Origin of the sequence: Deinococcus radiotolerans, assembly GCF_014647435.1 — a bacterium.
Lineage (GTDB): Bacteria > Deinococcota > Deinococci > Deinococcales > Deinococcaceae > Deinococcus > Deinococcus radiotolerans.
In genome coordinates, this window is sequence record NZ_BMPE01000001.1 from 674900 (window position 1) to 896419 (window position 221520).

Below are 221520 nucleotides of genomic sequence, written 5' to 3' on the forward strand. Positions count from 1 at the left end.
TGCTCGTGCTGTCGCAGGTGATCCTGTCCTTCGGGGTGCCGTTCGCACTGGTGCCGCTGCTGCTCTTCACCGCGCGCCGGGACGTGATGGGCGTCCTGACCAGCACACGCCTAGTCACCACGCTGGGCTGGCTGTTTGCCAGCATCATCATCGGCCTGAACGTGTACCTGCTGTGGGGCGCCTTCACGAGCTGACCAGCACCGGGGCCACCTGGGCCCGTTCCTGAAGACCGGTACCAAAGCATCCCTGACAGAAAACAGTATGGAACGTCGGCGGCGCGTCACGGGAAGACCAGCCGGTTCCGCGCCGCGCCGCCGACGCCCACCGGACCGGCCAAACCCGCCCCTGACGCATGAACACGGTATACGCGCATCCCTCTGAAACAGCCGGGCGCCGCGCCCGTAAAGGCTACGCGCTGCAAGAGTCGCGGAAGAAACCGCCCGGTACAGTAGGCCATGTTTCCCGAAAGAGTCTCCCGCAGGGGCCGGTCATGGCCCGCCTGAGCCAGCAGACGGCGCCCACCGGGCACACCGTGCTCGTGGTGGACGACGACGCCGATTTGAGAACCACCGTGTGCCGCCTCCTCCAGAACTGCGGGCACACCACCCTGGCCGCCGAGGGCGGCGAGCAGGCCCTGCACCTGATGCAGCAGCACGACGTGCACCTGGTCCTGCTGGACTACTTCATGCCCGGCATGAACGGCGAGGACGTCGTGCGCGAACTGCGCGCCCGCGGGCACACCACCCAGGTGGTCCTCCAGACCGGGTACGCCTCCGAACGGCCTCCCAGAACTCTGCTGCGCGACCTGGACATCCAGGGCTACCACGACAAGTCCGAGGGTCCCGACAAGCTGCTCGTGTGGGTGGACGCCGCCCTGAAAGCCCACCGGCACGTGCGGGCCATCAGCGCCTCCCGCGACGGCCTGAAATACATCCTTCAGGCGGCGCCGCAGCTGCACCGCCTTCAATCGCTGGACAGCCTGCTGCGCGGCATCCTGCTGCAACTTCAGGGCATCCTGGGCTTCTCCGGCGCCTGCGTGGCCGTCAGCGAGGACGCCCTGGCACAGGACACCAACGGCTTCGTGGCCGTCCCGCACCCGCAGGCTCAGCCGTTCGACCTGCGGGTCTCGACCGGCCGGTTCGAGGGCCAGGCGTGGCATCAGCTGGGCGGCCACGAACAGGGCGCGGTCCTGCACGCCGCCAGCAGTGGTCAGGCATGCCGCACGCCGTACATCGCGCTGCCCCTGACCATCGGGGACCGGAACGTTGGCGTGGTCCTCGTGGACAGCGCCCCGAAAGACCAGGAACTTGACCTGACCCTGCTGGAGGTGTTTGCGGCGCAGGCGGCGGTCGCCATTCAGAACGTGCAGCTGTTCGAGCTGGCCACCACGGACGAACTGACGGGCCTCATGAACCGCCGCGCGTGGCTGGCGAGGCTGGATGAGGTGCTGCACCTGGGCACCCGGCACGGGCACCCCACCAGCGTCGTCCTGATCGACGTGGACCACTTCAAGCGCGTGAATGACACCCACGGCCACCTGGCCGGGGACGCCGTGCTGCGGGAACTGGGGGCCCTGCTGAAAGACCAGATTCGCCTGACGGACGTCGCCGCGCGGTACGGCGGCGAGGAGCTGGCCATCCTGCTGCCGCACACCGACGCGGCCGGTGCCTACCGCCTCGCCGACCGCCTGCGGCAGGCCCTGATGGACCTCCGCGTGCCCTGGGGCACCGACCCGATCACCGTGACGGCCAGCATGGGCGTCACCACCGCGCCCGGGCAGGACGCGACACCCAGCCCGTACGACATGCTCGCCTCGGCCGACAAGGCGCTGTACCGCGCCAAATCACAGGGCCGCAACCGGGTGGTGGACCTGCCGGTCGGGCTGACCTCGTGACCGCGGCGGAGGACCCGGCCCTCGCCCGGCTCGCCACGCTGCTGCCGGGCGCCGTGTGGCACGCCGATCCTGCCACGCACCGCACGACGTTCATCTCGGACCGCCTGACCGACATGCTGGGCTTCACCCCGGCGCAGTGGACGGGCGAGCCGGGCTTCTGGGAATCCAGGCTGCACGCGGGCGATCAGGAGTGGGTGCAGGGCGCCCTGCGCGCCGGCATCCACAGTGGCGAGCCGTTCACGCTGGAGTACCGCCTGCTGAACGCCCGGCAGCAGGTGGTGTGGGTCCGCGACCTGATCACACCCCTGTACGAGGACGGGCGGCTGAGTGCCCTGGGCGGCATGATCCTCGACATCACCTCCGAACGGGAGAATGAGACGGCGCTGCGCACCGCGCTCGATCAGTTCGCCCGGCTGTTCAACAGCAGCCCGGTGGGCCTGGCCGTGCTGACCGCCGCGACCGGCAAGGTCCAGCGGGCCAATGCCGCGTTCCGCGCCGTGGCTGGACTGCGCACCTCGCTTCGCCCGGGCAGCCCCGGCACCGATACCCTGTGGGCCGATCCGGGCGCCGCGCACGACTTCTGGACGGCGCTCCAGGCGGGAGCCGTGCAGGAGTGGTCCGCGCAGTGGCTGGACCGCGGCCGACAGGTGCGGGAGGTCATCCTCTCCGCCGACCGGCTGAACGACGAGGGCGACACGGCGTTCATCATGATGCGGGACGTGACCACGCAGGTGCAGGCGCGCCGGGACGCCGAGGCCAAGGAGCGCCGCTTCCGGGCGATGGTCCAGCACAGCTCGGACCTGATCACCGTCCTGAGCCCCGGCGGGACCATCCTGTACGCCAGTCCGGCCGTGCAGGCCGCGCTGGGCTACAGCAGCGACGAAGCCCTGGGCCTCAACGCCCTGGATCACATGCATCCCGACGAACATGACGCCATCCGCGCCGAGTTCGCCCGCGCGGTTCTGGGCGGCCCGGGCGCCTGCGCGCGCCTGACCAGCCGCTTCATTCGCAGCACCGGCGAGTACCGCCACATGGAATGGGTCGCCACGAATCAGCTGAACGACCCGTCCATCCAGGGCATCGTCATGAACTCCCGGGACGTCACCGAGCGCGTGCGGGCCGATCAGGAGCGGCGGGAAACGCAGCAGACCTTCGAGACGCTCTTCTCCGCGTCCCCGGAGGCGACCCTGCTGGTGGACTTCGCGGACACCATGACCATCGTGGACTGCAACGAGGTGGCCGCCGCCATGCGCGGGTACCGCCGCGACGAACTGATTGGGCAGAGCACGTACCAGTCCATGCCCAACGGCGCGGAACTCCTGAACGACGTCACGGCCAACGACGCCTTCCGCGACCGCGTGCGGCAGGCCCGGCGCCTTCAGTTCGAGTCCGAACACCTACATCGCGACGGGCACGTGTACCCCGTGGAGGTCAACCTGGCGCTGGTGACCATCCGCGGGCGGGAGATGATGCTCTGCATCGAACGCGACATCAGTGAGCGGCGCGCCGCGGCCGCCGCTCTGGAAGCCAGTCAGGCGCGGCTGGTCGCCAGCGAGAAACTGGCCGGGCTGGGCCGCCTGACCGCCGGGCTCGCGCATGAGATCAACACGCCGCTGGCCGCCACCCTGACAGAACTGCACGAGGCGACGCGGCTGGTGCAGGAGTACCGCGACTCGATCGGGCACGCGCAGGTCACGGACGCCGATCACCACGAGATTGCCGGCGAGCTGAGCCGCGCCGTGGACGCCGCCCAGCGCAACCTCACCCGGATCGGGGATTTCATCCGGAAGATCCGCGGGCACACGCGGGACACCATCACGGACCGCGTGGCGTTCGACGCCGTGAAGCACGCCGAGAACACCCTGTCCATGCTGGCCCACGAGGCCCGCGCCGCCAAGGTGGACCTGCTGCTGGAACAGCCGCGCGGGCCGGTCCGCCTGCACGGCGAACCCGGCCGCCTGACGCAGATCGTCACGAACCTGGTCATCAACGCCATTCACGCCTGCCCCCCGGGCGCCACCGTCACCGTCAGGTTCGACACGCAGGACGACGGCAGCGCCGTCATGCAGGTGCAGGACACCGGCACGGGTATTCCCGATGACGTGCTGCCGCGCATCTTTGAACCGATGTTCACCACCAAACCCGTCGGGCAGGGCACCGGGCTGGGCCTGTCGATCATTCACGACATCATCAGCGGGCATTTCGGCGGGGACATTCAGGTGCGCACGTCCAGTACGGGCACCTGCTTCACCGTGACCTTCCCAGGCCGGACCGCCGACCGGCCGCCCCACTGACCGCACTTCACCCGGCGCTGCGGACCCACCGACCACAGAGCAGCCCCCAGCCGAAACTGGGGGCTGCTCTGTGGGCCGGAATCAGTACTTGATGTAGTACTCGGCGAAGCCGTCGTCGCGGGTCTTGACCAGCGTGGCGTTCGTGGGCATGTACTTCTGCGCGGTGGGGCTGCTGGTGTACAGCAGGGTCGCGCCGGGGATGGGCGTCAGTTTCCAGTTGCCGTCCGCCGTGGGGTTCACGGTCTTCTGATCGTTGAAGTACGCGATCAGGGCCTGACGGGTCTCGTCGGGGGCCTGGAGGATGATGTTCTTGCCGTTCAGGCCGGGGAACGCCCCACCGCCGGACGCGCGGTAGTTGTTCGTGGCGACCACGAACTGCTGGTTGGGGTCGATGGGTTTGCCCATGTACATCAGGTTCTTGATGCGGTGCGCGCTGGCGTCTGCCACTTCGCCCTTGCTGTTGTAGCGGTTGGGCTGGGTCACGTCAATCTCGTAGGTGACGCCGTCGATCACGTCGAAGTTGTACGTGGGGAAGCTCTCGTCCACCAGCGCCTGGGGTTCGGCCTTGCTGGGGTCGATCTGTTTGAACTGCCCGGCGCTGCGCTCCAGCCACTCCTGCACCTGCGCGCCGGTCACGAGCACGGCCTGCACGGTGTTCGGGTACACGTACAGGTCGGCGACGTTCTTGATGGCCAGCGTCCCGGCGGGAATGTCGGTGTAGTAGCTCGCGCCCGCGCGGCCCCCGGCCTTGAAGGGCGCGGCGGCGGACAGGACGGGCAGGTCCTTGTACTGCGTGCTGCTCAGGGCGGCCTTCACGTACGCGATCTGCGCGTTGCTGACCAGCTGCACGCTGGGGTCGTCCTGCGTCAGCGCCCAGTAGGAGTTGATGGGGGTGGTCAGGTCGGCGACCTTGCCGCGCACGTACGCCAGAGTGCCCTCATGCGCCTGCTTGACGGCCGCGGCGATGCGGGGGTCGGGCGTGACGAGGTTCTTCTTGGCCGTCTTGTCCCAGATGGGGCGCACGGCGGACATGGTGTCCTGGATGGTCCACTTCTGGGTCTTGCGGTCGAAGTTCAGTTTCAGGTCGATGATGCCCAGGTCGTTGCCCCAGAAGCCGGCCATGACGACGGCCTTGCCGTTGATGGTGCCCTTGGTGATGTCCGCGCCGGGGATGCTCTTGTACACCGGCCCGGGGAACTCCTGGTGACTGTGGCCGGACAGCACGACGTCCAGGCCGGGAATCTTGGTCAGTTCGGTCACGGCGTTCTCGGCGCCGGGCACGTAGTCGGCGTTGATGCCGCTGTGCGCGATGGCCACGACGATGTCCGCGCCCTTGGCTTTCATCTCGGGGATGAACTTGCGGGCGGTGTCGACCATGTCACGCGTGGTGACCTTGCCTTCCAGGTTCGTCTTGTCCCACTGCATGATCTGCGGGGGCAGCAGGCCGATCACGCCCACGTTGATGTAGTAGGGGCGGCCGTCGGTGTCGAACACCAGCTTGCGCTCGATCATGTAGGGCGTGAAGGCGTTCTTGTCGTTGTCGGGGTTGCCGTCGCCGTCATCGACGTACACGTTCGCGCTGATGTAGGGCATCGGGGCGGCGGACAGCACCTTGTTCAGGAAGGGCAGGCCGTAGTTGAACTCGTGGTTGCCGAGGTTCCCAGCGTCGTAGCCCAGCACGGCCATGGCGGCGTGCATGGGGTGACGCTGCCCCTCGGCCAGGGGGTTCACGCGGGCCACGAAGTCACCCAGGGGGTTGCCCTGGATCAGGTCGCCGTTGTCGAACAGCAGGCTGTTGCGGGCTTCCTTGCGGGCGTTCTGGATCAGCGTGGCGGTGTACTCCAGGCCGAACTCGCCGGTGGGCTTGTCCTGGTAGTAGTCGTAGCCGAGCGCGCTGGTGTGCAGGTCGGTCGTCTCGAGGATGCGCAGGTTCACGGTCTGCGCGCCAGCTGCGCCGAGCAGCAGCGCGGTCATCAGGGGAATGTGTTTCAGCACGCCCCATAGCATAGCGAAAAGCGTCATGGGGATATCGGCCCGCCCCCTCATTTCTGGGGTGGCCAGGCTACGTGTGGTCCTGACCAGTGCTAGAGGCTGGCGGCCAGCGTCCGGAACAGCCCGGGGGGTTCCGGCGTGGGCGCGCCGTCCTGCCAGCCCAGGCGCAGGTCCCGCAGCGCGCCCGCCTCGCCCACACCCATCCCGGCCGGGAACAGCGGGGCGTAATCCGGCGGGACGGTCACGGTCTGCGCGCCAGGCAGGTCCAGCGCCGCGCGGACCTCGCGCTCATGGCCAAAGTGCATGACGTGCGTGCCGTCCGGCGCGGCCCAGGTGAAGCGCGCCGTGGTGGGCACCAGCGGACCGGGGTGTACCACATGCCCGACGCTCAGGCCGGGGCGTAGGCGCAGCGTGACCTCCAGCAGCTCACCCAGCAGGCCGAAACTGCCCACGAACGGGCGGGTCAGGTCGTAGCCCTGCACGTTCTTCACCGTGCGGCCCCCCGCGCGCACCACCCGGCCACTCGCGGCGCGGAAGGTGACGCCCAGCACGTCCGACGCGAACGGGAAGGTCTGCCCGAAACCCCCGCGCCCGATCAGGCCGCCCACGCCGCCCGGCAGGTTCACGTGCGGGAACGGCGGGAACAACCCGGCGGGCAGCGCCGCGTACACCTCGGGCAGCGTGACCTCACCGGTCAGGGTGATCGTCTGGTCGTCGGGAGACAGGTCAAGGATGGGCATGGGGCGCCTCCGGCGCAGAACATGGGAGAGAGTCGATGGTTGATAGAAAGGCGAAGGTTCTCCATCCACGGTCACCCATCAACCATCACCTCCTCCGCAGGAAGAATCTTGCCGGGGTTCAGCGCGCCACTCGAGTCAAGGGCGCGTTTCACGCCTCGCAGGGCGGCGAGCGTCTCGGGGTCCACGGCGTCACGCATGAAGTCGCGTTTCATGCTGCCGATCCCGTGCTCGCCGCTGAGGACCCCGCCGTGGCGGATGGCGACCAGCGCGATGCGGTGCGCGAGGTCATGCACGGCGTGCGCGTCCTCCCGGCGGGGGTCGAACAGGATGTTCGGGTGCAGGTTCCCGTCCCCGATGTGCCCGAACTGCACGACCGGAAAGGGACTGGCGTCGCCCAGCGCGCGGATCTCGCGCACCACGTCCGGCAGCGCCGATCTGGGCACGACGATGTCCTCGTTCATGCGCTGCGGGCGGATGCGGCCCAGCGCCGGGGATACGGAGCGCCGCGCACGCCACAGCAGCGCGCCCTCCTCGTCCGTCGCGGCGCGGCGCACCGTGCCGCCCGAGGCGACGCAGGCCTCCTCGACCAGCCGCAGTTCGTCCTGCACGGTGTCCAGGTCCTCCCCGTCGGTGTCCACCAGCAGCACCGCCTCCGCGTCCCTCGGCAACCCCAGGTGCAGGTAGTCCTCGACGGCGTTCGTGCAGGCGCGGTCCATGAATTCCAGTTTGCTGGGCACCGCGCCCGCCGCGATGGCGCGACTGACCGCCTCGGCACACGCGCCGACCTCCGGGAAATGCGCCATCAGCGTCCGCGTAAATTTCGGCGGGGGAATCAGGCGCAGCGTCGCCTCGGTGATCAGCCCCAGCGTGCCCTCCGACCCGATCAGCAGGCCCGCCAGATCGAACACGTCGCGCGTCAGGCGGTGCAACTCGCCGTCCACGTCCACGAACTCCAGGGCGCGCACGTAATCGCCGCTCACGCCGTACTTGAAGCACATCGGGCCGCCCGCGTTCTCCGCGAGGTTCCCACCGATAGTGCTCGTGCGGAAACTCGCCGGGTCCGGCGGGTAGATCAGGCCGTGGGGCTTCGCGGCCTCGGTCACGGCCAGCGTGACCACCCCCGCCTGCGCCGTCGCCTCGCGCCGCTCAGGGTGAATGCTCAGGCGGGTCATGCGCGTGAATGAGATCACCAGACCCGGCTCCAGCGGGGCCGCGCCGCCCGACAGGCCACTCGCCGCGCCGCGCCCCACGATGGGCACGCCCGCCGCGCGCGCCGCCCGCACGGCTGCCACGACGTCCTCCGTGCTTTCGGGCAGCACGACCGCCAGCGGCGTCGCCCCGAACTGAATGGCGTCGTAGCGGTAGTTCAGCCGCTCGGAGAGGTTCGACAGCACCTTGCGCGGCCCCAGCGCGCGGGTCAGGTCAGCCGCCAGCGCAGTGGAGGCTCCGCCTGCCGACGCCGGTTTCCGTGCCCCCGAATTCGTGGTCAACGCCAATTTCTCGGTGCTCACGACTCCCCCCTTCCATCACCCATCACCCATCTCCCATCGACCTTCACAGCTCCCCCCGGTACGCCCGGTCGAGGATTTCGATGGTGTGCAGGACGGGCGTGGGGCTGCCCTGGCGGCGCACGTGACTCTGGATCTGGGTGTGGCAGCCGATGTTCCCGCTGGCGATCAGGTCGGGCGTGGTGGAGAGGATGTTCTTCGCCTTGCGCGCGCCGAGCTGCCCGGCCAGTTCGGGCTGTTCGAGGTTGTACGTGCCCGCCGAGCCGCAGCAGAGGTCGCCTTCCGGGACCTCCAGCACGGTGACGCCGGGGATGGCGCGCAGCAGGGCGCGGGGCGCGGCGCGGACGCCCTGCGCGTGGGCGAGGTGGCAGGCGTCGTGGTACGCGACCGTCAGCGGGCGACTGGCGGGCACCGGGGGTTCCAGTTCGCCGTGCTGGAGGAGCGTATTCAGGTACTCGCTGATGTCCATGACCTTCGCCGCGAAGGCCTTTGCGCGCGCCTCGTCGGGCTCGCCGTGCAGGACCATCGGGTACTCCTTGAGGCCCGCGCCGCACCCGGCGGCGTTCGAGAGGATCGCGTCGAAATCGTCGGGGTGGAAGGCGTCCAAGTTGGCGCGCACCAGTTTCAGCGCCTCGTCCCGCGCGCCGGTGTGCAGCGCGGCGGCGCCGCAGCAGCCCTGCCCGTCGGGAATGACGACCTCGATGCCGTTGCGGGCGAGCACCCGCAGGGTCGCCGCGTTGAAGTTCGGCGCGAGCGCCTGCTGCGCGCAGCCCACCAGGAACGCCACCCGGCCCCGCTGCACGCCGCGCGCGGGCGTGACCTTCGGGCTGGGCTGCATGGCGGGCACGGTTTCCGGCAGCAGGTCCAGCGGACCGCGTAGCGCGGCGGGCAGCACCGGCGCGAGCGGCTTGGCGAACTGCCCCACGCGCGCCGCCACACTGAACAGCTTCGGGGCGGGGAGGGCCTTGAGGATCGCCCAGCGTTTCGAGCGGTCGAACGCACTGCGCTGACGCTGCGGTTCACTCCAGCCCCGGAACGCCGTGATCAGTTCGCCGTACGGGACGCCACTGGGGCAGGCGGTCACGCACGCCTGACAGCCCAGGCAGCGGTCAAGGTGCGGCGCGGCGTCCGCCAGCGGCAGGCCACCTTCGAGCACCTCCTTCATCAGCACGATCCGGCCGCGCGGGCTGTCCATCTCGTCACCCAGCAGCGCGTACGTGGGGCAGGCGGGCAGGCAGAAGCCGCAGTGCACGCAGGCGTCCACGGCGTGCGCCATCACCTCGCCCTGACCGCCCAGGGTCTGCACGGGAATCTCGTTGTTCATTGACCTGCCCTCATGGGGCCCAGGATAGAGGCGGGTGGGCAGGATCAACCGGACGCGGGGGTGCAGAGGGCTAGGGGTGTGCCCCGCACCCCCGCGTCACCCAGTCAGCCAGCGCCGGATCAACGCCGCACTGCGCGCCGGGCTCAGCCCTGACACGTCCAGTGTGGGTGCAGGCCATCCGCTGCGGTGTCCAGTCAGCCAGCGGTCCCACTTCATGTCCGGCCATCCTCCCTGCGTGATCACGTCCGGGCGCCACAGCGGGTCGTGGTGGTGCAGGCGCAGCCACGCCGACCAGTTCAGGACATCCTGCGTGTCCTGCCCGTCGCCGCGCGTCCGCAGGCGAGTGATGCGCTCGACATCGCCGACGTCCAGCAGGGCGTGACGCACCAGCGCCGCGGCGGGCATCGAGGGGGCGGCCAGTACCTCACCCAGCGGACACGGTCCGAGCAGCCCGAGAGTCCGCCCCGTGCCCAGAGAGGCCCGGATCCACTCATCGGTCAGCTGCTGCCGCTCGGCTGTCCCACCACCCCGCCACCGCTCGTCGAAGTCGTGCCAGTCGATCTCCGGGCAGGCGCCTTTCAGGTGCAGCAGCAGCTTGGTCTTTCCAACGCCGGACGCTCCGGCCAGCACGATCAGCATGCGCTGACTCTGACAGGCCCAGGCCCGGCAGGCATCCGTCACCTGACCTACCGTGACCACGCACAGCTTCTCCCCGCGCGGGGGGGCGCACACTGCCGGGCATGAGCGTTCCCTCTCCCCTGCCCCTGTCCGTGCTTGATCTCGTGCCCGTACCGCTGGGGTCCAGCGCCGCCGAGTCAGTGGAGGCCGCCCTGGCGTACGCGAAAGCCGCCGAGGACGCCGGATACGAGCGGTACTGGGTGGCCGAGCATCACAACATGGGCGCGCTGGCGTCCAGCGTGCCGCTGGCGGTGCTCTCGGCCGCGTCGCAGCGTACCAGTCGCATCCGCCTGGGCTCGGGCGGCGTGATGCTCCCCAACCACGCGCCCCTCAGTGTGGCGGAAGGCTACCGGCTGCTGTCGGCCCTCGCGCCGGACCGCGTGGACCTGGGCCTGGGCCGCGCCCCGGGCACGGACGGCCGCACGGCCCGCGCGCTAAGGGGCGCGCAGGGGTTGATGGAGGAGTCCTTCGAGCGGCAACTCTCGGACCTGATGGCCTTCGGCACCGGGCGGTACCCCGCCGGGCACCCCTTCGCGGGGACCGTGGCGGCCCCGGCCGGCGAGGGGCTGTTCCCGCCGCTGTGGATTCTGAGCAGCAGCGGCTACGGCGCGCACGTCGCCGCCAAGGCCGGGGCGGGTCTGGCGTTCGCGTGGCACATCAACCCGGACACCGCGCAGGCCCGCGCCGCCGCCGACGCGTACCGCCGCGCCTTCGAGCCGTCCGACGCGTTCCCGCAGGCGCGCGTCCTCGTGGCCGCGAGCGTCGTCACCGCCCCCACCGCCGAGGAAGCCGAGGAACTCAGCCTGCCACTCGGCCTGATGTTCCTGCGCCTCACAAGGGGCGAGAGCGCCCCCTACCCCACCGTCGCCGAGGCGAAAGCGTACCCGTACACCCCGCAGGAGCGCGCCCTGGCTGACAGCATGCGCCGCCGCGCCATCATCGGTGATCCCGGCGCGGTCGCCGCGCGCCTGCACGCCCTGGCCCACGACACGGCCGCCGACGAACTGATCGTCAGCCTGAACATCCCCGACCCCGCCCAGCGCCGCGAGGCCCTGAAGCTCGTCATGGACGCCGTCCGCGCGCAGGAAGCGCAGACCCTCAGTCTCGCGTGACTGAAGGCTCATCGACCCGAGGCTGTAGGGAACGGAAAGCCGCCCGGCCGATGAGACCCGCCACAGTGAGCAACCCGCCGATCCAGCACCAGAACCACAGACTCAGCTGCAGATCGCCCCAGCAGAGCCCAGGGAAGTTCGGCGCCGTGAGTGCAGCGCAACTCCCGTAGTGGACATCCCACCAGGTTTCAACCCACATGATCAGCATCGGCAGCAGGAGCAGGCAGGCGGCGTAATGAACCGGGACGACGACGTGCCCCCACCACCGGGGCCGCCCGCGAAGCCAGAGGCGTCGTCGCCGAACGGTCAGCGGGCAGGTCAGGAGCGGAACGCCAAGGTACAGCAGAAGGGGATGAAGGAGCAGTTGAAGGTCGGACACGCCGTCATGGTGCTCATCGGTCCGACCTCCTGCCGTCCATCTTTCAGCTGAACTGCACCTTCTGCGGTTCGGGCAGGCGCGCGGCGATGATCGCGCTGGGAATCAGGAGGCTCAGGGCGGCCAGCGCGGCGGTGGTGGGGCTGGTCGCGTCCGCCAGCGCGCCCACGAGGAACACGAGGAGGCCCGCGAAACCCCACGAGAAGCCCATCATGATCGAACTGGCGACCGCGACGTGGCCAGGGGCGTACTCCTGCGCGGTGACGACGCCCACGGGGATGCTGGCGTTCACGGCGGCGCCCACAATGAAGGTCAGGGGGTAGAACCACCAGTGGGCGGGGCTGGAGAGGATCAGCAGCGCGAAGAAGGGGATGGTGGTGAGGATCGCGCCGCGCAGGACGGTCACGCGGCCCACGCGGTCGCTGAGGCGGCCACCGACAATGCCGCCGATGGCGCTGGCGACGGAGTACACGGCGAGCGTGATGGCGACCTCGCGCGCGCCGAAACCCCGGGCGAGGAGCATGAAGGGCAGCATGGCGTTGTACCCCATGCTGGCCAGCGAGCGCAGAACGGCCATGGCCCACAGCCACACCAGGGGCCCACGGAAGATGCCCGCGTAGTCGCGCAGGGGAATCCGTTTGGCCTTCTGCACGCCGCTGGGCGTGACGGCGAAGGTGATCGCGGCGATCACGACCCCAATCAGCGCGAACCATGGCAGGTGCGTCAGGCCCACGCCCGCGAAGACGGGGCCGAGGGCCATGCCGGCGGTGCCGCCCGCGCTGAACAGACTGGCCCACAGGCCGCGTTTGTCGGGCGGGCTGTGCTGCGCGACGTACGCGGCCCCGGCGGGGTGGAAGAAGCCGCTGCCGAAGCCCGCCACCGCGACGAGCAGCACGAGCGCCCCGAACCACGGCACGAAGCCCATCAGGGTCAGGCCGATGCCAGTCATCAGTGGGCCGAGCGCGGCGGCGTAGCGGCGGTCGAGGCGTTCGCCGATGATGCCCAGCACGGGCTGGAGGACGCTGCTGGTCAGGGAGTACACGCTGCCCAGGAAGGTCACGGCAGCGATGCTGACGCCGTACTTGGCCTGCAGGGCGGGCGTGAGGGGCGTGAGCATGGCGCTGTACGCGTCGTTGATGAAGTGCCCGGCGGTCACGGCCACCGCGATCGCGGCGGCGTGGCGGGTGGTGGTGCTCAGAGTGGCCTGCATACCCCGTCACCCTACGCCCCGCGCGGCGCCAGGATCGCGGGTGTCCCCGGCGGGGTTCCCGGGCCTTCTCCGCCCATGCGCCGTGGGGGCACCCACTGCCTGAACCTGGGGTGAAGACCGCTTTCACCGCTGGCAGTGGAAGATGAGGGGTGGTTGTCCGCACTGTTCGTTCCGTCGTTGTCTGATTCCGCTGGAGGGCCCGTTCATGCTCGACTCGTTCCGCACGGCCATCGCCGAGGTGCTGCCCAGCGCCGAGGCGGTTCATTCCCGCCTGAGCATCCTGCCGTACCGGGACCGGGTGAACGTGGCGGGGTACTTCAGTTCCGCGCTGCCCGAGGTGGACGTGCTGATCACCACGCCGGGCGCGGAGAGCCTGACGCACGAACTGAGCCGCCTGCGGGGCGTGCCCAGCGTGTCCCTGGCCCGGGTAGGCGGGCGGTGGCTGCTGGTCGGCGGACCGCTGGAGAAACCCGGGCAGATCCGGCCCCTGCGGCAGCAGGTGCAGGCGGCCGTGATCAGCCTGGAACTCGAGGACGGCCTGCCTGAACTGGCCGCGCTGATCCTCGCGGATCACCAGTCGTGGCAGGTGGCGGCCATTGCCGCTGCCGTGCAGCGCACCGATGAGTCGGGGCACGTGCGGCTGTCCCTGCTGAACGTGCCGGTCATCAGTCCGGTCGTGCTGGCGGGCACGCCGCAGGGCCTGGTGTTCGAGCGGCGCCTGCCCGGCCTCGCCTGACGTGAGTCCCGGCTGGACCGGGGGCGCCCGGGCGAACTGCCTCAGATGAAGCAGGTACCGCCTGTCCTGACGCGGCGTTCTGGACACCCCGGATTTACGCGGTTCAAGGGGAGAACCTGGAAGGCGGCCGGGGGACCTGACTCACCCGGCTCCCCGTTCGGGGCGTGGGTCAGGTGGTCCGCTGCGCCCGATGGTACGGGGCGGCCAGGGCCGGTTCGGCACCCAGGTCGCGGGCGGCAGCCTGAACCCAGTGGGGGTCGCCCAGCATGGGGCGGGCCAGGGCGATCAGGTCAGCGTCCCCGTTGCGCAGGATGCCCTCGGCGCGTTCTGGCGTGTCGATCATGCCGACGGTCATGACCGTCAGGTCGGGCACAGCGACCTTCACCTGCGCGGCGAACGGCGTCTGGTAGGCGGGACCGGGCGTGATCTGCTGGTCCGGCGTCAGGCCCCCGCTGCTGAGGTCCAGCGCGTCCACGCCCTCGCGTTCCAGCAGGCCCGCCAGGACCACGGTCTGTGATTCGTCCCAGCCGCCAGGCGCCCAGTCAGTGGCGCTCAGACGCACGAACAGCGGCTTGTGGTGCGGCCAGACCTCGCGCACGGCGCGCGTGACCTCCAGCAGGAGGCGAATGCGGTTCTCGAAACTGCCGCCGTACTCGTCCGTGCGGCTGTTCGCCAGCGGGGAGAGGAACTGGTGCAGCAGATAGCCGTGCGCGGCGTGAATTTCGACCACGTCGAAGCCCGCGATCTCGGCGCGGCGGGTGGCCTGCCGGAAGTCCGCGACCAGCCGCGCGAGGTCCTCCGCGGTCATGGCGTGCGGCTGGGGGAACACGTCGTTGTACGCGGTACTGTCGGGGCCGATCACGTCCCAGCCGCCACGTTCGGGCGGCACGGCGCCGCGTCCGCGCCATGGGGCGTAGGTGCTGGCCTTGCGGCCGGCGTGCGCCAGCTGCACGCCGATCAGTCCGCCCTGGGCATGCACGAAGTCCGTCACGCGGCCCAGCGGGGTGATCTGCCGGTCCTCCCACAGGCCCAGGTCCTCGGGGCTGATGCGGCCTTCCGGGCTGACGGCGGTGGCTTCCGTGAAGATCAGGCCCGTCCCGGCCAGCGCGTACTGCCCCAGGTGCACGAGGTGGAAGTCGTTGGCCAGCCCGCCCTGCGCGGAGTACATGCACATGGGAGACACGACCACGCGGTTGGGCAGCGTGACGCCGCGGAGTTTCAGCGGCTGGAACAGGAGGGGGCCGTCAGTCATGCGTCGAATCTAGGCCCGCGTGCGCGGTCCGCGCCAGTCCCGCCCCGTTCACGCGTCCCTGAGAGTGGGCGCGCGTCAGCGTCCAGAATGTCAGCGGCGCGCCTGCCAGCGGGCGCGCGCCTGCTGCGCCTGCGCCCCCGCGAGCGTCCAGAAGGCCAGTTCCAGATGGCGTAACCGTGCGGCGTCCGCACCAGGGCGGGTAGGCTGGCGGTAGGGCGTCGCCTCCAGCCGCACGAGCAGATTCTGGTCCGCGCCCAGCGCGTGCCCCTGCTCGGCCGCGAGGAGCACCTCGGACTCCGGCGCGGTGCGAGCGGCGGTCACGAGCGCCGCGTACGCTCCGGACAGCTCCTGTAGGGCCCGGACGTCCGGCACGTATACCCAGGGGCCGTGGTCGCCCAGCAGGGCCAGGAAGCCCGTCCACTCGGCGCGCAGCACCGCCGGCACGACCTCCCGCGCGGGGGTGTCGGGCGCCAGCCAGGGGCGCACGCCCAGCAGGTCAGAGCGCAGCCAGCGTTCGCCCGAGAATTCCGCCCCGGCCCGCACGGCCTCGCTGGGGCCACTAACGTCGCGCAGTTCCGCCAGATGCGCCTGCCGCGCCCGCGCCCCCTCCGTCAGGGGCTGCGAGCGCGGGCGCGGCAGGCCCAGCGCCGCCCAGCGGGCCGACAGGTCCGCCATCAGCTGCTCGCGCTGGTGTAACTAGCCACCGCGTACCGCCAGAACCACCGCGTTGCCAGGAGCAGCGCCGCCGCGATCAGCGGGGACGCCAGCCCTCCACCCAGCGCGCCCGTCAGCGCCTGCGCGGGCACCGTCGTGATGAACGCCACAGGCAGCACGAACGTCAGCACGAACCGCACCGGCACCGGGAACGCCGCCACCGGGAAGCGCGCCGCGCCGAACACCCCGCTGAACAGTTCCGTGACGTTCTGCGTCTTCACGAACCAGAACGCCGTCGTGCTCAGGCCCAGGTAGATGCAGTACACGATCACCACCGCCGACCCGTACAGCACCGCCGCCGCCAGCGCCCCGCCCACGCTGACCTCCAGCCCGGACGCCGCGTACCCGATCAGGCCCAGGCCGATCAGCAGGTCCGGGAAACGCAGCACGTTCAGGTTCCGGGTACTCACGTTGAACTGCGCATCAATGGGCTTGAGTAATGTGAAATCCATGTTCCCCGTCCGCACGGCCTCCGCGATCTTCGACATGTTCGGCTGGATGAACACGCTGATCACGCCCTCGGTCAGCATGAAGAAGCCCGTCACGAGCAGCGCCTCCCGGAACGACCAGCCGCCCACCTGCGTCACGCCCGGCTGACCGAACAGAATGCTGATCCCCAGCAGCGCCACGCCCACCTCACCCAGGCTGGCCAGCACCGCGCCCAGGAAATTCGCGCGGTACTCCAGCTGCGCCGACAGCGTCGCCCCCAAGAAGATGCGCACGAGGCGCAGGTACCGCTTCACTCGGCCCTCCGGGCGGGCTGACGGATGATGGTTGATAGTTGATGGACAAACTTCAGACCTTCTCTATCAACCATCAACTGTTGACCATCAACGGCCCCCCTCATGCGCCCACCGCGCCGTATTTGCGCAGGCCAACGCGCCAGACGATCAGGCGGACCACCCAGAACACCGCCACCCACACGAGGAGCACCAGCGCGCCGCGCCCCGCCTGCGCCAGCGTGGCCTTGCCCGCCAGGAGCTGCGCGGGGAGGCCCAACATGTACGGGAAGGGCGTCCAGACGGCCACGCGCTGCACCCACTCGGGGTAGAAGGCCAGCGGCGCGAACATGCCGCCCAGCGCGGCGTACACCAGCCACACGACCTCCTGGAAGGACGCGCTGCTCTCGGTCCAGAAGGCCAGCAGGCCAATGGCGTACTCGTACAGGAAGCGCACGCTGAAGCCCAGCGCCGCCAGCCCCAGCGCCGCCGGGTACGCCCACCACTCGCGCGTGAACGACGCCCCCGACAGCCACGTGAACACGCCCACCATGACCAGCAGCGGCACGATGCGCACCAGCCGCTCGGCGACGTGAGACGCCACGTGCAGCCACATGGGATCTACCGGGCGCAGCAGCTGCGGCGACAGAGTCCCCTGCCGGATCTGGAAGTCCAGTTCGTGCGACACCCACACGACCAGCAGCTGCGACACCAACCACGTGGACAGGAAGTACGTGGCGAACTCCGGCGCGCTGTACCCGCGGATCTGCCCGCCGGGCGCGGCGGCGGCCTGCGCCATCCACACGAGCATCATGACCAGGGACAGCGTGCCCGACAGCATCCAGATGACGACCTCGGCGCGGTACTCGGCCATCTCCGCGAAGCGCGTGGCGAACAGTACCCGCGCCTTGAACGCCAGCGCCCTCACGCGGGCTCCGGGGTGCGTTCCGGCTGACCGGCCCGCGCGCCGAACAGGGACGCCATCACGCTCTCGATACTCGGATCCTCCACCGTCAGGTCCGCCACGTCCAGCCCCGCCAGCAGCGCCGCCGCCCGCTCACTGACCAGCGCGCGCGGCACGGTCAGTTCGGCGCTCAGGCCATCCACGCGCACCTCCGATCCGAAGCGGCCCAGCTCCTCTGCCGTCGCGGGGCGGCGCAGTTGCAGGCGCACAGTCTTCCCACCGCCACCCTGCTCGGCCAGCCGCGCCAGGTCCCCGTCGAACACCACCTCACCCCGGTCGATCACCAGGATGCGCCGCGCCAGGGCGGTCACGTCCGCCATGTAATGACTCGTGAGCATCACCGTCGCCCCATACCGCACGTTGTAGTCCTGCACGAAGGCCCGCACCGACTCCTGCATGTTCACGTCCAGCCCGATCGTCGGCTCGTCCAGGAACAGCACCTTCGGGCGGTGCAGCAGCGCCGCCGCCAGCTCGCACTTCATGCGCTCGCCCAGCGACAGCTTGCGCACCTGCTTCTTAAGAATGCCGTCTAGGCCCAGCACCTCCGTGAACTCGGCCATCGTCGCCCGGAACTCAGCGTCTGGAATCTCGTAGATCGCCTGGTTCACCAGGAACGAATCCAGCGCCGGCAGGTCCCAGATGAGCTGCTGCTTCTGCCCCATCACCAGCGTGATCTGCCGCAGGAACGCGTTCTCGCGCCGCCCTGGCTCAAAACCCGCCACGCGCACCTCCCCGCCCGACGGGTGCAGCAGCCCCGACAGCATCTTCAGGGTTGTGGTCTTCCCTGCCCCGTTCGGCCCCAGGAACCCCACCACCTCGCCCGGCGCGAGATCGAACGACACGCCCCGCACCGCCTCCACCACCCGCGACTTGCGGCTCACGAACGACCGCAGGCTGCCCAGGAACCCCGGCTCCTTCTCGTGCACCACGTACCCCTTGCGGAGGTCACGCACCCGCACCGCCGCGTCCCCCACCCCACCCGCCTGAGTGCCCGTCATGATGCCCCAGGGTACGCCAGCACCCAAAACGCCGCCACCCGCTACGCCAGAACGCGTAACGGGTGGTCAAGGAGTCGGCCCCTTCCAGCCTCCCCCATCAAGGGGAGGAGCGTAGGAAGGCGGAGTGCCGCTCAGGCCGCTCAGCGGGGCGTCAGTTCGGTCACGCCGTCCGGGGCGGCCACGAACGCCCGCTCGGCCATGCCCAGGAACAGGCCCGTGTCCACGACGCCCAGCGTGCCCTTCAGCTGGCGTTCCAGCGAGGCGATGTCCGTCCCGGCGGGAATCTGCGCGTCGAAGATGTAGTTGCCGTTGTCCGTCACGTACGGCTGCGCGCCGGGCTGCCGCAGCCGCCCCGACGGGAGGATGGCGCGTAGGCGCTCGATGGTGCTCAGGAACCCGAAGCGGGCGATCTCGATGGGCAGCGCGGACTTCTCGCCAATCTGCCCCACGACCTTCGTGTGGTCGGCGATCACGACGAACCGCCGCGCCTGCACCTCGGTCAGCTTCTCGCGCAGCAGCGCCCCGCCCAGACCCTTGATCAGGTCGAGGTTCGGCGCGATCTCATCCGCACCGTCAATCGCGATGTCTAGCGGGCGCGGATCGAGCGGCTCCACGGGAATGCCCACCTGCCGGGCCAGCACGTCACTGGCCTCGCTGGTCGCCACGCCCACCACGCCCGTCAGTTCACCCGCCGCGAGTTTCCGGCCAATCTCCTCAATGGCGTACTTCGCAGTGCTGCCCGTCCCCAGGCCCACCCGGTCCCCACTCTTCACGAGGGCCACGGCACGCAGGGCCGCCTCGCGCTTCAAGACCTCCAGATCCATCAGTTCCCGCCCTTCGCGGCGCGGTCCTTCTCGATGGCCGCCGCCACGTGATCCGCGTGCCCGTCCACCTTCACCGCCAGCCACGACTTCACCAGCCGCCCATCCGGGCCGATCAGGAACGTCTGCCGCTTGATCCCCTCCGTGACCTTCCCGTACATGTTCTTCGTCCCATACGACCCGATGGACCGCAGGAACGATGCGCCCGGATCACTCAGCAGCGGGAACGGCAGGCTGAACTTCTCCGCGAACCTCGCGTGACTGTCCGCGTCATCCGCGCTCACGCCCAGAATCGCCGCGCCATGCTCCCGCAACAGCGCGTTATCCCGGAAATCACACGCCTCACGCGTGCAGCCGGGCGTGTCGTCCTTCGGGTACACGTACAGCACCACGTACCGCCCCGCATACTCCGCCATCGAATGCGCCTGCCCCGACGCGTCCTTCAGGGTGAACGCCGGGAAGTCTGACCCGACCTCTGGAACCTGCACCAAATCACTCATGCACCCAGCCTAGCGCGCCCCATCAGGAGCGTGTCCAGCCTGCATGAGTGTCACGACACTGGCGACACAAAGGCCTGGATGGCCTGAAGCAGAGGGAACGTGTTGTGGACCAGCTCATGTTCCACTTCACGTGCCGTGGCCCAAGCCAGTGCGTGCTGATCTGGGGTGATCTCGCCACTGTGTAGGGCGGCGTCAAGTTCGTCTGTGTCGATGATTTCCGGCACGCCGGGCCTCCATTCAGGGTCAAGTGTGGCGCGCACGTCGAGGTACAGGTCGTCCAGCCCGGGCAGGCCGTCCTCGTCCAGCCCGGTGGCAGCGCACACGTCCGCGTAGGCGAACACGGGCGCCTCGCCGTACAGGATGACGAGCAACGCCGCGTACCTCTGTGTGGGCACCAGCGTCAGCCAGCGCGCCCCGACGACCAGGGTAGGCACCGTGACCCCATGAACGGTCACCGCGTGCGGCTCTGGAACGTGCGTGAACGTCACGTCCACCAGCCAGCCCTCGGGCAGCGTCAAGACGCGCTGCGTACCCTGCACACCGGGAAAGAACTGGAGGTACCGGCCATCCTTACGCTTCACGGCCGCAGCGTAGGGCAGCAGCGAACCGACGCGCCCGCAAAATTGGGGACTGCGTCGGTTCAGGTGAGTGCGGTCAGGTGTACGGGTCTTCCAGGTAGCGCTTGAGGACGTCCACAGGTGAGTAGGTGCCTGTCAGGAGTTGCGCTTCCACCTGCCGGGCGTGCGTCCACGTAGCGTCGGCCTGGGCGGGCGTGACGAGGCCCTGGGTGACGGCGTCATCGAGTTCGTCGCTGTCAATGATGGCCGTTGCGTCCACTATCCACGCGTCGTGTTCGGCAGGGTGACCGATCACGTCAAGGTACAGGTCGTCATGCCAGGGGTACCCACTGTCGTGCCAGCCTTCGCCGCCGTGCAGGTCAATGTAGTACTGCACGGGTCGCCCGGCGGCGTCGAGCTGCATGGTCAGTGCGCTGCCGGGTATGCCGTCCCCGGTGGTGGGGTGGGCGCGCACCCAGCGGTAACCGCTGTCGAGCACGCGCCGCAGTCCGTCCCGTCCGGGGATGGGGACGTCGAGGGGCCGTATGACGTCGTGCGCCACAAAATCCACGATGACGTGCCCGGGGACGTGCAGGACAGTCTGGGTGTGCCGGGTGACGCGCGGCCACTCGCGCAGGTCGAAGACTTTCCGTTTCATGCCCCTCCCCTGTCCTACGCGAGGCTGCGGACGGCGCGCAGCATGAGGTCGCCTTCGGTGGCCTGCACGCGGGCCTTGAGGCTGGCGAGGTCGTCGCCGGGCAGGACGGGCACGCGGGCCTGCGCGAGGATAGGGCCTTCGTCGATGCCGGCAGTGACGAGGTGGACGGTGGCACCACTCTCCGCGTCGCCGCTGGCGAGGACGCTCTCGTGGACGCGGTCGCCGTACATGCCGCGTCCGCCGTGGCGGGGCAGGAGGCTGGGGTGGATGTTCACGAGGCGGCCCGCGAAGTGCGTCAGGACGCGCGGCCCGAGTTCACGCATGTAGCCGCTGAGGACCAGCGTGTCCGCGCCTGCCCCGACCAGAACGTCCAGGAGGGCGGCGTCGAGGTCGTCCGGGTCGGGGTGTTTGGCGCTGCTGAGGTGCGCGACGGTCAGACCCGCCTCGCGCGCCCAGGCGAGGGCCGGGGAGCGGCTGTTGTTGCTGACCAGCGCGACCGGTGTGGCGTTCAGGTCGCCCGCGCGGCAGGCCTCGACGAGGTGCCGCGCGGCGCTGCCGCCGTGCGAGGCGAGAAAGCCGAGGTTCATTCGGTGCTGGTCTGCGCGCCGAGTTCCTGGAGGAGGTAGGCGCTGGTGAGGATGCCGTTGTGGTAATCGCTGACGGCGAAGCTCTCGTTGGGGCTGTGGGGGGCGTCCTCGTTCAGGCCGAGGTCCACGAACAGGACCGGGGCGTGCAGGAGGTCGTTGAACGCGGCGACGATCGGGATGCTCCCGCCGGTGCGGGCGAACACGGCTTCGCGGCCGAAGACGCGCTTCAGGGCGCGGTTCGCGGCGAGGTTGTAGGGGCTGTTCAGGTCGAACTTGAAGGGGCGGCCGCCGTGGTGCGGGTGGACGGCGGCGGTGGTGCCTGCGGGCGCGAGGGTGGGCACGTACTCGGTGATGAGCTGCGTGATGCGTTCGGGGTCCTGTCCGGGGACGAGGCGCATGCTGACCTTCGCGCCGGCCTTGGCGGCGATGACGGTCTTGCTGCCTTCGCCCTGGTAGCCGCCCCAGATGCCGTTCACGTCGAGAGTGGGGCGGCCCCACAGGCGTTCCAGGGTGGTGTAGCCGGCTTCGCCGGGCAGGGCGGGCACGCCGATGCTGGCGGCGAACGCGGCGTCGTCGTGGGGCAGGTCGGCCCACATCTGACGTTCGGTGTCGGTCAGGTCGTCAATGCCGTCGTAGAAGCCGGGGATGGTCACGCGGCCCTGGTCGTCCTTGAGGCGCGTGATGATCTCCGCCAACGCATTGATGGGGTTGGGGGCGGCGCCGCCGTAGCTGCCGCTGTGCAGGTCGCGGTTGGCGCCCTGGACGTGAATCTCGACGTAGCTGAGGCCGCGCACGCCGTAGGTGATGGTGGGCACGTCGGGCGCGAAGCGGCTCCCGTCACTGATGACGATCACGTCGGCTTTCAGTGCCCCGGCGTGGTCGCGCAGGTACGGTTCAAGGTTGGGGCTGCCGATCTCCTCCTCGCCTTCGAGCAGGAATTTCACGTTCACGGGCAGTTCGCCCTGCGTGAGCAGCAGTTCCACGCCCTTGACGTGTGCGTACGCCTGGCCCTTGTCGTCGGTGCTGCCGCGCGCGTAGATGCGCCCGTCCCGGATGGTGGGCTCGAAGGGCGGCGTGACCCATTCCTCCAGGGGCGCCTCGGGCTGCACGTCGTAGTGGCCGTAGATCAGCACCGTGGGCTGACCGGGGGCGTTCAGGCGCTCGGCGTACACGACGGGATGCCCGGCGGTCGGGTCGATGCGGGCCGTGAAGCCCAGGCCCGTCAGTTTGGCGCGCAGGAACTCGGCGGTGGCGGCCATGTCGGCCGTGCGGGTGGGGTCGGCGCTGACGGAGGGGATGCGCAGCAGGTCGAACAGCTCCGCGTTGGCGCGGTCACGGTCGAGCAGGGCACTCAGATCAGGCGTGGTCATGGGGGGATGATACGGGCTGCCGGGCGCGGGGCGTCCAGAATGGAAGGGTGAGGTAGGAGGGTGCCGGGCCTGCCTGCTGCCGCCCAGAACCTCTACGCGGCACGGTCTCAGAAACACTGCGGCGGGTATACTCAAGGGAAGGTATGCCCAGTGACGCGAAAAACCGGCCTGTGTACGTGATCTCCGTGGCGGCGGAACTGGTGGACATGCACCCCCAGACGCTGCGCCTGTATGAACGCAAGGGCCTGATCCGCCCGGGGCGCAGCAGCGGCAAGACCCGGCTGTACAGCGAACGCGACATTGAGCACCTGCGCGAGATTCGCCGCCTGACGCAGGAGCTCGGCGTGAACCTCGCGGGCGTCGAGGAGGTCATGCGGCTCCAGCACGAGCTGGATGACATGCAGGGTGAGTTCGAGGCGGAGATCGAACGCATTGAGGGCGAGCTGCGCGAGCAGGCGCAGCGGCCCGAGGCACTGCCCGCCCCGGATGGGCGGCTGGACCCGCGGGACCGGCCGGTGTACGTGATCAGTATCGCGGCGGAACTGGTGGACATGCACCCGCAGACGCTGCGCCTGTACGAGCGCAAGCAGCTGATCCGCCCGGGGCGCAGCAGCGGCAAGACCCGGCTGTACAGCGAGCGGGACATCGAGCACCTGCGTGAGATTCGCCGCCTGACGCAGGAACTCGGCGTGAACCTGGCGGGCGTTGAGGAGATCATGCGGCTGCGCCACCAGCTGGACGCGACGCGCTCTGGCCTGGAGAGCAACGTGCGGCGCATTCAGGAGGACATCACGGAGCGCATGACGAAGTGGCGCACCCTGCCGGAAGGTGAGGCGCAGGAGGCCGGTGACGATCAGGGCTGAGGTCGGCCATCAGCCTGTGCAGGGCCGCGTCCGGGACCGTATGCTGCTGGGCGTGCTTGTTGGCTCTGCTCTCGGTCCGGTGTGCTCATGAGGCCCCTGTGGGTGGTGGGCGACATTCACGGCGCGTACGACAAACTGCGCGCCCTGCTGCTGCGCGCGGGCCTGATTGACTTTGACGGCGCCTGGACGGGCGGGGACGCGCACCTGGCGTTCCTGGGGGATTACGTGGACCGGGGGCCGCAGGGCCTGGAGGTGATCCGGCTGGTCCGCAACCTGGAGGTGCAGGCGCAGGCGGCCGGGGGACGCGTGACGGCGCTGCTGGGCAACCATGAGGTGATGTTTCTGGCGGCGCTGGTGTTCCGGCAGAAGGACCCGGGGGACCGGATGGGGTTCCGGGCGTACTGGCTGGAGAACGGCGGGCAGACGCGGGACGCGGACCTGCTGGAGCCCGGTGACCTGGGCTGGCTGTCGAGCCGTCCGGCGATGGCGGAGGCCGACGGGTGGCTGCTGGTGCACGCGGACAGCCTGATGTACCTGCGGATGGGCACCACCATCGACGAGGTGAATGCGGAGGTGGCGCGCATTCTGGCGAACCCGGACGCGGACGAGTGGGGGCTGTTCCTGAACTGGTTCACGGAGCGCATGGCGTTCGCGCTGGGCGAGGGTGAGGTCAAGGCCCGGCGGACCCTGTCGGTGTTTGGCGGGGACCGGATTGTGCATGGGCACACGCCGGTGTACGTGCTGATGGATGAGGCGCTGCACGGCCGGACGCTGGGGGCGGGCGCGCCGGTCCCCTACGCGGGCCGGTTGTGCCTCGCGGTGGACAGCGGCATGGCGTACCGGGAGGACGCGGGATTCATGGCGCGGCTGAATCCGGGCGGTATTGCCGAGGTCGTGGCGTTCCCGCACGGCGGCCCGGTGTACTGACGCGGCAGTGCCTCACCCCACCCGGCGGCCGTTGCCTCCTGTCCGGTGTCGGGGCGGACTGGCCTGAACGTGGGCCTGTTTGGGGGGGTGGGCTGCTGGGGGGCCGGTTGTTGGGTAGGCTGGCGGCACACTGGTTTAAGGTTCCGTGAAGGGACCGGCTGGGCGGGTGCCCGCCCCGGTGGAAGGATGGACTGTGGACCGAACCGAAGCTTCTGCCGGGCCGCCCGCGTTGCGGCTGAGTGGCATCACGAAACGATTTCCGGGTGTGGTCGCGAATGACGCGGTGGACCTGACGGTTCACGCGGGTGAGGTGCTGGCCCTGCTGGGCGAGAACGGCGCGGGGAAAAGCACACTGATCTCGATCCTGTACGGCCTGTACCAGCCGGACGATGGCGCGGTGGAACTGGCGGGCCAGGCGGTGCGGATCGGGAGTCCGGCGCAGGCGCAGCGGCTGGGGATCGGGCTGGTGCCGCAGCATCCGCTGCTGGTGTCGCGGCACACCGTGGCGGAGAATCTGGCGCTGGGCCGCGTGGGCGGGCTGTTCCCGGCGCGGCGCGTGGCGGGGCAGGTCCGTGAACTGTCCGCCCGGTACGGGCTGGAGGTGAACCCGGACGCGCGCGTGTCGGACCTGTCGCCCGGCGAGAAGCAGCGCGTGGAGATCGTGCGGGCCCTGCTGGGCGGCGCGCGGGTGCTGATCCTCGACGAGCCCACCAGCGTGCTGACCCCGCAGGAGGCCGAGGGCCTGTTCCGCGTGATGCGCGAACTGAAGGCGGACGGACGCAGCCTGATCTTCATCTCGCACAAGCTGGACGAGGTGCTCTCGGTGGCGGACCGCGTGACGGTGCTGCGCCGCGGCAGGGTCGTGGGCGGCGTATCCACGCAGGGCGCGACCCGTGAGAGCCTCGCGGAACTGATGGTGGGCCGCAGCGTGGACTTCACCCGCAAGCGCGCGGGTGGCCCGGCCGCCGACGCGGGCGCGCTGCTGAGCGTGCGGGACCTGAGTGCGCAGGGCGCGCGGGGCCTGCCCGCGCTGCGCGGCGTGAGCTTCGAGCTGCGCCGCGGCGAGGTACTCGGCGTGGCCGGGATCGCCGGGAACGGCCAGAGCGAACTGGTGGAGGTCCTGGCGGGCCTGCACGCGGCGACCGGGTCGGTCACGCTGGACGGGCAGGCGCTGACCGGGGACGCGGCGGCGCGCTTCCGCTCCGGCGTGGCGCACATTCCCGAGGACCGCATTCACAGCGGCACGGTGCCGAGCATGACGGTCGCGGAGAACCTCGCCCTGCGGGATTTTGAGCGGCCGCCGCTGGCGCGCGGACTGGCGCGTGACCTGACCGCCACGGACGAGCGGGCGCGGCGCGAGGTGGAAGCCTACGCGGTCGCCACGCCGGGCATTCACACGCCCACGCGGCTGCTGTCGGGCGGGAACATCCAGAAGCTGATCCTGGCGCGGGAACTGGCCGGGCAGCCGAAGCTGATCCTGGCGGTGCATCCCACGTACGGGCTGGATATCGGCGCGACCGATCAGGTGCACCGGGTGCTGCTGGACCGCACGGGCGACGGCGCGGGCGTGCTGCTGGTCAGCGAGGATCTGGACGAGCTGCTGAGCCTGTCGGACCGCGTGGCGGTCATGGTGGGCGGCGCGCTGCTGGGGCCGTTCCCGGTGGCCGAGGTGACGCGCGAGTCGCTGGGCCTGCTGATGGGCGGCGCGCACCCGCACTCCATTCCGGGTGCGGACCAGGGGGTGGTCGCGTGAGGTTCGTCGCAATGACGGCTCCCTCGGCGGCCCGCACGGCGCTGGTCACGGTGGCGTCGGTGGTGGTGGCCCTGCTGATCTGCGCGCTGGTGTTTGTGCTGGCGGGGCAGTCCCCGGCGGAGGTGTACGGCACGATGCTGCGCGGTACGCTGGGCGACCCGACCGGTCTGGCCGAGGTGGGGCGGCGCACCATTCCGCTGCTTCTGATCGGGGCGGGGCTGGCGCTGGCGTTCCGCGCGCAGTTCTTCAACATTGGCGCGGAGGGGCAGTTGCTGCTCGGCGCGGTGTTCGCGGCGGGCACGGCGCTGTTCCTGCCCATTCCGGGCGCGTTGCTCGTCCCGGCGGTGTTCGCGGCGGGCTTCGTCGGCGGGGGCCTGTGGGCGCTCGTGGCGGCGGCGCTGCGGCGCGTGAACGTGAACGAGATCCTCTCCACCCTGATGCTGAACTACATCGCGGTGGCGCTCGTCACGTACCTGATTGCCGGGCCGTGGAAGGGCAAGGACGTGCGCGGGTACATCTACACCGACACCTTCCCGCAGGGCGCGTGGCTGCCGACGTTCAGCGGCACGCAGGTGCACTGGCCCACGCTGCTGCTGGGTGTTGCGCTGGCGCTGGGCCTCCAGTGGCTCCTGACCCGCTCGACGTTCGGGTACGCGCTGCGTGTCGTGGGCGAGAACCCCGGCGCGGCGCACTACGCGGGCCTCAGCAGCACGCGGGTCGCCACGCTGGTCGCCCTCCTCACCGGGGGTCTGGCGGGCCTCGCGGGCGCGGGCGAGGTGGCGGGCATCCACCACCGCCTCCTGGAAGCCAGTCAGATCAGCCTCGGGTACGGCTTCACCGCCGTGATCGTCGCGTGGCTGGCGCGCGGGAACCCGGCGCTGTGCCTGATCACCGCGCCGCTGATGGGTGTGATCCTGGCGGGCGGGGACCTGCTGAAGATCGACCTGAACCTCCCGTTCCGCGTGGTGGACATCTTCAGCGGCGTGATCCTGCTGTGCCTGATCGCCTCCGAGGTATTCATCCGCCACCGCGTCAAGTGGGGCCGCGCGTGAGCCGACCCCTCTCCTCCACCGAGGTCCTGCATGGATAGCATTGTCATCGAGGCGCTCGTGCGCGCCCTGGCGGTCGGGACGCCGCTGCTGCTCGCGTGCCTGGGCGCCATCCTGAACGAACGCGCCGGGGTCGTGAACCTGGGCGTGGAGGGCATGATGGCCGTCGGCGCGCTCGCCGCGTTCGCGGTGGCCTCGAAAAGCCCGGACGCGAGCCTGTGGGCGGCGGTCGGCGCGGCCATGCTGGCAGGCGCGGCGCTGTCGGGGCTGCACGCCGTGGCCACCGTCACGCTGCGCGCCAACCAGTTCGTCAGCGGCCTCGCCCTGGCCCTGATCGGAACGGGCGCGGCGGGCCTGCTCGGCAAGAAGTTCGAGGGTCTGCCGCTGTTCAACAAGGTGCAGGACTGGACGCTGGGGAACTTCACGATCAGTCCATTCACGGTCGCCGCGCTGATCCTGGCGGCGCTGCTGGCCTTCTGGCTGACCGCCACCCGCAGCGGCCTGACCCTGCGCTCGGTCGGGGAGAACCCAGCGGCGGCGGACGTGCTGGGCGTGAACGTCGGCCTGACCCGCGTGCTGGCCGTGCTGGGCGGCGGCGCCCTGGCCGGACTGGCGGGCGCGTTCCTGTCCCTGTCCTACCGGTCCTCATGGGCGGACAACATGACCAACGGCCTGGGCTGGATCGCCGTGGCGCTGGTGATCTTCGTCGGGTGGCGTCCCCTGCGCGCCATTGCCGGGGCGCTGTTCTTCGGGTTCCTGTACTACCTGCAGTTCCGCCTGCAGGGCAACAGCAACGTCCCCACCGAGGTGTTCAGCGCCATGCCGTTCATCCTCGTGCTCGTCGTGCTGGCGCTGGCCGGCGTGCGCGGGCAGGCCGGGGACGCCCCCGCCGCGCTGGGCCGCGCGTACGTGCGCGGCGAACGCTAGACGCCCAGGCGCACAGAGAGAGGCCCGGTCACGCATCGACCGGGCCCCTCTCCGTGCCACGTACAGTGAGGGCATGACCGCCCTCGTGCGTCCCGTCCTGCCGTCCGATCAGCGGGCCGTGGGTGACATCGCCTACGCGACTGGGCTCTTCGGGGACAGTGCCCGGATCTTCTTTCCGGCTCCGGCGCTGTTCCGGGCGCTGTGGGTGGCGGCGTACTTCCGCGGCGCGGGTTTCGCCGGGTTCGTGGCCGAGGTGGACGCGCAGGTGGTCGGGTACATCCTGGGCGCCCCGGACGGGGGGCTGTACCGCGCTGGGCTGCGCCGCGCCGTGCCGGACGTGCTGGCCGCACTTCCGGCGCGCGGGGTGCTGGCGTGCCTGCCGTACCTGGGGCGCGCGGCGGTGTGGCACGCACCGCACGCGGACCCGGCGCGCTTCCCGGCGCACCTGCACCTGAATCTCCTGCCAGATGCCCGGGGGTACCGCCTGGGAGAGCGGCTCCTGCGGGCGCACCTGGACACCCTGGCGGGCGCGGGCGTGCCCGGCGTGCAGCTCTCCACCACCTCGGAGAACGAGGCCGCGCTGGGCCTGTACCGCAAGCTGGGTTTTCAGGTCATCCACGCCCGCGCCACGCGAATGTGGCGGCCCTGGCTGGGGCGGGAGACCACGCAGCTCGTGCTGGGCCTTGACCTGCGCGGCTGGCTGGAGGACCCGTCCGGTCCCGCCTGACCGGTCCCCGCGGCCTGGGGGCGTGGTCTAGGGCTGCCGGGGGCTGCCCGTGGGGGGCAGGGGGTCCGGGCTGAGGAGTTCGTTGCGCCGCACGAAGGCCCGCATGAAGCGGCCCATCACCTCGGTCTGCGTGCGGTACGTGTTCACGGCCTGCAACTTGACGCGCTCCTGTTCGGGCGTCAGGTCCGCGCGCAGCCAGGGCAACTGGCGCGCCAGGGGCGGCAGCGTCAGGGGGAGACTCTCGTGCAGGGCCTTGGGCAGCGGCCATTCCAGGCCGCCGTGCACCACCCAGTACCGCAGGCGGCCCTGCTGGGCGCGCTGGCTCATCAGGCGCAGCGCGATGTACGAGAGGGTGTGGTGGTCCGGGTGGAAGTCCTGCGGTGCTGGGGCCAGCACCAGGTCCGGCCGGACGTCGTCCAGCACCCGGCTGATGTCCGCTTCCAGGTTGCGGCCCGTGAAGGGCCGGCCGGGCGAGAGGGCCCCCTGCGCGTACACGCGGTTCGCGCGGGTGTGCGGCGCCGTGTACGGCTGGTCGTAGTTGGTGGTGAACAGGCGGAACAGGCCGCCGTCCGGGTAGCCCAGCATGAACGTGTGCGCGGCCGGGACGCCTAGGACGGTGGCGGCGGCGCGCGCTTCGGCGGCGCGGGTGTTGCCCAGGCGGCGCATGTTCTGCGCGCGCGGCAGCAGAACCTTCTGGGTGAGTGCAGCGTCGAATTCGAAGCCGTCCCCGGCGGTCATCCACGCGATGTACACGGCCGTGCCGGCCTGCGTGGCCTGCTGGATCAGGCCGGCGCAGCACAGCGTCTCGTCATCCGGGTGGGGCGAGAGCAGCAGCACCCGCTGCCCGGCCGTGAAGGCGGGCAGGGCGGGCAGGGCGGCCACGCGGGTGCTGCCGCGCAGGACCTCGCTGACCGGCAGGTTGATCCATGCCCACAGGGCCAGGAGGGCCAGCGCGGTCAGTCCGGCCAGCCAGGTTCGTTTGGGTCCTTGGAGCAGCCTCATGACGGGATCGGTTCGGAGCGGCGCTCCGGCTCCGACAGCATAGCGGCGCGCGGGGCTCGTGTCATGGCGGCCTGCCCTGGCCCTCCTGGGCGGTGGAGGACCTGCTCAGTCGGGTGCGGCCGTCCGGGGGCGCGTTCGCCCTGGGCGCCGGTTGGGCGCGCGGCGCGCCAGCCGGATCAGGAACAGCCCGGCAATCACGGCGGCGTAGATCAGCGGTTGCGTGTGGTCTTTTTTCACGCCCCAGTAGTAGTGCAGCGCGCCGAGACTGACGGCGACGTACGCCAGCTGGTGCAGGCGCGTCCAGCGCTGAAAGCCCAAGCGTTTCACGGCGCGGGGCGTGCTGGTCAGCGCGAGCGGCACGAGCAGCAGCAGCGCCGTGAAACCGGCCGTGATGAACGGGCGCTCGAGGACGTCCTCGGTCATCAGGGACAGGTCGAAGCCGTGGTCGAACAGGTAGATCAGAAAGTGCAGCGCGGCGTACCCGAAGGCCAGCAGGCCCAGCGTCTTGCGGATGCGGGCGGGCCACGTCCAGCCGGTCAGGAGGCGCAGGGGCGTGCAGGCCAGGGACAGCACCAGCAGCGCCAGCGTCAGCAGGCCGGTCTGTAAGGTGGCCCGCTGGATGGGGTTCGCGCCCAGCTGCCCGGTCGCGGCGTCCAGCAGCAGCACCGCGACCGGCAGCAATCCGCCCACGGTCACGGCGGGCGGCAGCCAGCTCAGGGACGCGCGGCGGGGCGCAGACGGGCGGGGCGGGGCTGGGCTGGTCAGAAGTACCGCCGCAGGTCCATGCCGTTGTAGAGCCCCGCGACCTGCTCGGCGTACCCGTTGAACGGCAGGGTCTTGCGCCGTCCCAGTTCCCCGATGCGGCGCTCGGTCGCCTGACTCCAGCGGGGGTGAGGCACGGCCGGGTTCACGTTCGCGTAGAACCCGTACTCCTGCGGGGCCGCCAGTGCCCAGGTGGTCTGGGGTTGCTTCTCGGTCAGGGTGATCCGCACGACGCTCTTGATGCTCTTGAAGCCGTACTTCCACGGGACGGCCAGCCGCAGGGGCGCTCCGTTCTGCCCCGGCAGGACCCGGCCGTCCAGGCCGACCGCCATGAAGGCCAGGGGGTGCAGCGCCTCGTCCAGGCGCAGGCCCTCCACGTACGGCCATTTCAGCACGGCCTGACGCTGCCCGGGAAACTGCTTGGGGTCCAGCAGGGCCGTGAACTGCACGTATTTCGCCTTACTCGTGGGTTCCAGGCGGCGGATCAGGGCGGCCAGCGGGAAACCCAGCCAGGGCATGACCATGCTCCAGCCTTCCACGCAGCGCATGCGGTACACGCGGTCCTCCAGTGGGAACCAGCCCTGCAGGGTGTCGATGTCCACCGTCATGGGCTTGCGGACCTCGCCGTCAATGCGGACGGTCCAGGGGCGCGTCTTGAGACTCCCGGCCAGGCGGGCGGGGTCGCCCTTGTCGAGGCCGAACTCGTAGAAGTTGTTGTATGACGTGGCCTGCGCGTACGGCGTGACGGCCTCGCTGGTGTCGTACGGACCCAGCGGGCGGGCTGGGCGGGTGAAGGCCGCGCCCTGCGCCTCGGCCGCGCCGGGACCGCCCGGGCGGCGCGTGAGCAGTTCCAGCCCCCCGCCCAGGGCGCCGGCCGTGGCGGTGAACAGGGCGGCGCTGCGCAGGAACTCCCGGCGTGGATTGGGACTGCCGGGTGTCAGGATGCGTCGTTCGCCCGGATCGGGGTCGGTACGGTCGGGCGAGGTGGGGTGTTCGCTCATGGGTGGACCTCCTGAACAGGTGTATGCAGGGTGCGCCGATTCGGTTTACGCCACTGTCACGCCGCGCACGGTACGCCGATGCTTCACAAGCTGCACGGCAGGCGGAGTGCGGCTGGGCGTGCAGGGGTGAATTCGGTCATGTTGTCTCTATCCTTCGCGACAGAATGAAGGCACAATAAAGGCACGCGTTACCCCTTCCCCGGAGGTTCACCATGAAGAAAGCACTTCTCGCTGCCCTGCCCCTGTCCCTGGCACTCCTGAGCACCGCCGCCAGCCCCGCCGCGCAGGCCCAGCAGACCGGCAAACTCAAGGCCTGCTTCATCTACGTCGGCCCGGTCGGCGACATCGGCTGGAGCTACGCCCACGACGAAGCCCGCAAGAAGACCGAGAAGGCCCTCCCCTGGCTCGAAACCAAATACGTGGAAAGCGTGCCCGAGGGACAGGCCATGCCCGTCATCGACCGGCTGGTCAAGGACAACTGCAAGGTCATCTTCACGACGTCCTTCGGCTTCATGGACCAGACTTACGACGCCGCCAAGAAGTACCCGAACGTGATCTTCGCGCACGCCAGCGGCTTCAAACGCCTGCCGAACATGGCCACCTACATGGCGGACTTCTACCAGCTGTATTACCTGAACGGCATGATGGCCGCCGCCGTCAGCAAGACGGACAAGCTCGGCTACGTGGGCGCGTTCCCCGTCCCGGAACTCAAGCGGCACATCAGCGCCTTCGCGATGGGCGCCCGCGCCGTGAATCCCAAGGCGACCGTCAGCGTCAAGTGGATCAACGCGTGGTTCGACCCCAACAAGGCCCGCGAGGCCGCCGAGGCCCTGATCAGCGAAGGCGCCGGCGCCCTGGCCTTCACCGAGGACACCGCGACCGTCGTGCAGACCGCCGCCGCCCGCAAGATCCCGTCCTTCGCGCACTACTCCCCCATGTACAAGTTCGCGCCCGACTACGTCGTCAGCGGCCAGCTGGTCCACTGGGAGAAGATCTACATCGACTTCCTGACCAAGGTCCGCACCGGCACCTACACCAACAAGAACCTCCAGAACGTCGACTACTGGAACCTGCTGCGCGGCGGCAGCGTCGAACTCGGCGCGCAGGACGGCATGGCCATCAACCCCAAATGGGTCCCCGCCCTGAAAGCCAAGACCATCACCGTCGCCGGCAAGAAAACCACCGTGTACGACCGCGTCATGGCCCTCAAGGCCGACATGGAAAAAGGCGGCAAGTTCGACCCGTACACCGGCCCCCTCAAAGACCGCAACGGCATCCTGCGCGTCCCCGCCGGGAAAGTCGCCAGCATCGCCGACCTGAACAACATGGCCTGGGTCGCCCCTGGCGTCACCGGCCAGGTCGCCGACGAACCCAAGAAGTAAAACTGTAGAAGGTTGACCGTTGATGGTTGATGGAGGGTCGCAATCCCCTCCGTCAACCATCGACTCGTTCGGCACGCATACGGATCTGCCCCGGCGTGAGTCGACCGCCGTGCCCGGGCCAGATCTCGCGCAGATCGAGGTCCACCATTGCCTTCAGGGTACTGAGGGCCTGCGCGTGATCGTGGTTGTACGCCGCGCGGGGCAGATGTGCGCCACCCGCCCCCCCGACCACCGCGTCCCCGGCAATCAGCACGCCGTCCCTCAGCAGCCCGATCTGACCCAGCGTGTGCCCCGGCAGGTGCACCACCTGCCACCCCAGCACCGTCTCACCCGGCCCCGCCGCCTGCACGGAGCGGAGTTTCGGATGCGCGCGCGAGATCACGCGCCCCAGCGCCGGGAACCCCGCCGGGTAGGGCAGGTCGTGCGACTGACCCAGCAGAGCCGGATGCTCCAGCGGGTGCGCCAGCACCGACACGCCCGCCCGCGCCGCCAGGAACGCGTTCCCCGCGTGATCCACGTGCGCGTGCGTCAGCACCACCACGTCCGGCTGAAACTGACCCAGCAGGCGCGCGAAAACAGGAGCGTGAGACAGCGCGCCGCTATCGACCAGCACGCGACCCTGCGGGGTGCTGAGCAAATACACGTTCGCGTACAGGGGACGGACCACCAGATTCACGCGCCCGATCATGCCACGCGGCGTACCCTGGAAGTCCCATGAACCGGATCTCCTGGCTGGCCGTCCCCGACGAAGCGACCGCACCCGAAGGCGTGCAGAAACTCTGGGCGAAAGCCCAGGCGAACCTGGGATTCATACCCAACGTGTTCCGCGCGCAGGCGCTGAACCCTGACACGTTCCTCGCGTGGTGGAACGACTTCAACACCCTCGTCAACCGCGAAGGCCACCTGAGCAACGCCGACCGCGAACTCTTGGCCGTGGTCGTCAGCGGCCTGAACCGCTGCGTGTACTGCGCCGTCTCCCACGGCGCCGCCCTGCGCGAATACACCGGCGACCCCACCCTGGCCGACACGGTCGCCGTGAACTGGCGCCACGCCACCCTCACGGCCCAGCAGACCGCGCTGTGCGCCTACGCCGAAAAACTCACCCTCACGCCCGCCCACATGACCGAAACAGACCTGCACGACCTCCGCGCAGCAGGCCTCAGCGACCCCACCATCCTGGAAGCCACGCAGGTCATCGGCATGTTCAACATGACCAACCGCGTCAGCAGCGCCCTGAGCTTCACCCCCAACGCCGAATACCACGGGAAAGGGCGGCCTCAACCCTGATCAGCCGCCCCTCCCCGCCAACTATCAATCGCGTGAGTACCCTGTGGCGCGCCAGCCACACCCTGAGCGGACCAGCGTCACCGTTCCAGGGTACGTCTCGGAAGTTGCAGTGCTCGACCCGCGGGGCACGAGGGTAATCGTGACACTGCCATTCACAGTCGCGGTGTTGCCACTGATACTGACGCCACCGACATTCACCTGATAAGAGAAGCTACTGAACCCAGCCGAATAGGAACTTGCCGCTGCCGTCAGCACCTGATTTGCAGCCGAAATCGTGGCGGACCGCACGGCTGCCCGATCCTGCTCAGAGGTCAGGTTGCAGGATTCAGGTGCACTGCTTGCGCCAGGCGCTGAGTCCACAGCCGCCCCTATGCCGGTTCCAGCGAAACGACTCAGGTCACCAACATTCACGCGGTACGTGACCCCCAGCGCCAGACGTGGACCGTAGATGGGCGCCAGTACTGTGCTGACGCGCTGCACGCCAGCCTCCAAGAACCCCTCGACGGGTACGAGGTCCAGGCCCACGCGCGCCCCCACACCGGCGAACAGCACGCCGGAACCGGCCTGCACGCCACCGCCGCCCAGCACGTACCCGTGCACCAGACCGGCGTCGAACACATCAAAGGTTACACCCGCATCAAATGCGGTGGCGCCTCCCTGGCCCTGCACCCCCGTACGGCAGTACGCGCCCTGGACGAAACCGCCCACGCGTCCCTCCTGCAAGCCGGCGCGCGCACCGGCAACTTGGCAGGACAGGCCCAGGCTGCTGGTGGCACTCAGGCGCAGGTCCGCCGCATGAGCGTTCCCGGACAGGGTGACAGCAGAGAGCAGAGCGAACGATGCGAGCCAATGGCGTTTGAGCATGCCGAGTTCTAACACAGGAACATGACGTTCCGCTGCCATTCCTACCGGTCGGGTTCAGTACGTGTAGAAACCCTGCCCGCTCTTGCGGCCCAGCAGGCCCGCCTGCACCATCTTGCGCAGCAGCGGGCTGGGGCGGTACTTGTCGTCGCCCAGGCCTTTGTGCAGAACTTCCATGATGGCGAGGCAGGTGTCCAGCCCGATGAAGTCCGCCAGGGTCAGCGGGCCCATGGGGTGGTTCATGCCGAGCTTCATGATCCCGTCGATCGCTTCGGGCTCCGCGACGCCTTCCATGACGCACTGAATGGCCTCGTTCAGCATGGGCATCAGGATGCGGTTGCTGACGAAGCCGGGGAAGTCGTTGCAGGCCAGGGGGGTCTTACCCATCCGCTCGGCGGTCTGCGTGACGAACTGCGCGGTCTCGTCGCTAGTGCTGTAGCCCCGGATGACCTCGACCAGTTGCATCAGCGGTACGGGGTTCATGAAGTGCATCCCGATGAACTTCTCCGGGCGGCCCGACGCGCTGGCGAGCGCCGTGATCGGAATGCTGCTCGTGTTGCTCGCCAGGATGCCGTCCGGCTTCACGATCTGCCCCAGCTGCCGGAACAGGTCGGCCTTCACCCCCTCGTTCTCCACGATGGCCTCCACGACCAGATCGCAGTCCGCGAACGCGTTCAGGTCCGTCGTGAACTCCATGCGGCCCAGGATCACGTCCGGCGTGTCCGTCAGGCGGCCCTTCTCGTGCAGTTTCGCCAGTGATTTCTCGATCACGGCGCGGCCCCGGTCGAGGAACTCCTGCTTCACGTCCTGCACGACCACCTCGAATCCACTCTGCGCGGCGACCTGCGCGATGCCGCCGCCCATCTGTCCAGCTCCGATCACTCCGAATTTCATAGGAACTCCTGTTCAGTCCGGTCTGCCCCGGACGGGAAAACGTTCGAGAATGGTTTCCAACTGCCGGATGATTCCGGGCAGGTAGGTCTGGTCGAGTTGCAGCTCGAATGTGTGAGTCTGCGTCAGGGGGTCCGGAGTCAATTCAATCCTTGTGAGGATCTCCCCCGTGGAGCCGCATTCGAGGTGCATTCCCAGGTTCGGCTCCAGGGGATGAAGGTCTGCTGTTCCAGTCAGTGTCTCGTTCATGCGCCGCAGTTCCGTCAGGAACCCGCCGAGCTCACTTGTCATCAGGAATGGTCCCGTGACGTGCACCCAGGCCTGTCCGGGCAGGTCAACCTCCGCGGCGACATCCAGCCAGTTGGCGTCCCAGAAGTCCTCCCCTTCAATCAAAGGGCCCTGATGGACGGTCACCTTGAGGGCTCCGACCTGAAAAGTCAGTCCCTCCAGACTCATTCGACCAGTGGGACGCCCTCAATCTGCACGGCTTTGCCGCGTTTGACGGGGTTGAAGGCGGTGTACTTGTAGCGGGAGCAGCCCGACTGGACGAAGGGGTCGTGGTCGAACAGGTCCATGAGGTCCTGCAACGTGTCGGCCTGCGCGACGATCACGCCGCCGGTGTGGTCGACCTTGCGGCCGCTGATGAGGAACACGCCGCTTTTGTAGTGCTGGTCGAGCCATTCGCGGTGGGCGGGCGTGACCTGGGCGATCTCGTCGGCGGGTTTGAGGTAGGTGCTCTCGATGATCCACAGAGTCGTCATGGTGCTCAGCCTACCCGCTTGACCGCGAGGGCGAGGCCGTTGCCGCCGCCCATGCAGAGGGTGGCGATGCCGGTTTCCTTGTTCTGCTGCTTCAGGGCGTGCAGGAGGGTGACGAGGATGCGCGCGCCGCTGGCGCCGATGGGGTGGCCGAGGGCGACGGCGCCGCCGTTCACGTTCACGCGGGCGGGGTCGAGGCCGAGTTCGCGGGCGACGGCGAGACTCTGGACGCTGAATGCCTCGTTCAGTTCCCACAGGTCCACGTCACCCGCCCGCCAGCCGAGCTTGCTCAGGAGTTTCTGCGTGGCGGGGACGGGCGTCATCATGACCCACTCGGGGGCGAGGCCGCCCGTGGCGTAGTCGATGATCTGGGCCAGGGGGGTGAGGCCGTGCGCCTGGGCGAAGTCGGCGCTGACGACCATCAGGCTGGCCGCGCCGTCGTTGAGGCCGGGGGCGTTCCCGGCGGTGACTGAGCCGTCCTTCTTGAAGGCGGGTTTCAGGCGGCCCAGGGTCTCCTCGCTGGTGTCGGCGCGGGGGCCCTCGTCGGTGTCCACAACGGTGTCGCCCTTGCGGCCCTTGACGGTCACGGGGACGATCTCGTCGGTGAAGCGGCCGTCCTGCTGCGCGGCGATGGCGCGGCGGTGGCTCTGGGTGGCGTAGGCGTCCTGTTCCTCGCGGCCAATGGCGTACTTCTCGGCGACGCGCTCGCCGGTCAGGCCCATGCCCTCGTCGTTGATGGAGCACCAAAGGCCGTCGTGGGTGTTCGCGTCAAGGACCTGCGCGCGGCCCAGGCGGTAGCCCTTGCGCGCGCCGGGCAGGAGGTGCGGGGCGTTGCTCATGCTTTCCATGCCCCCGGCGAGGACGGCGTGCTGGTCCCTGGCGCGGATGCTCTGCGCGGCGAGGATCACGGCTTTCAGGCCGCTGCCGCACACCTTGTTGATGGTCAGCGCGCCGACCTCGTGGGTCAGTCCGGCTTTTAGGGCGGCCTGCCGGGCGGGGTTCTGCCCGCTGCCCGCCTGCACGACCTGCCCCATGACGACTTCCTCGATCAGGGCGGCGTCCAGGCCGCTGCGGCGCAGGGTTTCACGCAGGGTGGTGGCGCCCAGGTCGACGGCGCTGACGCTCTCGAGGCTGCCGAGGAACTTCCCGGTGGGCGTGCGGCTGGCCGCGACGATCACTGCTCTTTGCATGCGCGCAGCATAGCGCGCGTTGCCTAACGGGCGTTAGGTTGGCGTCCACCACACCCGGCCCGCGAAGCCGCCCCGCGCGTCCGCCTTAGCGCGGCGCAGCGCCTCCAGCTCCTCCGGGCTCAGGCCATGCAGGGCCGCCAGGGCCCGCAGGACTTCCAGCACGTCTGCCAGTTCCTCGGCCTCGCCGGCGTTGAGGTACTCCGCGACCTCCTCCTCCAGCTTGGCACGCAGCGCGGCGCGGTACTCCCCCTCCGTCAGCGTGCGGATCTGCCCGCCAAACAGTTCCGGGATGCGGTCACGGACGAGTTTGCCAGTCATCTACAGATCCTAGACTCCCGACTGCGGTGAAAACCGCTGCCGCTCGAAGGTTGCTTTGATGACCAGCCGGCGAGCTTCACGGCCTTCCATCACACCCTGGACAGCATGTGACAGCTCCAGGAGGCCGTGGCCTGCTGTAGTCCACAGGTGTCCGATGGCCTCACGTGGCGTGGATCCCGAATGGAGCAGGGCGGTCAGAGCCGCTTCAAGTTCCGGGTTCTTCCAGGAGGACCGACATCACCAACATTCTGACCTGCCCTGTGCCGGTGCGTGCGGCACAGACGCGCCTGAGGCTGCGTGGTAGCGTGACAGCATGTTTGAGTCCCTGGGCAACAAGTTGCAGGACATCCTGGACCGAGTGGGTAAGGAACGCCAGCTGACCGAGGCGCAGGTCAAGGCCGCGATGCGCGAGATCCGCATGGCGCTGCTGGAAGCCGACGTGAACTTCGGCGTCGCGAAGGACTTCGTGGCGAAGGTCAGCGAGAAAGCTGTCGGGCAGTCGGTCGAGGGCAGCCTGACCGCCGGGCAGACCGTCGTGAAACTCGTGCATGACGAGCTGATCGAGACGCTGGGCGGCAAGACCATCCAGCCGGAACTGAAGACCGAGGGCAACGTCTGGTTCATGGTGGGCCTCCAGGGGGCCGGGAAGACGACCAGCACCGGCAAGCTCGCCGCGCATTACAAGAGCAAGGGCCGCCGCGTGCTGCTCGTCGCGGCTGACACGCAGCGCCCCGCCGCGCGCGACCAGCTGGAAGTCCTCGCGAAGCAGGTGGGTGTGCCGGTCCTGAAGGTCGCGGATGGCGAGAGTCCCGCCGAGACGAAACGCCGCGTGGACGAGCATCTGAAGACCGACTTCCGTGACCTCGTGATCGTGGACACCGCCGGCCGCCTCCAGATCGACGAGGCGCTGATGGACCAGCTGGCCGACCTCCAGCGCGTCATGCAGCCCACCGAGAGCCTGCTCGTCGTGGACGCCATGACCGGGCAGGAGGCGCTGAACGTCGCGCAGACCTTCGACCAGCGCGTGAACGTCACGGGCCTGATCATCACGAAGATGGACGGCGACGCGCGCGGCGGCGCGGCCCTCAGCGCGCGCAGCGTGACCGGCAAACCCATCTACTTCGCGGGCACCAGCGAGAAGATCGCCGGACTGGACGCCTTCCACCCAGACCGGGTCGCGGGACGCATCCTCGGCATGGGCGACGTGCTCGGCCTGATCGAACGTGCGCAGCAGGCCGACCTGAAAGCCATGGAGGTCAAGAAGCCCGGCGATTTCGACTTGGAAGACCTGCTGCTTCAACTGCGGCAGATCCGCAAGATGGGCCCGCTGGGCGACCTGCTGAAGCTCATTCCCGGCATGAGCCGCGCGCTGCCCGAGGGCTTCAACATCGACGAGGCCCAGCTTCAGCGGATCGACGCGATGATCAGCTCCATGACCGTCAAGGAACGCCGCAACCCGAAGATCATCGACGGGCGCCGCCGCAAACGCATTGCGGCGGGTAGCGGCCACAGCGTGCAGGACATCAACAAGCTCCTGAAGATGCACGAGCAGATGAAGGACATGATGAAGATGCTCCAGCGCATGAGCGGCCCCGGTGCCAAGGGCATGAAGCCACCCCGCATGCCCAACGTCCCCCCCAGCCTCAAGCGCTGAACCCCAACCATCAACGCCCGCTCCTGCGCTTCAGCCAGGGCGGGTGTTGACACTCCAGCACCCGGCCCATATACTCACTCCCGCTGAGAACGCGCCCACACGGCCCGCAGCGAGACAAGACCACCTGGGTCGTTAGCTCAATCGGTAGAGCAGCTGACTTTTAATCAGCGGGTTGTAGGTTCAAGTCCTACACGACCCACCAGGAAAACCCCCGTACAGACGGGGGTTTTTGCTTTCGTCGTGCATTGTGGCACTGCTACATCTACCGGACTGCCACAACCGTGCCACATCCAGAAAGATTTGCGCTTCCATTCCATCACCTGAGGACTACGATTTCCCTATGGATCAGCTAGGTCGCCTCACAGCACGGGAATACCATGGACGGCTCAAGGAAGCCCTTGAGCGGTACAGACTTGAAAGGGCGAGAACACTTGCTCTAGTAGAGGAAGCTCACGATGCCTTGTCGAAACTTCAGGAAATCGAAGAGTACAAGGCTATGAACATGGGAGATTCTGGCGGCGGGCTAGCTGCGACTCCGAAAGGCGAAGCTATTCAGTACGCTGCCGATGTTCTGGGAGAGATTGTGGGTGACCTGTGGAACTTGTTCAATGAGCTTGACGTTGAGGAAGATCCAGCACAGATCGACCTGGACGGGCTCTACTCAATCTCTAAGCCCTAGTTAGTAGACGCGTTGAATCGAGGAAAGAAGTCGGACAAGTCGAAGGCCGCCTCTTCGCGCTGCTCGTCGTACAGGTGGGTGTAGGTGCGCAGGGTGAAGCCCACGTCCGCATGCCCCAGCCGTTCACTGACGGTCTTGGGTGGGATGCCGCGCCGGATCATCAGGGACGCGGCGGTGTGCCTCATGTCGTGGAAGCGGATGGTGGGCACCCCCGACGCGGCGATAAGTTCCCGGTGGTACCGGTTCAGGTTGCGCGGGTCAATGTGCGTTCCGATCTCCGACGCGAACACGAAGCCCCCGCGTTCACTGCCCGCCCATGCGTCCTGCGCCCGCTCCTGCTCTGCCTGCTGACGTTCCCGGTGCGCCTGCAGGACGGCCAGGGTGCCCGCAGACAGGATGATGGTGCGGCGTGATCCGGCCGTCTTGGGCGTGTCCAGCTGAGCCGTGACCCGGCTGATCGTGCGGCGTTCCTGCACCTGCTCGCCGGTCTTGCGGCTCTTGTGGGCCGGGATGACGCGCCCCTGCGCTTCGGTGCGGATCTCGACGAGGTTGTGGCGGACGGTGAGGCGCGAGCGTTCCCAGTCGACGTCATCCCACTGCAGGCCCAACAGTTCGCCGCGCCGCATGCCCGTCATCAGCCCCAGGTAGAACGCGGCGTGCATGCGGTGCCCCTGGGCGGCATCGAGGAACTTGGCGACCTGTTCCGGGGTCCACACCTGCATTTCCTGCCGTGTGGCCTTCGGCGGGGTGATCGCGTCCGCGACGTTGCGCGGGAGCATCTGCCAGCGCACCGCCTGCCGTAGGGCCATCTTGAGCACGCGCAGGGTGTACGCAAGCACCTGCGCCGACTTCCCTTCTTTGCGCAGGGCGTTCAGTACCCGCTCGACGTCCAGGGGGCGCAACTTGTCCAGCTTCATGCGCCCGATATGGGGGCGGATGTACAGGCGGTCGGTGTCCCGATAGGACCGCAGGGTGTTCGGCTTCACCCCGTCACGTTCCTTCGCGTCCAGCCATCGGTCGATGAACTGGGCCACCGTTGCCCCTTCCGAGTCGGCCAGCATGCCGGTGTGGAGTTCGGTACGCAGTTGCGCCATCTTCTGCTGCACGTCCGCTTTCGTCTTGCCGCTGACCCAGCGGCGCTCCATGCGGTCGCCGTCGTATCCGATCACGACACTGCCCTTCCAGCCCACCACCTTGCCGTCCTTGCGCCGGGCACTGATGGTGCCTTCCCCGTTGGCTCGCTTACCCATTGCGCCGCCCCGCCTTCTTCGCCACGAGTTCCAGCCCGAGCGCCTGCAGGAGCGCCACCCACCCGTCAGGAATCCGCCCCGACTTCCCGGTGAGCATCCGGCTCACCTGTGAACGGGGCATGTCCAGCTGGTCGGCAAGCTGCTGGTGAGTCAATCCCCGGCGCTCCACCTCGATCCTGACGGCATTCAACACGCTTTCGTTCATGAACTATTGTAACATATTTTGTTACTCATCTAATACTGACATTCCCGACAGCTCTGCCAGCATTTTTGTTCGCGAGTTATCCCACCTCTCGATCTTGCCCTTTATGGAAGCTTCGATTTTTGCCTTCTGCCTATCAGATATCTTCTGTTCATCGGTTAATTGGCTTCTTTCCCTAACAAATTCATACAAACTGGTCCCCATGATCTCCCCATTGGAGGCCCTCAAAGATCCTCCCTGCGGGTCTATACGGTGACCCAGCTTTCCATTTATCTTTCTTGGTCGAATGACAGATGTGAACATGAATCCCGGCATCATTGCGAATGTTATTAAAACATTATTCAAATAAAACGCCTGAGAGTCCACCGATCGCATCATGTGAAATCCCATTCTTTCGGGATGACCACGTCTTATTGAAAATGAATGGTCGGACTCCTCTACACTCATCACATTCTCTCCAGAGTCCGTAAATATCACATAGCTTTCGATACCATTACCGTTATTAGTTTTTCCCATTAGATATCTCCGCAAATATTCTTTTGCGGTAGCGAAGTGTCTATAATTGAGATCTTTTCTGCGTTCAGGACGCAGCTCTTCAAGAAGAAGAATTCTTAAAGCTAACGAGTAAGCGAACTTCAGAAGGCGGTCGTCGTATTCAAAATCAAACGAGTCCGCTTCTAAACGGGGTTTAAAAAAGTTTTCAATGAAGTACTTTTCATACCCACTAATCAAACTGCCGTCACAGTCCTCGCAAAGCATTTTCGCAGTAATGCCATCCTGAACTCTCCTATTAGGATCGCCAGCGCTCCTCAAGAATCCAGTAGCCGACGTTCTCTTAATCCAGTTAATAACACTGTCGGCAATGATGTGGCTGTCAACCAACTTGACTTCATCGCCACATAAACCGCATGTCACTCGCGTTTGGAATGCTGTAGCCATTTGATGCACATCATATTCCCAACCTCACGATTGACACGCAAATTTGAAGCGCATGCGTGCGCGAAGTGGGTTCCTGCACCACACAGCGATCGGCTACATTTCTCGGAAACTCCGACCATAATATACTTTACATATGAAAGGTGGTCGCAAATATAAAGCGCAGGGCGATGCGTTCAGCCACGCGGTTCACGCAGGCCAGGGGCCGCGCACAGCCGTCGCCTGCACGCACGCCCGTACCGGCCGCCACTACGCCCGCCGGGTCAACGTGGACGAGTGCCGGGCACTTTCAGCCGGGACAATCCCGACCACTTGGGCCAGGACGTTGCCCGGACTGGCCTGGGTGCCGGGCAGCGGCGCGATCAGCCTGGACGTCCTGCCGGAGTCAGTGTGGGTGGCCTTTGCACCGCTGACGGCCCGCAGGACTGCACCGCGCCGGTTGATCTGCCCCCACTGCACCCGCCCCTGCCGCAGCGTCTACGCGTCACCCTACGGGCCGCAGGGCCAGCCGGACGAACAGGTGGGGTGTCGCGCCTGCCTGGGCCTCACGCACCCGGCCCGCCAGCGCCACAAGTGCCCCGACTGGGCCGCACAGGTGCTCGAACACCCTCAGAACCACTCCCCTACCACCCGGCGCCGCGCCCTGCAGGTCATAAACGGCAGCGCCTCCCGCATCCTGCACGCGGTCAGACTGGCAGGCCACATTGAGCCGTTGGAAAAATAACGCGACGACGATTCACACTCGCCGCCGCCCACCTTCCCCCCCTACCCCCGGTGTAAGGGGCAGGGGCCGAAGGATCTTTCGGTCAGACCACCGCGCCGGACGTCGGCAGGGCGTCCAACAGGGCGACCGTCACCACCTCGTCGACGAGTGACGGGGGCAGGTGGGCGGACAGTTCGGCTCGCACGATTTGAACCGCGTGGGCGACAGCCGCAGATGCACCGTCCTGCAGGGCATCCGGCAAGGGGGGCAGGAAGAGGCCTTCAGCGACATTCAGGCGGGCAGGGCAAGATGACTCGTTCAAGAGGGGCCTCCGGGGACGCCACGACCGACACAACGCGCCGCCGGGTCGGGCAGTGGGGGGGGGAAAGATCAGAGGCCAACAGACAACAGTACGCAAGCGGACTGGGGCATTTGAAACACGTAGGGAACTACGCGGCACCCGACACTCCCCTGGGCAGGCGGGGCAGGTAGGCCGTCCAGGTCAGGCGGGGCAGTCGACCCTGCAGGCGGGCAGCGGCGTGATCGGTGGCCGCCGCGTGGAGCGTCGCGGCGTTGGGCCGGTGCCAGCGTCCCCCTTGATCACGCCAGGAGCACGCGCGGGCGTCGGCAGGTTTGGCAAGGTACGCCAGCAGGCCCACCGGGTCGGTCACGGCTGTGCAGCGGGCATGCTGGGGCAGGTCAGCGCGGGCAGCGGCGCTGGTCAGAACGTGGACGTGCAGCAGCCCGTGCCGCCCCACTTCCAACTTCGCCCAGACAGGATGCCCGCCCAGCACCGCCTGCACCCGCCCCCGCGCCATCTCCCCCACCTCGACGCGGTACACGTCCGCGTGCGGCCCGTGATACAGGGGCAGCGTCACGAGCGCCAGCGCACCAGGGGACACCGCGAGCAGCCGCGCCAGCACGCCCGCCTCACGCTGCACAGCGACCCGCCGCCTCTTTCGGGTGGTGTCCACCAGACCATCTGGAAGGTAAGGACCGTGCCACACGCATCAGGCCCGCTCACCAGGACCGGTGAAGCCTTGATCCTGCAATTCCAGCAGAACATGCTCACCGGCAGAACGTCGCACCGGGTCGGGGGACCGCACCCAATCAGCGGCAAGGGCATACAGCAGGCGCAGACGGTCCTTGACGTGGGGGCGAACACGCCTCCCGCCTTCAGCCGCCCGCCCCGCGACATGCGGGGCGGCGCTCATCCGTTCTGCCCGCTCGCGCGGCTCAGAAATGCCCGGATGGACGCCGCTGGGATGACGTGCCGACGCCCGACGCGAACGCTGGGAATCTGCCCACTGCGCACTAGGGCATAGGCGGACGTGTGGCCGATGCCCAGCAGGTCGGGCAGCTCCGCGATGGAGTAAGCCGGTTTCGAGAGGTTACTATCCATATCAAGTCTCCTTGCGAGACGGACACTCCGCACGAAGCCGACTTTCGACGGGCAGCTTCGTGCGGACTCTTATTGAGCGCCGCTCACATTCACCACGGTATATGGCTACTCATCCGTCGTCAACTATTTATGCACGATTCGGATACGAAGATTTATCGTCCAGCAAAAGGTATGTCAGTATGCCTGTATGTTATGCCATACAAATATACACTCTAGATGACGCCACAACCGCGCCACAATCAGGGCAACAACAGGCAACAATCGGCAGTTGCCAATCTTCCCATTTCGCCTTCTAAAACGCACAATACTGGTCAGCACTATTCTGTAATAAGTCAAAAAGGTAACTTTTAATCAGCGGGTTGTAGGTTCAAGTCCTACACGACCCACCAGGAAAACCCCCGTTTTAGACGGGGGTTCTTGCTTTGTCTCATATATGCTGACGTTTGCCATGGGAGGCCATTTGCAAACGTCTTGCAAACCGGCCCCGCTGCTCACGCTTTCCCACGTTGCTTCACCGCCCGCACTTCCTGGACCGCGCTGGGGGGGTCCGGGGTCGGCTCGACTTGACCGGCCCGCGCCTTGAGCCGTCGAGCCTTCACCGTCACCCGTTGCGGCTCTCGGGGGGCTGGGGTGACCGGGTCAAACGTGAGGCCCTCGCGCTCGACGTTATACACATGCCGGTACACGTCCCGCGTAACGCTCGCGCTGTTGTGCCCCAGTTGCGAGCTGAGCACCTCGACGGGAACACCCCGCGCGGCCATGAGCAAGGCCAAGGCGTAGGAGTGCCGGAGCTTATGCGGCGAGAGGGCCGGGACCCCTGCAGCCGCGCACAGCTTGCCCATAGGGTGCCTGAGGTTGTCCAGGTGCCAGGGCATGCCCGCCCTTGACGTGAACACATACGGCGTGACGGTGTAGGGCCGCCCCCTGTCCCTGATCCGCGCGCCCCACTCGCGTTCCTGCTGAGCCTAAGAGTCCCTAAGCACCTGCACAGCGCTGCCCGTCACCGTGCGCGCCCCCGCTGCCGTCTTGGGGGTTTCATACACCTGCCCTGCCATGGCGCCGCGCGTGTGTTCCGCACTCACCACCGCTGAACCGTCCGGCCTGAACGTCACGTCATCCCAGGGGAGTGCGAGGGCCTCACCGGGTCGCATGCCGGTTGCCGGCATGAACGCCAGGGGCCACCCCCACCGGTCAACGCGGGCCGCTTCATAGAACTTCACCGCCTCATCCGGTGTGAACGCCTTAGGGCGAGCTGGGCCGCGCGTGGTCATACGCTCAGGGCGGCCCCTCACCGTGGGGTCAGCCTCTACAAGTCCCTCACAGATGCCCCAGCGGTACGCGGCCCGTAGAAGAGCGTGCACCTTGCCGCGCGTACGCTCACCAGTGGGTCCCTCGCCCAGCCCCGCGTAGAAGTCCCTGAGCCGCTGGGCGTTCACTTTTTGGGCCTTGAGTTTGCCCAGGGTGGGCGCCAGGTAATGCCGCAGTGAGTACCGGTAGTCAAACGCGGTGCGCTGCTTGATTCCCCCGGCACGCTCGCGGGCGTCCACATACTCGGAAATGAGCTGCTCGCCGGTCAGCAGCTCGCGCGGGGGTAGGTCACCGTATTCCTTGAACTTCCGGGCCTCGCGTACCTCTGCGCGGGCCGCCGTGAGGTTCCGGGCAGTGCTACTGAAGTGCCGCCGATCACCCTCGTTTGTGGTGACCATCACGCGCCACCTCACGCGCCCGTCCGGCAACGTGGTAAAGCTGCCCTCACCCTGCCCCCGCTTTGCCCGTTTGTCCCCGTTCTCTGCCATGCCTCACCGTATCCCAGCCGCGCCGCACGCCCTGCAGCACACCGCCCAGGCGGGGCAGCGCTGGGGGGAGGAGTAGGCGAGTAGGCTTCAGGGGGTAGGCACTTATAAATAATAATAGTTGTCTAGATTCTATATATTCAACGTCCTATACGGCATTCCCCAGGACGCCCCACAGCGCGGCCCGATTGAGTGGACTCATAAGGGCCGCAGAAACTCCTGAAACCTCACCGCTACTCCATCACCGCGCCAGCACGGCAAAAAACAGTAGAGGTTAGGTAAAGCCGGAAACCTTCACGCCTACTCCGGAAACCTACCCCGCTACTCACGCCTCGGCCATGAGTGCGCCGGACGGCACGCGGCCCAGCGCGAGGAAACGGCCCAGCCTCACACAGAAACCACCCCCCGCCACTGGGGCGAGGGGCATGGACTCAGCCCGGCTTAGACCGTGGCGGGGTCATCTTCCCGGCGGCAGGAACAAGACCGGCGAAGGGGAAGCCCAGGCCACGCACCCACGCTTCCCCTTCACGGGTCTTCCAGGTCCTAAGCCCGTACTCCTACTCTGTGTCTCACTCATTCAAACGTTCTGAAAAATAAAACGCAGCCGTGATGGCTGGAATGCTGGCAATCCAGAAGATGACTGGCATGGGACTGTGCCGCCTGTCTTTCTTGGCCCGTGACGATGGGGCATCACCTGGCAGCAAGAAAAAACCCACCATTGAAGCCACGAAGAGCACTTGGCCTAAACGGTAAAGGGCGCGACTGAGTTGACTCCGCTTCATCTCTACTCTCCGATCCTTCCGCCACACATCATTTCCCTTCGCTCCGCCCCAGCCCCTCACATGCCGTCCGGCGGTCGAAAGAACGGGGAGATCAGATAGAGAGGCGGCAGGGCCGTCAGGATCAGCAGCGGCACGTGAAGGGGCCAGAGCCGCGACCGCAGCCGCACGACCCACACCATCAAGGCGATCTGAACGACGGTAAGCAGTGCGAAACCCAAGCCGCCGCGCGGCACGAGCGGCACGAACAGCAGAGGCAAAGAAGCAAGCCACAGTAGCGTCGCGCAGCCCAGCAAGCGGCCCGGCTTGGCCAGCCAGAGAAGCCGCGCCCCGTCTTTCCCTTTGCCGGTCACGACAGGACCGCCCACAGTACGCCCGCCACGATCATGGCCAGCGCGCATGCCAGGGCGAAGGCCTCTCATGGTGCGCCCCGGTCAGCATTTACGATCACCACCGGCACCGGTCGGCTTCTGGGGAGGCCGCTCACCGCATGCCCTGCAGGACGGCTTGGACACGCAGCGCGGCCCGCACGATCACGCGCATGAACCACAGCAGAGGCGGACTGGTGAACGTATGCCCCAAGGTCGCGTGGGCCTCGGTGCCTTGGAGCCTGCCAGGCCACACAGTCATTGATCAGCGGGACGCTGCGCAGGAAGGGCCAGCGCAGCGCCCACAGTGCCGCCAGCATGGGTACGAGCCTGCCCACCGCAAGCTGTGCGGACAGGGCAGAGCTGTACGACATGATCTCGTCTTTACTCGTCGCGGTGACAGGTGGCGTGGTCATGGCGTCTCCCCTACGGCGTGGCGTCGGTGCTCAAGGCCGTCTGGAGTCGTCGGGCGTACTCGTCGGCGCTGATCTCGTACACGCCGAGGGTGGCGAGGTGCGGGTTCTGGAGCTGCGCGTCCAGAAGCGTGAAGCCGCGCGCGTGCAGGTGCGTGGCGAGGCCGATCAGGGCGGCCTTGCTGCCGTTCGTGATGCGGTGGAATTTGCTCTCGGCGATGAAGGCGCCGCCCAGCGCGAGGCCGAGGACGCCCCCTGCGAGTTTCCCGCCTTTGTACGCTTCGAAGGAGTGCGCGAGGCCGGTGGCGTGGAGGTGGCTGTAGATGGCGGTAAGTTCGTCGCTGATCCATTCGCCGTCGCGGGGGGGGCTGCCGGGCAGCAGGCCGCGGCACCCGGCGAGGACGGCATCGAAGTTGGTATCGACTTGGTATGTGAAGTGCCGCAGGTCGCGTTTCAGGCGGCGGGCGACGTGCAGTCCGTCGGCTTCGGTCAGGGGGACGATGGCGCGGTCCTCGACGCTGTAGAACTGCACGCCGTCGCCGTTGTCCATCAGGAACGCGCCCTGGGCGTAGGCGCGGGCGACCTGCCGGGTCAGGGGGTCGGGGTGGGTCAGCCAGGGCTGGGCGCCACGCACGTTCAGCGGGGGTACAGCACGGCCTGCGTGCAGCGGAACAGGGCCATGAGTTTGCCGTCGGGCGCGCGGACCTCGGCGTCCCAGACCTGGGTGGTGCGCCCGGCGTGGACGTTCTGGGCCTCGCAGGTGATGGTGCCGTCGCGGGCGGTGCCGAGGTGGTTGCTCTTGAGTTCGATGGTGGTGAAGGACTGTGCGCCGTCGGGCAGGAGCAGGCGGGTGCCGTAGCCGCAGGTGGTGTCGGCCAGCGCGATGACGCTCGCGGCGTGCAGGAAGCCGTTCGGGGCGAGCAGGTCGGGCCGGATGCTCAGTTCGCTGCGCAGCAGCCCGCGCTCGGCGTGCGTGAAGCGGATGCCGATGAGTCCGGGCAGGTGGCCCGCGCCGAACGCGGTCAGGTCGTCCGGGCTGGGCACGGGTCGGGGGGTGGTCATGCGGCCCAGCGTACCCTGCCCGCTGCTCTCTCCGGCCGGGGCTGATGAATTGGGGGGAGGCTTCCGCGCGGGTTATCCCGGGTCGCCTAGAATGGGAGGGTGCGTCTGGATTCGCTGTCCACCCTGAATTACCGGAATCTCGCCCCGTGTACCTTGCTGTTCCCGGCGGGCGTGACCGGTGTGTTCGGGGAGAACGGCGCGGGCAAGACGAACCTGCTGGAGGCGGCGTTCCTGGCGCTGACCGGCCTGACGGACGTGACGCGCCTGGAGCAACTGGTGCAGCAGGGCGAGACGGAAGCGTACGTGCGGGCGGATCTGGAGAGCAGCGGGAGCCTGAGTGTGCAGGAGGTCGGGCTGGGGCGCGGGCGGCGGCAACTGAAGGTGGACGGCGTGCGGGTGCGCACCGGGGACCTGCCGCGTGGGAGTGCCGTGTGGATCCGCCCTGAGGACAGCGAGCTGGTGTTCGGGTCGCCGTCGGGGCGGCGGGCGTTTCTGGATTCGCTGCTGTCGCGCCTGAGTGCGCGTTACGCGGAGGTGCTGTCGCGGTACGAGCGGACGGTGTCGCAGCGCAACGCGGCTCTGCGGGGCGGTGAGGAGTGGGCGATGCACGTCTGGGACGAGTCCCTGGTGCGCCTGGGCACGGAGATCATGACGGTGCGCCGCCGGGCGCTGGTGCGCCTGAACGAACTGGCGGCCGAGGCGAACGCGGCGCTGGGCAGCCGCAAGAGCCTGACGTTGAGCCTCGCGGAGTCCACCACGCCTGAAGCCTACGCGCAGGATCTCGCGTCGCGCCGAGCGGAGGAACTCGCGCGGGGCAGCACCGCGACTGGCCCGCACCGGGACGATCTGGTGCTGACGCTGGGGGACTTCCCGGCCAGCGAGTACGCCAGCCGCGGCGAGGGCCGCACGGTGGCGCTGGCGCTGCGCCGCGCGGAGCTGGAACTGCTCGCGGAACGCTTCGGCGAGCGGCCTGTGCTGCTCATCGATGATTTCTCCGCGGAACTTGATCCGGGGCGGCGGGCGTTCCTGCTGGATCTGGCGTCCAGCGTGCCGCAGGCGATCGTGACGGGCACCGAGCGCGCGCCCGGCGCGGCCCTGACGCTGCGCGCCCACGGGGGCCGCTTCACGCCCGAGGTGACACCTGAACCGGTGGCCGCCGCTGACGGTGAGGTGCGCGCGTGACCCGGCGGGGGCGGCGCATGAGCGGCCCGCTGCGGCTGGGCGACCTGATGGGCGCCACGCTGGGCAGCGCGAAACTCACGCGGGGTATTCAGCGGGCGCGGGCGATCCTGCTGTGGCCGCAGGCGGTCGGCCCGGAAATCGCGCGGATCACGCGGCCCCGCACGCAGCAGGGCAGCACGCTGTTCATCGAGGTGCGCGACAGCGCGGCGGCGCATCACCTCAGCATGCAGCGGCATCACTTCCTGAAGGCCCTGAACGCCCTGCTGCCGGACGCGCCGCTGACGGACCTGCGCTTCAGTGTGGGCACCGTGCGTGAACCGACCGCGCCGGTCGCCGTGGCGCCGCTGCCCGCCCCGGACCGCGCGCGGGCACGCCAGCTGGTGCAGGACGTACCGGACGACCTGAAAAGCGCCGCGCTGCGGGCCGCTGAGGCGATCACGCGCGCACGCAAGTGGCGGGAGGAGCAGGGGTGGCGGCCCTGCCCGGTGTGCGGCGAGGCGAGCCGCGAGCAGCCCTGCCGCGCCTGCACGCTGACCCTGGACGACCCGAACGTCCGCCGCGCGGCCCGCACGCTGATGCGCCGCCCGCACCAGCTGGAGGCGCTGCGCGAGGTCCTCGGGAACAGTGGCGTGCAGGCCGCGCGGTTCCTGGCGCTGCGGCAGCTGGAAGAACAACTGGACCTGCTGGCCCTGGAATGCGTGCGCAGCGGCGAGGACGGCGGGTACCAGGGGTTCCTGACCGAGCAGGCGGCGCTGTACCTGACGCTGCTGCTGGGCCGCCCACGCCAGGCCCTGAAACGCAGTGACCGCGCGCACCTCCCAGAGCGGGTGCGTCACGTCCTGAACGCCACCGGCTGACCCGGCCCGGCGGGGGAATGTTGCCTCATGTGCCTGTGCAGCCTGCGCGGGGCGATCTATCCTGATGGGCATGACGGACGCCCCGGACGGCACCTTGACCACCTCTTCCCTTCAGGCCGCGCCGGGCGGGTCCGCCGGATCGCACCGGGACGCCGCCCCACGGCTGGTGCGCGTGGCGCTCCTGACCATCAGTGACACGCGCACGCCCGACACGGACACCAGCGGCCAGTACCTGCGGGCGCAGCTGGAGGCGCAGGGGCACGAGGTGGTCGCCTACCGCGTCGTGAAGGACGACGCCGTGCAGATCCGCAGCGCCCTCGTGGCCTTCACGCGTGAGGCGACCATCGTCCTTACCAGCGGCGGAACCGGCATCACAGGGCGGGACGTGACCGTGCCCGTCCTGGAGAGCCTGATCACCAAACCCATTCCCGGCTTCGGTGAGCTGTTCCGGATGCTCAGCTACCAGCAGGTGGGGGGTGCGGCCATGCTGTCGCGCGCCGTGGCGGGCCTGGTGCGCGGCGCGGTGGTGTTCGCCATGCCGGGCAGCCTGAACGCCGTGCAGACGGCCTGGGAGGGCATCCTGAAGGGCGAGATCGGGCACCTGGCCTTCGAGGTGGAACGGCACGGGCAGCCCGGCGTCTTCACGGCCCCTGCAGCCGTGGACCCGGCCCGCATGCCGCCGCAACCGGGTGCAGGCGGCGGGGTGGCCGCCGGGCTGGGCCGCCACCAGAAGGGCAGCGAATGAGCGTGCGGCCATGAGCGACCTCAGCCTGCCGATGGCGCTGTCCCTGGCGCTGCTGGCCCTGTACTGGCTGGGCCGGGTCGTGCGGGCCGCCCGCGACCGCCACGCGCCGCACGTGACGTACTGGGCCGCGCCGGGCCTGGGCGCGCTGCTCCTCGCGCCGCTGCTGGACGTGCCCGCCCTGTTCGGCGTGGGTGCCGCCCTGCTGCTCCTCGCCGAGTACTGGCCCGCCGCGTTCCAGCCCACCCGCACCCGCCCCAGTCCCGCCTGGCCGTTCGTGATCGCCCTGCTCGGCGCGGGCCTGAGCGTCAACGCGCTGCGCAGCGGCGCGCCCTGGATCACCGGGGCCAGCGTGACCCTGCTGCTGACTGGTGCCGCGGGCCTCCTCGCGGCGGCCGCGTACCGCCCCTGGCCAGCCACGCAGCCCCTGACCTTCGCGGCCCGCTGGAAGACCACCACCACGCCCGACTGGCCGGAACTGACCGTCACGCTCAGCGAGCGGGGCGCACACCTGCGCAACGTGTCCGGACGCGCCCTGCGCCTCGCCGGGTGGTCCCCCGCCGGCCTGAACGCCTGGTACCCCGTCCGCACCCCCGCCGGTGAGGCTGTGCGCGAACTCGCCGCCGGGCAGGAAGCGCTGCTGCCCGTCCACGGGCACGACCACGGCGTGCGCGTCTGGTACGCCCCCGCACGCGGTGACACCACCCACCTGTTCCGCGCCGACTGGACCCCCACCGCGCACGCAGAAACCCGCGTCCTGAACTGAAACGCCCCGGCCACGCGCGCCCGAATCGTCACGCAGGCATTTGCGTCACGTCCCCTGCCCGTGGCAGGATGACGGGTCACGCGCTCAGCGCGACCGGGCCAGGTCGGCCCACCCGGCACGCCCCGCCTCAGCCTCACCTCAAGACACGGCCCCCGCCCCCACCTATGCGGCGTGCAGGCCGACAGGATCACCCATGACCCAGCACACCCGCGCGCCCCGCCGCGCCAGCACCGCCCCCTCCGCCGCCAGCACTGCCCCCGCCCCCACCGTGCGCGACTGGCAGACCCTCCTGGGCGACCGCACGCCCACCCCCGTGCAGGCCCAGGCGATCCCCGCCCTGCTGGACGGCCGGGACGTCATCACCACGGCCCGCACCGGCAGCGGCAAGACCCTGGCCTTCCTGATCCCCGCCGCTGCGCGCGGCATCGGCATGCGCCAGACGCGCGGCATGCAGCCTGAAGCGCTGGTCATCACGCCCACCCGCGAACTGGCCGTGCAGATCCGCGACGTCGCCACCGAACTCGGCATGACCGCCGGACGCATCACGGGCGGCATCACCCCCGGCCAGACCACCCGCGAGGCCAGCGGCAAGGGCCTGATCACCGGCACGCCCGGCCGCCTGAAGGACCTGATCGGACGCGGCGAACTGCGCCTGAACAACCTGCGCTACGTCGTGCTGGACGAAGCGGACGAACTGCTCTCGCTGGGCTTCCTGCGGGATGTGGGTGACATCCTGCGTCACGCCCGCGACCAACAGCCGCAGGGCCGCACCCTCCAGATCGCCATGGCCTCCGCGACGTTCCCCGCCGAGATCCGCGACGTCGCGCAGCGCTTCATGCACAACCTCGCGCGCATCGACGTGGCCCCCACCCCCGGCGCGGACGCCACCGGCGACATCCTGGGCGGCGTCAGCACCGCCACGCACCTCCTCCAGCACACCACCAAGGACGCCCTCCTGACCGACGCGGCCCGCCACACCCGCGCCGCCCTGAAAGAACCCGGCGGCTGCGTCGTGCTGTTCAGCCGCACCAAGCACCTCGTCAAGCGCCGCGCCCAGCACCTCGGCGACCTCCTGCCCGGCGAGCAGGTCAGCCCCCTCGAGGGCAACATGGACCAGAAGAAACGCGAACGCACCATGCAGGCGCTCCGCGACGGACAGTCCCGCATCCTGGTCGCCACCGACATCGCCGGACGCGGCATCGACCTGCCCGAGGTGCGCCTCGTGATTCACTTGGACGTCGCCGCCACCGCCGAGGACCACGTCCACCGCTCAGGCCGCACCGCCCGCGCAGGACGCGACGGCACCAACCTGATCCTCCTAGCGCCCGAACAGCGCGCCCTGTGGCAGGGCATCCGCCGTAAACTCCCCGCCGCACTGCAACCCCCCGCCACGCCCGAAGAACGCCAGATCGACCCTGAAGTACAGGAAAAACGCGGCCAGGGACGCGGCCAGAGCCAGAACCAGGGCCGCGGCGGCCAGCAACCCCGCAGCAGCCAGGGCGGGAGTCAGGGTCAGCGCCAGAGTGCCCCCCGCCAGGGCCAGCAGGGCAGCCGCAGTGAGGGACGCCCCCAGCGCAACGATGCGCGTGCTCAGCAGCGCCAGGACACCCCTGGCACCGGCGCCGGCCGCGTCGGCCCCCAACGCCCCAAACGCCGCCGCTGAGCAGGCATCAATAGAAGCGACCAGTGACCGAGTCCCGGGTCACTGGCCGCACTCAGATGGTCGAGTCTCATGCCGTCTAGCGGCGACCGCTCTGCGGCGTAGTGCCTCGGCAGGTGGCAGACGCCATCTATAGCAGGTCCATGTACCTCAGCGCTGGCTGCCACAGCATGAACAGCTGGCGGCGCAACGCGAGCAGTTGTCGCGTCTCGTGCAGGAATTCAACCTCCAGCCGGCGCCGGTGCAGACGTTGCAGGGCGTCTTTCCACACCGTCAGGCCCACTGCAACAGGCGGTGTCTCAGGCTGGGTCATCAGGTCCGCCAGTTCTGTGATGACCGGTGCAACCGGGCAAGCTGGATCAGAATGGTCAGGGTGGTTAAGCATGGACCGGAGTTCCGTGATGAACGCTGCTGAAGCGGCGCCAGCCTCATGCGGGCCTGTGGTGTACCGACCTGCCATCACTGTGTCAATGACCCCGGCTAGGACGAGGCCCTGGGCGAGCGACCGGCAGCGGCGATCTCGGGACGTAATCCGTTCGGTGAGGTGCTGCACCTGATGCACGACCAGCATGGCAGCGAAGGAAGGAGGGGGAAGATGATCTCTTACGGTCATGTTAACGACTCCTGTTCAGCGGGCATTCAGCGCCCGTTGCAGATGTGCAGGACACTGACATCACCGAAATCAGGATAAGGACTGGGAGGGGAAAAACAGGGGAAATCCTTCTAGGATGACGCCATGACGTCCTCCCCCGCGCAAGGCGACGACCCCTTCGCCACGCTGACCAATTCGCTCTTGCAGGCCCTTCTGCCCCTAGCCCTGAGTCCGGACTGGCACCCTGTACGGTCGCTCGGAACAGCGCCCGACCTCCCAGAGAACTGGTGGACAATCATCACCGACCTGCTGAACCTCCCGGTGCAGGCCGACGGCGGCATCCACGTGCCGCGCCATATACTCGAAGTGCTGGAACGCCGCTATCAACAGGCCCAGCCTGCCCGCTACCGCGATCACATCAGTCAAGTCAGTGCGGCCCTCGCGCAGGAGGGAAACATCGTGCACTCGGCAGCCCTGCTGGCCAGGGCCGGGGCCCAGGATCTCCTGGACCGTCGCCTGGAGGAGTGGATCAGCGACCGGCATCATCTGGGCGAACATGACGCCATCCAGGACGTAGTTCGGTCCATCCCGGCAGACTGGCTGGGACCGCGGGCGGAGGCAGCTTACTGGCTCAATCAGGTGGTTGCCAGTCGGGAGGATTCAGGGGCCGCCCGGCAGAACCTGCAGCGCGCCTATGACCGCGGAGATCGGAACCCGCGCCTTCTGCAGGCACTGAGCTACTCGCTGCATGCCGATGGTCAATACCTCCTCGCGCTCCGCGTGGCCCGCCAGGGTACGGCGCTACAGCCGCAGGGCCTTGACCGGCTCCGGCTCATGCATCAGATCAACATGTGCCTGGACTGCCTTAACCTTGACGAGGAGCATCTGACCGCCGCGGAGGCGATGCTGAGTGAGGCGACCACTCAGGTCAATTTGTCTTACATGGGACTGGCCCACGCCACCCTGGCCTACGCCCACGAGAACCTCCAGCACTGGCCACGGGCCGAGTATCACTTCCAGCAGGCTGCCGACCTATACCGACGAACCTCACAGTGGCGTTTCCTGGCCGTGTTGCTCAACAACTACGCCGGAGCGTTGGGCGACCAGGGTCACCTCGTCGAGGCCCGGCAGTACCTGAACGACGCCGAACAGCTCCCTCACCTGTCCGACCGGCACCGCGCCTGGATCGCCATGTCAAAGGCCACGCTCCACCACCGCTACAGCCAGCCGGCCGAAACCCGGAGCGCGGTTCGGCAAGCCACCCTTCTCCTGCAGGACCTCCAGATGTCTGCCGATGAGGCGACGGTACACCTGATGACAGCCGAGCGGCTCGCCTTCGACGCTCAGTTTGAGGAAGCAGACGAGACGCTGCGCCGGGCTCGCAACATGCTCGGGCATGACCCAGACGGCGAAGCGCACGTGGCATTCAGCACCGGGGTCATCGCTTACGCACGGCAGAACTGGTCGGATGCCGCCACCCAGTTTCACGCAGCCCTGGACGGAAGTCTGGATAACTGGAATCAGGTCAGGGCCCATCTGTATCTGATTGCCATTGCCTTCAACACCTCCGGTCAGCCGGAACTCACCCATCTTGAACGCGCGCTCGCCAGCTTGGGTCACGACGCTCCCCTCCAGACAGACACTGCGCTCCTCACCCCCACGCTGACCTGGCTGGCCCAGCAGCCCGGCTGGACGGCTCGGATACAGCAGGTGTTTACACTGGGCAGCGCCGGCTCAATTGTCCTCCGCCTAGAGCTGTACGGGGACGTCGAGGCTTACCGACAGACGCAGCTCCTAAGTTTTCCGCTGCGCCGCTCGACCGAACTCCTCGCCTATCTGGCCCTGACTGGACCGAGCACCCGCAAACAGATCATGGCCGCCCTGTGGGAGGAAGCCATGGGTCCCAAAGTCATCGACCGGTTCAAGAAGACGCTGCGCAGCCTCCGCACCGCCCTCAGCGCTCACCTGCCAGAAGGTAGCGATCCGGTCATCGTGCAGAACGGCCGGTACCGCCTCAATCCACTGTTCACCGTCACCGTGTCATGGCTGCCCGATCAGCTGTTCGCCGCGCCTGATCTGCTACAGACCGGGCAACTGGATATTCGTGGAGTATTCCTGGCCGACGCCACAGGACCATGGGCCGAGGACCTGCGACCTGAGGTCCATGAGCACCTGTACCGACATCTCACTGCACGCCTCGCCGCCGGTGATCCAACCGTCCATAAGGCCCTGATCCTCTTGCGGCCGCAGATCTGACGGAGGGGCGACTGTGGACTGACGGGTCACCCAGACACGTGCGGTGCGAACAGAAACACCCATGACGCACTGCGGTCTACCCCTAGTCAGGCGATGAGGAACCCAGAATGACTCCGGTCGCTCGCCTGAAGCGAGCCTACGGTTGTCCTTCGTAACTGACGGCCTTGGGCGCTCGCCCTCCTCCTGGTGGAGAGGTCTATCAGGCTGTTGACCTGGGGCAGCGTGAACGCGAGGGCGGAAGGGCACCCCCACTGTTCGGGTGAGTCCGCTTGTAAGACCACTGGCAGAACTGACGTGGATTCACGGGTTGATTCAGCAGATTGTGCAGGCAAGGTCCGTGGAGGTGGATTACCAAGATCCAGGCCCAGTCGAGTACGAGTCGCGTCGCGTACGACTGGATCACTGATCCGGCTGAGGTAGGCTTCCGCCGCGTGCCGGTTCGGGAAGGGATTCACGCTGTGCTCCCATCAATGGGAATGTAAGACGCGTTACCTAGGATGAAAACATGGCGCTTTCCACTGGTGACATCCTTCCAGAGTTCGTGGCAGTTCAGGACAATGGCCGCCCGTATGAGCCGACGCCCGGCCGCTGGCGCGTGCTGTTCTTCTTTCCTAAGACGGTCACCACGCACTGTCAATTGCAGGCCCGGCAGTATCAGGCGCGCCTTGCGGGCTTTGAGGACTTGAATGTTGATGTGGTGGGCATCAACGGGGATCCTCGGCAGGATCAGCTGCACTTCCGCTCGACGTGCAAGCTGGGCTACCCGCTCGTGAACGATGGGGATCAAGAGATCAGCCGCGCGTTTGACCTGCTGGATAACCCGTGGCCGGGCGAGGCGGTGGGCCGACCGAAGCGCGAGACGTTCCTGGTGGATCCTCGGGGCGTCATCCGCCGGCACTGGACGGGTGTAGACCCAGCGCAGGATGCACAGGTGGTCCTGGAAGCTGTGCAGGACATTCAGCAGGGCGAGACGGAGCTCCTGCTGGCTTGAAGCCCTCACGGCTGCTCCACGGGGAGCCACTCCAGGGTCTTGTCATGCTGCCCGGCGAGTCCTTTGGGATTCAGTTCAGCGAACGCCTTCTGGGTGCGCGCGGTGGCACTCGGTTAGGTCCGGGTGCGCCTGGTGCGGTGACTGAGCTGCGTCATCGGCTCACCTGCCAGGGCGTCTCAGGCAGCGTGGAGCCCGTCTTGGGGTTGACCAGCTTGTAGCCGGGCTTGTGCCACTTGATCACTCCGGGATGGCGACCCAGCGAGCGCCACACAGGCGGCAGTACGTGAAGTAGGGCGCCTTCACTCCGCGATCACCTCGCCTTTCAGCACCTTGGCAATCTTCTCCGTGACCAGTACGTCTTCAGGAAGGTGCCCGTGGGCTGCGCGGTGGTAGCTGCGGAAGCGGGCGGTGGTCAGCAGAACCAGTTCCGCCATCTCCTTTGCGCTGTAACGAGGCTCCCTTCAGCGTCCCGGTTGCGCTCGACGATGTGGCCGTACTGGCGCATCAGCTGCACGTACTGGACCTCGTCACCGTTCGATTCCTGCCAGAGCTTCATCGGGCTGGGGCGCTTATGCATCAGGCCTTCACCTCCTCGACAAGGTTCAGGACGGCCTTCTTCAGCCACTCGGCGGGTTCACCGAAGGCGATGGTCGCGTGGATGGCGGTGTCGATGATCAGGGCCTCCTCCTTGGGGTTCCCACTGAGATCGCGCTTAATGACGATGCGGAGCTCCTGGGTGGCGGTCAGGCCCTGCTGCGCGGGGCTCAGGCACCACCGTTGCTCTTGGCCTGAATGGTGCTTCCCTGCACGTGAGTCTTCTGGCGCTGCAGGCGCTCGTGGGTGCCGATGCTGACGTTCTCGTGGATCATGGCCATGCGGGCGGGTTCGGGCAGGTCTGTGAACGGTAGGGGCTCGCCATTCACGGGGGGCGCCACGGTGCCGTGATCATCGATGGCCTGCACGACTTCCGCCACGGCCCTGATCTGGCTGGTGGTAGGCTTCGCGCTGCCCGTCGTGGTCTGGATGAACTTCGCAACAGTGGCGACCTGCTCAGGCGCCAGTTCCTGAACGACTTTCGCCGCCGCTTTTCCCTCGGGCCAGCGGGCCTGGTGCTCGTTCTCGCGTGTGTAGCCAATTGGTTCCAGCACCTAGGCCACTTCGGCAGCGGCGATCAGGCGCCCGGCGTGCTGCCGGCTGAAATTCCAGCGTTCCTGTAAGTAGACGTCAAAGGTGGTGTGGGCGGCACGGTACAGGCGACCATCCCGGATCTCCGCGAGGGCACTGCCGGTCCGTTGGAACTCGTGCAGGCCGTTTTGGGTCACACGTTCGAGCTGAGCGAAGTGCTGCTGCTCGTCCAGATGAGGTGCCTTGTTCAATCGCCGCAAGGGATGCTTCACGCGGTTCGAGGGATGGTCGGAACGTGTCGGGTCACAGTGAAGACTCCACAAGGAGGCACCATGACGACCTTGAAGAACCTGCAGGACCTGTACGTTGAACAACTCAAGGACTTGTACTCTGCTGAGACGCAGCTTGTTCAGGCGCTGCCGAAGATGGCAGCGGCCGCCAGTGACGCCCAGCTCAAGCAAGGCTTCGAGCGGCACCTGGATCAGACGAAGGTGCATGTGCAGCGCCTTGAGGGGCTGTTCAAATCCCTGAACAAGGACCCGGGTGGGCACACCTGCAAGGCGATGCAGGGCCTGATCGCGGAGGGCGAGGAGATGATCAAGGAGAACGCTGCGCCTGACGTGAAAGACGCCGGGTTGATCGCGGCGGCGCAGCGGGTGGAGCACTACGAAATCGCGGGGTACGGCACGGTGGTGCGGTACGCGGAGGTGCTGGGCTTGCCAGATCACATGATGCAGTTGCGCATGACAGAGCAGGAGGAGAAGGACACGGACCTGACGTTGACGTCCGCGGCGAACACGATCAACTTGAAAGCCGCGCGCGCCTGACCGGCGTGTTCCTGCCCACCCGAAGATCCGGGTGGGCATTTTTCATGGTCCTAGGCGTGTTCAGGTCTGGACTGGGGGCTGCCGCGCTGAGCACCTGGCGCTGCGTGACGGTCAGGGCGGGCAGGGTCACAGCGCGTCCCCTTCATACTGTTTCAGTGCCGCCAATTCTGCCACCCGCGAAACGCGGTGGCTGTTGTATGTTAAAAGAGCCGAAAAGAGGTAGGCCCAGCTGGCGGATGGACGGGAGTAGCGTCTTCGGACAACACGGCGCCAGACCTTTGCGTCTGGTGAATAAGGGACGAGATGGGACCTTACTTGGCACGGGGGGAGTGGTGAAGAGCCACTTCCTTTCGTTTGCTCTTGATGCTGTTTGGCTCGTCCCCGGGACCGGCGCGGAACGCCCCCGTTCCCTGGTCAGTCAGCGGCGCCGTCGGTGTCGGGCAGGTTGGAGGGCAGGTCCTCGCCCGGCTGTTCGGGGTCCAGCGTCATGCAAGGCGGGACGGGCCCGGCGTCAACGTATAGGGGATCATCCGTTCCAGGCACGTCCTGCACTTCGGTCACAGGGTCCTGATCGCCGATTTCGGGTAGCGCCTCGCTTTCCCCCGTGCCGGTCAGCAGAGGCTGCGCGCCCATGTCGGCCATCAGCTGCGCGTGATCCTGTTCCAGCTGGCGATTTGCGGCCAGTTCCTGCTGGATGGTGCCTTCCAAACGAGCGAGAGGGGTCAGCTCCTGGGTGGCGAGGGGTTGAACGGTGGTCATCCGGCTTTCCTCACGGAGCAGCGGCTGGAACAGCAGCGTAAGCGTTGGTTCATGCTTGGGTCCTCGGGAACGGGAGTGAACTACCCTCGGGAGCATGACCCCCGTTATTTATCCGCTGTCCAGTTCGACGGTTCCACGTGCGGGTGTCGTTGACGTGCCCTGCTATCAGGTGCAATCGTTCAATGGGAGAACCGCCTTGCTTTCCTCTGAAGGGACATGGGTGGACTTCGACTTCACCACCTTGACCGAACATGACTTTGAGCTGGCCACGGGTGAACGTGGCGAGGCGTGGACCACCCAGGGACTGATCGCGGTGGACATGGACTGGCTGATTGACGTGATGGAGGCCACGACCCGACATCAGAAGACACTGGGCGCTGAGATTGACGCCGTGTGGTATTACCTGTCGCCGATGAACATGCAGCCCACCGTCGTGGCTGGGCGGTACGTGGTCGTAGGCCTTTACCGCTAATGGGGAAACGAGTACATCAGGGGTGGCTGACATCAGCCCGCGATGCCCGGACGGTTGATTGGAAACGGTAGGTCCTCGTTCGGCTGTTTGGTGTCCAGGGTCATGCGGGGCGACACGGGTCCCACATCCACGTACACCGGCTCGTCGAAGGCGGGTGTGATGTCGACGTCCTAGGGTTCATACACCGGCACGGTGGGGTCCAGATCCATGTCGGGCAGGTGGGGGATGTCATCCAGGAACAGGGATTCCTGCCCGTTCAGCGCCCGGTTGTTGGCCAGCTCTTCCTAGATCTGAGCTTCGGTCTACTCTTCCAAGTTGGGCATGTTGCTGACCGTGCATTCTAGGCTGCAGCTCGCTTCAAACAGGCCAGCGGAGGTCAGCCCCGCCTGGCCTAGTGCCTCCTGCGACATGCGGGTGGTGAACTGCGTCTTGGGGTGCAGCCCAGAGCGGCGCGGCACGCCTACCTGCCCCGTGAGCGGGAAGGGCAGCAACAGCTTCTACACCGTGAGCACCGTGGACGGCGCCGCGCGCCTTGCCCTGGCGGATCGCCCTGCGCGACGCCGAGACGCTGGCCTGCCTGGTCAGCCGACGACAGGCAGACCCCCACGAAGCCCAGTGGGCCCTCCTCGAGGTACGCCGAGCGGCCCTGATCGACCTGCACCTGGAAGGCCTGATTGACCGGGCGGAGTTCGTGCGGCGCCGCGATGACCTGCAAGGTCAGATCCAAGCTCTCGTCCCAATCAGCACGCCCATCCTGCCCGCACCGAAACTCACCGACCTTGCCGATGGGCTGCCCAGTCTCGAAGACGCTGAGTACATGGCCCTCCTCGATGACCTCGACGTGCACTTCACCGCGCAGAAAGGCGCGCACTTCCACGTGCGCGCCCCGAACTTCCCCATCGCTCAAACACGTGTGGGACGCTTCAGAATCAGCCAGCCTGTCCGAACTGCATTCGGACATGCGAGTTTTTAAGGCAGTAGAAAACGCCGCCATCTTGGCCGGCGCTGAGATGCGGGCGTTCCTCTGACCACAGTCCCACCGTTCGCCCCAGCTTACGCTCAGGGGTATGACGCCTGACCTGCTGCGCCCGGTGCTGCTGGTGATCGTCCCCGCAGACTGGGACGCCGTGCCAGAGGGCGTGGCGGAGTTGCGGCGGTGCCTCGCGGACGAGTACGGCGCGTCCCTGATGCTGCGGCAGGCCACGGCGCCCCTCTCGTCTCCCCTGCCCCTGTACGCGGGCTACTGGGAGCCGAAGGCACAGTGGTACGCGCGGCGGGACGTGACGCCCCGGTTAGCTGAGGCATTTGTAGACCTGAGGTGGTTTGACGCAGAGCTGGAAGCAGGATGAAGAAGCCCCAACTGCGTGAAGCAGTTGGGGGTGCAATCGTCTGGTTCAGGGCGCGCTCTGACAGACTTATTTCTTGATGGTGCTGTTCGTGACGTGGTACGCCACACCGGTACCGCCATGCGTGGTGGCGACGGACACGTCAAAGGTGTACGAGCTTTCACCGCTGACCGGTGCAGTTCCGGCGTTCACCACGAGCCCCACGGCATTGCATGGCCCGAGCACCCTTGAATCCCAGTCGGTGCCGCCGGTCGGGACGGTCGTGGTGATCGTGGTGGCGGTGGCTGCCTTGGTGGCCGCCGCGATGACGGGGAGTCCGTCGGTATCCAGCATGGCCTGCGCGGTCTGGATGGACTTGCCGCACGCGATCGCGGCTTGGTCCTTGGCCCGCGCGCGGGCACTGAGCAGGTTCGGCACCAGCACGGCCGCGAGAATGCCAATAATGGCAATGACGATCAGCAACTCAATCAGGGTGAAGCCTTGGGTGCTGTTGTTCATAACGCTCCAGGTATGGCAAAAGCCGCCCCGAAGGGCGGCTTTCGGCCCTTACGGTTTACTTCTTGAGGCTGCTGTTGGTGACGTGGTAGGCGGTGCCCGTACCACCGTTGGCGGTATCTACGCTCACGTCAAAGCCATAAGCGCCCGCCCCGGTAGGAGCGCCGGTCATAGCACCAATCACGACGCCCGTTGCGTTACAGGGCGTGATGGTAGCGGAATCCCAATCAGTCCCGCCAGTAGGAACGGTGGTCGTAACTGAGGTGTCAGCAGCGGCCTTGGTAGCGGTGGTGATAAGGGGTTTGCCATCCGTTTCAAGCAGCGCTTGAGCGGTCTGAATGGCCTTACCGCAAGACAGAGCGCCCTGATCTTTCGCACGGGCGCGGGCGCCCAGCAGGTTGGGGATCAGGACAGCGGCCAGAATCCCAATGATGGCGATCACAATCAGCAACTCGATCAGCGTGAAACCTTGAGTGTTGTTTTTCATACAATCCTCGTTATAGCCGAAAAAGGGTCATCCTAAGATGACCCCCCTATTTGGACTTACTTCTTGAGGCTGCTGTTGGTGACGTGGTAGGCAGTGCCGGTGCCGCCGCTGGCGGTGGGGACGGACACGTCGAAGCCGTAGGCGCCGTCGCCGGTGGGGGCGCCGGTCATCGCAGCAATCACGACGCCAGTACCGCAGGCGGAGATGGTGGTGGCGTCCCAGGTCTCGCCGTTGGGTGCGGTGACGGTGGGGGAAGTAGCATCCACAGCCTTGGTGGCAGCGGTGATGACGGCTTTGCCGTCGGTTTCACGCAGTGCCTGGGCGGTCTGGATGGCCTTACCGCAGGACAGGGCCGCCTGGTCCTTGGCGCGGGCGCGGGCGCCGAGCAGGTTGGGGATCAGAACGGCCGCGAGGATCCCGATAATGGCGATGACGATGAGCAACTCAATCAGGGTGAAGCCTTGGGTGCTGTTCTTCATGTCGACTCCTGGTGCGACCACGCCGGGTAAGGGATGGATGGGTCCGGCGGGTCTGCGTATGGCTTGTGCAGTCACGTGTCCCGTGGCTACGAATATCAGCGTAGCTGTTTTCTCTCACATTGTCCTTACATGGGAAGGGGTAAAAGGTCACGATTCCCGGAACTCCGGAGCCAACTCGTATTGACCGTACGCGACCTTCACCAACCAGCCCCGCTCCAGACGCACGCTGACCCAGTTGTTCGCCTTGTGTTTCACCCCACCGAACAATATGTCCGCGATCTGCTCGCGCGTCGCGGGCCAGGGCACCTTCTCCGCCTCCTGGAGGAAGCGCAGCTGGAGTTCCGTGCGGGCGCCCTCCAGCTTGAAGTACTGCCCGGCACCGAAGTCGCTCAACTCGAACTCACGCATGATTTCTTCGCGCGTGGCGCCCTGCTGAATTCGGGCGCGGATGGCTTCCTTCTGTGCCTCTGTCTTGCGATGAACTTTCTGGATCCCGTGCACGCGGCGCAGGTGCGTGCTGACCGCTACGACCTGCCACCCGCCCGCGTTGAGGGCAATCTGTGCGTAACTGTTCCCCTGCGCGAGTTGATCCTCAACCCACGCTTTACTCCAGAAGAGGGGTAGGTTCCGCTCACGCAGCTCCTCTTCCGTCCAGACTTTGCCTTCCGCTCGACCCTTCCGGTGAATCCAGGTGAGTTGCTGAGGGGTGTATTCCGGCTTCAGTTTCACACCTTCAATAGCCGTGATGACCGCGTTCCGGGCCAGGACTTCCAGTGGGATGGCGAGGCGTTTGGCAGCTTTTTCGGCGCGGCGATGGTCTTCGCGAGTGAGTGTGATGGTGATGGTTGGACCTACGGGCATGAGTCATAGTGGCACGCAAGGAAACTGCCCCCACCCCAGCGCTCAGGCCAGGGTGGGGGCAGTTTTAGGGCACTATCGAAGAATTCTTAGAGGGTGGGTCAGCCGCCCGGGAATAGCCTCTTGAAGGCCATCTCGATCAGCATGGCCGCGAAGGGGCTGTTCAGGAGCATCAGCAGCCACTGCGCACTGGGCGGGGCGAACTCCCGCACCAGGGACTGCACGACCGCCAGTACGAACGCGGCGCGGGCCGTGCCCGCCAGAACGGGCTTGAGCTCCTGGGCGGCCTGCACCGCGGCTTCGATCAGGGCGCCCACCTCGGTCCAGGTGGCACCGTCGCGCAGGGCCTGGGCCTTGGTCACGAGATTGGGCAGGTGCTTGTCGAGCCACGGCTGGACGATGGTCGTGTTCAGGGGTGCGCCCGCGCGGGTGGCGGTGCCGAGGGCAACGATGGCGGACAGGATCGTGAACTGGTTCATGGGGGACCTCAATGGGCGCGGCCCCCAGTGAGGGGGCCGGGAGAGGGTGGATTGTCAGCGTCCCAGCGGACGCGGCCTACCGATTTACTCGGTCCGTTCCAGTTGCAGCGCACCGTCCGGGTACAGGCTCAGGCGCGTGCCGTTGTAGATGGTGGGCTTCCCGTCCCACTGCACGTTCTCGCCCCGCATGTCCCGCAGGAAGATGCGCGGGATGGGCGGTGCCTGCACCTGCTCGGCCAGCCATTCCCGCTGCGCCGTGACGCGCCGCAGCCAGCCCTTCAGGAAGACGTCCTGGGACGGGGTGCGCTGCACGATGCCGCGGTAGAACTGCTCGCGCGCATCGATCAGGCGGGACGCGCGGGCCACGGGCACCCCGTCCGGCACCTGCGCCAGCATCAGGCGCAGGTTGCCCGGCCCGTGATTCACGGCGATGTCGTACGCCACGGCGTTCAGCGGCCAGGGCAGGCCGGACGCGGCGGGCCAGTACCGCGCCTGATACAGCGGCAGCACGTCCTGCATGGTCAGCGCCTTCATGGGCTTCACGGGCAGGCCGCGCTCTTTCGCCCACGCCTCCCAGACTTTGCGGGTCACGCCCAGGTTCGTCTCACCGCCCGGGTCGCTGGGGTGGTTCACGTACCCGCCTTCCCACTTCGCGGTGAACTGGTGTGCCCGTTCAAATTCAGTCGTCATGGTCTCCCCTTTCCAGCTCTGCCAGACGAGCCCTGAGGGCCGCGTTCTGCCGCACGGATCGCGTCAGCCGCACCGAGAGTTCGATCACCGCCAGTACCAGGGCGAGGCCCGCCAGCGTCAGGCGCAACCCCGGCCCCACCGGATACGTGGCACCCACGCGGGCGGCCATGATGGCCTCGTGCGGCCAGATCCACATGGCCGCGTAGTACGCCGCGCTCAGCAACCCCGGTGCCCAGCGGCTGAGTGGGCTGAGCATGAAGCGCCAGCAGGCCACGCTCGCCACGCCCAGCGCCAGCCCGATCAGCAGCAGGCCGATCACCCCAGCGTTCACCGGCGCCACCGGGGCTGTGGGCCCAGCGTGCCGCGGGCCAGCATCAGCAGGATGGTGTTCAGGACCCACAGCCAGAACGCGAACACAGCTGTGCGGATCACGCTGTCCGGCGTGGCGTGACTGGTGTCGTTCCGCAGGCTCGCCAGCACACTCGGCACGTCCAGCGCCAGCAGCGCGAGGTACCCCAGCGCCAGGATGACCAGCAGGGCCCCCCGCTCGCGCCAGTGGGGCTTGGGCGCGATGAGCTGCACGAGGAGCATGACGGCGCGGTACGTGACGCCCCCCATGCCGGAGACGAACGCGAGGAGGGCCACGGCGGCCATCAGATCAAGGGGTGTTACGGCCATTGCTGTCACCGTCCTTTTTGCGAGTGGCGAGCGCTGTGATCAGGCCGCCGAGAATGGTGCCCATGCCAGCGAGGATCTTGTCGTCGAGCTGCCCGGTCACGGCGTACCGACCGAGGACCAGCAGCAGGCCAAGACCGACGATCCAGGTGAGGATGACGAGGGGGTCTTTCATGTCGCTCCTGTCGGGGTGAGAAGTTGAGGCATGCGGCTCCTGATCCGGCCAGGGAATGGGAACCGCCCCAGGGCCGGGAGGCTGGGGCGGAGTGGGTTAGAGCGTGAACGTCCTGGCCTGCCCGAACGTCCAGCCGGTCTGGTCGGTAACCGTGTGCAGCACCGTCCAGCTGCTGCCGTCGTTGCTGCCCTCAAACGTCCAGTCCTTGAAGCTGCGGATGTCCGCACCGGCGTTAAACCCGTAGCTATACACCACGTACTCCGCGACGATCTGCGCCGTGCCGAGGTCCACGCGGAGCGTGTTCGGCAACGAGGTGGAGAATGTCCCGTTGAAGCTGCTGCCACCGTTCGTGATGCCGTCCGTGAGGTACGCGTCGTAACTGGTGTCCCCGTTCGTCAGCACGGGTTTGTTCAGTGCGATGTTCGCTCCGCCCGATGTGGTCCGCAGGATCAGCTCGGCTGTACCCTGCCGGTCTGCACCGTTGTTCGCCGTGACGTTCAGGCGGTAGTACCGGTAGGACGTGGTGGGGGCGGGCGTGCGGTCCACGCCGGTCGCGTCCTCCCATTTCGTGGGGCTGACGCTCACGCAGGTACACAGGTAGCTCCCAGGGATTTTCCAGAGGTCCCCCACAGAGGGATTCGCTGGGGGCGAGGCATTCACGGTGGCACGGAGCGTGCTGCCCCCGCTGCCCACCTGATCCGGCCACGCCGTCCAGTTCGCTGCACTGAACGAACTCCCGCTCGTGAACGCGGCCTTCGCGTAGTACATCGCGCCGTTATAGGACACGATGTCATTCGCCGCGTAGTTGGTGCTGGCCGTCCACGCCCCACGGTTCACGCCGCTCACGGTGCTGACCGTGGGGGTGTAGCGTGCCACCCCGCCACCCTGATCGGTCACCGTGCCGTTGGGCAGTTCGAGGGTGGTGAACACGGCGCTGGGGCTGCCGTCCTGCTCACGAATCGTCAGGCCGCTTGTCCCCGTCAGGTCAGGCCACGCGTTCCAGTTGGCCGCGCTAAACGAATTGCCCGACGTGAAGGTGGTCTTCGCGTAGTACACCACTCCACCCTGCAGGACCACGTCATTGGCGTTGTAGGCCGTGTTGGCCGCCCAGTTGCCCCGGATCACGCCACCCGAGCTGTTGCCCGTCGTGCTGCCCACAGCGCCCGCGTCGATGGTGCTGTTGTCGCTCAGGGTCAGGATGAGGTGGTTGCTGCCGTTGATGGTCGCGCCGGTGACACTCACGCCGTTGGTGCCATTGGTCCCTGGGGTGCCCGGAGCCCCTGCCGGACCCGCCACCGTGTTCACCGTGGGGACGGGCGCCAGTACCGTATCCAGCGTGACGCTGCTACTGGTCCGCGTGACCTGCGCCACGGGCACCGCGTTCGCCGGGCAGACGGGGTACCCGCTCCCGTCCAGGGTCACGCCCGCCTCACTCGCGCCCAGCACGGCGAGGCGGCCCAGGCTGACGTTCATGGTGTCGGTCAGGGTCTCACCCGTCACGACGTCGGTGTAGCTGCGGTTGATGGTGGTCGGGGTGGGCACGATGATCACAAGCCCCTTCCCGGCGGCCAGGGTCGCCAGGGCCAGGGTCTCGTCCGCGATCCGGACCACGGCGGTGGCGTCCAGCGTGATGCCCACGCGGCCCTGCACGCGCAGGTTCGTGCCAGTCAGGGTCACGCTCCCGGGCACGGCCACGCCACCGGCACTAAACAGGGCCCGCGTGATCGTGGCGATGGCGTCATCCTGGGCCGCGAAGTTGTCGTCGAGGTGGTGTGCCTCCAGTTGGCGTTCATTGAGGCTGTTCACGGCGAGCTCGGTAATGGGTTTCGTGTAACGCATGGTCACTCCTTCAAGCGAACCGCGCCCCAGCGGGCGCGGTGATAGCGGCGTTCGGTGGCACGATTCAACGTGTCGCCACCGGGCAGGGGGACGGGATTCAGAACGAGCCGCTGCTCGACACTGAGCGTGAATTGACTGCTGCTCTGGGACTGCTGCGGGGTGTGCGCCTCGCTGTACGACCAGCCGGTCACGAGGCCGCGCGCGCCGGGGACGTCGATCAGGCGGCCCACGTGCTCGGGCCGCACCGGGTACGGGGGCGCCTGGGAGAGGGTCAGAACTTCGCGGGGGTTCATGCGATCGGTGACCACGGCGCGGGCCATGCTGAGGGCGGTGGCCGCGTCGATCTGGTACACGCCGGTGTCGAGGGTGAGTTCCCGCCGTCCGTACTCCGCGAGGCTGGCGGCGAGGTCCACGCCCGTCTCCGTCTCGCCGTATGTAGCGACGATCTTGGTGGCGCTGCGTCCGAACGTCTGCCCGGTGGCCGTGAACTCGAACAGGTAGTCGTAGCGGGTGGGGTTGGTGCTGCGGATCAGGCGGGGCGTGACCCGCACGGCCAGGTCGTTCGTGACCGTGAACGTCACGCTGGCCTGCGAGGAGCTGAACGCGCTGTAGCTGACGTTGAACGTGGCCGTCACCGTCGCGCCGGGCGTCATGGGAAGGCTGACGGTCTGCGTGCCCCCGTCCAACTCCCGGTCCGGCCCGATGAACCCGGTGTCGGCCCAGACCGTGGCGTGCACCTGGATGCTCAGGGGACCACCACCGGGGTGCACGCCGTCCGCGGGCTGCCACAGGGCGCTGCCCACATCCACACCGGTAGCGTCGTAATGCGTCCCAATCCGGACACTGGCCGGCGGGAGCACCTCGCCCTCCTGGAACACATACCCCTGGCTGGTCACGGTGCAGACGTTGACCACCTGCGAGTCATCCAGGGTGCTCGTCCCGCCCTCGGTGAGGTCCAGATTCGTCAGGGTCAGCGCAGGCTCTGGCACGCCTCCAGATGCCCAGGGTGGGGCGATGACCTCCAGACGGCCCCAGCGGGACACCCTGAACCCATACCCGCCGAATGGCTCGAAGAACATCTTGAGGACGTCCTGCGCGCTCGGGCCGGGCCCGTCCTGGGGCGCCTCGATGACCAGCGCCTGCAACCAGACGGGGAACAGCTCCCCATCCCCGCGCAGGTAGAACTCGGGCAGGTCCTCCCAGCCGAGCCAGTCGTATGTCGCGCGCATCTCCCCCAGGAGCACCTCCAGCGCGCCCCTCGCTGTGAAGGGGCCGGTCCGGAAGAAGCCCTCCGGGAAGGGGTAGATGCGGCTCAGGCGGCCCAGGATGGTCTCCCCCGTCCACTCCACGAGTCCGGAATCGGTGTCGAGGCGGCGGCTGGACAGCTCAAAGCTCATCACGCCCTGTGTGGGTTCGACTTCCAGGCCGATCCGGTAGGGCGTGCTGAGGCTGACGGGCGCGCGGTCCGGGTAGGTCAGGCTCACCCGGTTGTCCCGGAAGAGACCGGACTGATCCTCACCCAGCTGCACCCGCACTGGATCCTCGAGCAGGCCGGGGCCGGGTTGCGGCAGGTACGTGACTGGCACGCCAGCGTCCCCGCAGCCGGTCGGGACGCGGTAGTACCGCTGGGCCGGGGTGTACGTGACGCCGTCCAGCACGACCGGTAAGGGTTCCAGTTCGAGGTTCGGGCCGGTGATGCCGACCCCCGACCACAGCACCTGGCCGTCGGCAGCGGGCACCCACTGCTGCTGCATGAATCGGGTGGGCGGCTGCGTGAAGTCCAGCAGGCCGCCTGCACCCTCCGCGTAGATCAAGCTCCAGAGTTTGGCCGGTGCCTCCATGCCATTGCTGCCGGGGATCAGATGCCCGTCGCTCGCACGCTGTGGAGCGCGCGTGGCCGTTGTGATCGGCAGCCCGCTGAGCATCAGGTACGTCTGCCCGGTGCAGTCCCCGTACGGCCTGGGTGGCGGCGGTGGGGGCGCCGGGCTGCCATCCACCCCCGCCGCGCCCAGCCCCCCGGCCCAGGGGCCACCCACGCCCGGCCCCGGTTGGTTCGGGTCGGGGATCGGCTCCCCGGTCATGGGGTCGTAGGGGTAGTTGGGCAGTGGCGCCGGGAGCTGAACGTACCAGGCGTGATCATTCGGGCCGCTGCTGGCGCCCGTCTGAGCGGATGAGATGCCCACGTCCTGGCACCACGCGTTCAGCGCCTCGTTCAGGGCGATGGGTCCCTCGAGATCATCGTTGAGGTAAGCGGTGAGGCCACTGGAGCCGGTGACCGTGGTCCAGCTGATGCCCGTGTCTTCGGGGTAGCTGGGGCTGGGCGTGGGCACGCGCGCCCAGGTGGCGAACAGGTACGTGACGGTCACGGGGTCACCACGGTGCCGTCCCGCACGTGCAGGCGGTCACAGCGCATCAGGGTCAGCGTCTGCCGGTACCGGCCGGGGTCGTACCCGGTCTCGCTGAGGTACAGGACGCCGGTGGCCGTGCCGACGCTGCTGACGTCGCTGTAGATGCCCACGCGGTACGTGACGGTCACGAGGCCCACGCCGGGGTCCGCGATGACGACGTGCGTGCCGCCCCGCGTGCGGTGCTGCTGCGGGTTGCGGGCCAGGAGCCCTGTGAGGGGGGTGAGCAGGTCGGTGTACTCGAACGCCCAGGTGAGGTTGCCCGTGCTGGCGTCACGGTCGATCTTCTGCGCCTCGGGGAGCAGGATGGGCCCCCGGGTGAGATCCCCATCCCCGTCCCGCTCGAGGGGCTGAACCAAGAGGTGAAAGTTGCTCGCCAGCAACTTACTGACGGTCTCGGTGTACGACATGGCTCACCTCCTATCGGGCGGGCAGCGTGGCGGGAAGTTTGACCAGACCGACCTCTTGCAGGACGGCCAGGGTGGTGTCGCGGCTGATGCCGATCAGCTGCTGGCGCGTGCCGGGCGAGTTCAGGCCCTCGGTGATGTGGAAATTGTTGGTCACTTCCAGGCGGAGCGTCACGGTGGGCGTGCTGCTGACGCTGGTGTGCGCGCTGCCGACACTCGGCACACTGCCGGAGGCGCCCGCGACGGCCTTGCTGCTGGCCTTATAGCTGTCGCGCGTGACGTCCACGAGCCCGAATGTCACCGTCTTCAGTAGCGCCGCGAGGGCGTCGTAGACCGCGACGAGCACGTTCACGACGGGGGTCAGGACGGCGGCCAGCAGCTTCAGGTTCGGAGCGATCAGGGCACCGAACAGCTCCCCGATCAGCCGCAGCGGCTCTTGCAGCGCGGCCAGTGGGGCAGCGATGACACTCAGCAGCCCCTCGAAGATCGTACCGACGATGTTGAGCTTCTCCAGCACGAACGCCAGGAAGGTAGCCGGATTGGTCAGGGAGCCGATGGCCTCGACCGTGTTCATGATCGTGCCCGCCGCCTTCTCGGTCGCATCAGTCCGGCCCTTCTGGAAGCGGTCCGAGATGTTCGACCCGTTCAGTTCAAGGTCAGCGGACTTCGCGGCAGCATCAGAGCGTTCCTTCAGCCGGCGGGTCTGCTCGGCCAGCAGGGCGTTGAACTCGGCCGTGTTCTCGTTCAGGCGGGCCGTGTCCAGCGCAAGCTGAAGCTGGGCGTCGCTCATGTCCCGCAGACCGTCCACCCACGCGGTGAACCCGATCTTGTTGAGGTTATCAACCCACTCAGCGTGCGCGTCGGCTGCCGCCTTCTCAGAAGCAGCCTGCTCAGTCTGGAGGCGGGTGATCTCTGCCGTGAGGACCGCGTATCGTTCCGCCTGCCCGTTCTGAAGGGCCAGGGACTGCGCGGCTTTGAGCTGCTCGATGGTGAGACCCTTCAGCGTGACACGGTACTCGTCCTGCCGTCTCGTGGCCTCGATCTGCGCCTCGATCTTCGTCCGCCATGCCATCGCTTCCTTCTCCAGTTCTGCGATGGGTTTCAAGTCGGTCGTGTTCGGCGGGGGCGCGGTGGGCCGGCTGCGGCTGCTGGGCCCGACGTCCGGGAGAGCGCGGCGCAGATCGCTCACCGTTTCAGAGACGTCCACGGTGCCCGCCCGGAACCGCGCACGCGTCCAGAACGCATCGAAATTGTCGAGGAGCGCCTGGGCAGCGGCCGCCGCCTTCCCCGTCCCCTTGGAGAGGTCAGTCAGGTAGTCGATGAACCCGTTGGACTTCGCGTTCAGCCCCTGGGCCGCCAGTTCATCCAGCTGCCCAGCGAGATACCCAGTGGTGATCCGCGCGTCATCTGCCGCGGCCTGCTCGTCCTGGTAGTTCTGGACAATCTGGGCGCGGGCATCGTTGGCGAGTTCAATGGCCTGCGCGGTCAGGCGGGCATCCTCGGCCGCCGCCTCGCGTCGATGGGTGAGGGCGTCGGCGTACACCCGTTCGATGATCCCCGCGGCCTCGGGCGCGAATCGCTTGGCGTCCTCCAGTGCCGCGAACACATCCGCGCGGATGTCGGCCACGCTCTTGCCCGTGACGGCCGCGAGGCTGCGCACCAACCCCAGGTCACCCGCCCCGAAGCTCTGGCGGTACGCGGCGTCCGTGAAGCCTTGCGGGTCACGCTGGGCCGCACTGTTCGCCGCGGCAATCTGCGCGTCGTTCAGGTCGGACAGGGCCTGAGCTGTCGCATCAGCTGCGACTTTCGCGGCCTCAAGGCGGGCACGCTGCTCGGCCATCACGGCATTGAAACGCTGACCATCCCCGGCGGCCAGGGCGTTCGCTTTCGCGGCGACCAACTGGGCGTCGCTGTACTTGCTCAAGCCCGCCACGTACGCGTCGAACTTCAGGCCGTCCGTGATTGCCTTGCGATTCGCGGCCAGCTGGTCCGCGTGGGCTTTCGCTTCGTCTGTCGCGCGTTTCGTGGCGGCCGTCGCGGCGTTCTCGCGGCGTTCCAGTTCGGCCTTGATCGCGTTGTATCGATCCGCTTCACCAGCGGCGCGGGCTGTGGCCTGGGCCGCCTTGAGCTGGGCCACCGTGAGGCGTTCCAGTCCGTCCTGCCACGCGTCGAACGCGATGGACTTCTCCAGCTCCTTCTTGGCGGCGGCGGTTGTGTCTTTGGCGAGTTTCGCTGCGGCCTTCTGCGCCTTCGGGCTACTCTTGTCGATTCCGTTGGCGAGACCCTCACTGACGTACCCGCCCATCTCCGCCATGACGCGGGAGGGGGACTTAATCAACAGGGCATCCTTCACACCAGTGATCACGTTCCCGGCGAGCTTCCGGGCTGCCTCGACGGCCTTAGCCGCGCCGCCCTCAATGCCGCTGATCAGGCCCCGGATAACGTTTGCCGCGGCGTCAGCCATGCCGGGCGCGAGGTTCTTGATCAGGCCCAGGATGGTGCTGCCCATGTTCCGGACCTGCCGGACCACGAAGGTCACGCCGTCCTCGAAGATCCCGCGCAGGGCGTTTACGGCGCCACCCACGTCCCCGCGTAGCAGGGCACTGACGGCGTTCGCCACGCCCGTCACGATGCGGACCAGCAGGGTCAGGGTGTTCCCGACGCTCGCCACGACACCCGTGATCAGGGGCGCGATGGCCGTGAACACGGGGCGCAGCACCGTCTCCCACAGCGTCCGGATCAGGCCGAACACGCTGGCGAACAGCGGGCCGATGGCCTGCACGACCGGCTGGAACGTCGCCACGGCACGCTGAATCTGCGGGCCGAACTCACTCGCGAACTGGCCCGCCACCTGTTTGCCCTGGCGGAAGCCGTCCACCAGGAACTTCACCACGGCCGTCACGACCGGCCCCACCTGCGCCACAGCCGCCTTCACGGCCGGCATGGCGTCGTTCGCCAGATCCAGCAGCAGGTTCCCCACGGGTTCCAGTTGCAGCAGCACCTGGCGCCACGCGCCTTGGAAGAACTGCCCGAGGGTGTTGTACCGCTCGCTGACTTGCGCGGTGGCGCCGTTCAGGTCGCCCATCTTCACGGCGGCCGTGTTGATCGCCAGCACGCCGCTCTTGCCGAGGTCCTCGAACTGCGTGCCCAGTAGCGCTACCCCGGCCTGCATCTGGGTCGTGCTGTCCTTGGTCTCGCGCAGGCGGCCCAGCACCAGACCGAACGCATCAGCAGCCGTGACCTGCCCACTGGCGAGGTCCTTGCCGAGCTTGTCAGCGTTGATGCCGAGGTCCTTGAGGCCCTGGGCGGTGGTCTTGGACCCGTCCTGAATCCGCACGACGAACTCTTTGAACGCGTCGGCGGCCTTGTCAGTGCCGAGTACGCCGCCCTGCTGGCCGGTCTGGAGGATGCTGAAGAACTCCTCAGCGGAGGCCCCACCGTTCTTGAACTGGGTCGAATACTCCCCGATGGTGTCGAGGAAGTCCCCACTGCGGTCCAGGCCGTTCTGGTAGCCCTTCGCCAGGAAGTCGAACGCCTGCTGGCTGGTCAGGCCGAAGTTCTTCATCAGGGTGTCGGCGGCCTGGGCCTGCTCGCCCACCTCGCCACCGAACGTGTCAGCCAGGGCGGCAGCGGCGCTGGTGGCCGCACCAAGGTCCTCGTCCGCGAGGCCGCGCATCTGCTTGCGCACCTCAATGACCATGGCGTTCGCGTCAGCGAGGGAGTCCCCGAAATTGTTCGCGAACACCTGCTTGGCCTGGGCGCCCAGCACGGCAGCCTCTTCGGCTGTGACGCCCAGCTGCGCCTGCATCTCGCGCAGGCCGTCACGCGCCTGGGACGCGATGTCCAGACTCGCCTTCACGCCGCCGATCAGGGCGGCGCCCACGGCAGCGGCAGCGGTGGCCGCCAGCCCGGGCAGGCCAGCGAGCACCCCACCGAACGCGCCGGACAGCGCCCCGCCGCCCTTCTTACCGGCGGACTGGCCCGCCTGTTCCACCTCAGACTCAATCTGCCGGAACGACTTCTGGTCCAGTCGCGCCACGACGTCCGTGTACAGCAGATCGCCGCCGTCCCCTCCGAATCCTCCACCTGTCGTCATTACTTCTTCACCTCCTCGATGTGCTTGAGTTCTTCGGGTTCCAGCAGGCTGAGCACCCAGCGCGGCGCGCGGCCCACCAGGTCAGCCGCGGCGAGATCCCGCGCTGCCGCGCTGTGCAGCTGGGGCGCGCGGAACTCCGGCAGGTCGTACGGCCGCAGGAAGATCGCCCACGCCTCGTCGTGATACGGATCGGGCGGCGCGCTGCCCTGCACCATGGCGGCCCAGCCCTGCGGGCCGATCTTCGCGAACTGCGCCTTCAGCGCCGGTAAGTCGCGCAGGTACCGCACGAACCCCACCTGCTCCGTCAGGTCCCGCAGTTGCGTGGGCGTGAGCAGCGGCACCTCCCAGGGCTTCAGTCCATAGAGGTGGCAGAGAAGTGCGGTTGTGCGGCCCCGAGCGAGGCCAGCAGCTGATCCGAGATCCCATTCATGGTCGACTTCACCGCCTCCCTGAACTTTCCCTCGGTGTCCCGCCGCCCTTCCTTGAACGCCCACAGCAGCTCAGCGGCATCGGTGGTGAGCAGGTCCTGCGCCACCTCGCGCGCCACGGCCTCCGGCACGGGCTGTGCGGCGCGTTTCTGGATCGCCAGGACGTACGGCGCGAGCGGGTCGGTCTTGCTGCGCTTCAGGGCCGCGTCGAGGGCGTTCAGTTCGCGCAGCGTCGCCTCCCGCAGGTGCAGGGTGACGCTGCTGGGCAGGTCGGTCAGGCCCTGCGCAGTCAGCGCTTCGTGCGCCTCGGGGGTGACGGGGAGGTCCCAGGTGGTGACGGGCTGAGTCATACGATCTCCAGTTCTTCTCGGTCAAAACGCAGGTGCCCGCTGTGGCCTGTGGCTTCGGCGGGCAACCTGACGCGAAATTCTTGTGTTGTGGTGGGGCTTGTGAGGGTGACGACGGGGTCGGTGTGCCCGTGCCGCACGAACAGCACCGGGCAGCGCAGGCGCCCACCGTGAAGGTAGGCGCCGTACGCGATCACCGCCGGGTCGCTGCCAGCGGCGCGGAGTTCCATCAGGTGGCGCTGGTGGCTGCGCTGGTGTCCTGCCAGAACTTGCCCTTGCCGGTCACCGTGGCGCTCCAGGTGACGTTCCCGTCGGCGGGCACGGGGAACGCGCCGGTGCTGATGAAGCCCGCGCCGCCCTCCCACTTGTCGTCCCCGATGATCTGGCGTTCCGCCCAGATGGGCTTGCGGCCGATCTGGGCGGCGCGCAGGGCCTCGCTGTTCGCGCGGTCCGCCTCGACGGGCTGCCACACGCCGCTGATGGGCAGGGTCCAGCTGCCCGCGCCGGGCTCGGCGTCCGTCCACTCCTCACCCGCACCGGGGGCGGGGCTGCCGTACATGACGACGGTGTCGTCGGTCTGGGCGGCGTGGCTGATGTTCACGTCGCTGGTGTTCACCTCGGGCAGGGTGAGCGCGGTGGCGTCCATGCCAGCCGGGCGCTTGTAGTGCCCCTCGGCGTCCAGGGTGAGGTCGGTCATGATCTTCCAGCGGACGACGCTGCCGCGTCCCTTCTTCTTGCTCAGTGCCATGTGGCACCTCCTAGTCGGTGAATTCGCTGAGGTACCCGATGCTGTCGGGGTCAGGCGCCCGGCGCGTCTGCCGGTGCGTGAGATCAAGGCCGTCCAGCGCAGCGCGCCCCAACCGGTCGAGCTGGAGCGCGCGGAGGTCCGTGGCGGCGTAGCACGTGACCTGAATGAGCGTGTCGGTGGGCGTGCCGCCGTACGCGGGGCGGGCGGTGTCGCTGACCAGGGCCAGCACGATCACCTCGTCCCCGCCCGGGTCGGGGTCGCCGTCCATGCGGACGGGCGGGCCGATGGCGCCGAGCGCGGCATACGCGGCGGGCAACAGAATGGTCAGGTCAGCCACGGCGTTTCCTCATGGCCTCGATGGCCGGGCGGAAGTAGGGCTGCGCCTTCTGCTTGCGGGTCCCGAACTCAACGAAGGGCGCGTAGGGCACGTTGGTCCCCACGCGGTAGTGACCCTCGCCAATCTTGGTCAGGCCGATGCTCTGCTTCAGTCGTCCACCGGTGTAGCCCGGCCGGGACTTCCCCACGGGCGTACGTCGCACGATCTCGTTCCGCAGTTCGAGGGCAGCGGTACCCGCGCGACGCTGCCCAGCCGCCAGAGCCTTCTCCCGGCCCTTCTTCAGCTGGAACGCCACAGCTTACTTCTTGCCCGTTGTGGCTTTCGGGGCAGACTCAGCTTCAGCGGTACGGTTCAGCAGGCCGGAGCTTTGCAGCTCACGCACCCGCTCAGGACTGCCACTGAAGGTGTCGCCCTTCTTGTACGTCTTGCCGGTCTCCGCGTCCGCGAAGTACCGCTTGACCTTGTACTTGTCCATGAGTCCTCCCTACCGGCTGACCACACCGGCCACCGTGAACCCATCCCACTCGTTCACGAGGGTCAGGGCGTACATGGTCCCGTCGATGACCAGACGGTTCGTCTGGGGGTTGAGGTTGATGCGGGGCAGGTACACCTCGCGCGCCACGCTGACCCCGGCCAGCTGCGCCTGTCGCGTGACACGCTCCCCGGCAGGGAAGTGTGCGCACGGCAGGGTCTGCCCTGCGGTCCAGGCTTTGGTGGTCTGCCCGAGGGCGTCCGGGGGGCTCTCGACGTGCGTGAGCACCTGCGCGCTGGTTGTCAGGAATGACGCGGGCAGCTGCATCAGAACCTCGTGGGCAGCCAGGGCCGCAGCAGTGCGCGGGCGTCGGCGGGCAGGGTGCCAGTGCTGGCCGCGTCCGTGTAGGAGCGGCTGACCGGGCCCATGCTCTCGCTCTTGATGCCCACCCGTGAGGCTGCGGCCGCGCCTGCCTGAGCCGTGAGCAGCACCGCTTGCCGGATGCCCTCAGGGAGCGTCCCAGCCGACCAGCCCGCGGTGTAGCTCACGAGGTACGGCAGCGGCACGTAGTTCGTCCCCAGCAGGCCGCCCGTCAGGGAAGGCCGGATGGTTGCACTCACGTCGATGACGCGCGGGCTGGTCAGCACACCGATGACCGGCGCCCCAGCCACCACGAGGGACTGGATGCTCACCGCCGGGCGGCCCAGTGCGATCAGGCCGCTGCTGCCGATCTCCCCACTCTCCCCCACCCCGGTCTGCTCGGTAAGGTCCGGCAGGCCCAGCTCGGCGGCCACGAGGGCCTCAGCCAGGGCGAGCTGCGCGGGGGTGAGGTTACTCCCCTCCGGCGGGTTGACCAGCGGCATCGGTGCTGCCCTCCTTGGGGATCTTCGCCAGCGCGGCGTCCCGCTCAGCCTGGGCCGCCTTCACGTCCGCCTTGAGGCCCTTCACCTCGTCAGCGTGCTTCTTGGCGTCGGCCTTCAGCTGGGTCAGCTGCCCCGTGACACGCTCCAGGTCGGTCTTCAGCTTGGTGTTGGCCTCGACGAGCTTGCCGTTCTCGGTGGTCAGCGCCTGCACCTGACCGTCGTCCTGGGTCTGCTCGTCAGGCTCGGCTTCAGCTTCGGCCTCGGCCTTGGCTGCCTGCCGCGCCCGGTAATCCTCTTCGGACTCGATGACGCCCAGGCCCAGAAGGTGCCCAGCGTCCGCGTCGTCCAGCTTCACGGTGTCGCCGGGTTCCTTGTCGCTCAGGAGGCCCAGCGCGCGGTACTTCACTCGGTAGTTCTTCATGCTCACCTCGCCCAATGGGCCAGGGCGCACCCGAAGATGCGCCCATCAGTTCAGAAGGCTCAGGCCGGGGCGTTCTTGATGAAGCTCAGGCGGTCGTAGATCACCAGTGCCAGGCGCTCCTCAGCGAGGATCGTCACCATGTTCTTCACGAAGTCGTCCTCGTTCTGGTTCGCCACGGTGATGTTCGCCTGCCGGCGGTCGAACAGCTGCGCGCCGCGGCGGAAGTCACCGGCGAGCCACTCACCTTTGGCCAGCTTGGTGCTGTCACGCACGGGCTTGGCCATGATTCGGGGGTTGCCGTTACCGTCCAGCACGTTCAGCCAGATGTAGTTGTTGTCCGTGCCCTTGAGCAGCATGATCGTTTCCCAGTCCTCGGGGTTCAGGACGTACCCGGTCAGGGTGCGGTTCACGAGGCGCAGCTGCGTCTGCGCGCGGATCAGGACGTCCAGCATGGTGCCGGTGGCGGCGCGGTTGTACGCGGTCGCGACGGTGTACAGGCCCAGCAGGTTCTGGCCGGTGCCGTCCCCCTTGAGAATCTGGGCGTCTTCCACGTCGCGCAGGCCGTCGATCAGCTGCGCGTCGATGTAGCTGCGCAGGGCGGGCTCGTCTTCGAGGATCTCGTCACTGGCCTTGATGTAGTGCGCGATCTTCTTGACTTCGGTGGTGACCATCTCGAAAGCGAAGTCGCTCTGAGGCTTCGCGGCACCTTCAGCGACCATCCCGGCGTTCTTCGCGTCAGCGCTGAGCTTGCGCTGGGGGAATTTCAGGCTGCGGGCGCTGGTCTCGCCGCTGGGCAGCAGGTCACGGATGTGCGGCTCAGTGGGCGTGTCCTGCATGGACAGGCGCTGCGTTTCCAGCACGCTGCCCACGCTGCCCACAGCGCCGGTCAGGGCCTTCTGCTCCACACTCAGGCTGAAGCGGTTGCCGCTGGTGTGCCGGAAGTTCTTGAACTCCTCAGCGCTGGTGAACAGCTCGCCACTGCTCTTGTGCTCTCCCTGGCGGCCACCAGACAGGTCGAGGCGACCCATCTTGGTCTCCAGTTCCTTCATGGCGCCCTTCAGCTCCTGGCTGAGGGTGGTGTGCTCGCCTTCCAGGCGCTTGATTTCCTTGTCCACGTCGGGGACGCTGCCCAGGCCGTCGGCCTTGATCTTGTCCAGGCGGGCGTCGATCTTGGCGCTGAGCTTGGTTTCGATCTTGCCGATGGCGTCCATGACGGCGCTGGGGTCATCGTCCTTGTACAGGGTGGCGGGGCCGCCGAACATCTTGCCGCTGCGGGCAGGACCGGAAAAAGCCTCGCTGATGGCGAGGCCAAGGGTCAGGGTGTCTTTGTTGTGGGTCATGTCAGTTCCCTCCGAGGGAAGCACCGAACGCGCGCAGATCAGCCAGGAGGCTGCCCTTCTTCACTTCGGCATCGAGCTGGCTGGCTTTCTGATTCAGGGCGGACAGCAGGCTGGAGTGCTCGCGCGGCTCCGGGCTGCTCTTGGCATCCGCAGTGGTCGTGTCGGAAGTGCCGACATCGTCGGCGGCTTCGTCCAGTCCGGCTGCGGAAACAAGGTCTTGGAGTTCAGAGAGGGCCGTGAGGATCTTCTTCGCGTTCACCGCGGAGAGGACGCGCCCGGCCTTCGTGGAGAGGTTCACTTCGGTGATTGCCTTCCAGCGTTTGATCTCGCGCGCCAGGTCGTCGCCGCTCTTGATGCCGGTGATGATGGCGCCCTCGTTCGCTGGGAAAGGCACGAAGCTGTACTCGTAGAGTTTCAGTTCGGTGATGACGCGGTAGATGCCGGTGGTGCGGTAGTCCTCGGGGTACTCGGCCTTGATGGCGGTGTAGCCGATGCTCATGCTGTCCAGCGCGCCTTCCTGCGCCAGCGTGTAGATGTCCTGCCCCATCTGGGTCTGGCTCATCTTCGTGCTGGTCAGCAGGCCGTACCCGTCTTCGGTCATGCTGACGGGCTTGCCGACGGGTAGGTGCTGCCACGTGTCGTGGTTGTAGAGCACCTTGACCTTGTCCTTGCGTTCGCTGACGGTCTTGATGAACGCACCCTTCTGGATGACGTCGCCGTAACTGTCGGTGTTGCCGAACGCGGCGGCGTACGCGGTGACGATACCCTCAGCTTCGGCCTTCACCTCCACGGTGAAGTTCTTGGTCTCAGGCACGCTGCTGGGCTTCTGGTTCGTCTTGGTCATGCTGTTCACCTCCCCTATGCGGGTTCGTAGAGCGTCACGCAGCGGCAGTTCACGCCCGCCGGTGCCGACTGGGCTCCGTTGCTGAATGACTCGTCGAGTGCGACCCGTTCGCCGTCCATAGCCGCGTGCGCGTCCCGGGTGCGGCTGTCACCAGTCGCGGCCCAGACTTTGACCAGCTGCACGCCTTCCTCAGCCGCGATCTGCTCGGCGCTGAGCTGGTGCGCGGCGCCGAACGCGCTGCCCACCTCGGTCCGGGCGATGCGGTCCGCCCGGTACCCGGCCCAGTCCTCGGACAGGGCGCGAATGCGCTTGGCAATGTCGCGCGTGCTTTCGCCCGCCTCGACGCCTGCCCGGATCTCGGCCCGGAGTGCGGCCTTGCTGGTGTCGGTGATCAACTTGATGTTGTCCCCGACGTGCCGGTCAATCCACGCGGTGACGCCGTCGGCCAGCACGTCGAACGTACCCCCGCCGCCGGCCGCCGTGATGCTGCCCAGCAGCGTCGTGTAAGCCACCACGCCCTCCGACTCGATCACGGCCGTGTGGATGGCCTCCAGCAGGGCCTGCCAGTCGTCCAAGCTCAGCTCCGGCTCCCAGGGATCACCCTGCGCGTATGCACTGGCCGCCGCGTTGCCCTGCGCGAGCAGGACGTCCGCCACGCGGCCCTTCAGCTCGGCGATCCAGGCGTCCATGCGCGCCAGGCGCTCCGTGATCGGGTCACCCTTGTCCTTCCGCTCCATGCGGGGCGGGGCGGCCCTCGCTTTCGTGGCGGGGTTGCCCGGCGCGCTGGGCACGACTGGCTGCCGGGGCACGTCGCCACCGTCCACCGGACTGAAGCCCAGTGCCAGCCGCTGGTTCACGGCGTTGATCGGGAAGCCCGCATTCACGAGCAGCACAGCCGCCTGCGCCCGTTCCTTCATGTTGTCCTGGAGCGCGGTGACCCCGCTGAGGTCTGCCACGATCCGGTGCGTCTGCTCGGCGCCGTAGTGTGGCAGCAGGCCCATGCCGAGGCCCTGGCAGAGGTCATCGAGGAGCGGCACAACGGTGTCCTCCCAGAGGATCCGCTTCGCGGCGTCGAGGTTCGCGAACGTCACGGCCTCGCCGGCCACCATCAACACCGGCGGCACGCCGAACACCGCGCCGATCTCCTCGCGGCTCATGCGGCGGCCTTCCAGCCAGTCCATCTCGGCGGCGTTCAGGCTGAGCGGCTGGGCCTTGCTCGCGCCGCCCAGCACCAGGGCCTTGCGGACGCTGTTCCCGTCGATCTGCCCCTGGATGAAGCGCGCCGCCGTCTCCTGCTCTTTGGCATCGAGGCTGTCGCTGAGGAACACCGCGAGGCTGGGCCGCCCATCGTTGGCGAGCACCGCGCGGTTCCAGCGGACAGCGGCCGTGTCAGTGTCCACAGCCGAGGCCGCGGCCTTCAGTGGACTGAGGCCCCAGTAGGGCGTGCTCGGATCCACGAACTGCCAGTGCAGCACCTCGTCCGCGCCCAGGTTCCGCCGGTCACTGCCCTGCTTCCATTCGTACCCGGCGATGAACGCGAGGCGGCTGGGGATGGGCTTCACCTCGTCCGGCTTCAACGGCCACAGTTCCACCGGGCGGCCCTGCACGATGACCTTGTGCCACAGGGCGTTCCCGCCGAGTTCCAGGTGCAGCGCCCAGCGTTCCAGCATGTCCTGCCGGGACATGAACGGATTCGGCCGGTCCAGCAGCGCCTGCAGCGGGTGCTGCGGGTCAGGCTGCCACTCGTCCCCGGTGCGCTTCTGCACGACGAGCGGCACGCTGGCGAGCGCGGTGCTGATGCGGCGGCAGGCGGTGTACACCCACGTGCTGGCCTTCAGGCCTTCACTGATGGCCTTCTCGGTGCTCCACTCACTGCTGACGGCGCGGCCGTCCCCGCTGGCCCCCACGAACGGCAACGCGCCCTTGGCGGGCGCGGTCTTCTTGACTTCCAGGCCCAGCCAGGCGCCCAGCGTTTCCTTCCATCCCATGCTTCACCTCCCCTTACACGGACAGCCCGAAGAACCGGGCGCGTTTCTTCTCGCCCCGGAAGAGCATCGACACGGCGTCGGCCTTGTCCGGGCTGCGGCCCAGTGCCGCGCTGATCTGGTCCTTGCTGGTGATCTTGATGCCGGTGCGAGTCACCTCGAACGTCTGTACCGTGAGTTCCTGCGCGAGCTGCTCGTCCGGCGGCAGGGCCAGCTTCGGGTCGTTGCTGGGGTCCAGCGCTTCCCGCAGTCGCCAGTAGGCGAGCGCGCGGACGTTCGCGAAGCCCAGGGTGCCCGTCCGGTCCCGCTCGTCCGTGCTCTCCGCGCCGTTGAACGCGGCCGTAGTGTCCTCGCCGCGCGTGTCGCGCAGGTAGTCGAACGCCGCGGCACCCACACCGATCACGTCCACGCACGTCGCCGTGCCGCTCCCCAGGTGCGGGAGAGCGAACGCGGCGGCCTGCCCACCCGTGGCGGTCTGCGTGCCGGGCGCAGTGAGCACCTCGGCCACGTAGTCCGGCCAGTACCGCGCGAGGGCCGTGCGGTCTGGGCCGCCACGCGCGACGTCCAGCGCTGCCCGTTCCGGCGGACCAGTGGGGGGCGTCCGCTCCCGCCAGCGCTGCACGGCAGCGTCCAGCCACTCCCGGGGGATGACGCGCATGCCGTCCACCTGGGCGTCCACGAACCGGCCGTAGATCTCCTGATCGACGAGCGGCTGGCCGCCCACCGTGAGCATGTCGCGTTCCAGCTGCTCGATGGCCGCGCGGTCCAGAAAGGGGTTGTCGTAGCTGCTGAACGTCCGCGAGTGGTAGCCGGGTGCTCCGGCGATGGCCTTCTGGTACAGCTCGAAGTACAGCCCGGCGCGACCCTTGGGGACGCCCACGGCGATCAGTTCGCTGCGGGGGTTGTCGAGCATCATGGGCAGCACGGCGTTCTGGTACAGGTACCGGCCGTTCTCGCCCTGCAGGATGATGCCGGCCTCGTTCAGCACGATCCGGTCGTACCCGAAGCCCTCCCAGTTCTCAGGGTTGTCCGCGCTGCGGAAGTCCACGTGCCCGCCGGTGGCGGGGAACTTCACGGTCTTCTCGACGACGTTCCACTCGTGTGGGACGCCCTGGCCGCGCAGGACGGGCAGGAAGTAGCGTTCCACGTACCGGCGGATGTTCCCGGCGATCGTGTCACCCCACAGCACCGCGAGCCCCTCGAGGCCCCATTCGATGCAGGCGTGCGCGGCGCCGCGCGTGAAGCCGACGCGGCGGCCCTTGGGGAAGATGCGGTAGCGGCCCAGCGCCTGGCTGTCGAAGAACGCGTGCGCCTGCGCGGGGCTGTAGCTGAGGTTCAGCGTCACGGTCGTCACGAGTTACCCCCGACGATCGTGCGGGTGATCTGCACCTGCACTGGGCCGCCATCAGCGCCACTGTGCTCGTGCTTCTCAACCCAGAGCTTCTGGTTCTTGCCCAGCAGTTCCAGTGCACGGGTCGGGTCATGCAGTTCGAACTCCACCGCGCCGTCCTTGCCGATCTTGATCTTCTTGACGCGGCCCACCGCCTGGGCGCGTTCCGCTTCCCGCCAGTCCACCGTGACTTCCGCATCGAGGCGGCGCACGCAGACCATCAGGACGCCATCCTCGGTCTGGGCGACGTTCTCGCCACCGACGATGCCCGCTAGGTCGTAGTTGTGCAGCGCGTCCGCCGTGGTGCCGCGCCGCTTGGCAGCCTCGCGCACCTCGTCATGCTGGTCCGCGCGGATCCAGTACGTGCGCTCGCTGGGCGCAACGCGCAGGAAGTCCGCCATGTCCGCGTGCGCGAAGTACCGGAGGCGGCCCAGGATCACGGCGCTGCTCAGCTGAGCCTCGTCGAGCCGGGCGCGGACGTACGCGCTGATGTCCGGCCGCGTGATCAGACGGGGGCCTTCGCTGGGGTTCTTGTACTTGCAGGCCCGACCGGCGGCGCGCGCGTTCAGACCGTTGGTGAGGTACGTGTCCGCGAACTCGCGGTGCTTGTCCGAGAGGGCCGCGCCCAGCTCCTCGGCGGTGGGTTGTTTGGGTGCGTCGGTCATGGGTGCGGATCACCTCCTGAGGTGAAATGAAAAGCCCCGCCAGAGCGGGACTTTCATCAAAGATTGGAAGAAAAAATAGGATAACCAGAGTACGATTTTTAAGCGGTGATCTGAGCGGATTCGTACTTACAGACAGTGCACTTGAAGACTGCGCCGGGGATGCTTTTACCATCTGCCGTACCCCAAGGAGTAATGCTGTCCTCGGTGAAGGGCATTACTTGTAATGGCTTGCCACACGTAGGGCACACAGGGGTCTGTCCTGACTTATAGGCCGCGACAGCATCGGTTAGGTCTCGCGATGTCATGCCCCCAAGAATGTCAGAAGAGAGCTGGCGGAGATCGAGAGAAGTCGTTATAGGTCTTAAATCTTTTCTGCTCCGGACCGCAGCACAAGGGGCAACCCCTGACTGCCACAGACGAGTCAGCTCCTCAGTGACCGCTCTGGCCCAGGGCTTCAGGTGGCCGCGCCAGTCGTAGGCACTCGCCCGCGGCTGGCGTTTGGTGAGGTGTCGGGGGTCCATGTCACGCCCGGCGCCTGAGGTGGCTGTAGCGCCTGCCCGTGCGGCCCCCGTTGCAGCGCGAGCCGTGGATGGTACGCCAGTGCGCCTTCTTGACCTTCACCTTGACCATGCGGGGCTCCTGTGGGCATAAAAAAGCCCCACAGCTGAGGTGGGGCGTCCCTCCGCCTTCACTCGGGCGGTCCTGTGTTGTTGGGTGGACTGAGCGTACGGCTTGGACTGTCACGGGCGTGTCACTTGTACAGCAGCTGGCAGGTTCCCCCCGTGCCGACCGGGGCGGGCGTGGTTTTGGAGACCTCGCTGTTCGCCGGAACGGAACCTACGCGTCCCGGCCGCCACGCCCCGCACAATCAGGCGTGACGACAGGGTTTGAGGTGGTCCCCGCCCGGTGACCCTCGAGCGGCCAGCGGCACGGGTGAGGCAGGCCCAGGCGTGACGAAAAACCGCCCCGGAGGGCGGCGTTAGGTACGGTCTTGGGTCAATCCTGTGACTCTACAGATATTGTACGCGCGACTTGCGCAAATGCAAGAGCTTGTGCATGGACCCGTGCCCGCTCATCCCCCAGCGCCTGCGCCAGTCCCAGCACGGACCGAGCGTACGCCTGAGCCCGGTCACTCGGGTACGCCCAGCCCCGCCCCGTGTGATGCAGCAGGCTGGCAATGCCAGCACCACGGTGGATCTCAGCCAGGAGCGGGTCGGCGCTGCACATGACGCCCACGAGGTTGCTGCGGTGCTGCCCGTTGGGGAGGTGCACCATCTCCACCCCGACCCAGGCGCTGCCACCCTGACTGGTACCGCTGGTGCTGTAACTGCCGATCCCGACCACGCGCATGGTGCTGGCCTTTGAGGGCCCCCAGTACACCTTGACCTTGTCGGTCTCGCTGGTCTCCCACGCCCTGAGCGCCTGGTACCAGACCTCCGCGTACGCCCGGGCGTCCCGCTGCTGCTGGCGGATGCTGCCCAGGGCCTCCGTGACCTCCTGGCGGGCCGCAGGGCTGGCGCGACGGCGGGAGGCGGTCAAGGGTGCTCCGGGCGGCTGCTGGGGCCGCACAGCTCCGTGAGCATGTCCCGCAGGTTCGCCAGCTGGTGCGGCGCGAGGACCTCCAGCATGGTCTGCCGGTTGGCGGACATGAGCACCTCAGCGCCACCATCAGGCAGAGGGCAGACCGTGATGCTGCTGCCCCACTCGCCGGTGAACGTGACTGGATCGGGTCGAACAATGATGTGGTTGCTCACAGGTTCACCTCGACTTCCACGCGGGGGTTCTGCGGGTCGTACTGGGGGAAGTGGTGGTACCCGAACACGAACTTGTCGCCCTTCGGGTACAAGGCGTCCACGATCCCTTTCCTGACGTTCTCGGGATCGTTGTGCGTGCCGTCCGCGAACCAACACCAGATGTCCACCCGCACCGGCTGCCCCTGCGCCGGCTGCGGCAGTCCGGCGGGCGCGTGCTCGCGGACGTGGTCCTTCCAGGCGTGGTACTCGTTCATGCGCGTCCAGTTGGGCCGCGCGCCCTTCGTGTAGTACCCCACCAGCTTGGGCCGCAGCGGCTTCGTGCGGTCGATCTTCCCGGCGGTCGTGCGGGCGCAGGGCAGCGCGGGGATGATGAAGCGCGTCACTGGGACTCCTCGGGCGTTTCTGCGTGCGCGCCCTGGTCATCAGTGATAGGACGGGGGGTATGAGTCTCACGCCCCAGCAGTCCAAGTGGTATTTCGCGCTGGCCGTCCTTTATGCGATTGCGGTGATCGTGGACGTCACGTTGATCCCGAATGGGTACGAGTGGCGCTGGGTGAACTTTGGGGTGGATCAGGTCAAGATGGCGGCGATCTTCGCCTTGGTGGCCCTGATGTGGCCGCGCCGGTGGGTGCACGTGAGTCTGGTCGTCGTGTGGGTGGCCGTGGCACTGTTCACGTTCCCCCGATCGCTGTAGCGCCACGCGGTAGACGCGCACGCGCTTGCTGTCCAGCTCACCCAGCTGCTCGAGTTCAGCCAGGAGCTTCCGGGCGTAGTTGTGCGGGAGGTTCAGCCGCACGGCGTAGTGATTCGCGGGCCTGCCGGGGTCCTTGCGGACCAGGGCGAGCAGGTTCTGCATGTCCGTCGCGCGGGTGATCACGGGGTACCTCCGAGCGCCAGGGCCTGAGATACTGCCGTGTGTCCGATTTCTGGTTGAGAAGTCTGCTGCTGCTCGTGATTCTCGTCGCGGTCAGCTTCGGTCTGGATCGCCTGCGCGTGAAGCCCTGGCAGCGGTTCGCGGTGATGTTCATCGTGACGGGAGGCGTCCTGCTCGGCTGGGACGCGGTGCGCGGTCCCGTCACGTAACGCCGGGTTCTGCTCGCTGCCACTCAGGGCGAACTCGCTGCCCGCCCCGGTCTGCAGCGCGTCTTCGGCTTTCTTCGGGGTGCTCTTGCTGTCATTTGGTGTCATGTGGGTCACCTCAGAAGGGAGTCACGTCGAGGTCACACAGGCCGGTCTTGATTGCCCGGTTGAGGAACAGGACGGCCAGGACGTTGCAGTGGAACGCCTCGGATTCGGGGCTGTGGAAGCGCGGGAGGTACGGCGCGGGGGCGTCCATGGGCGGCTGGTACGTGTCGGGCGTCCAGAGGCTGTCGATGCCTGCCCAGGTGAACGTGAACTCCGCAGGGAGGCCGCCGGTGCCGGTGTAGTTCATGGTGTCGGTGCACGTGTCGCGGTAGGCGGGCCAGGTGCGGTCACACAGGAGGGCCACTTGCCGGTCTCGCGCGGTGAGGAGTTCGCCCTGGGTGGCGCCGTCGAGGCCGCGCAGGTAGGCGCAGACTTTCGCGAGGCGTTCGTCCTGGTAGTCCGTGGGGAACTGGTGGGTGTAGGGGTCGCCGCTGATCCAGTGGAGGGCGACGCGGGCGGCGGTCTGGTAGTAGGCGAGGAGGGCGCGGGTGTCGTCGTCTGCGAAGGGGGTGTCCTGGGCGGCCCATTCGGCGTCGAGTTGGTCGAGGATCAGCTGCAGGTTGATGCGTTTGGTCTTCGGGGCGGGTTTGGTTGCGGGGGTGATCGCCATGGTCAGAGCCCTCCACATGCCGGGTTGCATGCCGGGTTGAGAGTGAACCCGGCATGTCTGAACGCCGTGCTGATCGCAGTCATGCCGACCATGCCGGGTATGCCGGGTTCTTTCCGGAAATTCCCTCTCTGTGCGCGTGTGTGTACGTGTGCTTTAAAAACAAGTCGGCATACCCGGCATACCCGGCATGCGTTGGAGAATCCGCCGTACTGGACGAGCCCGCTGCTATGCCGGGTTGAAAGCAGACCCGGCATAACCCGGCATGGCTGCACGTAGGCGTTCATGCGTCCCACCCTTTGGGACTGCTGCTGAGACTGAGGCCGGTGAAGAATTTGCCGCGCATGTCGCGTTTCTTCTCGACGGCCTGCCCAAAGTGGCGCGCAGCGGCTGTGAGGTCCCGAGGGAACCGAGTGCTGCTCACGGGCTTGTGCCGGGTCTTGAAGCACCAGTCTTCGTAAGCGGCATACAGCTCACCGCTCTTGACCTCGCCGCCGGGCTCGCAGCGTTCGCGCAGGAACTCGATGACCTTGTTGGACTCTTCGACGATCTCGCGGGTGAGTTCGCTGAGGCCGTCGCCGGGGAACTGCATGTTGTTCGCCTGGAGGCTGCGTAGCCCGTCGATCATCCAGTTCAGGACGCCGGCCAGTTCGTCCGGTGCGGTCAGGCGGGCTTCCAGGTAGGGGTCGGGGTGCGCGGGCTTCACGTTGAAGGCCACGGGCAGGAAGCGGCGCATGAGGCTGCTGTTCGTGGCGTCATCCCCGAGAAGCGGCACGACGTTGGAGAGGATGACCAGTTTGGTGTCGAGCTTGACCGTGTACGGCGTCTTGTTCTTGACGTCCACGGCGATCTTGTCCTCACCGGTGATGCGTTTGAACGGCAGCCAGTCCACGTTCCGCTGCAGCTCCGAGACGATGCACATCCGCTTACCGACGAGCGTCCCGACGAGGAATGACCCGTCTTTGATGTTCTCGAGGGCGCTGCCGGTGGCCAGGGAACCGAGGACCGCGGAGAGGATCCGGGTGAAGGTCGATTTCCCCGTGCCACCCTCCCCCACCAGCAGCAGGGCGCGCTGGGGGGAGGTGTCGCCCGTCAGGCAGAGCCCGGCGAACTGCTGGAGGCGCTTGCGGTCCCCGGCGTCCGGGATGGCTTCGTGCAGGAACTCCAGCCACTCGTACGGGACCACGCCGGGGCGGTAGCTGGCGGCGGACTGGATGGTGCTGAAGAACTCCGGGCTGTGCTCGTGCAGCGTGCCGCTGGTCAGGTCCAGGATGCCGTTCGTGACGTTCAGGTGGAACGGCCCCAGGTCCACGTCGCGCGCGGCGACGCTTTCCTCGCGCGCCACCTTGTCGAGGACGTCGCGCAGGCGGGCCGTGCCGATGTCGCCCAGGCCCTTGCCCTGGAGCACCAGGTCGACGCGCTGAAGCATGACCTCATCGATCACTTCCTCGTACACGCCGCTGCGGTACTGCCACCAGCTGCGCCACGTCTGGTGGTACCGGTAGATGTGGCCCTGTTCCATGCACCAGTTCAGGAAGTGGTCGCGCATCTCGACGAGCGTGGGGGCCCCGTCCTTCCGTTTGGCCGGGGCGATGGGCTTTCCTTCTTCGTCCAGGGTGACGGCGCTCTTCCCGACGGTGATGCCGGGCCGGTTGGTGCCGGTGCGGGGCGCCCAGGGGGTGCGGGCGGGTTGCCGGTAGGCGCTGCGCGCGGCGTGGAGTGCCTCGCTGAGCGTGAAGGGCTCGCCGAGGCCGCTGACGATGCCCTGGAACTCCCGCATGACGTGCTCGGCCTCGTGCAGGGGGTGGCCGTTGTCGCGGATCTGGCAGGCGAGCTTGAAGGCTGTGTTGTTCCGCCCTTCCTGCAGGTCGGCGCGGGACAGGACGACTTCCATGATCTTCTGCGGGCTGGGCACGTCACCGGCTGACGTGGGGGCGCTGTAGCGGACGCTGGCAGCCCGCTCCGCCTTGGGGATGGGGTAGGCCTTGTGGATCTGCGCGGCCGTGTAGGTGTGACCAGGCGCTTCGAGCAGACGGCTGGGCACAGCGCCCTGCTTGTGGTGGGTGAAGCCTGGGAGGCGCATGACACGGCTGAGGCCCTTGCAGTCGTTCGGGCGGCTGCCCACGGCGATGGCCAGCGCTTCCTGCTGGCGGTTGAACTCCGCGTTGTTCAGCTCGGGTTCATCACTGAGGAGCCAGTACGCGTGGTACTTGCCGGGGCTGCTCTCGACGAGCGCACTGGGTCGGAGCTTCCAGGTGTCGGGCAGTTCAGCCCCGTCGAAGTCTGCGAAGTACGCCCGAATCCGGGTGACGTTCTCGTTGCTGCGGCCCTGGCCGTCACCTTCGTTGATCATCAGGAAGATCCCGGCCCCGCGGTCATTGAGGGCTTGCAGGGCACCCAGGTCGTACTCGATGCGGGCCAGGGTGGGGTCGTCCTTCCGGTCAGCGAACGTCTGGAACGTCTGCTGGCCGGGGAACAGGGCTAGGAAGGCACGCGTGTCCGGGTGTGTCATGCCGGACCGGCTCCCTTCCCGGCGTTGCAGTCTCGGCAGAGAACGCGCAGGTTCTGAGGATCATTCGTGCCGCCCCGGCTGACAGGACGGATGTGGTCAATTTGGAGCCGCACGCCGTCCTCTTTCGCACCGGCCCCGCACGTCTCGCAGCGGAACCCGGCGCGGCGCAGCAGGGTGTACCGGAGCTTCTTCGGGATAGGATCACGCTTCGCAGTCAGGCGGTCGATGACGTCAAGCAGGTAGCGGACGTCCGATTCGGCATGCGCGAAGAACTCGGCGATCTCCGGGCGGGTGCAGTCAGCGATATACCCGCCTGATTCCCCGATCTCGTAGACGCCAGTCTCGCCGTCGATGCAGTGCTCGTACCGCCCGTTGCCGGTGGCTTCGCTGAGCCGCTGGCGGATGTGCTGGATGCGGACATCCTCGTTTCTCTTGGTCATGTCAGTCCGCCGCCTCTTGCATGTGGATGGCGAGGTTGGCGTACGCGATGGCGCGGCTGAAGGGTGGGGGCACGGCGTTCCCACACATCCGCACCTGCGCGCGCTTCGACAGCGGCACGGCCTTGCCCTTCTTGTTCCGCGTCATGAACTCGATCTGGTAGGTCTCAGGAAAGCCCTGCGCGCGGTACAGCTCCCGGGGTTCGAGCATCCGCATGCCGATATCGGTGATCACGTACGCCTCGCCGTTCAGGTGCACGAGCACCAGGCCGCGGTCATGATCGGCGTGCGGGTCCAGTTGTGCGCCCAGGTGCTCGCGCAGGAAGGCGTACACCTTCCGCGCCCCGGCCTGCTGCTCAGTCGTCAGCCCCGTACCGCATTCGGCGGTAAGCAACAGGCTCTTTCCACCGCCCTGCGTGGTGATGGTCCGGGCGGGTTCGCTGGCGGCGTGCCCGACGCTGGTCCCGAACTGCCGCACGACCTGCGCGGTGGCCAGCCCGAAGCGTTCCCGGGTGGACTGCGTGTTGATCGGCCGACCCGCCGACTTGGGCGGTGAGTTGCGGTTGTACTGGACGAGCTGGGCGGTCAGGACGTCATGCGGCTTGCCCTGGCTGGTCACGGTCTTCACGGGCACGTCGGCGGGGTACGGGGCGGTCTCCGGAGCGCAGTGCCCGCCGTTCTGCCGGACGAGCTGCACCGTGGCTACGGCCTTGCTGGCCTTGGTGACCTCGGTGGTGCCGGGCACGTCCACGGGGTAAGCACCCAGGCTTCGGCTGCGCTGGTTGTCGATCTTCACGACCGTGGCGCTGGTCAGGGCGTGGACGTTCCCCGTGCTGGGCCGGGCCGGTTCCCCACCGGCCGTCACCGTGTGCAGAGGTTCGGTAGCGGGCGTGCCGACACTGCCGGTACGGATCTTGGTCAGGCTGGCCACCGTGAGGCGCGACCCGTTTTCACTCGTCACCACCGTGGGCAAGGGCGCAGTAACGGGCTGAGTACGGGGTGCCTGTCCCGGTCGCTCGCCGTAGCGGGGTGCCAGTGCTGCTGTCACGAGGGTCTGTGCGTTGCTCTGCGTCGTGGCGGTGCCGAGTGGCGCATTGGCGGCGCGGGGAGCGTTCTGGTAGGTCTGCGGGGCCATCTGAGCCACGACGGCCCCGTGCGCGTCGTGCGCAGCGGTCAGGGTCCGCATGGGCTCGTCTGCGCCCTGACCCCGGAACGAGTCGCCCTGGTGGTTACAGGTCACCACGAACGGACGGGCGGCGCGGAGCGTGAACCGCAGGATGCCCTGCGCGATCCGGTGGTGCGTGGCCGGCACCAGGACCTTCTTCCGCCCGAAGATCGAGGGGGCAGGGATGTCCCAGTCGATGCAGTCCGCCGCGGTCTTCCAGACTTCCAACTCGCCGGACTGCACGCGGGGATCAGTGGGCTTGCCGTGCGTGGGGATGGGCCAGACGATGGGTTGGCCGTCACGGCGGGCCACGATGAACAGCCGCTTGCGGCTGGTGGGCGCGCCGAACTCGTACGCGACCAGTTCCCGCCACTGCACCTGGTACCCGTGGCGCTGCAGGGCGTTCACCCAGCTGCGGAAGGTGCGGCCCTGCTGTTTCGGGCAGGGACGGCCGTTTTCTCCGAGGGGCCCCCACGTCCTGAACTCTTCAACGTTTTCCACCACGATCACGCGGGGGCGGACCGTGGCGGCCCAGCGCAGCGCCACCCAGGCGAGACCCCTGATCTCTTTGCTGACGGGCTTGCCGCCCTTGGCCTTGCTGAAGTGCTTGCAATCGGGGCTGAACCACGCCAGGGCGACGGGCCGCCCGGCGGTGACCTGACGCGGGTCGACTTCCCAGACGCTCTCGCAGAAGTGCTGCGTGTGCGGGTGGTTGACCTCGTGCATGGCCACCGCTTCAGGGTCGTGGTTGACCGCAATGTCCACGGGGCGGCCCAGGGCCTGCTCGAGGCCGGTGCTGGCGCCGCCACCGCCCGCGAAGTTATCGACGATCAGTTCACCCTCGGCCACGACCGCGCCGGCGGCCAGCCCCAGGTAGGGGAACAGCGGAGCGTACCCGGTGTCGTGTTTCACCGCAGCCACGCCACACCGTCCCGATCCTGCTGCGCGCCCTGCAGGTGCTGAATCCACCCGGCGAGGGTGTACGTGGGGTTCCCGATGAGGCGCTCGAGCATGGCGGTGGCCTCACCGTCCGTGAGGTCTTCCAGGTCGGTGAGGCTGGGGGTGCCGTTCAGGTACGCGGCCAGCGCGAGGGGTTGGTGCGGTTCGTGCTGGGTCAGGGCGTGGTACAGCTCGGGCCTCAGGTCAGCGGGAACCATCTGCGGGAGACCCGCGTATTTCTTGGCAGTGGTCGTGTGTGAGATCATGTGGTGTCACCTCCGGGTGAACGAAGCCCCGCCCCGCCGGCAAGCAAGTGGCGGGGCTTCGGTTTGGAGTCAGTAGCCGTAGTCAGCGTCGCCGCTGGGGTTGCGCCGCGCGGGTGGCGCGCTGGGGGCCGTCATGAGCGGCTCGGTCTCCCCCGTCGCGGCGGGGGCCTTCTTCTTCTTGCCGCCGCTGGTGGGCATGGGACTCGCCCCGGCCGCAGCGCAGGTGTTGTAGCCCTTGGCGTTCACGCCCAGGGTCAGCTGCGCCGCGCGGCCGAACAGGGTCTCCCCGTCGAAGTCCAGGGCCAGCACCTTCAGGAACGCCTTGCGGCCGCTGTCGGTCACTTCACCCACGGCGGCGGCCAGGTCGTCGTAGCTCTGGATGTCGGGCCCGAGGTCGATGCTCACGCGGGCCGCGTCGTCGTCGGTCAGGGGACGGCCCACCAGGGCGCTGAGGCGGTTGGTCCACTTGGCCTTGTCGTTCAGGCGGAAGCCGAGGGGGATGCGGACGAAGCTGTCGCTGAACGTGTCGCCGTCCTGGTCTTCCCAGACGAGGCGGGCCTGGGGGAAGGTTTTGGTCTTGTCGTCGAAGTCGCTGCCTTCGTCGATGATGATTTCCTTGAGGGTGAAGACGTAGGTGCCGGGGTCGCCTTCGAACCGGTTGGTGTCGCCGCTGCTCTGTCCTTTGCTGCTCTGCATGCTGATGGCCATGTGGGTGCTCCTGGGTGGGTCCATCGGTGGTCGGGTGTGTGTCCGGTGGTCGATGGGTGGGGGTCTTGGTGTCCGTGCCGCTGGGCCGCTGTGCGTTGGGCAGCCGCACCCCTGCCAGAGGGGTTAGGGCTTCGCGCCGTACATGAAGGGCGGCTCGTCACTGATGCCGACTTCGGGCACCGTGACTTCCAGCAACTTCAGGAGCGTCTTGCAGCGGTCGATCTCGCTCTGGCAGGCGGTCAGATTCGTGCGGGCCAGGGCTACCTGCGCCTGCACTTCGGCCAGCACCTTGTACTCACTGGCAAGCCGCTCGCGCAGCTGCCCCTCGCGCGTCTCGGCGTTCTTCCCATCGATGAGCCCTCTGGCCAGCAGGTCGGCCTTCTCGCCTTCGAGCACGCCCCGCTGGTGAGCTTCCAGTGCGGTGGCGTCAGCGAGGTTGTAGATGGCGCGGTTCACGCGGTCGTACGCGGCATTGATCTGCTCGGCGGTGATCACGCGCGCCCCCGGACGGTGACGAGCCCGTCGTCTCCGCGGATGGCGTTCCGGGCGGCCAGGGCGCGGGTGAGCTGGTCCGCGTTCCGGTACACCCGTTTCGCCACGGCCCGGCGCTGCCGCGTGGTCTGGGGCGTGATGTTGGAGGCGTCGCACGCGGCGCAGACGTCGAGGTGACTGGATTCCCCGCAGATGCGGCAGTCGCACATGCGGGGTGCGCCCAGGAGCACGGTGGCCGTGATGAGGATCAGGCCAATGAACACGACGGCGATCAGCAGGGTCAGCATGGTTTGGCCTCCACGGGGCGCGGGGCGGGCTTCGGGGCGGGTTCGTTGTAGCGGGCCATCAGCGGACCGCCAGGGCGATGGTCAGCGCGGCGGCGACGATCAGACCGCCGCCCAGCCAGCGGCTGTACAGGGCCTGCGTGGCGTGCACGCCGAAACGGACGCGGTTCACGCCGCGCCGCCGGGGAACAGGGGCACGCTGACCGGGGCAGTCACGGGGGCGGATTCGCTGCTGCGCAGGGCCTTGAGTGCGTTCGACTGCGCGGCGCTCAGGCCGTTCTGCCACTGCTCGCGTTCCAGCAGGTTCAGGAGCGCCTGGCGCTCGTTCTCAGTGAGGGTGACCGTGTGCTGTACCATGTATGTACCTCCTCCCCCCGCTGAGCCGTTGCACCGGCTGTGACGCGGGGGGTGTGTGTTTTCAAGCGGGCTTGGTGTTGGTGGCGGCTTCCCGTTTCTGGCGGCCCAGTTCAGCGGCGCGGTGCAGGATGACCAGCACCCTCTGCGCTGCCGCCGGGTCGTGGCGGGTGGTGATGACGGGCTTCTTAGGGGTCATGCCAGGGCTGCCAGTTCGCGCAGCACGGCCTTCTTCTGCGCTTCGAGGCTCAGGAGGCGGCGCGCGAGTTGCTCGGTGCTCGTGTCAGTGGGCAGCAGGCGGGGTTGGTGACGGTTCGCGGCCTTGGTGCGGGCCGCAGCGCCCACCACGCGGACAACGGCGGCCACGCCGGGGCGCGCCTCGCCCTGGTAGGGCGTGAACGTGACGTCCGGCCAGATGGCCTGCACGTCAGGCAGGGGGTACAGGTAGGCGGGCGCGCCACAGCGCGATTCCAGGAAGTGGTGCGTGGCTTCAATGCCCTGACGACGCAGGGTCGCGCTGGCGTGACGCGGGGGGATGCCGACTGCGGCACTCACGCCGCGCGCGCTGATCAGGGCGGGGGTACCAGCCTGGGGCGCAGTCATGACGCCGATCACGAGGTCTTCAGCCATGTCGCGGAACAGCCGGGCGCGGGCACTGCGGATGAAGAAGCCCAGGCGTACGATCCCGCGTTTCGTCCAGAGGGTGACCTGCTGAGCACCCTGTCCGGGCCGGGCGTCAGGATTCCTGACGCTCAGAAAATGCTTGCCCTCGACAAACTCTTCCCCGTTACTGCGCTTCTGCTCGCGGATAGTGGAAGGGCTCACGCCGTAGCCCAGGGCCACCTGCTCGGTAGTGGCGGTGAACTCGTGGGTCGGGTCAGGGGTCAGCACGACCTCCTGGGTTCCGACTTCGAGAACGTAGGGTAGAATCTGAGTCATGCCATTGACCTCCTGGGGTCGGTGGGCGGGGCGCTCGGACGAGGGGCGTCCCTTTTCTTTGTCCCATCCGCATTCATTCCGGTTTCAATCCGAGGTACAGGAATAGAAAATTCACTGTGCTCTTCTGGGTAGATGCGGAGCCGGAAACTGCGGCGCGGACAGTGTTCATGCTCAGTGCAGTGCCACGCGCGATGCTCCGCAGCGAAACGCGATCGGCCTGCACCTTCGCCTGAATCGCCTTCAATTTCTCTGCCGTCGTCATGGTGAGCTGAGTCTAGTCCGGTTTTATTCTTGTGTCAATCCTGATACGGGACTATTCCGAGAATAATGTCAATTTTGCCGCGTGTCGGAACTGATACCGTACCATTCGCGTAACAGTCCGCATGTTGGCGTATCCCGGAACAATTCAGCGGCCACTGTTGTCAGGAACATCTATGACCCATGACGCAGAAACAGCCAAACAGCACGGCAAATTCCTTGACGAGCGGCGTCAGGACTTAGGCCTGAAGTGGTCCGAAGTTGCCCGGGATATGGAACGCCTGCACGGCATCAGCGTCACTGCGGACTACCTCAGTAAGGTCAAGCGAGGTGCTGCACCCCTTGCGAAAGTCTCTCTCGATGTACGGGAAGCGCTCAGGAACGTTCTCCGCATCCCTGATGCGATCTGGGAACAAGAGACTGGTCTCTATACACCTACCGCTACGACATCGGGTTCGATGAGTCGCCCTGGCCCTCTCGTCAAGCCTCGCCTCCCAGAGGTCGAAGTCCGCCTGGAAGTCCCCATTGGACTGCAAGAGGCCATCGAAAAGTACGGCGACGACTACCCGGAACTCCACCTGGAAGCCAATCAGCGCGCACTCACCAGCCTGCACCGGTACGGTGGCGCCAACGATCTCAGCTCGAAAGAGTGGTTCGAGGTGTTCATGGCCAACCGTCGCTGGCTCGTGAGGGCTGATGACCGAAATTGACCACCTACCCGCCGAGTTCATCTGGTACCTCAAGGAATACCAGGCGGCCACTGGGCATGATCCGAACGCGTGGCGGGTGCTGGAACGCGCAGGCGTGCGGCGCCGAGTTGGCAAGGACAACTACGTCATCACCGACCTCGAACCCCCCATCGTGGAACTTCAGCCCTGGTACTACGGGTGGAATAACGACGTGGTGCGGCACGAGCTGGCGCACCTGATCCTCGCCTGGTCACGAGTGGAAGCGCATCTGATTGACACCTTGGGCAGCCGTGAAGCTGCCCTGCCCTTTATTGAGTCGCTGTGCAATCAGGCCCTGGCGTTCCTCCAGATCACGCAACCGATGGTCGACCAGGCCGTGAAGAAGCACGGCGTGTCCGCGAAGGCCGTGCGGCAGATGATGCGCGTCAGTGGCGCGAAGTCGGACCGTGCTCTGCACCGCCTCATTCAGGACAACCCTGATGCTCGCCGAGCGGGGTACATCACGACGGGGAACTACATCCAGCACGTCTCGTACTGCAACCTGCCGCTCCCCTTCTGGGCATTTGAGCGCGTACCAGAGCCCACCACGTGTTTCCCTGTAGAGGCCAATGCCACCGCCGTCCGGATACCGAACCGGCCTCAAGTGATCGGCGTGTGCTGGGGCTGACCGTGGGGCAGTGGGAGGCGGCGTGACCTGGCGCACCGCACGGCAGAAGAAACACCCGCCCCCTGACCCCACCCAACCCATCCCCCCACGCCTCCGCCTCAAACACGCCCGAGAAGCCCGGAAGATCCGGCAAGAGGACGTCGCCACGTACACCTCCCAGCTCGGCCCGGAGCACGCCATCTCCAAGACACTGCTCTCCCACGTGGAGCTCGGCCGATCCCGCCTCTCCGCGCTCGGGCCAAAGCGATTGGACGCCCTGAGGCAGGCACTGGGCATGACTGCAGACGAGTGGCGAACCCAGGTGGAAGAGTGAGCGTGGGGCAGTGGGAGGCGGCGTGAATCGGATAGGCATAGGCCTCGTTTGAACCGAAGTGATTAGGCATATATACCCGGTCTCCATGAGCCTCTTCTTCGTGTAGAGGGATCTTTCAATCAAGGTGACGAAATGACAAAAGAGGTTCGTACAGCTCCAAAGACAATTTATTTTTATAATGTCTCCGCCATCCACAAATTCAGGAAGGCGGGAAACGAGTGGGAGGCACGAAAGACGAAGATTGATTCGGCATTAGAGAAGGTAAGAGAGCTTGATCTAGGCGATGACGAAACTACGACCGCTATTTTCGAGTTTCGTGGCGCAAAGATGGCAATGCGGATTGATCGTGTCGGAAATAATTACTATGAGGGCCAAATAGCGACCATCCGGGACGCTTCTTTTCCTCAAGGGTTGAAAGATGGAGAACTCGTAGAGTTAGATTTTAAAGGTACAAATCTTTTTGAGCCTTCCCATTTTGTGTACTTTACTGACTCAAAAATTTTGGTGATGGAATATAATCACTACGCCCCACATCACGCGGGTTTCGCAGTGTATATAGAAAAGCTCTCCAAGAAGTACGGCTTGGAGCCGAATAACGTGACCATTACTTATGATATCGGTCGAGATACCCTTCCCCGATTCATCAAAGATGGGCATCCAGTTAATGGCCTGCGGCTTCGAATTGGTGTTCATGCGTACACGCCTCGCACCGAAACACAACTTAGCAGGATGATTTTCGACACCATGAGGAATGCTCGGGAGAGCCAAGTGAGCGAATTCGACTTGGTTTTGAATTTTGAGCAGGCAACGGGTAGTAATCAGAAGCAAAACATTGTTGATTTATTTCGAAATGAGGGAATAGATTTCCATAATTTTATCGTTGAAATGGAGGGCATCGCGAATTTTGATTTTCTCAAAGACAAAATTAAAGCGAGAATCGATGCCAAAATGACCGATCTGAATCGAGTAGATTCAGAGGAAATGTACAAAGAGCTCCGTGCACAGTATACGGCAAGGTACGTTCCGAGCAGATAGGCACTCACCAAGTTTAGCTAAAAGCATAATAGGATATACCTATGAGCGCTGAAGCACAACCAGTCCAACGAAATATGGTGCTGGCTACACTAATCGACCATCCGGTCCAATGGGTAGTTGTGTCGGCTGCCCTGTTCGGCCTTTTATCAAGAGTTCTACCTATGGAGTTTTATTCCAATAGCGTGCCTATGCTTGCAGGCATTGCCTTCACGATGCTCGGCTTCGGCATCGCCTCCCTCGCCATCCTCGCCTCCGTGATCGCCACGCCCGCAATCGTCAGGCTTCGGCACAGCACACTTTGGGCCAATCTCATCGCCATTTTTACGAGGGGCAACATCATATTCTTAGGTCTAGGGCTCTTTGGCTTGTTCGCATACAAAGAAATCGTGATAGCTAAGACGCTGCTGGGAGATATTCTGCGTGCCGGACAGATGATTCTTTTGGGAGCCACGGCAATGGCTGCTGTCATCATCATTACAGTTCTCCATGCGATAGTCAGCACCCCTCTGACCCCGGAAGAGAAACATGCCGTAGAGGCCGAGGAATTTCCGAATTTTGCGGCTCCTATTGAACCAACGGAAGCTCTGCCACCGAGACGAGTGATAGAAATTGAACCTCATCGACCGGATCAAAATTCCTGATTCTTACAGCAATAGAGCCGACGTCGCCTCTATTGCGCCCTTTCACGCTATGACTAAGCGCACGAACGGCAGCGGCATCCTCTCCCACCGCAAAGGTACGCACACCTGCGCAGCACAGGTGGCCCCAACCCGCAATCCCATTACCATTGGCAACCCTTCCGCTGGTAGAAGGTGACTGCCCGCGCGTACCTCCGCGTCTCCTCTGCTACGCAGGTGGAGAAGTTCAGCCTCGCGTTCCAGCGGGACAAGGCCCTGGCCTGGGCCGCGTACCAGGACCTCGGGCCGGTCCAGTTCTACGAGGAACGCGGCGTATCCGGCAAACTCGACGACCGCCCCCAACTGGCCGCCCTCCTCGGCGAGATCCAGCCGGGGGACACGGTCATCGTGTACAGCCTCAGCCGCCTGGGGCGCGGCGGCGCCGTGCAGATGCTCAGCATCGTGGGCCGCATCAAGGACGCCGGCGCGCGGCTGGTCAGCCTCACCGAGAACATCGACACGGAGACGCCAGCTGGGCGCCTCATGCTGACCATCCTCGCCGCCCTGGCGGAACTGGAAGTGGAGACCACCCGGGAACGCACCGCTGCCGGGCGCATCCAGGCCGCCAGTCAGGGCATCTACCCACAGAGTGGCGCCGTGCTCCCCGCCGGCTACGAACGCGGCCCAGACGGGCGGATCGTCGAAAGTGCCTTCGCGCCCACCGTGCGCGAGGTCTTCCGCCGCGCTGCCGGTGGCGTTCCCTTCAATGCTGTGGCGGACAGCCTCAACCGGGACGGCATTCCCGGCGCGAAAGGCAAGCGTTGGTACTTGGCGACAGTCCGCGGCATCGTGCAGGAACCCACCTACCGCACCGGGCAACTCCAGTACCGCCGCCGCAGCCACGAGGCCACCCCACAGGCGTGGCTGCCCATCCCCTGCCCTGCCCTCGTCACGGACGCCGAGTGGTACGCCGCGCAGCGCACTGCCACCCGCAACCACGTCCGGCGTGACCCCACCCGCTTCCCGCTCTCCGGCCGCCTCACCTGCGGCTGCGGCACGCCCCTCGTCGGGAACGCCCACAAGAGCGGCAGTGGCAGCACCATCCTCTACTACCGCTGCAGCCCGGAGCGGCGCGGCACGCCCACCTGCCCCGTCAGCGGGAAGGGCAGCAGCTTCTACGCCGTGAGCACCGTGGACGTCGCCGCGCGCCTTGCCCTGGCGGACGCCCTACGAGATACCGAGACGCTCACCCGCCTGATCAGCCGCCCCCAGGCAGATCCTCACGAAGCCCAACGGGCCCTCCTCGAGGAACGCCGCGCGGCCCTGATCGACCTGCACCTGGAAGGGCTGATTGACCGGGCCGAGTTCGTCCGGCGCCGCGATGACCTGCAGGCGCAGATCCAGGCCCTCGTCCCCATCAGCACGCCCATCCTCCCCGCGCCGGAACTGACCGACCTGGCCGATGGCCTCCCCAGCCTCGACGACACCGAGTACATGGCCCTGCTCGATGACCTCGACGTGCACTTCACCGCGCAGAAAGGCGCGCACGTAGAAGTGCGCGCCCTGAACCTCCCCACCGCTTAAGCGCGTGCGGGACGGCTAAAAATTAGCCTGGGTTGGAAAACTGCATTCGGAAGACGAATTTGGTGACATCGGCTTTGAGGGTGTCGATCATGTCGTTAAACATGGTGGTGGCTTCGAATTTGTATTCAGTGAAGGGGTCGCGCTGGCCGTAGCCGCGCAGGCCGATGCCCTGGCGCAGGACGTCCATGCCGTGCAGGTGTTCTTTCCAGAGCTGGTCGACGACCTGCAGGACGACGTAGCGGCTAAGGCTGTTCATCATGGTGGGGCTGAGTTCTTCCTTGCGGGCGTCGAAGGCGTCGGCGACGGCGGCGAGGAGGGTGTCCTGCGCTTCGGCGGGGGTCTTGGCGCGCAGGCTTTCGAAGTCGAACTCTTCGAGCTGGGGGACGGCGTCGGTGATGGCGGCGCGCAGTCCGTCGATGTCCCAGTTCTCGTGGCTCTGCTCAATGGGCAGGTGCGTGGCGAGCTGGTGGTCGACGAAGTCGGCAATCATGCCTTCGGTGCTCTCCTCGACGTCGGCGTCTGGCCCGAGGAGGACCTCGCGGCGCTGGGCGTAGACGGTGTCGCGCTGTTTGCTCATGACGTTGTCGAATTCAAGAAGTTGTTTGCGCGTGCTGAAGTTGCGGTCTTCGACGCGCGCCTGGGCTTTCTCGATGGCGCCGGTCACCATCTTCGCTTCGATGGGCTGGGTGTCGTCCATGCCGAGGCGGTCCATCATGGCGACGACGCGGTCGTTGGCGAAGAGGCGCATCAGGTCGTCCTCGAATGACACGTAGAAGCGGCTGCTGCCGGGGTCGCCCTGACGGCCGGCGCGGCCGCGCAGCTGGTTGTCGATGCGGCGGCTCTCGTGGCGTTCGGTGCCGATGATGTGCAGCCCGCCGAGGTCCTTGACGCGCTGGCGGTCGGTGAGGGTGTCCGCCTGAAGTTGGATGGCCTGACCGATGAAGTCCTCGTTCATGCCGGGGATCTGCATGCCGATCTGGACTGAGTTGGGGTCCTGGCGGCTGATGGCCTTGATGAAGTTCTCGACTTCGGGCGTGTAGCGGCTCAGGCCGAGCTGCTGCTCGATGGCTTCGCCGAGGATGAATTCGGCGTTCCCGCCGAGCATGATGTCGGTGCCACGGCCGGCCATGTTGGTGGCGATGGTGACGGTGCCCGAGCGGCCAGCCTGCGCAACGATGCTGGCTTCCTGCGCCTCGAATTTGGCGTTCAGGACGCTGTGCTGGATGCCGGCCTGGGTGAGGAGGTCGCTGAGCTGCTCGCTGGTGACGATGCTGGCGGTCCCGATCAGGACGGGGCGGCCGGTGGCGTGCATCTCGCGGACTTCCTGCACCACGGCGTTGTACTTGCCCATCTTGGTGCGGTAGACGAGGTCCTCGGCGTCCTTACGCTGCACACCCTTGTTGGTGGGGATGACCAACACGTCACTGCCGTAGATGTCGAGGAATTCCTTCTCCTCAGTCTTGGCGGTGCCGGTCATGCCCGCGAACTTGTTGTACAGGCGGAAGAAGTTCTGGTAGGTGATCGTGGCGAGCGTCTGGTTCTCGTTCTCGATCTTGACGCCTTCTTTCGCCTCGATGGCCTGGTGGAGGCCCTCGCCGTAGCGGCGGCCGGGCATGCTGCGCCCGGTGAACTCGTCGATGATGATGACTTCGCCCTCGGCGTTGACGATGTAGTCCTTCTCGCGGTGGTACAGTTCGCGCGCGCGGATCGCCTGGGTGATCATGTGCGCTTTGTCCATGTTGTCCGGGCTGTACAGGTCGCTCAGGGACAGCAGGCGCTCGATCTTGCTGATACCGCCCTCGGTGATGTGGACCTGCTTGCCCTTCTCGTCGATGGTGTAGTCGCCGGTGGGTTCGGCGCGCACGCCGGGCTCGGCTGGTTCGCCCTTCTGGAGGCGGCGGATGAGTTTGGCGTATACGTAGTAGAGGTCGGTGGCTTTCTCGGCGGCGCCGCTGATGATCAGGGGCGTGCGGGCCTCGTCGATGAGGATCGAGTCGACCTCGTCCACGATGGCGAAGTTCAGGGGGTGGTCGGCGCGCAGGGCGAGGGCCTCGCGGCTCTGGGCCATGTTGTCGCGCAGGTAGTCGAAGCCCAGTTCGCTGTTGGTGACGTAGGTGATGTCGCAGGCGTACGCGGCCTGTTTCTGGTGGGGTTGCATCTCGCGGCTGGCGAGGCCAACGGTGAGACCGAGCGTGCGGTACAGCAGGCTCATCTCCTCCATGCCGACCCGGGCGAGGTAGTCGTTCACGGTCACGAGGTGGCAGCCGCGCCCCTCGAGGGCGTTCAGCGCCAGGGCCAGCGTGGCGACGAGCGTTTTCCCTTCACCGGTGCGCATCTCGGCGATGCGGCCCTTGTGCAGGGCGTACCCGCCGATGAGCTGCACGTCGTAGTGGCGTTTGCCGATGGAGCGGCGTCCGGCCTCGCGGATCAGGGCGAAGGCGGGCACGACGACGTCGTCGAGGGACTCGCCGCCTTCCGTGACGCGTCGGCGCAGGTCCATGAAGGCGGCGGCGAGATCTTCGACCTTCTGGGTCTCTTCTTCCAGCGCGTTGACGGGTTGCACGATCGTCTTGATGATCTGCGCAACGTCGCGCTGGTTGTTATCGAACATTTTGTTCAGGACACGGAACATGACAAGCGAGTATAACGCGCGGGGCGGGCGCGGCGCGGCGCGATTTCAGTGAGGCGCGCATAAGCAACTTGAGCGGTTTTGGCTCAGGGAGCATGAACGTCTGCTCCACGCGCGGTGAAGGCGCGGCAAGTGAACCTCATGCGCGGCCCGTATCCTGCGCCCATGAACCTGAAAGTCCTGCCCGCCCTGCTCGCCCTGCCCCTGCTGGGCGCCTGCGCGCCCCTGGCATCTATCCTCGCCAACTCTGAAAATGAGGGACCCAGACCGCGGACGGCCGGGCCACTCACGGTCGGGCAGACCTGGACGGTTAGCGGCCCGATTGACGGGCGGACCGTGACGCAATCCGTGAACATTCCCAACCTGCTGGACGTCGCTGACGGCACGGCCAGCGTGAGCGGGCTGGATCAGGCACAGGCGTTCGACAGTAATCAGGCCGGGTTCTCGGTGGCGACGTTCAACAAGGACCGCCGGACGCTGCGCTTCAACTGGATTGCCGAGGACGGCGCGCAGTACACCTGCCAGATCGACACGCTGCTCTCGCAGCCGTACAGCGGTCGCCTGACCCTGAAGAAGAGCGGCTACGAGGCGACGGGCACCTGCACCGCCACCTCGAGCAGCTGAGCAGGCCGCTCACCTGAGGGTCCGGCCCGGGACGCACCGGCTGGACCCTCAGCCGTTTGGCCGCCTAGCGCCTGGTCCGCACCCTGAAGGCCTGCCGGGGTTACCAGCGGTACCGGTCGTCCCAGGCTTCGCCCCGGCGGATGAAGGGGACGCGGGTGCCCAGCACGCGGTGCCCGCCCTTCACGGCGGCGCGCACGATCACGCGGGGGTCCAGGCCCGGGTGCAGCGCCTGCGCGAAGGTGACGTCCTCGCGCACATCAAGGCTGCCGCCACTGGCGACGGAGTCAGTCCCAAGCCCGACCTCCACCCCGGCTGCCGCGAAGGCCGCCCAGGGAAACACGCCGCACTCCAGGTGGTGATTGCTGCGTGGGCAGGTCACGACGGCGCTGCCGGCGCGGGCCACGCGGGCGATGTCGTCCGGGGTGACGTTCACCATGTGAACCAGGGTGGGTTTGGCGCTCAGGACGCCCAGTTCGTCCAGGTAGCGCACGGGGGTCAGGTCGGGCTCCGGGGCGCGGCCCATGACCTCCGCGAAGGTGTCCGGGTACAGCGCGGCCAGCCGGTTGTCCCAGATGGGCCCGCCGCCGCGCGTGTACAGGTCGTGCTCGGCGGGGTGCTCGGCCACGTGAATCTGGAGGGGCAGGCCCTCCCCGGCGGCGTAGTCGCACAGCAGCCGCATCAGGCGCCCGCTGACCGTGTGCGGCGTGTGCGGGGACAGGCCCACGCGCGGCCCGCCGGGGCGTTCGTTCGCACGCCAGCGCTCGACCCTTTCGCGCACGGTCCGGAAGACCTCGTCGGCCATCTCCGGGAAGGTGCCCAGCACCTCGTAGTACAGGACGCCGCTGAGGTCCTCTCTGGCCAGCAGGGCGTCCATGACGTCCGGGGCGTGCATGTACACTATGTCGCCCACGCCTCCCGCGCCCAGCCTCGCCAGGGTGTCCGCGCCGTGCAGGGCAGCAGTCACGCTGCGCTTCTCGCGCTGGGCCACGACCACCTCGGGAATCCAGCGGAAGTACGGCAGGGCCGTGAACTCGTACGCGCTCATGTCCAGGTGCGTGTGGGCATTCACAGGCGGCGGGGCGATCACGGGCCCGGTGCGTTCCTCGCGGGCGTGGGGGTAGGCGGCCCGCAGGGCGTCCGGGTGCCCGGTCGCGGCGACCGTCCCGCCCACCACGACGACCCCGCCGGGACTCTGTGCGCCGCCCATGCCGGTGTACAGCACGTCGCAGGTGAGCAGGCGGGGCGTGTGCGGATCCGTGGCGCTCTGGGCGGTCATGCGCGCCATGCTACGCCCGGCCGCACGGGACAGACGAACCGCGCCGCCGCGTGCAAGACGCGGCGGCGCGGCGGCCGGGACCCGCTCAGTGCGCGGCGACGTCCTGGCCCTGCTGGTCGCGGGCGAGTTTCTCCCAGTTGATGCGGCGGCGGCGCCACTCGAAGATGCTGACCTTCACAACCTCCTCGGCGCCGCGGGCGAGGAACACGCCCCAGACGCCCAGCGGGGAGTACAAGCCCAGACCAATGGCCAGCGGGAGGCCAACGACGAACGCGCCGACCACGTCACCAATGATGACGCCCTTGCCGTCGGCCGCGCCGGGGAGGACACCGCCGCCGATGATCATGTTCCGGACCTTGACGATCTGGAAGGCGGCGCTGATCAGGATGCCAATCAGGGCAATCTGGTGGACGTCGGTGCCCACGCGGGGGAAGAGGGGCGGGACGATCAGGGCGCTCAGGGCGAACAGCGCGCCGAAGCCCAGTCCAGTGACGAGTCCGGCGCGGCTGATGCGGGCCAGCCACAGCTGCGCGGCGGCGGCGTCCCCGGCGCCCAGGGCGCGGCCGATGAAGACGGTGGCGGCGCTCATCAGGCCGAAGGAGCCCACGATGAAGATGCCTTCCAGCGTGCCGACGATCTGGCTGGCGGCCAGGGCGGCGGTGCCGACGCGGGCGTACACGGCGGCGTACAGGAACCCGCCGAGACTCCAGGCGAACTCGGTGAAGGCGATGGGCGCGCTGATGGTCAGGAGGGGCGCGGCGATGGCGCGCCAGGCGCTGCGGGCGGGGAGGGTCAGGGCGGCGAGGTGGCGGGGGCCGTAGATCTGGTAGGCGAGCAGCGCCGTCTTGAGCAGGTTCGCGAAGACCAGGGCCCAGGCGGCGCCGACCACGCCGAGTTGCGGGAGAGGACCGACGCCGAACACGAGGCCGTACGCGAGGAGGCTTTCCACGATGACGGTGATGACGGTGGCGACCAGGGGCGTGCGGGCGTGGCCGAGGGAGCGCAGGGCGCCGCTGAGGATCCAGGCGAGGCTGCCGGGGATCAGGGCGAGCATGCTGACCTGCATGTAGGGGGTGGCGGTGCGGGTGACGGCGTCCTCGCCGCCCGCGAGGCTCAGGAGGGGCCCGGCGAGCAGCACGACGGGTGTGGTGAGCAGGCCGGCCAGCAGGAGGCTGGTGAGGACGCTGAAGGTGAGGGTCTGGTTGACGCCGGGGCGGTCGGCGGCCCCGTGGCGGCGGGCAACGAGGATGCTGGTGCCGCTGCCCAGGGCGCCCAGGGTCACGAAGAACAGGAAACCCAGGCTGCCACTGAGGCCGACGGCGGCGACGGCGACCGCACCGAGGCTGCCGACGATGATCTGGTTGATGAAGCTCAGGACGAGCTGGATGACCATTTCCAGGCTGACGGGGACGGCGATGCTGGCGATCTCACGCGCCGGACTCTTGATCGATTCAGATGGGGGTGGGGTGGGGGCCGTGACGGCGGACATGCCCCACACCCTACACGGCGCGCATCAGCAGGTCATCCGCCAAGTGGCGCAGACCACCAGACCCACCTCTGTCTTTTCATTTGAGAATCATAGCGTCAATTTACTTGACATATATCAATCCACCTGGGCATGATGCCGTGCAAGAGGCAGCCCCTATGACCCAGGACTCCAGCGCACCCACCGACCACCCCGCCCCCCTGATCCCCGCGACCTCGTGGGCGATCATCGACTCCACCCTGCGGGAGGGCGAACAGTTCGCGCGCGGGAACTTCAAAACTGAGGACAAGATCGAGATCGCCCGGGCGCTCGACGCCTTTGGCGCGGAATTCATCGAGGTCACCACCCCGATGGTCAGCGCCCAGACGCACGCGGACATCCGCCGCCTGACCAGCCTGGGTCTCAAGGCCAAGTTCCTCACGCACGTCCGCTGCCACATGGACGACGTGCAGCGCGCCGTGGACACCGGCGTGGACGGCCTGGACCTCCTGTTCGGTACGAGTTCGTTCCTGCGGGAGTTCAGCCACGGCAAGAACATCGGGCAGATCATCGACAGCGCCCAGCAGGTCATCAGCTGGATCAAGACCCACCACCCGGACCTCCAGATCCGCTTCAGCGCCGAGGACACCTTCCGCAGTGAGGAAGCCGACCTGATGGCCGTGTACAAGGCCGTCTCCGACCTGGGCGTACACCGCGTCGGACTGGCCGACACGGTCGGCGTCGCCACGCCCCGGCAGGTGTACACGCTGGTCCGCGAGGTCCGCAAGGTCATTCACGCCGAGTGCGGCATCGAATTCCACGGGCACAACGACACGGGCTGCGCCGTCAGCAACGCCTACGAGGCCGTCGAGGCGGGCGCCACGCACATCGACACGACCATCCTCGGCATCGGGGAACGCAACGGCATCACGCCGCTGGGCGGGTTCCTGGCCCGCATGTTCACCTTCGACCCGCAGGGCCTGATCGACAAATACAACCTCGACCTGCTGCCTGAACTCGACCGCATGATAGCCCGCATGGTCGACCTACCGATCCCCTGGAACAACTACCTGACCGGCGAATTCGCCTACAACCACAAGGCCGGGATGCACCTGAAAGCCATCTACCTGAACCCCGGCGCGTACGAGGCCATCCCCCCCGGCGTGTTCGGCGTGGGCCGCCGCATCCAGGCGGCCAGCAAGGTCACGGGCAAGCACGCCATCGCGTACAAGGCCCGCGAAATGGGCCTCCACTACGGCGAGGACGCCCTGCGGCGCGTCACAGACCACATCAAGGCCCTGGCCGAGCAGGACGAACTGGACGACGCCCACCTCGAACAGGTGCTCCGCGAGTGGGTCAGCGCGTAACAGGACCCTGAGGACTGAGGGTTTCTGCCCTGCGGTGTCTCAGCAGGTCGGCCTATCGTGACCGGTCTGTCGCTGCTCGTGCCAACCGCCCGGAATCAGGACCGCCGCCGCCGCACACGGTGTCAGCCGCTACCCACGAACGCCGTGACATCCGGCGATCTGCGGCCTGAGGTCGGCGGGGGCGATGGGAAGGTCCAGTGGCGGTAGCGGCTCACGCCCCGCTGGGACACGTCAAGCTCGTGGTGGCCGCGCATGTATCTTGAGCTCACTGGCTCTGGCGTTCTGCGACCGCGTGACTGATGTGATCGACGAGCCGCGCCGCTGGGGTTTCACGTACGCCACGCTGCCCGGCTGCCCGGAGCGGGGCGCGGAGGACGGCCGGATCGACTGGCATGCCGACCACCGCGTAACGTTCATGGTGCGGGCGGTCCGCCAGCCCGGGTAGCGCCTGCTGCGTCCGGCTCTGGCGTAGCTTCAGCGTCAGGTCACTCGTCAAGACCTGCGGGGCCTCGTGCGGTTGTCCGGCGCCCAGAATGACTGCATGAACGCGCCTGAGTCCGCACGTCCTGCCCCGTCTGCCCCTCCCAGCCTGTACCGCGCCCTGCCGGACCGTGGTGAGGGCGGCAAGCTCGTGGCGGTCTTCCCGGGTTCCGGGGATGAGCAGGCGCGGGCGGCTGCGGTGGGCGCGCCACTGAGTGTGTTCGTGCAGTCGGCTGACCCGACCGGCGTGCAGCTGCGGGTGTTCACGCCAACGCGCGAGAAGGGCAGCAGTGACAGCGCCGCCATCGCTGCGCTAAGCGCCCTGCGCGTTCCGGTGGGCCTGCTGGACGTGGTGGAGGTCACGCAGGGCGATCCGGAGGCGGGCGGTGAGGTGCAGAGCGCGCAGCTGTGCGGCGGCGAGTGGGTGCTGCGGCAGGGCCTCGCGGTGGCGGGGGCGGTCAGCGCCGACCTCTCCCCCATCGGTCTGGGCGGGCTGGGCGCGTGGACGGGCAGTACGGGTCGCCCGAACCTGGTGGCCGAACTGCCCACCCTGGCCGCCCTGGACGCTTTTGAACCCGATGATGAGGCCATCAGGATGGTGAACCGCGCGACCGATACGACGGGCCTCGTGCTGTACACCCTGGGCGGGCCGGGCCGGGTGGACGTGAGCTTCCGGGCGTTCGGGCCACTCAAGGGCTTCTCGGAGGACGCCGCGAGCAGCAACATGCTGGCCTGCTTGGTGGGCGTGCTGGGTCTTCGCGTCCAGCTGCCTGCGGACGTGAATCTGCTGCGGGCCGCGCAGCGCCGCCCCGGTCAGCCGGCCCGCCTCAGCGCGCAGTTCGCGTCACTTCAGGGTGGTGTGGAGGTCTGGGTGGGCGGTACCGCCACGCCGGAAGAACCAGCGGGTTCGCCCGGCGTCCCGCGTAGAGCATGAAGAGCCTCACGGAGGAGCGCGGGACTGACCTTTAGACTATTCCCATGGAGCTGTTACTCGACCTTCACCCCGACGCCTATCCCCTTGAGGGCTTCCGGCGTCGGCAACTGCTCGACTGGGTGTTCGGGCAGGGCGTCGGCACCTTCGATGCCATGACCAACCTTCCCGCCCCCACCCGGCAACAGCTGACCGAGTCGTACCACCTGAACCCCTTCAAGCTGATCGAGACGGTCCGCAGCGCCGACGGCAGCGTGAAGTACCTGTTCACGCTGCACGACGGCCGGCAGATGGAAGCGGTCTACATGCCGTACCTGGACCGCAAGACCATCTGTGTGTCCACCATGGTGGGCTGCCCGGCCCGCTGCGCGTTCTGCGCGACCGGCGCGATGGGTTTCGGGCGCAACCTGACCCCCGGCGAGATCGTCGGGCAGGTGCTGGCCGTCGCTGGCGGCGAGGATATTACCCCGCGCGAGATCCGCAACTTGGTGTTCATGGGCATGGGCGAGGCCATGCTGAACTACGACCACACCATGCTGGCCGCCCGCATCCTGCTGCACCCGGACGCGCTGGGCATGAGCAAGCGCCGCGTGACGCTCTCGACCGTCGGGATTGCCAAGGGCATCAAACGCCTGGCGGCCGAGGATGACCTGGGCATCAAGCTGGCGATCAGCCTGCACGCCCCGGATGAGGATACCCGCCGGCGGATCATTCCGACCGGGCAGGTGAACTCCATCGAGGAAATCATGAGTGCCGCCCGCGAGTACCAGGACGTCACAGGCCGGCGCATCACCATGGAGTACACCATGCTGCGCGGCATCAACGACCACCTGTGGCAGGCCGAGCTGCTGGCTGAACTGCTGCGCGGCCTGGTCAGCCACGTGAACCTGATCCCTATGAACCCGTGGCCCGGCTCGGACTTCGAGAGCAGCACAGAGGAGCAGATTCAGGCCTTCTACGACCTGCTGGAAGCCAGAGGAGTGGATGTCAGCGTGCGCCGGTCACGCGGACGCGATGCGGGCGCCGCCTGCGGCCAGCTGGCGCTGAAACGGCCCGGCGCGACCAGCGGCGCCGCCTGAGCGCACGCGCCACTTCATGAAGATGAGTAAGGGTTAGGAGAGACGTTAATGCTACGCTACAGGCGTTTCCGCACATCAGGAGGCCATTAAGGTGACATACACACGTACCGTTCTGCTAGGACTCACCCTGGCCCTCGGCTCGCAGGGCGTGGCTCAGACCATGCTTGAAACCGCCACGACCATCGGCGTTCAGAACACCCTGCAGACCACCAGCCCCGCCCTGCCCAAAGTGACCGTCCCCACCACGGGCAGCGCCGCCACGACCACCGTCACGCCACCGGTCGTGACGCCCCTCACGGCAGATCAGATCACGCTGCTGGCGCAGGCCCGCGCGGCCTACCAGGCCAACCGGCTGCCCGAAGCGCGCCGCCTGTACGAGCAGCTGGTCACGCAGAACTACACCAACCCAGCGCCGCACTTCGGGCTGGCCCTCACGCTGTTCGCGCAGCGGGACGATAAAGGCGCCGCCTTTGAACTTCAGCAGTTCGTGGCGCTCGCCCCGGACCGCTACGAGGGCCCCTACAACCTGGGCGTGATTGCCAGCCGCGGCGGCCAGCACGACGACGCCCTGAAGTTCTACACGCAGGCCGCGACGCTCATGAGCGGTCAGGCCGCGCCCGACGAGCAGCGGCAGGTGCTCGAAGCGCTGGCCGCCGAGCAGACCCGCAAGGCGGACTTCACGGCACTCAGCGCCACCCTGGGCAGCCTGAACACCCTGGTCCCCCAGGACCTGGACGTGCAGTACCGTCTGGCGCAGGCCCGCACCCTGAGTGGACAGGGGGCCGCCGCACTGCCGGGCGTGTACGCCCTGTTGCAGGCGGACCCGGCCCGCGCGGACGCCGCGCTGCTCCTCGCGGACATCTACGTCGCCCAGGGCCTCCCCGACCGCGCGCTGCGCGAACTGGACGCCGCCACCCCCCGCGTGAAGACCGGCGAGGACCGCGCGGCCCTCCTGCTGCGCAAGGCCACCATCCTCACGCAGACGGGCGATACCCGCGCCGCCGTCTTCGCCGCGCAGGCCGCCACCCGCGAGGACCCCAAGAACGCCGCCGCATTCGCCCGTGAAGGCGAGCTGCGCACCCTGCGGAACGACCGCCCAGGCGCCCTCACCGCGTACCTGAATGCCGTGAAACTTGAGCCGCAGAGCGCCCCCTACCGGGCCGCACTGGCCGGCGTGCGCCTCACCATGGGCCAGAACGCCCAGGCGCAGGCCGACGCCGCGCGCGCCCTGACCCTGCGCCCCGACGACGCCACCCTGGCCCGCGCCCTCTTCGTGCAGGGCGTCGCCGCGTACCGCCTGGGCCAGTACGCCCAGGCCCGCGCCGCGCTCACCTCCAGCCAGAACCGCGCGCCCAGCGCCGACACCGCCCTGTGGCTGGGCCTCACCGCGTACGCCGCCAAGGACTACCCCGCCGCAGCCAGTGCCCTGGCCGACAGCGTGAAACTCGACCCGACGCCCACCGCCCGCCTGAACCTGGGCAGCGCCCTGCTCGCCAATGCCCGCTACGCCGAGGCGGAAGCCGTGCTGCGCGGCCTGGTCAGCGAGAACCCAAAGAACGCCGAGGCGTGGTTCCTGCTGGGCCTCACGCAGCGTGCCCAGGCACGCGAAACGGACGCCCGCACCTCCCTGAAGACGGCCGCCGCGCTGGGCAACGCCCGCGCCCAGGAGGCCCTGAAGTGAGCCGCGCCGCCGGACCCCGCCGCTGGCCGGACCTCATGATCGGCGCACTCGTCGTGCTGCTGATGGGCGGCTTCGGAACGCTGCTGCTGCGCCCCCAGTCCACCGCACCCGTCAGCGCCCCCACCTCCGACCACGAGGCGGACGCCGCCCCCGTCATTCCCGGCGCGCCCGGTAGCACCGACAGCGCCGGGAGCACCGCCACGGCGCAAACCACGGCGATCACGCCGACCGATCCGGACACCACCCAGACGGCGGCAGGCGACGCGGCCGACACCACGCCCACCGACGCAGGCACCACCACTGGCACCGACACGTCCGCCCCGGCCACGGAGGCGCCCCCGGTCATTGCGGCCGCGCCCATCGGCACCCCGGACCCCGCCTTGACCGGCCAGACCACCGACACGCCAGCTGACACGGCCGCACCGACGGACAGCGCAGACACCACCCCGGACGACACCACCACCAGCCCCGCGGCGCGTGCCGGCGGCGCCGTGCCCACCAGCGAACAGCGCACCCCGCTGCGCAGCGACTACCGCATCACACTCGGCACCTTCAGCAGCGTCGAGGCGGCACAGAAAGCCGCGCAGGGCGTGAGCACCCTCGGGTACACCGTGTACCCCATCGACCTCGGCTCGCAGGTCGTCGCGCAAATCGGCCCCTTCTCGGACGAAACCACCGCCCGTCAAGCCCTCGCGGACGTGCAGCGCGCCGCGCCCAGCGCGGTTCTCTACCCGCCCAAGGACCGGAGCCTGAGTACTAACGCGCCGGCCACGACTACGCCCGCGACTAACACTCCGGCAGCTACTGAATCCACTCCAGCCGCCACACCCGCTCCCAGCAGCGACAGCCCCACCTACCTGCAGGTCGGCGCGTTCGACCGCCTTGAAAGCGCACAAAACCTCGTGCAGCAGCTGCGCGACCTCGGGTACAACCCCACGGTAAACGCCCCCGCCGATAAGAAAGTCACCGTGCTCGTCGGCCCGTACACCGGCGACCCCCTCTCCCGCACCGAGGCGCGACTCAAGCAGAACGGCCTCGACAGCTTCCGGGTCCGCTGAACGTGGCTGAAATTCCCACCGCCGCCATCAGCCGCCTCGTCACCTACCTGCGCATCCTTGAACAGCTGGAGTTGCAGGACGTCAGCCGCACCAGCAGCACCGACCTCGCCGAGCGAGCTGGCGTGACCGCCTTCCAGGTTCGGAAGGATCTCGCGTACTTCGGCCGCTTCGGCACGCGCGGCATGGGATACACCGTGCCCATCCTGAAACGCGAACTGGTGCGCGTCCTGGGTCTGAACCGCAGCTGGAACGTCGTCATCGTCGGCGTGGGCCGCCTCGGACAGGCCATCGCCAACTACCCCGGCGCCAGCGACTACCAGTTCCAGTACGTGGGCCTGTTCGACGTGAATCCCGACCTGATCGGCACGCAGGTCCGCGGCCTGACCGTGCACCACCTCGACACCCTGCGAGACTTCACGCAGCAGCACCCCGTCGACATGGGCTTCCTGGCCGTCCCACCCGACCGCGCGCAGGACGCCGCACAATCGCTTGCAGATGCAGGTGTGAAAGGTATCCTAAACTTCGCCCCCACCGTCATTCAGCCCCGCACCATCGACCGCCCGGGCCACACCGACCTCAGCGAAGAGTGGCGCGGCGTGATCGTGGAGAACGTCGACTTCCTCGCCGGGATGAAACGCCTCGCCTTCTACATCCTCAATCCCCACCTCAAAGACGCCCCCAACCCGGAGGACCCCGCATGAAGAAACTCTCCCTCCTCACCCTGCCCCTCCTGCTCGCCGCCTGTGGTAGCAACGGCACACCAAGCTCCTCGTCTGTGACGGCCACCAGCAGTGTCACCAATGTAACGGCCAGCGACGGCAAATTTAGCGGAACGGTCCCCGTCACCTTCACCAACAAGGCCGGCAGCAAGGCCGTCACCATCAACTCCGCCACGCTCACCTGGACGGATCCCACCACCAAGACCAGCAAGACCGAGACGGTCACCATTCCAGCCGTCACCCTCCCTGCCGGCCTTACCTGCGCTGCCGCTCAGAGTAACCCCACCGCCAGCTGCAACTTCAACGACGCAGGCACCACCTTTGCTGACCGGAGCCTCAGCACCACCATCAACGAGTCGGACCTGTTCAGCAAGGTGTTGAGTCAGAACCCCAGCGCTACGAATCTGCCTGTGAGTGTTCAGTTCAACAACACGCAGAACGTTCTGCCGTTCACCTTCAGCGCAAACCAGCAGAGTACCCCTGGTCCCACTGATGAGAAGCAGCCCGCGCCACTCATCACTCTGAACACCTCCGGTACGGCTCCTTACAGCGGCAACCTGTCCGTGACCGTTTCCGGTAATTTCGACGTGACCAGTACTGTCAAGAGCCTCGTTCTTCAGGTGACCGACAGCAAGGGCAATGTCGACAACACGACGTATGTCAGCTCGAATCCCAGCGCGACATTCAGCATCGACACCTCCAAATACCCGGACGGCGCCCTGACCCTGAAGGCGATCGCCTTGACCGCCAGTGGCCTTCGTGGTGAGAGCACCTCGCAGACCGTGCAGATTCAGAACGTCTCCTCCCCGGCCATCAGCATCGTGAGTCCGGACAGCGGCGCCACCCTGACTGGCCCCACCACCGTTCGCGTTCAACTGCGGCAGTCCACCAGTTCGTTCACCCTCAAACCCCTTGACAGCAGCGGCAACGATGTACGCATTGATGTGCGCGACTTCAGCGGTAAGATCGTCAAAACGGTCTACGGCAAAGCCGTGAAGATCAGTGACGGCATTTACGAGGCGTACGCCCCGATCGATCTGATCGGCTCAGACTTCTCCAGCAACAGCTATTTCATTGAGGCGACCGCGCAGGCCGTTCTGGCCGATAGCAGCACGCGCACGCTCAGCGCCACCACGACCGTGACCACCCAGGTGAGTGATAACAAGCCGCCCGCGCTGAGCATCCTCATGCCGGCATACATTACTGATCCTTACAAGGCCGACGGGCGCGTGACGTTCTCACGTAAATCAGCCCTGATGATTCAGGCCAGCGACGATAACGGCATCAGCAGCATCCGCGTGGACCTCGTCTGTGATCCGGCCACCGCTGTCATCGGTCAGACCTGCCCCACTGCACCGTACCAGTACAATTTCCCCGTCGGCCTGGCCGGGAAGATCTTCCGCGTCTTCACGCTGGGCGCCATGATGGACGGCCAGCCCTACGTGCAGGACGGCAACTACACGATGCGGGTCATCGCGTATGACGGCAGCAACGCCAACGTGCAGGAGTTCCCGATTCGTGTGGCTCGCAACACGGCAGCCGTGACGATTGGGCAACTCGACCCCAATCAGGAAATCGTGACTACCGTCGTGCCGGACGCCACCCCGGGCGCGCTGAACCCCACCTCGGCTACTTGGACCCTGCCGGGCAGTGCCAACCACGTGCGCGTCGCCACACTGTTCTACAGCGGTGAACAGGCGGTCGAACTTCCGGCAGAAGTCGGCATCAATCCTGAAACCTCTATCAACAACCTGTCCATCAGCGCCAGCTTCATTGAGGAGGGTTTTTACCGCTACGACTTCATCATTGAGGATCTGGATACCGGGGTCACCCGCTATTACCAGGGTGCCACTGTTCGCGTGAAGAAGAATCCCACCAACTGAATTCATTCGTTCAGGTACGAGCAGGGCCCTAAAACAGGGTCCTGCTTTTTATTTACCAGCCGTTGGGGTCGTGATCGGGTTCTTCAGTGAGAAGCCAGAGTTTTCGGTCCTGCTGGCTGGCGTCCTGTTGGGCGTCCAAGAGGACGCGTTCCAGGTCGCGGGTGAGGTGCGGGTGGCGGCGGCGGAAGTGGCTGTAGTCGCATAGGAGGAGAGCGAAGCGGTCGCTGATCTGGCTGGGGTCGGTCAGGACGTCGTAGAGGGCGTCCCAGTTGCGTCCGAAGGAGTCGCGCAGGCCCAGGCCTTTGAGGAAGGCGAGCATCAGGGTGTCCTTGTCGTGAACACCGCCGAAGTTGATTTCACGCACGCTGATCTGGTAACCAGCGGCGATGATGCGGGGTTCGTGGGGGGCGGCCTGCAAGCCCTGGGGCGGCTCGTTGAAGATCTGGATCATGGCTGAACGCTCCGGAAGGTGCGGTAGTGGTCGGCGGTGTAATAGCAGTCGTCGGTGCGCGTGTCGGGCTGACCGCCGCAGATGAGGCGCCGCGCGCCGCGGTCCGTCTCGCCGGGTGTGGGGACGGTATACTCGCGGTAGTAGCCGCTGGGCTGCTGGGGCAGGCGGCGTTCGCGGTTGCCGAAGGTGCTGCCGTCCTTGGCGTAGCGGAACGGGCCGCCCTGCGCGATCTGGCGCAGGACCTGCTGTCCCTCCCGGGGCAGGGCACTTAGGGGCACTTCCCGGCTGGTTGAGGGGCGCTGCGTGGACTGCCGGGTGGTCTGGCCCGGGTCGACCGCCCCGCTGTTGGTGGTGACGGTGGTGCGTGTGGTGACCTGGGTGCTCTGATCGCGGATGACGGTGGCGTTGTCTCCTGGGGCGGCGCAGGCTCCCAGCAGGGTCATGAGCAGAAGGAAGGTGGGGCAGGCGGGCTTCACCCGGTCAGTCTAGGTTGCGCTCCCTGAGCCACCGCAGCAGATCACCTTGCAGGTGGGTTAATCCCTTGTACGTGATCTGCTCGGGCGTCATGGACTCGATGGCCGCCTCGAGGGCCTGCGCGTGCGCGGGGGTCTGCACGGCCTCCCGCAGTGGGTGGATCAGTGGGCGGATGGTGAACAGCGCGCCGTGCGCGTCCGGGAAGCCGGTCAGCGTCTGACGTTCCACCCGCAGGAACGCGCGATCAGGGTTGAAGCGGGTGTGTTCGGCGCGGTCAGCGTCGGGCGGCGAGGCCGGGTGGTGGTCCAGGCGATCCGTCATGCTGATGCCCCACGCGAAGCGGATGAACGGCCCTCGTGTGACGGCCGCCTCCACGAGTCGGGGCGCGGTGGCGTTCATGGGCCCGCTGCCTGCCACAGGTTCATGCACGGTACGGAAGTCGCGGCCCAGCTTGTCGCGCGGATCCCAGTGCTGCGGCAGCAGGACGTGCGTGGCGGCCAGCCAGTCCGCGCCCGTGTGGGGGTCGCGGGCGATGAGCGCGAGGTCTTCCTGCGCGTTCAGGCCCAGGAAATCCAGGGCGTGGAGGGGCTGCACGTGGGTGACCAGAGATGAGTGCGAAGCGGCGTGGCGGCGCAGGTCTGTCAGTGCGTTCCAGCGTGGGTCGAGGGTGGCCTGCCAGCCCAGCAGGTCGTTCCGCAACCGCGTGCCGTCCCAGGTGATCGCCCCGCCACTGTCGCGGGCCAGGCCAGTGGCTATGCGGGTCAGGGCTGCCTCGCGCAGGTCTGGGGTGAGGGCAGCCTCGCCCATGTACTCGTGCGGGGCGCGGGCGTGTGCGGCGACCTTGCCCGCGATGAATGCGGGGTACGCGTCGTCCAGCGTGAAGGTGTGCCCCTCGGGGCGGGGGTCGTCCAGCCACGGAATGGGCTGCTGGCCCATCCGGTACAGTCCGGCGGACACGGTGTACGTCCCGTTCAGGAACGGGCGGTAGAGGGTGGGTGGGGCCACGCCCCGCATTCTGGCAGGACAGCAGTGGGGGCGGCCGGTCACCTGGATCAGGCCGCCCCCGCTGTCCGAGTGTCAGGCGAGGTTGCCGTTGTTCAGGACGCCCGCCGCGATCAGCACGAGGATCAGCACCCCGACCACGACGCGGTAGATCGCGAAGGGTTTGAAGTTGTTGGTGGACACGAAGCGCAGCAGCCACCCGATGGACAGGTACGCCACGACGAAGCTCACGGCGGCGCCCAGCAGCACGTTCAGCACGCCGATCTCCGCGAGGATGTCGCGGCTCTTGATGAAGTCCAGCAGGGCCGCGCCGCCCAGGGTGGGCACGCCCAGGTAGAAGCTGAACTTCGTGGCGGTGGGCCGGTCGAGGCCCAGCACCATGCCGCCCAGGATGGAGCTCGCGGAGCGGGAGAAGCCGGGCCACAGCAGGGCGAGGCACTGCAGCGCGCCGATCAGCAGGGAGCGGCGCACACCGATCTTCTCGATGGCGTCCACGTTGGGCGTGACGCGACGGCTCTCGATCAGCCACATCAGGATGCCGCCCACGATCAGCGCCCAGGCGACCACGCTGGGCCGGAACAGGTACGCCTTGATGGTGTCGCCGAACAGCACGCCCAGGATCACGGCGGGAATGCAGGCCACGACCACGCCCAGCCACAGGTTCTGCTGGATCTTATCGCGGCCGATGTGGCGGATCTGTAGAAAGTCCTTCCAGTAGTAGGCGAGCACGGCGAGGATCGCGCCGCCCTGGATGACGACCTCGAAGGTGTCCTTGACTTCCTTGGTCCAGGGCACACCCATCAGGTTGCCGGTGAGGATCAGGTGCCCGGTGGAGCTGATCGGCAGGAACTCGGTGATCCCCTCGACGATCCCGTAAACGATGGCGTAGAACCAGTCCATAAGGGCCAAGTGTAAGCCCTGTCACGCGGGGCGGGGCGTCCCCCTTTGGATGCACCCCCGTTCCGGGGCAGACTGACCGGCATGAGTCTGGACGCGTACCTGACCCACTGGGGGCTGACGCCGGACGGCCCGGCGATCCGCACGCCCAGCAGCGACCTGATGCCCGTGCAATGGCGGGAGCGCCCCGCCATGCTGAAGGTCGCCCGCAGTGTGGAGGAGCAGCGGGGCAACGACCTGATGGTGTGGCTGGACGGGCAGGGCGTAGCGCAGGTGTTCCGGCACGGGTCGGAGGCTTTGCTGCTGGAAAGGTTGGAGGTCACGCCGTCACTGGCCGACTGGGCGCTGAGTGGGCAGGATGACCGGGCAACGCGGGTGCTGTGTGGTGCGGCCGCAGGTATTCATTCAGCACGGGCGCAGCCGGGGCCGAACCTGCCGGATCTGACCCGCTGGTTCCGCGCCCTGGGCCAAGCTCAGGGGCAGGGCGGCGCCTTTGCGCAGGGGTGGGCCACCGCTCAGGCTCTGCTGGTCGACCCACAGGATGTGCGCCCGCTGCACGGGGATCTGCACCACGGGAACGTGCTGCACAGCCCGGAGCGGGGCTGGCTGGTCATCGACCCGAAGGGCCTGATCGGGGAGCGGGCTTTCGATTTTGCGAACATGCTGTGCAACCCGACCCTGGAGCACGCGCTGACGCTGGGCCGGCTGGAGCAGCAATCGGCGCTGATTGCGCGTGAAGCCGGGCTGGACCGCGCGCGCCTGCTGGCGTGGGTGGGGGCATACGCGGCCCTCTCCGCGGCGTGGCATCTAGAGGACGGGCAGGACGAACTGGCCCAGCAGTCACTGTCGGTCTCGGCACTCGCGCACAGCCTCCTCTGACAGCAGCGCTGTCCTCAGGCCGCACTCCTGCCGCGCTCCCCTTCCCGCAGAGGGCCCATATCGCGTATAATTTTCGTTTGGGTGCCCCCGTGATCCTGCCCTGCGCGCTCGAGCGTCGCGCTGCGGCCTGGCCCCACCACATGCGGAAGGACGTTCTTCCTGACGCGGGGCTGGCACGAGGACGGCAAACTTTTCCCGAACACAACGCTCAGGAGTCACCATGTCGTACATCAGCATGAAGCAGCTGCTGGAAGCCGGAGTTCACTTCGGTCACGAAACCAAGCGCTGGAACCCCCGGTTCAAGCGCTTCATCTTCGCCGAGCGCAACGGCATCTTCATCATCGACCTGCAGAAGACCCTCAAGCAGGTCGACCGCAGCTTCGACTTCATCAAGGAACTCTCCGAGCGCGGCGGCGTCATCCTGTTCGTCGGCACGAAGAAGCAGGCCCAGGAGATCGTGGAGCTCGAGGCGCGCCGCACCGGCATGCCCTTCGTCACCAGCCGCTGGCTGGGCGGCATGCTCACGAACTTCAAGACCATGCGCACCCGCATTGACCGCCTGAACGAACTCGACGATCTGTTCGAGTCCGAGCGCGTCAACGACCGCACCAAGGCCGAGCGCATCAAGCTGGCCGCCGAGCGCGAGCGCCTCCAGCGTTTCGTGGGTGGCATCCGCAAGATGACCCGCCTGCCCGACGCGATCTTCGTGGTGGACCCCACCAAGGAAGTCATTGCCGTGCAGGAAGCGAACAAGCTCGGGATTCCCGTGATCGCCCTGGCCGACACCGACAGTGACCCGGATGTCATCGACTACATCGTGCCCGGCAATGACGACGCGATCCGCAGCATCCAGCTGATCACCCACCGCATCGGTGACCTGCTGGTCGAGGCGCGTGGCGGCGGCGAGGACGTCGGCGCGGCCGAAGGCGCCGAGCAGACCGAAGCCACCGAGCAGGCCGAAGCTTAAGATCGGGACATGAGGGGGACGCGTCCCGGCGCAGGCCGATCAAGGGCGCGCCCCCTTTTCCCACTCTGGCTCCCCGAACCGCTCGACCCCGACTCTGAAGCCCACATGCAGGCTTCACGCCCACAGGAGGCAACACCATGCTGGAATCGATCAAGAAACTCCGCGAACTGACCGGCGCGGGCATGATGGACGTCAAGAAGGCCCTCGCTGACGCCGACAACAACGAAGAGAAGGCCATTGCCCTGCTGCGCGAGCGCGGCATCGCCAAGGCCGTCAAGAAGGGCGACCGCGAAGCCAAGGAAGGCATCGTGCGCTTCGCCGTGGACGGCAACCGCGCCGCCATCGTCGAAGTGAACAGCGAGACCGACTTCGTCGCCCGCAACAGCGACTTCCAGGCCGTCGTCGAGAAGCTCGCGCAGGCCGCGCTGGCAGCCAAGACCAGCGATCTGGACACCTTCAAGGCGTACACCGTGGACGGCGAGACCGTCGCCGACCTGGTCGCCGCGACCGCCGGCAAGATCGGTGAGAACATCGTCCTGAACAAGGTCGCGTACCTCGAGGGCAGCACCGTCGCCGGCTACGTGCACAGCAACGGCAAGATCGGCGTGCTCGTGGACGTCGAGGGTGGCAGCGAAGCCCAGGCCAAGGACGTGGCCCTGCACGTCGCTGCCGAGCGCCCCCAGTTCCTCACCCGTGACGAAGTGGACTCCAGCGACATCGAAAAAGAGCGCGAGATCCTCACGAACAAGGCGCTGAACGAAGGCAAGCCCCAGCAGATCGTCGAGAAGATCGTCGAGGGTCAGATCGGCAAGTTCTACTCTGAGAAGGTCCTGCCCGAGCAGGCGTTCGTGAAGGACAACAGCCTGACCGTCGCCAAGTACCTGGGCGGCGCGACCGTGAAGCGCTTCGTCCGCTTCGAGATCGGCGCTTAAAGTCCCTCACAGGCCCCCCGCTGCGGGGGCCTTCGCGCGGCGGCCCGCGCGTCACAGCTGGCCGTACCCGTCAGGGGCACCCGGCAGCCGCCCCGCGCGGTTGCCGGGTGCCCCTGCCCCCATCCCGTCCCCCAACCCCCGAGGTGAAGCATGTTCAAGCGTGTCCTGTTGAAGTTATCTGGTGAGTTCCTGGCTGGCGAGTCGGGCTTCGGGATCAGCCCCGAGACGACGGCCGCGCTGGCCCGGCGCATCACGGACGCGCTGGACGGCACCGACATCGAACTGTCGATCGTGATCGGCGGCGGGAACCTGTGGCGCGGGGCGCGCAACGGGCAGGGCATGGACCCGGCCACCGCCGACTACATCGGCATGCTGGGCACCGTGATGAACGCCATGGCCCTCCAGGACGCCATGGAGAGCGCCGGGCGGCCCACCCGGGTCATGAGCGCCATCCAGATGGCGGCCGTGGCCGAGCCGTACATCCGCCGCCGCGCGATCCGCCACCTGGAAAAGGGCCGCGTCGTGATCTTCGGCGGGGGGAACGGCGCGCCGTTCTTCACGACCGACACGACCAGCACCCTGCGCGCCCTGGAAGTCGGGGCGGACGTCGTGCTGATGGCGAAGAACAAGGTGGACGGCGTGTACGACAGCGACCCCCGCAAGAACCCGGACGCGAAGTTCATCGAGCAGGCCACGCACCTCCAGGTGGTCGAGCAGCGCCTGGAAGTCATGGACGCCACCGCCCTGACGCTGTGCATGGACAAGAATCTGCCCATCGTGGTGTTCGACCTGTTCCAGGACGGCAACCTGCCGCGCCTGTTCCGGGGCGAGCGGGTCGGGACGCTCATTCAGAGCTGAGCCCTGGCCGGGCACGAAGACCACCCCGATCGCTTAGACTGGCGACACTTTCCCGTAAGGAGACTCACCCATGGCTGACATGAAAACCATCCAGGCCGACACCCGCGAGAAGATGGGCAAGGCCATCGAATCGCTTGAAAATAACCTCTCGGTGCTGCGCACGGGCCGCGCCAACCCCGGCATCCTGAAGAAGATCATCGTGGACTACTACGGCAGCACCATGCCCATCGATCAGGTGGCGAGTATCACCACGCCCGACGCCCGCACGCTGGTCATCACGCCCTGGGACCGCGGGGCGCTGAACCCGATCGAGAAAGCCATCCGCGACAGCGACCTGGGCCTGAACCCCAACAACAAGGGCGACACGATCTTCATCAGCCTGCCCATGCTGACCGAGGAGCGCCGACGTGACCTCGTGAAGAACGCCAAGAGCTACTCGGAGGACGCCCGCATCGCCGTGCGCAACATCCGCAAGCACGCGCTGGACGAGGTCAAGAAGGTCGAGGGCATCGGCGACGACGAGATCAAGCGCGGCGAGGCCGACGTGCAGAAAATCACCGACGAGTTCATCGCGCGCGTGGACCAGACCTTCCAGAAGAAGGAGCAGGAAATCCTCGGGTGAGGCCCCCCGCCTCCCCTGCCCGTGACCGCCGGTCTCCCCGGCGGCACTTTCCTATGGTCCGCCTGAGCCCGGAGGCCGCGTGGAATCGCTGAGCAGCCGCGTCCTGACGAGCGTGGTGGGCTTCGCGCTCCTGAGCGTGATCGTGTGGATCGGCTGGGTGGCGCTGCTGCCCGCGCTGATCGTCGTGGCCCTGATGTGCCTGTTCGAGTACATCCGCATGCTGGACCGCAACGACATCGACGTGCGCCGCGTGAGCCTGGGCGTGTTCACGGTCGCGATCATGGTAGCCAGCCTGCCGCTGTGGCCGCACGCGCCGTGGCCCGGCGGGTCGTGGCGCGAGGCGGTGCTGACGGTCGCGCTGGGCTACATGCTGGTCGTGGAGGTCATCCGGCCTGGCGAGCGGCCCCTGGAGCGCATCGTGTACTCGATGTTCGGCCTGCTGTACATCCCGTGGCTGATGGGGTACTTCCTGATGCTGCGCTACAGCCCGGACGCTGGGGACGGCCTGCTGTACTTCGCGCTGCCGCTGCTGGCGACCTTCGCGGCGGATATCGGCGGGTACTTCGTGGGGCACTTCTTCGGGCGGCGCAAGCTCGCGCCGGAGGTCAGTCCCGGCAAGACCGTGGAGGGCTCGGTGGGCGGGCTGGCGTTCAGCTTCCTGGTGGTGCTGGCCCTGACGACCCTCACGCACGTGTGGACGCCGTTCGAGGCGCTGCTGTACTCGATTCTGGTCGCCAGCGCCAGTCAGTTGGGCGACCTGTCCGAAAGCCTGCTCAAGCGGGCGCTGAAGACCAAGGACAGCGGCAGCAGCCTGCCCGGCCACGGGGGATTCCTCGACCGGGTGGACAGCCTGCTGTTCGCGGTGCCCGCCACGTACCTGTTCCTGAACATCAGCGTCTTCACCCGCTAACTGGAACACCAATCGTGCGCGGTCCTGCCGCTTCCGTCCCCCGCGTCGTCTAGCATGCGGGGGATGAGTCTTTCCGAGGGTGCGGGGCGCGGGATCGTGGTGCTGGGCAGTACCGGCAGCATCGGCACGCAGACGCTGGACGTGGCGCGGGAGCGCGGCTGGCGGGTGACGGCGCTGGCCGCCGGGCGCAACCTGGAGCTGCTGGCCGCGCAGGTGCGGGAGTTCCAGCCCGAACTGGTCAGCGTGGACGCGGGCGTGCTGGCGCAGGCGCGGGAGGCGCTGCCGGGCGTGCGCGTGATCGCCGACCCGGCCGAGGTGGCGGGCGTGCCGACCGGGGTGGTCGTGAACGCCATGAGCGGCCTGATCGGCCTGTCGCCCACCCGCGCGGCGCTGGAGGCCGGGCAGGCGGTGGCGCTGGCCACCAAGGAGGCGATGGTCACCGCCGCACACCTGATGTGGGAGGCAGCCTCGCTGGGCGGCGGGCGCGTGGTGCCGATCGATTCCGAGCACACCGGGGTGTTCCAGTGCCTGACGGGCGAGGACATGGCGGACGTGGCCGAGGTGATCCTCACGGCGTCCGGCGGGCCGTTCCGCGAGGGCCCGGCCGACCTGAGCGGCGTGACGCCCGAGCAGGCCCTGCGGCACCCGTCGTGGAGCATGGGCCCGAAGGTCACGATCGACAGCGCCACTTTGATGAACAAGGGGTTGGAGGTCATGGAGTGCGCCAGCCTGTACGGCTTGCCGCTGTCGCAGGTGGGCGTGGTGGTGCACCCGCAGAGCCTGATCCACGCGGCGGTGCGCTTCCGCGACGGGAGCCTGAAGGCGCAGTTCGGCCCGACCGACATGCGCCTGCCCATCGCGTACGCCGTGGACGCCGCGCCGACCGGCATGACGCGCCCCGGGGACGTGCGCGGCGCGCGACGCGGGCGCGAGGTGGGCACGCACCTGGGCTGGCCGATGCGCGGCACCTGGGAGTTCCGCGAGCCGGACCTGGACCGCTTCCCGTGCCTGGGCCTCGCGTACCGCGCCGGGGAGGCCGGGGGGCTGCTGCCGGTCGCGCTGAACGCTGCCGACGAGGTGGCGGTGGACGCCTTCCTGGCCGGGCAGATCGGCTTCACGAACATCCCCAAGCTGCTGGAACGGGTGCTGGACGATACGCCCGCCGGGACCCTGACCTGGGACACGCTGGCCGAGACGGACGCCTGGGCGCGGGCGCGGGCGCGCGAACTCGCAGGCGCGGGGGTGCAGGCGTGAACGTCGTGCAGGGCATCGCGGCGGCTCTGACGCCGCTGGGCCTGCTGTGGACAGTGCTGATCATCGGCGTGGCGACGTTCCTGCACGAACTGGCGCACTACGCGCTGGCGCGGCGGCAGGGCGTGGCGGTGCACTCCTTCAGCGTGGGGATGGGCCCGGTGCTGCTGCGGCGCATGTGGCGCGGCACCGAGTGGCGCCTGAGCCTGCTGCCCATCGGCGGGTACGTGGAGATCGACGGCATGTCCCCCGAGGAGGACGGCCAGGGCGGCTACCGCCAGCCCACGCGCGGCTTTGCGGCGCTGCCGGTGTGGGGCAAGGTGGCGATCCTGCTGGCCGGGCCGCTGACGAACCTGCTGCTGGCGATCGGCCTGATGACCGTGTCGTTCAGTTCGCAGGGCGTCGCGGTGCCCGACCGCGCCCGCATCGAGGAGGTCGTGCCCGGCAGCCGCGCGCAGACGCTGGTCCTGCGCGTGGGAGACGTCATCACCGCCATTGACGGGCAGGACATCCCGGAGACCGCGCAGGTGAACGGGCAGACGGTGGCCGGGTGGGAGGGCGTGCGGGACGTGCTGACGAAGGCCGGCCCCCATACCTTCACGGTGGTGCGCGATGGGCAGAGTCGCGACGTGCGCTTCGACTGGACCCCCACCGTCGGCGGCCAGAAACAGCTGCTGGGCATCCGCTACGCGCCGGACGTGCAGCCCGTCAGTGTCGGCGCGGCGTTCGTGCGCGCGTGGCAGGTGACCGGTGAGGCTGTCCCGCAGGTCATCAAGTCCTTCGCGGGGCTGTTTCAGCGCTTCTTCACCCTGAACTTCACCCGCGACGAGAACGTGAGTGGGCCCATCGGCACCGCCGAGATCGTCTCCCGCGCCGCCGCCGTCAGCCCCTGGGCCCTGGTGCAGGTCGCGATCCTGCTGAACCTGTCCCTGGCATTCTTCAACCTGATCCCCATCCCCGGCCTGGACGGCGGGCGCATCGTGCTGGCGTTCGTGGGCGCGCTGCGCGGCCGCCCGCTGACCTTCCAGCAGGAGCAGGCGATCAACTTCGCGGGCTTCGCGTTCGTGATGCTCCTGATGGCCTTCGTGGTCGTCCGGGACGTCAGCCGCTTCTTCTGAGTCAGCCGGAAAAGGGGCGACCGGATGTCCTCCGGTCGCCCCTTTTCCGCAGATCTCGGGTGAGGACAGTCTTCAGGGGGCGACGCGCCGCTCGATGCGGTCGCCGAGGCCGGTCAGGACCTCGTATTCGATGGTATCGCCCCAGGCGGCGACGTCGGTGACGGTCAGATCGTGGGCGTTCCAGAGGATGACGGGGTCGCCCACCTGCACGGTCAGGCCGGTCACGTCCACCATGAGCTGATCCATGCAGATGCGGCCCAGGACGGGGCGGCGCTGGCCCGCGACGAGGACCTGGGCGTGGCCGGTGGCATTGCGGGGGTACCCGTCGGCGTAGCCGATGCCGACGGTCGCGACCCGGGTGTCCTGCTGGGCGCGCCACAGGCCGTTGTAACTGACGGTTTCGCCCGCGTGGGCGGTGTGCAGATGCGTGACCTGCGCGGTGAGGGTCATGACCGGGCGCAGGGGGAGCACGTCGCGCAGGTGCGCGGGGGCGAAGCCGTAGGAGGCGAGGCCGGGCCGGGCGAGGCGCATGCCGGGCAGCGCCCCGAAGGACAGGATGCCGCCGCCGTTGGACGCGTGGGCCAGCAGGGGCTGCGGCGTGGCGGGCAGGGCGTTCAGCACGGTCTGGAAGCGGCGCAGCTGTTCGTGCGCGAAGCTCAGGTCCGGTTCGTCGGCGGTGGCGAAGTGGGTGTACGCGCCTTCGAGCTGGCCGCGTTCCGCGAGGCGGGTGCCGACCCGGATGGCCTCTTCGGGGCGGGCGCCCAGGCGGTTCATGCCGGTGTCCACCTTCAGGTGCGCGCGGGCGTGGGCGGGCAGGGCGTCAGCCTCGGCCAGTGAGGCGACGGGCAACCGGACACCCAGGTCGGCCAGGACGGGCACCTCTGTGGGGGTGGGTGGGGTGAGGAGCAGCACGGGCCGCCCGGTGTCCAGCGCGGCGACCTGCGCGGCCTCGCGGGGCGTGGCGACCGCGAGGCCCCACACGTCCGGGTGGCGGGCGGCCAGGGTGACCACCTCGCGCAGGCCGTGCCCGTAGGCGTTGGCTTTCACGGGCAGCAGCAGCGGCACGCCGGCGCGGCGGGACAGGTGCGTGAGGTTGCTGTGCAGGGCAGATTCGGAGATGTGGGCGTGGGCGCGGGCGGCGAGGGTCATCGCCCGCGATGCTACCCCCGGGGGCTGTCCGGTGGGGCTCAGGTGTCCAGCCGGGACGGGCCTGTATCCTCTTCTCAGCGATGCCCAGCCTACCGATGACTGTCCGTGCCGTTTCCGTCCGCCTCGCGGTCCTGAGTGGCCTGCTGCTGCTCGCCGCGCCCGCCGCCGCGCAGACCGGCGGGACCCTGCCGCTCGTGTCCGTGGGGGACAAGTGGCCGCAGGCGCAGGAGACGTACGTGATCCGCGTGTCCGCGCAGGACGCCGGGAAACCCCTGGGGCTGGAGGTCTACTCCCCCACCTTCAACCTCGCGGACTACGTGGATGGCCGCCGCGCGGAGGGCTACTTCGGGGATGAGCTGTACGCGAAGAACGAGCCGTTCGAGACGACCTTCACCCTGACCGGCCCTGGCGGGACGGTGCTGGAGCGGCGCTTCAGCCTGAACCGCGAGCACACCTGGGACAGCCTGTTCAGCGGCGGCCTGAGCGCCGGGACGTACACCCTGAAGGTGACCAGTAAGGGCAACGGGAAGAACTCGTTCGCGCTGCGCGTGGCGGATCCCTTCCGGCTGGAGACGAGCGACTTCAGCGTGAACGCCCGCTCGACCGACGAGGACGCGCTGTTGGCCGCGCGCGTGAACGTCACCGCCGACTGGGTGGGCAGGACCCTGGGCCTGCTGAACTACGACGTGGACGGCCCGCAGGAGGCCGAGATCTGGGCGGTGCAGCCCGGCGGGGCGCGCGTGAACCTCACGCCCAGCGAGAACGGGCGCACAGCCACCGACGCGTTCCGCATCACGCCCGAACTGGTGGGCGAGTGGCAGCTGTACATCCGGGTGCTGAAGACCACGAAGCAGTACAGCAACGCGATCCGCTTCTCGTTCCGCCTGAACGACCAGCCCATCACGGGCAGTGTGGGGGGCTTCGTGGTGCCGGGCGGCGCGAAGATCGCCAACCAGCTGCTGGTGGACGTGGTGGACCCGCAGGGCCGCCCGATTCCCGGCGCGTCATACGCGCTGGTTGGGGACGCGGTGGTGCGGCCGGTGCTGCCCGGCGGGTACGTGCCGGTCAGCAGCACCCTGATCCAGGGCACGGGCAACATCGTCTCACCCACCGAGGTGCGCTACCAGCCGGGCTTCACGAAGATCCGGTTCGTGGCCCGCCCGCCGCAGGGGCAGCTTCAGGTGGAGGCCGTGGCCGTGTACGCCGGGCAGCGCATCCCGCTGCCGGGTCTGCCATTCCAGGTGGGCGGGCAGACGCTGAACACGCCCGCGACGGTGCCGCTCGCGCCGGGCGAGTACCCGGTCACGCCGAGCAGCCTGCCGGGCAGCACCGTCACCCCGCCCCCGGCGGGCCGCGTGACGGACAGCGGCACCGAACGTGTGACCATCGAGTACCGCGTGCTGACGGACGTGACGCTCGTGACCTCGCCGGACATCCTGAACGTGTGCGACGTGACGCAGCTGACGGCACTGGCGAAGACAGACTTCCCGTACCGCCTGCCCGGGAAACTCAGCCTGAACCTGCCCACCGGCTGGACGACCGATTACCCGCTGGAGGCGAACGGTGACTTCAGTCAGGGCGTGCCGCTGCGCCTGAAGGTACCGGTCCGGGTGTGCCGCAGCGACACGGCCGAGGCGGTGCTCGACCCGGTGGGGCTGCGCACGACCGGGCAGGCGCGGGTCCGCAACCCGGGCGGCGCGAACGTGACCCGGAACGTGCAGGGCGGCGCGCGCGCCAGCCTGTCCAAGACGGTCGAGGCCGCCGCACCGGGGCAGGGGTACGTGGTGACGCTGGTGTTCACCGTGGACAGCAACCTGGAGAACGTACGCCTGATCGACCCGCTGCCTGCGGGCTCGGCAGCGGTGCGTGGACCCCTGCAGGTGCAGGGCCCGAGCCTAGCGAACCTGAACCCGCAGCTGGACGGGGACGCGATCGTGCTCACGCGAGTGATTCCCGGCACGTACACACTGACGTATACGCTCTCCACCGATCAGCCGGCGGACCGGGTGGTCACCGCACCCGACCTCAGCTGGTAGACCACAGCGCCCTGAGGACTAGCTCGGCTGGGTGAATGGGCCGTGAGTCAGGTGTTCACCCTTCCGGGCTTCTTCTCAGGTACACTCCTCTCATGAAGCGTTTCGTGCTGTGCCTGCCGCTGCTGCTGGCGGCCTGTGGGTTCTCACCTCGGGTTCCGCCGACGGTGGGCGACCTGCTGAGCGCGCCCACGGCGCTGAACGTGGGCGGCCAAGTCGTGACCCTGGACTCGGCGTCCGCCAGTGGCGCCGGCGGCTTCGGCGTGAAGGTGCGCCTGAACTCCCGGGACGCGCTGCCCGCGCTGAAGCTGGACGGGGTGTTCGTGGTGAGCGGCACGGACCTGTGGAAGTCCCCGCTGCGCTCATCGGGCGCGCAGGGCAGCGCGTTCGGCCGGTCCGGTGCGAGCGTGCAGCCGGGCGAGACGGTGCAGGTCGTGGTGCGCCTGCGGGACGCGCAGGGCCGCCCCCTGTGGCTGCGCGACGGCGAAACCCGCGTAGGCACGGCCCCCTGACCAGAAACCAGTAAGCGCGGCCCGGACATCTCATCCGTGCCGCGCTTCTGTGTAGGGTCAGCCGGGCGTGACCACCCCGTCGCGCACGCTGAGGTGATGGTCGGCCTGCGCGGCAATGTCGCGGTCGTGGGTGATCAGCACGACCGTGCGGCCCGCGTCGGCCGCGCCGCGCAGCAGCGCCAGGATGCGCTCACCGGTGCGGGTATCGAGGTTCCCGGTGGGTTCGTCGGCCAGCAGCACGCCCGGATTCCCGGCCAGCGCGCGGGCGATGGCGACGCGCTGCGCCTCCCCGCCGGACAGCTGGCTGGGCAGGTGATCGGCGCGGCGCTCCAGGCCGACCAGGGCCAGCAATTCGCGGGCGCGGGCCTGCCGGTCACGGGGGGGCAGGCCCGCCAGGGTCAGGGGGAATTCGACGTTCTCCTGCGCGCTGAGAATGCTCACGAGGTTGTGGTTCTGGAACACGAAGCCGTAGTGCCGCAGCCGCAGGTCGGCGCGGCTGGTCTCACTCAGGGCGGTGAGGTCGGTGTCGCCGACCTGCACGTGGCCGGTGGTGGGCGTGTCGAAGCCCGCCAGGAGGTTCAGCAGGGTGCTCTTGCCGCTGCCCGAGGGGCCCACGACGGCGGTCAGGCCGGGCGGGAAGGCATGCGTGAAGGGTGCCAGGGCCTGCACCTGCCCGTCCCCGCTGGGGTACACGCGCGACAGGTTGTGAACGCTCAGGGTGGGCGTGGTGGCAGTGCTGCTGGCCAGCGTGGTCATGGTGGCGGTCATGTCAGACCCTCCCGAGGGCGTCGGTGATGCTCAGGCGACTGGCGTTCCGGGCGGGCAGCAGGCCCGAGAGCAGACCCAGCAGGAAGCTGATGCCCAGCGCGAGCAGCGTCAGGCGGGGTGTGAGGGCCGCCGCGTCGATCCCGGCGAGCTGCTGGGTGTACAGATTCACGACCACGATGCCCACGAGCCCCAGCAGGACGCCGCCCACGCCACCCACCAAGGACAGCAGAAGCGACTCGGCCAGCACCAGCGCGCGCACGAACGCGGGCCGCGCCCCGATGGCGCGCAGCGTGGCGAACTCGCGGGTGCGTTCAAACACGCCCATCATGACGGTGTTCGCGACCGCCAGTCCGCCCACAATGAGTGCAATCAGGGAGATGCCGAAGCGCACGGCGTCGCTGATGCGCAGCGCCCGCTCGATGAAGCTCAGGAAGTCCGACTGCGTGGCGGCCTCCAGGTTCAGGCGGTCACTGATGCTCGTGGCGACCGCGCGGGCCTGCCGGGGGTCGTTCAGTTTCACGGCGACCAGCGACACGCGGCCCTCGGCGCCCTCGCTGCGCTGCAGAGGCGTCAGCGGCATGAAGATGAAGTTGTCCACCAGCCCGGACTGCGGCGCCAGCACGCCCACGACCTTCACGCTGGCGCGGCGGTTGAGGTTCAGGGTGCTGCCCAGGCCCAGCCGCAGGTTCTGCGCGGCCTTGGCGCCGACGACGGCCGCGCCGGTCTGCTCGTCGGCGGGGAGCAGCAGGCGGCCCTGGGCGAGCGCCGTATTCGGGAAGACCGCGCCGATCCCGCCGCTGGCGGGCAGGCCGTACAGCACGACGCTCTGGGTGGGGTCCAGGCCGCCCCGCACGGCCATCACGACCGGCGTGACCGTCTGGAGGCCCAGTTCCGGCGCGAGCGCCTGGAGCTGCCCCACGGTGTCCTGCGGGAGGTTCGGGTGCAGCGCCAGTCCCTGCGAGAGCGGCGTGAGGCTCACCTGGATGTCCGGGCCGATGCCGCCCAGTTCGCTGGTGAACACCTTGCGGATGCCCTCGCCCAGGGACAGGAAGATCACCATGCTGGCGACCGCCACCGTGATGCCCAGCGCGGTCAGGAAGGTGCGCACCCGGCGGCGGGTCAGGCCGCGCCACGCGAGTCGCCACAGGTCACTGGCTTTCATGAGGTTCAGGCTACCCGCGCGGGGGCGGGACAGGTGGCATGCCCGCGTACAGAGCCCGCGCCGGACTCCATGAAACACCCAGCGGGTCCTCACGGGTGGCCGCTAGGGTCGTGGCACGATGCGCCGCACCTCTCCCCTTCTGAAGGCCCTCATGCCCCTCGCGCTGCTGGGCGCGGCGGACGCGCAGACGCTGCTGCCCCTGGATTCCCGCCCCGCCACGCGGGTGCTGCCCGCCCTGATAGGGGGTCTGCGCGGCGACGTCCTGCGCGTGCCGGACGCGGCGCTGCTGGGTACGGCGGCGCGCGGCGCGGACCCGGCGGCGCTGGGCGCGTGGCTGGACGCGCAGCCGCGCACGGGGCCGCTGATCGTGTCGCTGGACGCCCTGGCGTACGGGGGGCTGGTGCAGTCCCGCACGAGCCCGCTGACGGCGCAGGAGGCGCTGGCGCGGCTGGAGCCGCTGCGCACCTGGACCGAGCGGACGGGCCAGCCGGTGTACGCGTTCGTCACGCTGCCGCGCGAGCCAGACGCCACCGACCGCGCGCGCAATCTGGAGGTCGTGCGCGCCGTGATCGGCTGGGCGCGCGAGGGCCGCCTGAAGGAACTGGACGTCACCTGGGACGACGCGCTGCCCGGCAGTCCCGCCCCGCAGGAGGGCGCCGCGCTGGCGCAGGACGCCCCGGCGAACGTGCGCGTGTACCCCGGCGCGGACGAGGTACTGTCCATGCTGACCGCCCGCGCCCTGGCCCCGGAGGCGGCGACGGTCCGAGTGGAGTACAGCGATCCCGACGCGGCGAAGCAGGTCATGAAGTACGAGGGGATTCCCCTGACGCAGAGTGCCGCCAACCACGCGCAGGGCAGCGGCTTTCAGGTGGTGGAGGGCAGGGCCGACCTGACGCTGTACGTGTTCAACGGCGGCGACCCGCGCCGCGCGGCCCTGCGGGTCAGCAGCCTGCTGCGCGCCGGGCGGGTCGCGGTGGCGGACGTGGCGCAGGTGAACCTGGGCAACCCACGCTTCTGGTCGGACCTGCGCACGTTGCGCCAGCACGCCAACCTCCAGGCGCTGGCGGCGTGGGGGACGCCGGGGAACAACCTCGGCACGGCGCTGGCGCACGCGAAACTGGCGCGCGGGGCCGACCCGGTGCGGCAGGACGCCCTGCTGGCCCGCGAGTTCGCCAACGACGTGATCTACAGCTCCGAGGTGCGCGCGCAGCTGCGCAGGCTGATTCCCGAAGCGCAGCTGAACACCCCGCAGGCGCAGGAGGCCCTGATGCAGCTGGCCAGCGGGTTCTTCCCGCTGCGCGTGGGGGACACGTACACCCTGAGCGGCGCGGATCTCCCGTGGGGCCGCTCGTTCGAGTGGGACTTCACACTGGATCAGCAGCCCTGAGGGCGCGCGTCACTCGGCGGCGGGGTGGCGTTCGGTGTCGCTGGGCCCCACGCTCAGGAGCAGGGCCGCGCCGATTACCAGGACAGCGCCCAGCAGGGCCAGCGCGGAGAGCCGCTCGCCGAACAACAGGGCGGCCAGTGTGGCGGCCACGACGGGTTCCAGGCTGGCGATGACACTGGCGCGCGTGGCGGGCAGGCGCTTGAGACCCCAGGAGTACGCGAGGTACGCGAGGTACGTGCTGAACACCGCGATGGCACTCAGGCTGCCCCACGCGCCCGGCGTCTTGGCGGTGAACGGCACGAACGGCAGCAGCACGAGCGCCCCCACCGGGAGGGCCACGGCAAGCAGCGCGGGCGGCTCGAAGCGGGTGAAAAACGCCTTGCCGTACAGATAGTACAGGCTGTACGTGAATCCGGCCGTCAGGCCCCAGGCGAGCGCGGCGGGCGTGACGGTCACGCCCTGCCCACCACCCAGGCTGATCAGGGCAATGCCGCCCAGCGTGCCGGCCACGGCCAGCAGTTCGCGCCCCCCCAGGCGCTCGCGCAGGAACGCCCAGCCCATCACGGCGACGAAGGCGGGCGCGGTGTACAGCAGCACGCTGGCCAGGCTGGCCCCCCCGGCCCGCACGGCCAGCTGGTAGGAGCCGTAGAAGATGCTGACGCCCGCCACGCCGAACGCGGCCGTGATCAGCAGGTCCCGGCCGCGCGGGAGCCGGGCGCGGATCAGGGCGGCGTGCACGGCGTACAGGGCCCCGCCCAGCGCGGCGCGCCAGAACGCGACCTCCAGCGGGTTCAGCCCGGCGGCCTGCGCCTGCTTGCCCAGAATGCCCAGCAGGCCCCACAGGACGGCCGCGATCAGGATCAGCAGCGGGGCGGGCAGGGCGGGCCGCGTGCTCACGCTGTGCGGGAGCTCAGGCGGCGCCAGACGAACACGGTGGCGATCACGGTGAGCAGCGCGCCCACGACGCCCAGCGTGAGCAGACCGAGGCCCAGCAGGTCACGGGTCTCCCCCACCGGGGCGAGCGTGCCGCGCGTGTAGGCCTGCTGGTCGCCACTGGCCGCCATGACGTCCACGGGCACCGGCGCGTCCGCGCGGCCCGCCTGGAGCGCCGTCGGACCTGAACTGGTGGTGGGGCGCAGCACGCCGTCGCTGGTCAGGGGGGAGTACACGCTGTTCATCACCCAGTACCCGTACGGGCCGTCAGGCAGCGCGGTGGCCACCACCAGTTGCGTGCCGGACACGGTCACGGTCGGGGCGGCCAGGGGCCGCTCCTCGCCCTGCGTGTTCACCTCGGTCAGGGTGCTGCCGCTGGGGGACACGCGCAGGTGGTACTGCCAGCCGCCGCCGCTGGTGCGCAGGCCGCTGTCCCCCAGTTTCGTCTGGCCGCCCAGCGCGCCTTTCACGTAGATGTCCGTGACGCCTGCGCTGAAGCCGCCGGGCGCGTTCCAGGGGTTGCCCATCTGGCCGTATGTGACGGTGAACTGCATGCCCTGGGGCGTGCCGCGGACGTCCAGCGCGCGCAGGTCCAGCATGTCCGGGGTGAAGGCGGGGCGGGTGGGCAGGACGTACCCGCCGTCCCCGCGGGCGTCGCCGGACGGGTCGGTGAGTTGAGTCTGGGAGGCGAGCAGGGCCAGCACGCCCGGCAGTATAGAGGCGGCGTTCACAGCCGCACGAGGTCGTCGCGGTGCACGGCTTCCGGCCCGTACGTGTAGCCCAGCAGCGCCTCGGTGGCGCTGGAGTGCTGCCCGATCAGCTTGAGCAGGTCCGCCGAGGCGTAGCGGCTCAGGCCGCGCGCGAGTTCCTGTCCGTCCGGGCCCAGCAGGCGGATGGTGTGCCCCCGCCCGAAGCGGCCCTGCACGCCCGTGATGCCCGCCGGCAGCAGGCTCGCGCCGCGCTCGGAGACGGCGCGGGCAGCCCCGGCGTCCAGGGTGACGCTCCCGGCGGCGATCTCCGCGAGAATCCAGCGTTTGCGCGCTTCGAGGCGGGACCCGGCGGCCAGGAAGCGCGTGCCGATGCTCTCGCCGTCCAGCAGGCGGGTCAGGACGTCCCGGGCGTCGCCGGGCGCGATCACGACCGGGGTGCCCGCGCGGGTGGCGATCTCCGCGGCCTGAATCTTGGTGTGCATGCCGCCGGTCCCGCGGTGCGACCCGGCCCCCCCGGCGCGCGCCCAGACTTCAGGCGTCACGCGCTCCACGACGGGAATCAGCGTGGCGCCGGGGTCGCGGCGCGGGTCGGCGGTGTACAGGCCGGGCGCGTCGGTCAGGATGACCAGCAGGTCGGCCTCCACGAGGTTCGCGACGAACGCGGACAGCGTGTCGTTGTCCCCCACCTTCAGCTGTTCCAGTGCCACGGCGTCGTTCTCGTTGATGACGGGCATCACGCCGCGCGTCAGGCAGGCGTCCAGGGTGGTGCGGGCGTTCAGGTACCGCGTCCGGTCCCGGAAATCGTCCGCGGTGAGCAGCACCTGCGCGACCGGCAGGCCGTACAGGTCAGCCAGCTGCGCGTACGTGTGCATCAGCCGCCCCTGTCCCACCGCGGCCAGCAGCTGCTTTTCCGCCAGGGTCCGGTCGCGGGGCGGGAAGCCCAGCGCCTCCCAGCCGGCCAGGACGGCGCCGCTGGTGACCAGGACGACCTCATGCCCGGCCTCGCGCGCGGCGGCCAGGGTGCGGATCAGGTCCACCAGGCGGGGGCGGTGCAGGCGGTCCGTGCCTGCCGTGAGAACGCTGGTGCCGAGTTTCAGAACGACGCGCATACCGCGCCCAGCATACGGGCGCCCTGGCCCCCGCCGGGCAGGGCTGTGCAGCCGGGCCGCCCCTCGCGCGGGTGGGTGGGCATGCGGCACACTGATGGGCGTGCCCCGATTCCTGCGCCGCGCGTGCCCTGCCGTCCTGCTGAGCCTCCTGGCGCTGGCGTCGGCGCAGGCGGGTCCGCAGGCGGCCCTGGGTCCGGTGCGGGGCGTGCAGCTGTTCCTGACGGACTTCCAGCCGCCCGCGGCGGAGGCGTCGCTGCTGGCGCTGGCGCGGCGTGAGCAGCTCAGCTGGTCGGCCACGCAGAACCTGTTTGCCGTGCAGATCACCGACGAGACGAATCACTTCCTGGACTGGCGGGGCAGCAGCGACGCGGGCGGGCGGGTGTTCACGACCGTGCGGGCCGCCACGTACGGTCAGGGCCGCCGGGCGCTGCTGGTCCTGAACCGCGAGTGGTGCCGCGCCGGGGCGTGCCAGCAGCGCACCACCTTTGGCTGGCTGGACGCGCAGGGTCTGCGCGCCGTGCCGGAGGCCGACGTGATTCAGCTGATCCGTGACCAGGATTTCATGGTGGGTGCCGCGCCCGCGTGCCTGCGTGGCGTGACGCTGGGCGTGCAGTACGTCCCGTCACGGCAGGGCACGGCCCTGACGGTGCTGCCGGTCGTCCCGGAGGCCGCGCGGCAGGCCTGCGCCGGGGCGGGCGTCAACCTGACCTCGACGCTACGAGCCCTGCGGATGACCTGGGTGGCCGGGGTGGGTAAGTTCCGCTGGTAGCCCTCGGGGACGGGGCAGTTCACTGGGCCTACCGGGCGCCTCCCGGATCAGGCGGCGGCCCGCGTCTCCCTGCCCGCCGTACAGAAAGCTCCGGGCCTGATCAGGCCCGGAGCTTCTGGGTGATGAGCGGAGCCGGAGTTCAGACGGCGGCGGCGCGGGCGTCCTGCGCGGCAAGCTGCTCAATGATGCCGCGCAGCGCCAGTTCGAATTCGGCGCGGTACTCGCCGGGCATTTCCTCGCGGGGCTGGCCGGTCTTGGGGTCCAGGCCGGGCAGGGACTCGCGGAACTGCTGCCACCCGATGGCCAGCGCGTACAGGTGACGCAGCAGGCGCAGCGTGATGGGCGCGCTGAACGGCATGTGCGCCACGAGGCGGTGCAGCTGACTGTCGAGTTCCCGGCGGAATTCCAGGCCCAGTTCGGGGCGGACATTGCGTTCCAGGACGGTGCCCAGCAGCACCAGCAGGCGCCGCAGGGGGGTCAGGGCGTCGGCGGAGTCCAGGAGGACCTCGGTGATCTGCTGGGGCGTGCGGGGCTGGCGCTCGATCAGCAGGTCGCTCGTGCGGGTGATCCACGCCTGGAGGTGTTCAGTGAGGAGGGCCAGGAACAGTTCCTCCTTGGTGTCGAAGTACAGGTACAGGGTGCCTTTGGCGAGTTTGGCCTCGCGCGCGACCTGGTTCATGCTGAGTTCCGCGTAGGTGGTGGTGGTCCACAGGCGCTCGGCGGCGCGCAGGATGTCGTCGCGGCGCTGGTTCTTCTCTTCGGCGCTGCGGGCGCGGGCGGGTCGGTTGGTCTCGGAAGGCATCAGGCTAGACCATAGCCACGTGAATTTTCTGACGCTGTGAAGCACTTCACGCTATCCCCCCCCAGGGGATGTCATCCCCCCCAAGTGCCCCCGACAGCCGCGCCGACCCCGCCGGGCGGGTATGCTGGGCCGGTGCCTTCCCCCGTGGAAGCGGTTCGCCCTCCGGCCCGACTCGCCTGCGTTCCTGGATTTCATCATGACTGACTCTTCTCTTCCCGCCGCGCGTTCCCTGCCCGGCAAACCCCGCGCGGACCACGTCACCCGGCAGGTCCGCGCCGACCTGAGCAGCTGGGACTTCCAGCCTCACCTCGTGAGCGTCCTGGCCTCCGGTGACCCGGCCAGCCGCGTGTACGTGGACAGCAAGGCCCGGCAGGCCAAGCGGCTGGGCGTGCGCTTCACGGTGCGCGACCTGGGCCCTCAGGCCACGCAGGAGAACCTGCACGCCACGCTGCACGCCCTGTCCAGCGACCCGGACGTGCACGGCATCATGCTGGAATTGCCGCTGGCCGCGCCCCTGGATGCGGACGCGGCGCTGCTGCACCTGACGGCCCGCAAGGACATCGAGGGCCTGAGCCCCGCGAACCTCGCCCTGATTGCCGCTGGGCGTGAAAGCGAGGCGCTGCTGCCCCCCACGCCCCGCTCCATCCGGTTTCTGCTGCGCGAGGCGCTGGGCGACGACCTGCGCGGCGCGCGGGTGGCCGTGGTGGGGCCGGGCCGCACGGTGGGCCGCCCCCTGACCTTCATGCTGAACAACCGCGGCGTGACGGTCACGCTGTGCAACGAGCACACCCGGGACTTGCCAGGTGTGCTGGCCGCGCAGGACGCCGTGGTGGTCGCGGTGGGCCGCGCGAGCCTGCTGCGCGCCGGGCACGTGCTGCCACATCACGTGGTGATCGACGCGGGCATCAACGTCCCCGCTGACGGGAGCGGCGTGGTGGGCGACGCCGAGGCGAACCTGCCCGTGCGCGCCCAGACGCCCGTGCCCGGCGGGGTGGGCCCGCTGACGAGCGCGCTGATGTACCAGAACCTCGTGCGGGCCGTGAAGTTGCAGCGCGGCGAACCGGTCGAGTAACTGCCGAACCCGGAGTGGGACCCAGGCAGACGCGCCGGGTTCCCCTCCTGCCGTCACTCTGCCGGGCGCCTTTCCAGGGCGACCTGCACCTCAGTGGGCGTGAACCCCACGCTCTCGTACAGGCGCTGCGCGTGGTAGTCCGGGTCAGCCACGATGACCAGCGTGCGGCTCCCCAGCCGCTCCCGGGCCCACTCCCCCGCGTGGTGGACCAGGGTGCCCGCCAGGCCGCGTGAGCGGGCGTCCGGGTGCGTCTCGACATTCTGGTAGCGGGCCACCCCGTCCCCCGCGTCGAAGATCCCCAGGCCTGACAACATCTGCCCGTGGTCATCGAACGCACCGAGCATTGCCCCGTGCCCGGCGGCCTGCGCGGCGCGGTACGCGGCCAGCTTACGCGTGGCGAATTCGCGGTAGCCATGCGGCTCGTGCCCGTGCGGATCGGCGGCATTGACCGCCTCACGCAGGGCCAGGGCACTGTCCCAATCAGCGTCTGTGTCCAGCACGCGCATTGTCGCGTCGCGGTTCAGGCGGCGGGGCGGGTGGGTCCGCGCGGCGGTCAGGACCGTGTCGGCCCGCACGTCGTACCCGGCGGCCCTGAACTCATCAGCGGCCGGGCCGCTCAGGGCGGGTCCGGGCACGTCCACACCGAAGACCCGGTGCGCGGCGTGCGGGTGCTCGCGCGTGAAGGCCGCCGCCCAGGCTGAAAGGTCACCGGGGGCGGGCAGTGCGGGCATCAGCAGAAAGTTCCCCCACCAGAAGGTGGGGTTGGCGGGCGACCGGACGACCGTGCAGGTGGGGCCGCGCTGCACGGCGCTGCCCTCCTGGCGGCGCAGCGCGACGTCCGTGAAGTACGCGAGGGAACGGGACATGCCGCTCAGGCTAGCGGGCAGCGCGGGGCGCCGACCTCCGCCAGATGGCGTGTCCGGCCCCGCCGGGCCAGCGCCGCGTCAAGGCCGGGTCAGTGACAGTCGCGTCCGGTCAGGCCGCACTCGGCGCGGGGTGTGAACGGCGCGGCGGACACCGCCTGCCCGATGATCCAGGCGGTGTGCGCTGCGTCCTGCACGAGGCCAGTGTTCAGGGTGGTGTCCTGCGCGGTGTGGTAGTGGCGGTCCACACCGCGGTGCAGGAACGCGGCGGGAATGCGGACGGCCTTGAATGACGCGTGGTCGCTCAGGCCCGTGGTGCCCAGGCTGCGGCCGAAGGTCTCGCGGGTGGACTGGGCGTCGTCCCTGAACTCGCGCAGGCCGGGCCGGGCAGCGCGGATCAGGGGCAGCAGGTCCTCGGTGGCGGCCACGCCCAGCGGCTGGGCGTTCACGCCGACCATGTCGAGGTTGATCATGGCGCGGGTCTGCTCCATGGGGTAGGCGTACTGCCGCACGAACTGGCGGCTGCCGTTCAGGCCGAGTTCCTCCGCGTCGAAGAGCGCGAACCAGGCGCGTTCCGCGTCCGGGGTGCCCGCGGCGCGGCGGGCCAGGGCGAGGACGGCCAGGACGCCGCTGGCGTTGTCGTTCGCGCCGGGCGCGCCGGGCACACTGTCGAGGTGCGCGCCGTAGATAACCTGGGGCTGGCCGTCCACGCGCCGGGCCACGAGGTTGGCCGCCTGCGTTGCTTCCTCATGGGTGCGGGTGGTGAACGTGACGGTCTGCCCGACCTGCCGGCTGAGCGCGGCGCCCGCCTCGCGCGTCAGGACCAGCAGGGGCAGCGGCGTGCCCGGCGCGCGGGACAGGGCGGTCGGACGGGCGCAGTCGTCGATGATCGCCACGCCGAAGGCGCCCTGGTCGATCAGGGCGGCCGTGAACGGGCCCCAGGGCCGCGTGGGGCAGGAGGTCACCACCAGTTTCATCTGGAGGTCCAGGCCTTCGAGTTGCGCGTCGCTGGCGTCGCCGGGCACGCGCACCAGATCGCCCTGCTGGTCGGACCCCTGCGAGCCGTACAGCGTGCGCCCCGTCAGGTTCAGACCGTCCGGGCCGGTCACGGTGGCGCCGCCGTCCGCCCAGACGTTCACCGGGAAGGCGTCCCGGGTCACGTGGTAGCCCAACGCCGTGAGCTGCGCCTGCGCCCAGTCCAGGGTGCGGTCATGCCCGGGGGTGCCGGGCGTGCGCGGCCCGAACGCCTTCAAGGTCGCCCAGTCTCCCGCGACGGTGCCCTGACGCGCGGCGGGCTGCACCGGTGGATTGACGGGTCGGGTGGCCCAGCCGTACCCCCACCAGGCCAGCGCCGCCACGCCAAGCGCCGGCAGGATGAGCTTCCAGGCGGGAACGGCGGGCCGGGTGGGCAGGGCGCGGGGGGACATACTGCCTTCTTGATACGCCGCCGGGGCGGGCCGGGTTGCCTCAGGTGTGGGCCCGGGGCGCGGGTCACTGCATGCTTACCATGCGCCGCGCTAGACTGCGGGTTGTGAACGTCAGGAACTTCTCGATCATCGCCCATGTGGACCACGGGAAATCCACCCTCGCGGACCGCATTCTGGAGCGGCTGGGCGCCATGTCCGAACGGGACAAGCGCGACCAGACGCTCGACACGCTGGAACTGGAACGCGAGCGTGGCATCACCATTAAGTCCACCCCGGTCCGCCTCACGTACAAGCGTGAGAACGGGGAGGAGTACACCTTCAACCTGATCGACACGCCCGGCCACGTGGACTTCAACTACGAGGTCTCCCGGTCGCTGGCGGCGTGCGAGGGCGTGCTGCTGCTCGTGGACGCCTCGCAGGGCGTCGAGGCGCAGACGATCGTGAACGCGTACCTCGCCATTGACAGCAACCTGGAGATCGTGCCGGTCATCAACAAGATCGACCTGCCTGCCGCTGACCCCGAAGGGGCCGCGCAGGAGCTCGAGGAAGTGATTGGGATTCCCGCGTCGGACGCCGTGTTCGCGTCCGGCAAGGCCGGGATCGGCATTCCCGAGATCCTGGAGGCCATCGTGGAGCGCATCCCCGCGCCCAGCGGTGATCCCGAGGCGCCGCTGAAGGCGCTGATCTTCGACTCGTTCTTCGACGCGTACCAGGGCGTGATCCTGTTCGTGCGGGTGCTGGAAGGCACCCTGAACCCCAAGGATCAGATCCGTCTGATGAACGCCGGGAAGAACTTCGAGGTGGACAAGGTCGGCACGTTCAGCCCCGGGCTGGTCGTGGGCGATTCGCTCCCGGCCGGTGCAGTCGGCTGGGTGGCGGCGGGCATCAAGGACATTCAGGACGCGCAGGTGGGCGACACCCTGACCGGCCGTGAGCGGCAGACGGCCGAACCGTTCCCCGGCTTCAAGCCCGCGCAGCCCGTGGTGTTCTCGGGCCTGTACCCCACCGACACCGAGGACTACCGCAAGCTGCGCGACGCGCTGGAGAAGCTGAAGCTGAACGACGCGGCGTTCTCCTTCGAGCCGGAAACGTCCGAGGCGCTTGGCTTCGGGTTCCGCTGCGGCTTCCTGGGCCTGCTGCACGCCGAGATCATCCAGGAGCGCCTGGAGCGCGAGTACGACCTGGACCTGATCGCCACGGCGCCCGCCGTGGTGTACCGCGTGACCCTCACGAACGGTGAGGTGTTCGAGACGCAGAACCCGGCCGAGTTCCCCACCCGGGACCGCATCACGACCGTCGAGGAACCGTACATCAAGCTGAGCATCATGCTGCCCGAGGACTACGTGGGGCCGGTCATGCAGCTGCTTCAGGAGCGCCGCGGTTCTATGATCACCATGAACTACGTCGGCAAGCGCGTGGAGCTGCTGTACGAGGTGCCGTTCGCGGAGATCCTGTACGACTTCCACGACCGCCTCAAGAGCATCAGCCGCGGGTACGCCAGCATGGACTACGAGCAGCTCGGGTACCGCGAGGGCGACCTGCGCAAGGTCGACATCATGGTGAACAACGAGGTCATCGACGCGCTGGCCGTGATCGTGCACGAGACCAAGACGTACGGACTGGGCCGCAAGATCGTGGACAAGATGGCCGACGTGATCCCCCGCCAGATGTTCCCCGTGCCGGTACAGGCCGTGATTGGCGGGAAGATCATCGCGCGCGCCACCGTGAAGGCCTTCCGCAAGGACGTGCTCGCCAAGTGCTACGGCGGGGATATCAGCCGTAAGAAGAAGCTGCTGGAAAAGCAGAAGAAGGGCCGCGCCCGCATGAAGCAGTTCGGCACGGTCGAGGTGCCGCAGGAAGCGTTCCTGGCGGTGCTCAGCACCGAGGAGTAAGCCGCTGAAGGCGCGCAGGGGAGGGTGGCCATGATGCCACCCTCCCCTCCTTTTTGGCGGCCGGTCACCGGTCAGGCGGCACCGGGCGGCGGGCCCCGTGCCCCCGGGAGGGGGTGGGCCCCGCCCCCCATTACGCTGGGGGTGGGGGATTGACAGGCGCGTGATGGTTCTGTCAGAGGGGGGCCCTTACCCTGGGGGCCATGAGCACCGGGTCACCTCTGACCGCGCCCCGCTCCCTCCGGGGCCTGCGGGTGCGGACGACCCTGCGCGCGCAGTTCACCACCGTGATCTTCCTGCTGGCGTTCCTGCCGAACATCGTCATGACCCTGATGGCTCAGCCGGCCCTGCCCAGCGTGCAGATCTTCGCGTGGATGGTGCTGGTCGGCGCGACGTGCGGACTGGTGGGCTTCGTGCTCAGCGGGGCGCTGCTCACGTCCGTCAGTCGCCTGCGGGCCGAGGTGATGAGCGGGCAGTTCGGTGAGGCCCACCGGGACGACCCCACCGAGATTGTGTCGCTGCGCGCGGCCTTCACGGACCTGCTGGGCCGCCTGAGCACCGAGCAGGCGCGCCGCAACGCGTTCATGGCGACGCTGGTGCATGACCTGAAAACCCCCCTGATTGCCACGGGGCACCTCACGAAGATCATCACGACCCTGCCCGTCCCGGAGGACGAGCGCCGCATGATGGGCGAGCAGATCCAGGCGGAAACGGCGCGGCTGCTGGGGCTGGTGCAGCAGATGGCTGACGCGCACCGCTTCGAGCAGGAGCACGTGCAGGTCCGCGTCGCCCCGACCGACCTGCGCACCCTGCTGGACGAGGTGGCAGGCCGCGTGGACGCCCAGGCGCAGGAACGCGGCGTGCAGATCAGCGTCCACGGGCGTGGCATGGCCGCCGCCGACGCGCCAATCCTGGAGCGCGCCGTGCTGAATCTGGTGGTGAACGCGCTGCGGTACGCCCGCTCCCAGGTGACCCTGGCGGTCACGCCGTCCGGCCTGACCGTCACCGACGACGGCCCGGGCCTGCCCGCCCCACTCGATGACCTGGCCCAGCCGTTCAACGCGCAGCCCACCACCATCGCCGGGAAGCAGTACACGGCCGGCACGGCGGGGCTGGGGCTGTTCATCGTGCGCCGAATTGCGCAGGCGCACGGCGGGGACCTGCAATACGACCGCGTGCCCACCCCGCCTCCTGAGCCCCCTGACCCGCCTGACCTGCACCCATCCATCCTGACGCGCTTTACTCTGTCCCTCCCGGAGGTTCAACCATGAGACTAGTCATCGCCGACGACCACCCCCTCTTCCGCATGGGCCTGAAGTACGCCCTGATTCACCAGGGGTTCGACGTGGTCGCCGAGGCCAGCGACGGCCTGGCCGCCCTGGAAGCCTGCCGGGCGCTGCAACCCGACGCGGCGCTGCTGGACGTGAAGATGCCCGGCATGACCGGCATTGAGGTCTGCGAGCGCCTGCGGCAGAGCAACCCGCGCGTGGTGAGCGTCCTGATCACGACGTTCGCCGAGCCGGCCATCGTGCAGGCCGCCCGCGCCGCCGGAGCGCGCGGTTACGTCAGCAAGGAAACCGACCCGGAGAGTCTCGCGCGGCAGCTGCGGGACATCGTCGCGAACCCCGAGATTGACCGGCTGCCGCACGTGGACGTGCCGCGCCTGACGCCCCGCGAATCCGAGGTGCTGCCGCTGCTGGCCCAGGGCTACAGCAACAAGGAAATTGCGAAGAACCTGGGCGTCAGCCCCGACACGGTCAAGGATCACCTGGCGCGTCTGTACGCGAAGCTGGACGCCGGGGACCGGACCGAGGCCGTCAGCCGCGCCCGTAGCATCGGCCTGCTGCACTAGGCCGCCCCCTCTGCGCGCCGCCCCTCCCCCACCGGGGGCGCGGGGCGGCGCGCTTCATGTGCGGCAGATGGCGGGCTGAGCGGCGCCTACACTTGCGGGGTGAAGATCCTGAATTCCCTCCTGGTGGCCGCGTTCCTGTCGGGTGCGGCCGCCGCCCAGTCGACTGCCACTCAGACTCCATCCACCGACCTTCCGCGTGGGACGACCGTGTGGGTGAACACCGGCACGGAGATCATCCTGCTGCCCGCACTGGGGCTGTCCGTGAGTGTCCCGGTTGGGAGCGTGGACGTGCGCGGCAGCGTGGGCACCATGTTCCTCCCGTTCGCCGCTGACGGTGTGAATGGGCCGACCAGCCTGCCCGTTTTTGCCAGTGTGGACGCGCTGCTCAACTTTCCACAGGGGCCCGTGAACGTCTACGCGGGCCCGGGCATTGGGACCGTCAGTGGCCAGGCGCTGCTGCTCAATGCCACGGCGGGTGTGCGGGGCGAGTTCCGTCAGAGCCAGCTGGGCTGGTTCTCTGAGGCGAAACTGCGTGGGTACGTCATGGACGGCAGTTCCGTGATCCTGCCGGGTCTGCACCTGGGCGTGACGTACCGCTTCTAAACCTCTCGCGTGTCCTGGGGTGGGCCGCCTGTACCCTGCGGGGTATGAGCGGCCCTTTTCTGCTGTCCGAACGTGCCCTGAGCCTCAAGCCTTCCGCGACGGTCGCGGTGACCAGCCGCGCGCTGGCGTTGCGGCGGCAGGGGGTGGACGTGATCAGCATGAGCGTGGGCGAGCCGGACTTCGATACGCCGGAGCACGTGAAGGCGGCGGCCATCGCGGCCATTGAATCCGGGAAGACGAAGTACACGGCCGTGAACGGCATTCCGGAGTTGCGTGAGGCGATCAGCGCGAAGTTCGCCCGGGAGAACGGCCTGAGCTACGCGCCGGACGCGGTGACGGTCACGAGCGGCGGGAAGCAGGCGCTATTCAACGCGTTCTTCGCGCTGCTGAATCCCGGGGATGAGGTGCTAATCCCGGCGCCGTACTGGGTGAGCTACCCGGAGATGGTGGCGCTGACGGGCGCGGTGCCGGTCGCGGTGCCGACCTCGCCGGAGTCGGGCTTCGTGCTTGATCCGGGGGAACTGGAGGCGCGCGTGACGCCCCGGACGCGGATGATCGTGCTGAACAGCCCGGGCAACCCGACGGGCGCGGTGTTTCCGCCGGAGGTGCTGCGCGCGGTGGCAGCGGTGGCGCAGAGACACAACCTCGTGATCGTGACAGACGAGATGTACGAGCATCTGGTGTACGACGCCGAGCAGGTCAGTATCGGCACCTTCGCGCCGGAGCACACGCTGACGGTCAACGGGGCGAGCAAGGCGTACGCGATGACCGGGTGGCGCATCGGGTACGCGGGCGGCCCGAAGGGCGTAATCGCCGCGATGAACGCGCTGCAGTCGCAGAGTACGAGCAACGCGAGCAGCGTGTCGCAGTACGCGACGCTGGCGGCCCTGTCGGATCACGCGCACACGGCGGCGTTCGTGGACATGGCCCGCGCGGCGTACCGTAAGCGGCGCGACCGGATTGTGGCGGGCCTGAACGCGCTGGGGCTGCGTACACCCACGCCGGAGGGCGCGTTCTACGTCATGGCGGACACGACGCCCATCCACCCCGATGAACTGGAGGCCGCGCGGCGCATCCTGGATGACGCGCGGGTGGCGGTCGTGCCGGGCACGGATTTTGCGGCGCCCAGGCAGGTGCGCCTGAGTTACGCGACGAGCATGGCGAACATTGAGGAGGTCCTGAGCCGTATCGGTGGGCTGCTGAACAGCTGAGTCGTGCGGGTGCGGATCCTCCACGATGAAGCTTCCATGAAGCTCTCCCGTGGGGGATCTTCACATGTTGCTCAGAGACGCTGGAGGTCAAGGAGGAACATCCATGACCGACCGGGCTTTCATTGAGGTGCGCGGCGCGCGCGAACACAACCTGAGGAACGTCTCGCTGGACATTCCCAAGCGGCAGCTGACCGTCTTCACGGGCGTGTCCGGCTCCGGGAAGTCCTCACTGGTGTTCGACACGCTGGCCGCCGAGGCGCAGCGGCAGCTGAACGAGACCTTCACCGCGTTCGTGCAGGGTTTCCTGCCGCACTACGGGCAGCCGGACGTGGACCGCGTCGCGAACCTGAACGCCCCGGTGGTCATCAACCAGAAGCGGGTGGGGGGCGGGGCGCGCTCGACGGTGGGCACGTACACGGACATCGCCGCGCCGCTGCGGGTGCTGTTCTCCCGCGAGGGGCAGCCGTCGGCGGGCCCGGCGTTCGCGTACTCGTTCAACACGCCGCAGGGTATGTGCCCCGAGTGCGCAGGTATCGGCCGCACCACCCAGCTTGACCTGGACCGCCTGCTGGACCGCACCCTCTCGCTGAACGGCGGAGCGATCCAGCACCCGGATTTCAAACCTGGGAAGTGGCTGTGGAAGACGTACGCCCTGAGTGGTCTGTTCGACCTGGACCAGCCCGTCCAGGCGTACAGCGACCACGACCTGCACCTGCTGCTGCATGGGCGGGACCTGAAGGTGTCACTGGGTGAGATCAACATGACCTACGAGGGACTGGTGGACCGCTTCGAGCGGATGTACCTGAAGAAGGACGCGGCGGCCATGTCCGACCGGGGCCGCGCGGTGTTCGAGCAGTTCGTGACGAGCTGCACCTGTCCGGTCTGTCATGGGGCCCGCCTGAACGCGGCGGCGCTGGCCTCGCGGATCGAGGGGCGCAACATCGCGGAACTGGCGGATCTGGAGGCCACCGAGCTGCTGGCCTTCCTGCGCGGCCTGAGCGACCCGGCGGCGGCGCGGGTGGCGGGGCACCTCGCGCAGCGGCTGTCGCACCTCGTGGAGATCGGGCTGGGGTACCTGAGCCTGAGCCGCGAGACGGCCACGCTGTCCGGCGGCGAGGGCCAGCGCCTGAAGCTGGTGCGGCACCTGGGCAACAGCCTCACCGACATGCTGTACATCCTGGACGAGCCCAGCGTGGGCCTGCACGCACGGGACGTGTCGCGCCTGACCGGCCTGCTGGGCGCGCTGCGCGACAAGGGCAACACGGTGCTCGTCGTGGAGCACGACCCGGACGTGATCCTGGCAGCCGATCACGTGGTGGACCTGGGCCCCGGGGCAGGCGCGCGGGGCGGCGAGGTGATGTTCCAGGGTCCGGTCGCGGCGCTGCTGGTGGCCGACACCCTGACCGGGCGGCATCTGGGGCAGCCGCTGCCGCTGAAGGCGCAGGTGCGCGCCCCGACCGGGTGGCTGCAGGTGAGGGGCGCGCGCCTGCACAACCTCAAGGACGTGACCGTGGACATCCCCACCGGTGTGCTGACCGTCGTGACCGGCGTGGCCGGGTCGGGCAAGAGCACCCTCATTCACGACGTGTTCCTGCCGCTGCACCCGGACGCCGTGGTCGTGGATCAGTCGCGCGTGACCACGAACAGCCGCTCGGCGCCCGCCACCTACACCGGGATCATGGACCCGATCCGCAAGGCGTTCGCGAAGGCCAGCGGGCAGAGTCCGTCACTGTTCAGCTTCAACTCGGAAGGCAGCTGCCCGAACTGCGCGGGGCTGGGCGTCGTGTACACGGACCTGGCGTTCATGGAGGGCATCTCGTCGGTGTGCGAGGTCTGCGAGGGCCAGCGGTTCCGCCCGGACGTGCTGCGCCATCAGCTGCGCGGCCAGTCGATCAGTGACGTGCTGAACATGACCGCCGGGGACGCCCTGGCCTTCTTCACCGAGAAACCCGTGCGGGCCGTGTTGCAGGCCATGACGGACGTGGGCCTGGGCTACCTGACGCTGGGGCAGCCGCTGAGCACCGTGTCGGGCGGCGAGGCGCAGCGCCTGAAACTCGCGACTGAACTGCACAAGAAGGGCAGCGTGTACGTCATGGATGAACCCACCACGGGCCTGCACCTGAGCGATATCGGGCTGCTGCTGGGCATCATTGACCGGCTGGTGGACGGTGGGAACACCGTGATCCTGATCGAGCATCAGCTGGACGTGATCCGGCAGGCGGACTGGCTGATCGACCTGGGCCCGGAAGGCGGACGCGCAGGCGGCGAGGTGCTGTACAGCGGCCCCCCGGCCGGGCTGCGCGGCGTGGAGCGCTCGGTCACGGCGCGCTACCTCTGATCCAGACGCTGGCCACCGGGAACCCGGGCGCGCGGGGCGTCGTACTGTGGCTTCGTATGACGAATATGCACCCGGGCAGTGACGGCACCTACAGCCTCCGTGACTTCATCGCGCAGACCGCCGAGCGGGACAATCCCGGCGAGGTGTTCGAGCTGGAGAGCAGCAAGATGCTGGAGGTCAAGGTCAACGGCCGCATCTGGAGCAAGCTGGGCGCCATGGTCGCCTACAAGGGCAACCTCTCGTTCACGCGTGAAGGCATGCTGGAAGGCGGCCTGATGAAGGCGCTGAAGCGTGCCGTGTCGCAGGAGATGAGCCCCCTGGCCAAGATCGAGGGGCGCGGCGTGGCGTACCTCGCCGATCAGGGCAAGGAGGTGCAGATCCTGCGGCTTCAGGGCGACGCGCTGAACGTGAACGGCAACGACCTGCTGGCCTTCGAGGACACCGTGCAGTACGACATCACCATGCAGCGCCGCATTGCGGGCATGGCGGCGGGCGGGCTGTTCAGCGTGCGCGTGCAGGGGCACGGCATGGTCGCGATCCTCAGTCACGGCAAGCCGCTGACGCTGCGCGTGACACACAACGAGCCGATCTTCACCGACCCGAACGCGACGATCGCCTGGAGTGGCAACCTGCAGCCGCAGCTGCGGATGGATTCCAGCATGCGCAGCATCTTCGGCCGGGGCGGCGGCGAGACGTACCAGATGGTCTTCCAGGGGGACGGCTTCGTGGTCGTGCAGCCCTACGAGGAGTTCGAGGCGGGCATGCTGGGCGGCGACAGCCACGGCAGTCACAGCGTGGGCCGCAGCCTGGGCGACCTGTTCGACTAAAGAAGCGCAGGCCGCCTGAGCGGGCCGGTCAGGGCGGGGGCTGCGGCTCTCGCCCCTTGCCTTGACTACCCCAGTCCGGCCCACCCCGCTGGTGGCCCCCGACATACGGCAGGCCGCGCGGGCTACACTCGCCCGCGATGAGTCTGGTTGTGATGGCGACGGGGGGCACGGGGGGGCACATCTATCCGGCGGTGGCGACAGCGCGCGAACTGTCACGGCGCGGGCATGAGGTGCTGCTGCTGGGACAGCGGGGAGGCATGGAGGAACGCGTGGCGCGCGAACAGGGCCTGCCGTTCGAGGGCGTGGACGCTGGGAAGCTGGCGCGCAGCGGGCAGGGCCGCCCGGACCCACGGGAGCTGCTGCGGGCCGGTCAGGGCGTGTTGCAGGCCCGCTCGCTGCTGAACCGGCTGAAGCCGGGCGTGGTGGTCGGGTACGGGGGGTTCGCGAGTCTGCCGGGCGTGCTGGCCGCGCAGAGTCTGGGCGTGCCGACGGTGCTGCATGAGCAGAACGCCCGGCTGGGCCTGACGCAGCGTCTGGCAGTCCGAAAGGCCCGGGCGGTGGGGACCGCGTACGAGCGCGTGATCGGGCTGGACGCGCAGTTAGCGACCATGGTAGGCATGCCGGTGCGCGAGGAGCGCCTGCCCCGCGCGGAGGCCCTGGCGCGTCTAGGATTGCAGGAGGGTCCGCTGACGATCTTCGTGATGGGCGGGTCGCAGGGGTCGCTGTTCCTGAACCAGACGGTGCCGGATGTGCTGCGGCACGTGTTCGGCCCCGAGGGGCTCCTGCCGCCGCCCGCGCCGGGCGTGGTGGATCTGGACTTCAAGGGCGCGGGCCGGGGTGGGGTGCAGGTGCTGCACTCGACCGGGCCGCGCTGGCTGGCGGAGGTCGCGCCGGGCGTGCGGGACCTGGAATGGTACGAGGCAGCCGGATTCGTGGACGCCGTGGCGGCGTGGTCCGTGGCGGACCTGGCGATCACCCGTGCGGGCACGAGCACGCTGGCGGAGGCCGCGTTCCACGGCGTGCCGCTGATCATGGTGCCGCTGCCCGAATCGGCGGAGAATCACCAGTTCCACAATGCGCAGGCGGTGCAGGATGCCGGGGCGGGGCTCGTGGTGGAGCAGAAGAATGCCTCAGAAGCGCTGGGGCGGGCGGTGTTAGAGTGTGCGGCAGCGGGGACGCGCGCCTCGATGAGAGAGGCGGCGCTCGGGCGGGCCCAGACGGGTGCGGCGGGGCGTTTCGCGGACCTGATCGAACGGCACCTGCGTTAGTGGGCCCCAACCCTCTCATGACTGACTTTCCTGAAGCTGTTTTCCCGCCCGGCGTGGCCGCGGCGTCCTCAATCGATTCTTCCCGTGCCGAAGCCCTCCATTATCACCTGATGGGGGCCGGTGGAATTGGCATGAGTGCCTTTGCGCGGCTGCTCTCCGCGCAGGGCCACCGCGTGAGCGGCTGCGATGAGCACGTCACGGAGCTCACGGCGCGCCTAGCGCAGGAGGGCATTCCGGTTGCGCCGGAGCACTCGGCGTCGCACGTGAGCAACGAGCCCTTCGGCCGGATCGATGTCCTCGTGGCATCGGAAGCGGTTCCGAAAGATCATCCGGAACTCGTGGCGGCGCGCGCGGCGGGCGTGGAGATCCGGCCGCGCATGGCGCTGCTGGATGCGCTGCTGCGCGGCGGGACCAGCATTGGCGTGATCGGCACGCACGGTAAGACGACCACGACGAGCATGATCGCTGTGGCGCTGGCGGGGGCCGGGCTGGACCCGTCGGCGTTCGTGGGCGGGATCGTCCCGGAGTTCGGCAGCAACGCCCGCACCGGCAGTGGTCCCTTCGTCGCCGAGGTGGACGAGAGTGATAAGGGCTTCGCGGCGCTGGGCGCCGGCACGGCGGTGTTCACGAACGCCGAGGACGACCACGTGGGCGGCAACCAGGCCACGTACTGGGAGACCGTGGAGGAGCAGCACGCGGCCTTCGCGCGGTTCGTGGCGCAGTCGGGCCGGGTGCTGCTGTGCGCCGACTGGCCCGGCCTGGACGCCCTGTGCGCAGGCGCCCGTGAGCGCCTGACGTACGGGCAGGCCGAGGGCGCGGACTACCGCGCGGTGAACCTGCGCCCGGACGAGGACGGCACGACCTTCACAGTCACGCGCCGGGGCGAGCCGCTGGCCGAGGCGCGTGTGGCGCTGCCGGGCGTGCATAACGTCCTGAACGCCCTGGCGGCGCTGGCCGTCGTGGACCTCCACGGCGGGGATGTGGTCAGAGCCGCTGTCGCCCTGGCCGAGTTCCAGGGACCCGGGCGCCGCTGGCAGCGCATCGGGGAACTGAACGGCGCGCTGGTCATTGACGATTACGCGCACAACGCCACGAAGGTCGCGGCGGCCGTGCAGGCGGCCCGGCAGACCGGGCGGCGCGTGCGGGTGGTGTTCCAGCCTCACCGGTATCTGCGCACCCAGCAGTCCTGGCCGCGCCTCGCGGACGCCCTGATGGACGCGGACGAGGTGCTGCTGCTGGACATCGCGGCTGCCAGCGAGACCCCCATTCCCGGCATTCACGCCACGCTGATCAGCGACCGCATGAGCGCTGGGGGGCACGCGGGCGTGCGTTACCTGCCCGACCGGGCCGAGGTGCTGCGCGTCCTGCGTGAGACGGCGGGGCCCGGCGACCTGATCGTGACCATGGGCGCGGGGGACGTGTGGAAGCTCTCGCGGGAACTGGTGGGGACCCTGTGACCGGGGGGAGCGCGGCCACCGCGCCGCTCAGCCGCACGGGCGCGCGCGTGGAGCGGCTGCCCCTGTCGCGCTTCACGACGCTGGGCGTGGGCGGTGAGGCCGAGGTGTGGTTCGTCGAGACGCACGAGCAGCTGCGCGAGGCCATGGAGCAGCCCTACCGCATCCTGGGGGGCGGCAGCAACCTCGTGATTGCCGATGAGGGCGTCCCGGAGCGCGTGATCCGCCTGAGCGGTCCGCTGGCCGAGCGGGACCTGACGCCGGACCCGCACCTGAGTGAGGACCCCTGGGTCGTGACCGGCTGGGTGGGCGGCGGCGTGCCCCTGCCCGGCCTGATCCGGCAGCTCCAGAAGCTGGGCCTGAGCGGCCTGGAGGGCACCGTCGGCATTCCCGCGCAGGTGGGCGGCGCGGTGTGGATGAACGCCGGGACCCGCTACGGCGAGATGTTCGACGGCCTGCACACCCTGGAGATCGTCACGCCGGAGGGCACGCGGCAGGTCACGCCGGACGACCTGAGCTGGGGCTACCGCGACAGCGGGATCCCGCGCAACCACGTGGTGACCCGGGTGCGCCTGAAACTGCGCCGCGCCGCGCCCGAAGAGGTGCTGGCGAAGATGGACTTCGCGGATCAGGCCCGCAAGGGCCAGCCGAAGATGAAGACGCCGGGCTGCGCGTTCAAAAATCCGGGCGGCGTGAGTGCCGGGAAGCTGATTGACGAGGCGGGCCTGAAGGGCTCCCGCGTGGGCAACGCGCTGATCGCGCCGGAACACGCGAACTTCATCGTGAACCTGGGCGGCGCGACCGCAGCGGATGTGCACGCACTGCTGGGCCTGATCCGCGAGCGCGTCCCGGTGCCGATGGAACTGGAGTACGAACTGTGGCCCGGCCTGGAGCCCACGTGACCGGTCCGGCCGGGGCCCGCAACCGCCGCCTGGAGGGCACCAGTGGGCCTGATTTGGGCGGTGACGATCCGGTCTCCGCCCCGGAAGCTGGGACGCCCGCGCAACTGGAGACACTGCCCAAGGTGGCGTCCCGGCGCCGCCGCTCACGCCGTCCGCTGTGGGCGGCGGTGGCAGCGGCGCTCCTGGTGGGGGCGGGGGTCGGGGCGTGGTTCGCGCTGCCAGTGAACACGGTGACGGTCAGTGGCGCGGCGCACCTGCAACCCGCTCAGGTGCGTTCGCTGGCAGGTCTGAACGGCCCGTTCGGTTGGCTGTACTACGGCCGCTGGCGGGCGCGTGGCCTGCTGGACAGCCCGTGGGTGCAGTCGGCGGTCGTGACCCGCACGTTCCCGGACCGCGTGGCCATTCAGGTGACGGAACGCAGGCCACGTGCCCGCTGGCAGCGCCGGGACGGCTCAGTGGTGGCCCTGGCCCGCGACGGGACCGTGCTGCCGGGCGCCGCGGGGACTGGTTCGCTGCCGCTGATTGGTGGGTGGGGGCCGGACCGGGTGCCGGAGGTGCTGCAACTGCTGGATACCCTGGGCCGTTACAATGTGCAGTCGGTCAGGTACACGCCGTCGGGTGTGACCGTGAAACTCCGCTCCTCGTCGGTCTGGAGTGGCGACCTGCGCTCGCTGGTGAAGTATGCTGGGAGCATCAGCATGTATCCAGACAGTGACATTTACATCTACCCCTGGGGGGTGAGCGTCCAGGAATGAAAGAGAACAGCATCATCGTCGGCCTGGACATCGGGACCACGAAAATCACCACCGTGATCGGCGAGGTCGGCCAGAACGGCAGTGTCGACATCATCGGTGAGGGAACGGTCCCCAGCGAGGGCATGAAGCGCGGCTCGGTCGTGAATCTGGAGCGGGCCACGCACGCCATCCGACAGTCGGTGCAGAGCGCCGAGCGGGTCAGTGGCGTGAAGGTCGAATCGGTGTACGTCACCGTGGCCGGCAATCATGCCAAGGCCATCACAAGTCACGGCCTGGCTGCGATCCGCCGCAATCAGGAGATCGGACAGGGCGACGTGGACCGCGCCATCGAGAATGCGCGCGCGGTGCCGCTCGACCCCAACCTGGAAATCATCCACACCCTCCCGCAGGAGTACGTGGTGGACGGCCAGGAGGGCATCAAGAACCCGGTCGGCATGCACGGCGTGCGCCTGGAAGTGGACGTGCACATCGTCGCTGGCACGGCGGGACCACTGCTGAACCTGCGCCGCTGCGTGCAAGAAGCCGGGCTGCGCGTCGAGGGCTTCGCGCTGCACGCCCTGGCCAGCGGCCTGGCCACCCTGGAGGCCGGTGAGCAGGCGCAGACGGTGATCGTGGTGGACATGGGCGGCGGCACGACCGACGTGGCCGTGTTCAAGCGCGGCAACCTAGCGCACTCGGCGTGCATTCCGATCGGCGGGGATCACGTCACGGCGGACCTCGCGCAGATCCTGAAGATCCCGGTCGAGGAAGCCGAGAACGTCAAGCGGCGTTACGGCGCGGCCCTGCCGGAACTGGCCGATCAGGACCTGACACTGGAGATCACGACCTCGTCGGGCAGCACGCACGCCATCACGGCCTTCGAGCTGTCTCGGGTCATCAAGCCGCGCCTCGCGGAGATCTTCGGCATGATCCGCGATGAGATCGACCAGACGCTGGGCCCGGTGGAGCTTGTGGCGAATGGCGTCATCCTCACGGGTGGCGCGGCGCTGCTGCGCGGCACACCCGAACTGGCCCGTGACCGCTTCCGCCTGCCGGTGCGGGTGGGCCGCCCGCGCGGTATCGGCGGCCTGACAGACATCGTGAGTGGCCCCGGTCACGCGGGCAGCGTCGGCCTGGTCCTGTACGGCATGGCCGAGGACGGCCGCGTGCCGACCATGACTTTCGGGGACCAGCCGGCCGCGCCGCCCCCGCAGGCGCCCCCCGTGAATGTGGCGCCCGTGACCCCGGAGCCCAGCCCGGAACCCCGGCCCGCTCCAGCGCCGCGTGAGAAGGACAAAGAGAAGGACGGTCCGAGTCTGGTGGACCGCATGCGCAGCTGGTTCAAGGACTGGATGTAAGGCGGCACCCGACCCAGGTGAAGCGGGAGGGCAGGTGATGGAACCGGCAGGTTCACATCTGCCCTCCTTTCGAACATCAGCGGGCTGCGGTCCTGCTATCGTGCGCTAAACTGCAACGCAGTCAGCGGTGTCCACCTGACATTCAGGCGGGTCACCGTGGTAAGGAGAGATGATGCAAGCGGCCAGAATTCGCGTGATCGGCTTGGGCGGGGCGGGCAACAACGCCGTCAACCGCATGATTGAATCGGGACTTGAGGGCGTGGAGTTCATCGCCGGGAACACGGACGCGCAGGTGCTCGCCAAGAGTCACGCGGAGATCCGCATTCAGCTCGGCGACCGCCTGACGCGCGGCCTGGGCGCCGGCGCGGACCCTGAGGTCGGGGAGAAGGCCGCGCTGGAGGACCGCGAGCGCATCAAGGAATACCTTGAGGGCACCGACATGCTGTTCATCACGGCCGGCATGGGTGGCGGCACCGGTACGGGCAGCGCGCCCGTCGTGGCGGAGATTGCGCGCGAGATGGGCATCCTGACGGTGGCGATCGTCACGCGGCCCTTCAAGTTCGAGGGACCCAAGCGCCTACGCGTGGCGGAAGAGGGCATCAGCAAGCTGGCCGACCGCGTGGACGGCATGATCGTCGTGAACAACGAGAAGCTGCTGACCGCGGTGGACAAGAAGGTCTCGTTCCGCGAGGCGTTCCTGATCGCCGACCGCGTGCTGTACTACGGCGTGAAGGGCATCAGCGACGTGATCAACGTCGAGGGCATGATCAACCTCGACTTCGCGGACGTGCGCAACCTGCTGGCGAACAGCGGCACGGTGCTGATGGGCATCGGCGCCGGACGCGGCGAGAAGGTCGCTGAGGAAGCCGCCATGAGCGCTATTCACAGCCCGCTGCTCGAGCGCGGCATCGAGGGCGCGCGGCGCATCCTGGTGAACGTCACCGGCAGTTACGACCTGAGCATGACGGACGCGAACGAGATCGTCGAGAAGATCCGCGAGGCGACCGGCTTCGAGGAACCCGACATCCTGTTCGGCATCACGCCCGACGAGGCGGCCGGGGACGAGGTGCGCGTCACCGTGATCGCCACCGGTTTCAACGACATGCCGGTGACCGTGGCAGGCGGCCTGCGCTCCAGCGTGATCGACACGATCGTCAAGCCCGTCCGCGGCGGGAGCAGCTACGACCCGAAGGATTACGACATCCCCGCGTTCCTCCGGAATGTGGACCGCGACTGACCCAGGTCCGCTGAACCTCTCCCCCACCCTGCCGGTGGGGGTTTTTTCTGTGCTGAATGGCCGGATTCTGATCTGGCGCGCAGGGAGCTGTGTAGACACGCAGGGCCACACAGGCCCGTATTTGTCCGGACATCCGCAGGCGGCCGCCCCGGAGCCGCCTATCTTGAACCTTCAGCCTCGGCACCCAGATGATCGGCGCCGCCTCAATCCCCCGATTCTGTTCCACTGGCGCCCAGCGGGCGGCCAGTGTCCTCAAGGAGTTCCCCATGAAGCGCATCCTGACCCTGTCCCTGCTGGCCCTGAGTGCCGGCGCCCACGCGCAGTCCGGCGCGACCGTGAAACTCGCGACAATCAGCCCGCTGTCCGGGTCGATCAGCAACCTGGGCGCGCAGGTCCGCAACGGCGCGCAGCTGGCCGTGAACGAATTCCAGCCGCAGTTCCGGAAGCTGGGCCTGAAGCTGGAACTGACGGCCTTTGATGATCAGGCTGATCCGGCCACCGGGACGGCCGCCGCGCGCAAGATCGCCTCTGACCGGCAGGTGCTGGCCGTGGTGGGCGCCCTGAACAGCGGCGTGACCATTCCCGCCAGCGCCGCCCTGAGTGCCAGTCACGTGGCCGTGGTGAACTCGGCCAGCACCGCCAATCAGGTCACCGACCGGGGCCTACGCAACGTAAGCCGCATCGTGCCCCGGGATGACGCGCAGGGACCCGCCGGAGCGAGCTTCCTGACCGGCACCCTGAAGGCCAAACGGGTGTACGTGCTGAACGACAAGACCGCGTACGGGGAGGGCCTGGCTACGGAGGTGGAGAAGACCCTAAGGACGCGCGGTGTGAAGGTCCTGGCGAATGAGGGCACCGAGGAGAAGAATGACTTTTCCAGCGTGATCGCCAAGATCAAACTGCAGAAGCCGGACGCGATCTACTTCGGGGGCGTGTACAACCAGGTGGGCGTGTTCCTGGCTCAGCTGCGCGGCGCGGGCGTCACGTTGCCCGTCGTGGGCGGCGACGGCCTGGACAGCCCAGAACTGAGCCGCGTGGCGGGCGCAGGCGCCACGAACGTGTACTACACGACCGTGTCCGCCCCGCTGAGCGCGCTGAAGGGTGCCAAGACCTTCGCGGCGTCCTATCAGAAGGCGTTCGGCAGCGCGCCGCAGGGCTTCGCGGCGTTCGCCTACGACGCGGCCCGCGTGGCACTCCAGGGCGTCCTGAACGCCGCGAAAGCCAACGGCGGCAAGGCGCCCAACCGCGCGCAGGTGGAGTCGGCCGTGCGGGCCGGGACGTACCCGGGCCTGCTGTCCGGCACCGTGAAGTTCAACGCGGCGGGCGACCGGCAGAGCGCGAAACTGTACGTGATGAAGCTCTCGGGTGGGAAACTGAGCCTCAGCACCAGCCTGACCGTGCAGCCCGCGCGGCGCTGACCTCGGCGTGAACCCAGGCGTGGCCCCGCACAGGAGCCACGCCCGGTGTGTTCAGCCCGCCAGGGTCAGGACACTCTGGTTCCCGCGCAGGACGTACACCAGGATGCCGGACTCCGCCAGCACCGCCGCGCGTCGTTCCAGGTCGCGGACGGCGTCCGGCAGGCCCGCCCACTGGCGGCGGGGCTGCTCGCCCGGCTCCAGGTAGAACCCCTCGGGCAGCGCGACGATGCTGACGCGGCTGGCGGTGGCGCGGGCGTGCAGTGCCTGAGTGGTCAGGTCGGCGCTGGGCCGCGCGGTGAGGATGATCAGGTTCCCCCCGGCGCGCGTGACCGGCAGCCGGGGCGGTTCGGGGTCGGGTTCCAGCCGGGCCAGCAGGTGCAGCGCGGCGTGCAGGGCGTCCGTGCCGCGCCCGGCGGGCGTGACCTCCCCACCCGCCGCAGCGGCGACCGGGAGGCCCAGCGTCTGCCCATCGCGCAGCAGGCTGGCGGCCAGCCGGGCGGCGCTGTCTACGAAGGTGCTGCCCCCGGCACTGGCGTCCACGAAGACCGTGAGGCTGCTGGCCGCCGTGCGTTCGGGTTCCCGCACGACCAGTTCGCCCCGGCGGGCGCTGAGGCGCCAGTGGATGCGACCCGGCGCGTCCCCCGTGACGTACTCGCGGGCGCTGCGTAGGCTGAGGGGATCGTCCAGGCCCAGCTGCCGCGACAGGGTCCCCTCCGAGAGGAGGGGGCGCAGCAGGTCCGGGAGGAGCAGGCCGTGCGTGCCGGGGTACACGGTAACGGCGGTGGAGGCGGGCAGGGTGGTCTGCTGCCAGAACAGCCCCAGTGGATCAGCCCACGCGAGTTCCAGGCCCGGCCACTCAAACTGGCCCCGGCGGTTCAGGCGCAGGGTGGTCCTGAAGGTGGTGGTGGTCTCCCCGAGGTGGAGCGCGGCGGCTCTCAATTCATGACTGGGCACCACGCCGCGCGGCGCGGGATCGACCAGCGTCACGCGCAGCGGACGGCGCGACCGCACCGTGACGGTCACAGCCAGGGGCAGGCTGCCGCCCTCAAAGCCGCTGCCCGGGACCTCACGCGTGACGGTCACGTGCGGTGGTCGGCGCGACAGGCCCCACAGGCCGCCCGTCACTGCCAGGATCAGGGCCAGCCACAGCAGCGCCGCCGTCATGCGTGCGCGGCGTCCTCGACCGGGACCGGCTGGGCCCGCAGCACCTCGGCGACGATGCCTTCAGCGCTTTGCCCCTGGAGGCGTGCCTCGATCCGCAGGCTCAGGCGGTGCGCCAGGACGCCCGGCGCGGCGCGCTGCACGTCGTCCGGCGTGACGAAGGAGCGGCCCGCGAGCCACGCCAGCGCCTGCGCCGTCCCCTGCAATCCCAGGCTGGCGCGCGGCCCGCCGCCCAGCGTGACCAGGGCGTGCGCGCGGGTCGCGGCGCTCAGGCCCGCGATGTAGGCCCGCACGGGTTCCGACACGAACACGCGCCGCACGGCCTCCTGCGCGTCCAGCAGCGCCGCCGGGGTCGTCACCGCCCGCAGCGCGCCGATGGGATGTTCGCCCTGAAGTCGGCCCAGCATCCGCACCTCCTCCTCCGGCGTGGGGTACCCCACCGAGAGCTTCAGTAGGAACCGGTCCAGCTGCGCCTCGGGCAGGCGGTAGGTGCCCTCGTGCTCGACGGGGTTCTGCGTGGCGATCACCACGAACGGCGCGGGCAGCGGATGGGTCACGCCGGACTCCGTGACCTGCCCCTCGGCCATGGCCTCCAGCAACGCGGACTGCGTCTTGGGCGTGGCGCGGTTGATCTCGTCGGCCAGCAGCACCCCGGTGAAGATCGGGCCCGGCACGAAACGGAATTCATGGGTGTCCGGGCGGTACACGCTCACGCCGGTCACGTCGCCGGGCAGCAGGTCCGGCGTGAACTGCACGCGCCGGAAGTCCAGGCCCAGACTGACCGCCAGCGCGCGCGCCAGCATGGTCTTGCCGGTGCCGGGTGCGTCCTCCAGCAGGACGTGCCCGCCGGCCAGAACGCCAGCCAGCGCGAGCCGGGTGACGTCCTCCTTGCCGACCAGGACCTGGGCGACGTTGTCGAGAATCGAGCGGGCGAAGGCGGGCGTGGGGGCAGTATGGGTCATGACAGGTCCTTTTGATCGGCGGAATCTTCGGTGGGCGTGAGGGTCGGCGCGACCCTCTGAATGGTCCGGGCCGCCTGCTCGGCCTGGTCAGCCTGCTCGTCGGTCAGCTGGCCGCCGTAGCGGACGGGTTCGTACAGGGCGGTCAGGATGCCCAGCGCTTCAGCCAGTGGCGGGTGGTGGGTGCCGAGCCGCGCGGCGTACCCGGCCGGGGTCTCGTGGGCGGCCCGGCCCAGTCCGGCGTCCGTCAGGGCGGCCAGCGCCTCCCGGTACGCGACGCGCACCCGGTGCAGCGGGGCGGGCGGGCCAGCAGCGGCAAGGTCGTCCGTGCTCAGCGTGACCGCTCCGGGCGCAGCGGCGCGGCGACGGCTGGCCAGCAGCACGGCCGCGACCCCCAGCAGCACGATCAGGGCCAGCACCTGCGCCAGTGGGACCAGCCAGTTCGCGTTGACGACCTGCGCCGCCGGGCTGGACGGGACCGGCTGACCGGTCTGGATGGCCGCGTCCGGGGGCGGCGCGCCGCCCGACCCCGCGCCCGCCTCGCGTCCCCCCAGGTTCAACAGGATGGCCGACACGAACCACAGCAGTCCCGTCAGGGCCAGTCCGGCCACCATGAGCAGCTCGGACGGGTGGGGTGGGCGGCCCGCCCGGCGGCGCAGCTGCGGCACGCTGACCGCCAGCAGCAGGCACAGCAGGCCCGCGCCCAGCGCCAGTTCCGGCGGCACCAGCGGCGTCCCCACGTCAAGCTGCACCTGAGGGGCTTTCTGGGGCGGATTCAGCAGGTTCGGGGTGTCCGGACCGGCGGGCTGGGGCCTGGGCGTGGCGGTCCTGTCCGCGGGGGCCTGGGCTGTCTGCATTGCAGGCGGCGTGAGGACTGCCGCGATGTCCGGTCGCGGGGCGGGGAGCAGCGTGCTCAGCAGCGCTGCTGCCACGGCGCCGCCTGCCACCCAGGTCCACCAGCCAGGGGCTATCTGGGCTGCGTGGCGGGTGTCTCGCGCTGGCCGGGCCAGGGCGCCCCCGGCCAGCGCCAGGATCAGGCCGGGCTGCGGGGCGAGCAGGCCCGGCAGCAGCGCCAGCAGGCCCCGGCGCCGCCCATCTTCCAGGGCGTGCGCCCCGGCACTCAGCGCGAAACCGGACACGCTGAGCAGCAGGTACGTGCCCGCCAGGACCAGCAGCTGCCGGGGCTGCGCGACCGCGGCGGGCACCTGTGCCGCCACCCCCAGGCCGATGATCAGCTGCGTGCCGAGCAGCCGCGCCTGCCCCCACACGGGAAAGCGAACGCCCAGGGCGAACAGGCCGCAGATGAGCGCTGCCGCCCACAGCGGCAGCAGCCCGGCGAGGCCCAGCGGCAGCAGCGCCAGGCCGTACGCGGTCAGGGGTGGGCCGGTGCGTGGCGCGGCGAGGTCGTCCGGCACCGGGGAGGTCAGGTCGGTCATGGTTACCGGAGAATACGCGCGTCCCAGCGCGGAAGTTGCCACATCTGGCCTCTGACCGAACGGTGCGCAGACCGTTCCAGCGGGGCGCACGGGAGCAGCGCAATTTTTGGGGGTGGAGTGGGCCACCCGGTGCAGTGCAGGGGCGTGGACGCACCCGACACAGGCCGTCTCGCTCCGCCCTGCCGTCAGGGCAGGGCCGCCCCGATCCGGTGTGGATGCGGGGCGGCCCTGGGGGACGGACTTCAGTCGAGGAAGTCGCGGAGTTTACGGGTGCGGCTCTCGTGGTACTTGAGTTTGCGCAGCGCCTTGTTCTCGATCTGGCGGATGCGTTCGCGCGTGACGCTGAAGCGCTGCCCGACCTCCTCCAGGGTGTGCTCGCGGCCGTCCACGAGGCCCTTGCGGAACTTCAAGACCATCGCTTCACGCTCGGTGAGTTTCGAGAGAGCCTTTTCCAGCTCCTCGCTCAGGAGGGTCTTGGCGGCGTTCTCGACGGGGCTGTCGAGGTTCTCGTCGGGGATGAAGTCGCCGTAGAAGGAGTCCTTCTCGTCGCCGATGGGGGTTTCGAGCGAGACGGGTTCCTGGCTGACCTTCTGCACCTCCTCCACCTTCGCGGCGTCCCAGCCGGGGCCCATGGCCTCGGCGATCTCCTCGTAGGTGGCCTCGCGGGACAGTTCCTGCTGGAGCTGGCGGGCGGTGCGGGTCAGTTTGTTGATCGTCTCGACCATGTGCACCGGGATGCGGATGGTGCGGGCCTGGTCGGCAATGGCGCGGTTGATGGCCTGACGAATCCACCACGTGGCGTACGTGCTGAACTTGTAGCGGCGGCGGTACTCGAACTTCTCGACCGCGCGGATCAGGCCCTGGTTGCCTTCCTGGATCAGGTCCAGGAAGCCCAGGCCACGCCCGGTGTACTTCTTGGCGATGCTAACGACCAGTCGCAGGTTGGCCTCGATCAGGCCCTGGCGGGCGGCGGCGCCGTCCTCGGTCTGGCGCATCAGGCGGCGGCGGGCGCGGTCCTCGAGTTCGAGGTCCTCCTCAAGCACCTTGCGGGCTTCCTCGCCTTCCTCGATGCGGCGCGCCAGGGCGATTTCCTCTTCGAGGGTCAGGAGGGGCACGCGGCCGATCTCGTGCAGGTACTGGCGCACCGGGTCGTTGGACACGGCGCGGGGCATGTCGTCGAAGTATTTCTCCTCGTCGTCGTCCTGCGCGGCGGCCGGGCCGTCCTCGGCGGCTTCTTCCTCGGTGTCGTCCTCGTCCTCGTCGAGGTCCTGCACCTCGATGTTCTGCCCGGCGAGGTACAGCTGCATGTCCTCGAAGGCGTCGGGGCTTTCCGGGTCGAGGCCGTTGGCTTCCAGCGCGCTGGCCAGGGCCGTGGCGATCTCCTCGCTGGCCAGGACGCCTGCGGCGCGCCCGGCTTTCAGGAGTTCCTGAATACTGGCGTGCGCGTAGTAGGGTTTCTCGGCGGGGCCGCCCTTGACGGGACCAGCGGCGGGTTTGGCCGAGGGCTTCGCGGCGCGCGCGGAGGGTTTGGCGGCCTTGGCGGGCTTCTCGGCCGGCTGGGCCGGTTCAGCCTTCTTCGCCGCAGCTTTCTTGACGGGCTTCTCGGCGTCGGCTTTGGGCGCGGCTTTCTTCGCGGCGGGCTTGCGGGCCGGCTCGACGGTTTCGGCCGCGACAACTGGCGCGGCGGCGCTGGCCGCGGCCGTGTCGGTGGCCGGGGCAGGCTCGGCGTCAGGTTTCGCGACCTTCTTGGCGGCTGGTTTCGCCGGGGCGGGCTTGGCGGGCAGGGGGCTGGTGGCGGTGGTGACCACCTTGGGCGTCGTGCCGGGCGCCACGCGGGCGCGGGCGCGGGCCGCGGCCTTGGTTTCGCCGCTTTCGGCGTCGACTTTCTTACGGGTGCGGACGGTCGTGGAATCTGCCATGCGGCCTCCTGGGGTGGGGTCGGGGCGGGTGTGCGGTTGAGGTTGGGGAGGGTGTCCGGGCGGGGGGTCATGCGCCGGGCGCCGGGCACCTGAACGCGTCAGTCTAGCAAACGCGCCTCGCAGCGCATCGTGACGCAGGAGGGAGGGCTGGTGGGGGACGCCGGGCCAACAGGAGGAATACGGACTGAGGGGCGCAAAGGTTCCCGCCGTTCAGGCGCGGGTGACGCTCAGGACCTTGAAGCCCGCCTCACGCAGGGTTTCGGTGACCTCACCCAGGGCGCGCAGGTCGGCCTCGTAGGGCAGGAAGTCGTTCGCGACGAGGTGCAGGGTCCCACCGGGCCTGAGGCGGCGTCCGGCAGCAGCGATGAACTCGCGCGCGACGTCCAGCACCACGCCGCGGCCCACGTGGAAGGGCGGGTTGGTGAGGATCACGTCGAAGGTCGCGCCCCCCAGTTCGGCGTCCACATCCGAGTGGAGGGCCGCGCCGCTCAGGCCGCTGGCGGTCAGGGTGGCCTGGGCGCTGCGCACGCTGGGCATGTCACCGTCGACCAGCGTGACGTTCGCGCCGCGCCGCGCGGCCCACGCGCCGATCAGGCCGGTGCCGCAGCCCAGGTCCAGCACGTCCCGGCCCGCCAGGGTCGTGCCGTCCGGATCGAGGCGTTCCAGGGCGCCCAGCATGAGCGCGGTGGCCTTGTCGGGCTTGGCGGCGCTGAACACGCCGGGCAGGCCCACGACGGTCACGCCGAACGCCTCGAAGCCCTCGGGGTCCGGGAAGGGCGGGGTGGGGCCGGGGCGGCGGATCAGTTTTGCCACGCGCATCCCGCCGTCCCGGGCCACGACCTCGCCGGCGCCGAAGGCGTTGCCCGCGAGGCGCACGTAGCGGTCAAAGCCCTTGTCACGGTCCCCGGCGATGTACAGGGTGCCGCCCGGGGGCGTGCTGGCATGCGCCCACGCGACCTGCGCGGCGGCGTAGGCGTTCCCGCGGTCCCCGGCGAGTACCAGGGCCACGGTCTTCGCCCGGTCCGGCCAGCGGTCCACCAGGGCGTCGCCGGGCGCAGCCGCGTGCGCGTCGAGCCCGGCGGCCTTCAGGGCGCTCAGGGCGGCGGCGCTGCCCTCCACGGCGCGCAGGGTCACGCCGGGCAGGCTGCCCAGCAGGCCGCCCATGGCGCTCAGGTCGAGGACCTCGCCGCGCACGCGGTCCCGGCGCATCACGCCCGCCAGCAGGGCCTGCGCGGCGTCCACGTCAGGGTAGCCACGCACGCCGCTTTTCGTCAGGGCCCGCAGGCCGTCCAGGCGGGACGGGAGGTTCGCGGGGCGCACCTCGAAGTAGTTCACCGCGCTGGGCGTGGGGGGCTCGGCTGAACCTGGGGCGGGGCGCGCCTGGGGGGCGCGGTCATTCTTGAACCGGATTTTCTGCTTGGGCCTGCGCGTCACCCCCACAGAGTCGCACACCCGCGCCGGGTTCTGGCCGCGCGCGCGGACTTCAATCGTCGTGGGGTGGCGGGGCGTCCGGATCGCAGTAGTCCAGCGTGCTGGGTTTGAAGTCCCCGATCACAACCTCGCGCTTGAAGGGGTACCCGACCCGGACGCCCTCGGCGGCGCACTCGATCGTGAAGCGCTTGCCCTTCGGGACGGGCGTGTCGCCGATCATGACGGGCCGCGCGGCCTCGTAGATGGACGCCCAGGGCGTGCAGAAGTAATGCCCGATCAGGCGGCCCCCGTTGCGGCCGTAGATCACGTCGCCGCGGTCAATCGCGGCCTGAATGTCCTGCCAGAGCGCCACGCTGTCGCGCGGGCTGGGGTCGAGCGCCCACATCTCCGTGATGACCTGCCGCGCGCGCGGATCGTGCCGCAGCGTCGGCGCGGCGACCGGGTCGGTCATCACCCACGGGTCGAAGCCGGACTCGCCGGGCAGCGCCACGTGGGCCGGGCGGGGGGCCGCGGCGGCCGTCCGGTCCGGTGCGCGGCGGGCCTTGATCAGCGCGGGATAGCTGAGCACCTGACCGGCGTGGTACAGGCCCTCGACGGCCTTCTTGGCGTGCTCCTCGACCTGCTCGTGCAGCGCCTGGCTGGCGCCGGGCGTGTACATGCGCTCGGCGTACTCGGCGCGGCTGACCGCCTCGGCGAACAGGCCGCGCACCCCGGCGAGCCTGCTGCGGTGGGCTTCAGGCGTGGATTTTTCCAGGGCGTTCATGACGCTCTCGGCGTGCAGGCGCATGGCGCTCAGCGCGGCGATCATGGCGTCCAGGTGGGGGCGAGGGCAGGGTTCCACAGGGGACCAGTCGGGCAGCGGGGCGGGCAGGGGCGCGGCGGGCTGGAACTGCGGATCGTGCGCGGCGCGCGTGGCGTGCGCCAGCCAGCGCTGCACGTCCTGGTAGTACGCCTGCACCTGCGAGAAGGTCACGGGGGGCACGAAGCCCACGGTGGCGGGGTCGGCCTGCTCGTCGGCCCTGAGCATGCGGTCCCCGAGCGTCTGGAGGGCGAAGGCGTTCCAGATGCAGGCGAGTTCCACGCCCACCTGCGCGGGCATGTCGAAGGGACTTGTGCCGCTGGCTGTCAGGTCGAAGCGGCGGCGTTCGGCGGCGTCCAGCAGGTCGTGCACGGTCGCGCCGGCCCGCTGGTAGGCGTAGAGGGTCTCGGCGTTCTGCTCGCCGCTCAGGGCGGCCCGCAGGCGGGTCCAGACGGTTGGGGGTTCCACACCAGCACAGTATTGTCCGGGCCGCGGCGGGGTTCCCGCACCTGCGGGGGCGCGGGGCCCGGGTCGGGCCCGCCGCGCGGTACGCTGCGGCCCATGCGTGTTCCTGCGGTTGCGGCTGTTCTCGCCCTGTGTGCGGTTGTGGGTGGGGGGGTGATCTGGTGGCAGGGTGGCGCGCGCTGGCGCGGCGAGCTGTACTGCTTCGCGGACCCCGCCCGGGTGTGGGGGACCGCCGCGCTTCCGGTGGGCGCCACGCCGTCCTGCCCGGCGTCCCAGGGCGTGAGGCGCGAGGTGCGCAGCGGGCAGACGCGGGTCGAGCAGTTCACCCTGGCCCGCTGGGAGCCGCGGGCGATCCGGGACCTGCTGACCGCGCAGGGGTTCGCGGTGACGCACGAGCTGCCGGACGATGGCGTGCAGGCCGAGGCCGTGCTGACCCGCCAGGGCGAGACGGTGCTGCACACGGCGGCGCACCAGGGTGCGGGGACGTTCGTGACGCTCAGTTCGCCCGGCGAGCGCTGAAGCCCAAAGCAGCGCCCCCGCCCTGGTCGGGGCGGGGGTGTCGATGAAAGCGCTGCGCGGGTTGGGTTCAGTTCAGGACGCGGCGGGCGCCGTCGTAGCGGCTGGCCCAGTAGGGGTTGCTGAACAGCGGCTCGATCATGGTCTTGCCGTGGTAGCTGTTGGCGTTGGCCATCATGCCGTCGCCCATGTAGATCCCGACGTGGCTGGCGGTGCGGCCCATGGTGTTGAAGAACACCAGGTCACCGGCGCGCAGGTCGCGGCGGCTGACGGCACTGCCGACGCGCCACTGTGCGGCAGCGGTGCGGGGCAGGCTGATGCCCAGCTGGCGGAAGACGTTCAGGGTGTAGCCGCTGCAGTCCAGGGCGCCGCCGCCGGTGGCGCCGAGGACGTAGCGGGCGCCGAGGAAGCGGGTGGCGGCGGCGCGGACGACGGCGCTGCCCTGCGGTGCGGCCTGGGGCGCGGCGGCCTGGGGGCGCGCGGCGGGGGCGCTGGTGCTGGCGCCGCCGAGGTTGAGTTTCTGACCCACCTGGATGGTGCTGCTGCTGAGTTTGTTCAGCTGCATGAGTTTGGCGGCGTCCACGCCGGCGTTCCGGGCGATGGAGTAGAGGGAGTCACCGGCCTTGACGGTGTAGGTGGCGGCGCTGGCGCTGGTGCTCAGCGCGAGGAGGGTCAGGAGGATGCGCGTGGCTTTCATCGATAGGAGAAGTTTAGCGTAGCTTTATTTACCTGTCCTTAATTCATCCGCATTCTGGCCTATGATATGCGCCTATACGGCCTCTATGCGTTCAGCTGACCCGTTTATGAGTCCTCGGTTGCCTTTATGGGCCACAATTCACATAAACAGTCTCATAGAAGTTCTGGTGTGTCACAGGCCCGCCGACACGCACCAGAGCGGCTTTGCCGAAAACCGTACATCCTCAGAATTCTCACATGGTAGACCAGAACTGCATGAGCATCCCCCAAAGGAATGACGGGTCACCTCCTCAAAGCCGATCTAATGCGTGCCCAGGCCCACTCATCATGCAGGCGCATATACAGCCGCCGGCGCAGGCCTTCATGAACCAGGTGAGCCGGTCCAGCGCGCTCCCAGACGTCGCCCGCCCCACTGCCTATACTCGGTGGACACGGGCGCCACCACCGCCCACCCCACGGGGTACCCTGGAGGACGGCATGAAGGAAACCCTCTCGACCGAGCAGATCCAGACCGGACTCAAGCACTACCGCCGCATCGCCCGGCAGGACATGCTCCGCGCAGGCGAAACGCCCCACCCGGACGCGTTCCTGAAACACGCCGAGAGCCGACGCGAGGTCTACACCCGCCTGGGCAGCTACGCGGACGACCACGGCCCAGACGAGGTCATCACCCACGCCCTCGACCTGTACCGCACCCTGCCCTTCGTGACCGGCACCCCTGAACACGAACACCCGGACATCAAGGGTCAGGAAAACGCCCTGGAGAACTTCTTCCTGCTGATCGGCCTGGACCCCAAGACCCGCCGTGAAGCTCGCAGCAAACGCCCCCGCCTGACCTGAAGCCCACCCCCGACCCCGCCGCGCCGCCCCCTGACCCCAGGAGGGCGGCGTTCCGGTCCCAGCCGCTACACTTCCAGCCATGCCGAACCCCGAATTCGTCGGACTCGTGAACTCCCTCCAGGCGACCGCCGAGGCCGCCCTGGGTGACCTGAACGCCGCCACCGCCAGCGCCGCCCGCGACGGCCTGCTGCACGAAACCCGCGCCCGCCAGACTGCCGAGCGCAGCCTGAAACTCCTGACCATGCTGGCCGAGAAGACCCGCGGCAACCTGGACTTCACTGAAGCTGACCTGCTGACCGGCGCGATCGGCAGCGTCCGCGAACGCCTCGCCGCGCCGAGCAGCGGCGCCGACGCGACCGGGCCGGACGCGAACTGACGTGCGGGCCACCCTCCAGCGCGTCACCCGCGCCACCTGCACCGTCGAAGGTGTACTGACCGGGCAGACCGGCCCCGGCCTGCTCGTCCTGCTGGGCGTCGCGCCCGGCGACACCGACACCACCGCCCGCGCCCTGGCCGCCAAGATCGCCAAACTGCGCATCTTCGGCGACGACCAGGGCCGCATGAACCGCAGCGTGCAGGACATCGGCGGCGGCGTCCTGAGCGTCAGCCAGTTCACGCTGTACGCCGATACGCGCGGCGGCAACCGTCCCAGCTTCACGGCCGCCGCCCCCCCCGACCACGCCCGCGCGCTGTACCACACCTTCAACGCCGCGCTGCGCGACCTGGGCCTCCCGGTCGGCGAGGGCGTCTTCGGCGCGCACATGGTCATTGACCTGACCAACGACGGCCCCGTCACTCTCACCCTGGATGTCGACTGAAGCGGAGTCAGCTCTCCCCTGCCCGCATGTGTGTCTGGGGCGCGCTTCTCACGTGCTGCGCGTAGGGTGGGACGCATGACGCGCCGAACACTGGCCGCCCTGCTGCTCCTGACCGCGCTGCCGGCCCTGGCCGCCCCGTACGTGGTGCGGGCCGGGGACACGCTGTACTCGATCGCGCGGGCGAACGGGACGACCGTGGACGCCCTGCTGCGGCTGAACAAGCTGTCCGGCACCGCGCTGGAGGTTGGGCAGACCATCCAGTTGCCCGCCAGGGGTGAAGCTCCGCCCAGCGCCACGAGCAAACCGGGCCTGCCCGCGCCGCTGTCCAGTGACCAGCTGACGCCCACGCCCGCCACGGCGCGCATTGCGGGCGTGAACATCACGGTGCCGGGCAGCCTGCGCATGGGTGACGCGTTCCTGGTCAGCCTGAGCGGGCCGCGCGCCGCGCAGGCGACCGTGCGGTTTCCCAGCGAGGTGGGCGAGGACGTCCGGCAGCCGAACGAGGTGCTGCGGCCGGTCGGGGGCGCGGAGCAGTTCGTGGTGGTGGGCCGCGTGGTGCTGGGCAAGACCACCCCGGTCGTGTACGAGGTGAGCCTGGACGGGCAGATGGTCCGCGGCCGCATCCCAGTGCTGGGCCTGGAGGATCCCATCCAGCACCTGAACCTGCCGCCCAGCGTGAGCAAGGTGCTGGTGGACCCGGCCCGCGCAGCGGAGGACGCGCTGGTGGAGAAGGCGTACGCGCGGCGCACCCCGCAGGCCTGGAGCAGACCCTTCGCGCCCGCGCTGAAGGGCGTGGCGCCGACGAGTTCGTCGTTCGGGCAGCCGCGCACGTACGTGGCGGGCGGCCCGGTCGCGTATCACTTCGGCACCGACTACCCCGCGAAGGCCGGGACGCCGGTGCTGGCTGTGAACGACGGGACGGTCGTGATCGCCGGGCGCTACCCGGTGCGCGGCGGGCTGGTCGTCATCGACCACGGGGCGGGCGTCGTGAGCCTGTACTTCCACCAGAGCCGCGTGACCGCGAAGGTCGGGCAGAAGGTGAAGCGGGGGGACAAGGTGGGCGAGGTGGGCAGCACCGGCCTGAGCGCCGGGCCGCACCTGCACCTGGAAATCCGCGTACGCGGCGAGGGCACGAACCCCGCCGGGTGGGTGGGCCGCCTGTGGCCCCGCTGAGGGGCGTATCCTCCGGGCGTGCCTGAACTTAACCGACTGCTGGTCGTGACGCCACACCCGTCCGGCGCGCTGCCCGCCGAGGTGCTGAGCGACATGCTCGGCCCGGACCTCCTGAATGCGGGCGCGCGGGACGCCCTACTGCGCCGCGTGTTCCTGGACGGTGACCCGTACACCGACCTGATCTTCCACCTGCCGGGCGCGCGCAGCGTGCAGGCCGCCTGGAGCCGCTTCGCGGTGGACCTGAACCGCGACCGGGACGACCGGGACGAGAACGGCGTGATCAAACGCGGCACCTTCGACCGTCAGCCCCTGTATCCGACAGGGTTCACGCTGAGCGAGGCGGCGCGCGAGACCCGGCTGCGCCGCTACTGGGATCCCTTCCACGCGCTGGTGGCCCTGGAAGCGCAGGAAGCGGACCTGCTGATCGTGGGGCACTGCATGGCGCCCAGCGGCCCGGCCCTGAGCCACGACACCGGCACGCCCCGCCCGGGCCTGTGCCTGATGACCGGAACGGACGACGCCCCCACCTTCCCGCACGCGGCGTGGGAGGCCCTGCGTGCCGCCTGCGCCGACGCCTTCGCATCCGTGCTGGCGGACACGCCCTATCCGGACGTGCAGGTGGGCGTGCCGTGGCAGACCGACACCATCAGTGCCGCGTACGCAGCGCCGGGCCGCGCGGCGTTCGGGATCGAGGTGAACTCGGGCCTGTACCTGAACGCGGACGGCTCCCCCCGCCACGACGTGATCCACGCCCTGCACGAGGCCTTCGCCCGCTTCGCCCCGCACGCTCTGGCCCTCGCCCGGGGCTGAGCCGACCGAAACGGAGGGAGCGCCGCGGCCCCCTCCGATCTGAATACCGCTGTCAGTGGTCGCGGGTGGCGAGGGTCCGCACAGCGCCCAGCAGGTCCTGCGCGGCCTGCTGGTTCGCGGCGCCGGCCAAGGCCCCCTCCAGCGCGGCCAGGCCCGCGGCCGCCTCACGGTCCGCGAAGGCCTGCGCGTACGTGACGCTGCCGCTCTCCAGCAGCCAGCGGTGGATGTCCGCGATGACGCCCGAGTCCTTCTCCGGGCGGTCACGGTGCATCTGCGCCAGGAACGCGCCGCGCTGACCGGCGGGGGCGTGCGCCAGCCAGTGCAGGACGATCAGGGTGCGTTTGCCCTCCAGCAGGTCGCCGCCGATCTCCTTGCCGTACTTATCGGGGTCGCCGTTCAGGTTCAGGACGTCGTCGCGGATCTGGAATGCCGCGCCCAGCGCCAGCCCGGCGGGCAGGAAGTCCGGGTGCGGCGCGGCCCCGGCGGCCAGCGCGCCCAGTTGCAGCGGCACGACGACCGTGTAGTACGCGGTCTTCAGGCGCACCATGTCCAGGTAGTCGCCCTCGGCCAGCCCCCACTCGCGGGCCTCCACCCAGCCCAGGTCGAGGTGCTGGCCCTCGGCGGTGCGGTGGATCATCTCCAGGAACGCCTCCATCGCGCCGGGCACGCCCGCGCGGTGCACGGCCGCCCACATGTACGCGTGCAGGCCGTCCCCGGCGTTGATGGCCAGCGCCGCGCCGTGCAGGCGGTGCAGCGCGGGTCGCCCCCGGCGTTCCTCGCTGTCGTCCTCAATATCGTCGTGGATGAGCACCCAGTTCTGGAAGAGTTCCAGCGCCGCCGCGAGCCACAGGGCCCCCTCCCAGGCGGGCGTGCCGGGCTGCACGCCGTGCGCGCGGGCACTGGCGAGCAGCAGGTCGCTGCGGATGCCCTTGCCGCCGCGCTGGGGGTAGTCACGCAGCATCGTGTGGTACGCAGCAAGTTCAGCTCTGGGCGCGGCCGCCGGGTCGGGCAGCAGGGACAGCACGCGGGACAGCAGTTCGGCACGCATCGCCGCGCAGCATAGTGCAGCCGCCGACCCCGAAGGACACGTGAAGGCACACTGCGCGGCACCGGACAGTTCCTCAGGCGCGCGCCCGGGAGGATAGACACATGACGAGCAAGCGCGCCCGCCGCATCCTGACCCTCGGCCTGCTGCTGGGGGGCCTGTCCCTGGCGGCCGTAGCCGCCGCGCAGGGCACCGCGAATGCCCCGGCCACGGTGGCCACAGCCTCCCCCGCCCTGCGCCCTGCCCTGAACGGTGAGCGCCGGACCCTGACCCTGCCGGGCTTCGGCCGGGTCGCGTACTACGCCGACCCGCGCGGCGCGGGCCGCCCCCTGATCCTGACCAGCAGCGTGAACGCCGCCGCCAGCGCCTACGAGATGAAACCCCTGTGGGACGCGTTCGCCGGGAAGCGCCCCGTGTACGCCCTGGAATGGCCGGGTTTCGGCAGCAGCGACCGCCCCGACACGCGCTACACGCCCGAACTCATGACGAGCGCCCTGACCGCCCTGACCGCCCAGCTGGGCACGGACGTGGACGTGGTCTCCCTGAGCCTGGGCAGTGAGTTCGCCGCCCGCGCCGCGCTCCAGGACGCCCGCATCCGCAGCCTGGTACTCATCAGCCCCAGCGGCCTCGGCCAGCCGCGCGGCGGCACGCAACGCGCCACCGGTGAGGACGGCGGGCAGACGCTGTACAACCGGCTCAACGCGGTCAGCTCGCCCCTGTACGCGCTGCTGCGCACCCGGATCAGCATCGAGTACTTCCTGAGCCGCTCGTTCCGGGGGCCCGTGGATCAGGGCCTCGTGAACTACTCGCTGGACACCACGCGCCAGCCCGGCGCGAAGTACGCGCCCCTGTACTTCATCAGTGGGCAGCTGTTCACCCCCGACGCGTACAGCGACCTCTATAGCCGCCTGAAGATTCCCACCCTGGTCCTGTACGACCAGGACGCCTTCGTCTCCTTTGACCGCCTTCAGGAGTTCACGCTGCGGCCCGGTGTGCGCGCCGTACGCATTCAGGGCACCGACGGCCTGCCGCAGTTCGAGAAGACTGCGGAGGTCGTGGAGGTCATGACGGCCTTCTGGTCCACCCCGGACGGGAACTGATCCACAGCTGCGGCCTCAGCGGCACGGCCACCGCTTATCGTGAAGCCTGAGCTGATGACCGACGCTTCCACCCCACCGATCCTCACGCTGCCGCTGGCCTGGGAACAGCGCGACACCGCCCCCGACCTGGCCCGCGCCAGCGCGCAGGCGCACCTGCGCACGCCCGCCCACGCGCAGGCGAGCGTGTTGCTGGCGTACCTTGACTGGCGCGCAGGCCAGCTGCCACGCGCGGGCGAAACCGTCACCGGCGCGATCAGCACCCTGCGCCTCGGTGAACCCAGCGTGTGGCTGGGGCGCGGGCTGAACGTCCTGGCGGCCCTGCAAAGCACCCTGAACCGCGCCGACCGCGCCGTCGAACTGTACGAGGAGCAGGTGGCGCTGGCCCGGCTCATCCAGGACCCCGAACTGACCGCCACCGCCCTGCACGACCTGGCCGTGGAACTGCGTCACAGCGACCCGGACCGCGCCCGCACGCACATCACCGAGGCGCTCGGAGCGTTCCAGCAGCTGGCCTACCCCTTCGGCGTGGCCATCGCCCACGCGAACCTCGCCGAGTTCGCCCGGGATGACGGGGACCACGCCTGCGCGCAGGAGCACCTGCGGCGCGCCCTGGCGTACCCGCACCTGCACCAGCATCCCCACCTGGAAGCCAGCCTGCTGATCACGCTGCTGCACGTCCTGCCCCCAGACGCGGACCAACCCGAACGGCAGGCGGCCGGGGAGCGCCTGCGGCACCTGCATGGCCACAACGAGAACCCGGAACTGCGCGCCACCGCCGCGCTGCACCTGGCCGAGCAGGCCAGTCCCGGCGAGCAGGTCAACCTCCTGAGTACCGCGCTGCGCGGCGTGGAGTCCCTGGGTGACCACATGCTGCTGCCCGAACTGCACGAGCGGCTCAGTGCCGCGCACCAGGCGCTGGGACGCCACGATCTGGCCCTGACGCACCTACGTGAAACCCTGGCTTACACGCGCCGCACCCATCAGGCCGAGCGGCGCCAGTCCATCCAGACCTTCGAGGTCCTGGCCCGCATTCAGCAGTTGCAGGATCAGGCCCGCGAAGCCCGGCAGCGCAACGCCGAACTGCAGACGCACCTTCAGGAACTGCGCGCCCTGAACGCCCGCATCCGGGAGCTGAGCCGCACCGATCACCTGACCCGTCTGGCCAACCGCGAGCACCTGTTCACCGAGGGGCAGCACCTGGCGCAGACCGCCACGCCGGACACGCCGCTGAGTGCCGCGATCATCGACGTGGACCACTTCAAGGTCGTGAACGACACCTGGGGCCACCAGACGGGTGACCTGGTGCTGCAACGCGTGGCCCGCATGATCCTGGACGTGACCCGCCCCGGCGACATCGCTGCGCGCTACGGCGGAGAGGAATTCGTGCTGCTGCGCGCCGCATCCGCCGAGGACCTGAGTGAGAGCTGCGCGGACCTGCAGCAGCTGATTCGCCTGCACCCCTGGGGGAGCGTGGCGCCAGGCCTGACCGTCACCCTCAGCATCGGCGTGGCGCAGATCACGGCCCCCGAGTTCGATCAGCTGGTCGGGCACGCCGACCGCCGACTGTACCGCGCCAAACGGGACGGCCGGAACGCCATCCGCGACCAGGACTGAGTGGAGCCCGCACGGCACAGCGGTGCCCAGAGCCGTGAGGTGCCAGGGGCACCCCACGACCTGATTCAGAGCCGTTGAGGGCACCCCAGCCCTGCCGAATGTCGCGTGGACATGGAAGACAGCGGGCGGCCCACCCGGTGGTGAGCCGCCCACTGATCCGCCGTTACTTCACAACGATGTTGATGATGCGGCCGGGTACGTAGATCTCCTTGACGATCTGCTTGCCCTCGATGAAGCGCGCCACGTCGGCGTTCTCTTTGGCGGCGGCCATCGCCTCGTCCTGCGTGGCGCTCTTGCTGATGGTGACCTGCCCGCGCACCTTGCCGCTGACCTGCACGCCCATGGTGACGGTGTCGCGGGTCGCGGCTGCCTCATCGACTTCGGGCCACGCGGCGGTGTGTACGCTGCCCTCCTGGCCGCGCGCCGCCCAGATTTCCTCGGCGATGTGCGGCACGACGGGGGCCAGCAGGCGGTTGAAGATGTCCAGCGCCTCGTCCCAGGCGGGCGTGCCGAACACCGGGGCGCGCTTGGCCTTGACCAGGGTGTTCGTCAGTTCCATCAGCGACGCGATGATCGTGTTGAAGCTCAGGCGCTCGAAGTCCCCGGTGACCTTCTTCAGGGTGCTGTGCACCGCGAAGCGCAGGTCCGCGTCACTGACGGTCTCGGCGGGGCCGGTGACCTTGTCGTCGGTGAACAGGGTCCACACGCGGCTCAGCCACTTGGCGGGGCCGTTGATGCCCTGCGGGTCCCACGGGCCACCCAGTTCCCACGGCGCGATGAACATCAGGTACGTGCGGACCGTGTCCGCGCCGTACTCGCGCACCAGGTCGTCCGGGTCGACGACGTTCCCGCGCGACTTGCTCATCTTCTCGCCGTCCTCGCCCAGGATCATGCCCTGGTTGCGCAGGTGCGCGAAGGGCTCACTGTGCTTGGTCAGGCCCATGTCGCGCATGACCTTCACCCAGAAGCGCGAGTACAGCAGGTGCAGGATCGCGTGCTCGATGCCGCCCGTGTACAGGTCCACGGGCATCATGGGGTCCTTGGCGGGATCGAAGGGGCCCTCGTGGTAGTCGGGGCTCAGGTAGCGGTACATGTACCAGCTGGAGTCCACGAAGGTGTCCATGGTGTCGGTGTCGCGCTCGGCGGGGCCGCCGCAGACGGGGCAGGTGGTCTTCAGCCACTCGGTGTCCAGTTTCAGGGGGCTCTGGCCGGTCGGGGTGAACTCCACGTTCTCGGGCAGGCGCACGGGCAGCTGGTCCTCGGGGACGGGCTGCGCGCCGTGCTCGGGGCAGTGCACGAAGGGAATCGGCGTGCCCCAGTAGCGCTGGCGGGCGAACAGCCAGTCGCGCAGGCGGTACGTGGTCTTCGCCTTCGCGATGCCGCGCGCCTCCAGCTGCTCCACGATCCCGGCGATGCTAGCCTTCCCGCCGGGCATCCCGTCGAACTCGCCGCTGTTCACGATGACGCCCTCACCGGTGTAGGGCTCGGCCGCGTCCTCGGCCATCGGCTCGGCGCCCCCGGCGCGGATGACCTCCACGATATCCAGGCCGAACTTGCGTGCGAACGCGAAGTCGCGCTCGTCGTGCGCGGGCACGGCCATGATCGACCCGGTGCCGTACGTGACCAGCACGTAGTCCGCCACCCAGATCGGCAGTTGATGACCGGTGATGGGGTGCGTGGCGTAGCTGCCGGTGAACACGCCGGTCTTCTCCCCTTCCTGCTGGCGCTCCACGTCGGTCTTGCGGCCCGCCGCCGCCACGTACGCCTCGACCTCCGCGCGCTGCTCGTCGGTGGTCAGGTCCGCCACTTTGGCGTGCTCGGGGGCCAGCACCATGAACGTCGCGCCCATCAGGGTGTCCGGGCGGGTCGTGAACACCGTCTCCGACCCGGCCGGCGTGTCGAAGGTCACCTCTGCACCCACCGACTTGCCGATCCAGTTCGTCTGCATCAGGCGGACCTTCTCGGGCATGTCCGTGTCACTGAAGTCCAGCAGCTCGTCGGCGTAGTCCGTGATCTTCATGTACCACTGACTCAGGTTGCGTTTCTCCACGGCGGTGCCGCAGCGCTCGCAGTGGCCGTTCACGACCTGCTCGTTCGCCAGGACCGTCTGGTCCTTCGGGCACCAGTTCACCAGCCCGCCCTTCTTGTACGCCAGGCCGCGCTTGTAGAACTCGATGAAGAACCACTGGTTCCAGCGGTAGTACTCCGGGTCGCAGGTGGCGAACTGGCGGCTCCAGTCGATCATGGTGCCCATCGCCTGGAACTGCCCGGTCATCCGCTCGATGTTCGCGTACGTCCACGTCGCCGGATTCGTCTTGTTCTTGATGGCGGCGTTCTCGGCGGGCAGGCCGAACGCGTCGAAACCCATCGGGAACAGCACGTTGTACCCGCGCATCCGCAGCCAGCGCGCCCGCGCGTCCGGCGCCACGTTCGCGTACCAGTGCCCGATATGCAGGTTCCCGCTGGGGTACGGGAACATCGTCAGGGCGTAGAACTTCTCGCCCGGCGCGTCCTCATTGAACTTGTACAGGCCGCTCTGCTCCCAGGCGCCCTGCCACTTCTTCTCGATGGCGTGCGGATTGTACCGCTCCATGCGCGGCTCGGGAATGTTGATCGGGTGCTCGTTGTTCATCTGGGTCATGGGTGGGCTCCTTCGGGGGGTGGGCTCTGGGCGCTGAGGCACAAGCGGCCCTTGGGTTGAACGTTCAGGGCGCAGGGCCAAAAAAACGCCCCGGCAGCCAGCCGGGGACGCTCGAACGGACCGTAAGTCAGTCGAGGCGTCCCCGGGTGGTAAGCGCAGAGCGGATCATGCCTGGAAGTGTAGCCCATTCGGGCGGCGGCGTCAGCCCGCAGGTTCAGCCCGCGTAGACGCTCCCCGCCTCTGGTTACATCGCGGGGGGAATCTCGATGCCGATCAGGCCGAGGGTGTCCTCGAAGGCGGTGCGGACGCGGGCGACGAGGGCCAGTCTCGCTTCGCGCAGGCCTTCGGGGCTGGCGAGGACGTTCGTGGCGGGCTTGCCCTGCTTGTCCTTAGCGTTGTACCAGGCGTTGAAGGACGTGGCGAGGTCCAGGGCGTACTGGGCGACGCCGTGCGGGGAGTGCGCGCGGACGGCCTGTTCGACGACTTCGGGGAGTTTGGCGACCTGCTTGGCGAGGATCAGGTCCACGTCGGGCAGGGCGTCCCAGGCGGCGCCGGTGCCGTCTACGGTATGCCCGGCCTCCTGGGCTTTGCGCAGGATGTTCGCGGCGCGCACGGCGGCGTACTGGATGTACGGGGCGGTGTCGCCCTGGAGGCTGCTGGCCTTCTCCAGGTCGAAGTCGAAGGCGCGGCTGGGTTCGTTGCGCAGCATGGCGAAGCGCAGGGCGCCCACGCCAATGCGGCGTGCGATCTCCTGCGCGTCGTCACGGGTGGCGAGGTCGGGGTTCTTCGCGCTGAGTTCCGCAAAGCCCCGCGCGGCGGCCTGTTCCAGCGCGCTGTCCACCGCCAGGGTGATGCCCTTGCGGCCGCTGATGGTCTGCCCGTTCAGGTTCACGAATTCGTAGCTGAGGTGGATGCTGCGCGCTTCTTTCTCGGTCTCTCCGGCGACGCCCAGGCTGCTGCGCACGAGCATCTGGGGGTGTTTCTGGCGGGAGTCGATGACGTTGATGACCTCGTGCGCGTGCCCGAAGCGGGCGGCCTGGGCGCTGTCCCCGCCCGGGTCGCTGGTCCAGATGGTGTGCCCGGCGGGGTCGGTCATGAAGGGCTTGAAGGTCATGCCCTCGAACAGGCCGAACTTCCAGAACTGGAAGCCGATGTCCTTGGCGACATACATGGCCGTGCCGTCACTGCGGCGCAGCACCACGTTGGATTCCTCCAGGCCCGGCATGAACTCGCTGACGTCCATGATGAACGCGCCCGCGAACTTCCCTTCCGTGGGGTGCGAGGTGTAGCGGCTGCCCTCCAGGATGTCCATGGCGCGGTTCAGGAAGCCGCTGCCGACCACGTCGGACTCCCACACGAGCAGGTCGTACGTGGCGCCGATGCGGAAGCAGGTGTCCAGCTGGGCTTTCACGGTCTGCTCGACCAGGGGGCGCAGCAGGCCTTCTTCGAGCTTGTGCATGACCTCGCGGATGCCACTTTCCATGTCGGCCTTGGCGGGGTCGGCGTTCAGCCTCACGTAGCCCTCGCCCAGCCAGTGGTCGTATTTCTGCTCGCCGTTCCACTCGCGGCCGTAGTGGTCCATGGCGAACAGGCTCTCGGCGGCCTGCCGGCCGGTGTCGTCGATGTAGTTCTGCACCTCGACCTCGTACCCGGCGGCGCGGAAGATGCGGGCCATGCTGTCGCCGAGCACGACGTTGCGCAGGTGTCCCACGTGGAGTTCCTTGTTGGGGTTCACGCTGGTGTGCTCGATGACGACCTTGCCGTCCTGCGCGGGGAGGTTCAGGGGCGTCTGCACGACGCTGCGCACGAAGCCGCCGACGTCCACGAAGAAGTTTAGGAACGGCCCGGCGGCCTCCACGCGCTCAATCCCGTCTGGCAGCTGCACGGTCTGCGCGAGCGTCTGCGCGACCTGCGCAGGGTTCTGCCCGAGGGCCTTGGCGATCTGGAACGCGGCGGGCGTGCCGTAATCGCCGGGTTTGTTCGCAGGCGTCTCCTGGATGGCGGCGTCCAGCGGGGCGCCCATGCTGGCGGCGGCGGCCTCCACGGCGGTTTTGAGTCGAGCCTTCAGGTCCATAACTGTCAAGTGTACGGGAAAGCTCTGGAACGGGCGACCCGGACGGGCGAGTGGGGCCACCACGCGACCCAGTGGCCGCGCGGCTGTCGCTCCGACCGCGAGAGGCTCACCGGGTGGCCCGCTGCTGAGGTGTGGCCGGGCTGTGGTTCAGAAGATGCGGGGGTTGGGGGGCGTGTCCAGGGTCATGTCGGGTGCGGCTTCGTCCGCCCAGACTTTCATGTGCGTCAGGCGGGCGCTGCCGAACGAGGTGGTGAAGGCCACGTCGGAGGCGTCGCGGCCCTGGGCAATCAGGATGCGTCCCGCGCGGGGGCGGTTGTGCCGCGCGTCGAAGGTACGCCACTGGCCGTCGATGAACGCCTCGAACCAAGCGTGGAAGTCCATGGGGACCGGGTCGGGCGTGATGTCAATGTCGGGCAGGTACCCGCACACGTACCGGGCGGGGATGTTCAGGGCGCGGCAGAACGCGACGCCCATGTGCGCGAAGTCCCGGCAGACCGCGCGGCCACTGCCGAGCGCCTGGAAGGCGGTGGTGGCGCTGGTGGACCCGTAGCCGTACGTGCAGGTGTCGTTCAGGTAGTCGCTGATGGCCTGCACCTGCGCCCAGCCGCCCTGGATGTGCCCGAAGCGTTCCCAGGCGTCGGCGCTGATCAGGTCGCTGTCCACGTAGCGGCTGGGGAGCAGGTACGTGATGGTCTCGTCTGGCAGGGCCTCGACCGGGGTTTTGGGCAGGTCGGGGTGGGCGGGGTCGGCGTTGCGGGTGATTTCGGCGATCAGGTCGTGCCCGATGGTGAACGTGCCGGGCTGCGCGACGGTGCGCCAGACCGCGTTGCCGTGCGTGTCGGTGTACGTGTGGATGCCCTGCGCGGCGCCCAGGGGCCGCTGGTCCAGGATGCGCTGGCGGGTGCCGGTGGGTTCCAGTCGGTCGCGGGGCTGCACGACGAACAGCATGGGGGTCGGGTAGGGCACGTCGAAGGTCAGCTGGAAGCCGGCGCGCACGCGGACGGGACGGTCGAAGGAGCTCTGCGGGTCGGCGGCGGGGGCGTCGGGCTGGGCCATGCGCCTCAGTGTGAAGCTCGGCAGCGGGCAGGGGTGTGAGGCGCGCAGCGTTCTGCGTTCATGTTCTCCCGGTCAGGCGGCGGGGGGCGGTACCCTCGGGGCATGAACCGCTTGGGTCAGGAGAGCAGCCCGTACCTTCGTCAGCATGCGGACAACCCGGTGGCGTGGTGGCCGTGGGGCGAGGCGGCGTTCCGGGAGGCGCGGGAGCGGGACGTGCCGGTGCTGCTGTCGGTGGGGTACTCGACGTGCCACTGGTGTCACGTGATGGCGCACGAGAGTTTCGAGGACGAGGCGACGGCCGGGTACATGAACGCGCACTTCGTGAACGTGAAGGTGGACCGCGAGGAGCGGCCGGACGTGGACGCGGTGTACATGGCGGCCACGCAGGCCCTGACCGGTCAGGGCGGCTGGCCGATGACGGTGTTCCTGACACCGGACGGCGCGCCGTTCTACGCCGGGACGTACTTCCCCGCGCGCGACGGACACGGCCTGCCGAGTTTCTCGCGGGTGATGGCCAGCGTGGAGCGCGCGTGGCGCGAGGAGCGGCCCAAGCTGCTGGGGAACGCCGAGGCGCTGACCGAGCATGTCCGCGAGGCCAGCCGGCCGCGCGTGGCGGAAGGTGAGGTGGACGCCGGGCTGCTGGAGCGGGCGGTGGGGAACCTGCGGCGGGTGTTCGACGAGGCGCTGGGCGGATTTGGCGACGCGCCGAAGTTCCCGGCCCCGACGACGCTGGATTTCCTGCTGACGCAGCCCACGGGCCGCCTGATGGCGCTGCACACGCTGCGGCGCATGCTGGCGGGCGGGCTGCACGATCAGCTGGGTGGCGGCTTCCACCGCTACAGCGTGGACGAGGCGTGGCGGGTGCCGCACTTCGAGAAGATGCTGTACGACAACGCCCAGCTGACCCGCACGCTGCTGCGCGCCTACCAGCTCAGCGGGGACTCGGCGTTCGCGCAGGCGGCGCGCGCCGCGCTGGAGTACCTGCGGCGCGAGATGCTCGCCCCGGACGGAGGCTTCTACTCCGCGCAGGACGCGGATACGGGGGGCGTGGAGGGCCTGACATTCACGTGGACGCCCGCCGAGGTCTGGGAAGTGCTGGGCGACGCGGACGGCGAGCTGCTGTGCCGTCACCTGGACATCAGCGAGCCCGGGAACTTCCTCGACCCACACCGGCCCGAGGTGGGGCGGCGCAGCGTGCCGTTCGTGGCGCTGCCCGTGCCGGATCTGGCGCTGGAGCTCCGGCAGACGGAAGCGGAGGTCGCGGCGCACCTGGACGCCCTGAAGGTGCGCCTCCTGGCGGCCCGCGCGCAGCGGCCGCAGCCGGGAACGGACGACAAGGTCCTCACGTCGTGGAACGGGCTGGCGCTGGCGGCCTTCGCGGACGCGGCCCGCATCCTCCGTGAGCCCGCGTATCTGGAGGTCGCACGCCGGAACGCGGCGTTCATCGAGAGTCACCTGAGCCTGCCGGACGGCACGCTGCGGCACACCTGGGGGGGCGGACAGGCGCGCGTGGAGGGCCTGATGGAGGACCACGCGCTGTACGCGCTGGGGCTCGTGGCGCTGTTCCAGGCGGGCGGTGACCTGACGCACCTGCACCGCGCGCGCGAGCTGTGGGGGGTGGTGCGCCGCGACTTCTGGAACGAGGAGGCGGGCGTGTTCATGGCCTCCGGGGGCCGCGCCGAACCGCTGCTGGCGCGGCAGGCTCCGGGCTTCGACAGCGCCGTCCTGTCCGAGAACGCGGCAGGGGCGCTGCTAGCGCTGTGGATGCACCGCTCCTTCGCGGACGAGGCGGCGGAGGGCATGGCGCGCCGCACCGTGAACGCCTTCCGATCCGACATGCTGGCCGCTGCGGGCGGCTTCGGCGGGCTGTGGCTGGCCGCCGCGTTCCTCCACGCCCCTCACACCGAGGTCGCCATCATCGGCACCGCTGGGGAACGCGCCCCGCTGGAAGAAGTCGCGGCGGGCGTGTTCCTCCCCTTCGCCGCGCTGGCCTTCACGGAGGCGGGTGGTGACCTGCCCGTCCTTCAGGACCGCCCCGGTGACGGGCGCGGGTACGTGTGCCTGCACCACACCTGCGACCTGCCCACTACCGATCCCGGCGTGTTCCGGGCGCAGCTGGACCGGGTGGCTGGTGGGGGCCGGTAGGGTCAGCGCAGCGGCGTCCAGGTCAGTTCCACTGATCCACTGACCGACTCGCGGCAGGTGAACGCGTACCGTTCCACGATCTCCCCCCGGTTCAGCAGCGTGACGCGGAACTGCTCGGACTCTCCCCCACCGGGCAGGGCCTCGAAGCGTTCCGTGTCGTAGGGCACCCGCACTGACCGCGCCAGATTCAGCGACGCGGCCTCCTGACAGGGCGTCCCGTCGTTGTTGCTGCTCTCGACTGGGCCGCAGGCAGTTAGGGCGAGCAGCAGGATGGGGCATGTCAGGCCAGCCCGGTTCACCTGCCCAGCGTATCCTCACTGCACCATGTTGCGTGCATTCTGTTCTGTGTTGTCCCTCGAGTAGTTGCGGGGCTCCGAATGTGTGAGCGCTACGCTCAGGGCATGAGCGCGCCCACCACCCCGGCCGCCAGCGCGGCGCCCCCCCTTCCCGTCCAGCCTCCCACCCCGACCGGACTGCTCCGGCTGTTCGTAGGGGTCGCGCTGGTCGGCATTGGCGGCGGCCTGCCCGCCCACACCCGCCGCGCCCTGACCACCCGCGGCTGGATGACCGACGCCGAATTCGCCGAGGCCTACACGCTGGCGCAGCTCACGCCCGGCCCGAACGCCGTGAACCTCGCCGCGATGATCGGCGCGCGCCTGCTGGGCGGGGGCGGCGCGGCGCTGGCGGTCGTGGGCATCCTCACGCCCGGCCTGATCGCCATGCTGACCGTCACCGTCTTCACCCTCGGCCTGCCCGGCGGCCTGCCCAGTGGCGTACAGAGCGGCCTGCGGGGCGCGGCCTGCGCGGCGCTGGGCGTCATGCTGACCGCCGCCCTGCCGGTCCTGAAGGTCACGGCGGGCATCCGCTTCGGCCCCACCCTCGCCGTGATCACCTTCCTGCTCCTTGCCGTCCTGCGCGCCGATCTGCTGCTCGTCCTGGCGGGCACCGTGATCGTCGGCCTGATCCTCCACCGCCCCCGGAGCGGCGAATGAGACGGGGTTCTGCCACTCCATGGACAGATTGCACCCCCACCGCTCTGTCCATGCCACTCCCGGAACCCGTCCTTCTCCCATGCGCATCCGCGCGGACCCGGCGGTTTTCGCAGCCCACCGGGCCGGAGGCGAGATGACCGCCGATCCGCTGGACATCCTGCTCACGTTCGCGCGGCTGGGCCTCGTGAGTTTCGGCGGCGCGAACCTCCCCGAGATCGAACGCGTCCTGGTCGAACAGAAACACTGGATCACGCCGCAGCTTCTCGCAAACGGGTTCGCGCTGGGGCAGGTCATGCCCGGACCGAACATGCTGGCCATGACCCACTACGGCTTCGCGGCGGGCGGCTGGCTGGGCGCGTTCGCCGCCACGCTGGGCTTCTACGGCCCCACCGCGCTCCTCAGTGCCGCCGCGATGACCACGTGGCAGCGCCTGAGCCGCTGGCGCTGGCTGCCCTCCCTGCGCAGCGCCCTGCTCCCCTTCGGCGCGGGCGTGCTGCTGGCGGGCGTGCTGGTCCTCGCACGCGGCAGCATTCACAGCCCGGCAGGCGCGCTGATCGCCGCCGTGTCGTTCGCGCTGCTGTGGCGCACCCGAGTGAACGCCGCGCTGATCGTCGTGGGAGCCGCCGTGCTGGGCGCCGTCCTCAGCCTGTAACCGCTCGGGTAGACTGGCCGGATGCCGCTTCTCCCCCACGCCTCCCGGAGCCTCTCTTGAAACCCTGGGTTCACCTCGGGTCCGCGCCCGTGCCCGGCAGCCGCGACGAACTGCAGCTGTGGCAGCGGGACACCGAGTTCAGCATCCGCGTGCGCGGCACGCCGTACGACCTCATGAACTCCCGCCAGCACGGCAGTGAGGAGGCGCTGGCCGACCTTGCCCTGACAGGGCTGGGAGCCGCCGCGCCGCGCGTCCTGATCGGCGGGCTGGGCATGGGCTTCACCCTGGCCGCCGCGCTGCACACCCTGCCAGACGATTCACAGGTGACGGTGGCGGAACTCGTGCCGGAGGTCGTCTCGTGGAACCACGGGCCGCTGGGCGAGGTCGCCGGGCACCCCCTGCGCGACCCGCGCGTGACCGTCGCCGTCGCCGACGTAGGTGAAGTGATGCGCACCCACCCCACCAAGTTCGACGCGATCCTGCTGGACGTGGACAACGGCCCCGAGGGCATGACCCGCGCCGCGAACGACGCCCTGTACGGCCCGCGCGGCCTCGCCACCGCCCGCGCCGCCCTGCGCCCCGATGGGGTGCTGGCCGTGTGGAGCGTCGAACACGTCCCCCGCTTCACCGACGCCCTGACCCGCGCCGGATTCACCACCCACGTCCACCACCCCCGCGCCCGCCACGGCAGGGGCGGCAAACACACCGTCTGGACGGGGAGGAAGGGCGGGTAGCGGTGGGCAGGCAGTGGGGAGTGGGAAGTGGATTGCGGGTGATTCAGTTCAGCCGACCTGAAGACAGTGAACAGACGTGCCCGCCCACCTCCGCCCGACCCACTCCCCACTACCGACTTTCCACTCCCCTCCTCACCCCCCGGTGAGGAATCGCGTCGTCTCTCGGAAGAGGAGGTCCACCTGCTCGAGCTTGTCGAAGGTGTGGCCGGCGCCGGGGATGGCGATGGCGTCGCAGTGCAGGGCCTGGGCGTAGCGGACGCCGTACTCGGGGGGGCAGGTTTTGTCCTGGTCGCCGTGGAAGACTCGGGCTTCGCCGCCCCACGCGGCGGCGGCGTCGAGGGGACGTAGGCGGGTGACTTCCTGGAGGAAGTCGCGGCCCAGCGGCCAGCCGCCATAATCGGTGATGGTGGCGGGCAGGAAGCCGCCGCGTAGGAAGGGGAGCCAGAGGTCGGGCAGGGCGGGGGCCCACAGGGCGAGGCGGTGGGGGCGGGCCTGCGCGGCGCTCTGGGCGGCGACGAGGCCGCCCATGCTGAAGCCGAGCAGCATGACGCGCTGGGGGTCGAGGCCGGGCTGGCGGCGCACGTAGTCGAACGCGGCGAGGGTGTCTTCGACCTCGCGGGTGACGGTCATCTCGCTGAAATCCCCGTGGCTCTCGCCGCTGCCGCGGAAGTCGAAGCGGAGGCTGGCGACGCCCCGCGCGGCGAGGTGCCGGGAGAGCAGCGGGAAGAGGCGGTGGTCGCTGGTGCGGCTGCCGGTGAAGCCGTGCAGGAGGATCACGCTGGGCCAGCCGTGCGCGGGAGCGTCCCCGGCGGGACGGTGCAGCATGCCGTATACGCGCTGCCCGCCGACGCTGAACTGCGCGAATTCCTCGTTCAGGGCCTGTTCGTTGCTGCCTCGGGCGTGGTCGGTCATGCGCCGATGCTAGGGACACGCGGGGTGAGGATGCAAGGCGCACTTCGTTCACCGCAGCGTTTAGGGACGCCGGGTGAGACACTCAGCGTCCCTGAACTGGGCGGAGCGAGCCGTCAGGCCGGCCAGTAACCGGGGTGGCCTCCGGCGTCTGGCTTCAGCGTTTGACCTTCACGAGTTCGGTGGTCACGCCGCTGCTCTCGCTGCGGATCATGCCGGTGCCCGGAGCGTACCAGACGCTGCTCTTGAGGGTGGTGGTCTTGGGGGCGCTGCTGTTCGGGAGCTTCATGGTCATGGTGGAGGTGGTGTCCAGCCGCCACGCGGTGAAGGTCCCGGCGGGCACCTTGATGGATTCGCGTTTCACGATCTTGTTGACGCTGGTGCTCTTAGCGGTGAGGCCGCCGCCCATGTTGACCGTCTGATTGCTCTTCCAGCTGTACCCGGGTCGCCAGACGCTCGGGGGGGGCAGGAAGGCGCTGCTGGTGGTGGTGAGGTTCTCCTTGCCGCCGGTGGACATCGTGCCGGTCAGGCCCTTGGCGGTGCAGGCCCAGGTCATGCTGGTGGTGGTGCCGGCCACGGTGGTGGTGGAGGTCACGCTGCTGCTCTTGGCGGCGTTGGTGGTGGTGTAGGTGATCGTGGTGGGCCCGGACATGCGGTAGGTGTAGACGCCGCTGGGGAACAGATCTTTCAGGGCGCAGGCGGCGTGCGCGGCGGGGCTGGCCAGGGCGGTGAGGGTGACGCTCAGGATGAGGCGGGTGGGTGGGCGCATGGGGGTCCTCCTGTGGGCTGAGCTGGGGAGTGGGGGTGCCTGGGTGGTGCTGCCGCCAGCCTACTGGCGTGAACATGTGAAAACAGGCTCACCCTGTGCGGATGAGCCTGCGGGCCGTTCACGGTGCCTTAAGGGGTGAGGCGGTGGCGGTCGCGGGGGAAGGCGCGGGCGTAGCGGACGTTGCTGATGCCCAGCAGTTTGGCGGTGAGGCGTTCGGCGCCGATGGCGAAGCCGCCGTGGGGGGGCATGCCGTACTTGAAGACCTCGGTGTAGCCTTCCAGCGTCTCGGGGTTGAGTTTGTACGTGGCGATGGAGTCCATGAGCATGGCGTGGTCGTGGATGCGCTGCCCGCCGCTCGTGATCTCGATGCCGCGGAACAGGAGGTCGAAGCCGCGGGTGATCTCGCTGCTGGGGGTACCGTCGGCGTTCGCGTCCGGGTGGGCGTAGAACGGGCGGGCGGCGCGGGGGTATTTCGCGACGAACACGAAGTCGCTGCCCTCCGTTTCCGCGTAGTGCTGGCACAGCAGGCGCTCGGCTTCCGGGTCGAGGTCCTTGCCGCCCACCTGATGCCCGTACTTCTCGGTGACCAGCGCGCGGGCGTCCAGCAGCGTGATGCGGGGGATGTGGGCGGGCACGTCGGGGATGGTCGCGCCGAGCAGGTCGAACTCGGCCTGCGCGGTGCTCTTCAGGCGGGTCATGATGGCGGCCAGGAGGCGGTTCTCCAAGCTCATGACGTCTTCCTCGTCCTCGATGAAGCCCATCTCGACGTCCAGGCTCAGGTACTCGTTGAGGTGGCGGCTGGTGGCGTGCTCCTCGGCGCGGTAGACGGGCGCGACCTCGAACACGCGCTCGAAGACGCCAACCATGATCTGCTTGTACAGCTGCGGGCTCTGCGCGAGGTACGCGGGGTGCCCGAAATAGTCGATGGGGAACAGGTTCGCGCCGCCCTCGGCGCCTGCCGAGACGATCTTGGGGGTGCTGATCTCGGTGAAGCCCTCGGTCATCAGGTGGTCACGGAAGGCGGCGACGAGTTCCGCCTGGACCTTCAGCGCGGCGCGTTCCTTCAGGCCGCGCACGGTGACGACGCGGTAGTCGAGCATGGTTTCCGGGTTGACGTTCCATTCCATCTTGGGAATCTCGACCGGGGCGGGCTCCACAGCGGCGCTGATGACGCGGAAGTCCTCGACCTGCACCTCGAAGCCGCCGGGGGCCTTGGGGTGCGCCTTGACCTTCCCGGTGACCTCCACGCTGCTCTCGGCCAGGGGCAGGGTCAGGCCGCTGCCGACGCACTGGGTGACGCCGCTCACGTCGCGCAGCACGATGAACTGCACGCCGCCCAGGTCGCGCCGGGCGTGCACGAAGCCCTGGAGGCGAACGGTCTGACCGTCGTGGTGGCTGAGGTCGCGGGTGAGGGTTCGGGGCAGGCGGTGCTGGGCGGGCTGTTCGGGGGTGGCTGGGGTGGTCATGCGGGCTCCTTGTGCATCGGTGTTCACTGAAAAGCCCCCGACTCCGGTGAGGGTGTCGGGGGCGCGGTATGCGGCGTGACGTCCCCTAGCAGGGATCATCATTCACGTTGTTGTTCGCCGCGATCATGCGGGGCAGTGTACGCGCGCCCGGCGGGGGTGGTCAACGCGGGCGGCTAGGCAGGCGCGCGGGGCGGGTCAGAGTCGCTATCCTGCTGATCATGTCAACGAACGTTCGTTCGGCTGGGCTTCCCGCTGGGCTGGCGCGGCCCCGCAGCCTGCTGTTCGCGCCGGGGAACCGCGCCGACCTGATCGCCAAACTGCCCCGCAGCGCCCCCGACGCGGTGGTCATCGACCTGGAGGACGCCATTCCCGGCACGCCCGAGGCGAAGGCCGCCGCCCGCCCGGTCGCGCGCGACGCCGCGCGGGACCTGATCGCCGCCGCGCCGCACCTCCCGGTGTTCCTGCGCGTGAACGCCGTGCACTCGCCGTACTTTGCCGAGGATCTGCACGTGCTGACGCCGGAACTGGCCGGGGTGGTCGTGCCGAAACTGGAACGCGCGGACGACGTGCGGCAGGTCGTGAACGCCCTGGCGACGTTCGGCCTGACCCTGCCCATCCTGGCGGGCCTGGAGACGGGTGCGGGCGTGTGGCACGCGCACGACATCCTGCGAGAGGACGCCGTGCGCTGGGCGTACTTCGGCGCGGAGGATTACACGACAGACCTGGGCGGGAGGCGCACGCCCGGCGGGCTGGAGGTCCTGTACGCCCGCTCGCAGGTGGCGCTGGCCGCGCGCCTGACCGGCGTGCCCGCGCTGGACATCGTCGTGACCGCCCTGAACGACCCGGAACGCTTCCGCGAGGACGCCGGACTGGGCCGCGCGCTGGGCTACGCCGGGAAACTGTGCATCCACCCCGCGCAGGTCGAACTGGCGCACGAGCTGTTCGGCGCGACCCCCGCCGAGACGGCCCGCGCCCGCGCCCTGCTCGCCGCCGCCCATGACGCCGCCACGCAGGGCCACGGGGCGTTCAGCTTCGAGGGTCAGATGGTGGACGAACCCATGCTGGCTTCCGCTCGCGCCATCCTCACGCAGGATCACGCTGGACTCCCCCACCCCGGAGGTACCCATGAATGAGGATCTGAACCGCCCGCAGGGGCGCTACCTGGAGGAACTGACCCCCGGCACCGTGATCCGTCACCGCGTGACGCGCACGGTCACGGAGGCTGACAACGTGTTCTTCACGACCATGACCATGAATCCGCAGCCGCTGCATCTGGATCACGAGTACGCGGCGGGGACCGAGTTCGGGCGGCCGCTGGTGAACAGCCTGCTGACCCTGAGCCTGCTGGTGGGCCTGAGTGTGCACGAGCTGACGCTGGGCACGCTGGTCGCGAACCTGGGCCTGACGGACGTGGTGTTCCCGAAGCCGGTGTTCCATGGGGATACCATCCGCGCGGAGTCGGAGGTGCTGGAGGTCCGCGAGAGCCGCAGCCGCCCGGACGCGGGCATCGTGATCGTGGAGCACCGCGCGCTGAACCAGCGGGGCGAGATCGTGGCGCGGTGTAAACGGACCGCCCTGATGCAGAAACGGCCCGCCCAGCCGGACTGACGCGCCGCTGTTCCGGGGGGCTTAACCGGTCCAGCCCCGCCAGCCCTGCACGGCGCCCGTGATGCTCCTGCCGGGCAGTTCGTGCACGGGTGCGCCGGTGGCGCCGGGACTGGTGTTGAAATCCACGGCCCAGCGCACGCCGCCGCTGATCACGAAATCAATGGCGAACAGCGGGCCAAGGAGGGCGTCGTGCTCGCGGCCGTACGGCCCGGTGTCCGGCCGGGCGGTCACGGCGCTCCAGTGGGCGTCCGTGACCGCCACGTTGCTGCGCCAGTCCCGGCTGAGGAGGCGCAGGTGCAGCACGTGGTCACCGGCCACCAGATCCCGTTCGGACGCGCCCGTGACGCCCTCGGGCGCGCCGGGCGGCAGGTCAGGCGGTAGGAAGCGGGTACACAGGCGGCCGGGGTGCTCGCGCCGCGCCTGCGCGGCCGGCAGGCGCACCTTGTCCTGCCCCACGTGCCCGCCGTACTCGCTGAGGTACACGACGACCTCGTCCCAGTCGGCGGGCACGTCCGCCGTTCTGGCCCAGGGGGCCACAGTCAATCCCAGCTGTGCCATGAGGGACAGGGCCTGCGCCCGCGTGGGGGCGACCGTGAAGCGCAGGTCCACGCGGGTGAGGTGCTGCGTACACAGCGCCTCACCCAGCACCTCGCCCCTCTCTGGGGCGGGCACCGACCAGTCCAGGCCCAGGTCCCAGGGCAGCAGGTCCGGCCGGGCGGCACGGCTATAAGGATGCCACAGGGCGCGGCGGGCGGCCCGGTCCGGCGCGAAGCGTGCCAGAGCGTCCCGTTGCGTCAGGTCCGGCGTCTGCGGGGCCGTCACGTGGCGCCGCGTGTCGGCACAGGCGAGGGGCACGCGGCTCAGTCGAGGCGGGCGGCCAGGGCGCGCAGCTGCCCGCTAGCGTTGTCACTGACCACGCCGCCGTGGTACGTGACGATGGTCTGCACGTCCTCCTGAGCCAGGCGGCGGACGGAAGCGTGCGCTGTCTGGAGGTCCGGGGTGGCGCGGGGCATGGGACCACCGAGGGCGCCGTCCTGGGAGGTCAGGGCGTCGCCGCTGATGAGGATGTTCCCGCCGGGCACGAGCAGGCTGAGGTGCCCCAGGGTGTGGCCGGGCGTGGCGATGACGCGCACGCCGCCGGGCAGCAGGTCACCGTCCTGAAGGCGGCGCTGCACGCTGACCCGGACGGGATCGCGCGTGAGCATGGCGCGCATCGTGGGGTTCAGGTTCGGGTCTTGCAGCATGGCCTGCGCCTGCTCGGCGCTGGGGAGTTTCTGCGCGCGGCGCTCGCCGGTGATGAAGGGCACCTCTGCGTCCAGGGCGTAGACCTCGGCGTTCGTGGCGCGCACGACGTCTTCCAGGCTGCCGATGTGGTCGAGGTCGTGGTGCGTGACGATCACGCGGCGCACCTGTCCGAGTGCGTATCCAGCCTGGGCCAGTTCGGCGGTGATGGCCTCCAGCTGGCCGGGCAGGCCGGTGTCCACCAGGGTCAGGGTGTGGTCGGGTCCGGCCAGGGCGACCGGGTGGATGACGGTGGGCCTGTCCATCAGGGTGACAGGCAGGTCGAGGACGATCACGTCACCGAGGCGTTGCATGCGCGCAGGGTACCCCGCGCCGGGTGGGCGGGGCGCTTCAGGCTCTCTTCATTCCAGCTGTTCGGCTTCCTCAAGGGTGATGCCGAGCAGGCCGTCCACGTCCAGCAGCGTGACCTGCTGCCCGTTGCTCTTCACGAGGTTCGCCTGTTGCAGGCGGCGCATGACGCGCGATACGGTTTCGCGGCTTGAGGAGATGCGGGCCATGATGTCCTGGGTGCTCAGGGGCAGCACGTGTGGATCGGGGACGCCCGCGCGGACGCGCTGCTGGTACAGGCTGGTGAACACGTGACTGAGGGCCGCTTCGGTGTTCAGTCCGAAGGCGATCAGTTCGTCGTTCAGGAACGTGACGCGCTGCACAAGCAGGGCGCTGAGATTCCACAGCACGTCCGGGTAGCGGCGCAGGATCTGCCGGAAGTGCTCGCGGTAGAGCATCAGGGTGGTGACGTCACTCAGGGCGCGCACGGTGGCGCTGCGTTCCCCGTCGCCCAGAACGGCGGTTTCGCCGACCACGGCCGGGGCGTACACGTCACCCATGACGCGTTCGCGGCTGCCCAGGCTGACGCGGGAGACGCGCACGACGCCGCGCGTGATGAGGTGCAGCGCTTCACCTTCGGCGTCCTGTTCCAGGATGACCTGACCGACCCGGAAGTGCCGTTCAGTGGTGACTTGCGAAGCCTCCAGAAGCGCCTCGGGGGGCACATTCTGAAAGAGTGGGGAGAGCTTCAGGTCGTCCAGCCGCGCCATCGTCCGATCATCCTAGCCTGACTTGGCACTCCTGAACAGTCACCCGCGCAGGGTGCCCGCCCGGTCAGCTGGCCGCCGCCGGGTGCGGCGGACGCTAAGATGCGCCGCGTGTCCGTTCCCCTTCCCCCCCCCGCCCTGGAGGGCCGCGACCTGCAGCAGGCGTTCGGTGCTCAGGTGGTGCTGCGCGGCGTGTCGGTGTCCGTGCAGCCGAGTGAGGTGGTGGCGGTGACCGGCCCGTCCGGCAGCGGCAAGAGCACGCTGCTGCACCTGCTGGGCGGCCTGGATACGCCCGGCGCGGGCGAGGTGTGGTGGGCGGGCGAGCGGGTGGATTCACTGGGCACGCAGGAGCGCGCCCAGCGCCGCGCGGCGCAGCTGGGCCTGGTGTTTCAGCATCATTACCTGCTGGAGGACCTGACGGTGCTGGACAACGTCCTGATTCCCACGCGCCTGTCCGGCCAGGGCGACGGAGCGCGGGCGCGGGACCTGCTGGGCCGCGTGGGCCTCGCGGGGCGCGAGGGGGCGTACCCGGCGGTCCTCAGTGGCGGGGAGCGGCAGCGGGTGGCGGTGGCGCGGGCGCTCGCGGCGCATCCGGCGGCGGTGCTGGCGGATGAACCGACGGGCAGCCTGGACCGCGCGAACGCGCAGGCGGTGGCGCAGCTACTCGTGAATCTCGCGCGGGAGGAGGGGGCGGGCGTGCTGATGGTCACGCACGATGACCGCCTGACGCGCTACGCAGACCGCACGCTGCACCTGCTGGACGGGCAGTTCACGGACGCCGCGCCGGACTTCACCTGACGACCTGAGCGCCGCCCGCCCGGCAGGGGGCCAGGGCGGGCGTCAGGGGCGGCAGGACGTTACTGCTTAATGATCTGCGCGTCTTTGGGCAGCTGCCGGATCGCGGTGGCGGTCAGGCCGCTGTTCACCTTGTAGCTGCTGACGGTCAGGTCCGCGACGGTCTTGCCGCCGCTGAGCAGCTGAATGCGGGTGGGGCGCCAGCCGGCCTCAGTGATCCACACGCGGCTGCTGTCACCGCCGCCCGTCTTGGGGGTGGCTTCCAACTGGTAGACGCGCTTGCCCGCCGTGCCGGTCGTGCCGAGCAACTTGACGTTGTACCGGGCGAGCATGCTAGCGGTGTTGGTCAGCTGCGTGAAGTCCAGGCCCAGCCCGGCCTGATCAGCGGCTTTCTGCGCGCTGGTCACGGTGATCTGGTTGGTGAGGTACATGTACTGGCGGATCTCGGTCTTGTCGGCCACGATCACGTTGTCCGCCAGGGCGTCGGGCGCCATGAACTGCACGCGCGCGAGGCTCTGGGCGGGAATGGCCTTGACGGTCAGGTCGATCTTCTGGGCGGCACTGTCGAAGCTGGCGTTGCCGCTCAGGCGGAAGGAGACGTCCTTGGCAGCCTTCTGGGCGGCGTCCACCTTGTTCACGATGTCCTGCGCGGTCTGGGCACCCGCGGCGCTCAGGAGGCCCGCGAGGAGGGTCAGGGTCAGGCGTTTGCTCATGCCCGGCAGTATCCCGCGCCCCCTCATGAGAAGGGACGCGGGGGGCTGATGACAGGTTTAACGTCGCGCCAGGACGGCATTTACCGTCACAATCCGGTCAGCAACCACCCGGCGGATCTGACCCGTCAGGGCCGGCTGAGGTCGAAGCTGTAGCCGAGCTTCACGCCGAAGCCCAGTGCGCCGTCCGGACCACGGCCACCCGCCACGTCCAGGCTGACCGTGCCGGGCCCGGCGGGGAGCTCGGATGTCACACCTGCCCGCAGCGGGGACGCCGCCGCCCGCCAGGGCTCGTACGCGGCGTAGGCGCGCAGGGTGCTGCCCTCGCCCAGCAGGTCCGGGGCGGCCACGCTGCCACTCAGGCCCCAGGTGCGCGCGCGGTTCTGCGCGCTGCGCCAGTCCTGCACGCCGGCCAGCGCATCCAGGTTCAGGGTGACGCCTGCCGGCGTGGCGTACCCCACGCCGCCCGTGACGGCCAGCAGGTCCGCGCCGCCGCGCACACCTGCACGCCAGGTCACGGTGCCCGTCACCTCGGTCTCCGGGTCAGGCACGGGCGCCGGGTCGCTGCCGTCCCCGGCGTCCTGCGGCTGGTCGGCCGGGTCGGGCGGCACGACGCGGGTCAGGCTGCGGCGGCCCTCCACGCCCAGCGCGCCCTGGTTCTGCGGCCCGAACTCGCTGCCCACCACCGCCACGAGGTCGCGGTTCACGCGGTACCGGACGGCCAGGTCCGCGTTCCAGCCCTTCAGGCGCAGGTCCACCGGGGCTTCCGCGTAGGTGGCCAGCGGATCGTTGACGGTGGCGGGCACGGTGAAGTACGTGCCGCTTGCAGTCACGGCGACGGGCCCGGCGCTGCCGCTGACCTGACTGCCGATCCGGTACCCGCGCTGGGCGGTGACGGTCAGGTCCGTGCGGGCCGTAATGGTCGCCAGGGGGGGCAGGCTGAGCCCCTGGCGGTACCCCACGCTCAGGGCGCGGGTAGACACGCTGGCGCTCAGGGTGCCGCCGCCCACGCTCACGTCGTCCACGCCCACGCGGCCCCAGGTGGGCCAGGACCACGGATCGGCCGGGCGGACGTAGGCCACACCGAAGTTCAGGCTGGTCGCGTGGGCGGCCGTCAGGGCCGGCGCCGTGAGCAGGCCGCCCAGCAGGACGGCACGCAGGGAAAATCGCAGGAGCATGACGGCAGCGTAGCAGTCCCGCCTCAGCCCCGCGGCGCACTTCATGAACCGGTCAGCTTCGCGTGAGCTTGCGGGGCTACGCTGGGCGGCATGCGCCCCATGTTCGCCCTGACTGCCGTTCTGCCCGCCCTGGCCCTGGGCGCCTGCGCGCCCCTGCAACAGATCGTGCAGGTGCCCCAGGTGGAGGTGCAGGGCGTGCGTCTCACCAGCCTGACCCTGCCGGGCGGGTTCGGCCGCGCCCCGGTCGCGAACCTAACCATGAACCTGCGGGTCACGAACCCGAACCCGTTGCCGCTGCGCGTGGCGAATCTCGCGGGGGCCCTGATCATTGACGGGGCGAACGTCGGGGACGTGAACTTCCCGAACGTCGCCATTCCCGCGCGCGGCGCGGCCGATCAGCTGGCGCAGGCGAGCGTCCCCGTGACGCTGAACACCGCCGCGTCCTTCCTGAAAGTCGCGCGCGGGCAGCTGGTCACCTACCGCGTGGATGGCGGCTTCACCGCTGATTTCGGCCCGCTGGGCCTACAGCAGTTCGGGCCGTTCACGCTGTCGCAGGGTCAGTGGAAGCAGAACCCGATCATCCCGTTCTGAGCGTTGGTGCGCCCCGGGGCAGGGCGGCGCAAGCGCCGCGCGCTACGCTGCGGGCGTGACCGACCCCGTTTCCCCCACTGGCTGGCCCGACCCACAGCGGGCCTGGGCGTTCATTCCGGCCTCTCCCCAGCCCGGCGCGCCGCACGGGCCGCTGTCCGGGCTGACGTTCAGCGTCAAGGACCTGTTCGGCGTGGCCGGGTGGCCGCTGCGGGCCAGTACGCGCGCGCCGGTCCCGGACCCGGGCGTGAGCCCACTGGTGGAGCGCCTCCTGGCGCTGGGCGCAGCGGCGGTCGGCAAGACGCACCTGCACGAGATCGCGCTGGGCATCACGGGCGCCAACGGCTTCGGCGGCACCGATCACCCCACCCTGCCGGGGCGCGTGCCGGGCGGCAGCAGCAGCGGCGCGGCCGTCAGCGTCGCCCTGGAGCAGGTGACGTTCGCGCTGGGCACGGACACGGGCGGCAGCATCCGCGTGCCCGCCGCGTGGTGCGGCGTGGTGGGCTTCAAGCCCAGCAAGGATCACCCGGCGTGGCCGACGGCGGGGGTCCTGCCGCTGTCCGTCACGTGCGATCACGCGGGGCCGCTGGCGCGGGACGTGGCGACGGTCACGCGCGTGCATGAGGCGCTGACCGGGCAGCCCGTGCCTGCGGCGCCCCTGAACGGCCTGCGGGTGGGCCTGTGGCTGCCGGACGGCTGGGTCACGGCGAACGTGCGCGCCGCGCTGCTGGACGTGGCGCAGACGTTGCATCAGGAGGGCGCGACTGTGCATTCCGTGGACTTCCCGGAGGTGCTGGACGCCTACTCGCCCATCGTGCTGAGCGAGGCCGCGCAGGTACACCACGCCGCGCTGAATGACGATGACCCGGGATTCCTGCCGTTCACGCTCGCGTCCCTGCGTCAGGGCGCCCGCCTCACGCCCGAGGAAGTGCAGGCCGCGCACGCCCGCCGCGCGGACTACCGGACGGCACTCGATCACCTGCTGACCCAGTATGACCTGCTGCTGGCCCCGGCCGTGCCCACCCCGCCCCCAGCGCAGGGACAGGACGAGGTGAGCCTGCCCGGTGGCCCCACGCCGCTGCGGCGGGCCGTGCTGCGCCTCACCGCGCCGTTCAGCCTGCTGGGCGTGCCCGTGGTGGCCCTGCCCACCCGCACGGCCTTCGTTGGCGCGCAGCTGATCGCCCCACGCGGCCAGGACGACCGCCTGCTGGGCGTGGCCCGCACGCTGGAACGCGCGCTGGGGACCGCATGAAGCGCCCGCTTGCGCTGAGCGTTCTGCCCCTGGTGATCAGTCTGTCCGCCTGCGCGCCCACCACCCAGACGCAGCCCACGTTCACGTATGAGGGCGAGGCGCGCTTCCTGCTCCTCCCGCAGAAACTGCGCGTCACGTACACCGTCAATCCCGTCACGCACGAGGCGCGCGGCGAGTACCGCAACCTCAGCAGCGGCGACACGTTCACGCTGAGCGGCACGCAACTGCCCACCTCGGACGGCGAGACACTCACCGCGAAGATCGACCCCGGTGACAGCCCCCGCCTGAACGCCAGCCTGCTGGGCTTCGGGATCAGCAACGTGCCCCTGAAGGCCAGCGGCACCCTGGCGGCCACCGTGACCGCCACCCGGCTGACGGGCACGTTGCGCGTGAACGGCATCAGTTACCCCGTCCGCCTGCCCCGCGTCCGCTGAACCGGTCAGCCCCAGTTCATGAGGCGCGCGTACGCTGCCCCGCATGCGCCCCACCGTGCCCACCCGCCCCGCGCTGACCGCCGCCCTGCTCCTGCTGCCCCCCGCCCTGAGCGGCTGCGCGTGGGGCGCGTACTTTCCTGCGGTCACGCCACTGGAACGGCAGGTGAACGGCGTGTACGAGGGTGAAGGCAACGGGCCCACCGGGCGGGTCCCGTACCGCCTGACGCTGGGCCTCGTGGAGCGGGACGGGCGGGCCAGCGGCAGCCTCGTGAATCTGGAAAGCCGCAAGGTGTACGCCGGGAGCGGCAGCTTCAAACGCCTCGTGGACGGCACCGAGATCACGTTGCAGCTGTTCGAGAACGGCACGCACCGCGTGAACCTCTACGTCGTGCGGCGCGACACGGATGGCAAGATCAGTCTGGACGGGCACCTGCGCACCGTCCTGCTGGGCCGCGAGGCACTCAGCTACGGCGTGAGCCTGCGCCCCGTACCCAAGCAGCCCTGAGCGAACCTACCGGTTGAACGGCTCTTCCTGAATCAGGTTGAAGCCCCGGGTCTTGAGTGGCGCCGGACTGTACTGCGTGAACACCCGATCCTCCTGCAACATCTGGAGGCCCGTGCGGAGGCTGAGCCCCACCTGCACCACGATGAGCGCCGTGAGGAGCCACGGCAGCGCCCTCCGCCACACCGGACGCGGCGACCACGCAGCAGCCGCCACCGCGCCTCCGGTGAACGCGGCCAGCAGCCGCCGCGCGTCCAGCGCCAGAAGCAGCAGCGCCGCCAGTAGCAGGTGTCCACTGAACAGCTTCACCGGCACGTCGTAGAAGAGGTTCAAGGCGAACACGTTCGTCAACGTGACCGCCGCAACCAGCGCACCCAGCGTCACGGTGCGGCGGTGCAGGAGCAGCAGCGCGAGCAGCACCTCGGCCACGCCCGCCACAAGCTGATACCCGGGGCTGGCCGCCATGAACCGCCACAGCAGCCCCATCGGACTGGACTCGCCATACGTGACCACCAGCTGCCAGCTGCCCAGCAACCCGAACTGCGAGAACGCGAACTTGCTCAGGCCGTACGTGGTCAGCCACCAGATCAGCACCACCCGCAGGAACGTCCGCAGCGCCGATTGCTGGCCCGCCGTGGGCGCAGCCAGCTGCCGCGCCGCCAAGACCAGCCCAGTCCCCGCGGCCAGCAGCAGCAGGCACACCATCCACGCCCAGTCGAACGCCGTATCCCCACTCCCGGTCGGTTGAGGCATCAGCGGCACCGGCACCTGAAAGACCGCCCGGCTGACCCCATCCGCCAGTTGCCGCACCCAGGGCAGCGTCGACAGGGGCAGCAGCGGCTGCGTCCCCACACCCAGCGACAGGAACGCGTACGACGCCGGGAACGTGAACGCCAGCCGCCGCCAGAACGGCGTGGCCAGCACCCCAGGCCCGGCAGGACGGATGGTCGGGCTGGTCATGCCCCCAGTGTGCCCCGCGCCGCGCCACTGCGGGACCGCACCTGCCGCCTCCAATGATTGTCCCGCGACCCGCTAGAATCCCTGTCGCTGCCCCTGCCTGCGCGGGGGCGTGGGAAAGGCCCCGGAATCCATCCGTCAGGCTGAACGTGGGAGGAACACATGAAAGCTCACCTGATCACCTACGGGTGCCAGATGAACGAGTACGACACGCATCTCGTGGAGTCGCAGCTGGTCAGCTTCGGCGCGGACATCGTGCAGGGCGTGGATGAGGCGGATTTTATCCTGATCAACACCTGCGCGGTGCGCGGCAAGCCCGTGGAGAAGGTCCGGAGCCTGCTGGGGGACCTACGGAAGGTGAAGGCGCAGCGGCCGCTGGTGGTCGGGATGATGGGCTGCCTGGCGCAGCTGGACGAGGGGCAGCAGATGGCCCGGAAGTTCGGTGTGGACGTGCTGCTGGGGCCCGGGAGCCTGCTGGATATCGGCAAGGCGCTGGAGAGCAACGAGCGGTTCTGGGGCCTGGCGTTCCGGGATGAACTGCATGATCACGTGCCGCCGCCCCCGGTGGGGAAATTGCAGGCGCACCTGACGATCATGCGCGGCTGTGATCATCACTGCACGTACTGCATCGTGCCGACAACGCGCGGCCCGCAGGTGAGCCGCCACCCGGATGACATTCTGCGGGAACTGGACTTGTTGCTGGCGGCGGGCGTGCAGGAGGTGACGCTGCTGGGGCAGAACGTGAACGCGTACGGGGTGGATCAGGGCGCGCGGCTGGGCAGCTACCCGAGTTTCGCGAACCTGCTGCGCCTGGTGGGTCAGAGTGGTGTGCGGCGCGTGAAGTTCACGACCAGTCACCCGATGAACTTCACGGAGGACGTCGCGGCGGCCATGGCCGAGACGCCCGCCATCTGCGAGTACGTGCACCTGCCCGTGCAGAGTGGCAGCAGCCGCGTGCTGCGCCGCATGGCGCGCGAGTACACCCGTGAGCAGTACCTGAAGCACGTGGCGGACATCCGCCGGCACCTGCCGCACGCGGTGCTGGCGACAGACATCATCGTGGGCTTCCCCGGCGAGACCGAGGAGGACTTCCAGGAGACGCTCAGCCTGTACGACGAGGTGGGGTTTGACAGCGCGTACATGTTCGCGTACTCCCCCCGCCCCGGTACGCCCAGCTACAAGCACTTCGATGACCTGCCCCGAGAGGTGAAGACCGAGCGGCTGGCGCGCCTGATCGCCCGGCAGAAAGACTGGAGCGCCCGCAAGAATGCGGCGAAGGTCGGCACGGTACAGGAACTGCTGCTGCGCGGCGACGCGCACGACAGCGGCTTCCTTGAAGGCCATACGCGCGGCAATCACCCCACCGTGGTTCCCAAGGCGGTCGGCGTGACCGGCCCCGGCGTGCACCTCGCGCGGATTGAGCATGCGACGCCCCACATGATGTACGCCCGACTGGTTGACGCCAGTGGCACCGACCTGCCCGAGGTGCCGAGGTTGAATCCGGAAGCGGCCGCTCTGACCTCACCCCTGGCCATGGCCTGACGCCTACAGAACGCCGCCCCACGATGGACATGAGGCGGCGTTCACAGTGCGACCGCCCGACCTCGGGCGCTTCTCAGGGAACCATCATGTTAAGAACCGGCTCAGGCGCGAAAGTGAACCACATGAAGAAAGTGATGCTCGCCGTCCTCGCCACCCCCCTCGTCCTCGCCTCCTGCGGCACCGCGCTGGGCGGCAGCGACGGCAGTGAAAAGATCCTGAGCGTCTCGACCAGCCACACCACGGCCGGCGCACCGGTCCTGTGCAACGCCGTGAACGGCGCCGACAGCGGCACGCAGCTGGTCATCGGCCTTGCCGCGGGCGGCACGATCCAGAGCGTCAAGGTGAACCTCAAAGACGCCGCCGGGCAGGTCGTGGCCTCCACCGACGTCGCCGGAAACTACCTCCTGAAGGGCACGAAGGACGGCGAGTACCTGCTGCCGGTCACCCGCAAGAGCACCGGTAGCCTCACCGTGAACAGCGCTGTGGCCCCCGTCACCGCCGTGACCGTCAGCGGCAGCCCCGTCGCTACCCTGAAGGCGGACATCGTGATCAACCGCAGCCGCAGCAGCGTGAACCTGGCAAGTACCGTGGCCCTGCCGGTCTACGCCACCTGCACGCTGTAAAACCCAAGTCCCGGTCCAGGCCCCACCCAGTGTGGGGCTTTTCTTCATTTACTGAGCAAACCTCAAAGCGGGTATCACGCAGGTCACCGCACAGGCAGGCAGAGTAACTGGCATGAAGAAGATGATGTTGGCGGCAGTGGGATTGACGGGTCTTCTGGCCAGCTGCGGGACGTCTGGTGTGGCCCCGGACGGCAGCGGCAGCGCACGCGTGGTGGATGTCAAGACGGAGTACGCCGTCCAGGGCACCAGCCCGGCCCGTTACGTGGGCTGCGACATGGTGAACAGCGGCACGAACATGAGCACGACGACGCAGGTGGTGGTGCGCTTCGCGGCAGCCGGTTCGGTGCAGTCGGTGCAGGTGACACTGCGAGGAGTGACGAACACGTCGGCATCTGATTCCGTCACGATTAACGCCGCAAACCTCACGAAAGATTCGGAAGGGTACTACGTGGCCGTCTTCGACTTCGATTCTGCACAGGGGAACGTGCTGCCTGCGTCCATTATTGTGACGCCGACGCAACCCACGATCCGTCCGGTGAAGGCCGTATCGGTGAACACCGCTGATCGGGTCGGGGCGTTCTACGCTGACCTACTGGTGAAGACCAGCACGTCGAGTATTGCCATCTCCAGCCGTGGCCTGGGCACCACGGATGTGTACAGCACCTGTTACGGCGCAACTGCCCAGCCGCTGAGCCGCTGAATTCGTACGTCCCGTGGACCCCCGCCTGTGAGTGGGGGTTTTCTCTTTTCTCACGTTGACTTAGCTGAGCGTCACGAGCGCGTCAGGTTCGGCAGGCACAGTGAGAGGTATGAAAAAGATCGCGCTGGTCGCCTCTGCCCTTGCTATCACCCTCGCGGGTTGCGCTGTGAACGTCAGCGTGCCCGGTCCGTTCCAGCCGGGCACGCCGGGTTCCAGCGCCCTGAACCTGGGGACGTTCTCCTACAGCACGCAGTATCAGACGGCGGTGGATTACACGGACCAGAACGGCAATTTTATTGCGGCTGGGTCGTACATCATCTGTGACAACAAGTCCACGGAGATGTACGTGAACCTCACCTGGACGGGCGGGCTGAAGCAGGTGTACCTGCAGTTCGAGGGCGCCAAGACGGATGGCGTTCAGAACTTCAACTTCTACTCGTACGGGTCGGCGGATTACAGCGGGAGCGCGCAGCTGACCGCGACGCTGGGCAGAGGCACCGCGCCGCTGAGCCTGCCGGGTCGGCTGGGCGCGCAGGCGATCGTGGTGAATCCCGTGATTCTGGACGTGAAGGGCAACACGTCCGTGAAGATTCAGGGGGTGGACGCGCAGGGCCGGTACAGCAATGTGCTGGAGTCCCCGCAGGCGTTCCCAGTCGTGGACTGCCAGTAAGTCAACAGACAACGCGCCGCCCCACGTGAACGGGGCGGCGTGTTGTCTGTTGTTTCAGGTCAGGGGTGTCAGGCCCGCTTCGATCTGCTGGCGATGCGGTTCGAGGAACGGGGCGAGCACCAGGGTCTCACCGAGGTGGTCGGGGTGTTCGTCCACGGCGAAACCGGGACCGTCGGTGGCGAGTTCGATCAGGACGCCCTGCGGTTCGCGGTAGTAGATGCTGTGGAACCAGTGGCGGTCGACCTCGCCGCTGGTGCGCAGGCCGAGGCTGCTCAGGTGGGCGTACCAGTCGTGGTACTGGTCGTCCTGGACGCGCAGGGCGATGTGGTGCACGCCGCCCGCGCCGGGCCGGGCGGGGGGCAGGGTCGGGTCGATGCGCAGGTGCAGTTCGGCGTGCGGGCCGCCGTCATTCATGGCGTACACGTGGATGGTGCGCGTGGGCTGTTCCGGGTCGGGGTACGTGCCCGCCGGGGTGAGGTGATAGGCGCGCTCCAGGACGCGGGTGGTGGGGAACAGGTTCGGGAGGGTGAGTTCGCTGGGGCCCAGGCCGAGGATCTGCTTCTCGGTGGGGATGGGGCTGCCCTCCCACGGGGTGCCGTCTGGGCCGCCCTCGACAAGGCTGAGGCGCTGACCTTCGGGATCGCTGAAGTCCAGGTGGGGCCGGCCGTGGCGGGTGACGGGCGTGACGGGGGTGCCGCTGGCGGTCAGGTGCGCCTGCCACCAGTCGAGGGTGCCGGTGGGGACGCGCAGGCTGGTGCGGCTGACGCTGTTGTTGCCGGGCTGTTCGCGTGGAACGTTCCACTGGAAGAAGGTGAGGTCGCTGCCGGGCGTGCCGTCGCGGTCGGCGTAGAAGAGGTGATAGGCGGTGACGTCGTCCTGGTTGACGGTCTTCTTCACGAGGCGCAGGCCGAGGGTCTGGGTGTAGTACTGGAGGTTGGCGCGGGCGTCGGCGGTGACGGCGGTGACGTGGTGCAGGCCGTGCGGGGTGAGGGGCGTGGTGGTCATGCCCACAGTCTAATTCGTTTGATGTTAAGTGATTGTGACGTGCCGACAGCCATATGAACCATCAGACGCCCTCTGCCAGTCGGCCCAGCGCACGCACCGTCGATGGCCGACGCGGGCTCACTCACCACCACCCCACCCTTGGGTTCCCGGCACGCTCAGGCCCTGACCATCAGGCGACCCAGCTTCACGACCGGCCCTGTCCAGCCCGCCGTCCATGGTCGCAGCAGTCCGACCTCTCCCAGACACCAGTGAGCGGGCCGCAGGGTCACCCCCACGGCCCGCTCACGCCAGTCCTTTACAGCACTTCGAACAGGCCCGCCGCGCCCATGCCGCCGCCGATGCACATGGTGACGACCACATGCTTGGCGCCGCGGCGCTTACCTTCCAGCAGGGCGTGCCCGGTCAGGCGCGCGCCGCTCATGCCGTAGGGGTGCCCGATGCTGATGGAGCCGCCGTTCACGTTGTACTTCTCGGGGTCGATGCCGAGGTGGTCGCGGCAGTACAGGGCCTGCACGGCGAACGCCTCGTTCAGTTCCCACAGGTCAATGTCGTCCACCGTGAGGCCGTGCCGCTTGAGGAGTTTCGGCACGGCGAACACGGGGCCGATGCCCATCTCGTCGGGTTCGCACCCGGCGATGGCGAAGCCTTTGAACAGACCCAGCGGGGCGAGGCCGCGTTCGCGGGCCACGTCGGCGTTCATGACGACCACGGCCGCCGCGCCGTCACTGAGCTGGCTGGCATTCCCGGCGGTGATCACGCCGCCCTCGAACACGGGCTTGAGTTTGCCCAGGCCTTCCAGGGTGGTGTCGGCGCGGTTGCCCTCGTCCAGGGTGCGGGTGACGGTCTGGTCGCTGATCTCGCCGGTGGCCTTGTCCTGCACCTTCATGGTGGCGGTCATGGGGACGATCTCGTGCTCGAACAGCCCGGCCTGCTGGGCGCGGGCGGTGCGCATCTGCGAGTGGTACGCGTACTCGTCCTGCTGCTCGCGGGTGATGCCGTAGCGCTTGGCGACGATCTCGGCGGTTTCCAGCATGGGCATGTAGATGGCGGGCTTGTGCTCCATGAGCCACTCGCCGCGCAGGCGGTACTTGTTCGCGTGTTCGTTCTGAGTCAGCGTGATGCTTTCCAGGCCGCCCGCGACGTACATGTCGCCCTGGCCGGCCATGACGCTGTTCGCGGCGGTGGCGATGGTCTGCAGGCCGCTGGAGCAGAAGCGGTTCACGGTCTGCCCGGCCACGCTGACGGGCAGTCCGGCGCGCAGCGCGATCTGCCGGGCGATGTTGCTGCCGGTGGCGCCCTCGGGGTTCCCGGCGCCCATGATGACGTCCTCGATCTCGGCGGGGTCCACGCCCGCGCGGGCAATGGCGTGCGTGACGGCGTGCGCGCCCAGGTCGCTGCCGTGCGTGTCGTTCAGGAAGCCGCGGTAGGCCTTGCCGATGGGGGTGCGGGCAGTGGAGACAATGACAGCTTCAGGCATGGGGGTGCTCCTTCGCGGCGTGCGCCGCAGGTGAGGGGTGGGGGACGAGGCGCCGCAGTTCAGCCAGAACGAGCGCGGCGGTGTGATCGGTGGTGTGGTGGTCGAGGACGAACTGCCGCGCGGCCCGCCCGAAGTCCCGGGTGCGCTCCGGGTGCGCCGCGAGGGCCTGCAGGGCGCGGGCCAGCACGTCCGGCTGCGCGGGCACCGTCAGGCCGGTCACGCCGTCCTGCACCAGCTCTGTTTGCGCCGGGATGTCCGTGGTGATGACCGGGAGGCCGGACGCCATGGCCTCCAGCGTCACCAGCGACTGGTTTTCCGCCAGGGTGGGTTGCAGCAGCGCGTCCGCCGCGCGGTACAGCTCTGGCATGTCCCAGCGGCGTCCCAGGAACCGGACGTTCTTCAGGCCCAGGCGCTTCGCGTACGCCTGTGCCAGCGTGCCCACGCTGGAGTCCATGTCGCCCACGAACACGAAATCCAGGTCCGGGGCGTGCCGGGCGGCCCGGACGCTCATCCACTGGTTTTTCTCGGGCGTGAAGCGACCCGGGATCAGGACGGTGAAGCGCGTGAATCCGAACTCCGCGCGCAGCGCCGCGCGGTCTTTCGGGGTAGCGGGCCGGAACTGCTCGGGGTCCACGCCGTTCGTGACGAAAGTCGTGTCCCGCAGGCCCATCGGGCCGCGCAGGAAGTCGGCGCCCCAGCGCGACACGGTCAGCAGGTGCCCGGCGCGGCGCAGCGGGATTGCCTTCGTGAAGCGGTACGTCTCGCGGTACAGTGCCCGCAGGGGCGGCGCGTAGTGGTAGTCCAGCTGATCGTGCGACACGACCAGCGTGGGCGCGGCCAACCCAGGCAGCACACGCAGGTACGTGCCGGGGTCCCAGGCCTGTAGCAGGCGCAGGTCGAAGTCGCGGGTCAGGTCCGGCAGCCCCGTCAGGTCGGTGAAGCGCTGCACTGGAATGCCCGCTCCCCCGAACTGCCCGGCCAGCCAGTCCAGGCTCTCCCCCACCCGCAGGAACACGGTGGGCCGCACGCCACCCGGCAGGAGGCGCGGCAGGATGTACAGCAGCCACAGTTCACTGCCCGCCACGCGCGGCGCGTCGGTTAGGACGGCCAGCCGCAGGGGCGTCGCGGCGGACCGGGGACCGCCACCCGTTCCGGCGTCGGGGACAGCTCCCCCCAGCGGAATATTCATGAACTGAGTCTAGCGTCTTTCGTGGGTGACGTCTGGAACGGTCCCCCACGCCCGAACGTGCCTCAACTTCCCGGCATGAAGACCCGGTTAATGTCATAGTGCCCTGCTGGGACGCCCGCGTCCCCACCCGGAGCCCCCACTGATGAACTTCCTCGCCTTCCTCGACATTCTCGGCCTCGTCCTGTTCGCGCTGTACGTCGTGCAGCAGACCGCCAGTGCCCTGATGCGCCCCCGCCGCATCCCCCACGCAGCTACAGGCGTGCACGTCACGTTCCTGATCCCCGCCCTGAACGAGTCGCAGGTCATCGAGGCGACCCTCCAGAACCTGCGCACCGTTGCTCCAGACGCCCGCGTCATCGTCATCGACGACGCCAGCGACGACGGGACCGACCACATCGTCCGCGCGTTCGCGCAGCGCGACCCCGGCGTGCGGCTGCTGCGCCGCGAATTCCCCGAAGCGCGGCAGAACAAGGGCCGCGCCATGAACTGGGCCGTCACGCGCCTGCTCGCCGAACCCGAGATGCAGGGAGAGGACCTCAGCGCGCACGTGTTCGTGGGCCTGGACGCCGACGGCCGCATCGGCCCCGATTTCGTTCCGCAGGTGCGGGGCGCGTTTCAGGACCCGCACGTGCTGGCCGCGCAGGGGTGGATGCGCTACCGCCAGACGACCAGTGAGCTCCCGGGCCTTCAGGGCGCCCTGGCCCGCGTCCTGCTGATCCAGCAGGACCTGGAGAACTTCATCATGGGTCACTACCAGCGGGTCCGGCACTGGGCGGGCACCGCGTCCCTGACCGGCAACGGCCAGTGCATGCGCGCCAGCTACGTCGCCGGTCAGCTCGCGCGTGGCGTGCAGCCCTGGCCGGACGTGCTGCTCGAGGACTTCGGCAGCGCGCTGGAAATCCGCCTGCACGACCCCAGGGCCCGCATCGCTCTGCTGACCGCGCATGTGGGCCAGCAGGGCATGATCAGCCCTGTACCGTTCATGCGTCAGCGGGCCCGCTGGATTCAGGGCACCATGCAGTGCCTGCGCTACCTGGGCCGCCTATGGGGCGCGCGCGCCCATCCCGTTACACTGGCCGACTTCACGTACCTGATTCTCGGGCCATGGCTGAACACCCTGATGATCATCAGCCTGCTGTCGCAGCCGCTGCGCCGCGCGTTCGGCTGGCACGGCTTCACGTCCCCCGCGTGGGTGGGCACGGTGTTCACCCTGCTGCCCCTGGCCTTCCAGCTCAGCTGGGCGCTGCGGTACCGCGCCGAGCGCCGCCTGCCAGCCTGGACGGTGGGGTACATCATGCTGACCCTGCCGGTGTTCAGCGCGATCACGCTGTGGTCGCTGCCGCTGGCGCTGTTCAACCACTTCACCGGTCGGCGTGGGTGGTACAAGAGCGTCCGCCACGACGAGCCCACCGACGGCACCCTGGCCACGTCCGGCACCGCGGGCTGACCGACTCCGGAACAGAGCAGCGGGCCGGAGGGAGGCATCCTCCGGCCCGCTGCTTTTCCCAATGAGTGCTAGATCCGCTCGCCGGACTGCGGGTCGAACAGGACCGCGCCAGGGCACAGCGCCTCGACGGCTTCCATGAGGAACACTGCGTCGTTGAAGTGATCCAGGGTCGGGTCGGGACTCAGGCCGCCGAAGGTCAGCACCGCCTCGAAGGTCTGCCCGCGCTCCGCGTCGGTGGCGACCTTCAGGATCACGTCGCGCAGCCCGGCCAGTTCGCTGCCCTCCCCTGTGCCGTCGTCCAGCGCGAGGAAGAAGCGGTACCCGCCGAAGGTGACCTCCCCAGCCGGGTCAGGTCGGTGCCTGCCGGGAGGAGCGCCTGGGTCAGGTACGGGGTGACGCTCATGGCCCTGGTCTCAGCGCCCCCGGCCGGCGTCCAGCCCGGCGAAGCTGCCGCCCTCGTCCGCGAGGCGCTTCAGGAGGGGTGCGGGCGTCTGGCCGTAGCGTTCGAGGTCGGCCACGACGTTTTTCAGGCCCATCTCGTCGGCGTACTGCATGGGGCCGCCGCGGTAGGCGGGGAAGCCGTAGCCGTACAGGTAGATCACGTCGATGTCCCCGGCCCGCGCGGCGATGCCCTCGTCGAGGATCTGGGCGCCCTCGTTCACCAGGGTGTACGCGAGGCGTTTGGTGAGTTCCTCGGTGCTGATGTCGCGGGGCGTGACGCCCTTCTCGGCGCGGTACGTGTCGATCAGGGCCTGCACGTCCGCGTTCGGGCGGGGTTTGCGGGTCTCGTCGTAGTCGTAGATACCGCCCCCCGTCTTCTGGCCCTTGCGGCCGGTCTTCACGATCCGGTCAAGCCAGCCGTCCGGTTCGGGTTCGCCGCTGACCTTGGCGCGGTGCACGCGGATGGCGTGGCCGATGTCGAGTCCGGCCATGTCGCTCATCTGGAAGGGTCCCATGGGGAGGCCCAGGGCGTTCATGGCGGCGTCCACGTCCTCGGGGCGAGCGCCTTCCTCGACGAGCTGGCGGGCTTCCTCGCCGTAGCGGTGCACCATGCGGTTCCCGACGAAGCCGTCGCACACGCCGACGACCACGCCCACCTTCCTGATCTTGCGGGCGAGGGCCATGCTGGTCGCCAGCACCGTGTCGCTGGTCTTATCGGCGCGGACGATCTCCAGCAGTTTCATGACGTTGGCGGGGCTGAAGAAGTGCAGGCCGATGACGCTCTCGGGGCGGCTGGTGACGGCGGCGATCTCGTTCACGTCCAGGGTGCTGGTGTTCGTGGCGAGGATCGCGCCGGGTTTGGCGATGGCGTCGAGCCGCGTGAAGATGTCCTTCTTCACGTCCATGTTCTCGAACACCGCCTCGATGATGATGTCGGCGTCCGCGAGGCTGCCCATGTCGAGGCTGGGCGTCAGGAGGCCCATGCGGGTCTCGACGTCGCCCTGGCTCATGCGGCCCTTCTTGGCGGTGTTCTCGTAGTTGCGGCGGATGACGCCCAGGCCCCGGTCGAGCGCCTCCTGGGTGGTCTCCACGATGGTCACGGGGATGCCGGCGTTCAGGAAGTTCATGGCGATGCCGCCGCCCATGGTGCCCGCCCCGATGATCCCGGCGCGGCGGATGTCCAGCGTGGGCGTGTCCTTGCCCAGGCCGGGGATCTTCGCGGCTTCACGCTCGGCGAAGAACACGTGCCGCAGCGCGCGGGACTGCGGGGAGTCCTTCGCCTGCATGAACTTCGTCGCCTCGGCGGTCCAGCCCTCCTGGAAGGGGACGCTGGCGGCCATCTCGGCAAGGTCGATGATGAGTTCCGGGGACAGCTGCCCGCGGTGGGATTTCTTGATGCCCTGGCGGGCGGCGGCGAAGACCTCGGGGGCCGCGCCGTCCACGCCGCGGTCACTGATGCGCGGGAGGGGCCGGGTGTCAGCGACCTCGCGGGCGAAGGCGACCGCGCCGCTCAGGAGGTCCCCGTCGATCAGGCGGTCGATCAGGCCGACCTCCTGCCCTTCGGTCGCCTTGATCGGGTTGCCGCTGAGCATCATGTCCAGCGCCTTCTGGGCGCCGACCACGCGGGGGAGGCGCTGGGTGCCGCCCGCGCCGGGCAGGACGCCGAGTTTCACTTCGGGCAGGCCCAGCTGCGCGTCGGGGGTCGCCACGCGGTACGTGCAGCCCATGGCGAGTTCCAGCCCGCCGCCCAGCGCCGTGCCGTGGATGGCGGCGACGGTGGGTTTGGGGAAGGCATCCAGTTTTTCGATGGTGCCGCGCAGGTCCGGCGCCTGCTCGCGGGGCATGTTGAAGGTCTTGATGTCCGCCCCGGCCACGAAGGTGCGCCCGCCGCCGATGATCACGACGGCCTTGACGCTGTCATCTGCGGCGGCGGCGTCCAGTCCGGCCTTGAGGCCCTCCGGGACGCCGGGGCTGAAGGCATTCACGGGCGGGTTCTGGATGGTCAGGATCAGGACGTCGTCCTGGCGGGACTGCGCGACGATGTTCTCGGTGCTCATGCGGGGCCTCCTGCGGGGCGGTTGGGTTGGGGCTGCGGGTCTGCGGCCCCAGCTTTCCATGAAAGGCCGGGACGGTCAAACACGTTCACGTTCAGAGTGTACGTTGACGTTCACTTCCGCGCGGGGGCGGGGTATGCTGCCGGGCATGACCGACAGCCAGACTGCCGCCACCCCGCAGGCCAGCATGCGCGCCATCCGCGTGGAACGCCTCGGCCCGCCCGACGTCATGCAGCTCCAGGACACGCCCGTCCCCTCCCCCGCCCCCGGCGAGGTCCGCGTGCGCGTCGAGGCCGTCGGGATCAACTTCGCCGACGCGCTGGCCGTCGCCGGGGAGTACCTCACCCGCACGCGCGTGCCGTACACGCCCGGCATGGAATTCGCCGGGATCGTGGACGCCCTGGGTGAAGGTGTCCAGGGCGTGCAGGTCGGCACGCGCGTCGCCGCGCTGGGCGGCAGCGGCGCCATGGCCGAGTACGCCACCGTGCCCGCCGCCGGGCTGATCCCCGTCCCACAGACCCTGAGTGGCGCGCAGGCCGCCGCGTTCCCCGTGTCGTACTTCACCGCCTACCACGGCCTGAAAACCCTCGGGCGCGGCGAGGCGGGCGAGTGGGTGCTCGTGCAGGCCGCCGCCGGAGCGCTGGGCACCGCCAGCATCCAGCTCGCCAAGGCGCTGGGCATGAACGTCATCGCGCTGGCCAGCACCGACGAGAAACTGGAGATCGCCCGCACCCTGGGCGCGGACGTCACCATCCTCCAGGACGACCCGGACCGCGTGAAGAAGGTCCGCGACGCGGCGGGCGGCAAAGGTGTGCCCCTGATCCTGGAGGTCGTGGGTGGCAAGCGCTTCCAGGAGAGCCTCGACATGGCCGCCAGCCGCGGCCGGATTATCGTGATCGGCAACGCCAGCCGCGAGCAGGCGAACCTGCGCCCCGTGGAACTCATGAAACGCAACCTGACGGTCACGGGCCTGTGGCTGACCAGCCTCATGAGCGACGTGCCCGCCACCGCCGAGGCCGCGCGCGTCCTGGCCGAGCTGGTCGGCAGCGGAAAGGTCATCCCACAGGTGGGCCCGACCTACGCCCTGGATCAGAGCGTGCAGGCCTTCGAGGACCTCCTGAACCGCCGGACGACCGGCAAGGTCATCATCGAACCCGGCCGCTGACCGACAACTGTGGCAGAGGCAGAGGAGGAGGGCCCCGGTACGCACGGGCCCTCCTCCTCTGCTACGGGTTACTGCGTGAAGAAGCGCAGCAGGGGCCGCCACCAGGGAATGGCGAGCAGGATGGTCACGAGGCTCAGCGCCGTCCAGAGGGTCGCGGCGCGGAACTTGCCCTGGTCGGTGGCGGCCTTGCGGGCCTGCACGCTGGCCAGGGTGCCGAACACGGCGGCGATGAGGCCCAGGCCCAGGTGCTCCCACTGGAAGCTGGTGCGCGGCGCACCCGCGAACACGGGGATGTTCTGCATGCCCATGAACGCGAACAGCAGCAGGCCCAGCACGACCTGCAGGTGCAGGCTGCCCATGAACATCACGACCGGGCGGCGGTCGGCGGGCGTGAAGGTCCGCCCACCGGACGCGCCGGGCACAGTGCGGATCAGGGCCCAGATGCCCGCAATGAGGATCAGCCAGCGGTTGAGGTTATGGAGGGTCAGGAGCACGAGGTACAGGGTCGCCATGCCCGTCAGCCTAACCTGACCGATCGGTAAGCTCAAGGGACAGGGCGGGCCCCCGGGGAACTCACGGCGGTTTCCAGTCCAATCGAAAGGCGAACGGCACGACCTTCACTTCCACATCCAAGTGCTGGTGTTGACGGCCTTTCACTCTGCTCGTTGAGGCGCCCTGCGAACATCTCAACGCCCCTGCAACCCGCTATCAGAACACGACGGTCTTGTTGCCGTACACGAGCACGCGGTCTTCCACGTGGGCTTTCACGGCGCGGGCCAGCACCTGCCGTTCGACGTCCCGCCCGATACGCATCAGGCTGTCGGGCGTCTCGCGGTGCGTGACCGGAATGACGTCCTGCGCGATGATCGGCCCGGCGTCGAGTTCCTCGGTGACGTAATGGCTGGTCGCGCCGATCAGTTTCACGCCCCGGTTGAAGGCCGCGCGGTAGGGGTTGGCGCCCACGAAGGCCGGCAGGAACGAGTGGTGGATGTTGATGACGGGCCGCCCGAAGGCCCGCAGGAAGTCCCCGCTGAGGATCTGCATGTAGCGGGCCAGCACGGCGAAGTCCGCGCCCGCCTCGTGCATCAGGCGCACCTGCTCGGCTTCCGCCTCGGCCTTGGTGTCCTTCGTGACGGGCACGACGTGGAAGGGAATGCCGAACATCTCCGCGTCGCGGCGCAGGTCGTCGTGGTTGCTGATGATCAGCGGGATCTCGATGTTCAGTTCGCCCCGTCGCTTGCGCCACAGCAGGTCCAGGAAGCAGTGGTCGTAGCGGCTGACGAGCAGCGCCATGCGTTTGGGCTGCGTGGTGTACGCGACGCGCCACTCCATGCCGAACGGCGCGGCGACGACGGTCGCGAAGGCCCGCTCGAACTGGTCCCGGGCGAGGTCCAGGCCCGCGAGGTGGAATTCCATGCGCATGAAGAACGTGCCGCCCGCCGGGTCGGTGCTGTGCTGGTCGCTGTGCAGGATGTTCGCGCCGTGGTTGTGCAGGAACTGCGAGACCGCCGCGACGATCCCGCCCCGGTCGGGGCAGGTGATGGTCAGGACTGCGGTGTTCAGGGGGTCGAGCGCGGCTGGGACAGGCACCGTCATATCCGGCGAGGATACCGCACTGCACTTGAAGGGCGCCGGACCCTGCCCAGACCGTGCGGCGGGCCGGTCAATTCAGGTCCAGCAGGTCCACGCGCAGCCCCACGCGCTGGCCTTCCTCCCGGCTGCTGTACGTGGCGATCACGGCTTCCAGGTCGCGTTGCAGGTCACGGACCTCCTGCGGCGTGAGGCGCAGGGTGGCGGTCCGCAGCTGCCACAGGGCGCCGGGCGCGGCGGGCGGGGATTCAGGGCCGTGCTGGATGACGAGGCTGCCCTGGTCATTCAGGTGAACGTGAATGACCTGCACGTCGTGCGCGGCGCGGGCCATGCGGTCCAGCACGCGGCGGTTCCAGTAGCCGTCCCCGAAGGTGCGTTCCCGGTCGGTCAGGGACAGGGCGGCCACGTCCACCTCGAAGGTGTCACTGACGGCGCGGTAGGTGGTCATGGGGCGCCCACGCCGGGCGCGCTGGCCGGTGACGGTCAGCAGGCCGGCCGCCACGAAGCGCCCCACGGCGTGGTGCAGGCGTTTGAACGGTACGCCCAGTTCGCGTGCGGCGGCTGCGACGGTCTGCTCGGAGCGCATGAAGGGCTTGAGGAACTGCGCGGTGTCCACCTGCGTCAGGAGCGCGGCGGCCGCGGCGGTCGTGATGCGGTGGGGCGGCATGCCTCTAGTTCACAGGACGGGTGGTGGTGGAACAAGAGGGGCGCCTACGGTGCCGTATGACCACTCCTCTTCATCTTCAGGGCCTGCGGGCGTACGCGCTGCTGTGGGCCGGTCAGGGTGTGGGCGCGCTGGGCCTGGGCCTGACAGCGTTCGCGCAGGCGGTGTGGCTGTGGGACCAGACGCACTCGGTCACGGCGAGCAGTCTGGTCACGCTGGCCACGACCCTCCCGGCGTTCCTGGCGGCGCCGTGGGTGGGGGCGCTGGTGGACCGCTGGCACACGCACCTGCGCCGCGTCCTGGCCCTCGGGGACGGCGCGCGGCTGCTTCTGGCCCTGCTCACGCTGGGTCTGCTGCACGCGGGGCAGCTCACGCCCGCGCTGCTGTACGCGCTGCTGGCGGCCGAATCGGTGTTCACAGCCTTTCACTGGCCCGCAGCGTCCGCGGCGGCCCGCGCGCTCCTTCGGCCCGACGAGTACACGCGGGGCAGCGGCGTGCAGATGCTGGCCCTGTCAGCCAGTGGCGTGCTGGCCGCGCCGCTCGGGGCACTGCTGTACCCGCGCGTGGGTCTGGGCGGCGTGGTGGCCCTGGACGTCCTGGGGAGCGTCCTCGCGCTGGGGAGCGTGCTGCTGCTGCGCCTGCCCGCCCGCACCGGGGCCGACACGCCCCTCGCCGCGCCATTGGGTCTGCGGGACACGCTGCGACGCGGCCTGCGCTTCTTGGCCGCGCGGCGCCCCCTGCTCACGCTGCAACTGGTGCTGACCGGCGGGTACTTCGTACAGGGCGTGTACGCCGCGCTGCTCACCCCCCTCGTCCTGTCGCTGGAGGCGGGCGGGCAGGGCCGGCTGGCGCAGGTGTCCATGGCGGGCGGCGGGGCGGCCCTACTGGGCGGCGCGCTGCTCAGCGTGTGGCGCGGCTGGTCACGGCAGACGCCGGTGTTCGTGGCCGGGTGGACGCTGGTCCTGCTGGGCGTGCTGGGCACCGGCCTGAGTGGCGCGCCGGGCGTGTGGGCGGCCTGCGCGGCCCTGATCGCGCTAGGCATCGCGGCGTTCGGCACGGCCAATCAGGCGATCTGGCTACAGCAGACGCCCCTGGAGATTCAGGGCACGGTGTTCGCGCTGCGGCGCATGCTGGGCATGTCCACGCTGCCCCTGGCCGCCGCCCTGTCGGGCCCGTTGGTGGACCGCGTGCTGGCCCCGCAGGTGAACTTGCCACTGCTGGGGTCCGGTACGTCCGGCGCGATCCGGCTGCTGCTGGTCACGCTGAGCGTGCTGGGCCTGCTGCTGCTGGCGGGCGTGGTCCGCTCCGGCCGCCTGCGCGGCGCGGAACCCAACCCTGCTCCTGCCCTGGACCGGCGTCCAGACGGCGCGGCCACCGTCCGGGCCGCACCGGGGCGCCGCACGTCCTGAACCGGCGGATGCGGTAGCCTCGCGGGCATGCACACCCACCTGATCGCGTATGACCCGGACCTTCACGCGGCCCTGCTGGCCGACTACTGCCTGTCGGCCGCGCCGGGCGAGCGCCTGCTGGTCGCGGGCGGGCAGGAGGCGACGCCGCTGATCCGGGCGGTGACGCGGGCGCTCCTCACGCGCGGCGCGCGGCCCGTGGTGCGCGTGGACTACCCGGGGCAGCAGGAGGACTTCGCGGAGCTGGCCAGTGACGCGGTGCTGGACGCCATCCACCCGGCGGACCTGTCGGACGTGGAGGCGCTGGACGGCAGCCTGCGCGTCCTGACGCCCGCCGAGCCGCGTCACGTGGACGCCGCGCGCCGCGCCCGGCTGCTCGCGGCGAACGCGCCGGTCGCGTCGGCCCGCGCGCGGAAGAAATGGAGCCTCACGCTATACCCGACCGTGTACGCGGCGGCGCAGGCGGGCATGAGTGAGGCGCAGTTCGGGGATTTCGTGATGCGCGCCATGTTCCTCGACCGCGCCGACCCGGTGGCCGCCTGGGGCGAGGTCCGCGCGACGCAGGCCCGCATCATCGAGCGCCTGACCCGCGCGGACGTCGTGCGGATTGAGGCGCCCGGCACGGACCTGACCCTGCGCGTGGGGGGCCGCACCTGGGCGAACAGTGACGGCAAGCGCAACATGCCCAGCGGCGAGGTGTTCACCGGGCCCCTGGAGGACAGCGCCGAGGGCGTCGTGACGTTCACGGTGCCCGCCGAGTACCAGGGCGTGATGGTGCGCGGCGCCCGCCTGGAATTCCGCGGGGGGCTGGTCGTGAACGCCAGCGCCGACGAGGGCGAGGCGGCCCTGCACGCCGCGCTGGACACTGACCCGGGCGCCCGGCGACTGGGTGAACTGGGCATCGGCACGAACAGCGGCATTCAGGTGCCGACCGGGAACATCCTGTTCGACGAGAAGATCGGCGGGACCGTGCACCTCGCGATCGGCAAGAGCTACCCGGAGACGGGCGGCGTGAACGTCAGCGCCGTGCACTGGGACCTGATCACGGACCTGCGCCGCGGGGGCCGCCTGAGCCTGGACGGCGAGGTCGTGCAGGAGAACGGCCAGTTCCTGATCTGAGCGGTTCCGTAGACATGAAGCGCTGCTGAACTTTCCGTGATGGCTGTCTGAACCCAGGTCAGGCCTAATGGTCGAGCTTCGCGCACAGACTGAGCCTCAGATGAGCTGCTGCCCTCTGGACGCCTGCCTGCGTCTCACTCACCTTGAGGTGCCGCTCCTGGTGCCTGCCGCCGCGCCGCTGCTGTTCGCCGTGGCGCGGCGGCACGCCCTGTCCGACCCGGAAGAGTTCGCGTATCAGGTCCTGAGCCGCGTGGTGCAGGAACGTGACTGCTGGCTCCGCTCGGATCTGACGGCGCGGGCGTGGCTGTGCGGTCTGGCGGCTCAGGTGGCCCAGGCTCAGACCCGGCGCATCCCTGCATGAGCGGGTAAGGCGGGCAGACGAGGCAGCGCGGGCACTGGAGAACACTCAGCTGGTGGATTCCGTCCCGACGCATCTGTTCGCTCACCGCAGCGTCGTCTGGGCCCACTCAAGCGGCGGCTCCCACCGTGATGGAAGCCGCCGCTTTAAGTGACCGACGTCAGCGCCGGTTGGGGTTGCCCAGGTCGTCAGGTGCGATCGGGCTGCCCTGCGCTGCGGCCTTCACGGTACTGACCGGGGTGGTCGTGGTCGGGGCGGGCGCTGCGCTGCCCTCCGCGGGGGCCTGCTGGGTGTAGCTCTGAGCGCTGGCCGCGGGCGCCGAGCGGGTGAAAGCACCCACGCCGCTGCTGTAGCTGGGGCTGACCTGCCCGCCAGGACCCGCCTGAACCGTGCCTGCCTGAACCGTGCGGTCCCGGGGCTGCCCGGCCTTGTCCAGCAGGCCGTCTGCGAGGGTTTCCAGGCGGGGCGTGACGACCTTGTCCATCAGGGTCTTCACGGCCAGCGTGCCTATGGTGGCGACCAGTGCGCCGCCCACGCCGCCGCCCCCCTTCTGGCTCTTCTGGGCCTTGATCAGGGCCTTCTGGTGCTTGGCGGGGCTCTGCGCGTCCACGTAGATCTTGCGGCTGCGGCGGAACTGGCGGCCCACGACGAGGCCCACCAGGGCGCCCACGGCGGACGCTCCACCGAGCATCTTCAGGGGGTCTTTCTGCAGCTGCACCTGCAGGCTGGCCTGCTGGGTCAGGGCGTCCACGCTATCTTTCAGGCGCTGGCGGGCTTCCTCGCGTTCCGTGAGGTATTCGGCCATGTCACTTCCCGCCCTTCTGCATGTCGTCCTTGTAGGTGGGGGTGGTACTGACCGAGATGCCCGGGGCGTCTTTCAGGACCTTGGGTTCCTGCAGGTTGGGGTCGTGGTCGTGGTGCCCGCTGATCTTCTTGTTCAGGCCGCTGCCGTAGTTGGCGGGTTCGCCGCCGGGTTTGCTCTCGTACACGGGTACGGTCTGGGGCCCTTCTTCGGTGCGGACCACGGCGACGCCGTCCGCTTCGGCCAGGACGCGCGTCTCACCGGCAGCGTGTTCCTGCGCGTCGCGGCGCAGTTCCACCTTGGGGCCGCTGTCGTTGTGAGAATCCCGCGCGGCGTTGCTGCCTGCGGGCGTGGGGGCGGCGCTGCCGCTGGTGGGGCTGACGGGCTGGGTGGGGGTGGAGTCATCCATGCTGTCCCTCCGGTGGCGGGGTTCGTCCATGTGGACTTCCGCGCCGAGTTTCTTGAGGCCCATGACGATCAGGGCGCCGGTCACGACGAAGCTCAGAATGGCGATGATCAGGGCGGCGGCCCAGGCGCCCAGGCCCAGGCGCATCAGGCCGTAGAACACGGCCAGAATGATGAAGATCAGACCCAGGATGAGGGGACCGGTGGCGGCGAGCAGCAGCACCGCGCCGATGCCTTTGGCCTTGGCGATCTGTCCGGCCTTGCGGGCGACGGCCGTGATCTCCGATTTGACGAGGGTCACGCCCGCGTCGAATACGTCGACCAGGGCGCCTCCCATGCTCTTGCGTTCTTCCATGCTTCCTCCGGGTGAAGCCCTCACGTTTCATGAACGGGGGGGGTGAAGTGCCCCCAGCATAATGAACCTCGTGCCCCATGCCGCGCAGGCGAAAGAAAACCTGAATCCGGACGCACATCCCACGCCGGCCCTGAGTGCCGCGCAGCGCAGCAACCTGTCGCCCGTGACGGCGTGGGGGTACGCGTGGTGGCGGGCGCGTTCCCTGCGCCTGCTGGGCGCCCCGGGCTTCACCCTGGAGCGCGAGGCGACCCTGTTCCGCACGCTGTGCCGCCCCCAGCCGGGGCAGCGCTGGCTGGACGTGGGCACCAGCGCAGGTTTCTACGCGGGTGTCCTGGCCCGGGCGGGCGCGCAGGTGACGGCCGCCGACCTGAGTCCGGCGATGCTGGCGGTTGCGGCGCGGCGGGAGCCCAGTGCGGCGATCACGTGGGTGAACCTGAACGTGGAGGCCAGCGGCCTGCCGGACGCCAGTTTTGACGGCGTCACGGTGGGCGCCACCCTGAACGAGACGCACGACCCGGCGCGGCTGCTCTCCGAGCTGGAGCGTCTGCTGCGGCCCGGCGGGCAGCTGTGGCTGATGTACCTGCGCCGCACCGCCGGACCCGTCCAGGCGCTGCTGGCCCGCCCGGCGCTGGGCGGCCTGACCTTCCCCGATCCGGCGTGGGTGGCGCGGCAGCTGCCCGGTTGCGTGCGCGTGGACGGCCTGGGGGTGGGCGCGGCGCAGTTTGACCGGTTCGAGCGGCGCGTGGCAGAGGGAAACGTCACTCTGTAACAATCCGTGACGTTTCCCTCCCGGCGCCCGTTTACACTCCCTGCAAAGGAACCCAACGTGACTGACCTGACCTTCACCTCCGCATCCCCCCCCGGACTCGACCGGGCCGTGGCGCACTGTCAGGACGTGACGCGGGAGCACAGCAAGACCTTCTACCTGGGGTCGCGCTTCTTCCCCACCGCGCAGCGCCGCGCCGTGTGGGCCGTGTACGCCGCCTGCCGCGACGGCGACGACACCGTGGACGAACTGGACGGCCACGCCGCGCAGCTGGGTCTGGACCTGTGGTGGACGCGCGTGCAGGGCGCGTTCGCGGGCCGCCCCGGTGACCACCCGATCGACCTGGCACTCGCCTGGGCGGCCCGGGAGTACCCCATCCCGCTCTCCGCGTTTGCCGAACTGCACGAGGGACTGCGCATGGACCTGCGCGGACACGAGTACCACAGCATGGCCGACCTGATCCTGTACTGCCGCCGCGTGGCGGGCGTGGTGGGATTCATGATTGCGCCCGTCAGCGGCTACAGCGGCGGCGAGCGCACCCTGCACGCCGCGCTGATGCTGGGACAGGCGATGC

The 221520-nt window shown here is 68.7% G+C and carries 235 protein-coding genes and 1 tRNA gene (2 of these 236 only partly in view); 103 read left to right on the forward strand and 133 right to left on the reverse strand.

Annotated elements, in window-relative coordinates; all coding sequences use genetic code 11:
- The 3 genes from IEY63_RS03230 to IEY63_RS03240 all read left to right on the forward strand — a co-directional run.
- Positions 1-194: the 3' end of an Nramp family divalent metal transporter gene (locus IEY63_RS03230; protein WP_189068041.1), read on the forward strand. The gene continues 1060 nt to the left of window position 1, outside the view; the window shows 194 of its 1254 coding nt (coding positions 1061-1254); its start codon lies beyond the left edge, outside the window; the stop codon is at positions 192-194.
- A gap of 296 nt (positions 195-490) precedes the next feature.
- Positions 491-1894, forward strand: a complete 1404-nt coding sequence (locus IEY63_RS03235) for a GGDEF domain-containing response regulator (protein WP_189067500.1) — start codon at positions 491-493, stop codon at positions 1892-1894.
- Positions 1891-4188, forward strand: coding sequence for a PAS domain-containing sensor histidine kinase (locus IEY63_RS03240; protein ID WP_189067501.1), 2298 nt, complete (start codon positions 1891-1893; stop codon positions 4186-4188). The genes IEY63_RS03235 and IEY63_RS03240 overlap by 4 nt, the downstream gene beginning before the upstream one ends.
- A gap of 81 nt (positions 4189-4269) precedes the next feature.
- Here IEY63_RS03240 and cpdB read toward each other — a convergent pair whose 3' ends face one another.
- The 5 genes from cpdB to IEY63_RS03265 all read right to left on the reverse strand — a co-directional run bounded on the left by cpdB (position 4270) and on the right by IEY63_RS03265 (position 10391).
- Positions 4270-6195: a 2',3'-cyclic-nucleotide 2'-phosphodiesterase gene (gene cpdB, locus IEY63_RS03245; protein ID WP_189068042.1), complete on the reverse strand. Its 1926-nt coding sequence runs from the start codon at positions 6193-6195 to the stop codon at positions 4270-4272.
- Between the two features lie 77 nt (positions 6196-6272).
- Entirely contained in the window at positions 6273-6995 is a 723-nt protein-coding gene (locus IEY63_RS03250) for an FAD-binding oxidoreductase (protein ID WP_308425087.1), read from the reverse strand.
- Positions 6992-8431 (reverse strand): FAD-binding oxidoreductase, encoded by a 1440-nt coding sequence (locus IEY63_RS03255; RefSeq protein ID WP_189067503.1) that lies wholly within the window; start codon positions 8429-8431, stop codon positions 6992-6994. Before IEY63_RS03255 ends, IEY63_RS03250 begins: the two co-directional genes overlap by 4 nt.
- A gap of 43 nt (positions 8432-8474) precedes the next feature.
- A complete protein-coding gene (glcF, locus tag IEY63_RS03260; RefSeq protein WP_189067504.1) occupies positions 8475-9752 on the reverse strand; it encodes a glycolate oxidase subunit GlcF in 1278 nt (425 codons plus the stop codon).
- Between the two features lie 96 nt (positions 9753-9848).
- Complete coding sequence (locus IEY63_RS03265; RefSeq protein WP_189067505.1) at positions 9849-10391, reverse strand: hypothetical protein; 543 nt, start codon at positions 10389-10391, stop codon at positions 9849-9851.
- Positions 10392-10492: 101 nt separating this feature from the next.
- Between IEY63_RS03265 and IEY63_RS03270 the strand changes: the two genes are divergently transcribed.
- Positions 10493-11542 carry an LLM class flavin-dependent oxidoreductase gene (locus IEY63_RS03270; protein WP_189067506.1) on the forward strand — a complete coding sequence of 350 codons (1050 nt, stop codon included), beginning with the start codon at positions 10493-10495 and terminating at the stop codon, positions 11540-11542.
- 235 nt (positions 11543-11777) lie between these two features.
- Positions 11778-11972, forward strand: coding sequence for a hypothetical protein (locus tag IEY63_RS03275; RefSeq protein ID WP_189067507.1), 195 nt, complete (start codon positions 11778-11780; stop codon positions 11970-11972).
- Here the strand turns inward: IEY63_RS03275 and IEY63_RS03280 are convergent.
- Positions 11965-13128 carry an MFS transporter gene (locus tag IEY63_RS03280; protein WP_189067508.1) on the reverse strand — a complete coding sequence of 388 codons (1164 nt, stop codon included), beginning with the start codon at positions 13126-13128 and terminating at the stop codon, positions 11965-11967. The two genes, IEY63_RS03275 and IEY63_RS03280, sit on opposite strands and share 8 nt — an antisense overlap.
- A gap of 205 nt (positions 13129-13333) precedes the next feature.
- On the opposite strand from IEY63_RS03280, the gene IEY63_RS03285 reads away from it, so the two are divergent.
- Positions 13334-13864, forward strand: a complete 531-nt coding sequence (locus IEY63_RS03285) for a hypothetical protein (RefSeq protein ID WP_189067509.1) — start codon at positions 13334-13336, stop codon at positions 13862-13864.
- A gap of 169 nt (positions 13865-14033) precedes the next feature.
- On the opposite strand, the gene IEY63_RS03290 is transcribed toward IEY63_RS03285, so the two are convergent.
- From IEY63_RS03290 to IEY63_RS03340, 11 genes are all read right to left on the reverse strand, one after another.
- Positions 14034-15116, reverse strand: coding sequence for an NADH:flavin oxidoreductase/NADH oxidase (locus IEY63_RS03290; RefSeq protein WP_189067510.1), 1083 nt, complete (start codon positions 15114-15116; stop codon positions 14034-14036).
- A 90-nt stretch (positions 15117-15206) separates the two neighbouring features.
- Positions 15207-15791: a hypothetical protein gene (locus tag IEY63_RS03295; RefSeq protein WP_189067511.1), complete on the reverse strand. Its 585-nt coding sequence runs from the start codon at positions 15789-15791 to the stop codon at positions 15207-15209.
- Complete coding sequence (locus IEY63_RS03300) at positions 15791-16573, reverse strand: ABC transporter permease (protein WP_189067512.1); 783 nt, start codon at positions 16571-16573, stop codon at positions 15791-15793. Before IEY63_RS03300 ends, IEY63_RS03295 begins: the two co-directional genes overlap by 1 nt.
- 100 nt (positions 16574-16673) lie before the next feature.
- Complete coding sequence (locus IEY63_RS03305) at positions 16674-17423, reverse strand: ABC transporter permease (protein WP_110832335.1); 750 nt, start codon at positions 17421-17423, stop codon at positions 16674-16676.
- Positions 17424-17473: 50 nt separating this feature from the next.
- Entirely contained in the window at positions 17474-18511 is a 1038-nt protein-coding gene (locus tag IEY63_RS03310) for an ABC transporter ATP-binding protein (protein ID WP_189067513.1), read from the reverse strand.
- Between the two features lie 140 nt (positions 18512-18651).
- Entirely contained in the window at positions 18652-19335 is a 684-nt protein-coding gene (gene rpiA, locus IEY63_RS03315) for a ribose 5-phosphate isomerase A (protein WP_189067514.1), read from the reverse strand.
- The gene (prxQ, locus tag IEY63_RS03320) at positions 19335-19832 is read right to left on the reverse strand and encodes a thioredoxin-dependent peroxiredoxin PrxQ (protein WP_189067515.1); all 498 of its coding nucleotides are present in this window, start codon (positions 19830-19832) and stop codon (positions 19335-19337) included. Before prxQ ends, rpiA begins: the two co-directional genes overlap by 1 nt.
- 50 nt (positions 19833-19882) lie before the next feature.
- A complete protein-coding gene (locus IEY63_RS03325) occupies positions 19883-20413 on the reverse strand; it encodes a DUF402 domain-containing protein (protein WP_189067516.1) in 531 nt (176 codons plus the stop codon).
- 73 nt (positions 20414-20486) lie between these two features.
- Positions 20487-21047 carry a DUF402 domain-containing protein gene (locus tag IEY63_RS03330; RefSeq protein ID WP_189067517.1) on the reverse strand — a complete coding sequence of 187 codons (561 nt, stop codon included), beginning with the start codon at positions 21045-21047 and terminating at the stop codon, positions 20487-20489.
- A gap of 14 nt (positions 21048-21061) precedes the next feature.
- Complete coding sequence (purN, locus tag IEY63_RS03335) at positions 21062-21634, reverse strand: phosphoribosylglycinamide formyltransferase (protein ID WP_189067518.1); 573 nt, start codon at positions 21632-21634, stop codon at positions 21062-21064.
- Positions 21631-23004 carry a dipeptidase gene (locus tag IEY63_RS03340; protein ID WP_189067519.1) on the reverse strand — a complete coding sequence of 458 codons (1374 nt, stop codon included), beginning with the start codon at positions 23002-23004 and terminating at the stop codon, positions 21631-21633. The genes purN and IEY63_RS03340 overlap by 4 nt, the downstream gene beginning before the upstream one ends.
- A gap of 143 nt (positions 23005-23147) precedes the next feature.
- Between IEY63_RS03340 and hspR the strand changes: the two genes are divergently transcribed.
- The 6 genes from hspR to IEY63_RS03370 all read left to right on the forward strand — a co-directional run bounded on the left by hspR (position 23148) and on the right by IEY63_RS03370 (position 29250).
- On the forward strand, positions 23148-23867 hold the full coding sequence (gene hspR, locus IEY63_RS03345; RefSeq protein ID WP_189067520.1) for a heat shock protein transcriptional repressor HspR, fused homodimer type: 720 nt from the start codon (positions 23148-23150) through the stop codon (positions 23865-23867).
- Positions 23868-23954: 87 nt separating this feature from the next.
- Complete coding sequence (locus IEY63_RS03350; protein WP_189067521.1) at positions 23955-24794, forward strand: metallophosphoesterase; 840 nt, start codon at positions 23955-23957, stop codon at positions 24792-24794.
- Positions 24795-24987: 193 nt separating this feature from the next.
- Positions 24988-26547, forward strand: a complete 1560-nt coding sequence (locus IEY63_RS03355) for an ABC transporter ATP-binding protein (protein WP_229784449.1) — start codon at positions 24988-24990, stop codon at positions 26545-26547.
- Positions 26548-26558: 11 nt separating this feature from the next.
- Positions 26559-27599: an ABC transporter permease gene (locus IEY63_RS03360; RefSeq protein ID WP_189067522.1), complete on the forward strand. Its 1041-nt coding sequence runs from the start codon at positions 26559-26561 to the stop codon at positions 27597-27599.
- A 30-nt stretch (positions 27600-27629) separates the two neighbouring features.
- Positions 27630-28523: an ABC transporter permease gene (locus tag IEY63_RS03365; protein WP_189067523.1), complete on the forward strand. Its 894-nt coding sequence runs from the start codon at positions 27630-27632 to the stop codon at positions 28521-28523.
- Positions 28524-28596: 73 nt separating this feature from the next.
- A complete protein-coding gene (locus IEY63_RS03370) occupies positions 28597-29250 on the forward strand; it encodes a GNAT family N-acetyltransferase (RefSeq protein ID WP_189067524.1) in 654 nt (217 codons plus the stop codon).
- Positions 29251-29277: 27 nt separating this feature from the next.
- Here IEY63_RS03370 and IEY63_RS03375 read toward each other — a convergent pair whose 3' ends face one another.
- The 3 genes from IEY63_RS03375 to msrP form a co-directional block, all read right to left on the reverse strand.
- On the reverse strand, positions 29278-30252 hold the full coding sequence (locus tag IEY63_RS03375; protein WP_189067525.1) for a PIG-L deacetylase family protein: 975 nt from the start codon (positions 30250-30252) through the stop codon (positions 29278-29280).
- 105 nt (positions 30253-30357) lie between these two features.
- Positions 30358-31017, reverse strand: a complete 660-nt coding sequence (gene msrQ / locus IEY63_RS03380) for a protein-methionine-sulfoxide reductase heme-binding subunit MsrQ (RefSeq protein ID WP_505703248.1) — start codon at positions 31015-31017, stop codon at positions 30358-30360.
- Positions 31014-32015 (reverse strand): protein-methionine-sulfoxide reductase catalytic subunit MsrP, encoded by a 1002-nt coding sequence (gene msrP, locus IEY63_RS03385; RefSeq protein ID WP_189067526.1) that lies wholly within the window; start codon positions 32013-32015, stop codon positions 31014-31016. Before msrP ends, msrQ begins: the two co-directional genes overlap by 4 nt.
- A gap of 212 nt (positions 32016-32227) precedes the next feature.
- Between msrP and IEY63_RS03390 the strand changes: the two genes are divergently transcribed.
- Complete coding sequence (locus IEY63_RS03390; RefSeq protein ID WP_189067527.1) at positions 32228-33397, forward strand: BMP family ABC transporter substrate-binding protein; 1170 nt, start codon at positions 32228-32230, stop codon at positions 33395-33397.
- 52 nt (positions 33398-33449) lie between these two features.
- Here the strand turns inward: IEY63_RS03390 and IEY63_RS03395 are convergent, their stop codons facing one another.
- On the reverse strand, positions 33450-34073 hold the full coding sequence (locus IEY63_RS03395) for an MBL fold metallo-hydrolase (RefSeq protein WP_229784451.1): 624 nt from the start codon (positions 34071-34073) through the stop codon (positions 33450-33452).
- A gap of 38 nt (positions 34074-34111) precedes the next feature.
- Between IEY63_RS03395 and IEY63_RS03400 the strand changes: the two genes are divergently transcribed.
- Positions 34112-34684, forward strand: coding sequence for a peroxidase-related enzyme (locus IEY63_RS03400; RefSeq protein WP_189067529.1), 573 nt, complete (start codon positions 34112-34114; stop codon positions 34682-34684).
- A 24-nt stretch (positions 34685-34708) separates the two neighbouring features.
- On the opposite strand, the gene IEY63_RS03405 is transcribed toward IEY63_RS03400, so the two are convergent.
- From IEY63_RS03405 to IEY63_RS03430, 6 genes are read right to left on the reverse strand one after another with little or no spacing between them, the layout of a single operon-like run.
- Complete coding sequence (locus tag IEY63_RS03405) at positions 34709-35548, reverse strand: hypothetical protein (protein WP_189067530.1); 840 nt, start codon at positions 35546-35548, stop codon at positions 34709-34711.
- 54 nt (positions 35549-35602) lie between these two features.
- The gene (locus IEY63_RS03410) at positions 35603-36439 is read right to left on the reverse strand and encodes a 3-hydroxyacyl-CoA dehydrogenase family protein (RefSeq protein ID WP_189067531.1); all 837 of its coding nucleotides are present in this window, start codon (positions 36437-36439) and stop codon (positions 35603-35605) included.
- A 12-nt stretch (positions 36440-36451) separates the two neighbouring features.
- Positions 36452-36892 (reverse strand): WapI family immunity protein, encoded by a 441-nt coding sequence (locus IEY63_RS03415; protein ID WP_189067532.1) that lies wholly within the window; start codon positions 36890-36892, stop codon positions 36452-36454.
- A complete protein-coding gene (locus IEY63_RS03420; protein WP_189067533.1) occupies positions 36889-37197 on the reverse strand; it encodes a YciI family protein in 309 nt (102 codons plus the stop codon). The genes IEY63_RS03415 and IEY63_RS03420 overlap by 4 nt, the downstream gene beginning before the upstream one ends.
- A 5-nt stretch (positions 37198-37202) precedes the next feature.
- Positions 37203-38384, reverse strand: a complete 1182-nt coding sequence (locus tag IEY63_RS03425) for a thiolase family protein (RefSeq protein WP_189067534.1) — start codon at positions 38382-38384, stop codon at positions 37203-37205.
- A gap of 33 nt (positions 38385-38417) precedes the next feature.
- Positions 38418-38702, reverse strand: a complete 285-nt coding sequence (locus IEY63_RS03430; protein WP_189067535.1) for a nucleoside triphosphate pyrophosphohydrolase — start codon at positions 38700-38702, stop codon at positions 38418-38420.
- A gap of 313 nt (positions 38703-39015) precedes the next feature.
- On the opposite strand from IEY63_RS03430, the gene ffh reads away from it, so the two are divergent.
- The 3 genes from ffh (at position 39016) to IEY63_RS03445 (ending at position 41035) form a co-directional block, all read left to right on the forward strand.
- Complete coding sequence (gene ffh / locus IEY63_RS03435) at positions 39016-40356, forward strand: signal recognition particle protein (RefSeq protein ID WP_189067536.1); 1341 nt, start codon at positions 39016-39018, stop codon at positions 40354-40356.
- A gap of 126 nt (positions 40357-40482) precedes the next feature.
- Positions 40483-40558: transfer RNA gene (locus tag IEY63_RS03440), tRNA-Lys, on the forward strand.
- Between the two features lie 138 nt (positions 40559-40696).
- Positions 40697-41035, forward strand: a complete 339-nt coding sequence (locus IEY63_RS03445) for a hypothetical protein (RefSeq protein WP_189067537.1) — start codon at positions 40697-40699, stop codon at positions 41033-41035.
- On the opposite strand, the gene IEY63_RS03450 is transcribed toward IEY63_RS03445, so the two are convergent.
- The 3 genes from IEY63_RS03450 to IEY63_RS03460 are packed head-to-tail and all read right to left on the reverse strand — an operon-like array spanning position 41032 to position 43426.
- Positions 41032-42285: a tyrosine-type recombinase/integrase gene (locus IEY63_RS03450; RefSeq protein ID WP_189067538.1), complete on the reverse strand. Its 1254-nt coding sequence runs from the start codon at positions 42283-42285 to the stop codon at positions 41032-41034. The genes IEY63_RS03445 and IEY63_RS03450 overlap by 4 nt on opposite strands.
- A complete protein-coding gene (locus tag IEY63_RS03455) occupies positions 42278-42490 on the reverse strand; it encodes a helix-turn-helix domain-containing protein (protein ID WP_189067539.1) in 213 nt (70 codons plus the stop codon). The genes IEY63_RS03450 and IEY63_RS03455 overlap by 8 nt, the downstream gene beginning before the upstream one ends.
- Positions 42491-42511: 21 nt before the next feature.
- Complete coding sequence (locus tag IEY63_RS03460; RefSeq protein WP_189067540.1) at positions 42512-43426, reverse strand: hypothetical protein; 915 nt, start codon at positions 43424-43426, stop codon at positions 42512-42514.
- A gap of 133 nt (positions 43427-43559) precedes the next feature.
- On the opposite strand from IEY63_RS03460, the gene IEY63_RS03465 reads away from it, so the two are divergent.
- A complete protein-coding gene (locus IEY63_RS03465; RefSeq protein ID WP_189067541.1) occupies positions 43560-44147 on the forward strand; it encodes a hypothetical protein in 588 nt (195 codons plus the stop codon).
- 82 nt (positions 44148-44229) lie between these two features.
- On the opposite strand, the gene IEY63_RS03470 is transcribed toward IEY63_RS03465, so the two are convergent.
- The 8 genes from IEY63_RS03470 to IEY63_RS03505 form a co-directional block, all read right to left on the reverse strand.
- Entirely contained in the window at positions 44230-44448 is a 219-nt protein-coding gene (locus IEY63_RS03470; RefSeq protein ID WP_189067542.1) for a hypothetical protein, read from the reverse strand.
- Between the two features lie 127 nt (positions 44449-44575).
- Positions 44576-45100 carry a hypothetical protein gene (locus tag IEY63_RS03475; protein WP_189067543.1) on the reverse strand — a complete coding sequence of 175 codons (525 nt, stop codon included), beginning with the start codon at positions 45098-45100 and terminating at the stop codon, positions 44576-44578.
- Positions 45101-45336: 236 nt separating this feature from the next.
- Positions 45337-45528 carry a helix-turn-helix domain-containing protein gene (locus tag IEY63_RS03480; RefSeq protein WP_189067544.1) on the reverse strand — a complete coding sequence of 64 codons (192 nt, stop codon included), beginning with the start codon at positions 45526-45528 and terminating at the stop codon, positions 45337-45339.
- A gap of 491 nt (positions 45529-46019) precedes the next feature.
- Positions 46020-46424 carry a tyrosine-type recombinase/integrase gene (locus IEY63_RS22585; protein ID WP_373290879.1) on the reverse strand — a complete coding sequence of 135 codons (405 nt, stop codon included), beginning with the start codon at positions 46422-46424 and terminating at the stop codon, positions 46020-46022.
- A gap of 69 nt (positions 46425-46493) precedes the next feature.
- Positions 46494-47237, reverse strand: a complete 744-nt coding sequence (locus IEY63_RS03490; protein ID WP_189067546.1) for a tyrosine-type recombinase/integrase — start codon at positions 47235-47237, stop codon at positions 46494-46496.
- A 922-nt stretch (positions 47238-48159) separates the two neighbouring features.
- Entirely contained in the window at positions 48160-48453 is a 294-nt protein-coding gene (locus IEY63_RS03495) for a hypothetical protein (protein ID WP_189067547.1), read from the reverse strand.
- Positions 48454-48894: 441 nt separating this feature from the next.
- Positions 48895-49515, reverse strand: coding sequence for a leucyl/phenylalanyl-tRNA--protein transferase (gene aat / locus IEY63_RS03500; protein ID WP_189067548.1), 621 nt, complete (start codon positions 49513-49515; stop codon positions 48895-48897).
- A gap of 2 nt (positions 49516-49517) precedes the next feature.
- Complete coding sequence (locus IEY63_RS03505; protein WP_189067549.1) at positions 49518-49943, reverse strand: PaaI family thioesterase; 426 nt, start codon at positions 49941-49943, stop codon at positions 49518-49520.
- A 99-nt stretch (positions 49944-50042) separates the two neighbouring features.
- On the opposite strand from IEY63_RS03505, the gene recF reads away from it, so the two are divergent.
- From recF to IEY63_RS03530, 5 genes are all read left to right on the forward strand, one after another.
- Entirely contained in the window at positions 50043-51125 is a 1083-nt protein-coding gene (recF, locus tag IEY63_RS03510; protein ID WP_189067550.1) for a DNA replication/repair protein RecF, read from the forward strand.
- Between the two features lie 17 nt (positions 51126-51142).
- The gene (locus tag IEY63_RS03515) at positions 51143-51982 is read left to right on the forward strand and encodes a DciA family protein (RefSeq protein ID WP_229784452.1); all 840 of its coding nucleotides are present in this window, start codon (positions 51143-51145) and stop codon (positions 51980-51982) included.
- A 70-nt stretch (positions 51983-52052) separates the two neighbouring features.
- Positions 52053-52727, forward strand: a complete 675-nt coding sequence (locus IEY63_RS03520; protein ID WP_189067551.1) for a MogA/MoaB family molybdenum cofactor biosynthesis protein — start codon at positions 52053-52055, stop codon at positions 52725-52727.
- A 10-nt stretch (positions 52728-52737) separates the two neighbouring features.
- Entirely contained in the window at positions 52738-53490 is a 753-nt protein-coding gene (locus IEY63_RS03525; RefSeq protein WP_189067552.1) for a hypothetical protein, read from the forward strand.
- Positions 53491-53683: 193 nt separating this feature from the next.
- Positions 53684-55153: a DEAD/DEAH box helicase gene (locus IEY63_RS03530; protein ID WP_189067553.1), complete on the forward strand. Its 1470-nt coding sequence runs from the start codon at positions 53684-53686 to the stop codon at positions 55151-55153.
- Positions 55154-55280: 127 nt separating this feature from the next.
- On the opposite strand, the gene IEY63_RS03535 is transcribed toward IEY63_RS03530, so the two are convergent.
- Positions 55281-55763 carry a hypothetical protein gene (locus tag IEY63_RS03535; protein ID WP_189067554.1) on the reverse strand — a complete coding sequence of 161 codons (483 nt, stop codon included), beginning with the start codon at positions 55761-55763 and terminating at the stop codon, positions 55281-55283.
- Between the two features lie 123 nt (positions 55764-55886).
- Here IEY63_RS03535 and IEY63_RS03540 point away from each other — a divergent pair, with 123 nt between their 5' ends.
- Positions 55887-57998, forward strand: a complete 2112-nt coding sequence (locus IEY63_RS03540) for a hypothetical protein (protein ID WP_189067555.1) — start codon at positions 55887-55889, stop codon at positions 57996-57998.
- Positions 57999-58503: 505 nt separating this feature from the next.
- A complete protein-coding gene (locus tag IEY63_RS03545; RefSeq protein WP_189067556.1) occupies positions 58504-58989 on the forward strand; it encodes a peroxiredoxin in 486 nt (161 codons plus the stop codon).
- Between the two features lie 299 nt (positions 58990-59288).
- Here the strand turns inward: IEY63_RS03545 and IEY63_RS22420 are convergent, their stop codons facing one another.
- The 3 genes from IEY63_RS22420 to IEY63_RS03555 form a co-directional block, all read right to left on the reverse strand.
- Positions 59289-59423 (reverse strand): hypothetical protein, encoded by a 135-nt coding sequence (locus IEY63_RS22420; protein ID WP_268239637.1) that lies wholly within the window; start codon positions 59421-59423, stop codon positions 59289-59291.
- 330 nt (positions 59424-59753) lie between these two features.
- Positions 59754-60137 carry a hypothetical protein gene (locus IEY63_RS03550; RefSeq protein WP_189067557.1) on the reverse strand — a complete coding sequence of 128 codons (384 nt, stop codon included), beginning with the start codon at positions 60135-60137 and terminating at the stop codon, positions 59754-59756.
- Positions 60138-60386, reverse strand: coding sequence for a hypothetical protein (locus tag IEY63_RS03555; RefSeq protein WP_189067558.1), 249 nt, complete (start codon positions 60384-60386; stop codon positions 60138-60140). It abuts the gene before it with no gap.
- 60 nt (positions 60387-60446) lie between these two features.
- Between IEY63_RS03555 and IEY63_RS03560 the strand changes: the two genes are divergently transcribed.
- Positions 60447-60941, forward strand: a complete 495-nt coding sequence (locus IEY63_RS03560; protein WP_189067559.1) for a YciE/YciF ferroxidase family protein — start codon at positions 60447-60449, stop codon at positions 60939-60941.
- A gap of 414 nt (positions 60942-61355) precedes the next feature.
- Here IEY63_RS03560 and IEY63_RS03565 read toward each other — a convergent pair whose 3' ends face one another.
- On the reverse strand, positions 61356-61700 hold the full coding sequence (locus IEY63_RS03565; RefSeq protein WP_189067560.1) for a hypothetical protein: 345 nt from the start codon (positions 61698-61700) through the stop codon (positions 61356-61358).
- A gap of 94 nt (positions 61701-61794) precedes the next feature.
- Between IEY63_RS03565 and IEY63_RS03570 the strand changes: the two genes are divergently transcribed.
- The 3 genes from IEY63_RS03570 to IEY63_RS03580 all read left to right on the forward strand — a co-directional run bounded on the left by IEY63_RS03570 (position 61795) and on the right by IEY63_RS03580 (position 63521).
- On the forward strand, positions 61795-62172 hold the full coding sequence (locus tag IEY63_RS03570; RefSeq protein ID WP_189067561.1) for a hypothetical protein: 378 nt from the start codon (positions 61795-61797) through the stop codon (positions 62170-62172).
- A 532-nt stretch (positions 62173-62704) separates the two neighbouring features.
- Positions 62705-63145 carry a hypothetical protein gene (locus tag IEY63_RS03575; protein WP_189067562.1) on the forward strand — a complete coding sequence of 147 codons (441 nt, stop codon included), beginning with the start codon at positions 62705-62707 and terminating at the stop codon, positions 63143-63145.
- Between the two features lie 94 nt (positions 63146-63239).
- A complete protein-coding gene (locus tag IEY63_RS03580) occupies positions 63240-63521 on the forward strand; it encodes a hypothetical protein (RefSeq protein WP_189067563.1) in 282 nt (93 codons plus the stop codon).
- A 66-nt stretch (positions 63522-63587) separates the two neighbouring features.
- Here the strand turns inward: IEY63_RS03580 and IEY63_RS22555 are convergent, their stop codons facing one another.
- The 31 genes from IEY63_RS22555 to IEY63_RS03735 all read right to left on the reverse strand — a co-directional run bounded on the left by IEY63_RS22555 (position 63588) and on the right by IEY63_RS03735 (position 88580).
- Complete coding sequence (locus IEY63_RS22555) at positions 63588-64016, reverse strand: type II secretion system protein (RefSeq protein ID WP_189067564.1); 429 nt, start codon at positions 64014-64016, stop codon at positions 63588-63590.
- A 55-nt stretch (positions 64017-64071) separates the two neighbouring features.
- A complete protein-coding gene (locus IEY63_RS22135) occupies positions 64072-64500 on the reverse strand; it encodes a type II secretion system protein (RefSeq protein ID WP_229784453.1) in 429 nt (142 codons plus the stop codon).
- A 56-nt stretch (positions 64501-64556) separates the two neighbouring features.
- Complete coding sequence (locus IEY63_RS22140; protein ID WP_229784454.1) at positions 64557-64979, reverse strand: type II secretion system protein; 423 nt, start codon at positions 64977-64979, stop codon at positions 64557-64559.
- A 147-nt stretch (positions 64980-65126) separates the two neighbouring features.
- Positions 65127-65840, reverse strand: coding sequence for a helix-turn-helix domain-containing protein (locus tag IEY63_RS03600; protein ID WP_189067565.1), 714 nt, complete (start codon positions 65838-65840; stop codon positions 65127-65129).
- Between the two features lie 98 nt (positions 65841-65938).
- Positions 65939-66316: a hypothetical protein gene (locus IEY63_RS03605; RefSeq protein ID WP_189067566.1), complete on the reverse strand. Its 378-nt coding sequence runs from the start codon at positions 66314-66316 to the stop codon at positions 65939-65941.
- An 84-nt stretch (positions 66317-66400) separates the two neighbouring features.
- Positions 66401-67006 carry a glycoside hydrolase family 108 protein gene (locus tag IEY63_RS03610; RefSeq protein WP_189067567.1) on the reverse strand — a complete coding sequence of 202 codons (606 nt, stop codon included), beginning with the start codon at positions 67004-67006 and terminating at the stop codon, positions 66401-66403.
- Positions 66996-67337, reverse strand: a complete 342-nt coding sequence (locus tag IEY63_RS03615) for a hypothetical protein (RefSeq protein WP_189067568.1) — start codon at positions 67335-67337, stop codon at positions 66996-66998. Before IEY63_RS03615 ends, IEY63_RS03610 begins: the two co-directional genes overlap by 11 nt.
- Positions 67334-67684, reverse strand: a complete 351-nt coding sequence (locus IEY63_RS03620) for a hypothetical protein (RefSeq protein ID WP_189067569.1) — start codon at positions 67682-67684, stop codon at positions 67334-67336. Before IEY63_RS03620 ends, IEY63_RS03615 begins: the two co-directional genes overlap by 4 nt.
- Positions 67665-67856: a hypothetical protein gene (locus IEY63_RS03625; RefSeq protein ID WP_189067570.1), complete on the reverse strand. Its 192-nt coding sequence runs from the start codon at positions 67854-67856 to the stop codon at positions 67665-67667. Before IEY63_RS03625 ends, IEY63_RS03620 begins: the two co-directional genes overlap by 20 nt.
- Before the next feature lie 96 nt (positions 67857-67952).
- Positions 67953-69695, reverse strand: coding sequence for a galactose-binding domain-containing protein (locus IEY63_RS03630; RefSeq protein ID WP_189067571.1), 1743 nt, complete (start codon positions 69693-69695; stop codon positions 67953-67955).
- A 2-nt stretch (positions 69696-69697) separates the two neighbouring features.
- Positions 69698-72061 (reverse strand): hypothetical protein, encoded by a 2364-nt coding sequence (locus IEY63_RS03635; protein WP_189067572.1) that lies wholly within the window; start codon positions 72059-72061, stop codon positions 69698-69700.
- On the reverse strand, positions 72058-72510 hold the full coding sequence (locus IEY63_RS03640) for a hypothetical protein (RefSeq protein ID WP_189067573.1): 453 nt from the start codon (positions 72508-72510) through the stop codon (positions 72058-72060). Before IEY63_RS03640 ends, IEY63_RS03635 begins: the two co-directional genes overlap by 4 nt.
- A 10-nt stretch (positions 72511-72520) precedes the next feature.
- The gene (locus tag IEY63_RS03645) at positions 72521-76603 is read right to left on the reverse strand and encodes a phage tail tape measure protein (RefSeq protein ID WP_189067574.1); all 4083 of its coding nucleotides are present in this window, start codon (positions 76601-76603) and stop codon (positions 72521-72523) included.
- Positions 76603-76944: a hypothetical protein gene (locus IEY63_RS03650; protein WP_189067575.1), complete on the reverse strand. Its 342-nt coding sequence runs from the start codon at positions 76942-76944 to the stop codon at positions 76603-76605. Before IEY63_RS03650 ends, IEY63_RS03645 begins: the two co-directional genes overlap by 1 nt.
- An 11-nt stretch (positions 76945-76955) precedes the next feature.
- Complete coding sequence (locus IEY63_RS03655; protein ID WP_189067576.1) at positions 76956-77381, reverse strand: hypothetical protein; 426 nt, start codon at positions 77379-77381, stop codon at positions 76956-76958.
- Positions 77378-77608 (reverse strand): hypothetical protein, encoded by a 231-nt coding sequence (locus tag IEY63_RS03660; RefSeq protein ID WP_189067577.1) that lies wholly within the window; start codon positions 77606-77608, stop codon positions 77378-77380. Before IEY63_RS03660 ends, IEY63_RS03655 begins: the two co-directional genes overlap by 4 nt.
- Positions 77608-78126, reverse strand: a complete 519-nt coding sequence (locus tag IEY63_RS03665) for a phage tail protein (protein WP_189067578.1) — start codon at positions 78124-78126, stop codon at positions 77608-77610. The genes IEY63_RS03660 and IEY63_RS03665 overlap by 1 nt, the downstream gene beginning before the upstream one ends.
- A gap of 10 nt (positions 78127-78136) precedes the next feature.
- Positions 78137-78463, reverse strand: a complete 327-nt coding sequence (locus IEY63_RS03670) for a hypothetical protein (RefSeq protein WP_189067579.1) — start codon at positions 78461-78463, stop codon at positions 78137-78139.
- The gene (locus tag IEY63_RS03675; RefSeq protein ID WP_189067580.1) at positions 78456-78758 is read right to left on the reverse strand and encodes an HK97-gp10 family putative phage morphogenesis protein; all 303 of its coding nucleotides are present in this window, start codon (positions 78756-78758) and stop codon (positions 78456-78458) included. Before IEY63_RS03675 ends, IEY63_RS03670 begins: the two co-directional genes overlap by 8 nt.
- 3 nt (positions 78759-78761) lie before the next feature.
- On the reverse strand, positions 78762-78938 hold the full coding sequence (locus IEY63_RS03680) for a hypothetical protein (RefSeq protein ID WP_189067581.1): 177 nt from the start codon (positions 78936-78938) through the stop codon (positions 78762-78764).
- A gap of 9 nt (positions 78939-78947) precedes the next feature.
- Positions 78948-79262, reverse strand: coding sequence for a hypothetical protein (locus tag IEY63_RS03685; RefSeq protein ID WP_189067582.1), 315 nt, complete (start codon positions 79260-79262; stop codon positions 78948-78950).
- Positions 79262-79798, reverse strand: a complete 537-nt coding sequence (locus IEY63_RS03690; RefSeq protein ID WP_189067583.1) for a hypothetical protein — start codon at positions 79796-79798, stop codon at positions 79262-79264. The genes IEY63_RS03685 and IEY63_RS03690 overlap by 1 nt, the downstream gene beginning before the upstream one ends.
- On the reverse strand, positions 79767-80219 hold the full coding sequence (locus IEY63_RS03695) for a hypothetical protein (RefSeq protein WP_189067584.1): 453 nt from the start codon (positions 80217-80219) through the stop codon (positions 79767-79769). Before IEY63_RS03695 ends, IEY63_RS03690 begins: the two co-directional genes overlap by 32 nt.
- A gap of 59 nt (positions 80220-80278) precedes the next feature.
- Positions 80279-81559, reverse strand: coding sequence for a phage major capsid protein (locus IEY63_RS03700; protein ID WP_189067585.1), 1281 nt, complete (start codon positions 81557-81559; stop codon positions 80279-80281).
- A gap of 1 nt (position 81560) precedes the next feature.
- Positions 81561-82403, reverse strand: coding sequence for an HK97 family phage prohead protease (locus IEY63_RS03705; protein WP_189067586.1), 843 nt, complete (start codon positions 82401-82403; stop codon positions 81561-81563).
- A gap of 14 nt (positions 82404-82417) precedes the next feature.
- Positions 82418-84391, reverse strand: coding sequence for a phage portal protein (locus IEY63_RS03710; protein WP_189067587.1), 1974 nt, complete (start codon positions 84389-84391; stop codon positions 82418-82420).
- A gap of 13 nt (positions 84392-84404) precedes the next feature.
- Positions 84405-85742, reverse strand: a complete 1338-nt coding sequence (locus IEY63_RS03715) for a hypothetical protein (protein WP_189067588.1) — start codon at positions 85740-85742, stop codon at positions 84405-84407.
- The gene (locus IEY63_RS03720) at positions 85739-86443 is read right to left on the reverse strand and encodes a terminase small subunit (protein WP_189067589.1); all 705 of its coding nucleotides are present in this window, start codon (positions 86441-86443) and stop codon (positions 85739-85741) included. Before IEY63_RS03720 ends, IEY63_RS03715 begins: the two co-directional genes overlap by 4 nt.
- A 996-nt stretch (positions 86444-87439) precedes the next feature.
- Entirely contained in the window at positions 87440-87982 is a 543-nt protein-coding gene (locus tag IEY63_RS03725; protein ID WP_189067590.1) for a hypothetical protein, read from the reverse strand.
- Entirely contained in the window at positions 87979-88197 is a 219-nt protein-coding gene (locus IEY63_RS03730; RefSeq protein WP_189067591.1) for a hypothetical protein, read from the reverse strand. Before IEY63_RS03730 ends, IEY63_RS03725 begins: the two co-directional genes overlap by 4 nt.
- A complete protein-coding gene (locus IEY63_RS03735) occupies positions 88194-88580 on the reverse strand; it encodes a RusA family crossover junction endodeoxyribonuclease (protein WP_189067592.1) in 387 nt (128 codons plus the stop codon). The genes IEY63_RS03730 and IEY63_RS03735 overlap by 4 nt, the downstream gene beginning before the upstream one ends.
- Before the next feature lie 59 nt (positions 88581-88639).
- On the opposite strand from IEY63_RS03735, the gene IEY63_RS03740 reads away from it, so the two are divergent.
- On the forward strand, positions 88640-88891 hold the full coding sequence (locus tag IEY63_RS03740) for a hypothetical protein (RefSeq protein WP_189067593.1): 252 nt from the start codon (positions 88640-88642) through the stop codon (positions 88889-88891).
- A gap of 221 nt (positions 88892-89112) precedes the next feature.
- Entirely contained in the window at positions 89113-89280 is a 168-nt protein-coding gene (locus IEY63_RS03745; protein WP_189067594.1) for a hypothetical protein, read from the forward strand.
- 115 nt (positions 89281-89395) lie between these two features.
- On the opposite strand, the gene IEY63_RS03750 is transcribed toward IEY63_RS03745, so the two are convergent.
- The 12 genes from IEY63_RS03750 to IEY63_RS03800 form a co-directional block, all read right to left on the reverse strand.
- Complete coding sequence (locus IEY63_RS03750; RefSeq protein WP_189067595.1) at positions 89396-89992, reverse strand: hypothetical protein; 597 nt, start codon at positions 89990-89992, stop codon at positions 89396-89398.
- A 280-nt stretch (positions 89993-90272) separates the two neighbouring features.
- Positions 90273-92501, reverse strand: a complete 2229-nt coding sequence (locus IEY63_RS03755; protein WP_189067596.1) for a phage/plasmid primase, P4 family — start codon at positions 92499-92501, stop codon at positions 90273-90275.
- Positions 92498-92941 (reverse strand): HNH endonuclease, encoded by a 444-nt coding sequence (locus IEY63_RS03760; RefSeq protein ID WP_189067597.1) that lies wholly within the window; start codon positions 92939-92941, stop codon positions 92498-92500. The genes IEY63_RS03755 and IEY63_RS03760 overlap by 4 nt, the downstream gene beginning before the upstream one ends.
- A gap of 1 nt (position 92942) precedes the next feature.
- Positions 92943-95015, reverse strand: a complete 2073-nt coding sequence (locus IEY63_RS03765; protein ID WP_229784455.1) for a DNA cytosine methyltransferase — start codon at positions 95013-95015, stop codon at positions 92943-92945.
- A complete protein-coding gene (locus IEY63_RS03770) occupies positions 95012-95308 on the reverse strand; it encodes a hypothetical protein (RefSeq protein ID WP_189067598.1) in 297 nt (98 codons plus the stop codon). The genes IEY63_RS03765 and IEY63_RS03770 overlap by 4 nt, the downstream gene beginning before the upstream one ends.
- A gap of 69 nt (positions 95309-95377) precedes the next feature.
- Entirely contained in the window at positions 95378-96016 is a 639-nt protein-coding gene (locus IEY63_RS03775) for a hypothetical protein (protein WP_189067599.1), read from the reverse strand.
- Between the two features lie 123 nt (positions 96017-96139).
- On the reverse strand, positions 96140-96511 hold the full coding sequence (locus IEY63_RS03780; protein ID WP_189067600.1) for a hypothetical protein: 372 nt from the start codon (positions 96509-96511) through the stop codon (positions 96140-96142).
- Entirely contained in the window at positions 96508-96795 is a 288-nt protein-coding gene (locus tag IEY63_RS03785) for a hypothetical protein (RefSeq protein ID WP_189067601.1), read from the reverse strand. The genes IEY63_RS03780 and IEY63_RS03785 overlap by 4 nt, the downstream gene beginning before the upstream one ends.
- A 165-nt stretch (positions 96796-96960) precedes the next feature.
- Positions 96961-97149 carry a hypothetical protein gene (locus IEY63_RS03790; RefSeq protein WP_189067602.1) on the reverse strand — a complete coding sequence of 63 codons (189 nt, stop codon included), beginning with the start codon at positions 97147-97149 and terminating at the stop codon, positions 96961-96963.
- 61 nt (positions 97150-97210) lie between these two features.
- Positions 97211-97345 carry a hypothetical protein gene (locus tag IEY63_RS22425; protein WP_268239638.1) on the reverse strand — a complete coding sequence of 45 codons (135 nt, stop codon included), beginning with the start codon at positions 97343-97345 and terminating at the stop codon, positions 97211-97213.
- The gene (locus IEY63_RS03795; RefSeq protein ID WP_189067603.1) at positions 97342-98085 is read right to left on the reverse strand and encodes an ORF6N domain-containing protein; all 744 of its coding nucleotides are present in this window, start codon (positions 98083-98085) and stop codon (positions 97342-97344) included. The genes IEY63_RS22425 and IEY63_RS03795 overlap by 4 nt, the downstream gene beginning before the upstream one ends.
- A 73-nt stretch (positions 98086-98158) precedes the next feature.
- Positions 98159-98347, reverse strand: a complete 189-nt coding sequence (locus IEY63_RS03800) for a hypothetical protein (RefSeq protein WP_189067604.1) — start codon at positions 98345-98347, stop codon at positions 98159-98161.
- Positions 98348-98519: 172 nt separating this feature from the next.
- Here IEY63_RS03800 and IEY63_RS03805 point away from each other — a divergent pair, with 172 nt between their 5' ends.
- From IEY63_RS03805 to IEY63_RS03830, 6 genes are all read left to right on the forward strand, one after another.
- On the forward strand, positions 98520-99053 hold the full coding sequence (locus tag IEY63_RS03805; RefSeq protein WP_189067605.1) for a hypothetical protein: 534 nt from the start codon (positions 98520-98522) through the stop codon (positions 99051-99053).
- A complete protein-coding gene (locus IEY63_RS03810; RefSeq protein ID WP_189067606.1) occupies positions 99040-99699 on the forward strand; it encodes a hypothetical protein in 660 nt (219 codons plus the stop codon). The genes IEY63_RS03805 and IEY63_RS03810 overlap by 14 nt, the downstream gene beginning before the upstream one ends.
- Before the next feature lie 22 nt (positions 99700-99721).
- The gene (locus tag IEY63_RS03815) at positions 99722-100012 is read left to right on the forward strand and encodes a helix-turn-helix domain-containing protein (RefSeq protein WP_189067607.1); all 291 of its coding nucleotides are present in this window, start codon (positions 99722-99724) and stop codon (positions 100010-100012) included.
- 132 nt (positions 100013-100144) lie between these two features.
- Entirely contained in the window at positions 100145-101047 is a 903-nt protein-coding gene (locus IEY63_RS03820) for a hypothetical protein (RefSeq protein WP_189067608.1), read from the forward strand.
- Positions 101048-101088: 41 nt separating this feature from the next.
- Positions 101089-101688, forward strand: coding sequence for a hypothetical protein (locus IEY63_RS03825; protein WP_189067609.1), 600 nt, complete (start codon positions 101089-101091; stop codon positions 101686-101688).
- A 171-nt stretch (positions 101689-101859) separates the two neighbouring features.
- A complete protein-coding gene (locus IEY63_RS03830; protein WP_189067610.1) occupies positions 101860-103248 on the forward strand; it encodes a recombinase family protein in 1389 nt (462 codons plus the stop codon).
- Between the two features lie 22 nt (positions 103249-103270).
- Here the strand turns inward: IEY63_RS03830 and secA are convergent, their stop codons facing one another.
- Positions 103271-105880 carry a preprotein translocase subunit SecA gene (secA, locus tag IEY63_RS03835; protein ID WP_189067611.1) on the reverse strand — a complete coding sequence of 870 codons (2610 nt, stop codon included), beginning with the start codon at positions 105878-105880 and terminating at the stop codon, positions 103271-103273.
- A 162-nt stretch (positions 105881-106042) separates the two neighbouring features.
- Here secA and IEY63_RS03840 point away from each other — a divergent pair, with 162 nt between their 5' ends.
- Positions 106043-106501, forward strand: coding sequence for a hypothetical protein (locus IEY63_RS03840; protein WP_189067612.1), 459 nt, complete (start codon positions 106043-106045; stop codon positions 106499-106501).
- Positions 106502-106601: 100 nt separating this feature from the next.
- Here the strand turns inward: IEY63_RS03840 and IEY63_RS03845 are convergent, their stop codons facing one another.
- Both IEY63_RS03845 and IEY63_RS03850 read right to left on the reverse strand, forming a co-directional pair.
- Complete coding sequence (locus IEY63_RS03845; protein WP_189067613.1) at positions 106602-107777, reverse strand: amidohydrolase family protein; 1176 nt, start codon at positions 107775-107777, stop codon at positions 106602-106604.
- An 85-nt stretch (positions 107778-107862) separates the two neighbouring features.
- On the reverse strand, positions 107863-109266 hold the full coding sequence (locus tag IEY63_RS03850) for an MATE family efflux transporter (protein WP_189067614.1): 1404 nt from the start codon (positions 109264-109266) through the stop codon (positions 107863-107865).
- A gap of 155 nt (positions 109267-109421) precedes the next feature.
- Here IEY63_RS03850 and lysS point away from each other — a divergent pair, with 155 nt between their 5' ends.
- The 8 genes from lysS (at position 109422) to IEY63_RS03890 (ending at position 118440) form a co-directional block, all read left to right on the forward strand.
- Positions 109422-110609, forward strand: coding sequence for a homocitrate synthase (gene lysS / locus IEY63_RS03855; RefSeq protein ID WP_189067615.1), 1188 nt, complete (start codon positions 109422-109424; stop codon positions 110607-110609).
- A gap of 184 nt (positions 110610-110793) precedes the next feature.
- Entirely contained in the window at positions 110794-111054 is a 261-nt protein-coding gene (locus IEY63_RS03860; RefSeq protein ID WP_189067616.1) for a DUF1990 family protein, read from the forward strand.
- Between the two features lie 96 nt (positions 111055-111150).
- On the forward strand, positions 111151-112023 hold the full coding sequence (locus tag IEY63_RS03865; protein WP_229784457.1) for a PhzF family phenazine biosynthesis protein: 873 nt from the start codon (positions 111151-111153) through the stop codon (positions 112021-112023).
- A gap of 44 nt (positions 112024-112067) precedes the next feature.
- The gene (gene rlmN, locus IEY63_RS03870) at positions 112068-113099 is read left to right on the forward strand and encodes a dual-specificity RNA methyltransferase RlmN (RefSeq protein WP_189067617.1); all 1032 of its coding nucleotides are present in this window, start codon (positions 112068-112070) and stop codon (positions 113097-113099) included.
- 91 nt (positions 113100-113190) lie between these two features.
- Positions 113191-114780 (forward strand): tetratricopeptide repeat protein, encoded by a 1590-nt coding sequence (locus tag IEY63_RS03875; protein WP_308425099.1) that lies wholly within the window; start codon positions 113191-113193, stop codon positions 114778-114780.
- On the forward strand, positions 114777-115838 hold the full coding sequence (locus IEY63_RS03880) for an SPOR domain-containing protein (protein WP_189067618.1): 1062 nt from the start codon (positions 114777-114779) through the stop codon (positions 115836-115838). Before IEY63_RS03875 ends, IEY63_RS03880 begins: the two co-directional genes overlap by 4 nt.
- 2 nt (positions 115839-115840) lie before the next feature.
- On the forward strand, positions 115841-116539 hold the full coding sequence (locus IEY63_RS03885; protein WP_189067619.1) for a redox-sensing transcriptional repressor Rex: 699 nt from the start codon (positions 115841-115843) through the stop codon (positions 116537-116539).
- Positions 116536-118440: a hypothetical protein gene (locus IEY63_RS03890; protein WP_189067620.1), complete on the forward strand. Its 1905-nt coding sequence runs from the start codon at positions 116536-116538 to the stop codon at positions 118438-118440. The genes IEY63_RS03885 and IEY63_RS03890 overlap by 4 nt, the downstream gene beginning before the upstream one ends.
- Positions 118441-118492: 52 nt before the next feature.
- On the opposite strand, the gene IEY63_RS03895 is transcribed toward IEY63_RS03890, so the two are convergent.
- The 4 genes from IEY63_RS03895 to IEY63_RS03910 form a co-directional block, all read right to left on the reverse strand.
- Positions 118493-118891: a barstar family protein gene (locus tag IEY63_RS03895; RefSeq protein WP_189067621.1), complete on the reverse strand. Its 399-nt coding sequence runs from the start codon at positions 118889-118891 to the stop codon at positions 118493-118495.
- On the reverse strand, positions 118888-119367 hold the full coding sequence (locus IEY63_RS03900) for a guanyl-specific ribonuclease (protein ID WP_229784458.1): 480 nt from the start codon (positions 119365-119367) through the stop codon (positions 118888-118890). The genes IEY63_RS03895 and IEY63_RS03900 overlap by 4 nt, the downstream gene beginning before the upstream one ends.
- 4 nt (positions 119368-119371) lie before the next feature.
- Positions 119372-120379, reverse strand: coding sequence for a heme-dependent oxidative N-demethylase subunit alpha family protein (locus IEY63_RS03905; protein ID WP_189067622.1), 1008 nt, complete (start codon positions 120377-120379; stop codon positions 119372-119374).
- Positions 120380-120442: 63 nt separating this feature from the next.
- Entirely contained in the window at positions 120443-121267 is an 825-nt protein-coding gene (locus tag IEY63_RS03910; protein WP_189067623.1) for an undecaprenyl-diphosphate phosphatase, read from the reverse strand.
- Between the two features lie 81 nt (positions 121268-121348).
- Between IEY63_RS03910 and IEY63_RS03915 the strand changes: the two genes are divergently transcribed.
- From IEY63_RS03915 to IEY63_RS03950, 8 genes are all read left to right on the forward strand, one after another.
- Positions 121349-122143 carry an aminoglycoside phosphotransferase family protein gene (locus tag IEY63_RS03915; RefSeq protein WP_189067624.1) on the forward strand — a complete coding sequence of 265 codons (795 nt, stop codon included), beginning with the start codon at positions 121349-121351 and terminating at the stop codon, positions 122141-122143.
- Between the two features lie 220 nt (positions 122144-122363).
- The gene (gene rpsB / locus IEY63_RS03920) at positions 122364-123110 is read left to right on the forward strand and encodes a 30S ribosomal protein S2 (protein ID WP_189067625.1); all 747 of its coding nucleotides are present in this window, start codon (positions 122364-122366) and stop codon (positions 123108-123110) included.
- 137 nt (positions 123111-123247) lie between these two features.
- Positions 123248-124042, forward strand: a complete 795-nt coding sequence (gene tsf, locus IEY63_RS03925) for a translation elongation factor Ts (protein WP_046842665.1) — start codon at positions 123248-123250, stop codon at positions 124040-124042.
- 150 nt (positions 124043-124192) lie between these two features.
- Positions 124193-124900: a UMP kinase gene (pyrH, locus tag IEY63_RS03930; protein WP_189067626.1), complete on the forward strand. Its 708-nt coding sequence runs from the start codon at positions 124193-124195 to the stop codon at positions 124898-124900.
- Between the two features lie 70 nt (positions 124901-124970).
- Positions 124971-125522 carry a ribosome recycling factor gene (gene frr / locus IEY63_RS03935; protein WP_189067627.1) on the forward strand — a complete coding sequence of 184 codons (552 nt, stop codon included), beginning with the start codon at positions 124971-124973 and terminating at the stop codon, positions 125520-125522.
- A 79-nt stretch (positions 125523-125601) separates the two neighbouring features.
- On the forward strand, positions 125602-126432 hold the full coding sequence (locus IEY63_RS03940) for a phosphatidate cytidylyltransferase (RefSeq protein WP_189067628.1): 831 nt from the start codon (positions 125602-125604) through the stop codon (positions 126430-126432).
- Between the two features lie 63 nt (positions 126433-126495).
- On the forward strand, positions 126496-127686 hold the full coding sequence (gene dxr / locus IEY63_RS03945) for a 1-deoxy-D-xylulose-5-phosphate reductoisomerase (RefSeq protein WP_189067629.1): 1191 nt from the start codon (positions 126496-126498) through the stop codon (positions 127684-127686).
- Positions 127683-128801: a M50 family metallopeptidase gene (locus IEY63_RS03950; RefSeq protein ID WP_189067630.1), complete on the forward strand. Its 1119-nt coding sequence runs from the start codon at positions 127683-127685 to the stop codon at positions 128799-128801. Before dxr ends, IEY63_RS03950 begins: the two co-directional genes overlap by 4 nt.
- A 72-nt stretch (positions 128802-128873) precedes the next feature.
- Here the strand turns inward: IEY63_RS03950 and alr are convergent, their stop codons facing one another.
- Complete coding sequence (alr, locus tag IEY63_RS03955) at positions 128874-129950, reverse strand: alanine racemase (protein ID WP_189067631.1); 1077 nt, start codon at positions 129948-129950, stop codon at positions 128874-128876.
- Positions 129951-130045: 95 nt separating this feature from the next.
- On the opposite strand from alr, the gene IEY63_RS03960 reads away from it, so the two are divergent.
- Both IEY63_RS03960 and IEY63_RS03965 read left to right on the forward strand, forming a co-directional pair.
- Positions 130046-131986 (forward strand): hypothetical protein, encoded by a 1941-nt coding sequence (locus tag IEY63_RS03960; protein WP_229784459.1) that lies wholly within the window; start codon positions 130046-130048, stop codon positions 131984-131986.
- Between the two features lie 92 nt (positions 131987-132078).
- Positions 132079-132495, forward strand: coding sequence for a hypothetical protein (locus tag IEY63_RS03965; RefSeq protein ID WP_189067633.1), 417 nt, complete (start codon positions 132079-132081; stop codon positions 132493-132495).
- Between the two features lie 57 nt (positions 132496-132552).
- Here IEY63_RS03965 and IEY63_RS03970 read toward each other — a convergent pair whose 3' ends face one another.
- Positions 132553-133263, reverse strand: a complete 711-nt coding sequence (locus IEY63_RS03970; RefSeq protein ID WP_373290881.1) for an ABC transporter ATP-binding protein — start codon at positions 133261-133263, stop codon at positions 132553-132555.
- Position 133264: 1 nt separating this feature from the next.
- The gene (locus IEY63_RS03975) at positions 133265-134425 is read right to left on the reverse strand and encodes an ABC transporter permease (RefSeq protein ID WP_189067634.1); all 1161 of its coding nucleotides are present in this window, start codon (positions 134423-134425) and stop codon (positions 133265-133267) included.
- Positions 134426-134576: 151 nt separating this feature from the next.
- Here IEY63_RS03975 and IEY63_RS03980 point away from each other — a divergent pair, with 151 nt between their 5' ends.
- Positions 134577-135812, forward strand: a complete 1236-nt coding sequence (locus tag IEY63_RS03980; protein WP_229784460.1) for a DUF4127 family protein — start codon at positions 134577-134579, stop codon at positions 135810-135812.
- A 9-nt stretch (positions 135813-135821) separates the two neighbouring features.
- On the opposite strand, the gene IEY63_RS03985 is transcribed toward IEY63_RS03980, so the two are convergent.
- Genes IEY63_RS03985 through proB form a run of 3 tightly spaced genes read right to left on the reverse strand, consistent with a single transcriptional unit; the run spans position 135822 to position 138564 of the window.
- On the reverse strand, positions 135822-136709 hold the full coding sequence (locus tag IEY63_RS03985) for a DMT family transporter (protein ID WP_229784461.1): 888 nt from the start codon (positions 136707-136709) through the stop codon (positions 135822-135824).
- On the reverse strand, positions 136706-137449 hold the full coding sequence (locus IEY63_RS03990) for a glucodextranase DOMON-like domain-containing protein (protein WP_229784462.1): 744 nt from the start codon (positions 137447-137449) through the stop codon (positions 136706-136708). Before IEY63_RS03990 ends, IEY63_RS03985 begins: the two co-directional genes overlap by 4 nt.
- Positions 137450-137472: 23 nt before the next feature.
- Positions 137473-138564, reverse strand: a complete 1092-nt coding sequence (proB, locus tag IEY63_RS03995) for a glutamate 5-kinase (protein ID WP_189067636.1) — start codon at positions 138562-138564, stop codon at positions 137473-137475.
- A 100-nt stretch (positions 138565-138664) separates the two neighbouring features.
- On the opposite strand from proB, the gene IEY63_RS04000 reads away from it, so the two are divergent.
- Positions 138665-139333 carry a hypothetical protein gene (locus IEY63_RS04000; RefSeq protein ID WP_189067637.1) on the forward strand — a complete coding sequence of 223 codons (669 nt, stop codon included), beginning with the start codon at positions 138665-138667 and terminating at the stop codon, positions 139331-139333.
- A gap of 139 nt (positions 139334-139472) precedes the next feature.
- Here the strand turns inward: IEY63_RS04000 and IEY63_RS04005 are convergent, their stop codons facing one another.
- Positions 139473-140135 carry a TetR/AcrR family transcriptional regulator gene (locus IEY63_RS04005; protein ID WP_189067638.1) on the reverse strand — a complete coding sequence of 221 codons (663 nt, stop codon included), beginning with the start codon at positions 140133-140135 and terminating at the stop codon, positions 139473-139475.
- Between the two features lie 196 nt (positions 140136-140331).
- Between IEY63_RS04005 and IEY63_RS04010 the strand changes: the two genes are divergently transcribed.
- Positions 140332-141207: a bifunctional 5,10-methylenetetrahydrofolate dehydrogenase/5,10-methenyltetrahydrofolate cyclohydrolase gene (locus IEY63_RS04010; protein ID WP_189067639.1), complete on the forward strand. Its 876-nt coding sequence runs from the start codon at positions 140332-140334 to the stop codon at positions 141205-141207.
- Positions 141208-141260: 53 nt separating this feature from the next.
- On the opposite strand, the gene IEY63_RS04015 is transcribed toward IEY63_RS04010, so the two are convergent.
- Both IEY63_RS04015 and IEY63_RS04020 read right to left on the reverse strand, forming a co-directional pair.
- Complete coding sequence (locus IEY63_RS04015; RefSeq protein WP_189067640.1) at positions 141261-142073, reverse strand: GNAT family N-acetyltransferase; 813 nt, start codon at positions 142071-142073, stop codon at positions 141261-141263.
- 89 nt (positions 142074-142162) lie between these two features.
- On the reverse strand, positions 142163-143497 hold the full coding sequence (locus tag IEY63_RS04020; RefSeq protein WP_189067641.1) for a M28 family metallopeptidase: 1335 nt from the start codon (positions 143495-143497) through the stop codon (positions 142163-142165).
- A gap of 71 nt (positions 143498-143568) precedes the next feature.
- Between IEY63_RS04020 and lepA the strand changes: the two genes are divergently transcribed.
- From lepA to IEY63_RS04090, 14 genes are all read left to right on the forward strand, one after another.
- Positions 143569-145389, forward strand: a complete 1821-nt coding sequence (gene lepA / locus IEY63_RS04025) for a translation elongation factor 4 (RefSeq protein ID WP_308425106.1) — start codon at positions 143569-143571, stop codon at positions 145387-145389.
- A 200-nt stretch (positions 145390-145589) separates the two neighbouring features.
- Positions 145590-146657 (forward strand): sensor histidine kinase, encoded by a 1068-nt coding sequence (locus IEY63_RS04030; protein ID WP_189067643.1) that lies wholly within the window; start codon positions 145590-145592, stop codon positions 146655-146657.
- Entirely contained in the window at positions 146654-147238 is a 585-nt protein-coding gene (locus IEY63_RS04035) for a response regulator transcription factor (RefSeq protein WP_189067644.1), read from the forward strand. Before IEY63_RS04030 ends, IEY63_RS04035 begins: the two co-directional genes overlap by 4 nt.
- Before the next feature lie 99 nt (positions 147239-147337).
- Positions 147338-147841, forward strand: a complete 504-nt coding sequence (locus tag IEY63_RS04040) for a hypothetical protein (protein ID WP_189067645.1) — start codon at positions 147338-147340, stop codon at positions 147839-147841.
- Positions 147842-147885: 44 nt separating this feature from the next.
- Positions 147886-149052: a pyridoxal phosphate-dependent aminotransferase gene (locus IEY63_RS04045; RefSeq protein ID WP_189067646.1), complete on the forward strand. Its 1167-nt coding sequence runs from the start codon at positions 147886-147888 to the stop codon at positions 149050-149052.
- 103 nt (positions 149053-149155) lie between these two features.
- Entirely contained in the window at positions 149156-151390 is a 2235-nt protein-coding gene (locus IEY63_RS04050) for an ATP-binding cassette domain-containing protein (RefSeq protein WP_189067647.1), read from the forward strand.
- 56 nt (positions 151391-151446) lie between these two features.
- Positions 151447-152217, forward strand: a complete 771-nt coding sequence (locus IEY63_RS04055) for an AIM24 family protein (protein ID WP_189067648.1) — start codon at positions 151447-151449, stop codon at positions 152215-152217.
- Between the two features lie 137 nt (positions 152218-152354).
- The gene (gene murG / locus IEY63_RS04060; RefSeq protein ID WP_189067649.1) at positions 152355-153485 is read left to right on the forward strand and encodes an undecaprenyldiphospho-muramoylpentapeptide beta-N-acetylglucosaminyltransferase; all 1131 of its coding nucleotides are present in this window, start codon (positions 152355-152357) and stop codon (positions 153483-153485) included.
- A 17-nt stretch (positions 153486-153502) separates the two neighbouring features.
- Complete coding sequence (gene murC / locus IEY63_RS04065) at positions 153503-154942, forward strand: UDP-N-acetylmuramate--L-alanine ligase (RefSeq protein ID WP_373290882.1); 1440 nt, start codon at positions 153503-153505, stop codon at positions 154940-154942.
- Positions 154939-155841 (forward strand): UDP-N-acetylmuramate dehydrogenase, encoded by a 903-nt coding sequence (locus IEY63_RS04070; protein ID WP_189067651.1) that lies wholly within the window; start codon positions 154939-154941, stop codon positions 155839-155841. The genes murC and IEY63_RS04070 overlap by 4 nt, the downstream gene beginning before the upstream one ends.
- A complete protein-coding gene (locus IEY63_RS04075) occupies positions 155838-156596 on the forward strand; it encodes a cell division protein FtsQ/DivIB (RefSeq protein ID WP_189067652.1) in 759 nt (252 codons plus the stop codon). The genes IEY63_RS04070 and IEY63_RS04075 overlap by 4 nt, the downstream gene beginning before the upstream one ends.
- Complete coding sequence (ftsA, locus tag IEY63_RS04080) at positions 156593-157933, forward strand: cell division protein FtsA (protein ID WP_189067653.1); 1341 nt, start codon at positions 156593-156595, stop codon at positions 157931-157933. The genes IEY63_RS04075 and ftsA overlap by 4 nt, the downstream gene beginning before the upstream one ends.
- A 172-nt stretch (positions 157934-158105) precedes the next feature.
- A complete protein-coding gene (gene ftsZ, locus IEY63_RS04085) occupies positions 158106-159170 on the forward strand; it encodes a cell division protein FtsZ (RefSeq protein WP_189068053.1) in 1065 nt (354 codons plus the stop codon).
- Between the two features lie 266 nt (positions 159171-159436).
- On the forward strand, positions 159437-160588 hold the full coding sequence (locus IEY63_RS04090) for a branched-chain amino acid ABC transporter substrate-binding protein (RefSeq protein WP_189067654.1): 1152 nt from the start codon (positions 159437-159439) through the stop codon (positions 160586-160588).
- A gap of 51 nt (positions 160589-160639) precedes the next feature.
- On the opposite strand, the gene IEY63_RS04095 is transcribed toward IEY63_RS04090, so the two are convergent.
- From IEY63_RS04095 to IEY63_RS04120, 6 genes are all read right to left on the reverse strand, one after another.
- A complete protein-coding gene (locus IEY63_RS04095) occupies positions 160640-161752 on the reverse strand; it encodes a DUF58 domain-containing protein (protein WP_189067655.1) in 1113 nt (370 codons plus the stop codon).
- A complete protein-coding gene (locus IEY63_RS04100; protein WP_189067656.1) occupies positions 161749-162711 on the reverse strand; it encodes an AAA family ATPase in 963 nt (320 codons plus the stop codon). Before IEY63_RS04100 ends, IEY63_RS04095 begins: the two co-directional genes overlap by 4 nt.
- Complete coding sequence (locus IEY63_RS04105; protein ID WP_189067657.1) at positions 162708-164144, reverse strand: DUF4129 domain-containing protein; 1437 nt, start codon at positions 164142-164144, stop codon at positions 162708-162710. Before IEY63_RS04105 ends, IEY63_RS04100 begins: the two co-directional genes overlap by 4 nt.
- 242 nt (positions 164145-164386) lie before the next feature.
- Positions 164387-166063: an RNA polymerase sigma factor RpoD gene (rpoD, locus tag IEY63_RS04110; protein ID WP_189067658.1), complete on the reverse strand. Its 1677-nt coding sequence runs from the start codon at positions 166061-166063 to the stop codon at positions 164387-164389.
- A gap of 210 nt (positions 166064-166273) precedes the next feature.
- A complete protein-coding gene (locus tag IEY63_RS04115) occupies positions 166274-167497 on the reverse strand; it encodes a class I SAM-dependent methyltransferase (protein WP_189067659.1) in 1224 nt (407 codons plus the stop codon).
- A 49-nt stretch (positions 167498-167546) separates the two neighbouring features.
- Entirely contained in the window at positions 167547-168761 is a 1215-nt protein-coding gene (locus tag IEY63_RS04120) for a hypothetical protein (RefSeq protein WP_229784463.1), read from the reverse strand.
- Between the two features lie 93 nt (positions 168762-168854).
- Between IEY63_RS04120 and IEY63_RS04125 the strand changes: the two genes are divergently transcribed.
- Positions 168855-169277: a hypothetical protein gene (locus IEY63_RS04125; protein ID WP_189067660.1), complete on the forward strand. Its 423-nt coding sequence runs from the start codon at positions 168855-168857 to the stop codon at positions 169275-169277.
- 67 nt (positions 169278-169344) lie between these two features.
- Here IEY63_RS04125 and IEY63_RS04130 read toward each other — a convergent pair whose 3' ends face one another.
- Positions 169345-169971, reverse strand: coding sequence for a C40 family peptidase (locus IEY63_RS04130; RefSeq protein ID WP_189067661.1), 627 nt, complete (start codon positions 169969-169971; stop codon positions 169345-169347).
- A 476-nt stretch (positions 169972-170447) separates the two neighbouring features.
- Here IEY63_RS04130 and IEY63_RS04135 point away from each other — a divergent pair, with 476 nt between their 5' ends.
- From IEY63_RS04135 to IEY63_RS04155, 5 genes are all read left to right on the forward strand, one after another.
- A complete protein-coding gene (locus IEY63_RS04135; protein WP_189067662.1) occupies positions 170448-170810 on the forward strand; it encodes a hypothetical protein in 363 nt (120 codons plus the stop codon).
- A 79-nt stretch (positions 170811-170889) separates the two neighbouring features.
- Positions 170890-171186, forward strand: coding sequence for a DUF1844 domain-containing protein (locus tag IEY63_RS04140; RefSeq protein WP_189067663.1), 297 nt, complete (start codon positions 170890-170892; stop codon positions 171184-171186).
- A gap of 1 nt (position 171187) precedes the next feature.
- Positions 171188-171628: a D-aminoacyl-tRNA deacylase gene (gene dtd, locus IEY63_RS04145; RefSeq protein ID WP_189067664.1), complete on the forward strand. Its 441-nt coding sequence runs from the start codon at positions 171188-171190 to the stop codon at positions 171626-171628.
- 75 nt (positions 171629-171703) lie between these two features.
- A complete protein-coding gene (locus tag IEY63_RS04150; RefSeq protein ID WP_189067665.1) occupies positions 171704-172801 on the forward strand; it encodes a LysM peptidoglycan-binding domain-containing M23 family metallopeptidase in 1098 nt (365 codons plus the stop codon).
- An 18-nt stretch (positions 172802-172819) separates the two neighbouring features.
- On the forward strand, positions 172820-173611 hold the full coding sequence (locus IEY63_RS04155; protein WP_189067666.1) for an N-formylglutamate amidohydrolase: 792 nt from the start codon (positions 172820-172822) through the stop codon (positions 173609-173611).
- A 52-nt stretch (positions 173612-173663) separates the two neighbouring features.
- On the opposite strand, the gene IEY63_RS04160 is transcribed toward IEY63_RS04155, so the two are convergent.
- The gene (locus tag IEY63_RS04160; RefSeq protein ID WP_189067667.1) at positions 173664-174659 is read right to left on the reverse strand and encodes a polyprenyl synthetase family protein; all 996 of its coding nucleotides are present in this window, start codon (positions 174657-174659) and stop codon (positions 173664-173666) included.
- A gap of 101 nt (positions 174660-174760) precedes the next feature.
- Between IEY63_RS04160 and IEY63_RS04165 the strand changes: the two genes are divergently transcribed.
- Positions 174761-175756, forward strand: a complete 996-nt coding sequence (locus IEY63_RS04165; RefSeq protein ID WP_189067668.1) for an alpha/beta fold hydrolase — start codon at positions 174761-174763, stop codon at positions 175754-175756.
- 54 nt (positions 175757-175810) lie between these two features.
- Positions 175811-177370, forward strand: a complete 1560-nt coding sequence (locus IEY63_RS04170; protein WP_189067669.1) for a tetratricopeptide repeat-containing diguanylate cyclase — start codon at positions 175811-175813, stop codon at positions 177368-177370.
- Positions 177371-177533: 163 nt separating this feature from the next.
- On the opposite strand, the gene leuS is transcribed toward IEY63_RS04170, so the two are convergent.
- From leuS to IEY63_RS04185, 3 genes are all read right to left on the reverse strand, one after another.
- The gene (gene leuS / locus IEY63_RS04175) at positions 177534-180011 is read right to left on the reverse strand and encodes a leucine--tRNA ligase (RefSeq protein WP_189067670.1); all 2478 of its coding nucleotides are present in this window, start codon (positions 180009-180011) and stop codon (positions 177534-177536) included.
- Between the two features lie 244 nt (positions 180012-180255).
- Positions 180256-182085, reverse strand: coding sequence for an arginine--tRNA ligase (locus IEY63_RS04180; protein WP_189067671.1), 1830 nt, complete (start codon positions 182083-182085; stop codon positions 180256-180258).
- Between the two features lie 147 nt (positions 182086-182232).
- Positions 182233-183141 carry a transglutaminase-like domain-containing protein gene (locus IEY63_RS04185; RefSeq protein WP_189067672.1) on the reverse strand — a complete coding sequence of 303 codons (909 nt, stop codon included), beginning with the start codon at positions 183139-183141 and terminating at the stop codon, positions 182233-182235.
- Positions 183142-183243: 102 nt separating this feature from the next.
- Between IEY63_RS04185 and IEY63_RS04190 the strand changes: the two genes are divergently transcribed.
- Positions 183244-185286, forward strand: a complete 2043-nt coding sequence (locus IEY63_RS04190; RefSeq protein WP_189067673.1) for a thioredoxin domain-containing protein — start codon at positions 183244-183246, stop codon at positions 185284-185286.
- A gap of 2 nt (positions 185287-185288) precedes the next feature.
- Here IEY63_RS04190 and IEY63_RS04195 read toward each other — a convergent pair whose 3' ends face one another.
- Positions 185289-185585 carry a hypothetical protein gene (locus IEY63_RS04195; RefSeq protein WP_189067674.1) on the reverse strand — a complete coding sequence of 99 codons (297 nt, stop codon included), beginning with the start codon at positions 185583-185585 and terminating at the stop codon, positions 185289-185291.
- A gap of 102 nt (positions 185586-185687) precedes the next feature.
- On the opposite strand from IEY63_RS04195, the gene IEY63_RS04200 reads away from it, so the two are divergent.
- The 3 genes from IEY63_RS04200 (at position 185688) to IEY63_RS04210 (ending at position 187664) form a co-directional block, all read left to right on the forward strand.
- A complete protein-coding gene (locus tag IEY63_RS04200; protein WP_189067675.1) occupies positions 185688-186278 on the forward strand; it encodes a chromate transporter in 591 nt (196 codons plus the stop codon).
- 133 nt (positions 186279-186411) lie between these two features.
- A complete protein-coding gene (locus IEY63_RS04205) occupies positions 186412-186930 on the forward strand; it encodes a chromate transporter (RefSeq protein ID WP_189067676.1) in 519 nt (172 codons plus the stop codon).
- A 56-nt stretch (positions 186931-186986) separates the two neighbouring features.
- Positions 186987-187664 (forward strand): spermidine synthase, encoded by a 678-nt coding sequence (locus IEY63_RS04210; RefSeq protein ID WP_189067677.1) that lies wholly within the window; start codon positions 186987-186989, stop codon positions 187662-187664.
- A gap of 132 nt (positions 187665-187796) precedes the next feature.
- Here IEY63_RS04210 and IEY63_RS04215 read toward each other — a convergent pair whose 3' ends face one another.
- The 3 genes from IEY63_RS04215 to aspS form a co-directional block, all read right to left on the reverse strand.
- Complete coding sequence (locus IEY63_RS04215; RefSeq protein WP_189067678.1) at positions 187797-188576, reverse strand: alpha/beta hydrolase family protein; 780 nt, start codon at positions 188574-188576, stop codon at positions 187797-187799.
- Between the two features lie 154 nt (positions 188577-188730).
- On the reverse strand, positions 188731-189342 hold the full coding sequence (locus tag IEY63_RS04220; protein ID WP_189067679.1) for a TapB family protein: 612 nt from the start codon (positions 189340-189342) through the stop codon (positions 188731-188733).
- Positions 189343-189470: 128 nt separating this feature from the next.
- Positions 189471-190808: an aspartate--tRNA(Asn) ligase gene (gene aspS / locus IEY63_RS04225; RefSeq protein ID WP_189067680.1), complete on the reverse strand. Its 1338-nt coding sequence runs from the start codon at positions 190806-190808 to the stop codon at positions 189471-189473.
- 218 nt (positions 190809-191026) lie between these two features.
- Here aspS and IEY63_RS04230 point away from each other — a divergent pair, with 218 nt between their 5' ends.
- A complete protein-coding gene (locus IEY63_RS04230; protein ID WP_189067681.1) occupies positions 191027-191941 on the forward strand; it encodes an HpcH/HpaI aldolase/citrate lyase family protein in 915 nt (304 codons plus the stop codon).
- The gene (locus IEY63_RS04235; protein ID WP_189067682.1) at positions 191934-192416 is read left to right on the forward strand and encodes a MaoC family dehydratase; all 483 of its coding nucleotides are present in this window, start codon (positions 191934-191936) and stop codon (positions 192414-192416) included. The genes IEY63_RS04230 and IEY63_RS04235 overlap by 8 nt, the downstream gene beginning before the upstream one ends.
- A gap of 21 nt (positions 192417-192437) precedes the next feature.
- On the opposite strand, the gene IEY63_RS04240 is transcribed toward IEY63_RS04235, so the two are convergent.
- From IEY63_RS04240 to IEY63_RS04250, 3 genes are read right to left on the reverse strand one after another with little or no spacing between them, the layout of a single operon-like run.
- Positions 192438-193271, reverse strand: a complete 834-nt coding sequence (locus tag IEY63_RS04240) for a hypothetical protein (protein ID WP_189067683.1) — start codon at positions 193269-193271, stop codon at positions 192438-192440.
- A gap of 5 nt (positions 193272-193276) precedes the next feature.
- Positions 193277-194011 carry an MBL fold metallo-hydrolase gene (locus IEY63_RS04245; RefSeq protein WP_189067684.1) on the reverse strand — a complete coding sequence of 245 codons (735 nt, stop codon included), beginning with the start codon at positions 194009-194011 and terminating at the stop codon, positions 193277-193279.
- 48 nt (positions 194012-194059) lie between these two features.
- Positions 194060-194755, reverse strand: coding sequence for a Crp/Fnr family transcriptional regulator (locus tag IEY63_RS04250; protein WP_189067685.1), 696 nt, complete (start codon positions 194753-194755; stop codon positions 194060-194062).
- Between the two features lie 99 nt (positions 194756-194854).
- Between IEY63_RS04250 and IEY63_RS04255 the strand changes: the two genes are divergently transcribed.
- Entirely contained in the window at positions 194855-195550 is a 696-nt protein-coding gene (locus IEY63_RS04255) for an ABC transporter ATP-binding protein (RefSeq protein ID WP_189067686.1), read from the forward strand.
- A 59-nt stretch (positions 195551-195609) separates the two neighbouring features.
- Here IEY63_RS04255 and IEY63_RS04260 read toward each other — a convergent pair whose 3' ends face one another.
- Positions 195610-196260 carry an outer membrane lipoprotein carrier protein LolA gene (locus IEY63_RS04260; protein ID WP_189067687.1) on the reverse strand — a complete coding sequence of 217 codons (651 nt, stop codon included), beginning with the start codon at positions 196258-196260 and terminating at the stop codon, positions 195610-195612.
- A gap of 125 nt (positions 196261-196385) precedes the next feature.
- Positions 196386-197435 carry a hypothetical protein gene (locus IEY63_RS04265; RefSeq protein WP_189067688.1) on the reverse strand — a complete coding sequence of 350 codons (1050 nt, stop codon included), beginning with the start codon at positions 197433-197435 and terminating at the stop codon, positions 196386-196388.
- 90 nt (positions 197436-197525) lie between these two features.
- On the opposite strand from IEY63_RS04265, the gene IEY63_RS04270 reads away from it, so the two are divergent.
- From IEY63_RS04270 to IEY63_RS04285, 4 genes are read left to right on the forward strand one after another with little or no spacing between them, the layout of a single operon-like run.
- Positions 197526-198026 (forward strand): LEA/WHy family protein, encoded by a 501-nt coding sequence (locus tag IEY63_RS04270; protein ID WP_189067689.1) that lies wholly within the window; start codon positions 197526-197528, stop codon positions 198024-198026.
- Between the two features lie 55 nt (positions 198027-198081).
- Positions 198082-199275, forward strand: coding sequence for an amidase (locus IEY63_RS04275; protein ID WP_229784464.1), 1194 nt, complete (start codon positions 198082-198084; stop codon positions 199273-199275).
- Entirely contained in the window at positions 199272-199709 is a 438-nt protein-coding gene (locus IEY63_RS04280) for a hypothetical protein (protein WP_189067691.1), read from the forward strand. Before IEY63_RS04275 ends, IEY63_RS04280 begins: the two co-directional genes overlap by 4 nt.
- A gap of 43 nt (positions 199710-199752) precedes the next feature.
- Complete coding sequence (locus IEY63_RS04285) at positions 199753-200214, forward strand: hypothetical protein (RefSeq protein WP_189067692.1); 462 nt, start codon at positions 199753-199755, stop codon at positions 200212-200214.
- A gap of 6 nt (positions 200215-200220) precedes the next feature.
- On the opposite strand, the gene IEY63_RS04290 is transcribed toward IEY63_RS04285, so the two are convergent.
- Positions 200221-201171 (reverse strand): hypothetical protein, encoded by a 951-nt coding sequence (locus tag IEY63_RS04290; protein ID WP_189067693.1) that lies wholly within the window; start codon positions 201169-201171, stop codon positions 200221-200223.
- A gap of 159 nt (positions 201172-201330) precedes the next feature.
- Here IEY63_RS04290 and miaB point away from each other — a divergent pair, with 159 nt between their 5' ends.
- The 4 genes from miaB (at position 201331) to IEY63_RS04310 (ending at position 204703) form a co-directional block, all read left to right on the forward strand.
- A complete protein-coding gene (gene miaB, locus IEY63_RS04295; protein WP_189067694.1) occupies positions 201331-202710 on the forward strand; it encodes a tRNA (N6-isopentenyl adenosine(37)-C2)-methylthiotransferase MiaB in 1380 nt (459 codons plus the stop codon).
- A gap of 122 nt (positions 202711-202832) precedes the next feature.
- A complete protein-coding gene (locus tag IEY63_RS04300; protein WP_189067695.1) occupies positions 202833-203333 on the forward strand; it encodes a hypothetical protein in 501 nt (166 codons plus the stop codon).
- Between the two features lie 112 nt (positions 203334-203445).
- Complete coding sequence (locus IEY63_RS04305; RefSeq protein ID WP_189067696.1) at positions 203446-204033, forward strand: hypothetical protein; 588 nt, start codon at positions 203446-203448, stop codon at positions 204031-204033.
- 109 nt (positions 204034-204142) lie between these two features.
- Positions 204143-204703 carry a hypothetical protein gene (locus IEY63_RS04310; protein WP_189067697.1) on the forward strand — a complete coding sequence of 187 codons (561 nt, stop codon included), beginning with the start codon at positions 204143-204145 and terminating at the stop codon, positions 204701-204703.
- A gap of 54 nt (positions 204704-204757) precedes the next feature.
- On the opposite strand, the gene IEY63_RS04315 is transcribed toward IEY63_RS04310, so the two are convergent.
- The 3 genes from IEY63_RS04315 to IEY63_RS04325 form a co-directional block, all read right to left on the reverse strand.
- The gene (locus IEY63_RS04315; RefSeq protein WP_189067698.1) at positions 204758-205708 is read right to left on the reverse strand and encodes a ring-cleaving dioxygenase; all 951 of its coding nucleotides are present in this window, start codon (positions 205706-205708) and stop codon (positions 204758-204760) included.
- 295 nt (positions 205709-206003) lie between these two features.
- Complete coding sequence (locus IEY63_RS04320; RefSeq protein WP_189067699.1) at positions 206004-207185, reverse strand: acetyl-CoA C-acyltransferase; 1182 nt, start codon at positions 207183-207185, stop codon at positions 206004-206006.
- Positions 207178-208374 (reverse strand): glycosyltransferase family 4 protein, encoded by a 1197-nt coding sequence (locus IEY63_RS04325; RefSeq protein WP_189067700.1) that lies wholly within the window; start codon positions 208372-208374, stop codon positions 207178-207180. The genes IEY63_RS04320 and IEY63_RS04325 overlap by 8 nt, the downstream gene beginning before the upstream one ends.
- 142 nt (positions 208375-208516) lie before the next feature.
- Here IEY63_RS04325 and IEY63_RS04330 point away from each other — a divergent pair, with 142 nt between their 5' ends.
- Complete coding sequence (locus tag IEY63_RS04330; RefSeq protein WP_189067701.1) at positions 208517-209821, forward strand: glycosyltransferase family 2 protein; 1305 nt, start codon at positions 208517-208519, stop codon at positions 209819-209821.
- 68 nt (positions 209822-209889) lie between these two features.
- Here the strand turns inward: IEY63_RS04330 and IEY63_RS04335 are convergent, their stop codons facing one another.
- Positions 209890-210075, reverse strand: coding sequence for a hypothetical protein (locus tag IEY63_RS04335; RefSeq protein WP_189067702.1), 186 nt, complete (start codon positions 210073-210075; stop codon positions 209890-209892).
- Between the two features lie 159 nt (positions 210076-210234).
- On the reverse strand, positions 210235-212319 hold the full coding sequence (locus IEY63_RS04340; protein ID WP_189067703.1) for a 3-hydroxyacyl-CoA dehydrogenase NAD-binding domain-containing protein: 2085 nt from the start codon (positions 212317-212319) through the stop codon (positions 210235-210237).
- Between the two features lie 145 nt (positions 212320-212464).
- Here IEY63_RS04340 and IEY63_RS04345 point away from each other — a divergent pair, with 145 nt between their 5' ends.
- Positions 212465-213481: an NADPH:quinone oxidoreductase family protein gene (locus tag IEY63_RS04345; RefSeq protein ID WP_229784465.1), complete on the forward strand. Its 1017-nt coding sequence runs from the start codon at positions 212465-212467 to the stop codon at positions 213479-213481.
- 68 nt (positions 213482-213549) lie between these two features.
- On the opposite strand, the gene IEY63_RS04350 is transcribed toward IEY63_RS04345, so the two are convergent.
- The 3 genes from IEY63_RS04350 to IEY63_RS04360 all read right to left on the reverse strand — a co-directional run bounded on the left by IEY63_RS04350 (position 213550) and on the right by IEY63_RS04360 (position 215738).
- Positions 213550-213993 (reverse strand): hypothetical protein, encoded by a 444-nt coding sequence (locus IEY63_RS04350; RefSeq protein ID WP_189067704.1) that lies wholly within the window; start codon positions 213991-213993, stop codon positions 213550-213552.
- 196 nt (positions 213994-214189) lie between these two features.
- A complete protein-coding gene (purU, locus tag IEY63_RS04355) occupies positions 214190-215077 on the reverse strand; it encodes a formyltetrahydrofolate deformylase (RefSeq protein WP_189067705.1) in 888 nt (295 codons plus the stop codon).
- Between the two features lie 67 nt (positions 215078-215144).
- Positions 215145-215738, reverse strand: coding sequence for a hypothetical protein (locus IEY63_RS04360; protein ID WP_189067706.1), 594 nt, complete (start codon positions 215736-215738; stop codon positions 215145-215147).
- Between the two features lie 56 nt (positions 215739-215794).
- Here IEY63_RS04360 and IEY63_RS04365 point away from each other — a divergent pair, with 56 nt between their 5' ends.
- From IEY63_RS04365 to IEY63_RS04375, 3 genes are all read left to right on the forward strand, one after another.
- Entirely contained in the window at positions 215795-217144 is a 1350-nt protein-coding gene (locus IEY63_RS04365) for an MFS transporter (RefSeq protein ID WP_189067707.1), read from the forward strand.
- Between the two features lie 27 nt (positions 217145-217171).
- Positions 217172-218260 carry an aminopeptidase gene (locus IEY63_RS04370; RefSeq protein WP_189067708.1) on the forward strand — a complete coding sequence of 363 codons (1089 nt, stop codon included), beginning with the start codon at positions 217172-217174 and terminating at the stop codon, positions 218258-218260.
- Between the two features lie 100 nt (positions 218261-218360).
- Entirely contained in the window at positions 218361-218621 is a 261-nt protein-coding gene (locus tag IEY63_RS04375) for a hypothetical protein (protein WP_189067709.1), read from the forward strand.
- A 157-nt stretch (positions 218622-218778) separates the two neighbouring features.
- Here the strand turns inward: IEY63_RS04375 and IEY63_RS04380 are convergent, their stop codons facing one another.
- Both IEY63_RS04380 and IEY63_RS04385 read right to left on the reverse strand, forming a co-directional pair.
- Positions 218779-219423: a hypothetical protein gene (locus IEY63_RS04380; protein WP_189067710.1), complete on the reverse strand. Its 645-nt coding sequence runs from the start codon at positions 219421-219423 to the stop codon at positions 218779-218781.
- Between the two features lies 1 nt (position 219424).
- On the reverse strand, positions 219425-220180 hold the full coding sequence (locus IEY63_RS04385; RefSeq protein WP_189067711.1) for a phage holin family protein: 756 nt from the start codon (positions 220178-220180) through the stop codon (positions 219425-219427).
- 61 nt (positions 220181-220241) lie between these two features.
- Here IEY63_RS04385 and IEY63_RS04390 point away from each other — a divergent pair, with 61 nt between their 5' ends.
- Together IEY63_RS04390 and IEY63_RS04395 are read left to right on the forward strand one after the other, a co-directional pair.
- Positions 220242-220949 (forward strand): class I SAM-dependent methyltransferase, encoded by a 708-nt coding sequence (locus IEY63_RS04390; RefSeq protein ID WP_189067712.1) that lies wholly within the window; start codon positions 220242-220244, stop codon positions 220947-220949.
- 66 nt (positions 220950-221015) lie between these two features.
- Positions 221016-221520, forward strand: partial view of a phytoene/squalene synthase family protein gene (locus IEY63_RS04395; RefSeq protein WP_229784513.1) — the 5' portion only. It continues 389 nt past the right edge of the window; 505 of the gene's 894 nt are visible here — the first part of the coding sequence; the start codon lies at positions 221016-221018; its stop codon lies off the right edge, out of view.

Bases quoted from the DNA above. Each gene is read 5' to 3' on its own strand.
- IEY63_RS03235 (WP_189067500.1), top strand. From the start codon at position 491: ATGGCCCGCCTGAGCCAGCAGACGGCGCCCACCGGGCACACCGTGCTC.
- cpdB (WP_189068042.1), bottom strand. From the start codon at position 6,195: ATGCTATGGGGCGTGCTGAAACACATTCCCCTGATGACCGCGCTGCTG.
- glcF (WP_189067504.1), bottom strand. From the start codon at position 9,752: ATGAACAACGAGATTCCCGTGCAGACCCTGGGCGGTCAGGGCGAGGTG.
- IEY63_RS03265 (WP_189067505.1), bottom strand. From the start codon at position 10,391: ATGCTGATCGTGCTGGCCGGAGCGTCCGGCGTTGGAAAGACCAAGCTG.
- IEY63_RS03270 (WP_189067506.1), top strand. From the start codon at position 10,493: ATGAGCGTTCCCTCTCCCCTGCCCCTGTCCGTGCTTGATCTCGTGCCC.
- IEY63_RS03275 (WP_189067507.1), top strand. From the start codon at position 11,778: ATGAACCGGGACGACGACGTGCCCCCACCACCGGGGCCGCCCGCGAAG.
- IEY63_RS03280 (WP_189067508.1), bottom strand. From the start codon at position 13,128: ATGCAGGCCACTCTGAGCACCACCACCCGCCACGCCGCCGCGATCGCG.
- IEY63_RS03285 (WP_189067509.1), top strand. From the start codon at position 13,334: ATGCTCGACTCGTTCCGCACGGCCATCGCCGAGGTGCTGCCCAGCGCC.
- IEY63_RS03290 (WP_189067510.1), bottom strand. From the start codon at position 15,116: ATGACTGACGGCCCCCTCCTGTTCCAGCCGCTGAAACTCCGCGGCGTC.
- IEY63_RS03295 (WP_189067511.1), bottom strand. From the start codon at position 15,791: ATGGCGGACCTGTCGGCCCGCTGGGCGGCGCTGGGCCTGCCGCGCCCG.
- IEY63_RS03305 (WP_110832335.1), bottom strand. From the start codon at position 17,423: ATGGCCGAGTACCGCGCCGAGGTCGTCATCTGGATGCTGTCGGGCACG.
- IEY63_RS03310 (WP_189067513.1), bottom strand. From the start codon at position 18,511: ATGACGGGCACTCAGGCGGGTGGGGTGGGGGACGCGGCGGTGCGGGTG.
- rpiA (WP_189067514.1), bottom strand. From the start codon at position 19,335: ATGGATCTGGAGGTCTTGAAGCGCGAGGCGGCCCTGCGTGCCGTGGCC.
- prxQ (WP_189067515.1), bottom strand. From the start codon at position 19,832: ATGAGTGATTTGGTGCAGGTTCCAGAGGTCGGGTCAGACTTCCCGGCG.
- IEY63_RS03330 (WP_189067517.1), bottom strand. From the start codon at position 21,047: ATGAAACGGAAAGTCTTCGACCTGCGCGAGTGGCCGCGCGTCACCCGG.
- purN (WP_189067518.1), bottom strand. From the start codon at position 21,634: ATGAACCTCGGCTTTCTCGCCTCGCACGGCGGCAGCGCCGCGCGGCAC.
- IEY63_RS03340 (WP_189067519.1), bottom strand. From the start codon at position 23,004: ATGACCACGCCTGATCTGAGTGCCCTGCTCGACCGTGACCGCGCCAAC.
- hspR (WP_189067520.1), top strand. From the start codon at position 23,148: ATGCCCAGTGACGCGAAAAACCGGCCTGTGTACGTGATCTCCGTGGCG.
- IEY63_RS03350 (WP_189067521.1), top strand. From the start codon at position 23,955: ATGAGGCCCCTGTGGGTGGTGGGCGACATTCACGGCGCGTACGACAAA.
- IEY63_RS03360 (WP_189067522.1), top strand. From the start codon at position 26,559: ATGACGGCTCCCTCGGCGGCCCGCACGGCGCTGGTCACGGTGGCGTCG.
- IEY63_RS03365 (WP_189067523.1), top strand. From the start codon at position 27,630: ATGGATAGCATTGTCATCGAGGCGCTCGTGCGCGCCCTGGCGGTCGGG.
- IEY63_RS03370 (WP_189067524.1), top strand. From the start codon at position 28,597: ATGACCGCCCTCGTGCGTCCCGTCCTGCCGTCCGATCAGCGGGCCGTG.
- IEY63_RS03375 (WP_189067525.1), bottom strand. From the start codon at position 30,252: ATGAGGCTGCTCCAAGGACCCAAACGAACCTGGCTGGCCGGACTGACC.
- msrP (WP_189067526.1), bottom strand. From the start codon at position 32,015: ATGAGCGAACACCCCACCTCGCCCGACCGTACCGACCCCGATCCGGGC.
- IEY63_RS03390 (WP_189067527.1), top strand. From the start codon at position 32,228: ATGAAGAAAGCACTTCTCGCTGCCCTGCCCCTGTCCCTGGCACTCCTG.
- IEY63_RS03400 (WP_189067529.1), top strand. From the start codon at position 34,112: ATGAACCGGATCTCCTGGCTGGCCGTCCCCGACGAAGCGACCGCACCC.
- IEY63_RS03405 (WP_189067530.1), bottom strand. From the start codon at position 35,548: ATGCTCAAACGCCATTGGCTCGCATCGTTCGCTCTGCTCTCTGCTGTC.
- IEY63_RS03410 (WP_189067531.1), bottom strand. From the start codon at position 36,439: ATGAAATTCGGAGTGATCGGAGCTGGACAGATGGGCGGCGGCATCGCG.
- IEY63_RS03415 (WP_189067532.1), bottom strand. From the start codon at position 36,892: ATGAGTCTGGAGGGACTGACTTTTCAGGTCGGAGCCCTCAAGGTGACC.
- IEY63_RS03420 (WP_189067533.1), bottom strand. From the start codon at position 37,197: ATGACGACTCTGTGGATCATCGAGAGCACCTACCTCAAACCCGCCGAC.
- IEY63_RS03425 (WP_189067534.1), bottom strand. From the start codon at position 38,384: ATGCAAAGAGCAGTGATCGTCGCGGCCAGCCGCACGCCCACCGGGAAG.
- IEY63_RS03430 (WP_189067535.1), bottom strand. From the start codon at position 38,702: ATGACTGGCAAACTCGTCCGTGACCGCATCCCGGAACTGTTTGGCGGG.
- ffh (WP_189067536.1), top strand. From the start codon at position 39,016: ATGTTTGAGTCCCTGGGCAACAAGTTGCAGGACATCCTGGACCGAGTG.
- IEY63_RS03445 (WP_189067537.1), top strand. From the start codon at position 40,697: ATGGATCAGCTAGGTCGCCTCACAGCACGGGAATACCATGGACGGCTC.
- IEY63_RS03450 (WP_189067538.1), bottom strand. From the start codon at position 42,285: ATGGGTAAGCGAGCCAACGGGGAAGGCACCATCAGTGCCCGGCGCAAG.
- IEY63_RS03455 (WP_189067539.1), bottom strand. From the start codon at position 42,490: ATGAACGAAAGCGTGTTGAATGCCGTCAGGATCGAGGTGGAGCGCCGG.
- IEY63_RS03460 (WP_189067540.1), bottom strand. From the start codon at position 43,426: ATGGCTACAGCATTCCAAACGCGAGTGACATGCGGTTTATGTGGCGAT.
- IEY63_RS03465 (WP_189067541.1), top strand. From the start codon at position 43,560: ATGAAAGGTGGTCGCAAATATAAAGCGCAGGGCGATGCGTTCAGCCAC.
- IEY63_RS03480 (WP_189067544.1), bottom strand. From the start codon at position 45,528: ATGGATAGTAACCTCTCGAAACCGGCTTACTCCATCGCGGAGCTGCCC.
- IEY63_RS03505 (WP_189067549.1), bottom strand. From the start codon at position 49,943: ATGACCACCCCCCGACCCGTGCCCAGCCCGGACGACCTGACCGCGTTC.
- IEY63_RS03515 (WP_229784452.1), top strand. From the start codon at position 51,143: ATGAGCGGCCCGCTGCGGCTGGGCGACCTGATGGGCGCCACGCTGGGC.
- IEY63_RS03520 (WP_189067551.1), top strand. From the start codon at position 52,053: ATGACGGACGCCCCGGACGGCACCTTGACCACCTCTTCCCTTCAGGCC.
- IEY63_RS03525 (WP_189067552.1), top strand. From the start codon at position 52,738: ATGAGCGACCTCAGCCTGCCGATGGCGCTGTCCCTGGCGCTGCTGGCC.
- IEY63_RS03530 (WP_189067553.1), top strand. From the start codon at position 53,684: ATGACCCAGCACACCCGCGCGCCCCGCCGCGCCAGCACCGCCCCCTCC.
- IEY63_RS03535 (WP_189067554.1), bottom strand. From the start codon at position 55,763: ATGACCGTAAGAGATCATCTTCCCCCTCCTTCCTTCGCTGCCATGCTG.
- IEY63_RS03540 (WP_189067555.1), top strand. From the start codon at position 55,887: ATGACGTCCTCCCCCGCGCAAGGCGACGACCCCTTCGCCACGCTGACC.
- IEY63_RS03545 (WP_189067556.1), top strand. From the start codon at position 58,504: ATGGCGCTTTCCACTGGTGACATCCTTCCAGAGTTCGTGGCAGTTCAG.
- IEY63_RS22420 (WP_268239637.1), bottom strand. From the start codon at position 59,423: ATGGCGGAACTGGTTCTGCTGACCACCGCCCGCTTCCGCAGCTACCAC.
- IEY63_RS03560 (WP_189067559.1), top strand. From the start codon at position 60,447: ATGACGACCTTGAAGAACCTGCAGGACCTGTACGTTGAACAACTCAAG.
- IEY63_RS03565 (WP_189067560.1), bottom strand. From the start codon at position 61,700: ATGACCACCGTTCAACCCCTCGCCACCCAGGAGCTGACCCCTCTCGCT.
- IEY63_RS03570 (WP_189067561.1), top strand. From the start codon at position 61,795: ATGACCCCCGTTATTTATCCGCTGTCCAGTTCGACGGTTCCACGTGCG.
- IEY63_RS03580 (WP_189067563.1), top strand. From the start codon at position 63,240: ATGACGCCTGACCTGCTGCGCCCGGTGCTGCTGGTGATCGTCCCCGCA.
- IEY63_RS22555 (WP_189067564.1), bottom strand. From the start codon at position 64,016: ATGAACAACAGCACCCAAGGCTTCACCCTGATTGAGTTGCTGATCGTC.
- IEY63_RS22135 (WP_229784453.1), bottom strand. From the start codon at position 64,500: ATGAAAAACAACACTCAAGGTTTCACGCTGATCGAGTTGCTGATTGTG.
- IEY63_RS22140 (WP_229784454.1), bottom strand. From the start codon at position 64,979: ATGAAGAACAGCACCCAAGGCTTCACCCTGATTGAGTTGCTCATCGTC.
- IEY63_RS03600 (WP_189067565.1), bottom strand. From the start codon at position 65,840: ATGCCCGTAGGTCCAACCATCACCATCACACTCACTCGCGAAGACCAT.
- IEY63_RS03605 (WP_189067566.1), bottom strand. From the start codon at position 66,316: ATGAACCAGTTCACGATCCTGTCCGCCATCGTTGCCCTCGGCACCGCC.
- IEY63_RS03610 (WP_189067567.1), bottom strand. From the start codon at position 67,006: ATGACGACTGAATTTGAACGGGCACACCAGTTCACCGCGAAGTGGGAA.
- IEY63_RS03620 (WP_189067569.1), bottom strand. From the start codon at position 67,684: ATGGCCGTAACACCCCTTGATCTGATGGCCGCCGTGGCCCTCCTCGCG.
- IEY63_RS03625 (WP_189067570.1), bottom strand. From the start codon at position 67,856: ATGAAAGACCCCCTCGTCATCCTCACCTGGATCGTCGGTCTTGGCCTG.
- IEY63_RS03630 (WP_189067571.1), bottom strand. From the start codon at position 69,695: ATGCGTTACACGAAACCCATTACCGAGCTCGCCGTGAACAGCCTCAAT.
- IEY63_RS03640 (WP_189067573.1), bottom strand. From the start codon at position 72,510: ATGTCGTACACCGAGACCGTCAGTAAGTTGCTGGCGAGCAACTTTCAC.
- IEY63_RS03645 (WP_189067574.1), bottom strand. From the start codon at position 76,603: ATGACGACAGGTGGAGGATTCGGAGGGGACGGCGGCGATCTGCTGTAC.
- IEY63_RS03655 (WP_189067576.1), bottom strand. From the start codon at position 77,381: ATGACTCAGCCCGTCACCACCTGGGACCTCCCCGTCACCCCCGAGGCG.
- IEY63_RS03660 (WP_189067577.1), bottom strand. From the start codon at position 77,608: ATGGAACTCCGCGCCGCTGGCAGCGACCCGGCGGTGATCGCGTACGGC.
- IEY63_RS03665 (WP_189067578.1), bottom strand. From the start codon at position 78,126: ATGGCACTGAGCAAGAAGAAGGGACGCGGCAGCGTCGTCCGCTGGAAG.
- IEY63_RS03680 (WP_189067581.1), bottom strand. From the start codon at position 78,938: ATGGACAAGTACAAGGTCAAGCGGTACTTCGCGGACGCGGAGACCGGC.
- IEY63_RS03685 (WP_189067582.1), bottom strand. From the start codon at position 79,262: ATGCAGCTGCCCGCGTCATTCCTGACAACCAGCGCGCAGGTGCTCACG.
- IEY63_RS03690 (WP_189067583.1), bottom strand. From the start codon at position 79,798: ATGCCGCTGGTCAACCCGCCGGAGGGGAGTAACCTCACCCCCGCGCAG.
- IEY63_RS03695 (WP_189067584.1), bottom strand. From the start codon at position 80,219: ATGAAGAACTACCGAGTGAAGTACCGCGCGCTGGGCCTCCTGAGCGAC.
- IEY63_RS03700 (WP_189067585.1), bottom strand. From the start codon at position 81,559: ATGACCCACAACAAAGACACCCTGACCCTTGGCCTCGCCATCAGCGAG.
- IEY63_RS03705 (WP_189067586.1), bottom strand. From the start codon at position 82,403: ATGACCAAGACGAACCAGAAGCCCAGCAGCGTGCCTGAGACCAAGAAC.
- IEY63_RS03710 (WP_189067587.1), bottom strand. From the start codon at position 84,391: ATGGGATGGAAGGAAACGCTGGGCGCCTGGCTGGGCCTGGAAGTCAAG.
- IEY63_RS03720 (WP_189067589.1), bottom strand. From the start codon at position 86,443: ATGACCGACGCACCCAAACAACCCACCGCCGAGGAGCTGGGCGCGGCC.
- IEY63_RS03740 (WP_189067593.1), top strand. From the start codon at position 88,640: ATGAGTCTCACGCCCCAGCAGTCCAAGTGGTATTTCGCGCTGGCCGTC.
- IEY63_RS03750 (WP_189067595.1), bottom strand. From the start codon at position 89,992: ATGGCGATCACCCCCGCAACCAAACCCGCCCCGAAGACCAAACGCATC.
- IEY63_RS03755 (WP_189067596.1), bottom strand. From the start codon at position 92,501: ATGACACACCCGGACACGCGTGCCTTCCTAGCCCTGTTCCCCGGCCAG.
- IEY63_RS03760 (WP_189067597.1), bottom strand. From the start codon at position 92,941: ATGACCAAGAGAAACGAGGATGTCCGCATCCAGCACATCCGCCAGCGG.
- IEY63_RS03770 (WP_189067598.1), bottom strand. From the start codon at position 95,308: ATGATCTCACACACGACCACTGCCAAGAAATACGCGGGTCTCCCGCAG.
- IEY63_RS03775 (WP_189067599.1), bottom strand. From the start codon at position 96,016: ATGGCCATCAGCATGCAGAGCAGCAAAGGACAGAGCAGCGGCGACACC.
- IEY63_RS03785 (WP_189067601.1), bottom strand. From the start codon at position 96,795: ATGCTGACCCTGCTGATCGCCGTCGTGTTCATTGGCCTGATCCTCATC.
- IEY63_RS03790 (WP_189067602.1), bottom strand. From the start codon at position 97,149: ATGGTACAGCACACGGTCACCCTCACTGAGAACGAGCGCCAGGCGCTC.
- IEY63_RS22425 (WP_268239638.1), bottom strand. From the start codon at position 97,345: ATGACCCCTAAGAAGCCCGTCATCACCACCCGCCACGACCCGGCGGCA.
- IEY63_RS03795 (WP_189067603.1), bottom strand. From the start codon at position 98,085: ATGACTCAGATTCTACCCTACGTTCTCGAAGTCGGAACCCAGGAGGTC.
- IEY63_RS03800 (WP_189067604.1), bottom strand. From the start codon at position 98,347: ATGACGACGGCAGAGAAATTGAAGGCGATTCAGGCGAAGGTGCAGGCC.
- IEY63_RS03805 (WP_189067605.1), top strand. From the start codon at position 98,520: ATGACCCATGACGCAGAAACAGCCAAACAGCACGGCAAATTCCTTGAC.
- IEY63_RS03810 (WP_189067606.1), top strand. From the start codon at position 99,040: ATGACCGAAATTGACCACCTACCCGCCGAGTTCATCTGGTACCTCAAG.
- IEY63_RS03820 (WP_189067608.1), top strand. From the start codon at position 100,145: ATGACAAAAGAGGTTCGTACAGCTCCAAAGACAATTTATTTTTATAAT.
- IEY63_RS03825 (WP_189067609.1), top strand. From the start codon at position 101,089: ATGAGCGCTGAAGCACAACCAGTCCAACGAAATATGGTGCTGGCTACA.
- secA (WP_189067611.1), bottom strand. From the start codon at position 105,880: ATGTTCCGTGTCCTGAACAAAATGTTCGATAACAACCAGCGCGACGTT.
- IEY63_RS03840 (WP_189067612.1), top strand. From the start codon at position 106,043: ATGAACCTGAAAGTCCTGCCCGCCCTGCTCGCCCTGCCCCTGCTGGGC.
- IEY63_RS03845 (WP_189067613.1), bottom strand. From the start codon at position 107,777: ATGACCGCCCAGAGCGCCACGGATCCGCACACGCCCCGCCTGCTCACC.
- IEY63_RS03850 (WP_189067614.1), bottom strand. From the start codon at position 109,266: ATGTCCGCCGTCACGGCCCCCACCCCACCCCCATCTGAATCGATCAAG.
- lysS (WP_189067615.1), top strand. From the start codon at position 109,422: ATGACCCAGGACTCCAGCGCACCCACCGACCACCCCGCCCCCCTGATC.
- IEY63_RS03860 (WP_189067616.1), top strand. From the start codon at position 110,794: ATGGGAAGGTCCAGTGGCGGTAGCGGCTCACGCCCCGCTGGGACACGT.
- IEY63_RS03865 (WP_229784457.1), top strand. From the start codon at position 111,151: ATGAACGCGCCTGAGTCCGCACGTCCTGCCCCGTCTGCCCCTCCCAGC.
- rlmN (WP_189067617.1), top strand. From the start codon at position 112,068: ATGGAGCTGTTACTCGACCTTCACCCCGACGCCTATCCCCTTGAGGGC.
- IEY63_RS03890 (WP_189067620.1), top strand. From the start codon at position 116,536: ATGAAGAAACTCTCCCTCCTCACCCTGCCCCTCCTGCTCGCCGCCTGT.
- IEY63_RS03895 (WP_189067621.1), bottom strand. From the start codon at position 118,891: ATGATCCAGATCTTCAACGAGCCGCCCCAGGGCTTGCAGGCCGCCCCC.
- IEY63_RS03905 (WP_189067622.1), bottom strand. From the start codon at position 120,379: ATGCGGGGCGTGGCCCCACCCACCCTCTACCGCCCGTTCCTGAACGGG.
- IEY63_RS03910 (WP_189067623.1), bottom strand. From the start codon at position 121,267: ATGGACTGGTTCTACGCCATCGTTTACGGGATCGTCGAGGGGATCACC.
- IEY63_RS03915 (WP_189067624.1), top strand. From the start codon at position 121,349: ATGAGTCTGGACGCGTACCTGACCCACTGGGGGCTGACGCCGGACGGC.
- rpsB (WP_189067625.1), top strand. From the start codon at position 122,364: ATGTCGTACATCAGCATGAAGCAGCTGCTGGAAGCCGGAGTTCACTTC.
- tsf (WP_046842665.1), top strand. From the start codon at position 123,248: ATGCTGGAATCGATCAAGAAACTCCGCGAACTGACCGGCGCGGGCATG.
- pyrH (WP_189067626.1), top strand. From the start codon at position 124,193: ATGTTCAAGCGTGTCCTGTTGAAGTTATCTGGTGAGTTCCTGGCTGGC.
- frr (WP_189067627.1), top strand. From the start codon at position 124,971: ATGGCTGACATGAAAACCATCCAGGCCGACACCCGCGAGAAGATGGGC.
- dxr (WP_189067629.1), top strand. From the start codon at position 126,496: ATGAGTCTTTCCGAGGGTGCGGGGCGCGGGATCGTGGTGCTGGGCAGT.
- alr (WP_189067631.1), bottom strand. From the start codon at position 129,950: ATGACCCTCGCCGCCCGCGCCCACGCCCACATCTCCGAATCTGCCCTG.
- IEY63_RS03960 (WP_229784459.1), top strand. From the start codon at position 130,046: ATGACTGTCCGTGCCGTTTCCGTCCGCCTCGCGGTCCTGAGTGGCCTG.
- IEY63_RS03965 (WP_189067633.1), top strand. From the start codon at position 132,079: ATGAAGCGTTTCGTGCTGTGCCTGCCGCTGCTGCTGGCGGCCTGTGGG.
- IEY63_RS03970 (WP_373290881.1), bottom strand. From the start codon at position 133,263: ATGACCGCCACCATGACCACGCTGGCCAGCAGCACTGCCACCACGCCC.
- IEY63_RS03975 (WP_189067634.1), bottom strand. From the start codon at position 134,425: ATGAAAGCCAGTGACCTGTGGCGACTCGCGTGGCGCGGCCTGACCCGC.
- IEY63_RS03980 (WP_229784460.1), top strand. From the start codon at position 134,577: ATGCCCCTCGCGCTGCTGGGCGCGGCGGACGCGCAGACGCTGCTGCCC.
- proB (WP_189067636.1), bottom strand. From the start codon at position 138,564: ATGCGCGTCGTTCTGAAACTCGGCACCAGCGTTCTCACGGCAGGCACG.
- IEY63_RS04005 (WP_189067638.1), bottom strand. From the start codon at position 140,135: ATGCCTTCCGAGACCAACCGACCCGCCCGCGCCCGCAGCGCCGAAGAG.
- IEY63_RS04010 (WP_189067639.1), top strand. From the start codon at position 140,332: ATGACTGACTCTTCTCTTCCCGCCGCGCGTTCCCTGCCCGGCAAACCC.
- IEY63_RS04015 (WP_189067640.1), bottom strand. From the start codon at position 142,073: ATGTCCCGTTCCCTCGCGTACTTCACGGACGTCGCGCTGCGCCGCCAG.
- IEY63_RS04020 (WP_189067641.1), bottom strand. From the start codon at position 143,497: ATGTCCCCCCGCGCCCTGCCCACCCGGCCCGCCGTTCCCGCCTGGAAG.
- lepA (WP_308425106.1), top strand. From the start codon at position 143,569: ATGCTTACCATGCGCCGCGCTAGACTGCGGGTTGTGAACGTCAGGAAC.
- IEY63_RS04030 (WP_189067643.1), top strand. From the start codon at position 145,590: ATGAGCACCGGGTCACCTCTGACCGCGCCCCGCTCCCTCCGGGGCCTG.
- IEY63_RS04035 (WP_189067644.1), top strand. From the start codon at position 146,654: ATGAGACTAGTCATCGCCGACGACCACCCCCTCTTCCGCATGGGCCTG.
- IEY63_RS04045 (WP_189067646.1), top strand. From the start codon at position 147,886: ATGAGCGGCCCTTTTCTGCTGTCCGAACGTGCCCTGAGCCTCAAGCCT.
- IEY63_RS04050 (WP_189067647.1), top strand. From the start codon at position 149,156: ATGACCGACCGGGCTTTCATTGAGGTGCGCGGCGCGCGCGAACACAAC.
- IEY63_RS04055 (WP_189067648.1), top strand. From the start codon at position 151,447: ATGACGAATATGCACCCGGGCAGTGACGGCACCTACAGCCTCCGTGAC.
- murG (WP_189067649.1), top strand. From the start codon at position 152,355: ATGAGTCTGGTTGTGATGGCGACGGGGGGCACGGGGGGGCACATCTAT.
- murC (WP_373290882.1), top strand. From the start codon at position 153,503: ATGACTGACTTTCCTGAAGCTGTTTTCCCGCCCGGCGTGGCCGCGGCG.
- ftsA (WP_189067653.1), top strand. From the start codon at position 156,593: ATGAAAGAGAACAGCATCATCGTCGGCCTGGACATCGGGACCACGAAA.
- ftsZ (WP_189068053.1), top strand. From the start codon at position 158,106: ATGCAAGCGGCCAGAATTCGCGTGATCGGCTTGGGCGGGGCGGGCAAC.
- IEY63_RS04090 (WP_189067654.1), top strand. From the start codon at position 159,437: ATGAAGCGCATCCTGACCCTGTCCCTGCTGGCCCTGAGTGCCGGCGCC.
- IEY63_RS04095 (WP_189067655.1), bottom strand. From the start codon at position 161,752: ATGACGGCGGCGCTGCTGTGGCTGGCCCTGATCCTGGCAGTGACGGGC.
- IEY63_RS04100 (WP_189067656.1), bottom strand. From the start codon at position 162,711: ATGACCCATACTGCCCCCACGCCCGCCTTCGCCCGCTCGATTCTCGAC.
- IEY63_RS04105 (WP_189067657.1), bottom strand. From the start codon at position 164,144: ATGACCGACCTGACCTCCCCGGTGCCGGACGACCTCGCCGCGCCACGC.
- rpoD (WP_189067658.1), bottom strand. From the start codon at position 166,063: ATGGCAGATTCCACGACCGTCCGCACCCGTAAGAAAGTCGACGCCGAA.
- IEY63_RS04125 (WP_189067660.1), top strand. From the start codon at position 168,855: ATGCGTGTTCCTGCGGTTGCGGCTGTTCTCGCCCTGTGTGCGGTTGTG.
- IEY63_RS04130 (WP_189067661.1), bottom strand. From the start codon at position 169,971: ATGAAAGCCACGCGCATCCTCCTGACCCTCCTCGCGCTGAGCACCAGC.
- IEY63_RS04135 (WP_189067662.1), top strand. From the start codon at position 170,448: ATGAAGGAAACCCTCTCGACCGAGCAGATCCAGACCGGACTCAAGCAC.
- IEY63_RS04140 (WP_189067663.1), top strand. From the start codon at position 170,890: ATGCCGAACCCCGAATTCGTCGGACTCGTGAACTCCCTCCAGGCGACC.
- IEY63_RS04150 (WP_189067665.1), top strand. From the start codon at position 171,704: ATGACGCGCCGAACACTGGCCGCCCTGCTGCTCCTGACCGCGCTGCCG.
- IEY63_RS04160 (WP_189067667.1), bottom strand. From the start codon at position 174,659: ATGCGTGCCGAACTGCTGTCCCGCGTGCTGTCCCTGCTGCCCGACCCG.
- IEY63_RS04165 (WP_189067668.1), top strand. From the start codon at position 174,761: ATGACGAGCAAGCGCGCCCGCCGCATCCTGACCCTCGGCCTGCTGCTG.
- IEY63_RS04170 (WP_189067669.1), top strand. From the start codon at position 175,811: ATGACCGACGCTTCCACCCCACCGATCCTCACGCTGCCGCTGGCCTGG.
- leuS (WP_189067670.1), bottom strand. From the start codon at position 180,011: ATGACCCAGATGAACAACGAGCACCCGATCAACATTCCCGAGCCGCGC.
- IEY63_RS04180 (WP_189067671.1), bottom strand. From the start codon at position 182,085: ATGGACCTGAAGGCTCGACTCAAAACCGCCGTGGAGGCCGCCGCCGCC.
- IEY63_RS04185 (WP_189067672.1), bottom strand. From the start codon at position 183,141: ATGGCCCAGCCCGACGCCCCCGCCGCCGACCCGCAGAGCTCCTTCGAC.
- IEY63_RS04190 (WP_189067673.1), top strand. From the start codon at position 183,244: ATGAACCGCTTGGGTCAGGAGAGCAGCCCGTACCTTCGTCAGCATGCG.
- IEY63_RS04200 (WP_189067675.1), top strand. From the start codon at position 185,688: ATGAGCGCGCCCACCACCCCGGCCGCCAGCGCGGCGCCCCCCCTTCCC.
- IEY63_RS04205 (WP_189067676.1), top strand. From the start codon at position 186,412: ATGACCGCCGATCCGCTGGACATCCTGCTCACGTTCGCGCGGCTGGGC.
- IEY63_RS04215 (WP_189067678.1), bottom strand. From the start codon at position 188,576: ATGACCGACCACGCCCGAGGCAGCAACGAACAGGCCCTGAACGAGGAA.
- IEY63_RS04220 (WP_189067679.1), bottom strand. From the start codon at position 189,342: ATGCGCCCACCCACCCGCCTCATCCTGAGCGTCACCCTCACCGCCCTG.
- aspS (WP_189067680.1), bottom strand. From the start codon at position 190,808: ATGACCACCCCAGCCACCCCCGAACAGCCCGCCCAGCACCGCCTGCCC.
- IEY63_RS04230 (WP_189067681.1), top strand. From the start codon at position 191,027: ATGTCAACGAACGTTCGTTCGGCTGGGCTTCCCGCTGGGCTGGCGCGG.
- IEY63_RS04235 (WP_189067682.1), top strand. From the start codon at position 191,934: ATGAATGAGGATCTGAACCGCCCGCAGGGGCGCTACCTGGAGGAACTG.
- IEY63_RS04245 (WP_189067684.1), bottom strand. From the start codon at position 194,011: ATGCAACGCCTCGGTGACGTGATCGTCCTCGACCTGCCTGTCACCCTG.
- IEY63_RS04250 (WP_189067685.1), bottom strand. From the start codon at position 194,755: ATGGCGCGGCTGGACGACCTGAAGCTCTCCCCACTCTTTCAGAATGTG.
- IEY63_RS04255 (WP_189067686.1), top strand. From the start codon at position 194,855: ATGCGCCGCGTGTCCGTTCCCCTTCCCCCCCCCGCCCTGGAGGGCCGC.
- IEY63_RS04260 (WP_189067687.1), bottom strand. From the start codon at position 196,260: ATGAGCAAACGCCTGACCCTGACCCTCCTCGCGGGCCTCCTGAGCGCC.
- IEY63_RS04265 (WP_189067688.1), bottom strand. From the start codon at position 197,435: ATGCTCCTGCGATTTTCCCTGCGTGCCGTCCTGCTGGGCGGCCTGCTC.
- IEY63_RS04270 (WP_189067689.1), top strand. From the start codon at position 197,526: ATGCGCCCCATGTTCGCCCTGACTGCCGTTCTGCCCGCCCTGGCCCTG.
- IEY63_RS04280 (WP_189067691.1), top strand. From the start codon at position 199,272: ATGAAGCGCCCGCTTGCGCTGAGCGTTCTGCCCCTGGTGATCAGTCTG.
- IEY63_RS04285 (WP_189067692.1), top strand. From the start codon at position 199,753: ATGCGCCCCACCGTGCCCACCCGCCCCGCGCTGACCGCCGCCCTGCTC.
- IEY63_RS04290 (WP_189067693.1), bottom strand. From the start codon at position 201,171: ATGACCAGCCCGACCATCCGTCCTGCCGGGCCTGGGGTGCTGGCCACG.
- miaB (WP_189067694.1), top strand. From the start codon at position 201,331: ATGAAAGCTCACCTGATCACCTACGGGTGCCAGATGAACGAGTACGAC.
- IEY63_RS04300 (WP_189067695.1), top strand. From the start codon at position 202,833: ATGAAGAAAGTGATGCTCGCCGTCCTCGCCACCCCCCTCGTCCTCGCC.
- IEY63_RS04305 (WP_189067696.1), top strand. From the start codon at position 203,446: ATGAAGAAGATGATGTTGGCGGCAGTGGGATTGACGGGTCTTCTGGCC.
- IEY63_RS04310 (WP_189067697.1), top strand. From the start codon at position 204,143: ATGAAAAAGATCGCGCTGGTCGCCTCTGCCCTTGCTATCACCCTCGCG.
- IEY63_RS04315 (WP_189067698.1), bottom strand. From the start codon at position 205,708: ATGACCACCACGCCCCTCACCCCGCACGGCCTGCACCACGTCACCGCC.
- IEY63_RS04320 (WP_189067699.1), bottom strand. From the start codon at position 207,185: ATGCCTGAAGCTGTCATTGTCTCCACTGCCCGCACCCCCATCGGCAAG.
- IEY63_RS04325 (WP_189067700.1), bottom strand. From the start codon at position 208,374: ATGAATATTCCGCTGGGGGGAGCTGTCCCCGACGCCGGAACGGGTGGC.
- IEY63_RS04330 (WP_189067701.1), top strand. From the start codon at position 208,517: ATGAACTTCCTCGCCTTCCTCGACATTCTCGGCCTCGTCCTGTTCGCG.
- IEY63_RS04340 (WP_189067703.1), bottom strand. From the start codon at position 212,319: ATGAGCACCGAGAACATCGTCGCGCAGTCCCGCCAGGACGACGTCCTG.
- IEY63_RS04345 (WP_229784465.1), top strand. From the start codon at position 212,465: ATGACCGACAGCCAGACTGCCGCCACCCCGCAGGCCAGCATGCGCGCC.
- IEY63_RS04350 (WP_189067704.1), bottom strand. From the start codon at position 213,993: ATGGCGACCCTGTACCTCGTGCTCCTGACCCTCCATAACCTCAACCGC.
- purU (WP_189067705.1), bottom strand. From the start codon at position 215,077: ATGACGGTGCCTGTCCCAGCCGCGCTCGACCCCCTGAACACCGCAGTC.
- IEY63_RS04360 (WP_189067706.1), bottom strand. From the start codon at position 215,738: ATGCCGCCCCACCGCATCACGACCGCCGCGGCCGCCGCGCTCCTGACG.
- IEY63_RS04365 (WP_189067707.1), top strand. From the start codon at position 215,795: ATGACCACTCCTCTTCATCTTCAGGGCCTGCGGGCGTACGCGCTGCTG.
- IEY63_RS04370 (WP_189067708.1), top strand. From the start codon at position 217,172: ATGCACACCCACCTGATCGCGTATGACCCGGACCTTCACGCGGCCCTG.
- IEY63_RS04375 (WP_189067709.1), top strand. From the start codon at position 218,361: ATGAGCTGCTGCCCTCTGGACGCCTGCCTGCGTCTCACTCACCTTGAG.
- IEY63_RS04380 (WP_189067710.1), bottom strand. From the start codon at position 219,423: ATGGCCGAATACCTCACGGAACGCGAGGAAGCCCGCCAGCGCCTGAAA.
- IEY63_RS04385 (WP_189067711.1), bottom strand. From the start codon at position 220,180: ATGGAAGAACGCAAGAGCATGGGAGGCGCCCTGGTCGACGTATTCGAC.
- IEY63_RS04390 (WP_189067712.1), top strand. From the start codon at position 220,242: ATGAACCTCGTGCCCCATGCCGCGCAGGCGAAAGAAAACCTGAATCCG.